The organism is Pseudoalteromonas galatheae (assembly GCF_005886105.2).
GTDB lineage: Bacteria > Pseudomonadota > Gammaproteobacteria > Enterobacterales > Alteromonadaceae > Pseudoalteromonas > Pseudoalteromonas galatheae.
In genome coordinates this window covers 403,701-634,386 of record NZ_PNCO02000002.1, presented here as the reverse complement: position 1 = coordinate 634,386, position 230,686 = coordinate 403,701, and the positions used below count along the sequence as shown (strand labels likewise).

Annotated in this window: 186 protein-coding genes, 2 pseudogenes and 2 CRISPR repeat arrays (2 of these 190 only partly in view); of the genes and pseudogenes, 98 read left to right on the top strand and 90 right to left on the bottom strand. The window is 42.8% G+C overall.

All coding sequences use genetic code 11. The features are described 5' to 3' along the window. Positions 1-878, bottom strand: the 5' portion of a protein-coding gene (locus CWC29_RS20745) for an amidohydrolase (RefSeq protein ID WP_138523420.1). Its footprint begins 826 nt before the window's first position; 878 of the gene's 1,704 nt are visible here — the first part of the coding sequence; it begins with the start codon at positions 876-878; its stop codon lies off the left edge, out of view. A gap of 134 nt (positions 879-1,012) precedes the next feature. On the opposite strand from CWC29_RS20745, the gene CWC29_RS20740 reads away from it, so the two are divergent. Together CWC29_RS20740 and CWC29_RS20735 are read left to right on the top strand one after the other, a co-directional pair. Next, positions 1,013-1,681, top strand: coding sequence for a response regulator transcription factor (locus CWC29_RS20740; protein WP_138523422.1), 669 nt, complete (start codon positions 1,013-1,015; stop codon positions 1,679-1,681). A gap of 82 nt (positions 1,682-1,763) precedes the next feature. Next, positions 1,764-2,831: an ATP-binding protein gene (locus CWC29_RS20735; RefSeq protein ID WP_138523424.1), complete on the top strand. Its 1,068-nt coding sequence runs from the start codon at positions 1,764-1,766 to the stop codon at positions 2,829-2,831. Between the two features lie 70 nt (positions 2,832-2,901). On the opposite strand, the gene CWC29_RS20730 is transcribed toward CWC29_RS20735, so the two are convergent. Next, positions 2,902-3,159 (bottom strand): tetratricopeptide repeat protein, encoded by a 258-nt coding sequence (locus CWC29_RS20730; RefSeq protein ID WP_128727515.1) that lies wholly within the window; start codon positions 3,157-3,159, stop codon positions 2,902-2,904. Positions 3,160-3,264: 105 nt separating this feature from the next. Between CWC29_RS20730 and CWC29_RS23855 the strand changes: the two genes are divergently transcribed. Continuing rightward, positions 3,265-3,657 carry a hypothetical protein gene (locus CWC29_RS23855; RefSeq protein ID WP_268960368.1) on the top strand — a complete coding sequence of 131 codons (393 nt, stop codon included), beginning with the start codon at positions 3,265-3,267 and terminating at the stop codon, positions 3,655-3,657. A 49-nt stretch (positions 3,658-3,706) separates the two neighbouring features. Here CWC29_RS23855 and CWC29_RS20720 read toward each other — a convergent pair whose 3' ends face one another. Then, entirely contained in the window at positions 3,707-4,192 is a 486-nt protein-coding gene (locus tag CWC29_RS20720) for a GNAT family N-acetyltransferase (protein WP_128727516.1), read from the bottom strand. Between the two features lie 273 nt (positions 4,193-4,465). Here CWC29_RS20720 and CWC29_RS20715 point away from each other — a divergent pair, with 273 nt between their 5' ends. Then, complete coding sequence (locus tag CWC29_RS20715) at positions 4,466-5,530, top strand: linear amide C-N hydrolase (protein WP_128727517.1); 1,065 nt, start codon at positions 4,466-4,468, stop codon at positions 5,528-5,530. 55 nt (positions 5,531-5,585) lie between these two features. Here CWC29_RS20715 and CWC29_RS20710 read toward each other — a convergent pair whose 3' ends face one another. Beyond that, positions 5,586-6,395, bottom strand: coding sequence for a sulfite exporter TauE/SafE family protein (locus CWC29_RS20710; protein WP_128727518.1), 810 nt, complete (start codon positions 6,393-6,395; stop codon positions 5,586-5,588). A 464-nt stretch (positions 6,396-6,859) separates the two neighbouring features. On the opposite strand from CWC29_RS20710, the gene CWC29_RS20705 reads away from it, so the two are divergent. The 4 genes from CWC29_RS20705 to CWC29_RS20690 all read left to right on the top strand — a co-directional run bounded on the left by CWC29_RS20705 (position 6,860) and on the right by CWC29_RS20690 (position 12,635). Further along, entirely contained in the window at positions 6,860-7,837 is a 978-nt protein-coding gene (locus tag CWC29_RS20705; RefSeq protein ID WP_128727519.1) for a DUF1852 domain-containing protein, read from the top strand. A 28-nt stretch (positions 7,838-7,865) separates the two neighbouring features. Next, positions 7,866-8,906 carry a methionine synthase gene (locus CWC29_RS20700; protein ID WP_010370114.1) on the top strand — a complete coding sequence of 347 codons (1,041 nt, stop codon included), beginning with the start codon at positions 7,866-7,868 and terminating at the stop codon, positions 8,904-8,906. A gap of 238 nt (positions 8,907-9,144) precedes the next feature. Further along, positions 9,145-11,178: a S9 family peptidase gene (locus CWC29_RS20695; RefSeq protein ID WP_138523426.1), complete on the top strand. Its 2,034-nt coding sequence runs from the start codon at positions 9,145-9,147 to the stop codon at positions 11,176-11,178. A 725-nt stretch (positions 11,179-11,903) separates the two neighbouring features. Then, the gene (locus CWC29_RS20690; RefSeq protein WP_128727521.1) at positions 11,904-12,635 is read left to right on the top strand and encodes a substrate-binding periplasmic protein; all 732 of its coding nucleotides are present in this window, start codon (positions 11,904-11,906) and stop codon (positions 12,633-12,635) included. Positions 12,636-12,787: 152 nt separating this feature from the next. Here the strand turns inward: CWC29_RS20690 and CWC29_RS20685 are convergent, their stop codons facing one another. The 10 genes from CWC29_RS20685 to CWC29_RS20640 form a co-directional block, all read right to left on the bottom strand. Then, positions 12,788-13,318 (bottom strand): DUF6985 domain-containing protein, encoded by a 531-nt coding sequence (locus CWC29_RS20685; RefSeq protein WP_128727522.1) that lies wholly within the window; start codon positions 13,316-13,318, stop codon positions 12,788-12,790. 68 nt (positions 13,319-13,386) lie between these two features. Then, on the bottom strand, positions 13,387-13,623 hold the full coding sequence (locus CWC29_RS20680) for a serine hydrolase domain-containing protein (RefSeq protein WP_275669088.1): 237 nt from the start codon (positions 13,621-13,623) through the stop codon (positions 13,387-13,389). 78 nt (positions 13,624-13,701) lie between these two features. Further along, positions 13,702-15,216 carry a cell surface receptor IPT/TIG domain-containing protein gene (locus tag CWC29_RS20675; protein ID WP_138523428.1) on the bottom strand — a complete coding sequence of 505 codons (1,515 nt, stop codon included), beginning with the start codon at positions 15,214-15,216 and terminating at the stop codon, positions 13,702-13,704. A gap of 1,346 nt (positions 15,217-16,562) precedes the next feature. After that, positions 16,563-19,406, bottom strand: coding sequence for a hypothetical protein (locus tag CWC29_RS20670; protein WP_138523430.1), 2,844 nt, complete (start codon positions 19,404-19,406; stop codon positions 16,563-16,565). Positions 19,407-19,408: 2 nt separating this feature from the next. Continuing rightward, complete coding sequence (locus CWC29_RS20665) at positions 19,409-20,041, bottom strand: hypothetical protein (RefSeq protein ID WP_128727525.1); 633 nt, start codon at positions 20,039-20,041, stop codon at positions 19,409-19,411. Between the two features lie 306 nt (positions 20,042-20,347). After that, positions 20,348-20,551: a DUF1289 domain-containing protein gene (locus CWC29_RS20660; RefSeq protein ID WP_128727526.1), complete on the bottom strand. Its 204-nt coding sequence runs from the start codon at positions 20,549-20,551 to the stop codon at positions 20,348-20,350. 105 nt (positions 20,552-20,656) lie between these two features. Continuing rightward, positions 20,657-20,818: an I78 family peptidase inhibitor gene (locus tag CWC29_RS24035; RefSeq protein WP_128727527.1), complete on the bottom strand. Its 162-nt coding sequence runs from the start codon at positions 20,816-20,818 to the stop codon at positions 20,657-20,659. A gap of 24 nt (positions 20,819-20,842) precedes the next feature. Further along, positions 20,843-21,289, bottom strand: coding sequence for a methyltransferase family protein (locus CWC29_RS20650; RefSeq protein ID WP_128727528.1), 447 nt, complete (start codon positions 21,287-21,289; stop codon positions 20,843-20,845). 70 nt (positions 21,290-21,359) lie between these two features. After that, positions 21,360-21,872: a Crp/Fnr family transcriptional regulator gene (locus CWC29_RS20645; protein WP_235956703.1), complete on the bottom strand. Its 513-nt coding sequence runs from the start codon at positions 21,870-21,872 to the stop codon at positions 21,360-21,362. Between the two features lie 86 nt (positions 21,873-21,958). Next, entirely contained in the window at positions 21,959-22,402 is a 444-nt protein-coding gene (locus CWC29_RS20640) for a GNAT family N-acetyltransferase (RefSeq protein ID WP_128727530.1), read from the bottom strand. 549 nt (positions 22,403-22,951) lie between these two features. On the opposite strand from CWC29_RS20640, the gene CWC29_RS20635 reads away from it, so the two are divergent. From CWC29_RS20635 to CWC29_RS20625, 3 genes are all read left to right on the top strand, one after another. Further along, a complete protein-coding gene (locus CWC29_RS20635; protein WP_138523434.1) occupies positions 22,952-26,458 on the top strand; it encodes a S8 family serine peptidase in 3,507 nt (1,168 codons plus the stop codon). Positions 26,459-26,603: 145 nt separating this feature from the next. Beyond that, positions 26,604-27,617 carry an alcohol dehydrogenase AdhP gene (adhP, locus tag CWC29_RS20630; RefSeq protein WP_128727533.1) on the top strand — a complete coding sequence of 338 codons (1,014 nt, stop codon included), beginning with the start codon at positions 26,604-26,606 and terminating at the stop codon, positions 27,615-27,617. A 108-nt stretch (positions 27,618-27,725) separates the two neighbouring features. Next, positions 27,726-29,327: a sensor histidine kinase gene (locus tag CWC29_RS20625; RefSeq protein ID WP_128727534.1), complete on the top strand. Its 1,602-nt coding sequence runs from the start codon at positions 27,726-27,728 to the stop codon at positions 29,325-29,327. Positions 29,328-29,332: 5 nt separating this feature from the next. Here CWC29_RS20625 and CWC29_RS20620 read toward each other — a convergent pair whose 3' ends face one another. The 7 genes from CWC29_RS20620 to CWC29_RS20590 form a co-directional block, all read right to left on the bottom strand. Then, positions 29,333-29,680: a 2OG-Fe(II) oxygenase family protein gene (locus CWC29_RS20620; RefSeq protein ID WP_128727535.1), complete on the bottom strand. Its 348-nt coding sequence runs from the start codon at positions 29,678-29,680 to the stop codon at positions 29,333-29,335. A gap of 293 nt (positions 29,681-29,973) precedes the next feature. Beyond that, a complete protein-coding gene (locus CWC29_RS20615; RefSeq protein ID WP_235956702.1) occupies positions 29,974-30,573 on the bottom strand; it encodes a LysE family translocator in 600 nt (199 codons plus the stop codon). A 155-nt stretch (positions 30,574-30,728) separates the two neighbouring features. Further along, positions 30,729-31,904 carry a 2-methylaconitate cis-trans isomerase PrpF gene (gene prpF, locus CWC29_RS20610; RefSeq protein ID WP_138523436.1) on the bottom strand — a complete coding sequence of 392 codons (1,176 nt, stop codon included), beginning with the start codon at positions 31,902-31,904 and terminating at the stop codon, positions 30,729-30,731. A gap of 2 nt (positions 31,905-31,906) precedes the next feature. After that, on the bottom strand, positions 31,907-34,501 hold the full coding sequence (gene acnD / locus CWC29_RS20605) for a Fe/S-dependent 2-methylisocitrate dehydratase AcnD (protein ID WP_138523438.1): 2,595 nt from the start codon (positions 34,499-34,501) through the stop codon (positions 31,907-31,909). 74 nt (positions 34,502-34,575) lie between these two features. Beyond that, entirely contained in the window at positions 34,576-35,697 is a 1,122-nt protein-coding gene (gene prpC / locus CWC29_RS20600; protein ID WP_128727538.1) for a bifunctional 2-methylcitrate synthase/citrate synthase, read from the bottom strand. A gap of 78 nt (positions 35,698-35,775) precedes the next feature. After that, a complete protein-coding gene (gene prpB / locus CWC29_RS20595; protein ID WP_138523440.1) occupies positions 35,776-36,654 on the bottom strand; it encodes a methylisocitrate lyase in 879 nt (292 codons plus the stop codon). Between the two features lie 14 nt (positions 36,655-36,668). Next, positions 36,669-37,343: a GntR family transcriptional regulator gene (locus CWC29_RS20590; protein WP_193554574.1), complete on the bottom strand. Its 675-nt coding sequence runs from the start codon at positions 37,341-37,343 to the stop codon at positions 36,669-36,671. A gap of 267 nt (positions 37,344-37,610) precedes the next feature. On the opposite strand from CWC29_RS20590, the gene CWC29_RS20585 reads away from it, so the two are divergent. From CWC29_RS20585 to CWC29_RS20565, 4 genes are all read left to right on the top strand, one after another. Next, the gene (locus tag CWC29_RS20585; protein ID WP_138523442.1) at positions 37,611-38,330 is read left to right on the top strand and encodes a substrate-binding periplasmic protein; all 720 of its coding nucleotides are present in this window, start codon (positions 37,611-37,613) and stop codon (positions 38,328-38,330) included. 19 nt (positions 38,331-38,349) lie between these two features. Further along, on the top strand, positions 38,350-39,075 hold the full coding sequence (locus CWC29_RS20580; protein ID WP_128727542.1) for a substrate-binding periplasmic protein: 726 nt from the start codon (positions 38,350-38,352) through the stop codon (positions 39,073-39,075). Between the two features lie 340 nt (positions 39,076-39,415). Then, positions 39,416-39,763, top strand: coding sequence for a RidA family protein (locus CWC29_RS20575; protein ID WP_128727543.1), 348 nt, complete (start codon positions 39,416-39,418; stop codon positions 39,761-39,763). Between the two features lie 504 nt (positions 39,764-40,267). Further along, positions 40,268-41,299, top strand: coding sequence for an IS110 family RNA-guided transposase (locus tag CWC29_RS20565; protein WP_138524990.1), 1,032 nt, complete (start codon positions 40,268-40,270; stop codon positions 41,297-41,299). A gap of 425 nt (positions 41,300-41,724) precedes the next feature. Here CWC29_RS20565 and CWC29_RS20560 read toward each other — a convergent pair. Continuing rightward, positions 41,725-42,286 (bottom strand): annotated as a pseudogene (locus CWC29_RS20560) (transposase); the annotation flags it as partial. A 163-nt stretch (positions 42,287-42,449) separates the two neighbouring features. Here CWC29_RS20560 and CWC29_RS20555 point away from each other — a divergent pair. After that, the gene (locus tag CWC29_RS20555; RefSeq protein ID WP_138524105.1) at positions 42,450-43,520 is read left to right on the top strand and encodes a LamG domain-containing protein; all 1,071 of its coding nucleotides are present in this window, start codon (positions 42,450-42,452) and stop codon (positions 43,518-43,520) included. Positions 43,521-43,602: 82 nt separating this feature from the next. Here CWC29_RS20555 and CWC29_RS20550 read toward each other — a convergent pair whose 3' ends face one another. Continuing rightward, a complete protein-coding gene (locus tag CWC29_RS20550; protein ID WP_128727545.1) occupies positions 43,603-44,016 on the bottom strand; it encodes a hypothetical protein in 414 nt (137 codons plus the stop codon). A gap of 542 nt (positions 44,017-44,558) precedes the next feature. Beyond that, positions 44,559-45,692 (bottom strand): peptidoglycan DD-metalloendopeptidase family protein, encoded by a 1,134-nt coding sequence (locus tag CWC29_RS20545; RefSeq protein ID WP_167815461.1) that lies wholly within the window; start codon positions 45,690-45,692, stop codon positions 44,559-44,561. 376 nt (positions 45,693-46,068) lie between these two features. On the opposite strand from CWC29_RS20545, the gene CWC29_RS20540 reads away from it, so the two are divergent. Beyond that, entirely contained in the window at positions 46,069-46,515 is a 447-nt protein-coding gene (locus tag CWC29_RS20540; RefSeq protein ID WP_209319193.1) for a TraR/DksA family transcriptional regulator, read from the top strand. A 36-nt stretch (positions 46,516-46,551) separates the two neighbouring features. After that, a complete protein-coding gene (zigA, locus tag CWC29_RS20535) occupies positions 46,552-47,757 on the top strand; it encodes a zinc metallochaperone GTPase ZigA (protein ID WP_138524101.1) in 1,206 nt (401 codons plus the stop codon). Between the two features lie 229 nt (positions 47,758-47,986). Here zigA and CWC29_RS20530 read toward each other — a convergent pair whose 3' ends face one another. After that, positions 47,987-48,328, bottom strand: a complete 342-nt coding sequence (locus CWC29_RS20530; RefSeq protein WP_017217750.1) for a zinc ribbon domain-containing protein YjdM — start codon at positions 48,326-48,328, stop codon at positions 47,987-47,989. A 178-nt stretch (positions 48,329-48,506) separates the two neighbouring features. Between CWC29_RS20530 and CWC29_RS20525 the strand changes: the two genes are divergently transcribed. Further along, a complete protein-coding gene (locus CWC29_RS20525; RefSeq protein ID WP_128725187.1) occupies positions 48,507-48,950 on the top strand; it encodes a hypothetical protein in 444 nt (147 codons plus the stop codon). A gap of 248 nt (positions 48,951-49,198) precedes the next feature. Here CWC29_RS20525 and CWC29_RS20520 read toward each other — a convergent pair whose 3' ends face one another. The 4 genes from CWC29_RS20520 to CWC29_RS20505 all read right to left on the bottom strand — a co-directional run bounded on the left by CWC29_RS20520 (position 49,199) and on the right by CWC29_RS20505 (position 53,462). Continuing rightward, on the bottom strand, positions 49,199-49,408 hold the full coding sequence (locus CWC29_RS20520; protein WP_010603820.1) for a cold-shock protein: 210 nt from the start codon (positions 49,406-49,408) through the stop codon (positions 49,199-49,201). A 717-nt stretch (positions 49,409-50,125) separates the two neighbouring features. Next, positions 50,126-51,544, bottom strand: coding sequence for an MFS transporter (locus tag CWC29_RS20515; protein ID WP_138524099.1), 1,419 nt, complete (start codon positions 51,542-51,544; stop codon positions 50,126-50,128). Positions 51,545-51,758: 214 nt separating this feature from the next. After that, the gene (locus CWC29_RS20510) at positions 51,759-52,253 is read right to left on the bottom strand and encodes a hypothetical protein (protein WP_138524097.1); all 495 of its coding nucleotides are present in this window, start codon (positions 52,251-52,253) and stop codon (positions 51,759-51,761) included. A 285-nt stretch (positions 52,254-52,538) separates the two neighbouring features. Next, a complete protein-coding gene (locus tag CWC29_RS20505) occupies positions 52,539-53,462 on the bottom strand; it encodes an NADP-dependent oxidoreductase (RefSeq protein ID WP_128725190.1) in 924 nt (307 codons plus the stop codon). A gap of 195 nt (positions 53,463-53,657) precedes the next feature. On the opposite strand from CWC29_RS20505, the gene CWC29_RS20500 reads away from it, so the two are divergent. The 4 genes from CWC29_RS20500 (at position 53,658) to CWC29_RS20485 (ending at position 57,080) form a co-directional block, all read left to right on the top strand. After that, the gene (locus tag CWC29_RS20500; RefSeq protein ID WP_138524095.1) at positions 53,658-54,575 is read left to right on the top strand and encodes a LysR family transcriptional regulator; all 918 of its coding nucleotides are present in this window, start codon (positions 53,658-53,660) and stop codon (positions 54,573-54,575) included. A 309-nt stretch (positions 54,576-54,884) separates the two neighbouring features. Further along, the gene (locus CWC29_RS20495; RefSeq protein ID WP_138524093.1) at positions 54,885-55,697 is read left to right on the top strand and encodes a response regulator transcription factor; all 813 of its coding nucleotides are present in this window, start codon (positions 54,885-54,887) and stop codon (positions 55,695-55,697) included. Between the two features lie 139 nt (positions 55,698-55,836). Further along, complete coding sequence (locus CWC29_RS20490; protein WP_138524091.1) at positions 55,837-56,205, top strand: VOC family protein; 369 nt, start codon at positions 55,837-55,839, stop codon at positions 56,203-56,205. 359 nt (positions 56,206-56,564) lie between these two features. Then, the gene (locus tag CWC29_RS20485; protein WP_138524089.1) at positions 56,565-57,080 is read left to right on the top strand and encodes a GNAT family N-acetyltransferase; all 516 of its coding nucleotides are present in this window, start codon (positions 56,565-56,567) and stop codon (positions 57,078-57,080) included. An 892-nt stretch (positions 57,081-57,972) separates the two neighbouring features. Here CWC29_RS20485 and CWC29_RS20480 read toward each other — a convergent pair. After that, on the bottom strand, positions 57,973-58,185 hold the full coding sequence (locus tag CWC29_RS20480; protein ID WP_138524087.1) for a cold-shock protein: 213 nt from the start codon (positions 58,183-58,185) through the stop codon (positions 57,973-57,975). A gap of 1,871 nt (positions 58,186-60,056) precedes the next feature. Between CWC29_RS20480 and CWC29_RS20475 the strand changes: the two genes are divergently transcribed. Next, entirely contained in the window at positions 60,057-61,013 is a 957-nt protein-coding gene (locus tag CWC29_RS20475; RefSeq protein ID WP_128726069.1) for a glycerophosphodiester phosphodiesterase family protein, read from the top strand. Between the two features lie 55 nt (positions 61,014-61,068). After that, positions 61,069-61,500 carry a hypothetical protein gene (locus CWC29_RS20470; protein WP_138524085.1) on the top strand — a complete coding sequence of 144 codons (432 nt, stop codon included), beginning with the start codon at positions 61,069-61,071 and terminating at the stop codon, positions 61,498-61,500. A gap of 201 nt (positions 61,501-61,701) precedes the next feature. Here the strand turns inward: CWC29_RS20470 and CWC29_RS20465 are convergent, their stop codons facing one another. The 3 genes from CWC29_RS20465 to CWC29_RS20455 form a co-directional block, all read right to left on the bottom strand. Next, positions 61,702-62,217 carry a cupin domain-containing protein gene (locus CWC29_RS20465; protein WP_128726071.1) on the bottom strand — a complete coding sequence of 172 codons (516 nt, stop codon included), beginning with the start codon at positions 62,215-62,217 and terminating at the stop codon, positions 61,702-61,704. Positions 62,218-62,815: 598 nt separating this feature from the next. Then, positions 62,816-65,041 (bottom strand): sensor domain-containing protein, encoded by a 2,226-nt coding sequence (locus CWC29_RS20460; RefSeq protein WP_235956701.1) that lies wholly within the window; start codon positions 65,039-65,041, stop codon positions 62,816-62,818. A 534-nt stretch (positions 65,042-65,575) separates the two neighbouring features. Beyond that, complete coding sequence (locus CWC29_RS20455; protein WP_138524015.1) at positions 65,576-65,920, bottom strand: VOC family protein; 345 nt, start codon at positions 65,918-65,920, stop codon at positions 65,576-65,578. Positions 65,921-66,403: 483 nt separating this feature from the next. Here CWC29_RS20455 and CWC29_RS20450 point away from each other — a divergent pair, with 483 nt between their 5' ends. The 4 genes from CWC29_RS20450 to CWC29_RS20435 are packed head-to-tail and all read left to right on the top strand — an operon-like array spanning position 66,404 to position 70,329. After that, the gene (locus tag CWC29_RS20450) at positions 66,404-68,200 is read left to right on the top strand and encodes a glycoside hydrolase family 3 protein (protein ID WP_138524013.1); all 1,797 of its coding nucleotides are present in this window, start codon (positions 66,404-66,406) and stop codon (positions 68,198-68,200) included. Between the two features lie 12 nt (positions 68,201-68,212). Beyond that, on the top strand, positions 68,213-69,013 hold the full coding sequence (locus tag CWC29_RS20445; RefSeq protein ID WP_128726074.1) for a D-glutamate cyclase family protein: 801 nt from the start codon (positions 68,213-68,215) through the stop codon (positions 69,011-69,013). Between the two features lie 9 nt (positions 69,014-69,022). Beyond that, the gene (locus CWC29_RS20440) at positions 69,023-69,751 is read left to right on the top strand and encodes a 5-oxoprolinase subunit PxpA (RefSeq protein ID WP_138524011.1); all 729 of its coding nucleotides are present in this window, start codon (positions 69,023-69,025) and stop codon (positions 69,749-69,751) included. 47 nt (positions 69,752-69,798) lie between these two features. After that, complete coding sequence (locus CWC29_RS20435) at positions 69,799-70,329, top strand: GNAT family N-acetyltransferase (RefSeq protein ID WP_138524009.1); 531 nt, start codon at positions 69,799-69,801, stop codon at positions 70,327-70,329. 318 nt (positions 70,330-70,647) lie between these two features. Here CWC29_RS20435 and CWC29_RS20430 read toward each other — a convergent pair whose 3' ends face one another. Continuing rightward, positions 70,648-71,061: a VOC family protein gene (locus tag CWC29_RS20430; protein WP_138524007.1), complete on the bottom strand. Its 414-nt coding sequence runs from the start codon at positions 71,059-71,061 to the stop codon at positions 70,648-70,650. 170 nt (positions 71,062-71,231) lie between these two features. On the opposite strand from CWC29_RS20430, the gene CWC29_RS20425 reads away from it, so the two are divergent. The 3 genes from CWC29_RS20425 (at position 71,232) to katG (ending at position 76,618) form a co-directional block, all read left to right on the top strand. Continuing rightward, positions 71,232-73,250: a S9 family peptidase gene (locus CWC29_RS20425; RefSeq protein WP_138524005.1), complete on the top strand. Its 2,019-nt coding sequence runs from the start codon at positions 71,232-71,234 to the stop codon at positions 73,248-73,250. Positions 73,251-73,338: 88 nt separating this feature from the next. Continuing rightward, positions 73,339-74,112 (top strand): class I SAM-dependent methyltransferase, encoded by a 774-nt coding sequence (locus CWC29_RS20420; protein WP_138524003.1) that lies wholly within the window; start codon positions 73,339-73,341, stop codon positions 74,110-74,112. 283 nt (positions 74,113-74,395) lie between these two features. Next, complete coding sequence (gene katG / locus CWC29_RS20415; protein WP_167815460.1) at positions 74,396-76,618, top strand: catalase/peroxidase HPI; 2,223 nt, start codon at positions 74,396-74,398, stop codon at positions 76,616-76,618. Between the two features lie 30 nt (positions 76,619-76,648). Here katG and CWC29_RS20410 read toward each other — a convergent pair whose 3' ends face one another. The 5 genes from CWC29_RS20410 to CWC29_RS20390 all read right to left on the bottom strand — a co-directional run bounded on the left by CWC29_RS20410 (position 76,649) and on the right by CWC29_RS20390 (position 81,370). Then, a complete protein-coding gene (locus tag CWC29_RS20410; RefSeq protein WP_128726080.1) occupies positions 76,649-77,101 on the bottom strand; it encodes a hypothetical protein in 453 nt (150 codons plus the stop codon). A 110-nt stretch (positions 77,102-77,211) separates the two neighbouring features. Further along, positions 77,212-78,060, bottom strand: coding sequence for a lipase secretion chaperone (locus CWC29_RS20405; protein WP_138524001.1), 849 nt, complete (start codon positions 78,058-78,060; stop codon positions 77,212-77,214). After that, on the bottom strand, positions 78,057-78,974 hold the full coding sequence (locus CWC29_RS20400; protein WP_138523999.1) for an esterase/lipase family protein: 918 nt from the start codon (positions 78,972-78,974) through the stop codon (positions 78,057-78,059). The genes CWC29_RS20405 and CWC29_RS20400 overlap by 4 nt, the downstream gene beginning before the upstream one ends. Positions 78,975-79,216: 242 nt before the next feature. After that, positions 79,217-80,179 (bottom strand): LNS2 domain-containing protein, encoded by a 963-nt coding sequence (locus tag CWC29_RS20395; protein ID WP_138523997.1) that lies wholly within the window; start codon positions 80,177-80,179, stop codon positions 79,217-79,219. A gap of 159 nt (positions 80,180-80,338) precedes the next feature. Then, positions 80,339-81,370 carry an NAD(P)H-dependent flavin oxidoreductase gene (locus CWC29_RS20390; RefSeq protein ID WP_138523995.1) on the bottom strand — a complete coding sequence of 344 codons (1,032 nt, stop codon included), beginning with the start codon at positions 81,368-81,370 and terminating at the stop codon, positions 80,339-80,341. 392 nt (positions 81,371-81,762) lie between these two features. Between CWC29_RS20390 and CWC29_RS20380 the strand changes: the two genes are divergently transcribed. The 6 genes from CWC29_RS20380 to CWC29_RS20355 all read left to right on the top strand — a co-directional run bounded on the left by CWC29_RS20380 (position 81,763) and on the right by CWC29_RS20355 (position 89,821). Next, entirely contained in the window at positions 81,763-83,292 is a 1,530-nt protein-coding gene (locus CWC29_RS20380) for a tyrosine-type recombinase/integrase (protein WP_138523993.1), read from the top strand. Further along, positions 83,292-85,142 carry a hypothetical protein gene (locus CWC29_RS20375; protein WP_138523992.1) on the top strand — a complete coding sequence of 617 codons (1,851 nt, stop codon included), beginning with the start codon at positions 83,292-83,294 and terminating at the stop codon, positions 85,140-85,142. Before CWC29_RS20380 ends, CWC29_RS20375 begins: the two co-directional genes overlap by 1 nt. Beyond that, a complete protein-coding gene (locus CWC29_RS20370) occupies positions 85,139-87,130 on the top strand; it encodes a hypothetical protein (protein WP_138523991.1) in 1,992 nt (663 codons plus the stop codon). The genes CWC29_RS20375 and CWC29_RS20370 overlap by 4 nt, the downstream gene beginning before the upstream one ends. Positions 87,131-87,132: 2 nt before the next feature. Continuing rightward, positions 87,133-87,597, top strand: coding sequence for a hypothetical protein (locus tag CWC29_RS20365; protein ID WP_138523989.1), 465 nt, complete (start codon positions 87,133-87,135; stop codon positions 87,595-87,597). Positions 87,598-87,859: 262 nt separating this feature from the next. Beyond that, positions 87,860-88,651, top strand: coding sequence for an RNaseH domain-containing protein (locus tag CWC29_RS20360; protein WP_328820817.1), 792 nt, complete (start codon positions 87,860-87,862; stop codon positions 88,649-88,651). Positions 88,652-88,738: 87 nt separating this feature from the next. Further along, a complete protein-coding gene (locus CWC29_RS20355; protein ID WP_138523985.1) occupies positions 88,739-89,821 on the top strand; it encodes a competence protein CoiA family protein in 1,083 nt (360 codons plus the stop codon). Positions 89,822-89,983: 162 nt separating this feature from the next. On the opposite strand, the gene CWC29_RS20350 is transcribed toward CWC29_RS20355, so the two are convergent. Continuing rightward, positions 89,984-91,723 (bottom strand): two-component system response regulator, encoded by a 1,740-nt coding sequence (locus CWC29_RS20350; protein WP_138523983.1) that lies wholly within the window; start codon positions 91,721-91,723, stop codon positions 89,984-89,986. Positions 91,724-91,978: 255 nt separating this feature from the next. Between CWC29_RS20350 and CWC29_RS20345 the strand changes: the two genes are divergently transcribed. After that, positions 91,979-92,896, top strand: a complete 918-nt coding sequence (locus CWC29_RS20345) for a GGDEF domain-containing protein (RefSeq protein ID WP_138523981.1) — start codon at positions 91,979-91,981, stop codon at positions 92,894-92,896. Here CWC29_RS20345 and CWC29_RS20340 read toward each other — a convergent pair. Further along, positions 92,893-94,410, bottom strand: coding sequence for a PAS domain-containing hybrid sensor histidine kinase/response regulator (locus CWC29_RS20340; RefSeq protein WP_138523979.1), 1,518 nt, complete (start codon positions 94,408-94,410; stop codon positions 92,893-92,895). The genes CWC29_RS20345 and CWC29_RS20340 overlap by 4 nt on opposite strands. A 344-nt stretch (positions 94,411-94,754) precedes the next feature. Between CWC29_RS20340 and CWC29_RS20335 the strand changes: the two genes are divergently transcribed. Both CWC29_RS20335 and CWC29_RS20330 read left to right on the top strand, forming a co-directional pair. Then, complete coding sequence (locus tag CWC29_RS20335; RefSeq protein ID WP_138523977.1) at positions 94,755-95,045, top strand: hypothetical protein; 291 nt, start codon at positions 94,755-94,757, stop codon at positions 95,043-95,045. A 109-nt stretch (positions 95,046-95,154) separates the two neighbouring features. After that, positions 95,155-96,003, top strand: coding sequence for a hypothetical protein (locus CWC29_RS20330; RefSeq protein WP_167815459.1), 849 nt, complete (start codon positions 95,155-95,157; stop codon positions 96,001-96,003). 461 nt (positions 96,004-96,464) lie between these two features. Here the strand turns inward: CWC29_RS20330 and CWC29_RS20325 are convergent, their stop codons facing one another. After that, complete coding sequence (locus tag CWC29_RS20325) at positions 96,465-97,514, bottom strand: HNH endonuclease (protein WP_209319192.1); 1,050 nt, start codon at positions 97,512-97,514, stop codon at positions 96,465-96,467. A 311-nt stretch (positions 97,515-97,825) separates the two neighbouring features. Here CWC29_RS20325 and CWC29_RS20320 point away from each other — a divergent pair. Then, a pseudogene (locus tag CWC29_RS20320) lies at positions 97,826-98,146 on the top strand (GNAT family N-acetyltransferase); the annotation flags it as partial. 93 nt (positions 98,147-98,239) lie between these two features. Further along, entirely contained in the window at positions 98,240-98,755 is a 516-nt protein-coding gene (locus CWC29_RS20315) for a hypothetical protein (protein WP_128726085.1), read from the top strand. A 103-nt stretch (positions 98,756-98,858) separates the two neighbouring features. On the opposite strand, the gene CWC29_RS20310 is transcribed toward CWC29_RS20315, so the two are convergent. The 9 genes from CWC29_RS20310 to CWC29_RS20270 all read right to left on the bottom strand — a co-directional run bounded on the left by CWC29_RS20310 (position 98,859) and on the right by CWC29_RS20270 (position 102,604). Further along, positions 98,859-99,065: an EF-hand domain-containing protein gene (locus CWC29_RS20310; protein WP_010375685.1), complete on the bottom strand. Its 207-nt coding sequence runs from the start codon at positions 99,063-99,065 to the stop codon at positions 98,859-98,861. Positions 99,066-99,074: 9 nt separating this feature from the next. Further along, positions 99,075-99,296 (bottom strand): crotonobetainyl-CoA--carnitine CoA-transferase, encoded by a 222-nt coding sequence (locus CWC29_RS20305; protein WP_010375684.1) that lies wholly within the window; start codon positions 99,294-99,296, stop codon positions 99,075-99,077. Positions 99,297-99,345: 49 nt separating this feature from the next. Next, a complete protein-coding gene (locus CWC29_RS20300) occupies positions 99,346-99,567 on the bottom strand; it encodes an EF-hand domain-containing protein (protein WP_010375683.1) in 222 nt (73 codons plus the stop codon). A 50-nt stretch (positions 99,568-99,617) separates the two neighbouring features. Beyond that, positions 99,618-99,839, bottom strand: coding sequence for an EF-hand domain-containing protein (locus tag CWC29_RS20295; protein ID WP_017218753.1), 222 nt, complete (start codon positions 99,837-99,839; stop codon positions 99,618-99,620). Positions 99,840-99,907: 68 nt separating this feature from the next. Next, positions 99,908-100,129 carry an EF-hand domain-containing protein gene (locus CWC29_RS20290; RefSeq protein WP_010375681.1) on the bottom strand — a complete coding sequence of 74 codons (222 nt, stop codon included), beginning with the start codon at positions 100,127-100,129 and terminating at the stop codon, positions 99,908-99,910. 87 nt (positions 100,130-100,216) lie between these two features. Continuing rightward, positions 100,217-100,438 carry an EF-hand domain-containing protein gene (locus CWC29_RS20285; RefSeq protein WP_128726087.1) on the bottom strand — a complete coding sequence of 74 codons (222 nt, stop codon included), beginning with the start codon at positions 100,436-100,438 and terminating at the stop codon, positions 100,217-100,219. 59 nt (positions 100,439-100,497) lie between these two features. Beyond that, positions 100,498-100,719 (bottom strand): EF-hand domain-containing protein, encoded by a 222-nt coding sequence (locus CWC29_RS20280; RefSeq protein ID WP_017218756.1) that lies wholly within the window; start codon positions 100,717-100,719, stop codon positions 100,498-100,500. A gap of 568 nt (positions 100,720-101,287) precedes the next feature. Next, positions 101,288-101,659 carry an SH3 domain-containing protein gene (locus tag CWC29_RS20275; protein WP_138523971.1) on the bottom strand — a complete coding sequence of 124 codons (372 nt, stop codon included), beginning with the start codon at positions 101,657-101,659 and terminating at the stop codon, positions 101,288-101,290. 18 nt (positions 101,660-101,677) lie between these two features. Next, positions 101,678-102,604 (bottom strand): hypothetical protein, encoded by a 927-nt coding sequence (locus CWC29_RS20270; protein ID WP_128726089.1) that lies wholly within the window; start codon positions 102,602-102,604, stop codon positions 101,678-101,680. Positions 102,605-102,783: 179 nt separating this feature from the next. Between CWC29_RS20270 and CWC29_RS20265 the strand changes: the two genes are divergently transcribed. Further along, positions 102,784-103,596: a hypothetical protein gene (locus CWC29_RS20265; RefSeq protein ID WP_128726090.1), complete on the top strand. Its 813-nt coding sequence runs from the start codon at positions 102,784-102,786 to the stop codon at positions 103,594-103,596. 60 nt (positions 103,597-103,656) lie between these two features. Here the strand turns inward: CWC29_RS20265 and CWC29_RS20260 are convergent, their stop codons facing one another. Beyond that, entirely contained in the window at positions 103,657-104,382 is a 726-nt protein-coding gene (locus CWC29_RS20260; RefSeq protein ID WP_010375669.1) for a YebC/PmpR family DNA-binding transcriptional regulator, read from the bottom strand. A 197-nt stretch (positions 104,383-104,579) separates the two neighbouring features. Here CWC29_RS20260 and CWC29_RS20255 point away from each other — a divergent pair, with 197 nt between their 5' ends. The 3 genes from CWC29_RS20255 (at position 104,580) to CWC29_RS20245 (ending at position 109,208) form a co-directional block, all read left to right on the top strand. After that, positions 104,580-107,324, top strand: coding sequence for a methyl-accepting chemotaxis protein (locus tag CWC29_RS20255; protein ID WP_128726091.1), 2,745 nt, complete (start codon positions 104,580-104,582; stop codon positions 107,322-107,324). A gap of 163 nt (positions 107,325-107,487) precedes the next feature. Next, entirely contained in the window at positions 107,488-107,928 is a 441-nt protein-coding gene (locus tag CWC29_RS20250) for a GNAT family N-acetyltransferase (protein ID WP_138524021.1), read from the top strand. An 863-nt stretch (positions 107,929-108,791) separates the two neighbouring features. After that, entirely contained in the window at positions 108,792-109,208 is a 417-nt protein-coding gene (locus tag CWC29_RS20245) for a hypothetical protein (protein WP_138523969.1), read from the top strand. A gap of 240 nt (positions 109,209-109,448) precedes the next feature. On the opposite strand, the gene CWC29_RS20240 is transcribed toward CWC29_RS20245, so the two are convergent. The 3 genes from CWC29_RS20240 to CWC29_RS20230 all read right to left on the bottom strand — a co-directional run bounded on the left by CWC29_RS20240 (position 109,449) and on the right by CWC29_RS20230 (position 113,090). Beyond that, a complete protein-coding gene (locus tag CWC29_RS20240; RefSeq protein ID WP_128726157.1) occupies positions 109,449-110,195 on the bottom strand; it encodes a phytanoyl-CoA dioxygenase family protein in 747 nt (248 codons plus the stop codon). A 231-nt stretch (positions 110,196-110,426) separates the two neighbouring features. Continuing rightward, positions 110,427-110,900 carry a peroxiredoxin gene (locus CWC29_RS20235; protein ID WP_128726093.1) on the bottom strand — a complete coding sequence of 158 codons (474 nt, stop codon included), beginning with the start codon at positions 110,898-110,900 and terminating at the stop codon, positions 110,427-110,429. 84 nt (positions 110,901-110,984) lie between these two features. Next, entirely contained in the window at positions 110,985-113,090 is a 2,106-nt protein-coding gene (locus CWC29_RS20230) for a winged helix-turn-helix domain-containing protein (RefSeq protein ID WP_235956700.1), read from the bottom strand. A 311-nt stretch (positions 113,091-113,401) separates the two neighbouring features. On the opposite strand from CWC29_RS20230, the gene CWC29_RS20225 reads away from it, so the two are divergent. Further along, positions 113,402-116,437 (top strand): TonB-dependent receptor domain-containing protein, encoded by a 3,036-nt coding sequence (locus tag CWC29_RS20225; RefSeq protein WP_128726094.1) that lies wholly within the window; start codon positions 113,402-113,404, stop codon positions 116,435-116,437. Positions 116,438-116,646: 209 nt separating this feature from the next. Here the strand turns inward: CWC29_RS20225 and CWC29_RS20220 are convergent, their stop codons facing one another. Next, positions 116,647-118,647: a beta-propeller domain-containing protein gene (locus tag CWC29_RS20220; RefSeq protein WP_138523967.1), complete on the bottom strand. Its 2,001-nt coding sequence runs from the start codon at positions 118,645-118,647 to the stop codon at positions 116,647-116,649. A gap of 228 nt (positions 118,648-118,875) precedes the next feature. On the opposite strand from CWC29_RS20220, the gene CWC29_RS20215 reads away from it, so the two are divergent. The 4 genes from CWC29_RS20215 to CWC29_RS20200 are packed head-to-tail and all read left to right on the top strand — an operon-like array spanning position 118,876 to position 122,065. Next, positions 118,876-119,751: a MipA/OmpV family protein gene (locus CWC29_RS20215; protein ID WP_235956699.1), complete on the top strand. Its 876-nt coding sequence runs from the start codon at positions 118,876-118,878 to the stop codon at positions 119,749-119,751. Beyond that, complete coding sequence (locus CWC29_RS24165; protein WP_128726096.1) at positions 119,741-120,130, top strand: DUF3019 domain-containing protein; 390 nt, start codon at positions 119,741-119,743, stop codon at positions 120,128-120,130. Before CWC29_RS20215 ends, CWC29_RS24165 begins: the two co-directional genes overlap by 11 nt. Continuing rightward, positions 120,130-120,819 carry a response regulator gene (locus tag CWC29_RS20205; RefSeq protein ID WP_138523965.1) on the top strand — a complete coding sequence of 230 codons (690 nt, stop codon included), beginning with the start codon at positions 120,130-120,132 and terminating at the stop codon, positions 120,817-120,819. The genes CWC29_RS24165 and CWC29_RS20205 overlap by 1 nt, the downstream gene beginning before the upstream one ends. Positions 120,820-120,826: 7 nt before the next feature. Continuing rightward, positions 120,827-122,065 carry an ATP-binding protein gene (locus CWC29_RS20200; protein WP_138523963.1) on the top strand — a complete coding sequence of 413 codons (1,239 nt, stop codon included), beginning with the start codon at positions 120,827-120,829 and terminating at the stop codon, positions 122,063-122,065. Between the two features lie 131 nt (positions 122,066-122,196). Here CWC29_RS20200 and CWC29_RS20195 read toward each other — a convergent pair whose 3' ends face one another. Genes CWC29_RS20195 through CWC29_RS20185 form a run of 3 tightly spaced genes read right to left on the bottom strand, consistent with a single transcriptional unit; the run spans position 122,197 to position 127,002 of the window. Next, on the bottom strand, positions 122,197-123,399 hold the full coding sequence (locus CWC29_RS20195; protein ID WP_138523961.1) for an MFS transporter: 1,203 nt from the start codon (positions 123,397-123,399) through the stop codon (positions 122,197-122,199). Between the two features lie 36 nt (positions 123,400-123,435). After that, positions 123,436-125,187: an ABC transporter ATP-binding protein gene (locus CWC29_RS20190; protein WP_138523959.1), complete on the bottom strand. Its 1,752-nt coding sequence runs from the start codon at positions 125,185-125,187 to the stop codon at positions 123,436-123,438. Then, positions 125,188-127,002, bottom strand: a complete 1,815-nt coding sequence (locus tag CWC29_RS20185) for an ABC transporter ATP-binding protein (protein ID WP_138523957.1) — start codon at positions 127,000-127,002, stop codon at positions 125,188-125,190. Positions 127,003-127,520: 518 nt separating this feature from the next. On the opposite strand from CWC29_RS20185, the gene CWC29_RS24160 reads away from it, so the two are divergent. The 13 genes from CWC29_RS24160 to CWC29_RS20120 all read left to right on the top strand — a co-directional run bounded on the left by CWC29_RS24160 (position 127,521) and on the right by CWC29_RS20120 (position 159,420). After that, positions 127,521-130,517 carry a salicylate synthase gene (locus CWC29_RS24160; RefSeq protein ID WP_138523955.1) on the top strand — a complete coding sequence of 999 codons (2,997 nt, stop codon included), beginning with the start codon at positions 127,521-127,523 and terminating at the stop codon, positions 130,515-130,517. A gap of 3 nt (positions 130,518-130,520) precedes the next feature. Next, positions 130,521-140,270: a non-ribosomal peptide synthetase gene (locus tag CWC29_RS20175; RefSeq protein WP_138523953.1), complete on the top strand. Its 9,750-nt coding sequence runs from the start codon at positions 130,521-130,523 to the stop codon at positions 140,268-140,270. Then, complete coding sequence (locus CWC29_RS20170; RefSeq protein ID WP_138523951.1) at positions 140,267-144,796, top strand: non-ribosomal peptide synthetase; 4,530 nt, start codon at positions 140,267-140,269, stop codon at positions 144,794-144,796. The genes CWC29_RS20175 and CWC29_RS20170 overlap by 4 nt, the downstream gene beginning before the upstream one ends. Beyond that, positions 144,789-145,571, top strand: coding sequence for a thioesterase II family protein (locus CWC29_RS20165; protein ID WP_128726105.1), 783 nt, complete (start codon positions 144,789-144,791; stop codon positions 145,569-145,571). The genes CWC29_RS20170 and CWC29_RS20165 overlap by 8 nt, the downstream gene beginning before the upstream one ends. 182 nt (positions 145,572-145,753) lie before the next feature. Next, positions 145,754-146,710, top strand: coding sequence for an ABC transporter substrate-binding protein (locus CWC29_RS20160; RefSeq protein WP_128726106.1), 957 nt, complete (start codon positions 145,754-145,756; stop codon positions 146,708-146,710). 85 nt (positions 146,711-146,795) lie between these two features. Further along, complete coding sequence (locus CWC29_RS20155; protein ID WP_161568675.1) at positions 146,796-147,743, top strand: FecCD family ABC transporter permease; 948 nt, start codon at positions 146,796-146,798, stop codon at positions 147,741-147,743. Further along, entirely contained in the window at positions 147,740-148,813 is a 1,074-nt protein-coding gene (locus CWC29_RS20150; protein ID WP_205125722.1) for a FecCD family ABC transporter permease, read from the top strand. Before CWC29_RS20155 ends, CWC29_RS20150 begins: the two co-directional genes overlap by 4 nt. 8 nt (positions 148,814-148,821) lie before the next feature. Further along, entirely contained in the window at positions 148,822-149,652 is an 831-nt protein-coding gene (locus CWC29_RS20145; RefSeq protein ID WP_205125723.1) for an ABC transporter ATP-binding protein, read from the top strand. A 23-nt stretch (positions 149,653-149,675) separates the two neighbouring features. Continuing rightward, positions 149,676-150,551, top strand: a complete 876-nt coding sequence (locus CWC29_RS20140; RefSeq protein WP_128726109.1) for an ABC transporter ATP-binding protein — start codon at positions 149,676-149,678, stop codon at positions 150,549-150,551. Between the two features lie 9 nt (positions 150,552-150,560). Further along, the gene (locus CWC29_RS20135; protein WP_128726110.1) at positions 150,561-153,893 is read left to right on the top strand and encodes a hypothetical protein; all 3,333 of its coding nucleotides are present in this window, start codon (positions 150,561-150,563) and stop codon (positions 153,891-153,893) included. 269 nt (positions 153,894-154,162) lie between these two features. Continuing rightward, positions 154,163-156,313, top strand: coding sequence for a TonB-dependent receptor (locus CWC29_RS20130; RefSeq protein WP_128726111.1), 2,151 nt, complete (start codon positions 154,163-154,165; stop codon positions 156,311-156,313). Positions 156,314-156,409: 96 nt separating this feature from the next. Beyond that, complete coding sequence (locus CWC29_RS20125; RefSeq protein WP_128726112.1) at positions 156,410-157,546, top strand: saccharopine dehydrogenase NADP-binding domain-containing protein; 1,137 nt, start codon at positions 156,410-156,412, stop codon at positions 157,544-157,546. After that, positions 157,543-159,420 carry a saccharopine dehydrogenase gene (locus CWC29_RS20120; protein WP_128726113.1) on the top strand — a complete coding sequence of 626 codons (1,878 nt, stop codon included), beginning with the start codon at positions 157,543-157,545 and terminating at the stop codon, positions 159,418-159,420. The genes CWC29_RS20125 and CWC29_RS20120 overlap by 4 nt, the downstream gene beginning before the upstream one ends. Before the next feature lie 69 nt (positions 159,421-159,489). Here the strand turns inward: CWC29_RS20120 and CWC29_RS20115 are convergent, their stop codons facing one another. Then, on the bottom strand, positions 159,490-160,401 hold the full coding sequence (locus CWC29_RS20115) for an AraC family transcriptional regulator (RefSeq protein ID WP_128726114.1): 912 nt from the start codon (positions 160,399-160,401) through the stop codon (positions 159,490-159,492). A 1,123-nt stretch (positions 160,402-161,524) separates the two neighbouring features. Between CWC29_RS20115 and CWC29_RS20110 the strand changes: the two genes are divergently transcribed. The 3 genes from CWC29_RS20110 (at position 161,525) to CWC29_RS20100 (ending at position 164,597) form a co-directional block, all read left to right on the top strand. Further along, positions 161,525-162,058, top strand: a complete 534-nt coding sequence (locus CWC29_RS20110) for a hypothetical protein (RefSeq protein ID WP_128726115.1) — start codon at positions 161,525-161,527, stop codon at positions 162,056-162,058. A 143-nt stretch (positions 162,059-162,201) separates the two neighbouring features. Beyond that, on the top strand, positions 162,202-163,161 hold the full coding sequence (locus CWC29_RS20105; protein WP_128726116.1) for a DUF3137 domain-containing protein: 960 nt from the start codon (positions 162,202-162,204) through the stop codon (positions 163,159-163,161). A gap of 494 nt (positions 163,162-163,655) precedes the next feature. Beyond that, positions 163,656-164,597, top strand: a complete 942-nt coding sequence (locus CWC29_RS20100) for a PD40 domain-containing protein (protein WP_138523791.1) — start codon at positions 163,656-163,658, stop codon at positions 164,595-164,597. A gap of 199 nt (positions 164,598-164,796) precedes the next feature. On the opposite strand, the gene arfB is transcribed toward CWC29_RS20100, so the two are convergent. The 6 genes from arfB to CWC29_RS20070 all read right to left on the bottom strand — a co-directional run bounded on the left by arfB (position 164,797) and on the right by CWC29_RS20070 (position 170,852). Further along, entirely contained in the window at positions 164,797-165,210 is a 414-nt protein-coding gene (gene arfB / locus CWC29_RS20095; protein ID WP_128726118.1) for an alternative ribosome rescue aminoacyl-tRNA hydrolase ArfB, read from the bottom strand. A gap of 59 nt (positions 165,211-165,269) precedes the next feature. Then, positions 165,270-166,478 (bottom strand): ABC transporter permease, encoded by a 1,209-nt coding sequence (locus CWC29_RS20090; protein ID WP_128726119.1) that lies wholly within the window; start codon positions 166,476-166,478, stop codon positions 165,270-165,272. A 10-nt stretch (positions 166,479-166,488) separates the two neighbouring features. Continuing rightward, positions 166,489-167,820: an ABC transporter permease gene (locus tag CWC29_RS20085; protein WP_138523789.1), complete on the bottom strand. Its 1,332-nt coding sequence runs from the start codon at positions 167,818-167,820 to the stop codon at positions 166,489-166,491. A 9-nt stretch (positions 167,821-167,829) separates the two neighbouring features. Beyond that, on the bottom strand, positions 167,830-168,519 hold the full coding sequence (locus tag CWC29_RS20080) for an ABC transporter ATP-binding protein (RefSeq protein WP_138523787.1): 690 nt from the start codon (positions 168,517-168,519) through the stop codon (positions 167,830-167,832). Between the two features lie 11 nt (positions 168,520-168,530). Further along, entirely contained in the window at positions 168,531-169,802 is a 1,272-nt protein-coding gene (locus tag CWC29_RS20075; protein WP_128726122.1) for an efflux RND transporter periplasmic adaptor subunit, read from the bottom strand. Positions 169,803-170,048: 246 nt separating this feature from the next. Beyond that, complete coding sequence (locus CWC29_RS20070; protein WP_128726123.1) at positions 170,049-170,852, bottom strand: GumC domain-containing protein; 804 nt, start codon at positions 170,850-170,852, stop codon at positions 170,049-170,051. A gap of 92 nt (positions 170,853-170,944) precedes the next feature. On the opposite strand from CWC29_RS20070, the gene CWC29_RS20065 reads away from it, so the two are divergent. Then, positions 170,945-171,844, top strand: coding sequence for a response regulator (locus tag CWC29_RS20065; protein ID WP_128726124.1), 900 nt, complete (start codon positions 170,945-170,947; stop codon positions 171,842-171,844). Here the strand turns inward: CWC29_RS20065 and CWC29_RS20060 are convergent. Together CWC29_RS20060 and CWC29_RS20055 are read right to left on the bottom strand one after the other, a co-directional pair. Further along, a complete protein-coding gene (locus CWC29_RS20060) occupies positions 171,836-172,261 on the bottom strand; it encodes a hypothetical protein (RefSeq protein WP_128726125.1) in 426 nt (141 codons plus the stop codon). The genes CWC29_RS20065 and CWC29_RS20060 overlap by 9 nt on opposite strands. A 115-nt stretch (positions 172,262-172,376) precedes the next feature. Continuing rightward, the gene (locus tag CWC29_RS20055; RefSeq protein ID WP_128726126.1) at positions 172,377-172,679 is read right to left on the bottom strand and encodes a hypothetical protein; all 303 of its coding nucleotides are present in this window, start codon (positions 172,677-172,679) and stop codon (positions 172,377-172,379) included. A 179-nt stretch (positions 172,680-172,858) separates the two neighbouring features. Here CWC29_RS20055 and nhaR point away from each other — a divergent pair, with 179 nt between their 5' ends. After that, complete coding sequence (gene nhaR / locus CWC29_RS20050) at positions 172,859-173,749, top strand: transcriptional activator NhaR (RefSeq protein WP_138523785.1); 891 nt, start codon at positions 172,859-172,861, stop codon at positions 173,747-173,749. 8 nt (positions 173,750-173,757) lie between these two features. Here the strand turns inward: nhaR and CWC29_RS20045 are convergent, their stop codons facing one another. Beyond that, positions 173,758-174,486 carry a LytR/AlgR family response regulator transcription factor gene (locus tag CWC29_RS20045; protein WP_128726128.1) on the bottom strand — a complete coding sequence of 243 codons (729 nt, stop codon included), beginning with the start codon at positions 174,484-174,486 and terminating at the stop codon, positions 173,758-173,760. A 288-nt stretch (positions 174,487-174,774) separates the two neighbouring features. Between CWC29_RS20045 and CWC29_RS20040 the strand changes: the two genes are divergently transcribed. The 4 genes from CWC29_RS20040 (at position 174,775) to CWC29_RS20025 (ending at position 181,416) form a co-directional block, all read left to right on the top strand. Continuing rightward, positions 174,775-177,618, top strand: a complete 2,844-nt coding sequence (locus CWC29_RS20040; protein ID WP_128726129.1) for a TonB-dependent receptor plug domain-containing protein — start codon at positions 174,775-174,777, stop codon at positions 177,616-177,618. Positions 177,619-177,954: 336 nt separating this feature from the next. Then, entirely contained in the window at positions 177,955-179,772 is a 1,818-nt protein-coding gene (locus CWC29_RS20035; protein WP_128726130.1) for a 2OG-Fe(II) oxygenase family protein, read from the top strand. Then, positions 179,769-180,938 (top strand): aspartyl/asparaginyl beta-hydroxylase domain-containing protein, encoded by a 1,170-nt coding sequence (locus CWC29_RS20030; protein WP_128726131.1) that lies wholly within the window; start codon positions 179,769-179,771, stop codon positions 180,936-180,938. Before CWC29_RS20035 ends, CWC29_RS20030 begins: the two co-directional genes overlap by 4 nt. A gap of 202 nt (positions 180,939-181,140) precedes the next feature. Beyond that, complete coding sequence (locus CWC29_RS20025; protein WP_128726132.1) at positions 181,141-181,416, top strand: SelT/SelW/SelH family protein; 276 nt, start codon at positions 181,141-181,143, stop codon at positions 181,414-181,416. Positions 181,417-181,670: 254 nt separating this feature from the next. Next, positions 181,671-183,166: a CRISPR direct-repeat array (repeat unit 29 nt; unit sequence CGGTTTAGCCCCGTGTGTACGGGGAACAC). A gap of 155 nt (positions 183,167-183,321) precedes the next feature. Here the strand turns inward: CWC29_RS20025 and cas2e are convergent. From cas2e to CWC29_RS19980, 9 genes are all read right to left on the bottom strand, one after another. Next, positions 183,322-183,630 carry a type I-E CRISPR-associated endoribonuclease Cas2e gene (gene cas2e, locus CWC29_RS20020; RefSeq protein ID WP_138523306.1) on the bottom strand — a complete coding sequence of 103 codons (309 nt, stop codon included), beginning with the start codon at positions 183,628-183,630 and terminating at the stop codon, positions 183,322-183,324. After that, entirely contained in the window at positions 183,627-184,556 is a 930-nt protein-coding gene (cas1e, locus tag CWC29_RS20015; RefSeq protein WP_128726134.1) for a type I-E CRISPR-associated endonuclease Cas1e, read from the bottom strand. The genes cas2e and cas1e overlap by 4 nt, the downstream gene beginning before the upstream one ends. A gap of 70 nt (positions 184,557-184,626) precedes the next feature. Beyond that, positions 184,627-185,304 carry a type I-E CRISPR-associated protein Cas6/Cse3/CasE gene (gene cas6e / locus CWC29_RS20010; protein WP_138523308.1) on the bottom strand — a complete coding sequence of 226 codons (678 nt, stop codon included), beginning with the start codon at positions 185,302-185,304 and terminating at the stop codon, positions 184,627-184,629. Continuing rightward, positions 185,297-185,968: a type I-E CRISPR-associated protein Cas5/CasD gene (cas5e, locus tag CWC29_RS20005; RefSeq protein WP_138523310.1), complete on the bottom strand. Its 672-nt coding sequence runs from the start codon at positions 185,966-185,968 to the stop codon at positions 185,297-185,299. The genes cas6e and cas5e overlap by 8 nt, the downstream gene beginning before the upstream one ends. Beyond that, a complete protein-coding gene (gene cas7e, locus CWC29_RS20000; RefSeq protein ID WP_138523312.1) occupies positions 185,965-187,122 on the bottom strand; it encodes a type I-E CRISPR-associated protein Cas7/Cse4/CasC in 1,158 nt (385 codons plus the stop codon). The genes cas5e and cas7e overlap by 4 nt, the downstream gene beginning before the upstream one ends. Positions 187,123-187,136: 14 nt before the next feature. Further along, complete coding sequence (casA, locus tag CWC29_RS19995) at positions 187,137-189,215, bottom strand: type I-E CRISPR-associated protein Cse1/CasA (protein ID WP_138523314.1); 2,079 nt, start codon at positions 189,213-189,215, stop codon at positions 187,137-187,139. 109 nt (positions 189,216-189,324) lie between these two features. Beyond that, positions 189,325-192,201, bottom strand: coding sequence for a CRISPR-associated helicase Cas3' (gene cas3 / locus CWC29_RS19990; protein WP_138523316.1), 2,877 nt, complete (start codon positions 192,199-192,201; stop codon positions 189,325-189,327). Between the two features lie 515 nt (positions 192,202-192,716). Further along, positions 192,717-193,550 (bottom strand): helix-turn-helix transcriptional regulator, encoded by an 834-nt coding sequence (locus CWC29_RS19985; protein ID WP_138523318.1) that lies wholly within the window; start codon positions 193,548-193,550, stop codon positions 192,717-192,719. Between the two features lie 249 nt (positions 193,551-193,799). After that, positions 193,800-195,049: direct repeats of the CRISPR family, unit length 29 nt; unit sequence CGGTTTAGCCCCGCGTCTGCGGGGAACAC. A 163-nt stretch (positions 195,050-195,212) separates the two neighbouring features. Beyond that, positions 195,213-195,689: a GNAT family N-acetyltransferase gene (locus tag CWC29_RS19980; protein ID WP_088532761.1), complete on the bottom strand. Its 477-nt coding sequence runs from the start codon at positions 195,687-195,689 to the stop codon at positions 195,213-195,215. A gap of 143 nt (positions 195,690-195,832) precedes the next feature. On the opposite strand from CWC29_RS19980, the gene CWC29_RS19975 reads away from it, so the two are divergent. The 4 genes from CWC29_RS19975 (at position 195,833) to CWC29_RS19960 (ending at position 199,669) form a co-directional block, all read left to right on the top strand. Then, positions 195,833-196,357, top strand: coding sequence for a chalcone isomerase family protein (locus tag CWC29_RS19975; protein ID WP_128726142.1), 525 nt, complete (start codon positions 195,833-195,835; stop codon positions 196,355-196,357). 101 nt (positions 196,358-196,458) lie between these two features. Next, positions 196,459-196,989 carry a DUF3833 family protein gene (locus CWC29_RS19970; protein WP_128726143.1) on the top strand — a complete coding sequence of 177 codons (531 nt, stop codon included), beginning with the start codon at positions 196,459-196,461 and terminating at the stop codon, positions 196,987-196,989. 231 nt (positions 196,990-197,220) lie between these two features. After that, complete coding sequence (locus tag CWC29_RS19965; RefSeq protein WP_128726144.1) at positions 197,221-199,362, top strand: prolyl oligopeptidase family serine peptidase; 2,142 nt, start codon at positions 197,221-197,223, stop codon at positions 199,360-199,362. A gap of 64 nt (positions 199,363-199,426) precedes the next feature. Then, positions 199,427-199,669, top strand: coding sequence for a Rho-binding antiterminator (locus CWC29_RS19960; RefSeq protein WP_128726145.1), 243 nt, complete (start codon positions 199,427-199,429; stop codon positions 199,667-199,669). Here the strand turns inward: CWC29_RS19960 and CWC29_RS19955 are convergent. Beyond that, positions 199,655-200,116, bottom strand: a complete 462-nt coding sequence (locus tag CWC29_RS19955) for a GNAT family N-acetyltransferase (RefSeq protein ID WP_010603965.1) — start codon at positions 200,114-200,116, stop codon at positions 199,655-199,657. The genes CWC29_RS19960 and CWC29_RS19955 overlap by 15 nt on opposite strands. A 682-nt stretch (positions 200,117-200,798) precedes the next feature. Further along, the gene (locus CWC29_RS19950; protein ID WP_138524866.1) at positions 200,799-202,529 is read right to left on the bottom strand and encodes an ABC transporter ATP-binding protein; all 1,731 of its coding nucleotides are present in this window, start codon (positions 202,527-202,529) and stop codon (positions 200,799-200,801) included. Between the two features lie 125 nt (positions 202,530-202,654). On the opposite strand from CWC29_RS19950, the gene CWC29_RS19945 reads away from it, so the two are divergent. From CWC29_RS19945 to CWC29_RS19935, 3 genes are all read left to right on the top strand, one after another. Then, complete coding sequence (locus tag CWC29_RS19945; protein ID WP_128726148.1) at positions 202,655-203,545, top strand: TetR/AcrR family transcriptional regulator; 891 nt, start codon at positions 202,655-202,657, stop codon at positions 203,543-203,545. 291 nt (positions 203,546-203,836) lie between these two features. Then, positions 203,837-206,581, top strand: coding sequence for an ATP-binding protein (locus CWC29_RS19940; protein WP_128726149.1), 2,745 nt, complete (start codon positions 203,837-203,839; stop codon positions 206,579-206,581). Then, complete coding sequence (locus CWC29_RS19935; RefSeq protein ID WP_138524868.1) at positions 206,578-206,934, top strand: Hpt domain-containing protein; 357 nt, start codon at positions 206,578-206,580, stop codon at positions 206,932-206,934. Before CWC29_RS19940 ends, CWC29_RS19935 begins: the two co-directional genes overlap by 4 nt. On the opposite strand, the gene CWC29_RS19930 is transcribed toward CWC29_RS19935, so the two are convergent. Further along, entirely contained in the window at positions 206,931-207,704 is a 774-nt protein-coding gene (locus CWC29_RS19930; RefSeq protein ID WP_235956697.1) for an MBL fold metallo-hydrolase, read from the bottom strand. The two genes, CWC29_RS19935 and CWC29_RS19930, sit on opposite strands and share 4 nt — an antisense overlap. A gap of 241 nt (positions 207,705-207,945) precedes the next feature. On the opposite strand from CWC29_RS19930, the gene CWC29_RS19925 reads away from it, so the two are divergent. Continuing rightward, positions 207,946-208,914, top strand: coding sequence for a DUF4097 family beta strand repeat-containing protein (locus CWC29_RS19925; protein ID WP_128726152.1), 969 nt, complete (start codon positions 207,946-207,948; stop codon positions 208,912-208,914). Between the two features lie 697 nt (positions 208,915-209,611). Here the strand turns inward: CWC29_RS19925 and CWC29_RS19920 are convergent. Beyond that, positions 209,612-209,857, bottom strand: a complete 246-nt coding sequence (locus tag CWC29_RS19920) for a hypothetical protein (protein ID WP_167815457.1) — start codon at positions 209,855-209,857, stop codon at positions 209,612-209,614. A 1,473-nt stretch (positions 209,858-211,330) separates the two neighbouring features. Between CWC29_RS19920 and CWC29_RS19915 the strand changes: the two genes are divergently transcribed. Both CWC29_RS19915 and CWC29_RS19910 read left to right on the top strand, forming a co-directional pair. Continuing rightward, a complete protein-coding gene (locus CWC29_RS19915) occupies positions 211,331-211,579 on the top strand; it encodes a hypothetical protein (protein WP_167815456.1) in 249 nt (82 codons plus the stop codon). A gap of 50 nt (positions 211,580-211,629) precedes the next feature. After that, the gene (locus CWC29_RS19910; RefSeq protein WP_167815455.1) at positions 211,630-212,127 is read left to right on the top strand and encodes a type VI secretion system Vgr family protein; all 498 of its coding nucleotides are present in this window, start codon (positions 211,630-211,632) and stop codon (positions 212,125-212,127) included. A 67-nt stretch (positions 212,128-212,194) separates the two neighbouring features. Here CWC29_RS19910 and CWC29_RS19905 read toward each other — a convergent pair whose 3' ends face one another. Then, on the bottom strand, positions 212,195-212,401 hold the full coding sequence (locus CWC29_RS19905; protein ID WP_167815454.1) for a hypothetical protein: 207 nt from the start codon (positions 212,399-212,401) through the stop codon (positions 212,195-212,197). Between the two features lie 281 nt (positions 212,402-212,682). Between CWC29_RS19905 and CWC29_RS19900 the strand changes: the two genes are divergently transcribed. From CWC29_RS19900 to CWC29_RS19870, 10 genes are all read left to right on the top strand, one after another. Further along, a complete protein-coding gene (locus CWC29_RS19900; protein ID WP_167815453.1) occupies positions 212,683-213,099 on the top strand; it encodes a hypothetical protein in 417 nt (138 codons plus the stop codon). Further along, positions 213,039-213,458 (top strand): hypothetical protein, encoded by a 420-nt coding sequence (locus CWC29_RS19895; protein WP_167815452.1) that lies wholly within the window; start codon positions 213,039-213,041, stop codon positions 213,456-213,458. The genes CWC29_RS19900 and CWC29_RS19895 overlap by 61 nt, the downstream gene beginning before the upstream one ends. A 1,082-nt stretch (positions 213,459-214,540) precedes the next feature. Continuing rightward, complete coding sequence (locus CWC29_RS19885; protein WP_235956696.1) at positions 214,541-215,050, top strand: PoNe immunity protein domain-containing protein; 510 nt, start codon at positions 214,541-214,543, stop codon at positions 215,048-215,050. A 9-nt stretch (positions 215,051-215,059) separates the two neighbouring features. Further along, positions 215,060-215,524: a hypothetical protein gene (locus tag CWC29_RS23840; RefSeq protein WP_235956695.1), complete on the top strand. Its 465-nt coding sequence runs from the start codon at positions 215,060-215,062 to the stop codon at positions 215,522-215,524. Then, a complete protein-coding gene (locus CWC29_RS24015) occupies positions 215,493-215,705 on the top strand; it encodes a PoNe immunity protein domain-containing protein (protein WP_268960351.1) in 213 nt (70 codons plus the stop codon). Before CWC29_RS23840 ends, CWC29_RS24015 begins: the two co-directional genes overlap by 32 nt. Further along, entirely contained in the window at positions 215,626-215,853 is a 228-nt protein-coding gene (locus tag CWC29_RS24010) for a PoNe immunity protein domain-containing protein (RefSeq protein WP_328820805.1), read from the top strand. Before CWC29_RS24015 ends, CWC29_RS24010 begins: the two co-directional genes overlap by 80 nt. Before the next feature lie 163 nt (positions 215,854-216,016). Next, positions 216,017-216,142, top strand: a complete 126-nt coding sequence (locus CWC29_RS24155; protein ID WP_328820816.1) for a GAD-like domain-containing protein — start codon at positions 216,017-216,019, stop codon at positions 216,140-216,142. Beyond that, positions 216,132-216,398, top strand: a complete 267-nt coding sequence (locus CWC29_RS23605) for a GAD-like domain-containing protein (RefSeq protein WP_209319190.1) — start codon at positions 216,132-216,134, stop codon at positions 216,396-216,398. The genes CWC29_RS24155 and CWC29_RS23605 overlap by 11 nt, the downstream gene beginning before the upstream one ends. Positions 216,399-216,483: 85 nt before the next feature. After that, positions 216,484-216,549: a T6SS immunity protein Tdi1 domain-containing protein gene (locus CWC29_RS24150; protein WP_328820815.1), complete on the top strand. Its 66-nt coding sequence runs from the start codon at positions 216,484-216,486 to the stop codon at positions 216,547-216,549. A gap of 865 nt (positions 216,550-217,414) precedes the next feature. Further along, positions 217,415-217,678 carry a hypothetical protein gene (locus CWC29_RS19870; protein ID WP_128726971.1) on the top strand — a complete coding sequence of 88 codons (264 nt, stop codon included), beginning with the start codon at positions 217,415-217,417 and terminating at the stop codon, positions 217,676-217,678. Between the two features lie 137 nt (positions 217,679-217,815). On the opposite strand, the gene CWC29_RS19865 is transcribed toward CWC29_RS19870, so the two are convergent. Beyond that, complete coding sequence (locus tag CWC29_RS19865; RefSeq protein WP_138524992.1) at positions 217,816-218,349, bottom strand: DinB family protein; 534 nt, start codon at positions 218,347-218,349, stop codon at positions 217,816-217,818. A gap of 186 nt (positions 218,350-218,535) precedes the next feature. Between CWC29_RS19865 and CWC29_RS19860 the strand changes: the two genes are divergently transcribed. Continuing rightward, positions 218,536-219,264: a glutathione peroxidase gene (locus CWC29_RS19860; RefSeq protein WP_128726973.1), complete on the top strand. Its 729-nt coding sequence runs from the start codon at positions 218,536-218,538 to the stop codon at positions 219,262-219,264. Between the two features lie 289 nt (positions 219,265-219,553). Beyond that, positions 219,554-221,014 carry a dihydrolipoyl dehydrogenase gene (locus CWC29_RS19855; RefSeq protein WP_138521221.1) on the top strand — a complete coding sequence of 487 codons (1,461 nt, stop codon included), beginning with the start codon at positions 219,554-219,556 and terminating at the stop codon, positions 221,012-221,014. Positions 221,015-221,058: 44 nt separating this feature from the next. Here the strand turns inward: CWC29_RS19855 and CWC29_RS19850 are convergent, their stop codons facing one another. From CWC29_RS19850 to CWC29_RS19840, 3 genes are read right to left on the bottom strand one after another with little or no spacing between them, the layout of a single operon-like run. Then, positions 221,059-222,792, bottom strand: coding sequence for an EAL domain-containing response regulator (locus tag CWC29_RS19850; protein ID WP_128726975.1), 1,734 nt, complete (start codon positions 222,790-222,792; stop codon positions 221,059-221,061). Between the two features lie 11 nt (positions 222,793-222,803). Beyond that, positions 222,804-223,223 (bottom strand): response regulator, encoded by a 420-nt coding sequence (locus CWC29_RS19845; RefSeq protein WP_128726976.1) that lies wholly within the window; start codon positions 223,221-223,223, stop codon positions 222,804-222,806. A 10-nt stretch (positions 223,224-223,233) separates the two neighbouring features. Beyond that, positions 223,234-224,331, bottom strand: a complete 1,098-nt coding sequence (locus CWC29_RS19840) for a sensor histidine kinase (protein WP_128726977.1) — start codon at positions 224,329-224,331, stop codon at positions 223,234-223,236. A 258-nt stretch (positions 224,332-224,589) separates the two neighbouring features. On the opposite strand from CWC29_RS19840, the gene CWC29_RS19835 reads away from it, so the two are divergent. Further along, positions 224,590-225,513 (top strand): GGDEF domain-containing response regulator, encoded by a 924-nt coding sequence (locus CWC29_RS19835; RefSeq protein WP_138521223.1) that lies wholly within the window; start codon positions 224,590-224,592, stop codon positions 225,511-225,513. 109 nt (positions 225,514-225,622) lie between these two features. Here the strand turns inward: CWC29_RS19835 and CWC29_RS19830 are convergent, their stop codons facing one another. Genes CWC29_RS19830 through CWC29_RS19820 form a run of 3 tightly spaced genes read right to left on the bottom strand, consistent with a single transcriptional unit; the run spans position 225,623 to position 230,001 of the window. Next, complete coding sequence (locus tag CWC29_RS19830; protein WP_138521225.1) at positions 225,623-228,049, bottom strand: ABC transporter permease; 2,427 nt, start codon at positions 228,047-228,049, stop codon at positions 225,623-225,625. Further along, entirely contained in the window at positions 228,042-228,731 is a 690-nt protein-coding gene (locus tag CWC29_RS19825; RefSeq protein ID WP_138521227.1) for an ABC transporter ATP-binding protein, read from the bottom strand. Before CWC29_RS19825 ends, CWC29_RS19830 begins: the two co-directional genes overlap by 8 nt. A gap of 22 nt (positions 228,732-228,753) precedes the next feature. Then, positions 228,754-230,001, bottom strand: coding sequence for an efflux RND transporter periplasmic adaptor subunit (locus CWC29_RS19820; protein WP_138521229.1), 1,248 nt, complete (start codon positions 229,999-230,001; stop codon positions 228,754-228,756). Between the two features lie 175 nt (positions 230,002-230,176). Here CWC29_RS19820 and CWC29_RS19815 point away from each other — a divergent pair, with 175 nt between their 5' ends. Next, positions 230,177-230,686, top strand: the beginning of a protein-coding gene (locus CWC29_RS19815; RefSeq protein WP_138521231.1) for a sigma-54-dependent transcriptional regulator. It continues 867 nt past the right edge of the window; the window shows 510 of its 1,377 coding nt (coding positions 1-510); its start codon is at positions 230,177-230,179; its stop codon lies off the right edge, out of view.

Genomic DNA, 230,686 nt, shown 5'->3' with positions numbered 1-230,686 from the left:
CTGACTCGCATCTTCAAGACACCATCCGCTTGTAGTTTTTGCCAAGTATCTAATTGGCCGCGTTGCCAATATACGCGAGCATCACTAATCGATGTTATTCCGTGGCTTAGAAGCATAGGCTGGGTATATTCAACAAAGCCAATATAGTTTTGGCTCTGCTCATCCCCTAAAGATTGCATTGCAAGGTCCATAGCAATATTGCCCGCGTTGTCATACAAGATGCCATTCAACTCTCCGACATCATTTCGGCCAATAACCCCCCCTATCGGATCACGGCTGCTCGCATGTATGTTAGCCAACGAGAGGGCTTTGGAGTTTACCCACATTGAATGTGAAGTTTGCTCCATGATAATGACTGGTCGGTCTGGGATTACTTCATCAATTAGAACTTTAGGCGATATATCGAGATCAAGTAAGGTATCTATATTATGACCATAACCGATCAACCAAGCTGCATCAGGGTTTTCGCTTGCAGCTTGATAAAGTACATCTTGATAACCATCTATTGTGTCGTACTGCGCAGCTGTAAAATGGGTTGCATCTGACGCTGATTCCAGTGGGTGGATATGGACATCATGAAGGCCTGGAAGCACCATCTTACCTGCTAAATCATACACATTTGTTTTTTTACCAATATAGGACTTGGCTCCTTTTTCATCACCTAAATAAACGATTTCGCCATCCTTGACCGCCATGGCTTGGGCCCAAGGCTTGGATTGTGTAACAGTGTAAATAGCAGCGTTACTAAACACTTTGTCTGCAAACTGGGGATCTGAAGGTTCTATTTGAGTTGTTAGCGTATTATTCTCTCCACACCCAGCTAATACACAGCTCAAAGCTATCGCGGTAAATGTGATCATCGTATCTCGCTTGTTCATATCGTTCTCCTAAAAGTTCTCCTAGTATAGCTATACTCAGGTAACCAGAAGGTAACCACCATTCTCATATTTTAGTCGCTAAAACATTTCAGGTTCGCTAGCATAGAGGAAGCAACAGACAAAACCGTGTTTTTATGATTATTTTATTGGTTGAAGATGATCGCCAGCTCGCTACAATCACCGCAAATTACCTCAATGATGAAGGCATTGAGGTTGATTATGCAGACAGCATTTCTAGCGCTAAAGTCATATCGTCAGAACAACAATATGATGCAATTGTACTGGACTTAGAACTACCAGACGGTTTCGGCTTTGAACTTGCCCGTGAGTTTTCAATAAGCCACAAACAAACTCCCATTCTCTTTCTAACCGCGCAGCACTGTCTAGAGGCAAAGTTGCGTGCGTTTGAGCTTGGTGCACTTGACTATCTCACTAAGCCCTTCGAACTTGCCGAGCTTAGCGTAAGATTAAAACTACTTGGGCGAAAGCATCACCCACAACCGAGTGAAATATTTCACCTTGATACCCTCACGGTGGACTTAAGTGCCCACATTGCAACTCGCGCGTTGAGGCCAATCACATTGTCACCACAACAATGGTGCTTATTGAAGCTTTTGATCCGGCACTCCCCTAACCCAGTATCAAAACACACTGTAATAGAACATGTCTGGCAACATGATGACGTTTCCCCTGACATGTATAAGTCACTTTTAAGTCGATTACGAAAAAACCTCAGTCAAGGTCATGAATTGGAGTTATTTCATACCATAAAAGGGATTGGAGTCCTGCTGGATGCAAAATAGCACACTATCCTTAACAACATATCTCACTAATAGGTTAGTGGGGATATTTATAATTATTAGTCTCATTTTTTTCAGTACCACAATGGTGGTTTATTGGTTTGGACTAGATGACACCGCAGAGTTTTACCTTTATAAGGATGCGCACGAGTTTCAAATACAACAGCAAGAAATTGATACTAGATTTCGAACAGTGACTCAAACGCTTGATAGCCTGAATGAACGCGAACAGAATAACTTTAATCATCGCGTTCCATGGGAACAACCGACCCTGATCAGTGAAAATGGCTTAGATACCTATTATCTTAAACTCCCCCCTCTACATAACACCCCTGCACTCTATGTGTTGCATCGTTTCGAACAGCATCAATCCCTAGATATAAAACCTCTATTATTCACTGTAACTTCAATGATGCTCTGCGTGTTAGCCATAGTCATCTTTTTTGTTTTACGAAAAGTGAGGCAACAAACGCATCACTTTAGAACAAATGTTGAGCAACTGGAGAGTCACCACACTATCATTTTTAGTGAATTCGCCCTTGCTCAACAAGCGATATTTGATGCGGTGACAGAGCAAAAAAATGCAGTGAAGCGTGAATATGAGTTTGCTAGTTTTTTAAGTCATGAGATCAAACAACCGCTCACGTTAATCGGACATCAATTAGCAAGATTCGACCAACTTGATATGTTACCTCCACCCAGCCTATCGCTAATAGATGCGCTAAAACATGCTCAGCGCGATACGACTCAATTATGCGACACAATTCTGAATTTATGGCAACCGCAAGACTGCACAGTGTCCTCTAAAACGAAAATTAACCAAACGCTACTAGAATGGGCAAACACCAGTGATGCAGATATTCAAGTTGAGCTCCTTGCCCCAGAACACTATTTACAACTATCTAAACCTGAATTAGCCTTGTTACTCAAACAAATAGAAACTAACTTTAATAAGTATGGTATTGCACCACTTAAAGTCACTGTTCATCCGCAGTATTTACATTTTGAAAACGCCATCAATGAAGAGCTACTCCGCCAGTCCAGTCACGGTATAGGGATGTTTATTATCAAAGCCATAGCTAAAAAAGCAAATTGGCAACTCACCTCTAGCCAGACAGAGTTCACGTTCAGTTTGAAGCTCACTAAACTATAAAAATGACGCGCTTAGCTGCTGAGTCATGATAGCTCACCCAGCAGCTGCAATTTGGCCAAGGCAACGGTTACTACAGCGAATTTTTCGTACTTACAGGTGTTTCTAAACTCGCTAGTTGCTTCTTTGCAGATTCGAGGTTAGGGTCAAGTAGCATTGCCTGTTTTAAAATCGCCTTTGCACGTTTTAGTTGATTATCGGCAATCAGTGCCTCTGCGAGACTATCTAACCCATTGGCTGAACCTGGAAATGCTCCAACGTTTAGCTCAAATGCAGCAATAGCAGCGGCATTTTTCTCTTCTCCCAAAAGCGCATAACCCAAGTCATTCAACTGCGCTTCTGAAAAGTCATAATCATTATACCTAATCGGCCTTGAGGCGATTATATTGACGTCTCGCCTCAGCAGGTTCCTCTTGGGTAAAGATCTTACAAAGAACTGCTTGCATTAAAGCGTGCCAATACTCTCAGAGATGCGGCCAAAGTTCTAGGCGTAAGCCACACGACGGTATCTCGTAGGCTACATGCTTTAAATCAACGCTTTAGTCTTGATATATGCATGCTTTCGCAAGGCAAAGTCTCGTTTTCTGAATTGGGACTGCAGCTGCTCAGTGCCGCTGAAAACATGGAAGCCTGCCTTGCCCCTCACTTAAGCCAAATTAACACTTCGGTTAAGCAGTTAAAGAAAAAAATAAACTTATCTATCCCTCCTGCGATTTTGCAGTATGTCTTGTTAGACGAATTACATGAATTTCAGCAAAAAAATCTATACTCAACGTCAAGCGGCTTATCAGCTTTTTACTTAAGACTATGCACAGTAAACAAATACTGATCGACTGCGCAAAATGACATTCGCCACGTTAGTTTAGATCCTGTCCACTTTAATCAGCCAACCATTTATACATAACATAGCTATCTACCAAACCCAGACGAGGATGCTTGTATGCCTTGGGAATGGTGCCCACAATGGTAAAACCAAGCTTTTGCCAAAGTTTAATCGCCACTTCATTAGTCGATACCACACTATTAAATTGCATGGCTTCGAACCCCAGTGCTAACGCTTGCTGCTGGGAATGTTCGCACATCAGCCGTGCAATTCCTTTACCACGAGCCAAACTCGACACCATGTAACCACAGTTACATATGTGGCTACTCGGACCCATCGCATTTTGTCGCAAATAATAGCTGCCAAGTACTTGCCCATTCTCAACATATGCAAAAGCTTTAAGCGGCGTTTCACACCAAAGTAAAAATGCCTGTTCCATACTCATATTTGAGTCAAATGCATACGTTTCTTGCGCTTGGATCACTTCTGAAAATGTTGGCCAAAACGACTCAAAATCATCCCGCGTTATCTCTCTTATCATCCCATTTCCTCTAAACGTCATACCTGATAGTAATTAACCCAATTCTTGCAAATATACTCATTCTACTAACCTCACACCACTTTTGTTTTAGAAAACCTGAGACAAATACTTGTCGAATCATTAGTTTTTCGTACTAATGGTTACTGACACCACTCCTGTAATGCACTGTAACTTTCTGTAATGTATTTAGCCTTTTTCAAAGCCTAGTATGAATCAGTAGGTTGATGAGAAACCACTCATCAAAAGGATATTTAATTTTCTTGTGAGGTTGTTATGTGTACTAGAGCTTTTAATAACTGGAATAGAGCATATTTAGCTACTGCCAGAAATATGGACTGGATGTTTATATTACCTACCAGCTTGTTTGTACTTGAAAAAGGACTAAAAAAATCGGGGCTTGAGCCAGTTTCTGAGCTAGAGGCAATAGCAAGCGAGAAAACTCGTAACCCACTGACATGGACATCTTCTTATAGTAGTGTGGTCGCTATGGTTGGAGATGATTGCAGCGGCTGGGCAGCCTCCGATGGCATGAACTCTATGGGGCTTGTCGCAAATGTATTGTACGACTCAGGCGCGACGTACGGTAAGTCAGCATGCAAAAGTAAAAAGCAGCTGAGCGTCCTTAGATGGTTGCAATATGTGTTAGACAAATTTGTACTGGTCAAGGAAGTCGTTGACGTATTCAGTAAACAAGAAATTCAGATCGTTGGTGCAGAAGTACCTAACAGCGAAGGTAAAACCGCAGCATTGCATTTAATGGTGTCGGATATCAGTGGCGATTCAGCCATTATCGAAGTTGAAAATGGGGTTTTTAAGATTCATCACAGCGCTGACTATCGCGTTGTTACCAATGAACCAAGTTATGAAGATCAGCTAAGGATTAATGACTATTGGCTGTGGCAATGGAGTGATAAAAACAGTCAGCCGAGCCATACGATCCCTGGCGGCCCATACTCAACCGATAGATTCGAGCGCGCTACGTTTTATCTTAATCACTTAGATTTACCAAACGATGAGCATGATGCCCTTGCACAGGCTCGCTCGGTTGCTGCAAGTGCATCAGTACCCCTTGGCTATAATTTTACAAGCAGTGCCAGCCCAAACATATCTAATACCTTGTGGACAACCGTTGCAGCACATAGGAGCCAAACCTATTACTTTTGCAATGCTCGCACGCCTCATGTTGCTTGGGTAGAATTGGCAAACTTTAACTTTGGATCGCCAGTCAGTGCCTTCACATTGATAAGCGAAGATCCATCTGGGGAGTACATCAATAGCACCAGAAATGGCAAGTTAAACAAATACTTTGAACCAACCGAAGATCCGTTCAAAAAGTAAGATTAACAGAGCTTCTGAGCCAAACACGCGATAGTTCGTTTTGGCTCAAAAGCACTTAATTTACCGCCATATTCACAGCCATCACTAACAGCAGCACCGCAAATACCTTTTTAATCGTGGCAACAGGCAAGTGATGCGTCGCTTTAGCCCCCATTGGAGCGGTAAACCAAGACGTGCACACAATACCTAACAGGGCTGGCAAATAAACAAATCCGGCGAAGCCATCCGAAAGTGCAAAGTGTGCACTGCCCGAGCTAATGTAGCCAACGGAACCAAAGAGTGCGATAACAATGCCACATGCAGAAGCGCATCCTATGGCCTTTTTCATATCAAGAGAGAAAAACGTCAACAGCGGTACCAAAAGTGCTCCACCGCCAATGCCTATCATGGCAGATAAACCACCGGTGATCGTCGTTAATAACGTAAGTATGCCTTTATTCGGCAGCTGCCTTTGGGTTGTGCTCTCATTTTTGCTGCTATAAAACATTTTTATTGCTATCAATACCACACTTACTGCAAATACAATGCGCACTGCGTTTTCGGGTAATAGCGCTGCCAAAAAACCACTGATCAGCGCGCCTAGTGCAACGCCCGTCATTATCCACGGCGCTAAATCCCACGGTACATTACCATTTTTATGATGCGCGATTGCCGATGAGGTAGAAGTAAATAAAATGGATGCCAACGATGTCGCCACGGCGGCTATGACCACTTGCTCCGGTGGTAACACGTTAAAGTACAATAAAATACTGCTCAGCACCGGAACAATAACCAGCCCACCACCAATACCTAACAACCCGGCTAAAAAGCCGACAACACTACCGAGTAGTGCACAATACACAAACAACAATATCAACTCACTCATTCCACTTATCTCTTCTTTTCATTGAGGCGCAAACACCTAAGTGAGCAATATCGGCGTTGCTTTTAGCCTTTCTGCCACCTAAGCGCTGGCGAGTATAACAACATAACGCTTTGCCATTGATGCTTTTGACTTAGATAAGTCTTGAATATTCCTCACGTTTTACTTGAAACAAATGCAACTTAGACATTTAGCAGTCTAGACTTTTATGCACCTAATAAGTTTCACTCTACAATTGCTCATATTTTCTGCATATACGACTCAATAAGCGGCATCTATTTTTGTAACTCATGAATCAGACTCATGTTTTATGTGAAATAAAACCGTTTTTCTTCATCTTGTGATCCACGTATAAATCTCACATCACTTAATGTTCGGCACTCTCACTGCGTCCCCGTGGATATCTGTTTACCGCAGTGAAACGTAATTGCCGAGCGCGTCAGCATTAGAATTGGATACCTGAAGACATGAATAACGAGTTTACTTTCACTATTAAGAGCATTCGTCTTGACGAGAATTACCATCCGTCAAACAGCACGCGGATCACCACTAACTTTGCTAACTTGGCAAGAGGCGAAAGCCGCCAGCAAAACTTACGCAATGCCCTAAAGATGATTGATAATCGCTTTAACGCATTGGCTAACTGGGATAACCCAAAAGGTGACCGTTATTCTGTTGAGCTTGAGATAGTCTCTGTTGATATGGATATTGCGGGTAGTGGGCAAACTTTCCCGTCAATTGAGGTATTAAAAACCAACATCGTTGACCACAAAACCAATGAACGCATTGAGGGAATTGTTGGTAACAATTTCTCATCTTACGTACGTGACTACGACTTTAGCGTGCTATTGCTTGATCACAATAAAGATCAACCTAAATTCAGCATCCCAGCTAACTTTGGCGACTTACACGGTAAGCTATTTAAATACTTTGTTGATTCAGAAGCTTACAAGAGTCACTTTAGTAAGCCGCCGGTGATTTGCCTAAGTGTATCGGATAACAAAACCTATCACCGCACCGAAAATCAGCACCCTGTGCTTGGCTTTGAATATCAACCAAATGAGTCATCATTAACTGAGCAATATTTCAAAAAGATGGGCTTAGAGGTGCGCTACTTTATGCCACCAAATAGCGTTGCACCTTTGGCTTTTTACTTCTTTGGTGACTTACTGAATGACTACACCAATCTGGAATTGATCAGCACCATCAGCACTATGGAAACATTCCAAAAGATCTACCGCCCAGAGATTTACAATGCCAATGCGGTGGCGGGCAAGTGCTATCAACCAAACTTGAAAAACTCCGATCACTCGCTAACACAAATTGTTTATGACCGTGAAGAGCGGAGCAAGCTGGCAATTGCGCAAGGTCGATTTGCAGAAGAGCATTTTATCAAGCCTTACCAAAACGTGCTTGAACAATGGTCTGCAAATTACGCTTTATAATCAACGGGAATATGGAACAGCATTTATCATGAAAACACTATTACCAACATCTACTGCTGGCAGTTTACCAAAGCCCGCTTGGCTTGCTCAGCCAGAAACCCTGTGGTCACCTTGGAAACTAGAGGGCGACGAGCTTATTGATGGCAAAAACGATGCACTACGTATTGCTTTGCAAGAGCAACAACTTGCCGGTATTGATATCGTGAGTGACGGCGAGCAAACCCGCCAGCACTTTGTAACCACTTTTATTGAACACCTAAGCGGTGTGGACTTTGAGAAGCGTCAAACGGTAAAAATTCGCGACCGCTATGATGCCAGTGTCCCAACTGTTGTTGGTCCTGTATCTCGCCAAAAGCCGGTTTTTGTTGAAGATGCCAAATTTCTACGCAGCCAAACAGACAAACCTATCAAATGGGCATTGCCAGGTCCTATGACGATGATAGATACACTGTATGATGACCACTACAAAAGCCGTGAAAAGCTAGCGTGGGAATTTGCGAAGATCCTTAACCAAGAAGCCAAAGAACTAGAGGCCGCTGGAGTTGATATCATTCAGTTCGATGAGCCAGCGTTTAATGTATTTTTTGATGAGGTCAACGACTGGGGCATTGCGGCGCTTGAACGTGCCATTGAAGGACTCAAATGCGAAACCGCTGTGCATATTTGTTACGGCTACGGCATTAAAGCTAACACCGATTGGAAAAAGACCTTAGGATCAGAATGGCGTCAATATGAAGAGGCGTTTCCTAAGCTACAAAAATCCAATATCGATATCATCTCTTTAGAGTGCCATAACTCTCACGTGCCAATCGACTTGTTAGCGTTGATCCGTGGTAAAAAAGTGATGGTTGGTGCGATTGATGTTGCAACCAACACCATAGAAACGCCAGAAGAAGTTGCCAACACACTACGCAAAGCGCTTGAGTTTGTTGACGCCGACAAACTCTACCCATGCACTAACTGCGGTATGGCACCACTTTCTCGTGAAGTGGCAAGAGGTAAGCTCGCTGCATTGAGCGCAGGGGCTGAGCTTGTGCGCCAAGAGCTATTAGCCAAAAAATCAGCTTAATAAAGCTTAAATTATGTGCCGCCGTCAAGGAATGATAGCGGCGCGGCTTTCCATTATTGATGAGCACTCATTTCAAGCATCAGCAACTTTCATCCGATTTCACACAAAAAACAGCCACTCATCCCCATTCTATTTGACACATCGAGTTTTTATTTCGTTCTATCGCGTATTAGGTGACATTGAATTGCACCTGAATAACTATGTAGCCCTAAATAAAAATTATATAGAGGGTGGCATTATGCCTTATGGATTGAAACGGACGCTCATTTGCACTTTACTGGCTTGCGCTGCATTGCCAACAGTCGCACAGACTGAGGTGGGATTACAGGCGAAAGACATTTTTGAGCTGGAATATGCAAACGACCCGCAAATATCACCAGATGGTACTCAAGTGGTATATGTGCGTAACAGCAATGATGTGATGAAGGATGCGAAGCGACAAAACCTGTGGCTGGTCGATATTAAGTCAGGCGCACAATCGCCACTCTTCTCTGATGAAAACAATTACAGTCAACCTCGCTGGTCGCCAGATGGTAGCAAAATTGCCTTTGTGAGCAATGTATCTGGTAGCACACAAATTCATGTACATTATCTTGCTCAAAACCGTACGGCACTACTTACACAGTTGCGATCTGGGATCAGTGGCTTAACGTGGTCACCAGATGGCAAATGGCTGGCTTTTAGCCAAAAGGTTGCTGAAAAGCCTGCGGTCATCGCCAAAATGCCAGAAAAACCAAAAGGCGCGAAGTGGTCCGATTCTGCCATTGTTATCGACAAAGCCTACTACCAAGCAGATGGCCGAGGCCTTATCAAACCAGGCTATCGCCAGATCTTCGTATTACCGAGTGAAGGCGGCACGCCACGCCAATTAACCTCTGGTAATTATCACCATAGTGGGAAACTCGCGTGGCGAGCAGACGCTCAGGCGATTGTGTTTTCAGCAAACCGCATTGCAGACTGGGAATACAAGCGCCTAGAGGGCGACTTATTCGAAGTTGATTTTAACCGTAATATCACCCAGCTTACGTCGGCTCCTGGTCGTGAGTACGCACCTAGCTTTTCCGAAAATGGTAAACAGCTGGCTTATCTTAGTGCATCGAACGCGCTAAACCCTTACCGTAATAGCAAACTGAATATTATGGATTGGCAGGACAAAACCTCCCACATGATTGCCAAAGACTTTGATCGCTCAATCCAAGACCCAACTTGGATTGGCAGTGATAGACTGGCGATGACGTACGATGACCACGGCAAGCGAAAGCTCGCGAGCATCACCACAAAAGGTAAAATTACCGACATCACAGATACGCTCTCAGGCACAACCCTTGGTCGCCCTTATCTAAGCGGTGAATTTAGTGCTAACTTTGATGGGGAAATTGCCTTTACGCAAGGTTCGAGTGAACGCCCTGCAGACATCGCAATCACAACAAGAAAAGGTAAAGTAACGCAATTAACCCGCCTTAACGAAGACTTACTTGCACATAAAACCCTTGGTAAAGTGCATGAGATCACATATAGCTCGTCGTTCGACGGGGAGAAAATTCAGGGCTGGTATATTACCCCACCAAATTTTGACCCGAACAAACAATACCCATTACTATTAGAAATTCACGGAGGCCCCCACTTAGCCTACGGCCCCCATTTCTCAGCAGAATTACAGCGTTATGCTGCTGAAGGTTATGTGGTATTTTACGACAATCACAGAGGCAGCAGCTCTTACGGCGAGCGCTTTGCGATGTTGCTCAAGTACAAATACAGCTCAAAAGAAGACTTTGCCGATCATAACTCAGGGGTAGACGCTATGCTTGAGAAAGGCTTTATCGACAAAGATAATCTGTTTATTGCTGGCGGCTCTGCAGGTGGTATCGCAACAGCCTACGCGATTGGCTTAACTAACCGTTTCAACGCTGCAGTTGTCGTAAAGCCTGTGATCAACTGGCTGAGTAAAGTGCTTACCGCTGACAGTGGCCTTGGTCAAATTCCAACGCAATTCCCAGGTATGCCATGGGAGCATATGGAACACTATTGGCAGCGCTCACCGCTTTCGCTCGTTGGCAACGTAACCACACCAACCATGCTAATGACGGGTGAAGAAGACTTGCGCACGCCAATGGCCGAAACCGAACAGTTCTACCAAGCACTTAAGTTACGTAAAATTGACTCTGTACTGGTCAAAATTCCAGGTGCGCCACATGGAATTGCAGGTCGCCCTTCTCGGATGATCAGCAAAATCGAGCATACGCTCGCTTGGTTTGAAAAGTACAAGAAGTAAACGTAATTCACTTATTTCGATAATCTAGCTTGAGGTCTATAGGCCACATTACTCATGTATTCTGTAGACCTCACACTCTGGAAATGACACTATTTTAGAGAGACATAAAAGCACTTAGTCTCATTTTGTATGCTTGCTTCGCATAAAACTAATGTGATGAGTGTTTTTGTTATTTTTCTCTACTTATTCATAAGATTCTGCACGATTAAAATTAGCAAAAATCATTAAAGTACGTGTCTGATCTTGTTCCCAACTCTTAGTGTGAGATGCCCAACGCAGCAAGATAAAGTATCAAACCGAAATTGAGCCGAAAGTTGGACTGGGCATAAGCGCCACAACAGTATATATTTGAACTATTAGTAGCACTTTGATTGAGAAAAAGCCGCTTGGTAACTCGACATAAGCACGTTAGCAAAATTAACTACTAATAGTATTTTTAGATGAAATGTGGCCCCCAAGGAGCAACGATTTAAAGATAGTGGCTCGGTTCTAACATCAAAATATTGGAGACAGGTAATGCCTCATGTGTGCCAATATCTTACATCTAGATTTTGTTTGTGAAGCGCAATATTCAAGCGATTTAATTTATGCTTTCCAAAATTCAGAAACTAAGCATTCGACGCGGCTCTAACGAAGTGACTTTTGGACAGTGGACATGTGAGCACTGAGGCCAAACACTCACCTGACCTTAGCATATTTTGTACAAGTTATAGTAAGTTGAACAAATGAATAATAGAAAAGCACAGTACAACTTCTGCATATTATTTTCGTTGTTTTTCGGGTCAGCATTTTTTTGCAGTGCCACTCCTGTTAATGATATTCACCAAATTCAAGTGGTGACAGAGCCACTCCCCCCTTATCAGATTGTAAAAGATGGAGAGGTGAGAGGCGTGGTAGCAGAAAAGGTCAGGAAGCTTCTGCGTGAACTAGGAAGCGACTCCCAAATACGCGCAATGCCTTGGGCTAGAGCATACAAAACAGCTTTGACCGAACCAGGAACTCTTATTTTTTCTATGGTACGTACACCTGCCAGAGAGGAATTGTTTCACTGGCTCGGTGTACTCGTCAGTACTAAAACTTACCTCGTTACTCTGAAAAGAAGAGACAACATAAAGCTTGAGAAGCTTGAAGAGCTAATTAATTATAAAGCAGGTATAAAGCGCGATGATGTGGTATTTCACTATTTATCGAAGAAAAAGGCGCTAGGTAAGACTGCACTCTTACCCGATACCATCACTACAGTTAAAATGCTACTTAGAGATCGAGTTGACATCATTGCTGTCTCACCGCTTCATTTAGACTATATGTGCTCTAAAATAGGCTGCAAAAGTAGTGACTTTCAATTCTTGCTAGAATTAGATGGTCTCAGTAATGATTTCTACCTTGCAGCAAATAAGCAAATGACACCCGAGCTTGTGAATTTGATTACAGATAAACTTAAAGGATTAACTAATTAATATTCTAACCGCCTTCATAGTTGGAGCTTGCCTACTTTCGCATTAAGTTGAGAGCAAGCGGCTAGTTAGTTTATTTCAAAAAGAGAGCTTTAAAATCTAACCATGTGCTTTCTCAGTAAAGGCTAATGGCTTTGTCTATTATCCCGAGTTATTTATACACCCTGAGGGTAGATAACATTTTCTAACCTATCATCGTCATAAGCATCTGAGTGTGTGAGGTGTCCGTCAAATGGTCCAACTTTATTCACATATCTGCCTTGTTTAAACACTATTTCTAATCCATGCTCTTGTTCCCAATCACATGAACACGTTAATGAAATATAGACTAGCTCGTCTCCACCAGAACGACGCGACACCAATAGCGCATTACCAAATTGAATATGCTTCCAAACATCAGCTGCATTGGGTATTTCGACATACCAATCATCCTCTGGTACCAAATGCACAAAGATGTCTTTGTAATACTGATAGATGTAATCTTGCGAGGCTCTCAAGACGGATTCATCAATTGCCAAAAAGTTTTTGATCGCTTCATGAAACTCATCCTTTTTTTTATCTTCTTCGTACTGCTCTAATATAAATTCAACCAGCTTCCCACCGAGCCCTTTAATTTCAATTGGTTTGCTCCGCAAATCGCCGTATCTATCTTTTTCAAGAATTCCTAGTAGGGGGGCTTTAATCACTATTCCATTCCTTATACAAAAGAGGCTTTGTTTTCCATCAAAAGTGACTCAAACACGAAAGCTGAAATCTAGCCAAAATAGTTACCGGTATCCGCTTCTTCAAAACCCGCCCGATGACTTAATAAGGCACGAATTGTAATAGGTGCTTCAAAGGTGTAAGGTATTTTAAGTTCACTTATATATTCATTAATAACGGTATCTATAGATAGTTTACCCTGTTCCAGCAGCTGCATTACTGCAAGTACAGTCATTGTTTTGGTCGTAGAACCGATGCGAAATAATAGCAGATAGCGGCTGACACCCACGACAAACTTGAACCGTTTTTTCTATATCTTTGAGGCGGGTGTCTGAATCTTCTTTAGTCAACTATTGCTCTCTATTTTTTAGCGTGCTTGCACCCGATACCGAACCTTATTGCTCATTCCAACATTATTCGTTAATTGTAATATGCCTTTTGTCATACCTGTTGGTATCGTAAATGTAAGGCTTGATTGTGTATGAGTTGAAGGAACAAGTGTTTTATTTCCCATTACGATACGAGTTTTATCATCAAACCCCACTCCCTTAAGCTCGTATTGTTCACCTTCTTGAACTTTGATTGAGGCATATCCAAATATTAACGGTGAACCCGCTTTGTATGGCTTTATTCGCACTTCATTAGAACGCTTATTTCGAGTATAAATAAATGCCTTATATTTACGAAGTGGTAGATTGAGTTCAAAGATTAGCTCTGAGTTAGTGTGCGATGTTGGCGCGATATTATAAATTTCTTCACCGTTATAGATAACCACTTTTGGATTCTCCAGCCCGGCAAAGTCATCTCCAGTAAATACAACACTATCGCCGATACGATAAATTCGAGGTAATGAATAGCCATTGTAATAACCGGCTTGGGAAGATATTTGTACACTTGGTGAGTCGCTTAATCTAAAGCCTCGCACTCGCTCATACGGCTCGGCATCATAAATATCTAGAACTTTGTCACCATCATTATCTAGATCGATGAAGTCCTCAACACCGTCTTTGTCAGAGTCTTCAGGCCCCCCTTTCGCATTGAGTTTTTCGTCGGCATCGGCTACTCCGTCATTATCAGAATCAAGATCCAAAAAGTTTAATTTATCATCTTGGTCTGCATTTCCTGAGCCTTCGCGTTCATCATTAATGCCGTCGCCATCACTGTCTAAGTCCAATAGATTAATTACCCCGTTATTGTCTTCATCGAGTGTAGTACTTTGCTTTACGTAATATTCATAGAAGTCATGAATAGAGTCTCTATCGGTGTCAATACGAGTTGGTTCAATACCAATTGCATATTCTGCATGATCATCAATACCGTCGGTGTCATTATCTCTAAATACGTAAATTTCATAGGAATAGTCGGGCGCACCACCTGATAAATCATCAATGACACTCAAGTTGAATTTTCCATCATGGGGTATTTTAGTCAGTATATGCGCCATTTTTAGCGCACTATGAGTATGGATCTGCGATGAGTTGATCACAAAACCGCCTTGCTCGGAAAAGTACACTTTAGGCTTAAAATTAGCTGACTTATAGGTAATACGAGCTGAGATATAGTCGCCCTTATTTGCACTAAACTGATACAAATCACCATTATCACCCGCATTTGAAATAACCCCCTTTACTTTGAACGGAAGTTGATGCGCAACTTTTACCGCGTTACTGGGGTTATCGTTAGGTTCAACCTCGACGATTTCGGGATAACGAGCGCGCTGACTATCAAATGGAAACTCATCATGCTCATCTAATACACCATCACCATCTTCATCTTTGTTTTGCCAAGTGCCTTTAGCTGGTTCGATCAAACCATTTTGTGGAGTTGCAAATACAGTTGTACTTACCAATGCGAGTGCCAATAAAATGCATCGTGATATCATAAACAATCCTTATTAATGTTAAATTCTCTCAAGTTTTTCGTCCGGCTTCCTGCTTCACACTTTCATTGAAGGCTTTTAGTAGAATACACAGGGTACTTTCGTTACTTTCTCTTCCTATATGCCATTTCTAACGCTAACTTTTCAAGAGCATCCAACTTGTCAACTAACTGCTTTTCAGTGTTCTTGCCTTGTTGGTAATCGACTTCTAACTTCAAAAGCTTGAAAGTTTGACCTAGAACGCTGAGATATAAGGGGGGATTACTTATTCGGCTTCTCTTCAAATTAATTAGTAGTTCATTTAGATAGCTTAAGGCTGCCCCAGATAAATTCTTACTAACGATATTCTGCATCAATAAAGTATCCAAATATTCAGGGTAAGGAGGCGGTTTTTTTACATAAAACTTAACTCTTAAGCTAGCCTCATTCGGTAACGTATTAAAATATTCAATTCATATTTCACTGTACTCATAGCAAGTTTTTACCGATGAAATTGAAGACATCAGTAGCTTCACAACATCTTGTTTTTCTTTTTGTTCAGCTTCGTAATCAGTGATAGCGAGTAACACCCCCACCAAAGTAGCAATGAGCGTTAGAAGAAAATTTATACCTAGACTAAAACGCTCCGTAATAGCCCTGAATCTGGGAAAAAACAAATGTACTTAGCAAATCCAGGCTAGTTGTAACTATTATGCAAAACATTCATTTCCTTTTAAATAGAAATTTGATCTATTCATAATGATTCACGCTCATCGCTAAATTTAGCTGATAGCAGGGCATTAATTATCCGAACAGGTTGAGCTAACATTATAAAAGCCAGAAAGCGCGTTATTCTAGCAAATAACTAAGCAATAGAGATCAGCATGAGTAAACATATCATACTTTTTATTTAGCTCACTTTTAAAACGATCTATCTGTGTAGCTCATCTATATTGCCCAAAGTTTGCTTTTAACATTTGATGCGCTCTACGCTAAAACTGACCTCTGCGCCGCAATTTTTGATTATTGCCTAGTTTAATTTGTCCACAGTGGGCTTCAGTGATGATGTAAGAAATAAGTTTTGGCAAAAAACACCAAACCGACTACTAGAAGCACAGTAATAAGCATTCATGCTTATTAAGCGGTATGCGCTTTGAATTTACCCGTTTTATATCCAAATGCTGCCCCCCCGCTTTCAGGACAGGATCGAACTTTAAAGTAACGAGTAATGGGATTTTATGACTTGATTGTGCTTCGCAATTTCTAGGTCATTACAATGAACACTATCACGCATTTAGAGTGAATTGAAAATCCTAGAATCGATGTTAATATCAAACATAATCTTATAGACGTTTTGCAATGTAATGACGTTAATCTTGTATAGCACCTATAAATGCAAGTACAAAAGGCTCGACCTGAGCAGTATGCTGACGCATTATCGCTACACTATTTTTAACTTTATTTGCTATTTGCTGTTTAGTTGATGAGCATTGTTCCTGTTTACTCGCATTATCATCAGCGCAGTCGCCAAGTCCTTCGTAAAATCTCGCCAGCAAATAAATATTTTCTAAAACGCCATTCGCAACTTGACCTCTACTACTCTTAAGCTCTTGCGTATTTTCTAATATCTTTTCGGTACTTTTCTGTGCGTCTTCTAGTCCTAAAAATGGCTTATCCGTATGAGTGTCAGACTTCTCTAAATCAGCTAAAAACGCCATTTGTTTCACTAACTCATTCCTCAGCGGTAAGGTATGTTGAGACAAAAAAGATGTATACACTTTTTCACTTGTTGATTGAGTAGCAGCCTCACTCACTCCGCTTGGTACGTAAGTTGCCAGCTTAGAGATATTTGACTTTTTGATATTAAAAAGAGCAATGCTTTTTATTGAGTCAATCATTTCTTTCTTATCTTCAGAATACTGCTTGATATACCAGTTTCCTATGTCATCTTTAGCAACCACATAATTAACATCCCCGCCACCTTTAACAGCAACACGGTTTATATTGTGCCAGTTCTGGTTGTCTAACTCTTGTAAAATGGCATTACTTGATTGTACAAGACTTCTGTTTAAGAACTTCTTTCTTTGTATAAGCTCAAATTCATTCAACAAGGTCGTTGACCTCATTGTCATCCTGATCGCATCTGAAGTTGCCCGAAGAAATGAATTTTCTGAACGAAAATATCTCGCGGTTTCCAACGCTTTATTGAGCTGTTTAACTTGCTCTGTGTCTCCGCGTTTATCCGCCAACACCCGCTCCACTGCGAGATGGTACATTAAGCTATCCCATACTTGCTCAGTATTAAGCTCGCTGTTTAACTGGTCGTTTTCATCAAAACTAGGTAAGTTATGTTCTGTAGTTGCTTCTTGCAATTGAGACAGATAATTCTCCAAAACCTCCTTCATCTCACTCAGTGACTCAGGAGCTGTACCTGCTGGATCTGGGTAGTTACTTTTAATACAGTTAGTTATATTCTTGGCACGCCAATTAACCGACATCTCTGTATCGTCAGATTCTACCGTTAGACAACTTGTTCTCAATGTCGTCTTTAGACGCTCTAAAACATCGCAGCGAGATTTATTATTAGCAACACATGTTGTATAGGGCTTCAAACGCTCTTCGCTATCTAACCAAAGCGCCAAATCTTCGGTTACATTAATTATTCCAGCCTCTGACCTTATGGTGTTTGAAATTGCATTTTTCAGCAACTTCGCGTTGTCACCATTGTTCCGTGTAGTAAACTGGTTTTGTCTCTCAATGTCATTAGTGAGTACCTTGGTTGAATTTCCTATCGCCTGAAGCACGGCTATAAACTTCTTAATTCGTTGCGGGTTATTTTCACCACTGTTACTGTCATCATCAAGATTTGCATTACCATGAAGTAAAACAAGGTTATTTGCTAGAAATAATATTTTCTCTGAAAAGCTTTTTAAGTCAGATTGAAATTCACGCTTTACATCTTCGGCAGACTCACAATTAGGCTTTTTTTCTTCATAGCAGCCACGATAGTAAAATTTTTTATAATCATGTATCACAGCCTCTAAACCCCGACTAGCATCAGTTCCTAATCCTCTGATCAAAATCAACTCTTGATCAGGAAGTTGGGTCATTTTACCTTCCAGCCTGCCACCATCATCAGGCGCTTTTGCCACCCGCTGCTCCATGGCCGGCGAAGTAATATTTAACGGGGCCAATGCATTTTGTGCAGCAATCACACAATCTGCATATGCCATAAGGTCAGCGCTTGTTTCTAAATCAGAGGGGCATTTTTGAAGTCCTAATGCCTTTACCTTAACCAGATCAACCTTTTCTTTAAATATGTTAAGTAGCCAACTTTTTAACTCGGCTAGTTCTCCCGGTTTGAATGGTATATCACCGCCACTTTGTTCCATTTCATTTAGTGAAATTGCAGTTTTAGCCGCTGCGAGTACGCTTCCATTCACTGCTTGCCATGCAGCATCGAAAGATTGACCAAGATCCCGTAACTTATCTAAAATCTGTTGTGCTTTCTCTTCTTTAAACTGATTTTCGCGTAGCAAACTTTTTATTTCTTTGCGCAGGCTTTCATCTTGCTCTAAATCTGAAAGTATTTTCCGACTTGTGCAGTCACCTTTACGTTCTGACTTGCAAAACACAGTGCTGAAGTTGGTACCTCCCCCCTCTTTTGAGGGAGCAATGAAAAACCTTACCGCATTGATTTCATTGGATTTTTCAATAGACTTTTGTGCAAAAATCCTCTCAATAAACTCAGCATCCCCCGCTTCACTTGGAAGGTATTTGTCGTAAACCTCCTCCTGATATTGAAGCTTTCGAATCAGTAGCTCGTAATCGTGATAGAAAACTTGCAGCGCAGTCTGCTCATTGGTGTACATGTGTAGTATTTCGTTGGCAAGATAGTAGGTTATTTTCCTTTCATTTTCGGGATAAACTCCTGCCCCTAGATATGTACGGTAGCTATCCACTTCAATGGGATCAATCCTTCTACATAACTCTGACGATACAGGGTTTAATTCATCGTCACATTGATAGGTATCTCGTATAAAACCCAGCATAGGCCTAGCAGCGCTAACCATTGCAGCAACTTGATCTAAACGTTCAGGCGCTTGACTATTTAGTGGACCGTTATAAACATCGACTTCTATTAATAAAGTTGAGCACCCAGTTATCATCATCGCAATAGGGAGAAGCAGTGTTAATCTATTTATCTTCATCATTTCTATCCTTCTGCACATAAACTAGGTGAGTTGCGGCAAAAGCCTTCGAGTAGCTGTCTTTCTTGCGCTATAGACAAAAGTTCGTCCATCAAGCGGCGGTTGATCGGATCACTTGCTTTGGTCTGCTCAAAACTTAGTAAATCTCCCATCGCGCTATCGATAGCTGAAAAGAAATTGTGAGGTGTGGATCCCATAACGATAACGAGACGGTGGTTTTCAGGGCCCTCTCTAACCCCTTCAGGCCCCATTAATACGAACTTTCGCCTAGCACTGGTTACTTGAGTCCCACCCTTAGCATCTGCACTTAACCCTTGGTTTGTCATTTCCACTTTACTGGTTAACGTATCAATCGCTTCCGCAGGAACCCAACCCGAAGCAAATTTCATGTCACTGAGTAGATTAGACTGGCCTCTAACCGTTATTCTGTAAAATGTGGGAGAAATTTGATTTATTGGATCAAACACTCCTAAGTAATAAACTTGATAAACTTCACCTGTAACTGTATGGGTAGACAGGTAGGAACCACTCGCCCCAGCTATCGCCCCAACAACCCCAGCTTCTTGAGGTGTTAATCCGCAACCACCAAGAGCTGTACAGAAAAACAAAGCAGATAATTTTGTGTGGACATGTCTCATACTAACTTCCCTATCTATATGAATATAAAGTTGTCTACAGAATGAAGTTTAAGTAAAGGCAATAAATAGGTATTTTTCAACCAAAAATGTAACTATTTGTTAGTGTTAAGTTTCAAGTTTATCAACATGGATACTTCAGGTTTTGGGTGATATGGAAAAATAAATCTTCTGGGCACTTTATACGTGAAAAACCATCAATAGAATTTCAGTTTAAAAGTCTCTATTGATGATTCGAGATTGGAAATAGTTTGCCCATAACAGCGCTCTTGATGACCAAGTTGGTTCGGTCCCAATCATCAATTTCATTTAATTTCCTTTATATTTTTGAGCATATTGTCGTTTGCGCCTAGTACAATGCGCTAAGACTTCAAGCCTTTCATCTTCGCTGTAACTTGTCCAGCTGGTAATCTCATCCAACGTTCTAAAGCACCCCAAGCACACATCCTTATCATCCAAACAACACTTTCTGATGCAAGGGGATTGGACCGAATTACAACTTGAGTGTGACATCATAGCTCCTTCAAATAGATTTACTCAAAATAGCTTGCCGGAAAGAAATACTTTAACTGGACCAAATACACCGCCTTCGCCAATCAATATACAAACTGGGTGGAACTATCCCCACCACATCCGCACGACCTGTTGCGCATCGTTTATTTCAATATTGAGTCGCTGAGGTTGGTGGTCTTGAGTAAGCATGTCTCCAGATTGGTACACTCTAATTACTTTTCCAACAATTGTTTGTAGGGATTTTGAATAATCAATATCTTGCACCATTTTATCCTCATCTATGCTTGGAATTTAAAGCCAGCGACGCACTCGACCTCGATAGCGTAAATACGCATCTCCAAAAGTTTGTTCCATCATTTTTTCTTCAAACCGAATGTACCATCTGTCGGCGATAAGTAAAAAAGTAATCACAAACAAAAATGACACAAGTGCACCACCGGTCAATACAGCATAGCCTAGTAATGCAATGACAAAGCCCAGATACATGGGGTTGCGGGTATATTGAAATACCCCAACTTCCACCAATTTATCAGGCTTATTGAAAGTCATAATATTGGTCTCTTCCTTCGCGAATATCGTGCTGCCCGACTTGGCCAGTGCAAACCCCAAAGCAATCGGTACTAACCCTAATAGATTGAAAGGGTAATAAATAAAATGTGGCGCTGCAGCCAACCAACACCCCACAGGCATCAATATGACAAATAAAAACAGTAAAATAGGAGGCAGTAACTTTTTCATGATGTTATTCCTTATCTTTAGGACAATAATTAGAGATAAGGTAATGCGAATTTTATTGCTGTGCCTTAACCTATGTTAAGCCAAGCTCTTTTCTAATTCTCGACAGTGATACATCCGTGATCCCAAGGTACATCGCGATATGACGCAAAGCAACCGAACGGCTTAACGCTTGATTTTCTTGGGTAAAGCGTAAGTACCTTTCCTTCGCACTTAACTGAAGTAACGCCGCTTCTCGCTTCTCTTTTTTAAGTACCAACTGCTCATAAATCTTGCGCACAAACCGTCCCCAGTTGAGGTTTTGCTCAGATATTGTGACTAAGTCAGCATAGCGAATTTCGGCAATAACACAGTCTGTTAGCGCTTGCGTTGAAAATGGACTCGGCTGTGCTTCCAGGTAACAAGATAAACAAGAGAATGCCCCGCCCTTTTGTAGCAAAGATTTATTCCGTTCATTGCCCTTTTCATCTAGGTAGAAATAACGTCCATATCCATCTAATAAGAAATAAACACTCGAGATTTTCTCACCCTGTTCGAATAGTATCGTATCGGCTGTGATATGGCCGATTTTTATATACGGAGCCATAAGAAGCCAATCCTCGGGTGAGAAGTCCACTAACCGCCCATATACAGCTAACCAATTTTGATAATTTTCGTTACTTGTTTTAGACATTAGTGTAAGTGCTTTTCGAATAATAACAGGACTCTATTGTCGAAAGGCATCGTATCGAACTGCTGATATCCAAGCTTTTGGTATATATGCTGTGCTCGCGTATTATCTGCAAAAACATCCAGCCAAATACGTGTTATACGCAACTCTTCTAACACGTATTTTTCCATCTGTTTTATCGCTTCTTGCCCTATTCCCAGTCCCTTTTTGGCAACCACGATACGGCGAAACTCAACACTTTTTCGATCTGGGTCAATAGCTAAAATAATAAAGCCAACTATTTCACTACCCGAATGGATAGTTAAATAGCGTAAATCGGTATCAACGAATTGAGATTGGTGAGTCGAAAGCGAATTGCTTATTATGAATTGGCTGTTGTCTGCAGTACTTTCCATAGTAACAAACTTGCTAAGGTGTACGCTTTCACTTACCGAGAGTCTAAGCATGTAATTCCTTAATTAAACATTTGAATCTCCATATCTTAAGGTCAATTAAGTTAATTCTCAAACGACTAAACGATAACGAGGGGGTTACTGTTATCAGTGCAATAAAAACCTCAACCTACTACCATACTCACGTATTCAAATAGTTAAGTAAAGAGTAGCCTTTAGTGCGGCCTAGCGATCTCATACAGCCTGATAAAAAGTGTTAATAAATACTTTTTATACACCAAAATTAGTGCTATGAAGCTGCATCCGTTTGCAGAAAACGTTGACGACTTAACATAAATGATTTGAACAAAATATATCCATAAAATCCATAACAGTACGCTCCATCATAATTTCATTCCTAGCAAGAGTAAGTATCTACATCACTGAAAGCTATTAAAAACACAGTAAAAATTAACCTTTTAATAAAAACAACCACAAATTAAATTCTATTTTTCGTAACAAAAAGTTGAAATGACACCCAAAAAGGAACTATATTTGTTCAACTCCTGAAATAGGATGTAAATAAAACAATTAAAACCATAACAAGTCTGATGGGGAAATCCGATGTCAACTCTAAACAAGTCAGCACTCACCATCGCTGTATTGACTGCTTTATCGTCTTCTACAGTTACCGCTGCTACGTACGATCAATATAACTTTGAAAACAAACCTTCTTTACAAAGCCAACATCCCGATTTAAGAAACAAACAGACAAGGAAATCTACTCAAAACGTCGTTACATGGTTAGTAAAATTAAATACACCTTCAATTGCAGAACAAAACTTGGCTGGCGTTGCCGCTCAAAATGCGATATCAAGTATTCAGCAGTCTCAGCAAAGCGTTGAAGCTGCAATTGCTTCAGTAAGTCAATCGCTGCAGGTTGTCGCCAAAACATCCAAACTCTCAAATGCTATTGTTGTTAATGGCGAAGAATCTGAAGTTCACAAACTTCTTGCAAATCCGCAAGTCGATTCTGTATTACCAGTATATGATTACAAACTGACCGTAGCTGATAGTGCAGACTACATAAAAGCAACTCCTTTAGTAGCTTCAGGGGAAGCGACAGGCGAGGGCGTTCGTGTTGCAGTACTTGATACCGGTATTGACTACACACACAAAGCTTTTGGTGGCGCAGGTACAGCCGCTGCTTATGAGGCTGCAGCAAGTAATCCAGCCGATACACCCGCTTGGCCACAAGGCTCAGTTCTGGGTGGATATGACTTCATCAATAACGATCCCGATCCGATTGATGCTGGCACTAACCATGGTACACACGTTTCTCATTCAGTAACGGGGATCGCACCAAATGTAGAGTTATTTGTTTATTCAGTTTGTGATAATGATAGCTGCCCGGGTTTAGCGCAGCTTCTAGCATTAGAGTCTGCAATGGATCCAAATGGCGATGGCGATATTTCTGACCGCGTCGACGTCGTAAACATGTCACTAGGCGGAGACTTTGGTGATAACCGCGCAGGTGCCGTTCAAGAACTGATTGATAAAGCGGTTATGCTTGGCACTAACGTTGTTATTTCAGCGGGTAATGATGGCCCAACACCATTTATCGTTGGTGGTCCAAGTACAACTGACAATGCACTATCAGTAGGTGCAATGGAACACTCTGTCATTAAAGGTCAACAGATTTTAGCAACATTAATGGGAGAAACAATTGAAGCAGGTGCGGCAAGCTTCAACCCAGAAGGCTTTGATGAGTTTGAGTTCGACAGCACAACCACACCACTGGCGTTCGTAGAAACAGAAAAAAACGACAAAGGAGAGGCAACCTCTGTTGCTTGTGATCCTTTTGCAGACGATGTGGATTTTACAGGCAAAGCAGTCCTTGTTGACCGAGGAGCCTGTAATTTCACTCAGAAAGTGCTAAATGCCCAAGCGAAAGGCGCTAAACTAGTGATGATAATCAACAATGTCGAGGGTGGTGGCCCAACCGAGCCTGGCGGAAGTGCTCCTGGCATTGAAATACCAACAATTGGTTTAAGCTACAGTCAAGGTAAGGCACTAAAAGAACAACTATTGGCGGGAAACAATGTTGCCTATAATGTAAGCGCCACAGTCATCCTTAAAGAAGGCATGATTGCATCATTTACCTCTCGCGGACCTTCAATTAGTGGTCGCTTAAAACCAGAAATCACAGCCCCGGGCGTTAGCATTATGACTGCACACCCAGGTCTTGGTGATGGACTCACACCGGCAAGCGGCACATCATTCTCAGGCCCTATTACAGCCGGTGCCATGAGTATGCTTAAGGAGGCATTGCCTAACCGCAATGGCTTTGAGTTAAAAGCGACATTAATGAATTCCGCAAACTTAGATGTAACCGTTGAACCTCGTTCGCAAAACCCAAATGCAGCGCTTGCACCAATCAGTTATATAGGCTCTGGACTTGTAGATGTAGAAAAAGCAGCGAACCTGCCTGTTGCAGCTTGGGCTGAAGATACGATGCAAGCGGCGCTGTCATTTGGCTTGGTTTCACTATCAGAAACCTCATCTATCACCAAAAAGGTAGTCGTTAAAAACTTCTCGAATCAAGAGCAGACCTATACTCTAGCTTATGAGCAGCGTTTTGCCGATGATGCTGAGCGCGGCGCGCTTAGTATGACTTATCCTGAGTCGATAACGATTCCAGCAGGACAAACCATTTCGTTTGAAGTTACGGCAACCATAGATCCTTCTAAACTGCCTGAGTGGACATTAAACTCTGCTAACATGGCATTCTTGGATGCTACACACGACCTTACAACATTAGAGCTTGATGGCGCATTGAACTTCATGTCTGGCGACGAAAAAGCGCTGCACTTGGTTTATCATGTACTACCTAAGGCTGCCGCTAACGCACAAGTCATGCCTGTAGTTGATGATAAGGGCGCTAGACACGTATTAACCAATACTGGTGCCGCTACATTAGAGCCGTTTTTTGCTCCAACTGTTGCTAAAGATGAAGCTGGCGATAGTGAACGCTTGGATATAATTGGTGCATCAGTGGAAACGCTTTCAGTTCCTGCAAGTGTCTGTGAGAGTGGTTATATGCTGTTTACTACTATGATTACTAATCAGCCTATAATTCACACTTATCAGGGCGGCTTTATGGCCGACTTTGATTTACCAGCAAAAGGCGAAACTTCTCCAGATGGTAATTATGATGTAACAGTTCAAAACGGTAAACGAGAGTGGTTTGGCAACTTCTTGTCTGGTAGTGCTATTACATTCACTCACCCGTATGGCTCAGCAAGCGGTTCAATTACGAATATTCATTTTGCATCAGGTAATAATTTCGTCACTATGAGCAGTTGTGCCGGCGCATTTGGTCTTACGGCCGAGCAAGTCGCGACTGGAGTTGAAGCGAAAATTCGTTTCCGCACAGAAGAGGAAACCTGGACACCAATCCCTTCTAACTCATTAGATGAAGCTTTCGCAAATAGCTTTATGATAAAAGCACCAGCGATGGAAGCAGCTACAACTGAAGCGGAAGGCTTAGCGATGTTAGTTGATGATGCTGGTAATGAGGTAACAGAGCTAGCTCCTGGCGAATCAGCAAACTTAACTTTCTCCGACCATGACTTCATGATGCTATCAAGTAATGGAGCGGTGCCTGTTGTTGTCTCTCCATCAGAAGAGTCTAAGAAAGCACCAATCATTACCGCAGATCAGGCATTCTCTGTCGAGGAAAATACTGCGGTAGACACTGTTATTGGACAGCTAGAGGTTGAATACGCATCTGACTTTGCAAACCCGGTTTCCGAGTTTATTGTTATTGCTTCTTCTTCATCAGCAATCACAGTTAATTCATCGGGAGAGGTCATTGTCGCCAATAGCGAGCAACTAGACTTTGATTCAGGACTAGAAAGCGTTGAGCTTGAGGTTGTGGCGACTGATACCGGTGGTAATGTATCTGAACCTACGAAAATTATGGTCGAGGTAACAAACTTAATGGATGAAGAGTCAGAACAGCCGACTCCAGATCCAACGCCGACACCGGCACCATCAAACTCTTCAAGTGGTTCACTATTTTGGTTACTACTAGCGGCACCACTGGCGTTGCTACGTAGAAGAAAATAACCCACTACTCTTTGTAATCAAGTAATCAAATGGCGGGCATTATGCTCGCCATTTTTGTTTACTCTCACCTTATTCGTTGTTTCGGATCAAATTGTTCCTAGTTATAGCTGCTAAGCTACTATCAACTCAATCAAGGAGCAAAGAGATGAAAGCAGCGTTAGTGCACCAATTTAAACAACCGTTAGAAATTCAAGAAATTGAGAAACCGCAACTTACTCACGGGTCGGTCATCGTTGAAATAGCCGCCTGTGGTGTTTGTCACACTGACTTACACGCCTGCCATGGCGATTGGCCAGTTAAGCCTAAATTACCACTTGTGCCTGGTCACGAAGGTGTGGGTACAATTATCGAAAAAGCTGACGATGTTAAACACCTAGCCGTTGGTGATAGAGTCGGTGTACCTTGGCTACATAGCGCCTGTGGTCATTGTGAACACTGCCTCAAAGGCGACGAAAACTTATGTCCGGAGCAGTTAAATAGCGGCTATTCCGTCGATGGTGGTTACGCACAGTACTGTAAAGCCGATGCCAACTATGTGGTAAAAATCCCTGAAGGCTTATCATTTGTCGATGCAGCACCTCTGTTCTGCGCGGGCGTCACCACCTACAAAGCACTCAAAGTATCAAAAGCGAAACCTGGTGATTGGGTCGCCATTATTGGAGTCGGTGGCCTTGGCCACTTAGCAGTTCAATACGCCAAAGCGATGGGGCTGAATGTGGTTGCGGTTGACACTGGCGAATCAAAATTAGCACTGGCAAAAGATCTTGGTGCCGATTTATGTATCGACTTCAAACACAGCGATCCCGCGGAGTGGATGCAAAATAAACTAGGGGGCGTCCAAGCCGTAGTTTGTACTGCGGTCTCGAAGCCTGCATTTACCACATCATTTAACAGCGTGAAGCGAGGCGGTACATGCGTACTCGTTGGTTTACCACCAGAAGAAATGCCTATTCCCATTTTTGATACTGTGCTTAAAGGTATTAGTGTGGTTGGCAGCATCGTTGGTACCCGCCAAGATCTCGCTGAATGCTTGCAGTTTGCCGCTGAGGGCAAGGTAAAGGCCATTATTGAAACCAAACCACTTGAGCAAATAAATCATGTATTTGACGATATGCTCAATAGTGATATTAACGGCAGAGTCGTACTTACCTTCGACTAAGCCTATCAAACAGCCAAAACTTGGAATAACAACGGCTAGAGAACAAGTTGTTATTCTGAGCTCTGGTTAACTATACTTTACGTATTCGAGTCCAAAATCGTTGAATACATGGCAGCTAGTCAAAGCAACATACTCCACCCAAGTCAGTCGTTTAGCTTTAAGTACTTCTACCATATATCAGCGCTCTCCATGCTGCTGTTTTTTCTTTCTGTAGTGTTCACATTTTTGGCATTCATCAATAAAGAAGCGCAAGAGCAAGAAATAGAAAGAAATTTTAATCTTGTTCGATTATCCCAAGAGTTAAGACTCAGCTCAGATCAACTCACCATGATGGCTCGGGCTTATGCCGCCACAGGCAACTCTAAGTTTAAACAATTTTTCGATGAGATCTTAACGATCCGTAGCGGCACTTCCCCCCGCCCTAAGCATTTGCACCGCGTCTATTGGGATATGTTGCTGGTCAAAGAAGGTCAAGCACCATTTGAAAAAGAAGCACCAAAAGCGCTGCTGACATTATTATTAGAAAACGGAGTTTCTACGGATGAATTAACTATGTTGCGAAGTGCAGAGGATAAAAGTGAAGCACTCGTGTTACTTGAGCGTGAAGCCTTTGAACTCGTAGCTGCAGGGAAAAATCAGCAGGCCCTCAAGGTTTTGTACAGCGAGGCTTACCTACAAAGTAAAGTACAAATAATGACCCATATCAATGCTTTTTTAGAACGCAGAGAACAGGATTTCAGCTCACTCCTTGCAAGCAGCAATAAAAAGGTAAAGTCTTATTATGGCGCTGCGTTTGTTTGTTTTATCTTGCTATTGCTTAGTCTCATCGCGTTGTACAACTCTCGTTCGGCCATCCGTAAAAGTATTATTGATTATCTAAATACAGAGGTAAAAAGCCAAACTGAAGAGTTAATCGAAAAAAACAAAGCACTTAATAACGCGATTAGTGAACTCAGCGAGACTCAAAAACGCCTGATAAACGCTGAAAAGTCAGCAACGCTGGTGCGATTGATCCCGGGGCTTGCCCATGAGATTAACACACCGATTGGCGTCGCTATGACAGCTTCAAGTAACCAGCTCTTGCTTGTTGAAGGGGTAAGACAAAGGGTCAATAAAAATGAAATCGCCAAGTCTGCTTTATTACATTCGATAGAAAATATCGAGAGTTGTGCCAAGCTCGTCGTCAATAGTACAGAGCGAATAACTGGTATTATCGACAAGCTCAAAATAATCACCAATACTGGATTTGAAGGAGAGGTAAAGCCTGTTTACTTACAGCCACTTATCACACGATGTGTGAGTGAGCTTGCCAATCAACACCCACACATTGATATCACCCTAGACATACCTGAGGCACTTGCTATCACCGCGCCTGAAAGGTTGTTACAGCAGGTTTTCCAACCTGTGATTGAAAACGTATTTTACCACGCCTTTACTGATAACTCAGTACAAAGCCCGTGCGTGATTATATCGGCTCAGGCCTCAAAGCTTGGATATACGATTAAAGTCACCGACAACGGCGGAGGTATTCCACATGAAATCAAAGATACAATATTTGATCCCTTTGTCGTCGGTAATCGCACACAAAAAGGCTTGGGCTTAGGGCTAAGTGTTGCGCTCGCTATTGTCACTCAGTATTTTAATGGTGCAATTGAATGTGAGACAGAATCTAATTCCGGAACATGCATTATTATCAAGTTGCCGAGCTAGTCGCGCTAACGAACCCAGCCGATACTTAACAACACTCGAGTACCCGCTTCTACTTTTGAAACAGAATGCTCTGATTTATCGGGTCTAAAAAGTTTGATGCGACTGCTGCTATAAAGCGGCGCTTTACACTTAAATTCACCTCCTGACTTCGCCCGCTTTAAAACTATATTTAGCCTGAAATGTTTCCCTGAAACGACTTTATCGGTATGCAGTGGTACTTCGCATCCGGTCGGAAACTTCAGTAAATACATATCAAACTTAACTGGCCACATCGCGGTTGCTAGTAACATTTTTTGATAACCCGACTGTTGCCTGCCAAGTTGCCAGCGAAAATACTTTGGTTTACTTTCCATAAATACACACTTTAAGCTTCATTATTATTGCGGCAATGCTTTTTATATAGAATACAAAGGAACAACGCACTGCCACTCTTCCTGAGAAATAGACTACACCGCAAGGTTAAAGCACCCGCTCTTAACGTTCTCAAAACAAGCGTCGAGTCCGAAAATTCAACACGAATATCACTTATAGAGGCGTTATTTTCACCAAGTGGGACGATAATTGGCCCTTCTGAGTGACTAATGCGTGACTCAGATTGTTACACCTATTCAAGCCTAAAAGCTATGACTGTGACTCCCCATCAACCTCAAACGACAAATAAACCGTAAAGAACAAGCACCACTAAAACCAGCGCAAAACCCATTCGGATCCGCTTGAGTATGGTTTCATCATTCAGTGTTTTAAAAATCACACCTCCTAATGCCAGCCACATTGTGTCGACCACTATCGCCACCACGTAGCACACGCTAGCGGCAAGTAACGTAGCAACTAGATTTGAGCCTGCAGGCACCGAAGCAGTCGCAAAAATAGCGATGCAAGCCGCGTAGGCTTTGGGGTTAAGGAGGTTAAGAATAAACCCATCTTTAAAGCTAGGTAACTGTGCGCCAGTATTACCAAGCGCCGAGTTGTTTGCTGCAATTTTATAGGCGACATAAATTAAGTAGGCCGCTGCAAGCCACTTTAGCACAAGCGTCACCTGAGGCTGACTTACCAGCAATCCAGCCACTCCCGTAGCCGCACAGATCACTGCTACTAACAATCCCGCCAAAATACCAGCTAAGAACGGGAAACCTTTTTTCACACCTTGGCTGGCGCCAGCTGCCGCAAGAGCAAGTGGCGCGGGTCCGGGGGAGCCAAGTAACACCGCGGTTGTGATTGCCACAGAAAGTAAAGCTTCAAACATCATCTTATCCTTATGATTTTTTATATTACGAGTTCGCTTGATAGATACCACAGACGTAGCCAGGCGACTGGCACACCTTCACGACCAAGCAATAACTCGGGAGTTTTCTTATATTGAGAATAAGGCTCTTGGGAACAGAGCCTTTAATTTAGTGGGCGTTACGCCTCTGGGACGCGAACAAAGCCTTCCATTAGCACGCGAGCGCTGCGGCTCATAACGGCTTTTTTAGCTTGCCAACGGCCAGACTCTTTTAGTGCTTGCGCGCCAACCTTTAAGGTGCCTGACGGATGTCCAAAGGTTACGGAGTTAAGATCACCGCCACCAGCGGCTTCGTTAACTAGGGTGCCAGGAATTGCCGCCGCGGTTGCTATCGCCACAGCGGCTGTGCCCATCATCGCATGGTGCAGTTTACCCATAGATAAGGCACGAACGTTTAAGTCGATGGTATTGGCTTCCACCGCTTTACCGCTCGATGCTGCATAAGATTTAGCTGGTGCAACAAAAGCAATCTTTGGGGTATGTTGGCGAACTTTCGCTTCGTCAATATGACCTATTAAACCCATTTTAACTGCGCCATAAGCACGGATCTTTTCAAATCGCTCTAGTGCAGCGGAGTCTCCATTAATCGCTTCTTGTAACTCTGTACCTTCATAACCTAAATCGGAAGCACGGAAGAAAAGCGTTGGGATCCCGGCACTTATCATGGTCACTTCAAAAGTGCCTTCATCAGGCACAGTTAACGTATCGACGAGGTTGCCCGACGGAAACATATCAACGTCTGGGTCGCTTGGATCCATAAACTCAACCACCACTTCTGCTGCTGGGAAAGTTACGCCATCCAGTTCAAAGTCGCCCGTCTCTTGCACTTCTCCATTGCTGATAGGAACATGCGCCACTATGGTTTTGCTAATATTCGCCTGCCAGATTTTAACGACAGCAACACCGTTCTCTGGCACTTTATTCGCGTCGACTAAGCCGTTGCTGATTGCAAATGACCCCACCGCAGCCGTTAAATTGCCACAGTTTCCGCTCCAATCAATAAATGGTTTGTCGATAGAAACCTGACCAAAAAGATAATTCACGTCATGGTCGGCTTTGTCGCTTTTACTTAAAATCACGGTTTTGCTGGTACTGGAAGTTGCACCGCCCATGCCATCGGTATGTTTACCATAAGGATCTGGGCTGCCAATCACACGTAACAGCAAGTTATCTCGCGCTTCACCCGGTTGCTGCGCGTACTCGGGTAAATCGGTTAAATTAAAGAACACCCCTTTAGAGGTGCCGCCACGCATATAAGTGGCGGGAATTTTAATTTGTGGCTTAAATTGATTCATGGTTATACGCCTTCCGCTTCGAGGAAGTCTTGAGCAAAGCGTTGTAACACGCCACCTGCAGAGTAAATAGATACTTCTTCAAAGGTATCTAATCGACAAGTCACAGGCACCTCTACACGCTCACCACTTTGACGATTAATCACAAGAGTTAAAGTAGCACCTGGTGCTGGTTCACCCTCAACATCATAGGTTTCTGTACCATCGAGTTCAAGCGTTTTACGGGTAGTGCCCGCTTTAAACTCAAGCGGTAGTACACCCATACCGATTAAGTTAGTGCGGTGAATACGCTCAAAGCCTTCTGCTGCGATAACTTCAACTCCAGCCAAACGCACACCTTTTGCAGCCCAGTCACGAGACGAACCTTGACCGTAATCTGCGCCAGCAACGATGATCAGCGGTTGCTTACGCTCCATGTAGGTTTCGATGGCTTCCCACATTCTGGTGACTTTGCCTTCAGGCTCAACACGCGCCAGTGACCCTTGTACCACTTCACCGTTTTCCACCACCATTTCGTTTAACAGTTTAGGGTTAGCAAATGTCGCACGCTGCGCCGTTAAGTGATCACCTCGGTGTGTGGCGTATGAGTTGAAATCTTCCTCTGGTAAACCCATCTTGGCCAGATATTCACCCGCCGCACTACTTGCCAAAATCGCATTCGATGGCGATAAATGATCCGTCGTGATGTTGTCGCCTAAAATCGCTAATGGACGCATGCCTTTCATGGTACGCTCGCTCGCGAGTGCCCCTTCCCAATATGGAGGGCGACGAATATAAGTACTCGTTGGACGCCACTGATAAAGTGGGTCGTTGTCTTCACCATAGTCTACCGTGAGGTCAAACATTGGCTCATAAACGGCGCGGAACTGCTCTGGTTTTACGCTCTCTTTGATCACCGCATCGATTTCTTCATCGCTTGGCCAGATATCTTTAAGTGTGACCGGATTACCTTCTTGGTCGCGACCAAGTACACCATTTTCAATATCAAAACGCACGGTGCCTGCAATTGCATAAGCTACAACTAGTGGCGGTGACGCTAAAAAGGCTTGTTTTGCATAAGGGTGAATTCGACCGTCAAAATTACGGTTACCCGATAACACTGCCGTTGAGTATAAATCGCGGTCAATCACTTCTTGTTGAATTTTCGGATCAAGTGCGCCACTCATGCCATTACAAGTCGTACAAGCAAAAGCAACGACACCAAAACCGAGCTGCTCAAGTTCAGGTAGGAGCTTTGCCTCTTCCATATAAGAACGTACTGCTTTTGACCCCGGTGCAAAAGACGTTTTCACCCAAGGTTTGCGGGCAAGTCCTAATTTATTGGCATTACGTGCCAGTAAGCCTGCGGCAACTACATTGCGTGGATTACTGGTATTCGTACAGCTGGTGATAGCAGCGATGATCACCGCACCATCTGGCATCAAACCATCTTGTGGCGCTTCAATCTCTTTGACGATACCTTGATTGGCAAGATCGTTAGTTGCAACGCGGCGATGCGGATTTGAAGGGCCTGCAATATTACGCGTCACCGTCGACAAATCGAACTTAAGTACACGCTCGTACTGTACGTTTTGTAAAGAATCAGCCCAAAGTCCTGTCAGCTTAGCGTATTTCTCCACCAGCTTTATTTGCTCGTCATCACGGCCTGTGAGCTTCAAATAATCAATGGTTTGCTCATCGATGTAGAACATGGCCGCGGTTGCGCCATACTCTGGTGTCATGTTTGAAATTGTCGCACGGTCACCTAAATTTAGGTCTTGCGTACCTTCACCAAAGAATTCTAAGTAGCTAGAAACGACGCGCTCTTTACGTAAAAACTCAGTGATCGCCAGTACGATATCTGTTGCGGTGATCCCTGGTTGGCGTTTGCCAATGATTTCAACCCCAACAATATCCGGTAGTCGCATGTAAGACGCACGGCCAAGCATTACGCTTTCTGCTTCAAGGCCACCCACACCAACGGCAATAACGCCAAGTGCATCTACGTGTGGCGTGTGGCTGTCGGTGCCAACAAGCGTATCTGGGAAGGCAACACCGTCGCGCGCTTGAATAACTGGCGACATTTTTTCCAAATTGATTTGGTGCAAAATGCCGTTGCCTGGCGGGATCACATCAACGTTTTTAAATGCCGTTTTGGTCCAGTTGATAAAGTGAAAACGGTCGTCATTTCGACGGTCTTCAATCGCGCGGTTTTTCTCAAATGCATCTTCTTCATAACCGGCGTGCTCTACAGCCAAGCTGTGATCGACAATCAGTTGAGTCGGTACGACTGGATTGACTTTAGCCGGATCGCCACCTTTTTCAGCGATAGCATCACGTAAACCCGCAAGGTCGACTAGCGCAGTTTGACCCAAAATATCATGGCAAACCACGCGAGCAGGAAACCACGGGAAGTCCAAATCGCGACGACGCTCGATGATCTGTTCAAGGTAATCATTGAGTTTTTCAGGCTCAGCGCGGCGTACTAAGTTTTCAGCAAGGACGCGTGAGGTATAAGGTAAAGTCTCGTAGCTACCAGGTTTGATAGCTTCTACCGCTTCTTTTGTATCGTAATAGTAAAGCTCAGAATCAGGTAAACGTTTACGGAATTGAGTATTCATAACAACTTCCAACAATCGGTGACGGAGAACAGGCGGCCATGGCGACCGCCAGAATAGATTCGAACAGTGTTCGATTAACGCTCAGAAATGGCAGGAACTGGGCGTAGCTCCTCGCCGGTGTATTCCGCCGATGGACGAATGATACGGTTATCTGCGCGCTGCTCCATAACGTGTGCAGCCCAACCTGTTAAGCGTGACATAACGAAGATTGGTGTGAACAATTTAGTCGGGATCTTCATGAAGTTATAAGCTGATGCATGGAAGAAATCGGCATTACAGAATAGTTTTTTCTCGCGCCACATAACTTCTTCACAGCGTACAGATACAGGGTAAAGTACTGTGTCACCCACATCTGCTGCTAGCTTCTCAGACCAACGTTTGATGATTTCGTTACGAGGGTCCGACTCTGAATAGATAGCGTGACCAAAGCCCATGATCTTTTCTTTACGCTCAAGCATGCCCATCATTTCTTGCTCTGCGTGATCCGCAGATTCAAAGCGCTCAATCATTTCCATTGCTGCTTCGTTTGCACCACCATGAAGTGGGCCACGTAGAGAACCAATCGCACCAGTAATACAAGAATGCATATCAGAAAGCGTTGACGCACAAACACGCGCTGTAAAGGTTGATGCGTTAAACTCATGCTCTGCATAAAGGATAAGTGATACGTGCATCACACGCTCATGTAGCTCACTTGGTTTTTCACCATGCAATAAGTGTAAGAAATGTGCACCGATTGAATCGTCATCCGTCTCCACATCAATACGAACGCCATCATGGCTAAAGCGATACCAATAACAAATAATGCTTGGAAAGCTTGCTAACATACGATCGGTTACTTTACCTTGTTCATCAAAGCTTGCTTCACCTTCAAGGTTGCCAAGCATTGAACAACCCGTACGTAATACGTCCATTGGGTGTGCATCAGCAGGAATACGTTCTAATACTTCTTTTAACGCCTGAGGTAAACCGCGCATTGCTTTTAGCTCGCTTTTATAAGCGTCTAGTTCAGCTTGATTTGGTAAGTTACCTTTAAGGATAAGGTGAGCCACCTCTTCAAACTGACAATTTTCAGCTAGATCCTTTACATCGTAGCCGCGATAAGTCAAACCTGAGCCCGACTTACCTACCGTTGAGAGTGCTGTTTTTCCTGCCACTTGACCACGAAGGCCCGCGCCACTTAGTACTTTAGCCATATTATTGTCTCCTGAATTTTTTACCTGCTGGGTATTGATATTTTGTGCTGCTGAGCAACCCTCAACAGCTTTAATTTTTTACTTATTTTTACCTTCGGCGAATAATGCATCGAGCTTTTGCTCATAATCGTGATAGCCAAGGTAATCATACAAATCCATACGAGTTTGCATGGTATCGAGTACCGCTTTCTGATCACCGTTTTCTAAGATAGATTGATATACCAGCTCCGCCGCTTTGTTCATCGCTCTGAAAGCACTCAATGGGTAAAGCACCATGTCTACGCCCCACTCACCCAGCTCAGCTTTGTTCCAAAGTTCTGTTTTACCAAACTCAGTGATATTCGCGAGGATGGGCACATCAAGTGCTTCGCTAAATGCACGATAGTGTTCTTCAGTTTGTACCGCTTCTGCAAAAATTCCATCAGCGCCCGCCGCAACATAGGCTTTCGCACGCTCAATCGCCGCTTCTAGTCCTTCTTGTGCGAACGAATCTGTTCTTGCCATAATGAAAAAGTCAGGGTCGGTGCGCGCATCGATTGCTGCTTTAATACGGTCAACCATTTCTTCTATTGACACGATTTCTTTATTTGGACGGTGACCACAACGCTTTTGCGCTACTTGATCTTCCATATGTACCGCAGCTGCACCTGCTTTTTCCATATCTCGGATGGTTTTTGCAATGTTAAATGCGCCGCCCCATCCAGTATCAATGTCGACCATTAAAGGTAGATCACAAGCCGAGGTAATGCGACTTACATCTGCAATTACATCATTTAGAGATGTCATTCCTAAGTCAGGTAAACCATAAGATGCATTAGCAACGCCACCACCAGAAAGATAGATAGCTTGATGGCCGATTTTCTTTGCCATCATCGCGCTGTATGCGTTGATAGTGCCTACGATTTGAAGCGGTTTATTGGCTTTTAATGCTTCACGAAATTTTTTTCCTGCGCTCATGATGATGCTCTCTCTTAAAAGTGTGATTGATTGCTTGCTAACTTGGTTGCGATATTATTTTTAGAATATTGAATATGTCGACGCATCAGTATTTCTGCCAGTTCTGGGTCGCGATTACTGATCGCACGGACGATATGTTTATGCTCGTCAAATGCCGTAGTGACACGGGGGCCAGCCATCCCTAACTGCACGCGATACATACGTACCAAGTGGTACAGTCCATTGACTAGCATTGAGATAAGGCTCGCATTTTTACTGCCAAGAATAATGCGGTAATGAAAATCGAGATCACCCGCTTCTTGATAATAAGAATGTTGATTTTTGACTTCGTCGAATTGACTCGACAACAAACCTTCTAAGTCTTGAATTTCACTGTCAGTCATGTTTTGTGCTGCAAGCCTTGCCGCCATCCCTTCTAGTGCTTCACGGATCTGATAAAGCTCCATTAACCCTTCCGGTGTGAGAGTAACAACCCGCGCCCCTACATTGGCTTTACGTTCAACTAAGTGACATGACTCCAAGCGATTAATTGCCTCGCGAACAACCGCTCTGCTGACCTCATACTTTGTCGACAATTCCATTTCGCTGAGCTTAGAACCTGCCGCTATTTCCCCTTCTACAATTTCCTTACGCATACGAAAGAATGCTTTATCAGAAGAAGTAACCGCTTGCTCGTCAAAAAAGCTCATCATTAGTTAGCCAGTCTTAGTAATTTAAGTTGTAGACAATATAGTGCTGGTTGACGCGCACGTCAACCAGCCAGACCGCAAATTGTCGACAATTTTCAATATAAGCAGTATTCACCATATTTATAGCTTGTGGCAAATAATCAGCCTCATGTATTTGTCTCGTTACGGTATCAGGAAAGGATTAATTGCATCGCTTAAAAATCATGCATATTATGAAGATACCTTTACTTTAGCCTGAAGATTGCGATGCGGTGTTTTCAAATAGTAATGCTTACTCTGTTGCTAATAAGCGGTTTAGCGCAGGCGAACACCTATACCGTATTGGTCTATCACGGTGCTAACCCTCCTTACTATTTTGAAGAGCAGGGAAAGCCCAAAGGTATTTTTGTCGACATTTTTCAAGAATTGGCAAAACTGACTTCACACCAATTTGAGTTTATGCCGCTCTCTGTCGCCAGAGGACAGCGCTATTTCGACCAAGGAAAAATAGATATTGAACCTGGGATCAACAAAGCGTGGCGGGCCGAAGCAGACGTCCCAGGGATTTACAGCATCGACTATGCCTTCTCAACAGAAGTGTTGCTTGGATATCAATCTCGCTGTGTGGGCAAGCATAAGCCTGAGCAGTTTTACGGCGCATTGGTCGGCAAAGTAAGAGGATATCGTTACGATAATTTTGAAGCGCACTTAGGCGAAGACAAAATAGTAGTTTATGAAAATGTATCGGAGAAAGAACTGCTCGCACAGCTTGAACATGATCGTTTAGATTACATCATGATTGGTTCGGTGACAGCAGACTACTATATTTCACAACAACCAAAGTATCGCAAATTTCAGTCTTGCTATGAAATAAGCCGATTACCCGTACATATGCGCTTGCAACCTCATCTAACTGAGTTACAAACGGAAATAAATATCGCTTTGCGACGAATGGTTAATGACGGAAAAATAAAATCCATCTATGCTAAATATAGATTAACGCATTAACGTGTGGAGTTGTTTAGTAATGACGAATGCTGTTGTTGGACGTCTACTACTGTTTATATTGCTGATTAGCCCGTTGCCATTACAGGCGAAATTACAGGTTGTTACGGAACTTTCTCCACCCAATCAAACCATAGAAAACCATCAAGTTGCAGGCTCAAGTACCGATCTGGTCAAAGCGATTTTAAAAGCGGCTGAACTCGAGGGACAGTTTTCAATTTACCCTTGGGCTAGAGCTTTTAAATTAGCACAGCATGACAAATATACCTTGATTTATAGCATCGCAAAGACCCCGGCGAGAGAAGACAGCTTCCATTGGATTGGTCCTGTTGCTGTGTTTCATTTAGGGTTTGTGACCAACCGCTATCGTGAGGACATAAAAATTCAATCACTTGAGGATGCCAAACAATACAAAATAGCAGTTCAGCGTGGTGATATTGCCGAAGGCACACTTAAAACACTTGGGTTTAACTTTGTTCAAACCAGCGACATCGAAAAGTCATATGAGTTACTCGTTGCAAATCGCGTTGATTTAGTGATTGATGACCCACGTTATATCAAAACCATGGCCATAGAGCTTAACCTCCCTGCCGACCACTTTACCTTTTTATACGATGTGGAAGCACTCTCGGTAAAAGGTTACCTTGCAACGAACAACCAGTTACCAGCCGACATTGTCGAACGATTACGTATTGCGTTTGCGAAAGTAAGTAAAACAGAAACTTATCGTAAGGTACTGGAGCTCTAGCTAATAACAATTGCTTTAATTCAAAATTCTCCCATGTATCTTGGTTTGTATGGGTAGTACTTATACCAATTGAATTAATTCTCTAATCAATTTGAGGGGTGAAATAGCATATTAGCTTCATTAAAAATTTCTCATTTAGAACAACTAAATAGCAAAATTTTTGTCTTGCTACTAAAGCTATTTCCCCGCTTCAAGATAGATCATTTACTTAATACAACTGGTATTAACCGTCGTTGTTTTTCATAAAAACCAATACCAAGCAAGTGGCTCATCTTATTAAAAAAAGATAACATTTCAGCCTAGACTTGCCGATTACAGTAACGATTAGAAAGGAAAAACAGTGATTGAACGAATTGACACCAAACAACGAATGAGCCGAATTGTAAAACACAATGGTACCATTTATTTATGTGGCCAAGTGTGTAAGGACGCAGAACAAGGAATTAAAGAACAAACTGAAACCATGCTTGAGAAAGTTGATGAGCTACTTATTCAAGCAGGCAGCGACCGCAAACACATTCTTTCTGCGACAATTTATATTAAAGACATGAAGTATTTTGCAGAAATGAACGAAGTGTGGGATGCATGGGTTCCTGAAGGTTATGCGCCAGCTCGCGCTTGTGTAGAAGCTAGCATGGCTCGTGATGCATTGCTTGTTGAGATTTCGGTGGTCGCTGCAGAAGTCTAGTCTAAAAAATATAAGCCTAGTTTAGACAAGGCTTACTGTTAATCTGTCAGATTTGATTTTTAGGTATTGATCAAATTTGACAGCCGTATTTGACGCAGCAGAGTCCGGTTTATTGAACCACAACACATGGCGCAGCGGGCTGAGAGCGAACAATAACTGCCTACTGTGAAACACTGCAAAAACGAAGACAGACAAACCTAACAAACTGCGAGCACTTGCTGGCTTAGTAAAACTCACATTCTCAATTCTAGAATTTCTTACTGCTGTATTTGCAGCGCGTTGTCGTGCGCGATAACCCTGTTTTAGTGTAAAGATACACTTAGGCGCTAAAAATTGGCCTATCAATAAACGTTTTTGGCCAAAGTTACTGGAGTGTTTATATGCTTTTTACTTCACTTCCTCAGTTTGGATGCTAATAGTGGTGGGTGATGAGATGGACGCTCCCAAATCGGCGTCAATGCGCCAAACTGATAGTTGCAAACACAGTTATTAGGAGAGTCCATCATGAATAACGTTAGCACGCTTTCAATTGATCTAGCAAAAAATGTATTCCAACTTTTATCGTTTGATAAGCAAGGTAATAAATGTTTTTCCAGAAGGTTAGATAGAGCAAAGCTCTTGCAAACATTGACCCAATTACCTGCTTGTAATGTTGTTATGGAATCATGCTCAACGTCTCATTATTGGGGGCGCTGCTGCTTACAAGCTGGGCACCAAGTTCAGCTTATCCCTGCGCAACATGTTACCCCTTTTGTCCGTGGCAATAAAAACGATAAAAATGATTGTATGGCGATTTATGAAGCGAGCCTTCGACCTAACATTCGCTTTGTTCCTGTAAAAACAGAGCATCAACAAGCAATCCTAGCACTACATCGTTATCGGGAACGGCTCATACATAATCGAACTGCCTGCATCAACCAAACATGTGGTTTGTTACTTGAATTTGGCATCGTCATCAAGAAGAGCTTAAAGTCTTTTCGTGCAACCATTGCTGATCTGCTCAACCGTAATTTACATGGAGCTTTAAATCTACTCCTCAGAGACGTTTATGAAGAAATGCAAAAGTTAGACGCCAATATTAAAAATGTAGAGGCACAATTTAAGCAGTTTAATGAACAGAGCCAAGCTGCTCAAATTATCCAATCCATCCCCGGAATTGGGATTATCAACGCATCGGCATTGAGTGCCACAATAGATAAAGGGCAAGCATTTTCTAATAAAAAGGAGTTGGCTGTGTGGCTTGGGATCACACCACGTCAATATGCTTCGGGTGAAACCAAGAAGATGGGAGGGATCACCAAACGAGGTGATCGTTATCTAAGAAAACAACTCATTCATGGTGCCCGTACAGTGGTCAATCATGCGCACAAAAAGCAGGATGATTTAAACAAATGGATCAACGCATTGGTAGAACGTCGCGGTAAAAATAAAGCGGTGGTGGCCACGGCCCACCGATTGGCTCGCTTAATGTGGATATTGCTACAAAGAAATGAACCTTATAAAGCCCAATATACACAAAGTGAGGCGCAATCATGACTCAAATTATGGCTATTAAGGAGCCCGGTCGTGACAAGGGCCTCGAGCCCGAGTGGGTGTTTATGAGCCCTTGATAGCCATATTCTCATTGCTGTAAACATAACGATGAACAAAAGGTCAAACCTACCTAGTTAAACCCGTTATAGGCAAGGCATTCAATGCCGCGTGGGTGTATTCTACTTTTTGGGTGGCTAGGTTCGAAACTCATTAGGGGCGCTGAAAGTCAGTTAAGCCCGAATATATGTCAGAGCAGCACCTTATTTAGGGTGACTCAAAGTGACTGTTTATCAATACATACAAATAGTAAATGAGAGATAAATAAAAGAAGCAACAAGGCTGTTAAAACAACCTTGTTGGATGAGTATTACTTGACAGCAGCAGAGCGTCCATATATGTCACTTATTTTCTCTTTATTTTCCTCCTTACTTTTCTCTATCGATATTAATTCCAAGTACTGTGTAAACCGCCTTGCTAAAGTAGCGGCCGTTCTCTTTGATTTTATAGTGACTAGCATCAAGCCAGATGAAACAGATACAGCGTATCAAAACTTCGTGATTGCCACGCTTTAAGCTCTGGAATTAGCTGGTCAGTTACTCCTGTAATGGTGGCTTCTGGAATTTCAATACCATACACCTTCTGCACATGGCCTCGAATATCCCGATAGCTCATGCCTAACGTAAACATGGATAGTATTTTTTGGTCAATTTCAGGTTGATTTTTCTTAACCAGTCGTGACTCAAACTAGTCAGTACGGTCTCTTGGCACTTCAAACTCAAATTGACCTACGGATGATTTAATCGTTTTCTTGCTAGTGCCGTTCTTGCGATTTAGTTGTAGATCAATTCCTAAGTATTGCTCTAGCTCTGCTTGTAGGACTGCTTCTGCTAATTGTTTAATGAGTGGCGTTAAAATGCCATCTTCACCAGTTAAGTCTTTACCAGATTGAAGTTCAGCTAATGCTTTGTTGAAGTCGAAAGATTCAGTTATGTGTTATTCCTGTTTTCTTAATAATACTGAAATGACTACGGTTTCTAAACACTACCGTCACTATTTTTCGCTGCTTCGGACTTGAATTTGCGATGAGCTTTTAGTTGATTTTCATTAATTTTAAAGTGTATTATTTTAAATAAAAATTTTATATAGGATTTTTATGCTTTTAACTGGTTATTTTACAAGAGTTCTTATTATTTTAATATTCTTTTTCTCGTTCTTTTCTTATGCGTTAGATAAAAACCCAGATGGGCTTGTTAGTTTGTGGAAGTTAGACAATGCTCAAGCTGTTATTGACTCTGTTGGTGAAAATCACGGTACATTTTACAATGGCCCTGTAACTACGCAGGGAAAGAATAATTTCGGAGTAAAATTTGATGGTGTAAATGATACAGCTATCATACCTGACAGTGAAAGCTTAAACTTTGATAATGGGGATTTTACAGTCGCATTTTGGGTTAAAAAGCTCCAACCCACAACTAGTAATTGGAACAGATGTGCTGCAGTTAATAAGTGGCACAGTGGAGATAAACCGGGAACAAATGAGTGGCATTTATCTATTTGTAGTGGTAGAAGCTCCAAAGGGCTTACATTTGGAGTTGAAGTAGACAAGCAGTCCGTCAGCGTTAGAGATTATGAAGCTCTTACACTCAATGAATGGTACTTTATTACTGGTGTGCGTGAAGGTGAATATATAAAGTTATATAGAAATGGTGAGTTAAGAGGTACAGAATATGTGGGTAATGGTTCAATAGCAAACACTAGCAGAAGGTTACGGTTTGCAACGTGGGAAAAGTCCACTTTATATAGCCACAGCGCATCAGTGTTGGATGATGTTCAAATATATAGTAGAGCGCTTAGTGAGACTGAAATCTCTCGACTTAGCCAGGATGGTCTTTTTGCTAAAAGTACTTTGCAGCTATGTGAGAGTCAATTAGATTCAGCTAAGTTGAGTATCAATAGTCTTAGTACTCAGGTTTTCACTTTAAGAAACTTATCTAACACTTTAGAGGATAAAGTAACATCATTAGTCAGCGAAAATGACAGTTTACATAAAACAGTTGCGGAACTCACTCATACTAACCAATATCAGCAGCAAGAAATTACAGAGCTAGAAAATAGTAAAATATTACTATTAGAAGAGAGTGCTCAAAAAGATATCCATATATCTGCACTTAATCAAGAAATATTAAATCTGAAAGCGGAGCTTTCGGCGCTAAAAGGTGGATAACCTGAATTAGTTGAAAAGAATTTAGTGTGATTACCAAGGGATACTGACAGTATAAGTATCAAGCGATTTTGACGTAATCACACTAATTCAGAGTAAAGCCTTTAGGAGCCATCGGTTTATTAAATTTGTACAAATTAACATGAATAACAACTGGCTCAGATAGGCCCTCATATGACAGCTCATATTTATCCAACAGTCCTCCACCGAAAGGCATAGATGAATCTTCGAATGGACAACAACTACCTAGGCGCTTTATTTCCAATTGCTCACCATTGGGTCCAAATAAGCTCTGGAAGTATTCAATATGAGCTCCTTCGTATTTTGTTCCGCGGAGAAAACCACCAAGTTCAATAGGTTTGGTTGGACTATAGCCGTACTCGGAGTCAGACGATACCATTGAGTTATTCATCTCTAGGTTTTGACTAGATGTATTTTTAGTCGAGCTGCATGAAGCTAATGCAAACACCAAAAAACATATATATAGGCCTTTCAACATAATTTTCCTTAATATTCATAACAGCTTATTAGCGTGAATTCCTGAATATCTCACTCATCCACAAAAGAAATGAGCACAAAATTCAAGCTAACTGTATTTAATATTTTTAGCAAGTTACCAGCCAAGCTTAGTCATTTCAACATGCAAATTACCTGAAAAACGAATTGGGACTTATCCAAGCCATAAATTGGCTCGTTAAGAAGGCAATAGTAGCGGGTGTCACCATTTTTCCGCTGTCAATGACTATGTATAGAGACTGCAAGAGGCTAATAAAGCGGTAAGTTATTTTGTTGACCCTAGTGAACTACATTCACCCACATCAAAGCAAGGTGGATTGGCGTATAGTTATTTGCTTGAAAGGGTATTAGCCAAATATCTAGAACGGTAATATCTACCGCTGGACCCAAATAAAGACAAGCATCTGATCCGCTTTATTAAAAAGCATATGGAGATTGATAAGCTCGCTTTATCGGATTAACTTTAATAAAAAAGCGTTGTCGTCTAACATTGAGCTAAGGTGAACAGTAAGCTCACCTTAAACTTCAATCTGCCAACATGGTTTCGTGCGCTTTGTTTATCTCAGATTCAAGTGCACTGTCTAGCATATTAGTACGCATAGCAACCAGTTTTAAGAAAGCGGTTTTGTCACTTTTGGTTAATGATCGAGTAAGTGGAATTTTGGCTTTCAATGGATCAACTGGTCTACCATTAATGTGAAGTTCAAAATGCAAATGAGGGCCAGTTGAACGGCCTGTGTTGCCTGAAAGCGCAATTATCTGTCCACGCTTTATAGGCTGACCTTGATGGACATTGATCTTGTGTAAATGTAAATATCTCGCCTTGTACTTACTACTGTGCCTAATATCTATATATTTACCAGCAAATTTATGATTGCCCACTCTTGTTACAATACCATCGCCAGTGGAAACTATTTTAGTACCTGTAGGCGTGGCAAAGTCTACCCCGTTGTGAGGCCTAATACGACCTGTAACAGGGTGTTTTCTTCTGGGATTAAAATGAGAGCTTACCCTGTACGATTTTTGTAAAGGCAACCTTCTAAATGCTCTTGTTAAGCTATGGCCCTGCTTGCCGTAAAAACGCCCATCATCAAATAAAAAAGCAGTGTATTCATTGGTCTTTTGTTGAAATCTGGCACCAACTATGTGGGCTTGTCCAGTAGGTTTTCCATCAACAAACTGCTCATTTCTGATTACTTGAAACTTATCGCCTTGTCGAATAGCGCGAGCAAAATTGAGCTGTTCCTTAAATATTTTAGTCACTACGGCTGCATCTGCTTCAGTTAACCCAGCTTTTTGCGCCGAGAGGTAAAAACTACCATTTATTTCACCACTAATGAGTTTAGTGCGCCATTCGCCATCTTGAATTAATGTTTCATACTCTATGCCACCATCTTCAGCACGACGATAAATTACACGATGACCAGCATGAACGAATAACTCTAACTCCTGCAATTCATGACTTTTAGTAAAGTATTTAAAAATAAGCACATTATTTGGCTTGAGTGTCTCTAGTGCCAATATAGATTCATCAGCACTAAGCACCTCATAAAGTGTTTGTTGTGAAATGTTTAAGCGCTCAAATAGCGTGCTCAGTGTATCACCTTTAGTAATGACCACTTTGGTCTTTTGATATTTGGGTTCAGGGCTTACCTTCAATGGAGCTGAAATATCCTGCTAGCTAAGATCAGAAACTTTATCTGTAATCAAGTTGGGTTTGGCCGTTATAACTTCATTAATATCTAATCGCTTATCTGAGACTAAGTGACTTTTCGAAGACTCTACACTGATCAACCAAGTAAGCGTAATAGTCGAAACGACAATTGCTACTAAGTGTTTTCTTGGCAATTTGAGTAATAGCCCAAAAAAGATAAATTTATTTTTTTCCATTAAATCACTCATTTACATCAGAATCACAGTTGCTTTTTAGAAAATAGCACAGCTCAACCAGTCTAATTGGTTAGCTTAAGAAAATAGCCGATGATCTAGACCGCATGTGTTATGTTATAATACAACAATTACTTAGGAGGTTAACATGCAAGATATAAATAAAGTGTATGGTTCTTTATCAATACAAGAGATAAAAGCGGCACCTCAGTCAGATTATATGAATGAACAACAGTGCACATTCTTTCGAAATTACTTGATTGAACTTCATGATATAACGCGAGAACACATTAGAGATGCTAAGGCACAATTAGCTAATCGTCCTGAGCTGGCCGACATCAGTGATAGGGCATCTTGGGAAGAAGAATGTGCCATTCTGATGCGGATTGTAGATAGAGAGCAGCGGTTACTTCCTAAGATCCAAAACTCTTTAGAGCGCATTAGATTGGGAGAGTACGGCTACTGCCAAGAAAGTGGCGAGCCAATTGGTATAGAGAGACTCTTAGCTAGACCTACAGCAGAATATTGTGCAGATGTAAAACAAACAAAAGAACTTACAGAGCATGCTTATGCAAAGATTCGAGAAGAATCTTAACCTACTAAAACACTTGTAACTTGGGGCGAAATTACAATGTTAAACTCAACAAACTTATTACCTGTAACTGTTTTATCAGGATTCCTTGGTGCAGGTAAAACAACTTTACTCAATTACATCTTAAACAATCGTGACGGTTTGCGAGTCGCTGTAATAGTGAATGATATGAGTGAAATCAACATTGATGTGGCAACGGTACAAAACGAAGTCAGCCTTAACCGAGCTGAAGAGAAACTCGTTGAAATGAGCAATGGGTGTATCTGTTGTACTCTTCGAGAGGATTTGCTTGAGGAAGTTACTCGTTTAGCTAAATCTGAAAAGTATGATTATCTTGTTATCGAGTCAACTGGTATTTCGGAGCCATTACCTGTTGCCGAAACGTTTACCTTCAAGGACGAAGATGGCATTAGCTTATCGAACGTCGCCAAGTTAGATACCATGGTTACGGTTGTCGATGCTGTTAATTTTTTAAAGGACTATAATCAGGCAAAGTCCTTGCAGGAAGTTGGTGAAAGTCTTGGTGAGGAGGACGAACGAAGTGTTGCTGATCTACTGATTGAACAGGTAGAGTTTGCAGATAGACTCGTGATCAGTAAAACAGATTTAGTGAGTGCTGAAGAGCTCACACAACTACAAAGTATTCTAAGGAGTTTGAATACAGAGGCAACACAAATCCCTATAACGCATGGCCAAATTCCATTAAAGCAAATTTTAAATACCAACAGTTTTAGCTTTGAAAAAGCGCAGCAAGCTCCCGGCTGGCTTAAAGAAATGCGTGGTGAACATGTGCCTGAAACAGAAGAGTTCGGTATAACTAGTTTTAGCTATTGTCGTAGGCGCCCATTTCATCCGAAACGTTTCTATGATTTTTTACATGCGAACGATAAAGCTGGTAAGCTACTGCGCTCTAAAGGTTTTTTTTGGTTAGCAACTCGGCCCAACTTTGCTGGTAGTTGGAGCCAAGCAGGCGGCATCGCCAGATATGGTCAGGCAGGCTTATTCTGGTTTGCGGTACCTCGTGAAGAGTGGCCTGAAGATCCTGAATATGTTTCTGCGATTGAAGCGCAGTGGGTTGAACCTTATGGCGATAGACGTCAAGAGTTGGTTTTCATTGGTCAAGGTTTAGATAAAGGCGAATTAATTAATAAACTAGATGAATGCTTATTGACCGATGAGGAATTGCAATTAGGCGTAGATATTTGGAAATCCTTACCCGATCCTTTTCCTGCTTGGATTGAATAAACGATTAAGTGAACTAGCTCAATCATGAGCCAGTGTGATTACGTCAAAATCGCGTGATGCTTATACCGACAGTAGCCCTTATCACACTTATTCAAATCAGGCGTAAATTGAAGCCGGTGAATTTCACTCTCAGACTTGCTCAGGTAAATCTGAGAGTGATTATCTTGCTCACTTATAATTGGAGATCAATAGCGCTTTAAAACCCCATAACTTCTGAACACTTATCCACTTAAGTATTTGCTTTCTTAACAAACTTCGCTGTCACCATCATTTCACCAACGCCATCAACCTTACAGTCAAGTTCATGGTCTTTTTTATCTAGCACTCGCCTTACCAAAGCCTTAGTACCAATCTTAATGACTTGTGAGCTGCCTTTAATTTTTAAATCTTTAATCACAGTGACTTTATCGCCATCAGCTAATAGTGTGCCGTTGGCATCTTTTACTTGAATGTCGTCCTCGGTAGCAGTCGCGTTAGGATCCCATTCGTAAGCACATTCAGGACATATTAGCTGACTTTGATCTTGATAAACATATTCAGAATTGCACTTGGGGCAAGCAGGTAAAGACATAATTAACTGTATCACTTTTTAGGCTGTGTATCATCGGCATATGATACTGTAAAAGTGAGTAGAGCGTCCTCTATATTCTTCTTTAAATCGCTATTGAATTAAGAATAGCTACCCAAAATGTTGCGGCACGACAATTGCTTAGTTATTAATCTATATTTCATCATATAAAGGATTACCTATGCTTGTTAGTCAAACTCAAGGGGTTGGCTCACCAACAATTTATAGCAGCCAGAGCCAGAATCAACCAAAAGAGGCTGAAGCAGTACAGAAAGACACTCAAGTCTCCATTAGCCAAACCGCAAACAATGCCAAACATAATTGGCAAACTATTGCCTCTAAATACAACGTTCACAATATTTCAGCGGCAGAAGCACGAACTATGTCCCGAGAACTATTCGAAGGTGGGTTTATTGGTTCAGGTCAGATGATGGCTATCGGCGCGCCGATATCAATGACTGAAAACCCACATGAAAAGACTGATTTACTTGGAGATATGAAGCGTACATTTGAAATTTCAGCAGCTAGCGGCGGGCTCAATAAAACCTCACGAGAGATTTATGCTTCGGCGATCACTACGCTTGAAAATCTCGCCAAGACACACAGAAATAATATACCAATTTGAGGGAGCAAATCTGATGCTAACTGAATTAGAAATTTCTCATTTAGAGCATAAGTAGCAAAACTTTTACATCGCCTACATGACCGTGGATACGTTGGCAGTAGCAGAATATGGTAGCGGTATTATCGACAAGATTTTCCCGTCTCAAAATAGATCACTTCATTAAGCGGATGAGTATAAGTTGATATCCATTAAATTACAGACACAAAAAAAGCAAGCCTTAGCTTGCTTTTTCTTCATCTATTAAGCGATTAAAGCTTAACGATGTTCTCAGCTTGAGGACCTTTTTGGCCATCAGTTACTGTGAATTCAACTCTCTCGCCTTCAGCAAGTGTACGGAAACCGTCACCTTTGATTGCGCTGAAGTGTGCGAACACGTCAGGGCCATTTTCTTGAGCGATGAAACCAAAACCTTTAGACTCGTTAAACCACTTAACGGTACCTGTAAGAGTGTTAGACATAATACTAATCCTGATATAAAAACAAAAACCAATGCTGCGCATTGATGAGCTATGCCCATGTGGGCGCATAGACCTAAATTTGTAGAGTGGATAAAACTTCAGGACGGTACTACTACAAGCAAACACTTATACAACAACGTAATGGAGATTTTAAAACACTGACTCAAATTCTGTCTATGAACATCATATAGGGATTCCGCCCTAAGTCAATGTATTTTTAATCATCAATATGACTTGCTAATGACAAGTATCAATATTTTTTTAGCGCCTTTTTTAACCCCCTATTTTAAAAAAAAATATTTCCCTAACTTCCAGTAAATACAAGAGATTGCAATAAAATATTCATAAAGCATCGGAGGCTTTTTTAACGCTAATTCTCGAATTAATAACACCACTTGACTTATGAGTATTAGCGCGGCCTTCATGAGCTCGGTATCACCCTTTTCCCTAGCGGTAATTAGCTGGGAGTCACAATGTGACACCAAGGTGTGTCTTAGGCAACGCTCAAAGTAATTTCAAAGCAATTGAGTTGCTCTTCCAATCAACCTTGGGGATGAAATTGTATATTAGCTCGATGAGAGATTTCCCACTTAAAGCAACTAATAACAAAGCCTTTTCCTTACATGATACGGAAATAGGTAAAGCTAGCTTATTACAATTACAGACTGGGGAACTAGGGCTACATTGGTTTTCTTAGGGTCAGATGAAAAATAGCTTTCAAAACGCTTGCTTTCGGCTAATCACAAATAAGGCCACGAGCGAAACCAAAATAAACAGTGCAGCGAGTAAAAAGGTCAGCGAAAATGCCATATTAAGTTGTGCAGAGCTTGCCACTGCCGCACTCTTTGTCTGCAGCAACAAGCTAAATACACCACCAAGTAATGAAGCTCCAGTCATTAGTCCTAAGTTTTTACATAAATTAATGAGTCCAGCTCCCATGCCCTTTTCTTTTTCGGCTACAGTCGTCATCACAAAGGTATGGTGAGCCGCTAGAAACAACTGCCTTCCGGGAGTTAGCATAAATAACGCCACAACATAGCCATAAAGTCCAAATAATGAAGGTAGGATTGCAAAGCTAATTGCCCCAATGAGGATCATCAGCAAGCCCAAAAACATAGCAAACGCGATACCAAAATGATCAACCACCTCGCCTGATGGATAACCTGCGACAGCAGCAATACAAGGTCCAATAGACACAATAAGACCAACCGTGACCGGGCTCAGCCCTAACGCATAAGTGAGATAAAAAGGCCCGACAACTAATGTCGACATTGCGATGGCGTCAACTATAAAGCTCACGATTAACGAGGTATTGCGTAGCTTGTGTTTCAGAAAAGCTAAACTCACAAGTGGAAATTGAGCACGCTTTTGGCTTTGTACAAAACAGTAGATAAAAGCCACAGAAAAGAAGAAAAATACGCTATGCAAGACAAGACTAAACGAACTACTCGATGGCATAGCCAACACATAAAATAGGCATGACACCGACAGCCACGCGCTTCCAATAACATCAAAACGCTGTAGCTCAGGTGGATTTGCGACATCATCAGGCAGAAATCTTGCTATTAAAAAGTAAGCTGCACCACTGAGCAATATCATCAACCAAAAAGTGAACTGCCATGATAACCACTCTAGCATTGCACCACTTAGCAATGGCCCCAAAGCCGTGCCAATCGCAGCGGTAGTGCCGAGTAGCCCCATTGCAAGTCCAACTTTACGCTTTGGCATCACAACGCTTGTCAGTGCAAATACTTGAGATAATAACAGCGCAGCGCCAATGCCTTGGAACAGCCTAGCAGCAATCAGCATCCAAAGATTTACGCTCAGCCCAGCGGCAATGGAGCCTACACAAAAGACGCTGATTCCAATGCGCAGCGCCCTTTTTCGGCCTACGCTATCTCCAACAGCGCCAGCACCAAGAATAAACGCGGTAAGCGAAAGCAAATAAGCCACAACGACCCAATTCACCAATGCCTGCCCCACGCCAAATTCCTCCGCAAGTGTTGGCAATAAGACATTGATACTGCTCATGCCAAGCGTTGGCAAAATGAGTACCACAGCTAAGCTGAACAACACTCGCTTTTGTCCGGCCCCCAGAGCAGTTTTATCCTCTGTATTTACTGTACCTTCTAACATGTGTTACCACTCCTACCATTGCGCCATGCTAATAAGAGGTAACTGTACTACTTCAAGTGAACTTGAGGTCAAGCGTGATTAGGTTTGAAACTGGATTGGATTAATTGGATCAACAGCAAAGCCTTAGATAGTTTTAGCGAATCGACTGCCTGTAACTTAATGTGCTGAGCAGCAGTGATTGGATCTCCGGCACAGAACTTTGATTATTAGATCCCTAAAACCTTGTCGCTATGTTATTTATCACATTTTGAAACTGTAATTGTTGTCCAAAAACCTCTATTTTATGAATTACTTGCGCTTCAAGAACAAACACTATCTCGTGTGTTTCCTCTTTGTTGTAATTACTAAATATCGTAATTTCTTGAATAGATTTTTGTTGGACATTCTGTATTTTATAAGCGCTTGCGACCTCTTCTGAAAGTACCTGGAGCCAAGCAGGCAATTTCATTCTTGAATCGACCTCAAACAAACTCCGTACAAATTGATGTTCATGCCCAGATAAATCAACAGCAGGTACAAACTTTTGCGGATCTAGCGTTTCGTGAAGCAGTTTACTGTCTTTAAACGCCAACACTAACGTTTCAGACACATGCGAAATAGTGATTGGTGAGTCAACCTTTAACTTGACGACCTTCGATAAGATAAGCTCTTGAGCGCTAACCTGCGTGCCCCAAAGCAATAGAAAAGTTGCAAATATCATCCTTATCATGCGTTGTTCCTTTCAATTTATTTTATGTGATTGCCGCAAAGCGGTTTAGCTTTCAGAGATCTCCTTGCAAGCAACTCGCTTTTGATTGCATAAACGGCAAACAGGCTAGGCTAGAGTATAGTAATTAACTTTGCCTGAATACGAATATTGCTAGGTTAAATTTCCCCGCCATCTATTGGAAATAACTCATTATCACTCAGGTAGTTACCCTTTAGATTAAGTGGTCAAGTCAAGCCCAGTCCATTTAGAGCTGTTACTTGACTAAATAACCTAATCGCCGCGACACTATATAGTAAGAATAATTTTTCCCACCGCACGCTTAGATTCACTTCGCTGATGAGCCTGCACAACTTCTTCAAAGGGAAAAACAGAGTCTATTTTTACCCATATCTGTCCCTCACTAAGTAAGTTGGCAATATGCGCTAGCTTGCTGCGATCAGGGGCAACCCAAACTCGGTGAAATTCAACACCATAAGACAAAGCAACCTCATGCTTAATTTCATTCAGCGTAGAAACTAGCTTACCTTTAGGTTTGATGACCTTAAGTGAACGCTCCAATAAACCTTCTTCTCCAATTGCAGCAAACACTAGATCGATATTGCGCACGATTACTTCAAACTGCTCATTGCGATAATCAATACACTGATCTACACCTAATTCATATAGATACGCATGATTAGGAGCTGAAGCAGTGGCGATAACGTAAGCTCCGGCCAGCTTGGCATATTGTATTGCAAAAGCACCGACAGCACTGGACCCTCCATGAACCAACACAGTTTGTCCAGAAGAAACTTTACCTAGGTCGTGAATTGCCTGCCACGCTGTCAGAGATACCATCGGCACCCCCGCGGCTTGTTCAAAACTGATATTTTCAGGCTTTTTCACAACTAACGCGCTATCAACGATTACCTGCTCGGCATAAGCACCTGGTTGGCCAATTGGGATCATCGCCATTATTTCATCACCCACTTGAAAACCTTGATTATCACCCACAGTTTCTAGAACCACACCAGCAACATCCCAACCTGCAACAAGAGGCAAAGAAAAAAAGTTTTCCAGCATCCCTGCTCGGATCATTGTATCGACAGGGTTCACACTGGCGGCTTTAACTTGAACTCGTAGCTGACCATTTTCAGGTTTCGGAGCGCTGATTTCGATAATATTAAGTTGATCTGCTTGTCCGTATTGCTCAATGACGATGGCTTTCATCTTTTCTTTCCTATTTTAGTTTGGCTTACGCCATTATGTTCTGATAAAGTCATGTCGTAAAATTGATGATTGATATATATATCATTCCATAAAGGAATGAGTTATACGTTGTATTCACAGATCAAGGTCAGAGTGTCGAAACCTCGAAATCACACTCGTTATGGAAATTGCACTAAGAAAAATAAATGAGGGAAAATGGCTAAGCTTGATATCAACCTGCTAGTAATTTTTGACGCCATAATGGCTGAACAATCGGTTACAGCTGCAGCAGATAGACTAGCGTTGACCCAACCATCAGTGTCAAAAGCTCTTTCAAGGATGCGCTATGTCTGGAAAGACCCTCTGTTTGTTCGTGATGGTCGAGGGATCAAACCAACACCGAGAGCCGAAGTACTATGGCGAGAAGTCCGTCCGGCAATTCAGACTTTAATCGAAGCGACCTCCGAACAACAATTTGCTCCTACTAGAAGCGAACGCACATTTCGTATCGCATTGACTGACGGAATGACCCGTATACTCTGGCTGCCACTACGTCAACGGATTGAGCAGCAGGCACCGAAAATCAATCTGCACGCAATGCCGTTTCGTGGTAATGGGGAATCACTGTTGCTCGATGCTAAAGTTGACTTGGTGGTGGACTACTATGAAAACCAGAACCGCAAAATTATTCGCCAGCACCTATTTGATAATCATTTTGTTTGCCTGATGAGGCCGGAACACCCACTTGCTCAATCAGCCCTGTCTCTAAAGCTATTCTCGAACTCAGATCATCTGATGGTATCCCTATCCGGCGATACGAGCAGTGTGGTCTGCTCGGCATTAGCAAAACATCACCTACAGCGGCGTATTGCAGTGACAGTCAATAGCTTTTCTGCTGCAATTGATTTGATTAAGCAAACAGATCTACTCTGTGTGCTGCCCTATCTAGTAGCACACTCAGAGATCGCTACCGGAAGTTTGGTGAGCCAACCTCTACCGCTTAATGTATCGCCAGCCCCAATTAGTATGGCATATCATATTCGTACTGAGGCAGATCCAGGTGTACACTGGTTGCGTCAACAAATAATGGAAATTACGGCAGCGATACAATCATCATCCGACCAAGTGCCATAACGCATAAGGACTGTTCGTAAAAGTTACATACTATTCCCTTAATGTAAATTTGATACTAGACTCAAAACTGCTAACCCGTTGATCAAAAATTAGTTTGCTAAAATACATTTTCAAAAAAGATAGATAATTAGCATGATTGTTGTTTGTGGCATGTCAAACAGTGGTAAAACTTCGGTTGTTAAGCAATGAACAAGTTAAGCGCACCTAAAAAGCTGGCCATTAAACGTTGCTAAATTTACCAGCGTCTAATGTAGTTTTGTTTTTATTTGCTCTATTTTTCAACCGTCCATAGCTAAATACGGAGGTTTTATGGATTACAAAAAATTTTTACCTAGTGAAAATTTATCCTCATTTATCAATTGCTTTTGGACACTGGAAGTTGCTGCGGATAAGAGTGCTGTAAAGCAACGCATTGTTCCTGATGGCTGTATTGAGTTGGCCTTTATATTGGCTGATGACATTAAGCGCTATACTTCGGAGCATGACTACATACTGCAACCTCGCGCCATGGTACTTGGACAAACGGTTTCGCCTTTTTATATTCAACCAACTGGAGATGTTCGCACCTTTGCAGCTAGCTTCTTTCCTTATGCCTTTTCCCACTTTATCTCGAAACCGATAAAAAACTTAAAAAATAAGGAAACTTCGATTTACGAATTATTTAAGCCCGATGAGGCCACAAAGCTAGAAAGCGATATCATTCAAGCACAAAACACACGCCAAAGGATTGAGGTTTTAGAGGCCTTCCTTCTTCATAAACTGAGCGACCCGCAGACAATTGAGCACATTGTAAAAACAACGGTAGATATTATCTTTGCACAAAATGGCGATATATCTATTAATGCAATCACCAAATCAAATCCCAACAAAAGACGCCAACTAGAGCGGAAGTTTTTAGACCTTGTCGGCATAAGTCCAAAACATTTAAGTAAACTTGTGCGCTTGCAAAGCGCGTTAACACTCCTCATAAATCGTGAAGACAACCTCACCAACATCGCGTACAAAAGCAATTACTATGATCAATCTCACTTTATTAAGGACTTTAAAGCGCTCACAGGGGTAAACCCGCGAGATTTTCTCAATGACGAAAGCATGGCGCTTTCACTACTTTTCTATAAATAACACTGTCGCTTTTTTACAATTGATAATTATCCACTAGAGCTACCCTAAACCTGCTATCGTTTAAGCTAAACGAGCACCTAGACACAACGCTAGTCACTCGAGGTACTGGCTAACTTAAATAAAAAATAAGGACAACGACATGCATAGCTTCGCATCAATTTTTGAAATTCCAGCAACCGACTTAACCCGCGCCGTAAAGTTCTACAGCCGCATTTTTGCGGTCTCCATTGAAACCATAGATATGCCTGAAATGACAATGGCACTCTTCCCGTATGAAGGGCAATCTACCATAGGTGTGATTGTTCAAGGCGAAGGTTACACTCCTTCCAGCACTGGCGTCACTCTGTATTTAAACGCGGGTGAAGACTTACAGCAAGTGCTATCAAAAGTAGAAGAAAGCGGTGGGAAAATACTGACCCCCAAAACCCCACATGCTGACGAAAGCGGTTTTTTCGCGTTATTTTTAGATACAGAAGGCAATCGCTTGGGTCTGCACTCACCAAAGTGAACATAAGGATAAATTATCCGAAAATCTGTGCTTAAATTTCTGTGAAAATTATCACGGGTGTCGTAGATATCCCCGCATAAGCGCCATTGAGCACCTCGGGGGGCGAGATGATTTTCACTGTGGCCACGTGCTGTGGTGACGAGATTGTATGTTGTCATTTCCATCTCGCCAGATTGTACGACATAAAATACCTATTAATATGAATCCATAATTCACAGCAGAATAATAACGGTGACATTTAGAGTAGATGATTGAATCAACTAAAGAACTCGGCTAAGGTTGGCACAACAATGGAAAATATATTGAAAACGAGTAACTCTACAGACTCGTGATGATTTTTAGCGAAACAGGAAGGTGAGATGTCAACTTCATTTGAGACTTCAAGATTAGTCATAGCAGAAGTTGAAGATGATTTCTCTTCTTCGGCTCGCACATCACTACTTGAGCAAATCCCTAAGATACTTACTCCTTCAGTAGTCCAGAGCCTTCCTCCTTATTTTCATGACATCAACTCTATCCAAGCAGCTGAAATCTGGATCGAGAGAATGTTATCGGATAGCCGTTTACTTCAAGTAAGGTCAGAAACTCAGGAGCTAATTGGGTTTTTATTCGTATATGTAGAAAATGAACGAGAAGCTCATATCGGATATTTAATAGCTGAAAAGTACTGGGGGAAAGGGCTCGCAACTGAATTACTTAAAGGCTTCATCGAAGCGGCCTTATTGTCAGAGTCTTGGGTGAAACTCATTGGGGGTGTGGATAGTTCAAATACAGCATCGTCTAATTTACTAAAAAAATTAGGCTTTGAAGAGCAAATAGGTGGCGACAGCAACGTCCTTTTCTTTGAATATACGCTCCACAGACCACCACCATAACAAGAAACTATAGCGTCAGTAACTATTCATATGAACTGACATCTCAGACAAAGCTTGATGAGTTGTTAAAACAAGTAACCCCATTTAGCTCAAAACATATTAAAAATATATTAAATCGGTCCGATTATGATGCTTTGAACGGTCATCTAGCAGAATTCAGGGATTTTGCGAACAAATATACGGATAGAGTCTGCGTATTAATTCAATTCAGTTAAGATAGTCACTGACTTTTCTATATTAGCTTTTGGTTCATTCCTTGAACTTTGCAATCAGAAAAGCAAATTTAAAGCGGGGTTAAAGGCGGTTACATGCCTTGTTTTTTTACTTTAATGCTGGAGTTTATGCAGTCTTAAGGCTGCCTACTGATGAAACGTTCAGCACGCGCAAAGAGCTTGTCACACTTATCTTTCTGCTCGCTATATTCGACTGAATCTTCCGCAAGAGTATCAAGCACTTCTTTTGCTTGACGATATTCACCTACCACTTATTCAAGTTTACCTTCAAAATCCTCTTTCCGTGTTTTTTTACCACTTTGTCTTCTTGGTCTAGCCATAACTCACTTCTCTTTAAATCAAAGTCTCAATAATTTTCTTCGCTCTCGTTCAGACAGAGTATCTTCGATTTTTCTTCTTACAACGTGAATATTATTTGACTTACTTTTATCAAGAGCCACATCTTCGCCATTCTTTTTTTCAACTGTTTTTTCAATTTAAAACCCTACCTCTCAAAACAAAATAATATGAACGAGAAACGCATAAAACTCCCTATTGATGTGAGTTAAAGCGCACAGCAATTAAATGGAGTTTTATGAAATTATGGTGTTAATATTGAAATGGACTTTTACTTTGAGAGATGGATATTGACTGGAAGCCCTCTCCAGTCAATTCGCTACTTATACCAAAGTAACGTTAGCAGCATTTGGACCTTTAGCCCCTTGCTCAACATCAAAAGCTACTTTTTGACCTTCATTCAGTGTTTTAAAACCTTCGCTTACAATTGATTTAAAGTGAACAAAAACATCTGGACTACCATTTTCAGGTGTAATAAAGCCAAAACCTTTTAACTCATTAAACCATTTTGCTGAACCTAAAATCTTGTTAGACATATATACCTCGATATATTAAAAAATATTAGTTACTAAGTATGTAATAAAGGAAAAAATATCGCAGAACATATATGACAAACTGGTTCGAAAGGAAACTGAGAAGAACTTGAACTAAATTTTACATTAATAGGTAACTTATTGAGCCACCTACTATAAACGAAATATAACTAATAGATATAATTTTTTATTTTATTTTTTTAATAAAATCAACAGCAAAACCCTTAGCATTACACTTCGACTATAGGTACTTACTACTACCTCACTCAAATACTGGCTCATCCGTCCTGAACGCTTCTCTTCTTTAAAGTCACACTGGTTAGACGATATTAAACGAAGTTATCTGTTAAGCAGCGGGTGTCGTGGATATCGCCGGCTTTGAGCATGTTTGTTCCTCGGGATACAAGGTGGGTTTCGCCGCTTGCTTATTGTGATGGGTGTCAGTTATTTTCCTTTGTAACCCTTGCAAACGGCTTCACCGTAAAAATCGTAGAAGATCTTACAAGCAACGTATTCCCCCTCCATCACACCCGAAAAACATAAGCCGATATGCAATGTGCCGACAGGATGTCGGCTAAGTCTTGTCTGGCATCATGGACGTGCCTTACAAGACGGTTGCACAATATCGGCTTAGGGTTTGAGGATTGAGTGTGATGCTGGGGCGAAGTTTTCTTGGTTCGCTCGATCGCGTCGTTTAAAAAGAATGAACAAGAAGCGCAAGGATTCGCTTTGATATCAGCCAAGGAGGGGATTTCTCCAATAACTCGAGAGTATGTGTAAAGTCAGCCTGTCCTCCTGACAGGTTTCGACGCCCGTCCATGGGCTACGACTTACTTTTCTTTGATGCCCAAAGAATCGTTGCGCAAAAGAAAGGGCACTCCCGACATCACACTGACTCCTCAAGTAAATCGCCAATATGAACGTCACCGCTGTGTAAGGGCCATCCTTGGCCCTGTCACCGCTTTTCACGCATCCATGCGTTGAAATGACTCATTGGCACTTTACTTTCGGGTGTGATGAGGGAGGAAAACGGTGCTAAGAGCTTTTTTGGTGCTTGCAGGCAAATTTGCTGCTTTTGAGAGAAAAGCTAGCACTCGCAGTCAATACTAATTCTCCTTAACTACACCAGAAGAGCATAACTTCTCGGCGGGTGAACCGCCTCCCACAAAACGATTTAGGCTGTTAATTAGGAGTTCACACCGATCGTTTTTGTGGTGCTTATAAGCTAATCATCTACTTTACTGGATAAAACCAGAACTAACAGACAGCGCAATTCCCCCCCATCACACCCGAAAAGCATAAGTCGATATGCAATTTGCCGACAGGATGTCGGCCAAGTCTTATCTGGCATCATGGACGAGCCTTACAAGACGGTTGCACTATATCAGCTTAAGATTTGAGGATTGAGTGTGATGCTGGGGCGACGTTTTCTTGGTTCGCTCGATCGCGTCGTTTAAAAAGAGTGCACGAGAAGCGCTTGGATGCGCTTTGATATCAGCCAAGGAGGGGATGCTTGATTAGGGCTGCTTTATAAAATCAAGTAGTTAGCCTACTTAATTGTACAGGCTAGCGACCTCTGCACACGTAAAAATATAATTGCTTATTAAGGAAAGTTTAGGTGTAATGAATACATAGCAAGCGCTGAGCAATGCAGGGAAAGCTTACATAAAACTAGCTAAACTGATTACACTAGCTAGGAAGGTGAGAACCTCCAACAAGCCTGTTTTTTCCAAGTAAGCCCTAGCATAAACAACACCAACTCTGACACACCGAGCAGGTAGCGGCTCAGTCCAACCAGTGATTATGCAGCACAAACAGCATGTAGCATAAATACTAAAATATTAGCTTTCATCGACCAAGGATTCAGGTAATAAATGTTTATAAAAATAGTTAAGACATTTTTGGTTTCTCTGTCTTGCATAATTACTCTAGGAGTTTTTAATGCTTATGTGTTCGTTCCTGACCTACAGCGACATGGCGAGATCGTGGCCTATCGAGGAGGCGGAAGCGCAGTTAATTATGAAAAATTAAAAAAAACTGGCTGTACCTCCCTTTCAATAAACGCATCAAGGGTCAATTCAGTTGAGAATACACTAGAAGCTGTGGCTTCTTCCGTTGCAGCCGGAGCTAACGTAATTCATCTAAATGTTCACAGAACACGTGATGATCAACTGGTTGTTTTTCATGACTGGACGTTAGATTGTGCTACAAACGGGTCTGGGCCGGTACATAAAACATCGTTTGAGCAGTTGAAAAGTATTGATGCAGGATATGGATATACGTTTGATGATGGTGCGACTTTCCCATTTAGAGGAAAAGGTTTTAGGATTTCCAAGTTAGAGGCGTTTTACGAACGGTATCCAAAGCATGAGTTTTGGCTAAACCTAAAGAATAACGACATACGCTCATTCGAAACTCTATATGAGTATCTAGCTGGAAAAAAATCTAACCATATTGTAATTACCTCTTCAAAAGGTATGGAGTGGTTTCGAAACAAGGATTCGTCTTTACGGTTAGCAAGCGTTGGTAGTGTAAAGAGTTGCGGAATAGATTATCTTTTAGTTGGATGGGCGGGATTAATTCCTGAGTCCTGTAGGAACACCATTCTTTTTATACCTCCCTCGATGACAAAGTTTTTTTGGGGCTATCCTGAGCGCCTCGCATCAAGGTTACAGAGCTATGGCTCGGATGTTTATCTTTGGTCTCGACATGAATCGATCACCCAACCCTACGATGACGTTGTCGCATCGGGTATTGGAGTGATCACTAGTGATCTTAAATTTATTCGTGCAACACAAGCTAACAAACGCGTCAATCTGGGCGCTCGCTAGCTCGCGCCATTACGCGGGCGTTATGGCTTACAACCAGATTTATAGGTAACTAAATATGAAGCACATATTTCCAACATTACTATTGCTGTTTCCATTTCTTGTTTCAGCGGAAATTTATAAGTGTATACAACCAGACGGAAAACTTGGTTTCTATGATAAACCATGCACTGCAGGGGCAGCCGAAGAAAGAATTACACTCAAGTCCAAGAGCATTGATTGGGTAAGTCGACTTCGATCTGAAAAATCATCATCAATACAGATAATTGATGTACTTCGAAAGGACGGAGATGTAACTATTAAGTACGAATTTACGACAAAGTCAGCTTCTAATGAATTCGTAAGGTTGGCAAATAATGTTAGCAATATGCCTGTCGTGTTAATGAAGTACATTAAGCCTAAAGAGGGTAATCTAGGCCGTGCTGAAATTAAAGCATCAAACAAACCGAATTCACTATTTGATAAAATGAAACGTGCTAATAAACAGTAAAAGCCATAACAAGGCGCTGTTGTCGCCGCGTTGCGGCTGGGACCTCCGTTCCGTCGCTTCGCTCCTACACTCTGGCCCCAAAAAATGAGTTAGATCGACCGCCTGTTCCTCGCTCTTAGCAGCCATAGCCCCTTCAAAGCGGCTTGATTAGATGTAAACGACGGCGATTAAACCAACTATCGCCTTGAGTTTTGCAAACCACTACACCGCTCTCAGATACTGAATCATCCGACCTGAACGCTTCTCTTCTTTAAAGTCACAACTGGTTAAACGATATTGAACGAAGTTATCTGTTAAGCATCGGGTGTCGTGGATATCGCCGGGTAGAAACACTCGGCAATCGCCGGCTTTGAGCGTGTCTGTTCCTCGGGATACGAGATGGGTTTCGCCGCTTGCTGTAGTAACGGGTTTGTAAGTTGTCATTTCCATTTCGCCAGATTGCACGGCATAAAATACCCAACCTGCGCCATGATCATGAGGTGGGCGGTACGTGCCCTTTTCTTCGGCATGAACTAGCAGCATAAAACCATATTCAGGGTCTTGGTAGAGTGTTTTTGATGCCAACCTTTCACGCATAATGCTCTCAAGCCAAGGCTCGTGCGGTGGAGACTGAGTAAGCTCACTGAGTAACTCACGTACTGCTACTGTGGTGCTTGAATTTAGCCCGCTCCAGTTGGCTTTTATATCATTGACGATTTTATCTAAGCTATTTTGCATTACCTCTACCTCTTACCGTTTGTTCACTATCATTCGTTTAAGAGGAGCATACAACTTCAAGTTAACTTTAAGTCAAGAAATAGAATTGCTCGGATAATAACGATTTCGCTTAAAACTGATAACTTAGCGAGAGTTCGCTGGCGCGACCAAGAGATAGCCGCGAGAATACGTCGTGATACACCGTGAGCGGGAGTGGATCAAACTCGGTTTGGAATAACGCACTACTGATAGCAAGCACAATAAGGTGGTTTGATATACCAGTTGTATTAAGTAAATGATCTATCTTGAAGCGGGGAAATAGCTTTAGTAGCACCGCTCTCGCGTCCTGCTACCGCTAAGGTACCTATATCCATATAGGCAAGGCAAAAATTTTGCTATTTAGTTGTTCTAAATGAGAAATTTTTAACGAAGCTAATATGCTATTTCACCCTTCAAATTGATTAGAGAATTAATTCAATTGGTATTATAACAAGGTGTGTTGTTGCTCATGGCATTCCCTTCTCTTTTGTTGTTGCCAGAGCAAGTGAGTTGAGCTTTGTACACCTATAAACGAAAGAAGGGAAAGTTTTAGCAATATTTTTAGATAAATTAATCAGTGCTAGTTTTGACCTAATCTGCGCCTATCTACGCTCATGTGGGTACTGAGAATAGGGGTTATCTCGGACTCTGTGGCGGGAGCAAAAAGGTGGTTGCCTTGGATAAGGTGGCAACCGTTGAGGTTAAGAGACTTGGCTTGCAACGCGCTTTCAACACCTACCGCTACACATTCTACGTCCAAGCTCTTTGCCATCTGTACAATCAATTTTGCAATATCATTTTGTGAGGCAACTGACTGAGGGGTAGCAAGGAAAGCAGGTGGAATTTTAATAGTTTCAAACGTGAGCCTTTGTAGGTACAACATGCTGGTATGCCCAACACCAAAATGATCAATTGAAATCCGCACGCCTGACTGCTCCAGTTCTGCCATCACCTCAGGTGCTTTATCAAGTAATTCTATCAGATCAACTTCTTTGATTTCTATTTCAATTTGCCTAGGTGACAGCTGGTGCTGTACAGCTTGATCCATAAAGTTTTTTATTACTGTTTTATTGGTAAGCTCAGTAAGCGAAAGGTTGAAACTAACCACAAGGTTATCGTATTCACAAAACCATCTCTTCATTGCATGGAAAGCCTGTGCTCTGAGTTGCTGCCCAATTTCTACTATCAGGTCGCCATCACATGCCGTTTCAAAAAAGTCTTTAGGTTCCAATATTTGTTGGTCTTGTTGCCACCTTACAAGTACTTCAAGTTTCTTAATCTTACGCGTGTGTGCGTCAACAATAGGCTGGAAATAAGGAATAAACTCTCTATTTTCTAACCCCTGAATGATCCGACTTTCTTGCAACAAACGCTGCTCTGACTCATGGTCTAAACGCGCGTTATAAAACTGAAACTCCGTTTGTGTGGCTTTTTTAGCTCGATACATTGCAGTATCAGCATGTTTTAACAAAGCTTCAGTGTTGTCACCGTCGTCGGGGTAAATTGCAACGCCTGCACTCACCGTGACTTTAAGGCTAACTTGCCGTAAACAATATTGTCCGTTAACGCTGTTCAAGACCTTACTCACCACCTTACGTACATATTTTTTATCTCGGATACCATCAATGAGTAACACAAATTCATCGCCCCCCATTCTAGCAACGGTGTCACACCCTCGAATTTGCTGAGTTAGTCGGCTTGCAATCTCTTTGAGTAATAAGTCGCCGTGATCGTGCCCCAGTGAGTCGTTGATTTTTTTGAACTTGTTGACGTCAATAAAGACCAACGCAAATTGATGACTCATGCGTTTAGCTCGTTTACAAGCCTGCACTAAACGGTCATGCAGCAATAAGCGATTGGGTAACCCGGTTAATGCATCGTGATGGGCAAGGTGATTCATTTTTTTCGCCATTAATCTCGACTCAGTAACGTCTTGAAAAACCATTACAGTGCCAAGGTAGCTACCATCTTTAGCAATAATAGGAGAAAAGGAGTCTTGAATTGCAAAGGTAAGACCGAGGTGATTGGTAATTGAAGTGAGTTCAGGCAAACAAATAGTATGACCTTGCTTTAGGCAAAGTTCAGGGAATTTATTAATCGAAGCTTTGGTCTCTTCATGATACATAGACATAACGTCATCAAATCGCCGCCCGACCACTTCTTCATTTAACATCGCGAGAATGGCTTCTGTGACCGGATTAATATAAGTGATAACACCATTTACATCTGTACAGATCACGCCATCACCAATAGAGCTCAACGTCACTTCAAGCAATTCTTTTTCTTCTTCCAATGCCTGAGCGAGACGATTTTCTCTATTGCTAGTATTAAAATAACAGAGATATCCCGTAACGGTATCAGCGACTTTTAGTGGTAAAGTAACTGGGCTAATAACTTTACCACTGTGAACAACCGTGCAGTTGCCATAGCTTTGTGTAACAAGCGCGTCGAACTTGCTCGTTGCCACGCTCTTCCCTTCACTGTTGACACTACCGTTCACGGTGATTAATTCCTCAATTTTTAATCCAAATACGTTGCTGCCAACACCCAGTATGGATTGCATTTGGTCATTAGCTTGTAGGATAACGCCATCACTATCTAACACCATTTGTGGCACGGTAGAACCATCATCAACGTTGATTTTTATAGGATCTTGAGCTTGCCACCAAAGCAGTGCTACAAACAAAAAAGCTAAAGTGCTGATGATGATAAAAGTCACGGGTGACAGCAAAAATAGGCCCAATTTATCGGCCATAAGCATGGTTAAGGAGAGTAAAGTACCAACAACTAAGAATGTCCGTCTCATTGCCTAATCAAACCTAAGTATGGTGATGATGCGTCTAGTGGTGTTTTTTAAATAACAACCCTTATCACCAGTACTACTGCCCTAAACCTAGACCGGTTAAATTGATCTGTAGGTTGATTACGTGGTAAGCAGGTATCAAACACAAAGAAGTTTAGCATCAGTGTTTAATAACTATTGTTCACAATAGCAACGAATTCAAGTTTTTATCTAATCTGAAAACGAAAGATGATTGCAGTAAAACCTCTGCGTTTACGTGTGCTGTAAAGGGCCTTTACAACACGCAGTTTGGTTATTTAAGCTGGGATTTGAATAAGGAATGTATCAACTAATTATTTTTAAACTCATGTTGAATTATTTCCTTACCTTGCCAGAGAGTTTTGTGGTTAACGCAGCTTCTGCGCCCCGCTCTCGCTAAGGTACCTATTTCCTATAGGTAAGGAGAACTACTCACCAATAGCTGGCTATTGGGAGTGAATTCAATGCAGATAGCGCTATAGCTGGCTGCTAGAAAGGCATTAATTATCGAAACTTAGGTTATTTAGACCATACCGCAAACTCATTGCCGCTCGGCTCAATAAAGTGAAAGCGACGACCGCCAGGAAATTCAAATATAGTCTTGCTTATCTCTCCGCCCGCTTGCTCTACTTTGCTTTGCACGGCTTCCAACTCGTCGCTGTACAACACCACGAGAACTCCACCTTGCGCTTGTTTAGAAGACACATCGGCTCGGAAAAAGCCGCCGTCCAGGCCTGAATTTGCAAACGCAATATAATCAGGCCCGTAAGATTCAAATTGCCAATCAAACACCCGCTCGAAGAAAGCTTGTGTTGCTACTAAGTCTTTTGCTGCTAATTCTACATAGTTTATATGGTTGTTCATTTTTTATTCCCTTTAAAATCTGTGTTTAATTTATGCTGTTATCGCCTAGGGCATGTTGACCTTTGCTGTTTGATTTTTGTTCTTCTGAGTGTGTTTTGGTCGCGACGCTCGACTTGCCGCCTAGTAATCTAGGCAAAAGTTGAGCAACAATGAACAAAGCGCACTCAGATGAACCCAAAGGGCAGCGCTTGATTAGCATTCCTACTGTGTTACCCCACAAGGATGTGGGGTAAGGTGACTTTGCAGGAGCACAAAGTCTTTATCGCCAGACTTACATAGAATGACTATGCTACGCTGGCTCTCCCTTGTATAAATACCAATCAAACTGCTGCAAAAACAAACTTGAAAGATCAACAGGCCCTAATAGAAAGCACTTTGTAGTCGCTTCTAAATCAATGTTAAAGTGTAGACAATTTTATTCAGCGTTTATTATTGATTGTGCGATTATTATCTCTGCTCACTACTTTAGGAACTATCACATTCATGAGTTTCATCACTTCAGCTCACGCAACAGCAGCACAAGTGCCACTGACCACTTCGCAAATGCTTGGACAAAAGCTTATGCTCGATTTTCGCTATTACTGCGGTGAAAGCAAAAAGCCAAGTGGAGATTGTAGAGCAGCGATGACAACTTTACCGCCTGAACTGTCCGAGTTGATCAGTAAATACGACATCGGCGGCGCTATTTTGTTTGCCGAAAATGTGCAAAACACAGCGCAAATAGTCAGTCTAACCAATGCGTTACAAAGTGCAGCACAACAAAGTAAAAGTCAACTTCCTTTATTTATTGCCATCGACCAAGAAGGTGGCCGTGTTGCCCGAATTAATCGTGAACAAGCAACGTCGTTTACCGGCAATATGAGTATTGGAGCAACCTATCCAAAACAGGGCGATACTTACGCAACCAAAGTGGCAAGCGCAATTGGAAAGGAGCTAAATAGCTTAGGGATCAACGTAAACTTCGCCCCAACGGTAGATGTGAACAGCAACCCGAACAATCCGGTGATCAATGTGCGTTCATTCTCGGAAAATCCGAAAGTGGTCGCCGAATTAGGTCTAGCTCAGGTAAAAGCATTTGAGGCCGCAGGTGTACTTTCTGCGCTAAAGCATTTTCCTGGCCACGGTGATACACATGTTGATAGCCACACGGGACTACCTCGTGTTGATCACGACCGCGACAAAATTAACCAGCAAGATTTATTGCCCTTTGCCGAGATAATCAAAACATCACCTCCTGGCATGGTAATGACCGCCCATATTCAATATCCGGCGCTCGACAGCAGTAAAGTTGTTAACTCTCAAGGTGAGAGCATGATAAGGCCCGCGACTATGTCTTATCAGATCATGACACAACTACTAAGACACGAATTGGGATACCAAGGCGTGACCGTCACCGATGCGCTAGATATGGCTGGGATCAGCGACTTTTTTAATCCAGTCGATGCAACCATTGAAACGTTTAACGCTGGCGTGGATATCGCGCTAATGCCTATTGCTATTCGCAATCGTGCAGACATCAAACGCTTTGAACAATATATGGCAGAGCTAACCGCAGCGCTTGATACCAATAAACTAAACCAAGAGCAACTTAACAGTTCTATGGCGCGTATCGCCAAGCTCAAGACAAAGCTGCCACAATCAAGCGCTTCTTTGGCCATTGCCAATTCAACACTGGGTAATCCAAGCCATCGTCGCTTAGAAGCAGAACTTGCACTAGCGGCTATTACTGAAGTAAAAAACGATGGTGTATTGCCGCTCAGAGATAACGCACAAGTTGTTCACCTTATCATGCCAGATAGGCAAAAATGTTTTGCACTTGAGCAAGCATTACAAACATACAGTAAAAACTCGCTCACACTTTCTTGTACAAGCCTACAAGCCTACGACCCAGACATTGCACATGATGCAATTAAACAGGCCGATGTGATAATCGCCGCACATGCATCGCCACCGCAAAGCGCGGTTGAAATTGGCGGCATGGACGATGTGAAAAAGTTACGAGAGCATGGTGTGGCGCGTAATGTGCAACCAGAGGCGCTGAAAGCATTACTGCAATACGGTCAAAAACTGGGTAAAAAGCAGCTATTTATCAGCCTAAGAGCACCATACGAAATTAGTACCTTTGGACCTCTTAGTAACGCAGTATTAGCAAGTTATGCTTATAATGTAGACGTAAATCGTGATAAAAAAGTAACTGGGCCTGCCTATACGGCGCTGGCCAAAGTGATTTTAGGAATAGCGAAAGCGGAAGGTTCACTGCCTGTTACAGTAAACCACTAATTGGAGGAATCTATGGATCCCAGTGCTTCTTTAAGTGCACCACATGCAATAAGAAAAATGATCAAGGATGGTGATTATACGGGCCCTACTAAAGGGTTCGTGCCTGGGTTCACACAATGTAATGTGATTATTTTGCCACAAAGCGAAGCATATTCATTCTTCCGTTTTTGTGAGAGTAATCAATCCGTTTGCAAGCTGATTATTCCGCCCAGCGAGCCGGGTAATTTCAACTTTGACACTTTGGGGAAAGATATAGACATACGCTACCACCTCCCCAAGTATCAGATTTTAAAACATGGCCAGCTCGCCCAAGAATGCCATAACATAGAAGAGCACTGGCGCGACGATTTAGTTACCTTTGCTTTTGCCAGTTATCTTTCTTTTGATAACTTGCTCGCGCAGTATGGAATAAATCCACCATCGGCGAACCCAACCACACCTTTACCACTCTACATCAGCAACTTGCCTTGCAACTCAGTAGATAAATACGAGGCAAATCAAATACTGGCGATGCGCCCATTAACAAAGCAAAATCTTATTAGTGCCATTCAAGCGGCAACACTAAGCCGACTTCCCTATGCGTTGCCACTTCATTTTGGTGAGCCTAGTGAGGTTGGGATCAAAGATCTTAGCAAACCTAATTTTGGCGAGCCATTGACTTGTAAAGAGGGACAGCTTCCGGTTTTTTGGGGCTCCAGCCTGACAGCTCAGTTAGCCATAGCAAAAGCGGCACCTGAGTTCTGTATTATGAATAGTCCACACCATTTATTGGTGACAGATAAACAAGATTTAGAGCTTGCAGTAACGAAGTAGGAAATAAGCATGTTATTAAATTGCGACTTGGGTGAGAGCTTTGGCGCCTGGAAAATGGGGTTAGACGAACATGTAATGCCACATATCGACATGGCTAATGTCGCTTGCGGTTTTCACGCAGGAGATCCTGATGTACTCGCGCAAACACTACAGCTGCTCAACACGCATCGAGTAACGCTTGGCGCACATCCAAGTTATCCAGACCGCCAAGGGTTTGGCCGCCGCTCAATGCAGCTTTCTGAGCAAGAAATCACCAACGCTTTACATTACCAAATTGCCGCAATTGAAGGGATGGCAAAGGTGCAAGGCTTGACGCTAAGCTATGTGAAACCACACGGTGCACTTTATAACGATATGATGAAGTCACAAACGTTATTAAGCTGTGTTATCAAGGCCATCTCACGCTACCCAAGTGAGCTTAAGTTGATGGTACTAGCAACTGCGCAACAAGCAAACCACCAACAACTCGCCGACCACCATAATGTATCACTGATTTTTGAAGCCTTTGCCGATAGACTCTACACCGATGAAGGCTTACTTACTCCCCGCTCTGAACCGGGCGCAGTGCATGATAAGTCAGCGCTACTTGCACAAGTTAAGCAATTACACCAGCAAGGTAGTGTTACAACTGCAAGTGGGAAGTCACTTTCCTTACGCGCCGACACCTTATGCGTTCATGGTGACAATGAGGCGAGCATTGCCTTAATTGAAGAAATAAGAAACGTGATAAATCAATAATTTGTGATAGTCTGGCCGTACATGCTTAATAAGCGAAAGGACTTTACATGCAGCTCACAACAGAAAGACTTACCTTAAGACCTATACTTAATACAGATTGGCCGCTTTGGGTAGAACTTCATCAACATCCAGATGTCATGCGTTTTGTCGGTGAGATTACCAATGAAGCTACGCTGCGTGAAAAGTTTAACCGTGGTTTAAGCGCTGGACTTGGGCAGTGGCACAAAGAAGATAACACTTGGCTCACCTTAGTAATTGAAGAAACGGCCACAGCGACCCCAATCGGGCTACACGGATTTTTAAGTATGTGGACACCGTTTCAACAGGCCGAGTTAGGTTTTATGCTTTCCCCCGAATTTCAAGGAAAGGGTTACGCCTTTGAAGCTTCTAGAGCCGTCATTGATTTTGCCTTGCGCGAATGTAATTACCACAAGCTCATCGCCACCGTTACCCAAGGAAATCATGCCTCTCACCATTTACTCAAGAAACTAGGATTTGAGCTCGAAGGCACGCTAAAACATAACTTCCAAATTAACGGCGAGTGGGTAAATGACGAGAAGTTTGGGTTGCTAAAGTAACCTGAGCTTCGGATAATTAATGACTTTCTAGCAGCCAGTTTTAGCGCTAACTGCGTTGAATTCACTTCCAATAGCCAGCTATTGGTGCGTAAATTTGCCTAGTTATCCCTAAAACTCTCTGGCTAGATAAGAAGATAGTTTAAGGTGATTAAAAAACAATGAGTTAGCTCATTCCTTATCCAAACCTCAGGTTAAGTAATCACAGAGCTATGCTCACCAAATGAGGGCGGATCATTTGTTTTTAAAAACGCTAGATCTCCCTCATTCTAACCACTCGCTATAACTATAACATGGGCAATACTCACGCTTCTTAGCAAGTTAATCACTATTGCGCTCAGAAGACAGATCACTCATATATTCCACAAACTCAATTTCATATCCCGCAGGATCAATAAAGTAAACGTTTTTTCGGTATGGATGCTGCGCTCCGACTTTATCGACTGTGTAACCCGCTTCGGTTAGCCGATTAACAACACGCTCGACACTTTGAACCACATAGGCGAAATGTGCCAAGCCGACTTGGTGACCCTCGAGTGCTCTGTTTTGGCCCTCACCGTGGTCGCTAAGCGCAATATAATGATAGTCATCTCCAAAATGCAGCCATGTTCGTGCTTTGCCGTACCACTCTCCTTGCCCTTTGCTTCTAACTTTCCAATGAGGAAATGCGGCGCGATAAAAGTGGAGCATCTCTTCTAGGTCGCTAACTACCAAATTTACGTGTTCTAAGTACATACATATCATCCTCTTCTTTGTAAATTCCGCTAACTGGAGGCAACGATAAAACCGCAAGTTAAGTTGAGGTAAAGCACTTTTTTATGGATTTTTAATTTGTTCACCGCAAAGAGTTGATTAAGCTGCAATATGGCGCATAGTGGAAATGATAATTAGAAACAGGATGAGTCATGAAATACTTTCTAGCAGGCGTCGCGATTGCAAGCTCAGCTTGCGCTGTGCAAGCCGCACCTCTTGAGCCAACCGATATATTTAATCTTGAATATGCTAATCAAATTGACATCACCAATGACGGTGACAAAGTCTTCTTCGTGCGAAATCGCATGGATATCAAAAGTGATAGAAAAGTCGGTAATATCTGGTCTGTAGACCTTGCTACCAATGCAATGCAGCCAGTTACCTCTGGATTACACATGGATTATTCTCCTGTGCTGTCGCCTAGTAATGATCGCATCGCTTTTATTTCTACTCGCGACGGTAGCAGCCAAATTTATGTGAAATGGTTGGCAACTGGAGCCATTGCCAAAATCAGTAATTTAGCTCACGGACCATCGGGACTACATTGGTCTCCAGATGGTAAAAGCCTATACTTTAGCCAGTTTGTTCCCAGCCAAAAAGCTCCACCGGTATCTGTTGCAGGGAAGCCCAAAGGAGCTGAATGGGCAAAACCACCCGTATTTATCGATGAGGTATATTATCGCGCCGACGGTGCTGGTTACACCGAACCGGGCTTTAATCATATTTTCAAAATTGATGCCAACGGTGGCAATGCAAAACAGTTAACCTCAGGCAACTTTGATCATGGCGGTGAACTGAGTTTTGCTGATGACGCAAAGGCACTGTATTTTTCGGCTAATCGCCACAAGGATAACCAATTAAACCCAACCAACAGCGAAGTCTATAAGCTAGACCTAAACTCGCTTGAAATCACAGCGGTAACTGACCGAGTAGGCCCAGATACTCACCCAGAGGTGTCACCTAATGGCCGCTATCTGGCTTACCTTGGTTATGATGATAAAAAAACCAATTACGAGAATAGCCTACTCTATATCAAAGATCTCAAATCAGGCGAAACCAAAACCTATGCAGCCGATTTAGATAGAAGCCTTGCCTCTGTCACTTGGGCCGCCAACAGCCGTGGCGTCTATGTAAGTTACGACAGTGAAGGGAAAACCACACTTGGCTATCAGCCGTTAAAAGGGCGTTTTGAGCAGATAACGGATGCCATTGGTAGTGTGAGTTTTGGTCGCCCCTATTCAGGTGGTGACTATGCCATCAGTGACCGCGGATTAGTGGCTTTTACACTCGCAGATACCCAGCGCCCTGCCGATGTCGCAATTGTAAAACGCGGCGAGCCAAGACCAATTACAAAGCTTAACGAAGATGCCCTTGGCGATAAAACACTGGCAAAAGTTGAAGAAGTTTGGCTAAAGTCGAAGCACGATCAACTGCCAATTCAAGCTTGGGTCGCCTACCCTCCCGGGTTCGATAAATCTAAAAAGTACCCGCTGGTACTTGAGATCCACGGTGGCCCAGTCGCAAACTACGGCCCACATTTTAGCGCCGAGGTACAACTTTTTGCCGCCCAAGGCAGCGTAGTGCTTTACATGAATCCACGAGGTAGCGACTCCTACGGCAAAGAGTTTGCTCAAACAATCCACCACAACTACCCAAGCCATGATTTTGACGACCTAATGACAGGTGTGGATCATCTGATCGGCGAGGGCTATATAGACAAAGACCGCTTGTTTGTTACTGGCGGTTCAGGTGGCGGCGTACTCACCGCGTGGACGGTCGGTCACACGGATAGATTCGCAGCAGCAGTCGTAGCAAAGCCGGTGATAAACTGGTATAGCTTTGTGTTAACTGCAGATTTCTATCCATTTTTTGCGGACTACTGGTTCCCAGGAAAACCATGGGAGCATATGGAACATTATATGAAACGCTCTCCTATCAGCTATGTCGGTAATGTAAAAACCCCAACCATGCTACTGACAGGTGAAGCGGATTATCGTACGCCAATCTCAGAAACTGAGCAGTATTATCAAGCGCTTAAGCTACAGGGTGTAGAAACAGCTATGGTCAGAATTCCAGATGCCTCACACGGAATCACCAAAAGACCATCCAACCTACTAAACAAAGTGGCTTATATTCAGTGGTGGTTCGACAAACACGACCCGAAGAAATAAACGGGATCCCAACCAAGCCGGGGCAGTCTTGCCTCGGTTTATTTACTCGTTATTATTAAAGCAAATCCACAAAAATAGGGAATGCAATATGGATTATGTCTCTCTCAATCGTGCAGCATGGGAAGAACGAGCCAAGGCACATTTTGACTCTGAGTTTTATGACGTCGATCGCTTTTTACAAGGTACCTCTTCACTCAATCCCATTGAATGTGAGCTACTGGGTGATGTATCAGGCAAGAGTCTGCTTCACCTACAATGTCACTTCGGCTTAGATAGCCTGTCATTCGCAAGACTGGGGGCTAAGGTGACTGGCGTTGATTTTTCGACAGAAGCCATTACCCGAGCAAATACATTGGCCCAACAAACTGGGCTTGACGCCTGCTTTATCTGTCAGGACATCACGCAATTTGGGCTTGAGAATAGCACACAATTCGACATTGTCTTTGCATCCTATGGCACCATCTGCTGGTTGCAAGATTTATCTCAATGGGCTGCTACTATTGCCCGCGCATTGAAACCCGGCGGTCAGTTTTGTCTCGTGGAGTTTCACCCAAGTATTGACCTTCATTTGGGCTACCCTTACTTCCCACAAACTCAGCCGGATATTAGCGAAGAATCAACCTATACCGAGAACCACCAAGATACCAAACAAACCATTGCGACTTGGCCGCACTCAATCGCCGAAGTGATGCAGTCATTAATGCAAGCAGGTCTTACAATCACTCACTTTGATGAGCACCCTTACAGTCCATATAACTGCTTTAAAGGTTTGGAGGCGGTGTCCGGACACGGTTTTCAGTTATTGAGTAAAGGGCATCAAGTACCATTGCTATTTTCAATATTAGCGAATAAAGCGGAGTAGGACTCACTACTCCACCATATATTTTTCCATACCCAATACAATTACGAGAATTTTTACAAAAGTTTTGTGTTTTAAGTTGATTGTTGCAAAATACTAAATTCAAGTTTTACTTCAAAAATATTCTCGCGATAAAAAACAAATATAACACTTTGATAAAATAGATTTTTTATCGATTTATTTTTCCGAACACACCAATTTGTTTTTCTGGATTTTCTCTTTTTAATTTGTGAACTAAAGTTTAACACGCAGTTTGAGACACACTTTAATTACGAGGGAAAACCCCATGAATAGAAAATCTAGAACGATGTTGTCTGCCGTCGCGCTCGCAGTAACAACAACGCTATCAGCCCAGAGCTTTGCTGCAATGAGTGAAGCAAAAACTAATCAATTTTGGTGGCCAGAACAACTAAACCTAAGCCCATTAAGACAACACAGCCCAGAGTCCAATCCTTACGGCGCAAACTTTGATTATGCCGCTGAATTTAGCAAACTAGATCTTAAGCAAGTCAAAAAAGACATCGAGCAAACACTCACCGATTCACAAGACTGGTGGCCTGCTGACTGGGGTCATTATGGTCCATTTATGATCCGTATGGCATGGCATAGTGCCGGAGTTTATCGTGTACACGATGGCCGTGGTGGCTCTGCAGGTGGTCAACAACGTTTCGATCCGTTAAACAGCTGGCCAGATAACGCAAACCTAGATAAAGCAAGACGATTATTGTGGCCGATTAAACAAAAGTACGGTCGTAGCCTATCGTGGGCAGACTTAATGGTCTTAGCAGGCAATGTTGCACTTGAGTCAATGGGCTTTAAGACCTTTGGTTTCGCAGGTGGCCGTCAGGACGATTGGGAACCTGATTTAGTTTATTGGGGGCCAGAAGATGCTTTCCTAAAAGACGAGCGTCGTGACAAAAAAGGTAAGCTAAAAGGTCCATTAGCAGCTGTAGAAATGGGACTTATTTATGTCAACCCTGAAGGTCCACACGGTAAACCAGATCCACTACTTGCCGCAAAAGATATTCGCATGTCATTTGGCCGTATGGCAATGAACGACGAAGAAGTGGTCGCACTTATCGCGGGTGGTCACACCTTTGGTAAAGCACATGGCGCGAAAAAGCCATCTGATTGTGTGGGTAAAGAACCAGCCGCTGCAGCAATTGAAGCGCAAGGCCTAGGCTGGAAAAATAAATGCGGCTCGGGTAAAGGTGCAGACACCACAACAAGTGGTTTAGAAGGGGCTTGGACGGTCACACCAACTCAGTGGTCAACCAATTATCTCGACAACCTAATGAACTTCAATTGGGTAATGACCAAAAGTCCAGCTGGTGCGACCCAGTGGATCCCAGATAACAAAGCTGCGGCAAACCTAGTACCAGACGCCCACATTGAAGGTAAACGCCACGCACCAATAATGTTCACCACGGATTTGGCATTAAAATTTGACCCTGAATATCGTAAGGTTATTGAACGCTTCCGCAAAGATCCAAAGCAATATGAGTTGGCGTTCGCGAAGGCTTGGTTCAAGTTGACTCACCGTGATATGGGTCCAAGAGCCCGTTATGTAGGTTCAGAAGTACCAAGCGAAGTACTGACTTGGCAAGATCCAATTCCAAAAGCGGATTACAAGATGATTGATAACAAGGACATAAGCGCCCTGAAAAAATCAATCTTGAACTCAGGTCTAACAAAACAAGAACTGATCAGAACGGCATGGTCGGCAGCATCTAGCCACCGAGTTACTGATATGCGTGGTGGTGCAAACGGTGGCCGTTTACGCCTTGAGCCTCAGGTAAGTTGGGAGGTAAACAACCCTGACGAGGTCAACAAAGTGCTAGCTACATTGACGGATATTCAAACCCGCTTTAATAAGCGTGCTGGCAAAAAAGCAGTCTCTATTGCCGACTTGATTGTGTTAGGTGGTTCTGCAGCAGTTGAAAAAGCCGCAAACGACGCAGGCTACAAAGTAAATGTAGCGTTTAAGCCGGGCCGTACCGATGCCTCACAAGCACAAACGGACGTCTTATCATTTAGCTATCTGGAGCCAAAGGCAGACGCGTTCCGTAACTATTACAGTGATGAAGCGTTTATGTCTCCAACTGAAATGTTAGTAGACAAAGCCAATATGCTGGACTTATCTGTACCTGAGATGACGGTACTATTAGGTGGCCTACGTAGCTTAGACGCAAACTACAAAGGCGCAGAGCACGGTGTATTTACTGACAAACCTGGTCAATTGAGCAACGACTTCTTTGTTAACCTGCTAGATATGTCGACTAAATGGTCAAAAGTAGAAGGGCAAGAAGGCTTATACGAAGGCCGTGACCGCAAAACTGGAGAGATAAAATGGACGGCAACCCCGGTTGATTTAATCTTTGGTTCTAACTCTGAACTTCGCGCAATTACCGAAGTCTATGCATCGGACGATGCCAAACAGAAGTTTGTAGACGATTTTATCGCCGCTTGGGTGAAGGTAATGCAACTAGACCGCTTTGACTTAAAATAAACCAATGAAGTACAGCAAACAGGGCCTAGTTTAGGCCCTGTTTTTTGGTTGTATGGCTTGGTTCTGCTTTGGTATTTTGGCAAAGCAAAACCGAGATACGAAGTTATCCGTCACCACATCGCTTTGCGCTTTATCGCTACTGTTATAGAGGTGCAATTGATTATCTTCGACGAAATAAAATCCCAGTTGATTTAATCGTGTCGCCCATCGATATCCCGATGCTAAATCACACTTTATATAAACACTTAACTCTCGATATTGCATTTGCTGATCACCGCCCCATAGCAACTGATAAGGCACATTTGCGCGCTGTAAAGCCCCTTGCCAAAATCGTGATAAGCGTTGATTTTTATCTTCACAGAGTACCTTTCCATGTGGATTCCACAGACTTAAGACTGCGCCCCGAGAATCAAAGCCGATTTGCTGTAATGGTTGAAAATATACTTGTAAATAAAGCTGCCACAGGTTTGGTTCAATTTTCATGTTTTACTGCTTGTTTGATTGTATTTACCAGTTGCCAAGATGGGCTCATGGCTGAAAGTTTGGCTGCTCCATGTAACCGGCCTGTAAATCTTATCAATAACTAAAAATTATCACTTAACCAATACAGCGACTCGCTTTTGCTCGTTCTCCGTAAAGGTTTGTTTGAGTAGTGACTCGACTTTTTCTTTTGCGATTTGGCTATCACCAAGCTCGGCTAAAATATTTTGTTTTTGCAGCATAAAGCTTTGTAGTTTTTGCTGCCAATGATTTTGTTGCTTCTGGACTTCAAGAATACGAGTTGCCGCTTCATCACCAAATTCGGCACTTAGTTCATTATAGTGTTTTTGCTGCCAGTTTGCGTTTAGGGTGTGTAACTGAGCTGAGGTGTGAAATAACACTTGTTCACGCTTTGGAAGCCCACTGACATGCGTCTCAATTAATTGCTGCTTTTGCGACTCAGATATAGATGCGTCTGACAAAATTTGCCAGCGAATCAAAGCTTGCATATCCCACGCATTATCACCTTCAAACCAAACAGCGATCACTTCATCTGTAAAAAATTGCCGCTGCAGTGCGTGTAGCAGCTCAACACGTTCTTGTAAGTTAAGATGCGTATCCACATCAATTAAGGCCTGCTTAAATTGCACGTAGAGATCTGCAACTTCGTGAAGGCATTGTGGTAATAATTCCAGATAAGCTTGCCACTGCTCGGCTTGGTTATTGTTTTGTAGATCAAAAAGCCAATCGTCGATTTGATGCTTATGCTGTTTATTAATAGTCTCACAACGTACGCTTGCAGATGCACTCCTTGTGGGTTGTGGGACCTTATGCGCATCACTTTGCTGCTCTGATACCACCGCGAACCGGGGAAGATGACGCGGCATCTCTTGCTGTTCACTCTCGATATAAACCAGCGACAGCATAGTCAAAATGATTAGCAAAAGGCCCCACTTTTTCATAGCGCCAGACCTTTTAAGCGGCGAATATGCTGGCGATAAACGGTTAATGGATCTGTTTCGAACAAGTGATGAATCCCAATAGTATGGTTTACCTGATCTAAATGGTTCATTTTGAATTGGTTGTTGATCACCTGACCTAAATTACTAGAACAAGCTGAGACTAGGCCGTCGTTGGCCTCATCAAAAACTTGAGAGAACAGTGCGAGTGCATTATCAGCAGGGTCAAATACGTTGGTCCATGCTTTGCTGCCACTCCATGAAAAATAATGCACACCATTGCTTGCTAGACTTTGGGTTTCGCCACAATAACTGCTTGGTATACCCTCTGGGTATTTTTGGTTAAATGCTAATGTGCCAGCCGTGGTCAAAGCACTTAGCGCTTCGAGTGCGTCTTTTGGTGCGGTTGCTTTACCAGATAACAAATCAATCAATCCCGCAAGGCCGTTAGCAAGCGATGCTAAAAACTGCTCCGAAAATGAACCACTGTCTACTCCACCGCGAACAACATCAGCAAAACGGCTCCCCCAGTTTACGCCACCAATACTAGTCGCTGAGGCCACCCACTCAGGTTTAACTGAGGCGACATAGCGAATAGTTTGCGCGCCTTGGCTGTGACCAATTAAATTAACTTTGTCTTTACCCGTTAATGCTCGAACCAACGCAACTTGCTCTAGTAGTTGCTCACCACGCAATTCTGAATTATGGGCTGATGATACTTCTGCAACATAAACCAGCCCACCTTCATCATGGATCACTTGTGGTACGCGATAAAAATAATCTACTCCGAGCAGATTATCAAAACCAAATAGACCGTGAACTAATACCACGGGATACTCTAATTCCTCACCGCTGTGGGCGGGAGAGGTAACGATCGATAGCAACCCAAGCAGGGCGCTGAGAATTAACCTTTTCATGTACTTGCTCCAATTATTACAATTTAGTAACAAACAAACTTTAGATTACAATGGTCAGAGGTCAAGCCAGAATAATGTAAAAAATGAAATTTTAATGAATATTACGTAAACAAACGTAAATAATGGGAGTGTAAGTTAGTACCTAGGCCCAGAGGTTAGTACACACAGAATGCCCCAAAAGAAGCCAAAATACGGCTCCTTTTGCGAACTCCTAAAAAATTAGAATCAATCGAAGGTAAGGTCTACAAGCAGTCAGCGTGAGGGTAAGTTGTGAGTTCACCTAAATGCACTTGATAACTATTGCCGGTAATAGCTGTGGTACCGTAATGCCCGGCATCAGAACCAATAGTAAACGCCTCAGAAGCTGGGATCCCTGCTTTGATAAAGGCTTCAGCATCTGTTTTGGCATTGCCATAAGCACGAACGACTTCAATACCCTGCGCTTTTAAGCGATTAATTTCCGCAGTTTTATATTCTGCCGTTTTAAACAGGCTGGTTTCATTGCTAAGTGATGTGCGTAAAAAGCCTTGTGGTAAACCCATCCAACTCAACCAACCGCGCGTCCCTTTAGCATACCAATACACTCTGGCTGTTAAGAATACGGGTTGATAGCCCAAATCAAGATAGTGACGAACTAAATCATAAGCGCCATCTTTGGGGTCGGCATGATCTATTCCTGTATAGTCGCCAATTTGCTCGGCATCAGATTCGGTTAGCGTGCCGTCGATATCAAACAGGACCGCTTGAGTACCTGGCTCAACGACTGTGACATAACCTTGTGCACCAGTGCCATCAGCTGGCACGCCTGCGTATACACGATACTGACCTGCCGGCAGTTCAGGCAAGGTGATAAACGCCTTACCATCGCCATTGGTTGTTTGCTCACCAAGATACTGCCAATTTGTGTCCGACTCAGAACGGTAGTAAAACTCCACCGACTCGAATTCCAAGTCTTTATGGGTGATGCTACCGTAGTCAAATTTAGCAGTGATCTGAGTGACAGCTCCAGCAGCGGTTACTTGATCATGCACCATATGGTAACTTGGTAGCCAAGATAAGTATTTGTTAAACGAGCTAGAAAAGCTACGCTTGACCATATTTGGTGCTGCATACTGGGTTTCTAATGCGGTAATACTTGGGCAAGTAGGGGTTGCCAGCGAAGAAAAAGAAGCGAATAACGCTGCTGTTAAAATAGAATGTCTCATGCACGACTCCGTGTTTATTATTTTCAATAGCGAATACGTCACCTAAACATAAAAATACGCATGTTCAGGCAACAAGGGACAAGGCGCAACGAACTGGCCTTGTCATAAAACGCTAGAGCATAAACTCAGAATGTGTCAAATTTGTTAATCAAAGAGTTATTATTTAACATTCCATAAATTATCTACCATTTTTTGAGTGCTTACCTCCATACAGCCTTGGCGATTAACCCCAGACCATAGGGGGCTAAAATCGCCGCTTCCTCGCTTTTCAGCTACGGCGCGTAATGGTGTCAAAGCGGCTGATGCATATGGGAAAGTAGGTACATCTTCATTAATGAAATTCAGCTCTATCATTAACCGATTTTCAATCCCACGTGCAGGGCGACCAGAAAACACATTGGTTACGGCGGACGGCTCAGCCAGTGATTTGAGTGCCTCTCGATGTACCTGAGAAGTGTTAGCTTCATCACATAGTAAGAAACAAGTGCCTATTTGCGTTCCACATGCACCCAGTTCATGCATCATAGTGACATCATGATGAGAAGCAATACCACCTGCAGCCACTACAGGTACGGATAACGCATCAGCGAGGATCGTTACCAATTGACGAGTATGCAGCTGAGACTCAAGTTTTGTCTCGGTGAAGGTTGCTCTATGCCCACCCGCTTCAATCCCTTGTGCTATCACGATGTCAGCACCATTTTCAGCTAACCATATCCCCTCTTCCAAGGTCGTTGCTGAAGATAAAATAGTCGTCCCCCACGATTTTACCAACTCGACCAATTCGGCATCAGGAAGACCAAAATGAAAACTGATCACGGGAGGTTTATAAGGGGCAATGGCCTCGGCCATTTCCCTATCAAATGGGCGTCTTAAGACTCCCATATCATCGCTAGGTGTTAACTCCAGCTCATCGTAATATGGAGCCAGCTTTTTCTTCCAATTACCTTGTTGATAAGGGTCAAGTTCCGGCATTTTATGGCAAAAAAAGTTAAGGTTATATGAGCCTGAAGCATGTACTTTGAAATGTTCAATTTCTGCAACAACCTGCTCTTTACTTAACATACCGCAAGGGATTGAACCGAGTATTCCGGCATTTGTTGCTGCGGCCGCTAAGCGCCAATTTTGCACGCCTGCCATCGGCGCTTGGATCATAGGTATAGAAATATTAAGTAATTCGGTGAGCTGCATCACAAGGTCCTTGTTTTAGGCAAAACGACATAAAGCCGAAGGTGTTTTCCAGTGTGAGGAATAAGCGCTTAACGGTCAATGATTGTGCGTTTAATAAAGCAAACTTTCTCTTGCCAAAACAACCATGTTTGAAATAGTGTTTTTATAACAATACAAGGACGCCATGATGAATATTTCTCTAAGAGCCATTGATAAACACAACTACGAAGCCATTTGCGATTTAGATGTCAGCCCTGGACAGCAAGATTTGGTAGCCTGCAACATGTTTTCCATCGTGGAATCAAAATTTAATCACCCACACACTTTTTTTACCACTTTCTTACAATACACTTTTGACAAAGTGAGAATGCTCTTTATTGTATCTACAAGCTTAATTAATTTAATATCACTAAATGGCAATCACATTCGAGATCAGAACAACAGAAATAAAACCATTTACGTATAGAACCCCTCTAATAACACCTGATGAAAATGGTGAGCTTTCAATTAAATACTCCCGACAACAGCAAAAGCATATTAAAAAAGTTGTTTTGTTGAATTTGGTTGGAAGAAACGCCAAAGGCGATATCGTCTCTTACGAACCACTAAAACAAGTTAATCGCTTTTTATTAGCACACCATCTGGATGATAATAGACAGGAATCTGAACAATACAGTAAAGGCTTAGTTCACTACTTTTCATTCTTAATAGAGTTACAAAGATTATGGGACTCTGAATACGACCAAGAGCTTTACAACGAACAGATTGACTTGCCTAGACCGAGCTGGGATACATTCCCGATTAGAAAAAGCGATAAAGCTACATACCAGTACCGAGAAGCTCTAATAAAGGCTGTACTTGAGCCAATTAGACCTAATCAGGCAATAGCCCGAACTACAGCAACTGCATACATGAGTGCAGTGGTGAAGTTTTATTCTTTCCATATCAGAAATGGTTACAAATTTAACAACCCTCCTTTTGAACACGAGGTTGTTTCAATACAATTTCAAGGGGATAGTGCAAGCATCGGCGCCTACCTAACTAAAGATGTACACACAACAGATTTACGACTGAATTTAGGAAAGTCTAGACGCAACGAGGGCGGCTCGCTATCTTCAAGCCGCAGAAATCTGAACCCCTTAACAAATAAAGAATGGCAGGTCGTAGAAGACATTCTCACTAATACACGTAGAGTAATCAAAAACGTGGCGGGTGAAACGACTACATCCAGCTTATCTATTGAATACTGTTTGTTCTTTCTTGTTGCACGATATACAGGACTAAGAAAAGAAGAAGTGGCAAGCCTTCACAAAGGCCAAGTAGTAAAACCTGACGAACGCAAAAAAGCAATGAGGTTTGGTGTAGGCAGTCAATACGGCTCATTAACTAAAACTTCTGGAGCAGGTAATAAACCTAGGCAAACAATTATCCCGAAACGCATCATGCAGCTTTTGTACGAATACACAAGAAGCGGTAGATATAAAAAGCGCATCTCTAAATTCAAAGAGCATTGTAAAATTAAGCGTCAAAAAGGCGAGTTAGGATATTTTTACGGGGATGATGGAGTCGATGAGTCAAAAGAGTATTTATTTATTAGCCAGACCGGAGTGCCATTTTTTACCAAATTATCCGAAGCAAATGCTAGATGGAATGAAATAAGAACCACGGCTAATGTATCGTCTGGACTTGACCTAACAGGAACTATACATAACCTTCGAGCTACATTTGCTGTTTCACTTTTTAGACTCCTTTTGAGGAATGTGACTCCTGACAAAGCACTCGCTTTAGTTTCTGAGTGCCTCGGGCACGGAGAAGAATCAGTAACTTTAATGTACCTTAAGATCGCTCAAGACGAACCATCAGGTGATGAAATTTATGAAGACATCCTAGAGTTCATAGGTGTATTTGAAGAGACAGATACAAGCGTTACGGAGAATCAATAATGCCAAAAGGAATTACGAATAAGAGAAAGTCTCTACTACCGGAACGGAACCTAATAAAAGCCAAAGCCGAGGTTAAAACCTTACAAGTCGCCGATATGGTTATATCAGCAAACGGCAGCAAACTTCGCTTTGAAAGATTTGCTTTTAAGTCCTGCCCCTCACTTTTTCATGGCCCAAGAAAAATTGATACTAGTAAGTTTACAGATATGAGAAGAAGTAGCTTTGTTCGTCAAATTTACTCATTACTAAGCGAAAATATCACCTCTACCACAGCCTCAAGATATGAAACACTAATAAAATACGTCAGATGGGTGGATGACAACGACAAACTCAACCCAATTAATGGAGATATGTTTCACTGGGACCTAATAGATGGATTCATGACTTGGTGTGGACATCAAAACAGTAAAGGCTTACTTTCTCGGCCTGTTTGGGGGAGATTCAGAACCAACATATCATGGATTTTAAAGCAATTAAATAGAAATCAGGATGCAAAAAAGCTTCCTAAAGTAACAAATGTCTTAAGCTACACAACATCCCATAAAAGCCTTGATATAGAACAAGAATTAAAGCCAATCACTAAAAGATTGTTTAACGCATACTTTAAGCTGCTAGAACATTACAAATCCGGCACTACTCCAGATAGACATCCACTTTACGATAAAGAGCTACTTGAACAGATAGCTAAGGCTAATGGGTTAACAGGCAGTAGCAAGGCCAGTCACTTTAACGCCTTTTCTAAAGCAGTAAACACCAACATTGGACACTCAAATAACGCCATTATAAAGGTTGCCATGATGCTGTGTTATTTGTTTACGGGGATAAACACCACTCCTTTAGCCCGAATGCGAATTTCAGATGTAAATTTCAAAGAGATACAAGGCGGGAAGTACATTTTAGATTCCATTAAAGGTAGAGCCAACCACCAAGAACAAGATAACGCGCTCGGTTTTAGTAAACACGCAAAGAACTTTATGGAAAGCTGGATACATGTTGCCAAAAGTATGTCAAACGGAGATAGCGACAGCCTTCTCTTCCCTTACTATACTAAAAACGGCGAGATAAAGTCTTATTCTGAAATAGGACGTTCACCACATCAAAGTATCAACACTTTATTGGTGAGGCTAGGGTTTCCGAAAATAACTCCTTCAATATTAAGAAAAACCAAAATGGATGCTCTGTTTCAGGTGTCCGAGTCAGTTTATCTAGTGTCGATGTCAGCAAATAACAGCATTAAGGCTATTTCCTCACAGTATTTACATGGTACGCCAGGTGAACACCAGAGCAGATTAAATGCTGCGATGGATGCTAAGTTCTCTAATGCTAAAGGAATTGATATCAACACCGCCGTTGAAGAGGCTAAATACAGACATTCAAACATTCTAGACCATTATGAATATGAATCACTCCGACAGGGAGCTAACAGAACTAATGAGGCTAGGACTCCTTTAGGGATACGTTGTAATGATAATAAACAAGGAGCATTAAAAACCATCAATAGAGTGCTTGAGTGTATTGATGTTGACTTAGATTCAAATGAAGAAGCTTGTACTAGCTTTCTAGATTGCTTTAAATGTGAACATCATTCACTAGTATCAGACGTAACAGATATATGGTTGATGATGTCATTCGAAGAGACGTTACAAGAACTTGAAATAACACCCGCAATCAACTCAATGCCACCAGTGAAAATAAACGCTCTTTTGAACACTATTGAAGCTATTCTGAGAGAATTTAGAGAAAAATCTCCAGATAATTATAGGCAAGCATCTGAGCTTCAAAAGCAATCCTCGCACCCGTTATATTCTAGCTCATACAGCTTAAACGACCTACATGAGGTGTTTTCATGATCGGGGCAGTAAAAGTTAATTTGATTTCCGTACCAGAGTACAATGAAAAAATACCAGTTAGCACATACAGCGATGGTAGCGTTGAAAGTTACATTTTCGACCTAAGATGGAGTTTTAGTGGCTCTATCCGAACAGGTGTCGGCAAGTCAATATCAGTTGCATTTACAAGAATTGACATCAGATATCGTAAATATATTCAGTCAACGCTGGCTTACGTCATTGATAAATATAAGCAGATAAACAAAACACACCCTACTATCGGTCAGATTGAGCACTGGAAGAGCGGGCTCAACTTCATCGCACAAAGTCTAGAAGATTGTAATTGGGGATTACTCTCAGACGATAAAAACTTTAATCAATTCATCAAGTCGTATAGGGAAATCGTCATCAAAAGAGAGCTTTCCCAATCGTCAGTTAACAGAGTGGTAACCACTATAAACCTCCTTAATAAGTGCAAATTCTGCTGTCGTGATGTAACGATAGATAATTTAAGTGTCAAAAGTGCAAGAATAGTAAAGCAACATATTGCAATTCCAGCGAACATTTATCAACGAATACTAAGTGATGCAATATCAACTATTGAGACACTCCATCCTTATCGTCATGAAATTTCAAGACTCATGAATCAAGTTCAGAGCATATATGATGAGGAAAGGAATCGAGCAGACGGCTCTTCTTCTAGAGGTAAGATAAACGACAGGACTGCCTCTAGGGTTCAGAAAATACATCACGGTATACCTAACTTTACACTTACTCGTGACGGAACAAATATTACACGCATTTTAACTCCGTGTGCAATTGTTCTATTAGCATTTAGCGGTGTTAGAGTTGGCGAACTAACCAGCTTCACTAAAGATAGTTACGAAGAGAGAAAAGGGGAAAACGGCAGCATCATAAGCTTTTTAAAAGGTGAGACCACCAAAACAGTCAACGGCATACCTAAAAAAGAAGTGTGGCAAACCCACCCTATTTCTAAAGACGCACTTGAATTAGCCTATGATTGCACAGAATATCTTCGCACAATATTTATTGATGAGGTTAATAAAAAACACTTTAAAAACGAGACTAACTCAGATGAATACAAAAGAGCGCAGCGAGCGCTAGAGTCTGCTTTTTTGCCCGTAACAATAGAAGGAGTAAACAAAACAAACTACAAATCAGTGGTTGCTGGCTCAAAAAGCCTTAAGTCGCATACCCAACGCTTAAACATTATGGCAACGAAAGAAGACGTTGAATCATTCAATACTTTAAACCCTTCAAGGCAAGGTGAGCTTTTAGAAGCCAAGTCATTGCCTAAAATTAGTGCTCATGACTTTAGACGAACATTCGCAGTATTCTTTAAGCGCTATGGATTTGGCACAACAGCAACTATCAAATTTCAATACAAGCATAAAAATATAAATATGTCTGATTATTATGGTAAAAATGCCCAGCTTCAGCACATGGAAGATATATTGCTAGATACTGATTTAATCCAGCTACTGCATGAAGAAGGGGTTAACTTAGGGATAGATATATTTAATGAAATATACAACGAGTCCGAAACTCTAAGTGGTTCAGGAGGAGAGAGAATAGCCAGAGATAAATTCGAAAAACTACGAACTGGGGAGCGAATTTACATGACAAAGAATGAAATTGCATCCCTAGTTCGCAACGGCACTCTTTCTGTCGTTCAGCTTCCAACAGGCGGATACTGCATGAACTCTAAATGTAGCAGAGTTTGCGGCATAGGGGAGTTTTCCGCCGAAATCAAACCCTGTGAACATCAGGTAATCACTGATAAAGAAGCAAACAGAATTCAGCAACAGAACATGCGACTAATAAAGACATTTCGTGATTTAAACACTGGCGATCCTATGATGAATAGCATACTTATTGGAATCAAGCAAAAGATAAAAAGGAACGAATCTTTGATTATTAAGCACAGAATCAAGCTCTCGACCTTTGAAGATAATGTCAAAGGTACAGTAGTAACTACTAGAGGTTAGGTATGAAAAAAACACAAACAACCTTAGCAAGATTGAGGGCAGCTTTAGAGCGCTTAATTGCAGGTAAGCCAGAAAAGGTTTCACGTTCGGGGAAGTTAACTCTAAATAGAATAAATAATGAAGCTGGACTTGGGCATAGCTACATATACAAATTTGAAGATTTTGTTGAGCAAGAAGCAAAACCAGCCATTGAAGCATTTAACACAAATTATGATCCCGTTAAAGCAAAACTACATTTAAACAATAATGAACTCTCTGATATAGACAAGCTTAAACTTAAAATAAAGAAAGAGACTGCACTTAAGAAGCAATACCGCCAAGAGCGTGATAACATGCTCACCATAAACAAAGAACTTGAAGCGCAAAATTGTTCATTGATGTTCCGACTATATGAACTACAAGAGCGAGAGAAGTTACGCAATGTTGTTAACTTCCAAGTAGCGACTACCGACAAAATATTAAAGTGAAAGAATATCCTTTTTTGCATTGATTGATGAGATTAGCTGAATTAGTGTGATTGCCAAGGTATACTGGCGGTATAAATACCAAGCGATTTTGACGCTAGTACACAAAAGAGGCTTAAACAGGCCTCTTTCATTGTGAGAGAGTAAGAAAGATATACATACTTAATATTAAAGAACTTTCTCAAGTTCTACATAGCTTGCGAATAATATCTACAACAATGTAATGTATTTGTTTGAAATCTACATCTTTAATGAGTGATGCTTAATTGGTGTTTTTACTCAAAAGAGTAAAAGTAGGCGAAACTCTCGCTCGTCAGCAGAGTTTCACATTGGGCTAACAGCCTGCCTTGCAGGTGAACACGAAACTTATATGTATAGTTATGATAAAAAGTGGGCTCCTTATCATGAATCTGTCGTCAGGCAGTGGTCCAAGCCACTTAGATACAAAACTCCTGAAGAGGTAGAACTATTTATTACTTCTGGGATCAGGGCTTGGCGAGATGAACACCCTGAAGATGCATTTGTGATTCTGCTAGATGGAATAACAACACGTCGATTTTGGTCCGGATTGCAAGACACTAAACTAGGAACAAGCAAATTGCCTGTGAATCCGGATGATCCTGATATAGCAATTGTGCGTTATAGAACCCAAAATGACATTATCCCTCGCCCAGCAGGAAAGCTTGAGTGTGATAACTCAAGCTCTGAACTACTAGTCAATCCTGGTATGAGGTTTGGTATTTTCCACGCAGAAAAGAGCGGTTCAGAACGAGTCTACTATTGTACACAGCCTTCAACGACCGCAAGCAAGGATTTTGCTAGAAATATAACTCGATTTGCTAGTAAACCGGTGCAGCTGAAAGATGATCGACATGCGCAAACACTCACTGAATTAGTGATACTAGCCAATAATATTTGTCCTGATAATGAATTAGCTTTGAGTGCCAGCAAGCTATGCTTTCAAAGCTTGTCTTGGTTGGGGGATCAAAAAACAATACAGCCATCGCCGATACATCTTGCGTCTGGGGCTATTGAAGATTACGTTGAGGTCTATTAGTAGTGTATCAAAAATGAGGTAACAAGGTGGCAAAACTCCGTAAACTGTATCAAAATTGAGGTAACGGTTTAGAATGGAGAGCGTGTCTTGCTGGAATACTGCTTACTTGATAGTGGCAAACTGCAACACATCAGTGAAAGTAAACTTGGACACTTTGCAAAGTGTCCTTTTTGCTTGCAATTAGTGGTTGGGAAAAAAGGCAAAATAAAGAGGCACCACTTTGCTCATATCAAGCATTCCTGTGCACAATCAAACTTGGAATTAAATTCGGCCGGATTAGCCTTTTTCAACGATGTATCACTTCCTTCATTAAATGACCCGGATTTAAAGTTTTTTATATCGTGTATTAGTACAAAAAAATCATTCAATATTGAATCAGATATTAGGCTCAGGTCTGCCAAGGAACGCTTTCACTGGCAAAAAGGGCTAAACATAGCAATTGAAAAAGGACTAGTTGAGATTAAGGAGGAACCTGCTCTATACGCTAAGACGGCAATATTATTGGCAATCGAAGGCAGACTTACCCTGAAAGATTTTTTTGTTTGCCAAGAGGAATCAATTACCCAAAAATTACATGATATCAAAAAAACATCGCAACCAAGCTGGGAAGCGCTATTTCGACATCATGTGTACCGATTGACGACAAGCTCATTGTACTTTTTAAAACTAAAACTAGCCAGTGGCACATGCATCTACAAAATTGGGATTACAGCCAGAGATATAGAGACAAGACTAAAAGAGATAGAAAAAGAGCTCTCAATGCTGCGTGTATCTGTACAAAGCGTAACTGTTGAATTTCTTTTACCAGGCCGTGGTGGGATTGAACAATACTTCAAGCATAAGTATAGAGCATATAAGCATCCAATCGGCTCTTTAACCGAGTATTTTCATTTCCCGAGCACTAGCTTAGTTTGTAGCGTTTTATCAGAACTATCTCGGCTTGAAAGGTTTGGAACAAACAGACGAATTGCTGGGACTTTGAATCAACGTAAGCAAAGAAAAGTAGCTAAACGAAGGGCTGAATCCAAAGAGGACTTTTTAAATAAACATAAAAATATAGTTGAGGCTTTATCAATAGGGCTTCCAATCAGGCAAGTTGCTCGCGAGATGAAAAGATCAGTTAACACGGTTAGAAAGGTCAAACAACTTACCGATAATACTCCACATTGACTAAGAGTAGATTCAATACTGTTCGACTACCTATACACAACAATAGGTTCTTTTTGCGTTGCAATCTAGTCGACAGAACCATGTAATTTTTCTGATCTGATTAAAGGTATTTTAAATGAAACGATAAGTGTAATTAACAGTATAGCGATAGGGGTTAACTGCTCAAGTGGAATACCCAACCATTTTCTTTTCAAACATTTCTCGATTAAGTGACTTTACTGTATTAACGATGACACTTTCAGATACGGCACTAGAAAAGTAATACCCTTGTATCTTAGCGACTTTTACAGATTTACACTCGAGATACTGCTGGTGATTCTCAACCCCCTCAGCAACAACCTCGACGCATAATGTATTTAGCATCCGGACCAAACCCCGAAAAATTGCAGCCCCCTTACCACTTTCTGTAACTTGAGAAGTGATTGATTTGTCTATTTTTACGATATCTATTGGAAAATGAAGTAAATGAGAAATAGAAGAGTACCCAGTTCCAAAGTCATCTAACGCAATATTGCACCCCAACTGATGTATTTCAGTGAGTGTCTTAATGATCTGAGGCTCGTTTTCTAACAGTGCCGTTTCAGTGATCTCAAAGGTAAGTGCGTTAGCCCATAAGTTTTCCTGTTCTAGTGTAGCTGAAATAAATTTAACAAGCGCTTTGTCTCTGAGTTGAACTGGCGAAAGGTTAATTGAAAGCCCTACGTCTACGCCGAGTCCTGCTTTAAATCTTGCAAACTGTGCCATAGCTTGTGAGATTATCCATCGACCTAGTGGGTTAATTAACTTGGATTCTTCCGCAATAGGGATAAATTCGTTTGGATCACACGAAGTTTCACCAGATGGCCATCTGATCAATGCTTCTAGCATAACAACCCGTAAACTTTCAGTATCAACAACAGGCTGAAAGGCCAATTGAAATGCATTTGAACTGAGTGCAACAGTAAGCTCGTGCTCTATCTTAAACTTGCGCTGGAATGTTGTTTCCATATCTGATTGAAATATACACACTGCACTATCTGACATGGCTTTCGCTCTAAAAAGTGCAATATCAGCAAAGCGTATTAATGACTCTGCTGTTTTGCCATGAGCGGGGAAAAGAGAGACTCCAACATTGACATCGCAAGTCTGTGCTTTTTCGTCAATAAAGTAAGCTTCTTTAAGCTTTCTCAGTATTCTCTCTATTTCCAGTTTAAGCTGAAGGGGACTTTTTTGTGACACGATGAGGCAGGCAAATTCGTCTCCACCAGAGCGGCTTACAACATCTTCTTGTGCCATTTCCGTTTGTAGACGCGCACTGAATAATTGCAATAGCTTATCGCCAGTGTCGTGCCCAAGTAGATCATTAATACTCTTAAAGTTTGCAATATCGAAAAAGGCAATACCCGCACACTTGTACCGCCCTGGTCCTGCCGTTACAACTCTGTGACAAGCATCTTCAAAATAGTGGCGGTTAAACATGCCAGTCAATTTGTCCCGCTCCGCCATGGATTTAATCTTTATGTAATTGTGATACAGCTCTGTTTCAAGCTCTTTGCGTCGTTCAGCTTGGACAATAGCGCGCTTGAGCTGACCCGCAGTCACTTCATTTTTGCACAGAAACTCCTGCACTCCTAAATCCAGACATTGAAGTAACAAATCTTCATTGTGGTGGTTACTTATCATTATGATGGTTAAATTACATACAGCCTGTACTTTCTTTATTTCCAATAACAGCTCTGTTCCATTTTTAACTGGCAAGTAATAGTCTAACAACAATAAGTCAAACTGGGTTTCGTTAAGAGCGTCTACAGCTTCGTCTACAGTCTCGACTTCTACTAGCTGATATTGCAGATTGCTTTTTTTTAATGACCGACTCACTGCCATACGATCTACTTTATCATCGTCAACTAGCAAAATTTTCATTGAATATCCTTAGCGCAGCATAGACTATATTTATTCTGGAGTGATGTTTTGTTTTTCACTAATAACCAAAGCTAGGATGGTCATCGGAACAGCCTACTTTTCAATATTTTTATGTGAACTACTATTTATTTATAGTCTGCATTAGTCCGTTAGGTGAAATAGTTTTGTGTGAAACTCGCAATTCAATACTTTCTTACTAAGCTCTGTGCGTGAATTAAGTTTGGCTTATATTCGTCCCAGCCAAGGAAAGATAGAATGAAAGAATTCCCATCAGATATACCCTTATTAAAAGGTTGCACCATTGTCATCATCGGCAGCAACCACCAATCGTTTCACTTATTGGAAGCCGAAATATATCAGCTAGGGCGAGTGCACCGTTTCACAAATCATTTGTGGGCAGTTAACTTTATGAAAAAGCACCATCCAGACGTCATTATCGTGCGTAACACATCTTGTGAAATTACATTATATCGATTATTACAAAAGCACCTCTGTCCGCTTGTTACACCAACAGTTCTTATCACTCCTAAAGTTGAAAAGGTAAAGGGGGCGCTTGGTTGGCACGCAGGATTGGTTGATGTGGTAAGTGATGTTGTATCTAGCAAAATATTAAAGCAGAAGGTTGTCAATTTATTACATCACAAGCTACCACCAGAATTGATTGCACCTTGTTCATACTTAGATGACATGACGGGGGCTTTTAATCGGGCAGTATTCGACAAAGACATTGATAGAGCCATACTTTACCATCGCAGTAGTAACAAGCCGATTAGTGTTATGCTATTAAACTTTGATTATTTTTGTCAGTTTAATGCCGCGTACGGATATAAAAAGGGAGATGATACGATACGTATCTGCATTCAGAGTATGCAAATGCAAATTAGGCGGCCTTATGACGCACTATACCGTTATGACACAAATACATTTGCACTGGTGGCACCAAACACCAACAAAGCAAATGGCCGAGTTTTGGCAAACAAACTTCTACAGTCTCTGTTTTCATCCCAAATAGAGCATAAAAATTCACCCGAACACTATGTGACGGCTAGCATTGGAGGGGTGACACTGGACACCGCAATAGCTGTATCCTCAGCTGATGAATTGCTCATGTCAGCGGACAATGCATTACTGAGTGCTAAAATCGCGGGGAAAAACAGAGTCGCATGGCTTTAGCGCTGTAGAAGTAATAATAACTGCTCTTTAGTAAATGGTTTAGTAAGGAAACCATCACAGCCTAACACTAGACATTTTCGCTTCGTTGTCTCATAGGCATCAGCAGAGAGCATAAAAACCTTAGGTCGATAAGGTAAACTAAGTTGCTTTAACTGCTTTAGTACCTCTAAACCATCCATTCGTGGCATATTGATATCCAATAAAATAATATCATAGGAATTTTGCTTAATAAGCTTTAATGCCTCTAATCCATCTTTTGCTTTGTGCAAACTTGTACAACAGGGCTCCAGCATCTTTTCACCCACAATCAAGTTGATGGCATTGTCATCAACTAGCAAAACTCGACCAAGCTCAACATTTGAAATGCTTGTACGCTCTTTTGAGAAAATCTCTTCTGTAGGCTTTGCAACCCGAGCCGGTATTCTCACAGCCACCTCTGTTCCCTGACCGACAGTGGACCTAATGGAAAACTCTAAATTGAGGAGTTCACATAGGTGTGAAACAACATCTAGACCTAACCCCGTGCTGTTTAAATCATGAGAACGGTTTTTTGTTTCTTGCTCAAAAGGCTGCAAAACATTATTTACGTCTTCAATCCCTACACCGGTGTCTTGGATTAAGATTAAACAAAAAGCGTCAGATTGAACTGTTGATATTGTTACACAACCTTCATTAGTATATTTGATAGCATTGCTTACGATATTGCTTAGTACTTGAAGTAATCTCACTCTATCCGTGTCAACAACCATATTTAGGCAGTCTTTAGTGTTCACAGATAAAGTCAGGTTTTTAGCTTTCGCTGTTTTGGCAAACAGAAAATGAAGATGGCTTAGTACACTTGAAAGTGATACAACTTCTATACTTAGCGCTAATTTACCGGCATCAATTTTAGCTAATGTTAATATGTCATTGAGAATGCGCTGAAGCTGCTCGCCACAATTTAATATTGTATTCAAATCCTCTTTTATATTCTCATTGGTCGTATCCGCCAAAAGAGACTCCGTAACACCTAACATTCCGAATAAAGGAGTTCGAATCTCATGAGACATTCGAGCGAAAAAGTTATCTCTGGCTGATAACGCATCAATGGCTTTTTGCTCGTTTAACTTTAACTCTGTCACGTCAGTATGAGCACCAATCATTCTTGTCGGTTTGCCATTATCATCACGAATAATAAGTCCACGGCAGCGGATCCAAACAGTATGACCTAACGCGTGGCGATATCTAACGATTTGATCATAAGGGTAACTTGGGTCTTTTAGGTGCTTATCATAATTATCAAGAGCTGACTTAAGATCATCTTGGTTAATGATATCTTGCCACTCTGAAGAACAATGTTGTTTAGTTGATGGGTCGTAGCCGAGTGTAGTCCAGAACTTCGGACTCATCCACTCCTCTTCGGGCTGCTCTAAATTCCAGTACCAGAGGCCATCCAAAGACGACTCTTGAATGAAATTAAAAATATGCCTGTTTGTCATTACTTTATGATAAAGCTCGTTTTCCAATCGATTCATTGTTTTTAGCTTTGTGTTCTTCGGTCACTACAAATATTAGTCAAGAGAAGACCATGTAGCTAAATTCATTGTCAACTTTTTAAGTGAACTATAGAGCGAGTTAAATGCAAAGTAACGGCTTACAACTAAACACAAATCTAGGTGTGTAGTTTCCTTACATTGAAACACATTATCAATGTAATTATATTATAACGATGTGTATTTTCAATTAGCGATGTAATTGACAGCTAGTTCCGTAATTTTTTCTGATTATTTATAAACCTTACCTTGAATAAAAAACAAACGACCTTATTTAGCTTTTAACTGTACATAAAAACAGATTCAACTTTAAATTAGGAAAGTGTATGTCGAATAATCTTTTTATTTCATATGATCTAAATAGTCCTGGTCAAGATTATGAAAAAGTAATAGAAAAAATAAAGTCTCTTGGTAGTTGGGCAAAAGTTCAAAAATCATTATGGTTCGTAAGTTCTAGCTTTACCCCTGAGCTGGCGGCCAAATCAATATGGTCTGTAATGGATAACAATGACTCATTAATTGTTGTTGATGCAAAAAATAACGATGCATATTGGTTTAATTTGTCTGATGAAGTAAGCAAACATATCCAAAATCACTGGAGTTACAGTGGCACATAACGAACGCTTCAATAAAGGACACAAAGAGCTTGGTTTGAGTCTCTTTGTTCCTAATTTTAACCAAGCATTTATGCGCCTGTTAAGCGAGCGTTGAATTCTAGAGGAGGCTATGTTGAGTAATCAACCAGAGGATAAAGATTTTTTGACATGGTGGAAAGAGGATTTTGGGCCGGCGCTGATGGAAACTCGAAAAGTCATAGAGCCCCATATTCAGCAGTGGCGTCAAATTGAACTAGCTGTAAACAACGCATTGAATGAGTTTCTCAAAGAGCATAGGGAGAGCATTGAACTTTGGTCTCTGTTTGCCAAAATTTACCCTCAACTGGAACCCTATATAGATAGCATTTCCTCTGGGCTCAATGATCCGGACTTTGAAATTGCAAACGATGTAATAGAGTTGGCTCATATCTTCGCAGCTATTGATTTACAAAAAGATCCGAGTGCTGCATCCATTCTTGATGTTATTTCTAGTGAAGCGTTTCAAAATTCTCTTGTCGACTTTTACAGTAGCATGAGTTTGGATGCAGATCGACTGCCGTTGATAAAAGAGGCTTTAGATTTACACAACAGCGAGAAGTATGCTGGTAGCATTTGCCTGCTTTATGGTCAGATTGAAGGAGTGCTAACCGAATCGTTTGAAAAGGCGAATTACATAATTATCAATCAGAACAAAATAAATCCGGTAAAAAATGATGGTTCCGTAAATAATGAATCTAATCTCACGGGCCTAGTTCCAAAGCTTAAGCACGCAATAACCCGGCAAGATAAACTTCAATCATATTACTCAAAAATAAAAACCTACGAACTTGTTGCGGGTGACCCTGAAGAAACGATTCCAAAAACAAGAAATAAAATACTTCATGGTAGCGATTTAGAATTTAATACAGAAAAACGAAGCGCCCAACTAATACTATGGTTGTACTCCACAATACTGCAAGTTCGAGTTCTAGGAATTTAATAAACACAATTACGCGGAGCAAATTATTGCGAGCGTTACAGATGTCTGCTTTTGGCAATGAGAGCCGACCTGCGGCTCTGTGAAGCAGACCTTCACGGCGTGAATCTGAAACTCTGTCGGGTAGCACCTTCGGCTTAGCTAACCCTTTGACGTAGATCGGGACAAGGCGCGCAGCGCCGCCATCCGACAAACATTACTAATTTACTTTGAGACAACCAAGCTTACCGTGTTGTTCCAGTGACCTAAACTCAAATATCTCACCTAAAACCGTAAGGCCGCGCTTTGCGGCAAATTTGGGGCGCAGCGGAAAATTTGTCCAACAGCAGCGCCGTATTAGTGTAACTCCACCCAGCCTAGTACAGCTCACTATTGCAATGCAGTCTATTGCTCATAATAGCCATTGCTACTCGCGAATGAAGCAATACCCGCCAGCTAATAACTTGCCCCACTCCAATTATTTTTTATATGTCTTGCGAAATGAACGCAGGAATAGAACCTTTCCAGTAGCTGTCATCCCCCCATTCCAGTTCGACATAAATTAGAAGCCTAGAGTGTTTTAATATATTTGAATCAATTGACACTTTATTAAACCTTTTGACAAATGGTAATGCTCTAGCTTTACCTTCCTGTATGTGCTTTTTCATTGGAACTAGAGATAAGCGGATCAACTCCATTTTGGTTAAACGCGCTAATAACTCTAAATTGTCAGCATAATGCTCATAATAGGAACTTAATTTAGAGCCTAACCAAGGGGACTCTTTCATCTCACCCTTAACTATCCCCATAGAAGTACTAACCTTTTGAATTGCGGCGTCCTTACCTTTCACACGCTGAATGCCATTCTCAATGCATAAGTCCCCATCTGGACCCAATTTTATATCCATACCAACTTTGTTTGGGTCTTCCACCGGTAATTTTTTAGCCACAGTCAGTACTACGTAATTTTCATTACCTGTTTCAAGATGTATTCCCAACAATTCTCGAGCATCACCTTGTGACTCAATCACGGTAAATCTGTCATGTTCATCAAGTCTATGGAACTCTAATATATATTTTTCAAGCTGTTCTTGAGAACCTATTTGGACACTGACTAGTTCAAAGTGCCAATAGTTAGAATCGATCGATTTCCACCGAACGTTGAGGACTAAATTATGCCCAAGTTGAAGAAAAGTGGTGCTTTGAGCAACTTTCTCTAGCGTAGGGTCTCTTAGACTTGCGGCAGCTCGATGCTCAGCTTCTTGCTTCCAGTTTCTCAAGGTTTCAACGGAATATACGGAAAAATCACTATCTATAAGTGCTCCATGGTCTTTACACATCCATATGCCATTGGTGATTGCGCGCCTTTCTTCAGTTGACATATTTGAGTCATAGCGAGGCCCTCGTTCTGCGGCAGCACAAATATGTGCAGCAGTTCCATTATTAATTTTTTTAGATGGGTCTGCCGAATCAGGCCCAACAGTATTTTTTCCACAACCAGGAAAGGAGCAACGCCAAGCGACTCTTTCTGCCATAACTCTCTTAGTGTTTGGTGTAAATTCATCCCTATTTTTTCCCACTGGTAAGCTCCCGGTTAAAAACATAACGCCCAGCATGAGCATGAACTAATGAGGTAAAGTCCGCTCACTGTTCGATAACATGCGGTTATTAAAGGTTAAGTACTAGCGAATGGCAAGGGCTTTAACAAAGTTGAGAATTTCCGAATATACTTAACAGAATTCTCAACTTTTTACTTAAATGTGTTATGAATGTTATAAATTGGCCACAGGCGTTATGAAATATAAGCTTTCTCAATAATTAAAAAGTTTAAGGTGTAACGGTGAATAACGATGGCTATACCACACGCGCAATTTATCACGATGATGAAGCTGTTGGGATGCTAATGTGGGTACAAGAGAGTATAGAACGTATTTCCATTTGGCGCTTTATGGTTGATCAACAATTTCAGCAACAAGGAATTGGGCGTAAAGCACTCACCCTCGCACTCGAAGAAATCAAGCAGACACCAAACCTTACCACCATAGAAATCTGTTATATACCGAGCAACCCCGTTGCAAAATCGTTTTACGCGAGCTTTGGCTTTGAAGAAGTTGGAATCGATAAAGAGGATGGTGAGATGCTAGCGGTGATCAAACTTCCTTTATAACAAGTTGTAATCTTCGGTAATTTGCGCAAATGGAAACGTAGGTTACACTTACTGACAATGTAAGTTAAGCTGCTCAAAGGAATCCGAATTAACATGCATGAGCATACAAAGCGCATTTGTGATTTTCTTACCGAAATCAATCTACCTTTTCGGTTTAAAGACGTAGAAACTGACTCCTTCTTACCCGGTTTAAAAACAGTGAATGGCACCCTATACATTGATAATGAAAAGCTGCTTTACCCGGGGGATATTCTGCATGAAGCCGGACATATTGCAGTTTGTGAGCCTATTTTTCGCCCTCAGCTTAATGGTGATGTGTACAAAAATGGCCTCAAAAATGGGCGCGAAAAACAGGCAATGCATGGTGAAGAAATAGCAGCGACGGCTTGGTCAGTTGCTGCTACTAGCTATCTCAACTTGCCCATTGAAGTTGTATTCCATGAAAAAGCCTACAAAAATGCCAGAGAGTCATTGATTGACGCCTTTAATACTGGTGGCCTTTTTGGTCAACCCCTGCTTACCGCTTGGGATATGACTTGTCCAAGAGAAGGCTTCCCCAAGATGCAAAAATGGATAAGAACGCATCGCTGGATCAATGAATTAAGTTAGCTCATTCCCCATTTAAACCTTAAGCAGCCTAGCAGCTCGAAATAAAAAAGCCCGACTACAAAGTCGAGCTTGGGGAGGCGTGGCGCTTTGGATTGCCACTTGCTTACTGATTAAATTCTTTCTCAGACAGTTTGCCGTCTCCGTCGCTGTCTAGCTTATCAAAGATTGAAGCAAGAGATTCTGACAGTGACGCTTCGCTTTTAGAGATAAAGCCATCTTTGTCTAAATCAAAATCGTTAAATTCTGCTGCCATTGCTGAGCCGGCAAAAAGTACTGTGGCGGCTGTAATTGCTGTTGCTAACTTTTTCATTGTGACCTCCTAGCCTTTAAAGTTAGAGAATTCAGAAGCGCTTAGCTGACCATTTTTGTCTGCATCTAGCTTCTCGAACTGACCAAGTAGTGTTGATGATACTGATGCTTCTTGCTGGCTGATCTGCCCGTCTTTGTCCTTGTCTACATCTTGAAATGACAAGGTTGCTGCCAGTGCCATCGTACTCACCAATACACCTATGGTCGTTGCACATACCGTTCTAAGTTTCATAGCCATTCTCCTCACTATGCCCGTCTCTCATTGCGGCTCTAGTCGCAAATTAACCTTTAAAGTTAGAGAACTCAGTTTCGTTTAGTTCTCCGTCAGCGTTTACATCTAAGTCTTTAAACTGCTCGATAAGCGCTGTATTTACTTTTGCTTCGCTCATGCTAATAGCACCATTGCCATCTGTGTCATAGCTTGCGAAATCTTCACCAGCAATAGTATTTGCTGAAGCCAATGTTAGACCTGTGATTGATAGTGCGATAAGTACATTTTTCATCATTCTGCTCCTAAAATTTCCTAAATATGATTTGCTTTTGGGCGGCTTGATTAGCCTTGGTAATTTGCGAATTCAGACTCGCTTAACTCACCGTCGGCATTGCTGTCTAGTTGCGTAAATTGCTCTGCAAGCGACTGATTTACTTTTGCCTCAGTCATGCTGATGGTGCCGTTACCGTCAGTATCATATTTAGTGAAATCTTCACCAGCTAATGCAGAAGCTGAAGCGAATGTTAAACCTGCAATTGAAAGTGCTGCTAATACGTTTTTCATGATAGTCCAATCCTTCTGTCGTGTTCGTTATGGCGTCAAAGGCAGTGGGCGCTAAGCCCACCTAGCGATTAACCTTCGTAGTTCGCGTACTCAGATTTGCTTAGCTCGCCATCGGCGTTCGTGTCTAAGTCTGCAAACTGTTCAGTTAACGAAGTGCTTACGCTTGCTTCAGTAACGCTGATTGAACCGTTGCCATCAGTATCTAGTTTCTCGAAATCGCCACCAGCAAATGCTGATGCTGAAACCATTGATAACCCTGCGATTGATAGTGCTGCTAGTACATTTTTCATAATCTAACCCTTCAATTGTGTCATTTTGTTCTGATGAGCTAGGCATGCGGCCCAGCTCCTTAACTCATTACTCGATCCAGTGCCAAATTAGCCTTCGTAATTTGCGTATTCAGACTTGCTTAGCTCGCCGTCGGCATTAACGTCTAAGTCCGCGAATTGCTCACTCAATGACGCGCTTACGCTCGCTTCAGTTACACTGATTGAGCCGTTGCCATCAGTATCCAATTTTGCGAAGTCATCACCAGCAAGTGCTGATGCTGAAACCATTGATAAACCTGCGATTGATAGTGCTGCTAGTACGTTTTTCATAATCTTTTCCTTAACTTGGGGTATATTTAAAAATCTGCTATTACGTTATCGGCTCGTTATTAGCCTTCAAAGTTATCAAACTCAGACTGGCTTAATTGGCCGTCTTGGTCGGCGTCAAGGTCTTTAAACTGCGCCATTAAATTTGGATTCGCTTTTGATTCGCCTAATGAGATGTAGCCATCTCCATCAACATCGTATTTATCAAACTCAGAGTCTGCGTGAGCACCTACTGATGCGAAAGAAAGTACAGCTGCTGATAGTGCGATTGCTAAAGTTTTCATAATCAGTTCCTCTCATATAACTTGTCGTTTCTGCTTCTCTGCGTTGGTTTGCGTTGAAGCGAATGTTTTTTGCTTTCGAGATAACTATTCCAACTTTGATGCCAAAGTTTAAAAGAATATAAAAATCAACAAGTTAAAAACCAAAGTGGATTTTTATTAAGGATGGATTCAGTGAGATTGTTGCCATTTAGCAACAGGTGATTTGGAGATAAAATTAAAACTTATTTATTTTCAATAAGTTAAACTGTCGCATAAAAGCAACACCATAAAAAACTAGGATGTAAGTGCCGCCCAAAGCGGTTAAGTTTCGTGCAAAAAGCATTCACATTCAGTATGGAGTGGAGTAGTCAGAAAAAATTTTTATAAAAATATCGAAAATTTTTTCTTATCTTTCCTAGAAAATCAGAAAATCGATAAAACACTTTAATAATCAGTATATTAAAATCAAATTTCATCTTGGGAAAATTGCTATAGAAGTGGCTGAGTGGGCAGTAAGCTGACGAAAAACAGAAGTATTTTAAAAAAGTAGCAGAGAAAAGAGAGGTGTGTTGCTAAAAAGCAACACACGCTAGATTTGTATTAGATTACGGAGCGGTACCCAACCTTGCAGCGCTGACTTTTTACTTGAGCACCACACCCAACCATTGAGTTGGTTATGCCCCAATAAGTGTTCACCTTGAACTACCGATAACTCCTGAGCAGTATAGTCCATTAATGCAACACCTTGTTTGGGATTGACTAAGCGAAACACTTGAGCAGGTACCCAACCAGACACTTGCTCCTCAGTTTCGCAGAAAAACCAATTGTCCCACCCCTCTTCGCCATCATACTCTTCACCAACGGTCAATCTGGCACCTTGTTTAAACGTGATGGGGGTCGGAAACTCATTGATATGTTCCTTGATTACTTGATATTCGATATCTAACTGCTTATTTTCCAAGTTTTAACTCCATGTACGTCAGCCATTAGACTGGCGTTTTAGCTCTTCTAGCATACGTTCATCACCCATCAAGTTTTTAAGGATGGCTTTAACCTTGGGATCCGAGGCATTTTCGTAGAGAGAAAGCAAATCTTGCGCAATCCGTTGTTGCTGTTTTGGATCCGTGCCTGACTGGAAATACTGTGACATCAGTCCTTCTGCTGCGAGGCTTTTCACGTAATCATTGGGCTCTTGTTCTAACATTTTCACAAACGACTGTGACAAACGCTCATCAACGATAGGTGTGCGCGACACGAGCTCAAGCGCCTGTAGCCTCAACTTTTCATCACTCATGTTATGCGTCATATTGAGGATAGATTCTACCGCTTGATAATCATATTGCTCTAATTCATTGCGATTTAGCATAAACATGTTCATTTGTAGCTGGCTCATCGCCGCTAAACGTTCCGCCGCTGGTAAACTGCTATTCAGAATTTTCTGCTTTAAATCGTTGCTGATTTGACTCGCGTACTCAGGATCGGTCTTGATCCGCATTTCGTAGTCTTCGGGTAAGTCTTCATAAAAGCCATAAATTGGGTTTTCAGCTTTCATCTCATCGATTTTTTGTTGTTCACGTTTTTCTATCAACGAGAAGATTAGAGACTCAAACTCATCCGGCGCCTGCTCAGAGAGTAAGTCTGACTTTTCCATCGACAATGCCTGTAACCTCGTTTCAAGTTTATTGATCCGAGCCATTAACTTAGCGATTTGTTCAGGCTCGTCAGTTGAAATCTGAGTGTCCTGCGTATATTGAGTTGCATTATAGTGAGGCTGTTGAGTAGGGCTCTGATACGCATGTGGTGCTACAGGAGAGGTTGCTAATTTGGTTTGAATGACATTAAACCCAGAAAAAGCCAATGCAAGAACTGAGCATGAAAGCGCTATATTGAGTTTAAGATTAGACATGAACGAGTTACCCTTATAAAAAGTAGCAATGTAATAGATCTGCAAGACAAATACTGTAAATGATTGTACTGTAAATTGATACAGCAAGAGGCAATTACGTCAAGAATTATTACACTTTGCACAGGGTAGCCAAAACTAGCTTCCAAACAGATTGAAATGATTGCCAACAAGGAATGACCGTGAATAATATACTGCAAACTGTCCACTATAAACCCATCACATTGCTTTTACTTGGTATTGCGACAGTGACGTCTTTGCTTGGCAGCAGCCTACTTTGGCAAAGTCACCAAGCCTTATTTCAATGGATTTTGCCCTCAGCCTCACTACTTCTTGTGTTGCGATTAGGGTGGCATGTTCGCCAAACAAGCCTGGCAGTAAGTCCCTGTACTTTACACACAGACATAAAACTCTGTTGGGTTGCTCTGCTCTTATGTACTGGCGGAGATATCGTCAACTTCAATCTCTTCGAGCTTTACCATCGCCAAGATCAAACCATAAAGCATGACTACCTAATCGACTCTATTTGGTTTTTTGCCCTTGGTTATGGGCTTTTATTTGGACTGCTTATTCGGTTTTTAAGGCGAGAATTCTCATTAACATTAGCAACCGCGACTGTGTTGGTTGTTGTGTCTATGGCGTTATCGTTGTTTAGCTATCAAATGATGTACCTACCTACGATAAGCCAATACTCTCTGCTGTTGAGCGCAAGTTATAGCTTAATAGTGACCTTGCTTGGTGTTTTTGGTTTTTGGCTTATTATTCAAAACATTAAACTCAATGAACAAACCAACTACGCAGTTGCCATCGGCTTTATCCTAGCTATGTTAGCGGATGCTATCATCGGTCAATTTTGGCTGTTCGCAAACCAAGGGAATGGTTACTTCCCTATTGCGAGGCATGTTAATTGGGTCATCTATATTGGCTCGCAAACGTTACTATTATTGTTTCCTGTTGCCATGATAAAAACTAATGTTATTACACCTAAGGCTTAGGCAACAAAAAGGCCGAACGATGTCGGCCTTAACTATTTATGCGCTATATCGATAAGCGGCTTATCTTTTGACAATCGCATTGTGGTAAACGTTTTGTACGTCATCCACATCTTCAAGCATGTTGATTAGCTTTTCGAATGTCTCAATTGCTTCTGGATCTTCGATTTCTACGTGAGTTTGCGGAACCCAAGTGATCTCGTCGACCTCAAAAGTGATCCCCTCAAACGCTTCTGTCAATGCAGTTTTAGCCTTGAAGTACTCAGTGTGAGGTGCGAAAACAGAAACTTGGCCGTCTTCAACTTCTACGTCAGTAACATCAACATCAGCCATCATTAGCGCTTCCAAAACTGACTCGTCGTCATCACCTGCAAATCCTAAGATCGCAAAGTGGTCAAACATATGTGCCACACAGCCAGGATTACCTAAGTTTGAACCAGTTTTGGTAAACGGTAAGCGAACATCTTTGATAGTACGATTCATGTTGTCTGTTAAACAGTCAACGATGATCATGCTGTTACCTGGACCGTAACCTTCGTAACGCGCAGGAGTGTAATCTTCGCCCGCACCGCCTGCCGCTTTTTCGATTGCTTTATCAATAACGTGTGCAGGAACTTGATCTTTCTTTGCCTTGTCGATTAAACGACGTAATGACAAGTTCGTTTCAGGATCTGCGCCGCCATTTTTAGCAACAACGTAAATCTCTTTTCCGTATTTTGAGTTTACTTTTGTTTTTGCCGCCGCCGTTTTTGCCATGGCGTTTTTGCGGACTTCAAATGCTCTGCCCATCTTAATGCTCGTTTTTATAAAAATTGGCGAAGATTTTACCAAGACATTTGAGTTACGGCTATACCCTTATTATCCGTGATGATAATTTGCTTCAAGCAACAAGATTATATACTTGTTCTGCAACTATTTTGTGGCGAACCTAAACAACTTTACTATAGTTAATACTGTTTAAATTTACCGCTATGGGTGGCTTACGTATGATCATGTTTGGCTTGGGAAAAGCAAAAAAGCAAAATGGACAAGATGCTGCGCTCTTTCAACACTTTAAGGCTACAACCCCTTACTTAGAAGTGGATTATCAAACAGATATTGTTCAGGGTAGTTCGGCTTTCAATCGCTTACTCGGACACCCGACGAGCCACGAGCTGAAATCTCTAAGTTTTCTATGTCATACTTCAACGGATGCAGCCACACTCAAGCGTGGGCTCGCTCAACTTGAGCACCAAGCACATGTAAAGGTAGAAGTCTCTCTCAATACAGCGAGTGACAACAAGCCGAAGAAGTTATTACTGGAGCTATCGCGTACTCAAGAAGGTAGAATTTTAGTTATTGCGACAGACATCGATGATTACCTCACAACTATCGCCAACATGAGTGCAAATTTACGTGCGTTATCAGCGTCCTTTGCGGTTATCGAATTCGACATGCACGGTAAAGTACTGGACGCCAATGAAAACTTTTTGTCAGTTATGGGTTATGACTTGGAGGAAATACAAGGTAAGCATCATAGCTTATTCGTTAGCGATGACTACGCTGCAAGCGCGGAGTATGAAGCATTTTGGCAACGCCTAAATAATGGCGAATTTTTTGAAGGTGAATTCGCAAGGCAAACAAAATCAGGTAAAACGATATGGATCCAAGCCACTTATAATCCAATTTTTGATGAACAGAATAGGCCTATCAAAGTCGTAAAATATGCCTCAGATATCACCGCACAAAAATCGAAAGCCGCTGACTTTCAAGGGCAAGTTGATGCTATCAAACAAACTCAAGCCGTTATTGAGTTTGACCCTTACGGCAACATAAAGACTGCAAACAGGCTATTTTTAAATGCGGTTGGTTACACATTAAGTGAAATACAAGGTCAACACCATCGATTATTCGTGGCACAAGAAGAGGCTGAGAGCAGCGAATATCAAGACTTTTGGCACGCTTTACGACAAGGTAAACATCAATCCGGTGAGTTTAAACGCCTAACGAAATCAGGAAACACTCTGTGGATTCAAGCAACCTATACTCCCATCTATGACGAAAATGGCCAGTTGGGCAAAATCGTCAAATATGCCTCGGATATTACTCAAGCAAAGCTGGCGTCTTTCGACTTTGCCGGGCAACTCAAAGCCATCAATCGCTCGCAAGCCGTTATCGAGTTTGATTTGCAAGGTAATATTTTAAAAGCAAATGAAAACTTTTTATCTGTAATGGGCTACAAGAAAGAAGAAGTCATTGGCAAACATCACAGCATGTTCGTTGACAGTTTTTACGCGCAAAGCAGCGAATACAAAGCATTCTGGCAGCGTTTAAAACAAGGCCAATTTGAAACAGGTGAGTTTCAACGCAGAGGGAAAGGTGACAAAGAAATTTGGATTCGTGCCACTTACAACCCAATTTTAGATGAGCAAGGGAAACCGCTAAAAGTCGTGAAATTTGCGACAGATATTACCGAACAAAAAGCCATTGCTGCTGATTTTGATGGTCAGCTTCAAGCCATTCGTAAATCACAAGCCGTCATTGAGTTTGCAATGGATGGTACTATTTTATGGGCCAACGAGCCATTCCTAGATACGATGGGGTACTCACTTGACGAAATCAAAGGTAAACATCACCGTATTTTTGCTACACACGAACAAGCCACTAGTTCTGAATACCAGCAATTTTGGCAAAAGCTCAACCGAGGTGAGTTCGACTCAGGACAATACTTGAGGCTGGCAAAACAAGGTCAAGAGGTATGGATCCAAGCATCTTATAACCCTATTCTCGATCAACAAGGTCGCCCCTTTAAAGTCGTTAAATATGCAACGGATATCACAGAACAAAAACAAGCGGTTGAACATATTAAAGATGCTATCTTGGCAATGGAGCAAGGTGATTTAAGGCATAGGATCACCCACCACATAGGTGGCGAGTTCTCGGTGCTACAACAAGCAATGAACGGCTTATTCGATAAATTAAGCGACTTAGTTAACACCATAAACAATGGTGCAGAGCAAGTGTTTGATGTGGCTAAACAAATCGCGAATAACAACGAAGAACTCAATAGCCGCATTGAAAATCAAGCGGCGAGCTTAGAAGAAACTGCCGCCACTATGGAAGAGCTTACCGCTACGGTTAAAAAGAATGCGAGTAGCGCAAGTAATGCCGCTGAGAAAGCGACTATTGTTAGAGAAAAAGCACACTCAGGTAAAGCATCGATTGATGATGCCATTACCGCAGTAGGTAGAATCGAATCTTACAGCACGAAAATCTCTGATATTATCAGTGTCATTGACGAAATCGCTTTCCAAACCAACCTCTTAGCACTCAATGCTTCCGTTGAAGCAGCCCGGGCTGGTGAGGCTGGACGCGGATTTGCCGTGGTTGCCGGAGAGGTGAGAAACCTTGCTCAACGTAGCGCATCAGCGGCACGTGAAATCAAAGCACTGATCAAAAATAGCGTTGATGCAGTGGCGCAAGGCAGCAAACTTGTATACGAGTCTGGTACGACTTTCGATGAGCTAATGCAATCAATTGCCGAGGTGAGCAAAATGGTGGCAGACATAGATAACGCGGGGAAAGAGCAAGCTGAAGGGATCGCTGCGGTTTCCACCACCATCGCACAAATGGATAATATTACTCAGCAGAACGTTACTCTAGTTGAAACAACATCTCGTTCAGGTAGAAATATGGAAAATCAAGCCAAGCTCCTTACCGATCAAGTTGCATTTTTTCAACTAGATGAATAGTTAAGGATTTACTATCTACACAACCACATATAAGTAATTTATCTGAGTATGCCCGCTGTACCCTTAATGCATCGGGTATGTTAAGCTCGTTCGACTGGCTAGTCTCCCTTTTGTTTATCGCTTTACCCCATTTGGACAGTTTTATTAGACAAAAGGAAAAATGATGATAAGTCCAGTTACACCAAACAATTATCAGGAATTACTGGCCGTTTGGGAAGACTCTGTGCGAGCCACTCATGATTTTATCACTGACGCGGATATCGCTTATTTTAAACCTATTATTATTGAACAGGCGTTTCCAAACGTTACGCTACACTGTGTAAAAAATAGCGACGCAAAGATTGTCGGTTTTATTGGCGTGCATGACCGAAAAATCGAAATGTTATTTGTACTCGATAAGAACAGAAGACAAGGTGTCGGTACTAAGCTGCTTCGCTTTGCACTTGAAGCACAAAATGTGCAGTTTGTTGATGTCAATGAGCAAAACCCAGAAGCCGTAGGCTTTTATGAAGCAAAAGGCTTTAAGGTATATGAACGCTCACCAACTGACGATATGGGAAAGCCTTTTCCAATCCTACGAATGCGACTTCTAACGTCAGCTTAATTCAAATATGGGCCTACACAACAGGCCCATCATTTACTCTTGTCTAGTCAGAGCCCTTAGAAAAAATAAAATACTGAAATTTAAAGCAAAAACTCAATATAACCACATTGCATATAGTAAATGTACTAAAGCTACCTGCTTGACAAACATTAGTTATCTTAGCTAATCACTTTTATTAAGACCGTCCATTTATCGTTAGAAAAAACGCAGACTATTTACAATCATTTACTATTTAAGTAAGAGGCACAATAACATTTATCTCCACCTCTAAATTGGATATTTCTCAACCTAAAATCCCGTTTCCCAGTACAAAAAGCAACCAGCCCAAACCTATTAAATTAAAGTTAAATTGACAATTGCGCACAAAATAAAATAAATGTAACAAAACAAAAACAAGGAGAGAAAAATGATAAAACAGTTATTACTTACTTCCACTCTATTCGGATTAGCGATTTGTTCGACTAATGCACTAGCAGATCAAGTACTGTGCGCTGTGAGCCCCACAAGTACACCCCAGGAAATGAAACCTGATTTTTGCGGGAGTCAAAGAGTAACGTCCTCAAAACCCTACGTAAGTTTTCAATTTAAACCATCCAAACCCATAGAGCATGTGACATGGCAATTCAGCACACCACTGTCTGGTAGATGGGATTGTGGTGCACATCGTACAGAGTGTGTTTTTTATGACGATGGGGAAAATAATTCATCTTTTCGCGACGCTACAGCCTGTGTAAAAAGAGTACTTTACAAAGATGGTACATGGAAAAGTATGAACGAATGTGCAACTGCAATTTATAACTTAGGTTCTAGGTTCTAGAGCTCATCACAAACCAATAACAACTTGTAATATAAGGAATATAAAAATGAAAAAAGCAATAATTTCAAGTGCACTACTTGTACTCGCTACCACTACCTACTCACAGCAAGCTGAAGCAGCACACGTCGAGTGTTTGATTGGCGGAACCAGTACACAACAGTTTTTTGAGCCCGACTTCTGCTCAGCAATGACTAACACAAACCGCCCTTCAGTTGCATTTAGATTTATTGCAGATAAAGATGTTGCCGATGTGGTTTGGTCATATAGTGCATCAGCTACCGGGAACTGGGAATGCGGGAACGGTTCATACTGCCACTTTCGTGATAGTGGCAGACAAAATCACGACGTGTTTTATGATGCATCAGCTTGTGTAACAAGGGTACTTTACAAAGATGGCACATGGGAAAATACCAAACACTGTGCCACGGGACATTACTCGAAACAATCTAGCAATCCATTCTAAGAATTTGGTGTATATAAAGTTTGATATCAGTACTCTAAAGCTTATCGCGATCAAAGCATTCGTCACGCTTACCGTTAGCTCAGGGTAAAAGTCTAAGGATTGTATAGAAATACAAAACTTGGAACAATATCAAAGATATGTATTCAAATCTTATCTTGTACGGCAAGGCAGATTAGGTCGTAGTATGGGAAGAAGCTTTGGTATCACTGCAAAGCTTCTTTCTCATTTAATATGCACAGACTAAAAAAATAAATCAGAACAATCCAGTTCAGCAAGCATTATGTTACTTGGCAAACAATCTTCTCTCACAAAGCGTGCAAGTTCAGAGCGTTTCTCACACAATAATACATCCAATGCTAGACGATTTTTACCATAAATACCGCGATGTATCATATTGGCTGAAAATGCAAGGAGATCACCTGCGACCAAGGGAATGACTTTACTTCCCGGCAAACATTCATGGTTATTATGTCCTGATTGCTCTAACCTAACGTTTAACTCTTGAGGTGAGTCCCACCGTTTGTGAGTGCCTGGGATCAATTCTATTCCGGGCTCATCTTCCAGTGCCAATCGAAAGTGAATAACTTCAGGCCCTAACAACAATGCTTGTTTTTGCTCTTCAATGGTTAAATGATATTGTGGATCTCGGTGCCAGTAATTGAGTTGAGTGGTGTTCGCGGGGTTAAAAAATAGCTGAGTATTCATAAATCGAAACTCACGCGAAAATATGGACGAAGCTAGTGATACAAGAGAACCTGACGCAATGAATTGGAAAAGGGTAAGCCTTTGCTGTTCATCAAGGTACTTTGGTGCAGTAAGGTAGGCAGAATTGATTGCTCGACTCTGGTAAAAGTCATAATTGTCAGCCAGCCACGCATGATGAAATGCTAAAACGACTTGCTTGACTTTGTTAAGCTCGCGGGGCGATATAAAACTAGGCTTTACTAGATAACCATACTTATCAAAATTATGTGCTGATTTTACCATCACATATTGGCCTCTGGCATTGCCGGTCAAGCTCCTGTAACTAAATTGATTCCATACAGTTTTGAAATAGAGTCGAAAAGTATTCGGCTCCAACAATAACGTATATTTTTGATGCGACCCATTTGGCCCTAGCCTTTGACAAGAAAAGTCGTCGCTCTTTTTCATACCCATTCGCTAAGGTAAACGCCTCTTTGGCGAACCAAAGCGAACTGGTGTAGCTTCCCTAAACGTTCATAGGGCGTCTAACAGGGCTTCCGCCTTACTTACTTCAAATTGTTTAGGTTGTTCTACATTGAGTGATGTCACGATACCATCCTCAATAACCATAGCGTAACGCTGCGAACGCACACCGCCAAAAGGTCCAGTATCCATTTCAAGTCCTAGCGCCTTGGTAAAGCTTGCATCGCCATCTCCAAGCATCATAATTGCTTCTGCGTTTTGCGCATCACCCCAAGCTTTCATTACAAAAGCATCGTTTACCGATACACATGCGATGATATCAATGCCTTTTTCGGCAAATTTATCTGCATTTGCAACAAAGCCAGGTAAATGAGATGCAGAACAAGTTGGTGTAAACGCACCAGGAACCGCAAAAAGCACCACTTTTTTACCAGCGAACAACGTTGTTACGTCATGATTAACCATACCGTCAGAGGTGAGTTCGCTCAATTCGACTTGTGGTAATTTTTGTCCAACTTCAATCATTGTTTAATTCCTTCATTTAAGAGTTAAGCGCCTTCAAGGCCCTTTGTTATAGTAGTACATCACCCAAAAAACTATTATCAGTGACTACATTTCGACTTGTTTAATGTCAACTTGCGGGGTTTCATAGCCTGTAAAAAGTAACCACTGTTTTTCCGCAATAAAGGCAAGGCCACGACTACGGCTAAAGCTGCGTTCTGGCACACGGATGATATCTTTATGCACTTTACTAGCAAAGTCAAAATAGCTGATGCGAAAGTCCCCTCGCCACACATATAAGTAGTAAATACCAGAGTGTGACACCGACCAACTCGCACTGGAAGCCAAATGTGCATTTTTAAATAATAGCGTTTCTACTCCCGTTGCCAGATCCATATACCACATTTCTTGCAATTCGCCGCGATACACGTAAAGCAATCCTTCTTGCTCATAAGCAACATCGCCTTTGGTGAGCTTAACAGGAGCACTCTCAGAACTAAGTGGTAAATGATACAAGTCACGGCCATCAGAAACATAGACACCGCTTCCATCTGAAGACCAACTTGGCTTACCATGATATTCAAGTCCAGTATCGATTTGAGTAACCTGCTTAGAATTGACATCCAAAAGCTGAAGTTGGCTTCCTTGCTGAGACTTTGTTAAAAAAATAATTTTTGTACCATCTGGCGACCAGATAGGATGAAGGGCTTGCAACGACAACGTCGTCATTTGTTCACGTTTATCGCCAGTCAAGCTGGAAGTCCAGATTTCGTCAAAGCCAGATTGGTTAGATACAAAGACAATACGTTCGGAAAGAGGCGAGTAATTAGGGTATCGAAAACTAACTGGAGACTGTAACAATGGAAAAGGGGAGCTAGCAACCTGTGCATTTAAATCTAACTTCATAATAGAAGTTTTGATATTCCAATCGTGGAAATACAATCGACCAGAACGGCTAAAACTCGGATAACTTAACCCATCAAAAGGCAAGATGCCCAATGTTTTGCCTTCAGGACTAATTTTATATGCGCTACGTGTACCATGCTCAATAGACGAGATAACCAAATAATCGCCAGAAGGATGCCAACTAATTCCCCTTAAATCATCAAGCCCATTTAGTATTTTGATTTCTTTGCCTGTTTCTAAATCTTTTAAGTATAGATTTTCAAGTCCATTAGGTAAGTTACGAGTGATTGCAATTTGGGCTGCATTCGGTGCAAACTCTACACTTTCGAGTTCACTTCCTTCACAGTCTATTTCACAACCGAGCTCCGTTGACGTTCGATCGTTCAAATTTAATAGCGTAACCCGAGCCTCACCTGTTTGGTCTTTGTTCGCAATAAATCCCAACACATTATTTCTTACCGAATAAGTCAACGTCGTTGTCGTATCCGAAACGCAATTTGCAATGTATGACTGCACCTTAGTGATAACATCCAATGATTTTATCTCACACTGGCCTGCTCGCTTCTCGATATAAAAAAGCGTGCGATTATCTCGGCTCCACACCGAAACTGAAGCGTTTCCGGGGCCATTGGTCAACTCTTTAATGGGTAATTCTGGCTGCGCTAAATGCTTTAGATAGAGCCCCGAATGACTACCGAGCTTGCGCCAAGCAAACACCAAAAACTGTTCGTTCGGTGAAACACTAGGAAAAAGCTCCCGCCCTGGGTAGTCGGTTACCTCTTCAAGTTGAGGCGTTGGTTTAAGTGCTGATTGGCCGACAAAAAAATAAAAAAAAGCAAATAATACAAACAGTAAGATAGTCACTACAGCCATTATTTTGGCCTTTAAGGAGGGGCGTTGCATATCGTGTGGATCTGAATTAATCCTAGCGTTTGTAAAAGTTGGTGCTACTTTTAATCTGTATCCCGATTTTCTTATCGTCTCAATTATCTCTAGCTCGGACGCCTCTCTCTCCTCTTCACTAATAGCAAGTAGTGTTTTAAAGGTTTTGCGAAGGTGCCAAATCGCGTTAGTAAGGGCCTTTTCTCCAACAAACAAGTTACCGTCCCAAACTTGCTCAATAATCTCTTCTCGAGTTACAACCCTTGGATAAGCACGCGCCAATACAGTGAGCACTTCAATAAATTTCGGCTGAACACAACAAGTTTGCCTACCGCTTGATAACAGGTGGCCGATTGTATCAACGTTTACTTCTAATAACTTATAAGTTGTGCCTTGACGCATTTTTCCAACCAAGAGTAAATACATTGTAAATCATACCTAAAATAGTCACCAAAAGACAAAAGTAACGCGATAGACGCCTTGATATAAATTACACACACGACAAAAATCATCATAACAATCTGTATTTATTACTTATTTTCACAAAGATATTAAATAGAGTTAAAAACGTCAAAGAATAGATATCTAACTTATTGCATCAGTTGCAGCTCTAGTGAGAGTGTACTGAGTGAAGAGTAGCTTTCTTTGTTGCTCAAATATTATAAATAACAAACAAGGTTATTTATCTTTCTCAGTCAGCCCTAAAAACCAACAACAATCAGAAAAGAGGGACTCCCGTGTCACCTAACAATAATATTAAATTACTCGCCCTATCTATCGCGCTCGCTTGCAGCAATACGGCTGCTGCAAACGAACAACAAATCGATCTTCAGCAGGTTGAACAAAGTGATACAGTTGCTAAATTGCAAAGTGAGGATCAGTCATTGGAAAAGATTGTCGTTACAGGATCTCGTATCAAGCGCGACAGTTTTTCAGTGTCAACACCTATCGCAACTATGGGGGCTGAATCGCTCAATGATTCAGGCTTTGGTTCACTTTCAGAAATTCTCTATGAAGAAATGCCTCAAGTAAGTGAAGGAACGGGGAACGGTAACTCACAAGGTAGTGTTCAAAATACCGGACTTTCAACTATAGACTTACGCGAATTAGGCGTAAGCAGAACATTGACTTTAATTGATGGCAGAAGAGTAGTATCAAACAGCTATTCAGGCAACTATGTTAGCCTATCAACCATTCCTAAAGGCATGGTTGATAGAATAGAAATCATTACCGGTGGCGCATCAGCAGCCTATGGTTCCGATGCCGTAGCCGGAGTCGTAAATATAATTACACAGCAAGACCAAGAGGGTGCCACTTTTAGTGTCAGAGGTGGTGAAAGTACCGAAGGCGGCGCTCAGGAATATACAGTAAGTGCTGACTACGGTACGACTTACCACAATGGCAAAGGTTACCTATTCGTCAGTGCCACTTACGACGAAGAAAAGGGACTAAGCTACTGGGATAGAGAGCGTGCTCAGCAGCAAGACAGCTGGGATTACGATAACGACCGTATGTGTAACGTGATGCTCACTGCCAACTACGATCCTGATACAAAAAGTGCTTACCATTGCATGAGAGATATTGATAAGTCACAGTGGGCTAGCTTGAGCGACTCAATTCCCGGTGGTGTATTTGATGAATCAAGCAGTACCAAACCTAACTCCGGCTTTTGGTATGACGGCACAACTTTACGTAACGATTGGCAAGAAGAGCTTCATGGTATCCACTTCAACCAATTTACTATGCTTAAGGTGCCCGACAAAGACCTCTCCGCAGCAGTTAAAACAGAGTACGAATTTGATTCTGGTATAGAAGCTTATTTCCAGCTGCAATACAGCCGTAATACCTCTCGGAATATTAAATCACCAGAAAGTGAGGATGAGTGCGATGCGATTGTGACCTATGACCCAAACAGTAATAAATTTGGTTCAGACTGCATGGGCCGTATCCCTTATGATAATCCATATATGCCAGAAGCGATCCGTGCAGAGGCAAGCTCAAAAGGCGTAAAATGGGATAGGCTATTCACCGAGGTTGGTAACATCATCAATAGCAATGAAAGAACGACTATCAGATCTTGGGGTGGCTTACGCGGCTACATCTGGGATGACTGGGAGTGGGATGTTTCTGTAGGTTACGGAAAATTCAAACAAGAACAGAGCCGTAGCAACGAAATTTACGTTGCGCGAGTCAAGCAGGCTCTGCATGCTGAGCGCCTTGTTGATGGTACGGTTCAGTGTAAAGACGAACAAGCTCGGGCTGAAGGCTGTGTACCAATTAATTTGTTCGGTGAAGGTTCAATCACGCCCGAAGCGGCGAATTATATTCGCGCTAACCCTTCCATTACGACTGATATAGACCAAGTGACCGTATCTGGCTTTATTACTGGTGATTTATTTGAACTTCCAGCCGGCCCCGTTGGTTCGGCATTTGGTTTTGAATATAGAAAGGACACACAAAGCGTATCAACTAACGTACCAAATGGTGGCGTAACATTTAACTACGTACCCACATTTGAAGGTGATGTAAGTGTTAATGAAATCTTCGGCGAATTGTCGCTGCCACTATTAAAAGATGCGCCAATGGCAAAATCGCTTAACGCCGAGATCTCTGCTCGCATCGCTGATTATAGCTGGGCAAATACAGGCTTAATCCAAAGCTATAAAGCAGGCTTCATTTACGAGCCAATCGAAGGTTACTCCATTCGTGCTAACTGGGCTCGAGCCATGAGAGCACCAACAATAACAGAGCTGATGTCACCACCTCGCGGCGACTATGATAGCTTTGATGATATCTGCGATGGTGTTACTGCAACATCAACTGATGCAGGCCACGACAATTGCCGTAAAGATGCGGGAATACAAGCTGCTATTGCCGCTGAAGGTACTTTTGAAGACGAAAATAACGGCTACTCACCTAACTCAGGGAATAGTGAGCTGTTTGAGGAAACCGCAGATACCATCACCATTGGTTTATCCTTAGCGCCCTCCTTTGCACCTGACTTTAGAATTGCGCTAGATTATTACGACATCAAAATCGATGATGCGGTGAGTTCGCTTGCTAATGAAGATATCATAAAGTTTTGTTACGCTTCATCGATGGAGTTCGGTGACAGTAACGAGTTTTGTCGTGATATTAAACGCGATGAAGAAGGGCAGATTTTTGAAGTTAATCAACGTGTCATCAACACGGATGAGATCCGCACTAAAGGTTACGATATCGCACTAGAATATGTGTATGACGCTAGCGATTACGGTAGCTTTAAGGTAAAAGCCGATTGGACACACGTGATCGAATACTCAATCACCAGTACGGGTCCCGATGGACAATACGAAGACCTTTATGAAGGCTACTTAAACGAAGATATTTTCGAAGACAAAGGTGCTATTTCACTAACTTGGTATAAAGATGATTGGCGTGTACGCTGGAGCACAAAATATAAAGGTGCAGTCGAAGCGAGCCGCTCGAGATACGAAGACTGGCAAACAGCTATCGCCAAGAACAATGAGCGCTGTGCAAAAGGCGAAACAACCTGTATAACCAACCCAGAACCGCTATGGCAAGGCGCGCTGCCGTCAGTTACCACTCACAGTTTGAGCGTTAACTATAGTATGGCGCTAAACGGTAATCGTACACTTTCACTTTATGGTGGTGTGAACAACTTATTCGATGAAAAAGGACCATTTATCGTTGGCGGCACGGGTAATTTTGATAGTGCCTATGGCTCAGGTGTTGGTCGCTTTGCATTTATAGGCGCAAAATACCAGTTTTAGACTTCTGCATTGATCCGAGGGGCTACCACTGAGTAGCCCCTTATCTTTAAATGAAAAAAGCCCCGCGCTAGGCGGGGCCAAAATCACTGTTTCGCTGATACAGGCTCAGCAAAAGTAACGTTAACTCTGAAGCTGTGTTAAGCAGTGCTACAGTTCACCGCTTGGCAACGAAACAGTGTACAACAACCTAATATTTAAAGGGAGTTAGGTTAATGTGGTCCGCTGTTGTCGGCTGGTGTCAACCAGTTGCTCTGCCAGACATAGTTACCATGGATATAAAGTAGTTTATCAGCTTGGATTAACCCTCTATCGGCCTCGGTATATCCGAGTGCTTTATCATTGTCTATAGGAGTTGCTACAGCTGCGCGACTACTGCCACGGTAAGTGAGCGTTGAATCTATACCTTGGATAATTTCAAACGCAGCAAGCTCATTTTGCGCAAACCAACTGTAATCGCTATCGCTCGTTTGCTCCGTATTCCAGTAAACAACTGGCAATGTGAATCTGGTTACGGACTCATTGTCTTTCAGCATGGCTAATGTACGGTAGTCGTATTCTAGCGGCGTAAACCCCCCTGCAAAAGTATGATCTTTGAGTAACTTTGGCTCGGCAGGATTTGCTACGTCAAACAAACTGACTTTGGTACCCGGCTGCACGTTTCCATCAGGGTCGCCAATGTGCTGGCCTACCCCCAGTAATAAGCCTTCACCAACTGGGTGCAGATAAGAAGAAAAACCCGGGACCTCCAAGCTTCCCACCATTCTAGGCTGCAATACATCAGATAAATCTAAGACATAGAGTGGATCAACCTGCCTAAAGGTTACGACGTAAGCCGTATCATTGAAATAACGCACTGCATAAACGTCTTCATCCACAAGCCCAGTATCCGGGTTAACTTTACCAATAGGTGTTGGGTTTTGACTATTTGGTAGCGTAGCCACAGTTTTGAGTTCTGTACCTTCTGGTTTAAGTACATATAATTTATGGCTATTACCAATCTCCGTATCATACTGACTCGTTACCACACGTAACACGCCATCTTTTTCATCAAAGCGCGTGGCAGCCATAGAATCGCTGACACGCGAAAGTTGGCCGTCAACCTCGCCTGTTGCTTGATATGTTACCCCTTCATCCGTTAACAGCAATTTATGTAATACCATACCAGAGGGATCCCAGAGTGAAGTTTTCACATCATCATCGCTATCGTTAAATGCATAATTGTATAGGTACACGGCGGTCGCTGACATATAAAAACCAAAGACTCGAGTACTGACGCAAGTTGTCTTCACATCATCAGGGTTACGAATGTCAATTTCGGTGACTGTTGTTAGGCCATTATAGCCATCTTTTGCAGTGGCATCGGCTGGTAAAAAACAGCCATCTGCAGCCACTAATGGCTCCGCACTTCCTTGCGTTAAGTTTCTAAATTTAGGTAATAAATCGTTAACGTTGGTGTTCATTAAACGATTGTAACTTGCTACTTTATCAGCAGGATTAAAATCACTATAGCTCAGCGTATGGTCTGCGATAACGTAAAGTTTGTCACCAATTAACCTACTACCAACTAATGAGCCATCGATTTGAAAACGTTTTTCAACTTCCGCTTGCGCTGGTAATGCAACGTCACTAAAGGCAAGTTCAATCACTCCTTGATAATTTATCTCAGGTTGAACGTCTAGCTCAGACATATCATCAGCAAAATCATACTCATAATCCATTAATACACTAACAAGCTGATTGTCTTGAAGGTAAAGGTTTTGGCTGGCAAATTCAGAGTCTGACACTGTTAACTCATTAACTTGGGTAGGAACATCGCCAGCATTGGTGTCCAAGATACGCACAAAGGTCTTATTGTCAGCATCTTGATATGCGACACCCGTTGAGCCTGCAATAAATAGATATCGGCCATCAAATTTAATTCGATCACTTTCTGACACACCGTCAACCAGTTGGTTTGTACCGGAATAAGGCTCACTATCCGTTGTTGATGGGTTTTCCAAGTCATCACTATTACTCAATCCACCACTGGCAACGAAAATACCGTTTTTGATAAACTGACTAAACTGAGCTGAAGAGGCCGTTTTTAACGGAGCCGAACTATTATTCAGGGCGTTAAGTTCTGGTAATTTGTCTTCATTGTTGTCACTACTACCACCGCATGCGCATAGGCTAGCGGCAAGCGGAAGACTGAGCCACATCTTGCATTTCATGATCTGTTTCCTTGTAAGTTAAGTGCAAACTAAGCCTAAACTTTCAGTTAAAAATTTCTGTTATCTTCGCAACTTGTTTTGTTATTTAATGTTACCCTTTCTGGTAATTTGTACGACGGCTGGTAAATTAGACTAGTAGCGATGTTGTGCTTTAATTGACAGACGTTTGGTCAAAGAAAAATATCTGCAAAAAAAGTGCAAAGCCCAACCCCAATACCGGAGTTCCAGTTGAATAAGTTTTTAATGGCCTTAGCCTTGTTGGTTACCACTCAGGTAAATGCCACAGCGGTGCCATGTGATGCAAATGACAGCGAATGCACGCCAGTCGACAAATGGCGGTTTGGCATTGCACTTGGCGGTGGGGCGATCTCAAACCCACTTCACGATGGTGAGAATATCCCTTTAGTCATCGTTCCCTACGTTAGTTACTATGGCGAGCATCTCTTTTTAGATAATGGTACCTTGGGCTACACCTTTTATTACTCCGATAAGTTTGATCTCAGTCTGATCGGGACTTTTAACACTGAGCAAGCCTATTTTGAGAAGTTCCACCCGAGTAACATCTTCGTACAAAAAATGGGGTTTGACGCCAGCGAGCAATTACCAGGTGGTGAATTTGCCGCAGAGCAAACCGCTATTTCTTTGGATGAAATCGAGTCGAGAAAATGGGCCGTTGATGGTGGTGTTTTAGCCCATTGGGTGGTAAACGATAGAGTAAAAGTCAGTGCATCATGGCTTACCGATATAACCAATACTTATCAGGGCTACAATGCGGATATTGGCGTTAGCTACCGTTTTCGTTTTGACAGCTCCCCAAATACTTATGTCTTTATTAAAGGTGGGCTAAAATGGAAGAGCCGACAATTAATAGACTACTATTACGGCATAGACAAAGCAGACATTGCAAATAGTACGCTGTGGTATAAAGGTAGTTCAAGCTTTCAACCTTATATCAGTTTTGCCTACTCTTACCCTGTCAGTAAATCTTGGACATTCAAGTTTAACGCTAAGTATCAACAACTAGATAATGCAATGACAGATAGCCCGATTGTCGAGGACAGTTATACCGCGACGGTGTTTGTCGGGGGAAAATATGAATTTTAGGCTGTATTCAATAATAATTATAATTTTCAGCACGTCTAGCCAAGCTTTAACCAAAAAAAACAATGATGTCAGTCTTGAAATAAAACCGATTACATGCATGGTAAAACAGGCTGGGCAACGTTGTGAAATGACCGCAAAATTTGCTTGGTACGCGCCGACCTCAATGAGCTTATGCTTGTTTCAAGAGCAACAAAAATTGCAATGCTGGGAGCACGCCAAGGAGGCAAAATCAACACAAATTATCCACCTCTCAAAATCCATGCTCTTTACCCTAAAAGATGCTAAAAATAACGTTGTTGCAAAACAAAATATTGAAGTACACACAAGCGTCAATCAACAATATAGACGTAAACTTAGAAGCGATTGGAGTGTGTTTTAATGGCTAAGGTGTTACTTGTCGAAGATGATGTAAAATTAGCGGAGTTAACCGCAAAGTTCTTAATCCATAACGGTTTTGAAGTTGTTCAATTGCACAATGGTATAAACGCCATTAAGGCAATAGAAGCCGAGAAACCTGATATTTTAATTTTAGATATTATGCTTCCTGGCCTTGACGGCTTCTCTATTTGTAAAGCGGCACGCGGTGAGTTTAAAGGGCCGATTCTATTCCTTACCGCCAAAGATAGCGACTTCGACCATGTAAAAGGGCTCGAAATTGGCGCTGACGACTATATCATCAAACCTGTTGAACCCTACGTGCTACTTGCTCGATTGAACGCACTTATAAGGCGCACACAAAATGATGAGGTACAATCAGATTCGATCACCTTGGGCGAATTACAAATAGATAAATCGGACCGTAAGGTCTATTTAGCAGGCGATGAAGTTGAACTAACTAGTTATGAATTTGACTTACTAAAAACGCTTGCTGGCCACGCTGGTGAAACACTTAGCCGAGACTATATCTATAAACACGTTGTTGGTCGCGAGTACGACGGATTAGACAGAAGCGTTGACGTACGTATTAGCCGTTTGCGAAAAAAACTTGGCGACAATCTTGAGCAACCCGCAAGGCTTATCACCGTGTGGGGCAAGGGTTACCTCTGCTCGAAGTCTGCTTGGGATTAGTGAATTCGTGCTAAAGCTATTACTCAGCCTTTATTTGGCTGTGTTTACCAGCATCGTCGTGATCAATCAAGTGAGCGAAGCCATCTGGTCTCATTGGGTGCATTCTGCGCCCGATGAGTTGCGACACGCAAAAGCGGTCGCCAACACGCTCAAAGCGAGTATTTCCTCACACAACTTACCCCAAGAGTCGGAAACCCTGAAAGTACTCGACATGGATGATGTCGCTTGGCTACCTGAGCAAGCCAGCACATTAATGCAAGGGGGAATTTTGACGAGTTTTGATGATGAAGGTAGTGCATGGCTCACTTTCAAAGTACCAAATTCAACCTCATTGCTACAATTAGGGCCACTAGCGCCAGCGGCTTCCGCTGCTAATAAAGAATGGGTTATCAAACTGCTTTCGTATGCCGTGCTCGCGTTTTTACTTATGCTGTGGATAAGGCCGTTGTGGCTCGATTTATTGCAACTGAGATATATCACCGAAAACCTCACTCAAGGTCAGCTACCCAATGCGGCCCGGCATTCCCGGTTTTCTGCTATTTCAAATTTAACCGAGCAGATCCGCGATTTAGCGTCTCAAGTAGCAAGGTTAATTGAAAACCAAAAGTTACTCGTCAATGCCGTTTCCCATGACCTACGCACGCCACTTGCCAGACTCAAATTTGCTTTAGCTATGCTGCCGGAGCAAAGCCGTGAACAAGCAAACGATATGGCAGATGATGTGGTCGAAATGGAAGCCATGATAGATGAAATGCTGGCTTACGCACGCCTTGAATTTGAAGTAGATAAACTTGAAGTAACATCACTGGATCTTTGCGCGCTTGTCGACGACCAGATAAACAAACTTAGTAAGCTCACCGATAAACAAATAACTCTTAATAAAAAGAGCACGCAGGTTATCGTCCCTGGTAACGCTCACTACCTCTCTCGAGCCATTCAAAATATTGTACAAAACGCCGATAAGTACGGTCGCTCAAACATCGAAATTAGTCTTGAATGTGACAAAAGCAGCGCTTATCTTCATATCGAGGATGATGGCGATGGGATCCCTAAGTCTCAGTGGGAATCGGTTTTTATTCCCTTCTCTCGCTTAGATGAAAGTCGCAGCAAAGATAATGGTGGTTATGGCCTGGGACTGGCTATCGTACGTAAAATTGCCACTTGGCATCGCGGCAGCTGCCATGTTGGGTTTTCCGAACTTGGTGGAGCAAAGTTCACGCTAACTTTGCCCCGCGCTTCATCTTGAAACTCTGATCACACGCACACCTGGTGACCTATGTGCGTGTATTCAAAGCATATAGAAGTTGACGGACGCAGCCCTAAGGGATAACAACGGCTAAAGAGCAAGTTACAGTTGCTATCCCAATTTTTGGAAGATTAAGTGCGGATACGAGCTGATGTCAGAGCTGCTACCAATAACATTCCTGCTATTAGTCCATACGGCAACCCAATCTCTATTTCATAAATAGCAGTTCCAACAATCGGGCCCATAACAATACCCATTCCTTGCGCCGCTGATATCGTTCCGGCAGCCGCACCTTGCTCATCAGCCTCCACCGAATTGGCAGCCAAAGCAGAGACAGACGGATATATCCATCCCATACCAAAGCCAGCGACACCATAGCAAACCCAGAGCAAGATGGGCGCTGATGCGAAAATCGCAGAAACAAATCCAGCGGCAGCGATGACTCCGCCGAATTGAATTAGTCGCGCAGGCTGCCATTCAAGCTTCTGTAGTGCCACTTGCGCGATAATCAGTGCCACACCAACAGTCGCGAGTGCAATACCTGCAGCGCGCGCAGTTTCAGCAGGATCAAGCTGAAGCCTATCAAGGACAAAAAAGCCAACCGTGATCTGCGCAACAGCCACGCTAAAAGCGGCAATAAAAGCCACAGTAACAGGTCTACGTAACCTTGCATCCGTTAAACGAACCCGGTTGTTGCTGGGTTTCACATGCCGTTCGTACTTTGGCAGTACCCACCAAAGAACAATCAGAGCAATGAGGGGCAACATTGCTGAAATATACAAAGGCATGCTTAAGCTAAAAGGCCCAAGCAGTCCAACAAACCCAGGACCAATCACCATACCAGCCGCACTTGACGCACCAATCCCCGCCATCGCTGCCGCACGTTGTTTAGGCACAACATGATCCGCGACTAAAGCAGCACAGGTCGCCGGTACCGCAGCATAAAACATCCCAGCGAATCCACGTCCAACCACTATGCCTGCAAATGCAAGCACGGGCACTATTGCGGTCTGCATCGCAAAGTCGATAAAGACTGCTAACGATGCATAGCTAATGACAAAACCTGCCAGTCCAAAGAGTATCACCGGGCGCCGACCTTTTCGGTCACTAAGGCTTCCCCAGAACCGTGCCATAATAACCCAAGCAATCCCAGCAACTGTCATCGCCGCGCCAATTTGCCAAGCTTTGAGCCCAATCACATGAGCAATAGGACCTGCTAACGCAGTAAACCCCATTACAGCCATAGTACAAACAAATGTCTCAAACATCAGCGGCTTCAGACTAAATGCATCACCCGCCTCTTGCACCCTCTCATTGTTGACTAAATTATTCATTTACTTTCCTGTTAATAATGCCAGTACGTATTCCATTTACACAAGTTGCATAGACTGTGTATTCCAAAGGTGCGTGTAGTGCCCTCCATGCGCTAACAGGCGATGGTGACACCCCGACTCCACTATTTTACCTTGCTCAAGTACGATAATGTTATCAGCCCCTTCTATACTAGAAAGCCGATGTGCAATGGTGACCACGGTACGATTTTGCAACAGGTTTTTCATGGCGATGATTACCTCTGATTGAGTAATAGGATCGAGTGAGGCTGTGGCTTCATCAAGCAGTACAATAGGCGCATTTTTTAATAGCGCTCGAGCAATCGCAATACGCTGCCTTTGGCCACCAGACAGCAATAAGCCCCCATCGCCAACTCGGGTATTTATGCCACTTGGTAAATTATCGATAAACTCTAAGCAATTAGCCGTTTTACACGCCTCTATCACTTCTTCATCGCTGGCATCAAGCCGACCAATACGAATGTTTTCAACAATACTGGCATCGATTAACTGGATATCTTGAAACACCATACCAACTAACTGATGCACACCCTTTGAGCCAATGTTTTTAAGATCTAGGCCACCGATTTTCACACAACCTGAATTAGGGTCAAAAAAGCGTGCGCACAAATTTAATAATGTTGATTTACCACTACCAGATGCGCCTACAATGGCCATTGTAGTGCCTTGTGGCACACAAAAACTCACATCATCTATGACCTTTTTAGACCCATGTTGAAACGATACTCGCTCAAACTCTATATCAAAATTGCTTGGTAATTGGGGATTATCTGGCTCAGCCAGCACAGGCTCATTTAGAATAGACTCAAGCTTGCGCTCAGACTGCATAGCCAGACGTAAAACCGTTAGATATTCGCCAACTTCTTGAAGGGGCTCGAGTAGTTTTATTAGCAGCAGGGCAAATAGAATAGTGGTGAAATCTATACCTGAAAAACGGTGCTCTGGTAAGGTTATGGCTAACATTATCACAAACATACTGAGCGCCATATTTAGCACGATGCGATAGGTTAATACGGGACCGGCTCCCCACATTTCCACTTGTAGGCTATGCTGCTTTGTTTTCTCTAACTGCTTGGCGAGGTGGGACAGCCATACTTGTGCTTGGTCATATAACTTGAGGGTTTTTAGTGCTTCAATATAATCGGTAATGGCGCTGGCACTTTGGCGATATGATTGCTGCTTAGCCATAGCAACTTGCACAAACTTTCGTTTCGACACTTCCATCACCCAAAATGCCAAAGGCAATAGTATCAATGTACTAATGGCATAAATAGGATTGATAAATAACATCACCACCAGACCAATCACAGGTGTCACCAAAGCAGAAATCAAATCGGGAGCGATATGGGAAAAAATACTCTCAATTTTTTTTATATCCTCAGTGAGTATTTCTAAAAACTCGCTACTGTGAGTACGCCGCATACGTCCGAGAGGCAGTTGTCGCACATGATTGATCAATTTAATACGATACGCATGGACAACCTGATAACTGCCTACAAAGCTTTGATATTGGCCTATATATGCACATAGCAGTTGCATTACAAAGCAACCACCTAAAGCCATAAAATAATCCATTGGTGTCGAAAGCCAGGGCACCACTTTTGACGTGGTTAAAAACTGCTGTTGTAGCCAGTGGAAACATAATAGCAGCGGTGCAATTGCTACACTACGTTCTAACACTCGAAAAACAACGCCAGTATAAAAGCGCCACTTACCAGAGCTTGCATGTCCTAATACTCGAGCAATACTCAATAATGCTTGTCTGTCCATTTAAGCCTCATAGTTTATAGATTGGAAATCTGACGAGCCTTTTACCAGTTGTTGTTGCTCTCCTTCGCTGTGTTGCAGCAACCAACTGCGGCGATAATAGTCGCAACTCGATAACAACTCGTCATGAGTTCCCTGTGAGACAATTTTCCCCTCTTTCAAGACAAGGATCTGACCGATACTTTCAAGGCCAAGATACTTGTGGGTGATCACCAAGAAAGTAGTGCTTGGATAATACGTTTGAATAGCCTGATAGAATTTGGATTGTGTCACATTGTCCATTGCCGCCGCAGCTTCATCTAAAATCACCAAAGGGGGAGCGGCCAACAAAGCACGTGCAATAGCAATACGTTGTTTTTCTCCCCCAGACAAATTTTGTCCACGCACTTGTACCTGTGTTTCGAGACCTTCAGGTAGTTGGCTTATCCAGTGCTTTATTTGAGCAGCCATAATGGCACGCTCTAGTCCATCGGGGCTAACATGGCTGCGACCAAACAAAATATTATCTCGTAACGTGCCCTCAAATAAGTAGCATTCTTGCGTTACCACACTCATAAACTGCGATCGGACACTATCACTTAGTAAATTCACATCCTGCCCGAATAGTTGCACTTTACCTGATGAAGGAGACAATAAACCACATGCCAACATAGCAAGCGTAGATTTACCGTTACCAGATGCACCGACTATAATATTCAATGAATTAGGCACTAGCTTAAAGTGCACATCAGCTAAAACCTGATGAGAATGGTAAGCAAAATCCACATTATGAAACTGCATTAGAGGCAACTTTTTATCGGCTTTAACAGGTGCGCTAGATGAATTAGAAAAGCGCGCCATATAGATAGGTGTGATCCGTTTAACACCAGCTAGTAGCTCATTTGCCTCCATAAAAAAGCGACTCACTTTGATGATTGGATTAAGCATCCCAACAGCCAGTAATATACTTAAAACAACCTGCTCAGTAGTAACACTTTGCGCACTATGTAAACTAATCGCAGCAGGTAACAAGCAAACAAAAGATGCACTCAGCAATGCGGTGTATAACGTCCAGCCTGGCACCGTTTGGCCGGTGAGTTCGAGCACCAACTTCTGGTATTGACCCAACTTTCGATTTAAAACGGCAAATCGTTCACTGTCTAAATTATATAGCTTCATCAATGGCATATTTTTAACATAGTCACTTAGTGTCGTGGTCAAATCCTCTGACACAAGGCTAAAACGCTCATACTGACCAGCTGTTTTATACATAAATAAACTACTAATAAAAAATGCTAACGGCACAACTGCAACCGTGCTGAGAGCAAGCCGCCAGTCTATAAAAGCGATCACCGTAAAGACCACAAAAGGAGTAAGGATTGCGTTAAACAACTCTACACTTTGATGGGCTATAAAGTTTTCAATATGCTCAACATCTTGCAATATATTTTGTTTTAAAACGGCGGGGTTTTGAGCACTGAACCATATTAACGACATATTTGCCAATTGACTTGCGAGTGTCATTCTAACTTCAGTGAGCGCTTTAAAAGAGACTTGGTGACTGAAGTAATAGGCGCCCATAGCACACCCAGACTTCAATAAAATCGCGCCAAAAGTACCTGCTGCAATCCACAACAATAGGTCCATGGAGGTCGATAAAGGGTTAAGTAAGGCTTGGATAGAAAGAAATAACAAATACACAGGCACGATTTCAAGCAAAGTGACAAACACCATTAAGCTAAAAGCTATCAACATCTTGCCTTTATAAGGTGCGCAGATAGTAAAAATGATAGACCAAGGACTGCAATGCCCGTCGGTTTCATGCGACTCAACACGCATATACCTACTCCGTTAAATGCGGTTAAAAATAGGTCGTATAAACTAACCCGAAGCGACATTAACACCGAGCAACCAAACAAATATGCTCTTGCCAATCCGCTAGCTTTTCGAGATATCAGATTTAAATCAACCAAACGTGAAACTTGAACAACAGAGTCAGCCATTAAAGGCCGGAACAAATTCCTTGTTTGTATCTCTGGTTTATGCCGTCAACTTTTACCACACGGTGATTTATCTAATCACAATAAAAAATAGCGATAAGCCTACTGCAGCAATCCAAGCAACTCTCCCCATATCCGTTCAATATCCCCCAGATCGGAAGTAAGTATAAGTTCTCTGATATGCAAGCAAATTTCCCCGAAAAAATTACCGATAGGGGCATACAACAACTTTTTGGGGTGGGAACAAATTGTCCAAAAACATATTTTTTGGGCAAGAAAATTTCATGACAAATAACACTCGCAGTTACTAAGGCTCAAAGACCAACCGCGATCGTGCTTCATAACCGGAGAATAATAGTGAAAACAACAATTGATACGCCAGTCCGGCCGAAGGCTGAGCAAGACCTCTATATTGAAGAGAATATTTGGCAGCAACAAAGTCTCGGTTCCCTTGTCGCCGATTGGCGGTCTCAATTTTCAGATAACGTCGCCCTGATAGAAGATGAAACGGAACTCACATACGCTCAGTTTGAGCAACGCGTGATAACGCGCAGCGCTGGGTTTCGCAATATAGGCTTAAAAGCGGGCGACCACGTTATGATGCAACTGCCCAATTCTCTCGATTTTATAATTAGTTGCTTCGCACTGTTCCAATTAGGTGTCATTCCAATTTTGGCCATGCCTGCGCAGCGAGAGTCCGATATTGCAGCGTTGTGTGAGCTCAGTAACCCTGTGGCATACATAGTACCAAGCAGTTATTTGGGGCACGACTATATTGCTATGGCCCAACGTATTGTGTCCGCATGTTCAAGTATTGAGCATATCTTGGTCGCGAGTGATACACCAACCTCCACTCCATATACATCCCTTTCTCAGTTAGACAGTACCGAGTACATGCAGGTTTCTAATATCGATCCAACATCCACAGCTCTCATGTTGCTTTCTGGTGGCACCACAGGTACACCTAAACTTATTCCACGCAGCCACAATGATTATTACTTCAATGCCAAGGCTTCTGCCGAGCTATGTCAATTTAATGAGCAAACCACTTATTTAGCGGTTTTACCAATCGCCCATAATTTCCCTTTAGCATGCCCCGGGATCATTGGCACACTTTGTCAGGGTGGAACGGTGGTGCTATGTCCAACGCCTGGGCCAGACGAAGCGTTTCCACTTATAGAACAACACAAAGTTACTCACACCGCTTTGGTACCCGCTTTAACAAAACTATGGCTTGAGGCTAAACAATGGGATGACACCGATATAAGTAGCCTGCAACTGCTACAAGTGGGTGGTGCTAAGTTCACCGCCGAGCAAGCGATACAAGTGCCCGATGTACTTGGTTGTCAACTACAACAGGTGTTTGGTATGGCCGAGGGGTTACTGTGCTTCACCCGCTTGGATGACCCGTTAAATGAAGTGGTGCATACCCAAGGCCGCCCACTTTGTGACTTTGATAAAGTACGCATTGTTGACGAACAAGATAACCCCGTAGCGCAAGGTGACGTTGGTGAGCTACAAACCAAAGGTCCTTATACCATCGCAGGTTACTACAAAGCACAAGCACATAACCAAACAGCCTTTACCACCGATGGCTTTTACCGTACGGGTGATTTAGTGCGTGTGAACCAAGCTGGTAACCTAATTGTTGAAGGGCGGATCAAAGAACAGATTAACCGAGCAGGAGAAAAAATCGCTGTCGCAGAAATAGAACAACGACTGCTCTCCCACCCCTATATTGATGAAGCCATATTAGTACCCGTACCAGACGCATATCTTGGCGAACGTAGTTGTGCCTGCATTATTTCTAGTCAGCCCGTTTCCCTCAGTGAGGTCTATCAGCTGTTGCAAGAACAGCAAGTTGCACGCTTCAAATATCCAGATCAAATCATTTCACTCAGTTTTTGGCCACTCACCGCGATAGGAAAGATCAATAAAAAAGCACTGATAAAACGTGCTGAAGATGAGTATGTAGAGCCCAATATGAACCAATTAAAACCAATACCCTATATTGAAAAAACCATCTCTGTCCAGTCAACTTCAATGCAGTTAGCACCGAGGATTTCTGAGCTCAGCAGCCATCCATTTAAAGCCATATACGAGTGTAAGTCTGCTTGGTCTGTTGGCCTTGGCAAAGTAGCTGAACTATATTCCAACGGCAGCGAAATAACCTTACAACAAGGTGAAAAAACAAAACAGTTTAATGGCAAACCTTTTCCTGAGCTAATGGCGCAAGCACTGCAAAGTATTCAATTCGAAAACTGGCGGTTATATGGCGTAGCCAAGTTTGAACTAGCTAGCGTATTTCACGGTATTCAAACACGCACTGAGCATGAAAAGTCTTTACAATTATTTGTGCCAGAATTAGAGGTACGCCTTGAAGCAAATAAAGCGATACTGCGCGCGTTAACTGAGGCTGACCTCAAAGCGCTTGAAACATTAGTTTTAAAAGCAGATACATCATGCGTACAAACGGAAAGTGCGGCTGCACTTAAGCCTCTACAAACACCACAGATCAACACGCAATATAAAGATGAATACAAAACATCGGTTGCTAAAGCCATCGAAGAAATTTGCAACAGGCAATATCAAAAAGTGATCTTGTCTCGCCGTATTCATGTGCCAGACAGCATTTGTTTGAATAAGAGCTTCCGCTACGGCCGTTTACATAATTCGCCTGCACGCTCATTCCTCTACCAGTTAAACGACTTTTCAATTGCAGGTTTCAGCCCAGAAACCCTACTTGAAGCCAGCAACAAGGGATATATCAGCACACAACCCCTAGCTGGTACTCGCTCACTTGGTAACTCGCCACAAGAAGAGCAGCAGCTACGAGAAGAACTTCTTAACGATACTAAAGAAATAGCGGAGCACGCTGTATCAGTAAAATTAGCCCAAGAAGAATTGGAGCAAATATGTGAACCCAGTTCAATTGCGGTAAGTGAATTTATGGCTGTGCGCCGTCGCGGCAGTGTACAACATCTAGCCTCTCGCGTTTGTGGTCAACTAAGTAATGGTAAAAACCCATGGCATGCATTTCAAGCGCTTTTCCCAGCAGTTACGGCGTCAGGGATCCCAAAACGCGAAGCCATAGAAGCCATATTGCGCCTTGAACCAAATAGCAGAGATTGGTACAGCGGCTGTGTAATGATTGTAGATAATGACGGGTTTATGGACTCAGCTTTGGTACTGCGTTCAATTTATCGCGCCAATAACCTTACATGGCTGCAAGCTGGCGCTGGTGTCATTGACCAATCTAAGCCTGAGCGTGAATTGACAGAAACCATCGAAAAACTCAGTTGCATCGCCAACTACCTAATTGATGAAAAAACGTTAGAAGAGGCGCAGAGCTAACACATGACACAGGTAAAGATCCCCCTAAATAAGAAACAGCTGTTAAAACATGTACAAGCGTTTGTGAAAACACCGCTTGAAGACAAGCTAGATGCCAACCTTATTGAGCTTGGCTTAGACTCAATGCATATGATGCGTTTGGTCAACCAGTGGCGAAAACAAGGCGCAAAAGTAACCTTCTCAAAACTGATTGAACAACCAGTTCTTAGCGACTGGATAACACTTTTATGCATGCAAACAGATACTGATGTCGAAGTTATTGGAGCCCCTAAACTACCCGATATAGACCCCTACGCAGAGTTTGAGCTTACTGACGTGCAATATGCCTATTGGATTGGTCGCCAAGATGAGCAAGAGCTGGGTGGCGTCGGTTGTCACGCCTATCTGGAGGTAGACAACAAAGATATCGATCCTTTAAGGCTCGAACAAGCATGGCATGCACTTTATCACTATCATCCCATGCTACGTGCACAGTTTACTGAGTCTGGTACCCAGCAAGTGCATTCACAGCTACCCACACCAGGGCTTGCAATTAACGACTTTAGGTCACTAACTCTTGATGAGGCAACTCAAGCGGTAGAGCAAATTCGCAGCCGCCTATCACATCGAAAATTAGGTATTGAGTATGGTCAAACCCTAGGGCTGGAATTGAGTTTACTCCCCGAAGGAAAATGTCGGATCCACTTTGATGTAGACCTACTGATCGCTGACGTACAGAGCTTAAATATCTTATTAAAAGATCTTGCCGTGCTTTATCATGGCGGTACACTCAACACTGATCCAAACTGGAGCTTCGCAAAGTACTTAGCGTTTGAAAATGCGCAAAATAAAGATAAGTTTGAAGCAGACAAAGCTTATTGGCAAACGCGTTTAGCAACCCTCCCCTCTGGTCCACAGCTTCCCCTTCGTTGCGACCCTCGAACCATCACTCGACCAACATTTTCTCGCCGTTTGCACACCTTGAGCCAAAACCAGTGGAAGACGCTTAAAAATACCGCACAACAGTATCAAGTGACACCCGCTATGTTGCTCGTTACTAGTTATGCGTACGTACTTGCCAAATTTAGTGGCGAGAAGAAATTCACGCTGAACTTACCACTTTTTGATCGCAAAACTCAGCACCCAGGTATTGAAAACGTAGTCGCAGACTTCACCAATCTATTGCTTTTAGATTGTGATTTTAGTGAAGAAAAAGGTTTTATTGATCATGCGAAAACAATACAAAGCCAATTTCACCAAAACGTCGCACACTGTGATTATTCCGCAGTTCAAATCCAACGCGATTTAGTAAAACACGGTTATGCACAGGGTGTAAGCGCACCTATCGTATTTGCCTGTAACTTAGGCACCCCACTTCTGTCGCAACAAGACACGGTATTGGGTCAATTTAACTACATGATCTCGCAAACACCACAAGTTTGGTTAGACCATCAAGTGTATGAAGTCGATGAAGGTTTGATGCTAGCATGGGATGCTGTGGATGAGATTTTCCCAGAGTTGCTGATTGATACCATGTTTGCAAGCTATGTTGCATTACTTGAAAACCTAGCGACAAATAGCAGTGCATGGCACGCATCACATCTTATTGACCTGCCAGAGTATCAGCAAATCCAACGCAAAGCAGCGAATAACACCGGTGCACCTTATACCCCACATACATTGCATGAAGCATTTTTTAGAGGTGCTCAGGTACACCCTGATAAGACTGCGTTAATATTCAACACCGAACGGTTAAGCTATCGTACCGTCGCTGAAAAAGCGCTACGTATAGCCGCTTATTTGAAGCAACAAGGGCTGAAGGGTGCAGAACCTGTAGCCGTAACATTACCCAGAAGCGCTGAGCAGATCATGGCGATACTTGGAGTACTGGCAGCCGGAGGCTGTTATGTGCCTATAGGACCTCACCAGCCTCAATCACGGCGAGAAAAGATCCATCGAACCGCAGAGGTCAAGCTAGCAATTGCTATTGGTGACGATCCAGAACATGACCCAGCAGTAAAATGTATTGATATTCAACAAGCGCTTTTAGCTGAGCCACTAGAATCAGCTGTTATCACAGACCCTGCAAATCCCGCCTATATCATATTCACCTCTGGCTCTACAGGTGAACCCAAAGGGGTTGAAATGAGTCATCAGGCCACTGCTAATACCATTTATCAGCTCAATAAAGACTACCAAATTGACCAAGATAGCTGTGTGCTCGGGGTTTCAGCGCTTGATTTTGACCTTTCTGTATATGATATTTTTGGTTTGTTAAGTGTTGGCGGGCAACTAGTCGTTATTGATGAGCAGCAACGCCGTGATGCACAAGCATGGCTTGAGCTGGTACACCAACACAAGGTAACTATTTGGAACTCTGTTCCGATATTACTAGATATGCTTTTGACCACAGCGGAACAAGATAGCCGTCAGCTGCACTTTGAGCAGGTGATGTTATCTGGTGATTGGATAGGCTTGGACCTTCCTCCTCGGCTACAACATATCAGCGCCACCAACCCACCTATCATTGCAATGGGCGGCGCAACGGAAGCAGCTATTTGGTCAAACCGTTGTGAGGTTCGCTCACCACTGCCACTGCATTGGCACTCAATCCCATACGGTAAACCTCTACCAAACCAAAAGTATCGCGTTGTTGATAAACACGGGCAAGATTGCCCAGACTGGGTTCCTGGTGAGCTGTGGATTGGCGGTATTGGTCTAGCAACTTGTTATCGTGGTGATAGCACACAAACGGCAGCACGCTTCGTTGAGCAACATGGCGAGCGTTGGTATCGCACTGGCGACCAAGGCCGTTACTGGCCTGATGGCAACCTCGAGTTTTTAGGACGCATCGATCATCAAGTCAAAATACGCGGGCATCGTATTGAGTTGGGTGAAATTGATACAGCCCTTGCCAATATTAATGGTGTTCAGCGTGCCGTTACCGTGACGATTGGCGAGCCCAAAAGCCTAGCGAGTGTTGTAGTCTTAGCTGCTCAAAGCACGTTAGATAGCGCCGCCATACAACGCCAATTACACAAGCTACTGCCAGATTATATGGTGCCAAGCCATATCGAATTTGCACCGCAGCTGCCACTCAGTAGCAATGGTAAAATAGACCGAAAGACACTAGTCGACCAGCTAGCTGCCAAGCAGCAGTGTGCGTTGAGTTTAACCGCGCCGCAAACAGACAATGAAAAATGCCTTGCCAATATATGGCGGTCTTTACTGGGGGTTGAGCAAATCGGTCAGCAAAGTCACTTCTTCGAGTTAGGTGGAGACAGCTTAATTGCGACTCAGCTTATCGCAAAACTTAAACAACAAGGTTTGGCATCTCCAAAACCACTACCTGACTTATTCTCATCTCCTCAATTAAGCGCCTACGCAGCGCGCTTAGAAAGCACCGAACCGGTAATAAAACTCGAAATAGTGCCAGATCTAGATAATCGTTTTGCGCCATTCCCGCTCACCGAGGTACAACGCGCTTATTGGATGGGCCAAACACCGGGATTACCGCTTAACTGCAGCACTTTGTATTTGCTAGAGTTGGAGGGAGAAAATGTCGATATTCAACGTATAGCAAAAGCTTGGGACCAACTGGTTGAGCACCATGAGATGCTGCGTGCAGTGATCACACCAGACGGTCAGCAACAACTGCTGTCTCATTTACCTGCGGTGTCTATTGCACAAGTGAGCTTGAAATCAGAAACCAATAATCACGCCAATGCCGCGAGGGATCATCTCCACCAATTTTGGCGTAGAATTTGTCAACAAGCGCTACAAAGCCACGACCAAAATGAGTCAACGACATTACCTAATCACCGTATTTGCGCCGTAAATTATGGTGCTAATAAGACCCGTTTAGGGATCATTTTTGATTACTTAACACTCGATGGATTTAGTATTAAATTGCTGCTCGATCAGCTTGCAAGCCTTTATAACGATCCCGCTTATCACTTGCCGGAGATTAATGTTTCGTTTAGAGACTACGTAGTCCAAGTGCAACACAATGATGCGGAGCATTTAGCAGCACAAGCATACTGGCGAGAACAGATTAATACCTTACCACCTGCGCCACAGCTACCACTAGCACAAGACCCGCAAAGTATTACTAAGCCTGAATTTGTGCGCCGCGAAGCACAACTCGATACAGGTACTTGGCAAGCACTTAAGAATAAAGCGAGATCCTATGGCATTACCCCTTCAGTACTACTATTAACGGCCTACAGCAATGTCCTGAGGCGCTGGAGCGAAGGTGATCACACGCTCAATTTAACCCTGTTTGATCGCCAAGATGTGCACGAGGATATCAATAAAGTGTTTGGTGACTTCACCACATTAACCCCCATTGCATTTCGTAAAAATATTGGTGACTCTTTACTGGTACAAGCACAGGAAGCGCAACTGCAAATTGCACAGGCTATTGAACACAAAGCAATTTCCTCTATTTGGATCCAGCGCGAGCAAGCTCGCCAAAGCACACTCACATCAGCAGCGCTACCTGTGGTGTTTACCAGTACCTTGGGCCTTGGCGGCGGCTTGTTTGAAAACTCAAACGGCGATTTCCCCAAGATTGTACCTGGAGGTTTATCACAAACACCGCAAGTTTGGCTTGACCATCAATTATACGAATTTGATGGTTCACTTATTCTATCTTGGGATGCGGTGGATGCACTTTTCCCAGCCGGTATGATTGATGACATGTTCAACAGCTATGTTAGTGCACTTGAAAGGCTGTGTCATAGCAGCTGGGAAGAGGAGATGTCCTTACCATTACCTGATGCACAAGCGCATACACGTCTCGCAGTAAATACCACCGAATGCCCACAAACACCACGCACTTTGCACCATGCTATTTTTGCGCACGCACAGCAAAACCCCGGCGACACGGCACTGGTATTTGAAAACTCGCATGTCAGTTATGCACAGCTATGTGAGCAAGCGCTCTGTATTGCAGCGCTATTGCAGCAACATCAGCTCGCACCAGCAGAACCTGTTGCAGTCACTTTGCCACGTGGCATAAATCAAATTGCAGCTATATTGGGAGTTATGGCTGCGGGCGGTTGTTACGTGCCAATCGGGATCCATCAGCCTGCGAGTCGTCAGGCAAAAATACATCGTATAGCAGGGATCCGATTAGTGCTTACTAACAGTGATCACTTAGAAGTCGAATCCATCGAGTCAGTGATAAGGTTGGACGTCGCTACAGCAAGTACACCACAAGCTAAGCCTATAGAAGTGTCACCAGAACAACCCGCATACATTATTTTTACCTCGGGCTCGACCGGTGAACCAAAAGGGGTGGAAATGTGCCATCAGGCAACCGCAAACACCATAGATCAACTCAATCAACTCTATAAAATTGATCAACGTAGCTGCGTACTAGCGGTGTCTGCAGTGGATTTCGACTTGTCGGTATACGATATCTTTGGCTTACTCAATGTGGGGGGCCAAGTTGTGTTGCTCAGTGATGAGAACCGCCGCGATGCCAGCGAATGGTTAAAGCTCGTGCACCAACATAATATCAATGTCTGGAACTCTGTACCCGTCCTGCTGGATATGTTGCTCATCGTTGCAGAGCAAGATGACAGGCAATTGCCTTTCAAACAAGTGATGTTGTCAGGTGATTGGATTGGCCTAGATATTCCACCGCGTTTACAAGCCAAAAATAAAGCCGAAGTTCCACTTATCGCTATGGGTGGCGCAACAGAAGCAGCTATTTGGTCGAATTTCTGTGAGGTAAAGGGCGACATTCCAGCTCACTGGAACTCCATTCCTTACGGTAAACCACTACCGAACCAAACCTACCGTGTCGTCGATGCCTACGGACGCGACTGCCCAGATTGGGTTGCAGGTGAGCTTTGGATAGGCGGTGTTGGTCTTGCTAGCGCGTATCGGGGTGATCAAAAGCTCACAGCTGAGCGCTTTGTCAGCCACGAAGGTACTCGTTGGTATCGCACCGGCGATAGAGGTAGATACTGGCCAGATGGCAACCTTGAGTTCTTAGGGCGTATAGATCACCAAGTGAAAGTACGCGGTCATCGTATTGAACTGGGTGAAATTGATACGGCTCTCGCCCGTATCGAAGGTATTTCTCGTGGAGTGGCATTGACCATTGGCGAGCCTAAAATGTTGGTTGCTGCACTAGTAATGGATGAAAGCACGGAACTGGATCTCGATGCAATAAAAACAGAACTTGCTCTTTCTTTGCCAGATTATATGGTACCGAGTCACTTTTTAGCCTTAGCTGCACTGCCGCTAAGCGCTAATGGAAAGGTAGATAGAAAACAACTTGCTACCCAATTTGACGACCAAATTAGCGTTGAAGTGGCTGTAACAGCGCCACAAACAGATAACGAACTTCAAGTTGCGCAGCTTTGGAAAGACTTACTGGGGGTTGCCAATGTTGGCCTAGAAAGCAGCTTTTTTGCACTCGGTGGCGATTCGCTCCTGGCGACCCAATTCCTGACTCAGCTCGCCCACCGTGGGTTGTCGACCAAGCAACCTTTACGCACTTTGTTTGCCAACCCAACGCTTGGTGCATTTGCAGCAACACTTGAGATGCATGAAGCCACACAGTGCAAGCAAATTGTAGCTAGACCCGAACATCAGTTTGAACCATTTGCACTGACTGAAGTACAAAGTGCTTATTGGTTAGGCCAAACCCCGGGCTTCCCGCTTAATTGCGGCACTCACTACTTACTCGAACTCGATAGTTTAACGCTTGATACTGAGCGAATGATGCTTGCATGGAAAAAGCTGTATGCACGCCATGACATGTTGCGCGCCCAGGTGAGCGATAGTAACCAACAGGTTGTGTTGCAGCAAAGCGGCATACCAAAATTGGATATCGATCCAATGACTTACACCTGTTTAGACCAAGCACGAACGCAAATTCACGCATGGTGGCAAACTAAAAATAGCCAACATTTACATGATGCGATAACGATTAAAGTCGCGAGATATCAAGCGGGTGAAAGTGAGCGTACGCGTCTTGCTTTGATGTTTAATTACATGACACTAGACGGCTATAGCATCATGCTGTTATTGCGCGAATTCGCTGCTTTATATCAAGCACCAGATATTGAGCTAACGCCACTTTCCTTAACCTTTAGAGACTATGTCACCCAAGTTCAACATAGCCAGCAAGCAATAGATGAAGCCCAAGCATACTGGCAAGAACGTTTGCCTACCTTACCGGATGCTGCAGCACTACCACTGGCACAAGATCCACTGCAAATTGAACACAGCGAATTCTCTCGTCGCAGTGCAAGATTACCAAAAGCCAAGTGGCAAGCCATTAAACAAGCGGCTCGCTCACAAAATGTAACACCAAGTATTTTAGTGCTGAGTGCCTATGCGGAAGTACTCAGTCAGTATAGTGGTGGCCATCCACATACCTTAAATTTGACCCTATTTGATCGCCAAAATGTACACCCAGAAGTTGGCAGTATTGTTGGTGATTTTACGTCTTTGGCTCCCCTTGCTTACCACCCTGACGAGCACATCACAATTGCTCAACATGCAAAGCAACTGCAAGAGCAACTTGCTGATGTACTTGATCATCGAGCAGTCTCATCTGTCTGGGTGCAAAGGGAGCGCAGCCGAACTATGGGGCGCACCGCAGCTGCATTGCCCATTGTCTTTACCAGTACATTAGGAATGGCTGACGACTTACTGGCAGACGCTTTCAATGAAGATTTACCACAATTTACCGATGGCGGATTGTCGGCAACTCCACAGGTTTGGCTAGATCATCAAATGTATGAATTTAAAGGCGAGCTAATTCTATCTTGGGATGCCGTCGATGCACTGTTTCCAGCTGAGTTGCTAGACAATATGTTTAGCCGTTTCTTAACATTACTGGACGAAGTATCCATTTCAACGGATACAGCATTTAGCCACGCATTACCTAAATCTCAACAGTTGGTGCGAGACCGAGTAAACAGCACCTACGCTGAACAAACGCCTCGTACTTTACATCAGGCGATGTTTGACTATGCCCGTCAACACCCCGATACCGTTGCGCTGATCGCTGATGAGCAAATAGTAACCTATGGCCAATTGGCAGACAAAGCACTGCGTATCGCCCACTTACTTACTCAACAAGGATTATCGCTGAGTGAAGCGGTGGCAGTGAGCTTGCCAAGGGGGGTAGATCAGGTTGCTGCCGTATTTGGCATTATGGCCGCCGGAGGCTGCTATGTGCCAATTGGTATTCATCAACCCACCAGCCGTCAAGCGAAAATTCATCGCACTGCGGGGATCCGTTGGGTACTTACGAACGAAGCACACATCAACCAAGACGTTGAGCAGGGTGTCACTCGTCTCAATGTGGCGGATGCAGAGGGCTTTACGCCACTGGCAACCCCCTTGACAGTGGCAACAGATGCACCCGCATATGTGATCTTTACCTCAGGTTCTACAGGTGAACCCAAAGGGGTCGAAATGTGTCATCAAGCGACTGCAAATACCATTGACCAGCTTAATCGCCACTATGCTATCAACAGTAATAGCCGTGTACTTGCTGTTTCTGCATTAGATTTTGATCTCTCGGTATACGATCTATTTGGCTTGTTGAGCGTTGGTGGCAGTGTTGTATTACTCAATGAGGCGAGCCGCAGAGACGCAGCTACGTGGCTTGAACTAGTGCATCAACATCATGTCACTACTTGGAACTCAGTGCCGATATTGCTCGATATGCTACTGGTCGTCGCTGAAAACGATGCACGCCCACTACCATTTTCGCAAGTGATGCTATCGGGTGATTGGATTGGCCTAGATTTACCGCCAAGATTACAAGCCAAGACTCACTCACAGATCCCATTAATTGCCATGGGTGGTGCCACTGAAGCAGCCATTTGGTCAAACAGCTGTGAGGTAAAAGGTGAGCTGCCAGAACATTGGTCATCTATTCCATACGGTAAACCGCTCCCGAACCAAACATATCGTGTGGTAGACCCATGTGGCCGTGATTGTCCAGATTGGGTTGCAGGTGAACTATGGATCGGAGGCGTGGGCCTTGCCACTGCCTATCGAGGAGATAAAAAATTAACGGATCAGCGCTTTGTGATGGCCGATGGTAAGCGTTGGTACCGCACTGGTGACCGCGGTCGTTACTGGCCGGACGGCAACCTCGAGTTCTTAGGCCGAATTGATCACCAAGTTAAGGTGCGCGGACATCGCATTGAGCTCGGTGAAATCGACGCCGCCTTGGCTCAGGTTAAAGGCTTAAGTCGCGGTGTTGCACTAACAATTGGTGAGCCGAAAAAGCTCGTTGCCGCCTTTGTTAAGGAAGCCCAAGCCACGCTAGATACACAGGTAATTACTGCACAACTGGAACAGCAACTTCCAGAATACATGGTGCCCAGCCATTTAGTAGAACTTGAGACATTACCGCTAAGCGCCAACGGTAAAATTGACCGAAAGCAATTGCTCAATGAATTTATGGCATTGGAGCTAATGCAAGCTGAGTTCGAGGCGCCTGAAGGTGAGCTTGAAGAACAACTTGCAAAAATCTGGCAATCACTTTTAAAGCGCCCTCAGCTCTCTCGTCACGACGACTTTTTTGCCATCGGTGGTGATAGCTTAAGCGCAACACAGCTTATCCAAACACTGCAACAACAACACATTATTCCAACATCTGTGTCACTTACAGCACTATTTAGCGCCCCAAGTATTGCCAGCTTCGCTGCTGCTATAACTCAAGCTTGGCGTGATCTAGGCGACACAACCTGTGATACCGATGAACTATTTGAAGAGGGTACAATATGACCATCGCCAGTATTATCGCTGACTTTGAAAGCCGCGGCGTTTACCTGTGGGCCGATCAAGGCAACTTAAAATTTAAGGCCCCTGCTGGAGTATTGACACCAGCACTAAAAACACAATTACAAGACAATAAGGCAGCGCTTATCGACTATTTAAGCGACCCTGTAATGGCAGCTATAGAGCCTAACTATGCAGACCGCTATCAGCCGTTTCCGCTAACCGATTTACAGGTTGCTTACTTAGTAGGCCGTAACAATGCCGTTGAGTATGGTGGTGTTGGCTGTCATAGTTACATTGAGTTGGACCTACCGAATATTGATGCAAAACGCCTGCAAACGGCTTGGCACAAGTTAGTTGAGCGCCACGATATGCTGCGCGCTATTATCAACTTTGATGGTACTCAACAAATTATCGCACAGGTTACGCCAAAAGCGATCCGCGTGCATGAGTTTGCAGCGCTTGACCAGCAAACTCGTCAGCAAAAACTATTAGACCTGCGTGAACAGTTGGCTCACCGCCACTATCAACCGGATAAATGGCCACAATATGATTTACACCTTAGCCACACCGGTGAAGGGTCAATTCTACATTTTTCTATCGACTTACTTATCGCCGATTTTGCTAGCATTCAAATTATGCTCGCCGAACTCGGTGAATTATATAACCATCCAGAGCGTGCTCTTGCGCCTTTGGGGGTTTCGTACCGAGATATTGTCATTGCACGCAAAGCCTTGTTAGAGCACCCTAAAACAGCACAGCGCTATGAACAGCACAAAGCCTATTGGCTAGAGCGCATTAAAACGCTACCAGCCCCTCCCGAACTACCGAGAGCAAAAAGTACGGGCAACGAGGAAAGCGTCGCATTTTCTCGCTTGAATTTTAAGTTAGATCCCACCCTTTGGCAGCGCCTTGGCGAGCGAGCAGCAAGACACAAACTAACACCTTCTAGCCTTGTATTAGCCGCATTTACAGAAGTAATTGGACGCTGGTCTCGCCATCCTAATTTTTGTTTAAACCTCACTATGTTGAATCGCGCCAATGTGCACCCAGATGTCCGTGGCGTGGTTGGCGACTTTATCGCAGTAAACGTGCTAGGGGTATCGCCAGATCCGCAAGCGGGTTTCGCCAAGCGGGCAAGTCAGTTACAGCAACAACTTTGGCGTGATTTGGAACACAGTGACTTTACTGGCGTTGAAGTATTACGAGCTATGAACCAAATACAGCAAAGCAATACCATAGTACCAATTGTCTATACTAGCACCCTTGGTTTATCAGGTGATGAGTTAGACAGCAACCAATTTATGCATGATGCACAGTTGCGTTACGGAATTACTCAAACGCCGCAAGTCTGGCTTGATTGTCAAGCAACGGAGCGCAATGGAGAGCTGATCGTAGATTGGGATATCCGTCAAGGGATTTTCCAAGCCGGTGTGATTGAGCAAGCACATCAAGCATTTTGTGAACTATTACACGAGCTGGCTAATAATGAAGCACTATGGCAGTCCACCAGCCCGGTGAGTTTACCAAAGCAAACGCAAGTACACATCACCGCGCTAAACGACACCAAAACAGAACAAGCTAGAGGATATTTGCACTCTGGATTTGCACGACATGTTCTAGATACCCCAGATCAAATTGCGGTGATCGACCAAAACGGCGAAATGAGTTACCAACAACTTGCACAGTTGGCACTTCAAATCAGGCTCACCTTTGTCGACTCGGTAAAACCGAACGACCATATTGCAATCGTATCAGACAAAAGCACACAACAAATTGCAGCAGTGTTTGCAGTATTGTTTGCCGATTGTGTGTATGTGCCTATTGAGGCAAAACACCCGCTTGCTCGCCAGCAATCAATCATCGCTAACTCAGGTGCCAAAATCGTACTCACAGAGTTGCAATATGCTAACCTAGACTTTGGCTCTGATGTCACTGTTATTGCATTTGATCAATTACTACCGGCTATTCCGCAGCAGGACCTTCAAGGTTTATTGGAAATATTCACGCAACGTCGACAGCAGCAAATTTTTGTCGAAGCGCCAGCTTATGTAATATACACCTCCGGTACGACAGGTCAGCCAAAAGGGGTGCAGCTATCGCACGGCGCAGCACTGAATACCGTGCTGGAAATTAATCGCCTGTATGATGTCAACCCGAAAGATAAAACCTTAGGACTGGTGAGCTACGGCTTTGATCTCTCAGTTTGGGATATCTTTGGCACTCTCTCAGCAGGGGCGACTCTGGTATTACCAGCTCAAGAGCTACGGGGAGATCCAAACCACTGGCATCAAGTGATCGCCAAGCACCAAGTCAGTCTGTGGAATTCGGTGCCTGCGCAAATGCAAATGCTGATGACCAGTTTGCCATGGGCGGAAGATCAGACGCTCAGTACACTTAGGCTGGCCATGCTTTCTGGCGATTGGATCCCTGTCCAACTTGCAAAGCAAGTAATCCAACAACTGCCTCATATTGACCTGAACAGCCAAGGTGGCCCTACAGAAACTGCGATTTGGTGTGTCCAGCACACTGTCAAAGACATCGCGGATGATGCTGCTTCAGTACCATATGGTAAGCCACTAGCGAACCACCAAATTCACATTTTAAATGACCGACTAGAGCCTTGCCCAACTTGGGTCACCGGCGAAATGTATATTGCAGGTGATGGTTTGGCATTAGGGTATTTAAACGATAAACAAAAAACTGCTGAGCTATTTATTAAACATCCACAAACAGGTGAAAGGCTTTATCGCTCTGGCGATTTAGGCTGCATTATGGATGACGGCATCATTGCCATTCAAGGGCGCGAAGATGGCCAAGTCAAAATCAATGGTCATCGTATTGAGTTGGGCGAAATAGAGTCAACTATTGCCGCACACCCAGCTGTAAAAGACGTCGCGGTGGTCAATCTATCTACTGATGGTAACTTAGCTGCGGCACTGGTTGTCAAAGAAGTAACCAATAGCGAAATCATCTTCAGTGAGTTGGGCACCTTACTTAATGACAAGTTGCCTAAATACATGTTACCGACGCATTTCTTTACCTTAGACACACTTCCTCTTAGTCAGAACAGTAAAGTTGATAGAAAACAGCTTAAAGTACAATTGACGCAATTACAGCAGCAACTGACAACACAATATGAAGCACCATTTGACAATCATGTTGAGCGAACTGTGGCGCAAATCTGGCGTGATTTACTCAACGTGACGGAGGTATCGCGCCACGATGATTTTTTCCAACTTGGTGGTACCAGCTTAAATGCCATCAACCTGCTAAGCGCATTTCTAGCAGCAGGCTTTGATGCAGATATTGACCTGATTTTCAATCACGCCGTATTCAGCGAAATGTCCGAAGCACTGGCAAAAGCAAATGAAGCAAAACAAGCATGGCTTGAGAGCATTGATTTAAACAGCATGGCTACTGAAGCACTCGAAGGCCTTGCTGATGCCCTACCGTATGATTCGAATTCCGAGCCAAAAACCCTATTATTGACTGGCAGCACGGGGTATTTGGGTAGCTATGTTTTGCGCGAAATATTGGATACTACGGATTATCGTATTCTATGCTTGATGCGCTGTGATGATATTCAGCATGGATTCTCGCGCTTGGAGCAGGCCGCAGCAGAAAAAGGCCTGCCTACAGCTATACCTCACGAGCGTATTCAGATAATCAGCGGTACGATGTCCGAGCCTTACTTTGGTTTAAGCAATACAGACTATCAAGCTCTAAGTGCACAAGTGGATGTGATAGTTCACAATGCATCGATCATTAACCTCATGGATCCGCTTTCTGCTCTTTACCCAACCAACGTCGAAGGCGCCCGTGAAATTATCCGCTTAGCAAGCTCGCATCAAGTGAAGCCAGTGCATTATATTTCTACTATCGGAGTACACCACGCGTTACCAAGTGATGTACCTCAGCCTGTGGTAGAACATACCCAGGTGGTGCCATGGCGTGAAGTGGAGTTAACGTATGAGCAGTCAAAAATTATGGCTGAAACCTTATTTACTGAAGCGAGAAGACACGGCGTACCAGTCAATATTTTACGTCCCGGAACCATCACTTGGGCAACCACAGAAACACCCTTTATTAATGATGATGCATTCTTAAAATTTTATCGTGCTTGCTTGAATATTCACGCCTATCCTGCGTCCGAGCTGGCGGTAAACATTGTTCCCGTAGACTATGTGGCAACCTGCATCACGGCCATAGTGAAAGGTGCGACGGGCCAAAACAGTAACTTCCACTTAGTGTCAGACCAAAGTACCGATGTTGCACAGATCTATAATTGGTTTAACGAACTCGGTTGCGATATTCAACCACTTGATTTTATAACATGGAAAGACAAACTCAATGACAACTTTGTGCGCAGCTTTGTTGAGCTTTACTTCAAGCAAGGTATGGACTCAGGTGGTCACCACCAGTACGCCACAGATAACCTAAAATCCATATTGGCCCAATTCAGTCTCCCAAACTTTGCGGTCAGCCGCGATTACCTCAAGCCACTTACACAGAAGTACAACAATGCTTAATACCACATACACCAACAACAGTGCGTGTTACCGCATTTTTAAAGCACGCCCCAATGCCTCTAAACGGTTAATCATTTTGCCTCATGCAGGGGGGAGTGCAAGCTACTTTCGTCAGTGGGCTAATATCGCCGACTCAGATTTAGAAGTCGTGGTTGTACAATACCCAGGTCGTGAAAACCGCATGGCTGAGCCTTTGATTTCGAACATGGATCGTTTGGTCAGCAACTTGGCCACAGGTCTTAAAGCAATACTCAACAAGCCTTATATCTTGTTTGGACATAGTATGGGCGGCGGTATCGCTTACGAACTTGCCATGCGCATTCAGGCCTATCGCTACCCGCCTCCAACTCAACTGGTGGTGTCTGCTGTTGAAGGGCCTAGTTGCCACCATGCGACCGAAGTACACAAAGCCCCTGATGAAGTCATGCTTAATGAGCTTAAACGTCTTAATGGTACGGAGGTTGATCTCAATGCCCTTCCAGAGCTGCTAGAAATGATGTTGCCGTTGCTGCGCAATGATTACCAGTTAATTGAGACTTATAAACCAAACCTCAATGCACCAAAATTGCAATACCCAATCACCGTGATGCTCGGGTCAACTGATACCGAACTCACCTATGAAGAAGCCCAAGCTTGGCAACAAGTGAGTAGTCAGCCCATCAATATTAAGGTCTACGAAGGTGGCCATTTCTACTTAGCCAATCATGTTGAGGCTATTTTGACCCATTTGGGCACGCTGTTCCCAGTGCAAAAAACATGGTTGTGTGCTCCTTAGTAACCAATCCCCCTTGAGGGTAAAGTTTGTTCAAACTAGGAGCTGCCCCCCAGCTCCTTCTTCCAGCGCTGTTAAAAATTATCTCTTTTGGGGGTTACAAATCCGATTTGGGTAGTGCTGGGTTTTTAAGCATTGCAAAATGTACCTATTAAACCAACTCAATTATTCGCAAGGAAACGCTAATGCGTCGCTTCATATTGCTATTTTGTGCATGTTTATCAACATTATCGTCTCTCAGCGTTAATGCTCAGTTTCCTGTCGTAGTGAAAGATGACCGCGACAAACTTGTTACTATTAACACTTCACCCAAAAAGGTCGCCGCTGTCTCAGTATTTGGTGCTGATTTACTCAGTGCTCTAGGTATGCAGGCTGTAGCGATCTCAACACTCAATCATCAGATGTCACCCTACCTCGGTGAGCAAACTAAACATATGCTAGATCTTGGTGAAATTCATGAGACGAACTTGGAAGTGTTGACTGCGCTAAAACCCGATCTCACCATCGGACTGCGTACCTACACCGAACCATTTGAAGCCAAATTTGAGGAGATCAGTCCCTTTTTAGCTTATGACTTGGTCACCAAATCCGACTCAGATCGGGCAATAATCTCTGCGGCTAAAGCGCTGGGCAAGGAAGCAGAAGGTGCTGAATTAAATCGAGTATTTGCAGAGCAGCTCAAGCATTTTGCAGCTGCACCTCTAAAAGCACAATCTGTGGTGTTTTTGTGGCATTGGTCAGATGTACCTTATGCATTTTACGACCATCATTTTACCGTTGAAATGATGGCGACTCTCAAAGGTAAAAATAGCGTCGGCACCTCTCCACTGCCGGACTTAAAAAAGCTTGATTCCGCACCGATTTCGATGGAGTCGTTATTAAAGCTTAACCCTGATGTAATTATTTCCTTCAAAGGCGAACCTGGGCCCTTTAAATCACATCCAGTTTGGAAGCAACTCAAAGCCGTTACCAATGGCCGCGCCTACCGAGTTGCAGACCATTACGTGATGCCCCATGGCCCAATTGCAAGAAAGCTCATCTTACAAGAATTAGCGCACCTATTGCACCCTGAGCAATTTGCCCCCCCAAGCGATCTGGCCAATAAAGCACGGGCCACACCAATGCAATTTGGTCATTTATAGCAGGTAATGTAAGCACGCTATGATTTACTTAGAAAGACTTCGCGTCGCTACAACGCCCACTGGCTTATTTCTATTCGGTGTGTGTATGTTACTACTCAGTCTACTGCTGTCTTTAACAATCGGCGACTATCAGCTCACATTACAGGAAGTTTGGTCAGTACTTATTGACCCATCAAAGTCACAGGCTAGTTTTGTCGTTTGGGAGCTGAGACTACCTCGTTTAACATTGGCCATCATTGCAGGTATAACACTTGGCATAGCAGGAGCCATTATTCAGGCAGTAACACAAAATGAGCTCGCATCCCCAAGCCTCGTTGGCGTCTCCTCTGGTGCCGCATTGGCTATTGTACTGGTTCTCACTTTTACCGGTTTAAGTACCTACTTCCAATTTATAGCGGGTATATTTGGCGGTGCTTTGGCGATGTCAGTCACATTATGGCTTTCTTGGAAACAGAAACTAGAGCCTGTGAATCTTATTCTATCTGGTTTATGCGTTTCTCTGTTTTGCGCCGCCGCAACAACTTTGCTACTAATCTCGGTAAGCACTGACACTAGAGGGTTGTTTTATTGGTTGCTTGGCAGCGTTGCAAATCGCACTTGGCAGCATGTGTCGTTATTGGCTCCTATCGCATTACTCGGTGTTATTTTATGTGCACTGTTAGCCCGCCCGCTCACCATTTTACAACTCGATAGCGATGTCGTAAAAAGTATTGGGGGAAATGTAAAGCGCTGGCGTATTCAAACGCTCACTGTTGCCGTAGTGCTAACTTCTGCGACCGTGGCTGTTACAGGCCCCATCGCTTTTGTAGGGCTGGTTGCCCCTCACCTGTGCCGCACTTTACTGCCCAAACACCTGGCTTATGAGTACCGCTATGTCTTATTTGGCAGCGCACTAAGCGGCGCTGTGCTTGTCAGTCTTTCCGACTTATTGGCAAATTATCAGGAGATCCCTGTGGGTATACTATGCGTGCTGTTTGGCGGACCAAGCTTAGTTTGGCTTATCCAATCTCGCTATCAGCAGGCGTCTATATGAATCGAACAATGACGATATACGCTTGCCGAGAAATTAAGCCTTGGCCTTTTTATGGTCTATTAACCTCACTCATCGCGCTACTTATTTGCTTATTTTTTACCGCGCTATGTATGGGGTCTGTACCACTATCGATACAATCTGTTTGGCAGATACTGATCACCTCAATACCACAAAGTACTGATTCGAACATCCTATGGCAATTACGTTTACCCCGCTCACTATTAGCCATGTTGGTTGGGATCCATTTCGCGCTGGCTGGACTAATTTTACAAGCCGTGATCCGCAATCCTCTTGCCGACCCAAGTATCTTAGGGGTCAATGGTGGCGCGAGTCTAGCCATCGTACTTTGTTTACTTGTGGTGGATTATATTCAACTTCATGTATTCGGCTTCAGTGATTTCATTTTTAACTTTGCTTGGCTTCCCGTTGTAGCATTGCTCGGTGGGGTGTTGGCCACTGCTTTGGTTTTGAAACTTAGTTGGCGACAGCAACTACAGCCGAATCAATTGGCACTTAACGGGGTCGCAATAGGCGCGGTGCTAAATGCTCTAGTTATGTGGGCCATTTTGGCATGGGGAGGAAATCGTACAGAAACCAGTTTGATTTGGTTAGCAGGTAGTCTGTACGGCAGAGACTTTAGCCACGTGTTTTTGCTTCTTCCTTGGACATTTATCGGCGTACTTGGTTGCTTCGCATTATTAAAGTACTTGTCGATACTGCAATTAGATAGCGATGCCGCACGAACTTTAGGGCTAAACGTCACTAGGTGGCGTTTAATTAGCTTATTGATAGCGGTGGCATTGGCGGCCAGCGCCACCGCTATCTCGGGCCCACTCGGATTCGTTGGTTTAATTGTACCCCATTTCGCCAAAGTGCTTCTTAACCGATTCGGCTTGGGTACCAGCCTCCCCCACCTGATGGCAGTCTGCATGTTAGCTGGAGCCTCGTTAACGCTGGCGGCAGATATTGCAAGCCGAACGCTTATCTCTCCTTTGGAGATCCCCACAGGCACGCTAACCACCTTGATGGGCATTCCCATCTTGCTGTTATTGATCCGCCGCCAAAATTAGGATTTATCATGTTAAATGCAGATCAAATAACCTTACATTATCAACATAGGCCGGTGCTAAAAGACTTGTCGGTCTCTATTGCACGTCATCAGATCACCGCAATTGTCGGTCCAAATGGCAGTGGTAAGTCCACCTTACTTAAACTACTTGGCGGACTCATTCAACCGCAGCAAGGGACTATCTCTTTGGAGCAACAGCCGCTTCACCAATGGTCCCCTAAAACGCTAGCAAAGAAACTCGCATTACTTGGCCAAAGTCCACAAGCTCCAAGTGGTATGCTCGTTAAACAGCTTGTTGGTCATGGTCGGTTTCCCTATTTAGGAATGTTCAAGACATTATCGCAACATGATCAGGATGCCATTACTTGGGCGCTCAAAAAGACCAAACTTGAAGCGTTGCAACATAAGCCGTTACAGCATTTATCTGGTGGTGAGCGCCAAAGAGCATGGTTAGCAATGGCCTTGGCACAGCAATCTGAAATTTTACTCCTAGACGAACCCACGACTTATCTAGACTTAGGTCATCAGTTTCAGCTTTTAGACTTACTCAAACAGCTACAAATTCATGAACACAAAACCATTGTGATGGTGCTACACGATATCAATCAAGCCAGTCAATTCAGTGACCGAATTATCGCTCTTAAAAATGGCTCGATAATAGCTGATGGCACACCGCAACAAGTCGTCACAGAGCCAATCATTAAACGGCTGTTCAATATTGATGTTGCAATTGTGTCTCAGTGCTATGGCCAGATAACTAAGCCGCTGTGCTTGCCAATTGGAACAGTGGATCAATTTACCTCTAACTCAGCGGCGCCACTGCGCAGTGCCGCAATCTAAAATCAACAACAGAAGCTAGTGAAATGGAATTAGAAATTCGTGACGTATCAAAAACGTATGCAAACGGTGTTCATGCACTAAAAGATATCAATTTAACCATAAGCAAGGGTATGTTCGGCCTGCTTGGTCCCAACGGAGCTGGTAAAAGCAGCATTATGCGCACCATTGCCACCCTACAAACGCCCGACAGTGGCAAAATATATTTTGATGGACAAGATATCTTCGCAACCCCTGCTGAGTTTCGTCGCCAGCTGGGCTACTTGCCTCAGGATTTTGGTGTTTATGCTAATGCATCCGCCACCGATATGCTGGACTATTTCGCTCGTTTAAAGGGTATTCACAATGCCAAGGAACGAAAAAATAGAATTAATGAATTGTTGGAACTAGTTAACCTCACAGAGCATTGTCATAAGGCGGTAGATACATACTCAGGTGGTATGCGGCAGCGTTTTGGTATAGCACAAGTTTTATTGACCAACCCTAAGGTCATCATTGTTGATGAACCAACCGCGGGACTAGACCCTGCGGAGCGCAACCGCTTTTATAGTATTTTGCACCAACTCACTGACAGTGCCATCGTGATCCTCTCCACACATATTGTAGGAGACGTCACTAACCTTTGTGATGATATGGGGATCCTCAACCAAGGAACGCTACTTTCACGCGGCAAGCCCGATGAGCTCGTCGCCTCAATAAAGCACCAGATTTGGCACAAATCAGTATCAAGAAATGAGTTGAAAACACTACGAGACAATTACAAAGTGATTTCAACGCGCATCGTCAAAGGTAACATCCAAGCCACTATTCAAAGCGAAACCGCACCCACCGCAAGCTTTATTCAAAGCACAGCGGACCTAGAAGACTTTTACTTCAGCTACGTCCCTGAACTTGCGGTTTAAGGAGCATGTATGTTTTTCACAAGTTTTTTGTTTGAGTTAAAATATCGACTACGCTCCGTAGCCACATGGGGTTGTTTAATAGCCATGATTGCCATGGGCTACCGAGAAATGTTAGGCGGTGAGTGGGATGCACTGATGCAAAGTGGCAGGGTTGCACGCAACTCGCCATATGCAATCTACTACTTGTTTATGTACTACACATTTTGGGCTGCCACGGTGGGTAGCGCACTGGTAGTCCCAACATTACTCAGGGATCTTAATTCTAAAACTGCAGACTATTTATATAGTTTTAATATCAATAGCAAACACTATTTTATCGGTAAATATTTAGCGAGTTTAGCTATCGTGCTGTTAGTAATGAGCTCAGTTGTCATCGCTATGGTGACTTTACCCCTGATCTCAAGCCTCTTTGGACTCTACCCAGATAGTGATTTTATCGCAACTTCATGGCCCCATATTTTACACGCTATACTGCTTTGGGTACTCCCAGCTTGCATAGTTTATACCGCTATTCCGTTTGCGCTCACAGCACTTACTGGACGCGCTACACCAGCTTATGCAGCGATGATGATAGCCGTTGGCTCGTTCGTCATTATCACCGCTTTGTTTGGTGACGGCGCACCACAAGCTACTTGGCTACAAATTGTTGACCCGCTAGGTAAGGTTACAGTTGAAGGGCAAATTTTCTACTGGACAGCACAGCAAAGAATGACCCAGTTTTTAAGTTTAGATGGAGCGTTACTCTACAATCGTTTGCTCTACTTAACGCTCGCATTGTCTTTGCTGGCATTTGCATGGTGGCGCTTCGATTTAATGCAATTTAGAACCAGTAACAGCAAAAAAGCCTCAGCAAGGCCCGTTGCAAAAGTGCAACAACATACGCACAGTTCAAGCAAACTAAATATGAACCCATTAACCTTGATAACCAACGAAGACACAGTCTATTGGCTTAAATTCAGCGTCTATTCCGGTTACCTTCAGGCTCGCCAGATCATTACTAATAAGGCGTTTTACCTATCAATGTTGACGCTTTCGTTAATGCTGATCATCGCCGGTTTAAGCTACCGTTTACCAGGCATGGAGGGCAGCGCAGCTATTTTGCCAAGAACGCACACGCTGCTTCCTGTATTGATTTATCCCAGTTTGATTTTTACCATGCTTGCCGCCGCTTTTTTTATAGTTGATCAGTGCCACAAAGACCACCAGCTAAATACCGCACAGCTGGTTGCTGTGTGCCCAACGCCAGATTGGCAACCCCCTCTAAGCCATATAATCTGCGCTACTCTTGTTGCAGTCGTATTAATGTTAGTGCCTATTTCAGGCTTATTGGGTACACAATTAATACAAGGTTATCTTGACCCCGATTGGCAAAGTTTATTGCATTTGAGCATGCTTGTTTTGCTGCCATTAATGCTCGCTTATGTGTTTATAGCCATCATTAGTTACGGGCTATTGCAGTCTAAAATTGCCGCACAGATATGTGCCGTGGTGCTCTGTATTTCTCCCGCGATATTCAATGAAACTCATGCGATAGAGAACTTTATGTATTTATGGGCATGGCCATCTATTGCTCAGCTTTCCGAAATTGCATCTACAGAGCAATTTATCATCAGAGATCTCAACCTTATGCTCTACTGGCTCAGTTTTTATTGTGTGTTGCTTGTATTGAGCAGTTGGCTGTGGACACGAGGTATGATTGCGTCTTTTAAGGAAAGATTCGCCGCTTTGCCAAAAAAGATTAAACCGCGATCGCTGGCAATTATGCTGTTGTCAGGGACAATTTTTGGCTACCAAGCCAACTCAATTCATCAAGAGATGATCGTTAACGGTCAATTTGAAACACAAGCCGATGGTTATGCTGTGCAAGCCGACTATGAAAAGCAATACCGGCAATTCGATACACAACCACAGCCTAAAATTCGCCACGCTGAAATTGCCATATCGCTTTACCCAAATCAGCGCGCTATAAAATACATGGCCAACTTAACATTGGTTAATTCACACCAGAATGCAATCGAGCAGTTGCTGCTCAACACCAATCACTACACCGCTGTTGATGAAATCTTACTTTCTGGTCAAGCGCTTTCACAGATCGCTTTAGACAAAGCGCATCATGCCTCGGTTTGGGGCTTGAATACACCTCTCACTCATGAGCAACAAAGTCAGCTCAGTTTTGCGGCTTCAGTCAAATATCAGGGCTATAGTAATCATGCAACTGATTACATTGGCAAAGTGACAAAAAATGCCAGCTATATTGATGCAAGTTTTTGGCCCTCCATTGGGTTCGAGAAAAACAACATCATCAAAGACAACGCGCTACGAGAGAAGTTTAAACTCGATCCGCTGGCACCAGACTTTTTCAGTCAGTCACAAACACTAGACTTGTATCAACACGATGATGCAGATCTGCTCACCTATAAACTAAAAATTGACGCCCCGAGCAATCAAATAGTTGTGGCGCCGGGGGAGCTGCTGAAACAGCAAACACAAGGACAGCGCCACAGCTATGAATTTCAAACAATGACAGCGAGTCATTGGGATCCTGTCATTGTGAGCGCCGGATACAAAATTCACCAGTCTACATGGACAAGCGCAAAAACCGGCAAAGAAATTTCCATAGAACTGTTTTATCTTAACACCGATGAAGTAATCCTAAGTTCCATGATACAACGAGCAAAACATGCACTTGAACAAGGCGAAGCAACATTTGGAGCCTACCCATACAACAGCTTAAAAATAGCAGCGTTACCTCAGGGTATGGGAGAACAAACGGTTAGCGCAAATTTGGTGCTTATCCCCGAAATGTCCGCTTGGCAACACAATTATCATGATCCATCCAGTTCCGATTGGTTAGAATACACCGTACACGATGCAGTTGCTCAGGTTTGGTGGCAGAATATCGCAATCGCAAACACCGCAGGTTATCCCATACTGTCTGAGGGAGTGCCAACTTGGTTTGCGCTGACCAAATCAAGATTGAGTAGCGAAGCAACACAACAACTATTGGCTAACATTAAAAATGACTACTTATTAGCACGTACTAAAGAGTCCGGTGTGGAGAAAAACGCCTTAGCATTGACGCACCAACCATACGCTAAAAGTAAATCGCAGCTTGTTGTTTATGAAGTGTCACAGCTCATTGATAATGAGCAATTTAGCAATGTGATCAATGATACCCTAGCGCATTATCGAGTACAGAGTGCTTCACAGCCCATATCGGCACAACAGTTGTACCTGAAGCTGTTGCAAGCCGTAAATCAGCCTAAACATGAAAAACAACTAAATATATTATTTCACCAAATGACGCTGCGTGACGCAAACGTGCAAAATCTACCTCTGTAAACCCCCATTACAAACGATTAGGGCTGCCACATAAGCGCCCTAATTACTACCAGCCTTGCTCTCTACCTTTAAAAAAAACCGCACAGAGGGGTAATGGCCGCTTTCGGGTAGTGGCTCTCCTTGCATATTCAGACAATAACGAACAATAAAAACAGGGCCGACCAAATGGTCAACGCTGACAAGAAGTAAGCCTAAAAACACATTTCTAGCGCAGCATAACTCAATGCCCAACTACTCTACTATTCGTTGTTACTAGGAGCTAATTTACTATGTTTCGTTATAAGCTGACGTCTGCGGCCAACCCTCTCTTCTCCACCTCTAAACTCAACTATTATATTTCACGTACCTTGTTAGCAATGAGTCTAGGTGTTTCCTCTTCAGCAGTATTTGCAGATGATCAAGCCAAACATATCGACTTGGAACGAATCGAAGTCACTTCTGAAAAGCGTACCGTGAATATTATGGAAGTTGCTTCTAGCGTAACTGCTATTTTTGGACAAGAACTTGCCGACTCTGAAGCCTATTCCATCACAGATCTTGGACAAGCGATCCCGAGCGTTCACGTTTATAGCTGGGGTGGCCGAAGAGACAGCAATGTATTTATTCGTGGCATAGGCCCGGGTTTATTCACCGAACCCACCATAGGTTTTTACGTCGATGGCGTGAATTATAGTAGCAATAGTATTTTTGATTTGGACCTTGTGGATATAGAGCGTGTTGAGGTCCTAAGGGGCCCTCAAGGCACACTATACGGGGGTAATTCTCTGGCTGGTGTTATTAATATCATCACCAAACAACCAGACGAAATGCCGGAGTTCAAAGGCACCTTTTCTGCAGATAACTTTGGCTCAAAGCGAGTTAGATTAGGTGTAAATACCCCCTTAACTGCAGATAATCTATTTCTCGGCTTATCAGCTTCGGCATACAACACCGATGGACATCTTGAAAATACCTACTTAGACAAGGACTTTGGTGCTCGCGACGATCTGAGTGCGAGAGCTAAACTTAGATGGGTCGCGTCAGACAATCTTGAAGCCAATTTTGTAGTAGATTATGAACGTTTTCGTGGAGACTCGTATGCGATGGGGCAACTTGAGCGTATCAAAGCCAATCCAGATCACATAGAACATGACTTTGAAGGAGTTGACGATCGCGACGCACTTGGGGCTTCGGTTACACTGGATTATAGCGGTGATAATGTAAACTTCATCTCGATCACAAGTTGGCGTGACTGGGATAACCTGAACACCGCGGATCAAGATACAGGCAATGACGCAGGATATCAGTTCCATAGTCACTCTCAGGAAGATTTTGATCAGCTCTCTCATGAAATGCGTTGGAGCTCTAAAAATACTGAAGACTACCACTGGCTAGTCGGGTTTTATGGCTACCAATCAGATACCCAGAATACGACAAGAAATGATTTAAACTTCTCCTCTATGTACCCAGGTAGTGGACCCATGGTTGATCGTTCGATTATCGGGAAAGATGACCAAGCTTGGGCGGTATTTGGTCAGGTTGATTACGCAATCACTCAGGATATTACCGTCATTGCAGGTTTACGCTACCATAAAGAGCAGCGAGAAGCTGATATTAATATCGATTCTCAATCCACTGGAGTTACCTCGCAATACGGTGGCAAGGAAGAATTCAGCGAAGTTCTACCCAAACTAGCCCTCTCTTATCAAACGAACAATAATGACCTTGTTTATGCGTCTTGGAGTAAAGGTTACCGAGCGGGAGGATTTGACACATTATATCCCAACTTAAGCAAGCCTAGCTTTGAGCCTGAATACAGTAATAACTATGAAATTGCCTATAAAGCACTAGCGCTAGAAAACCAACTGAGCTTTTCAATCACTGCATTTTACGTTTCTTTAGACGACCAACAAGTGCAACAGATGTTAGAAAACACCACCATTATCACAGATAACGCTGGCGAAAGTACCAGTCGGGGTATTGAGTTTGAGTCGCGCTACCAGCCTCACCCGGATTGGACCATTGGCTTCTCAAGTAGTTATGTTGACGCCACTTATAGTGAGTATGAAAGTGTGAACTTTGCAACTGGTGCAATAGAAGACTATTCCGATAATCGTTTACCAAATACACCTAAGATCAGCGCCAACCTGTCCATTAGCAATCGTACAGAACTCAACAGCGACTTCATCTTATTCACGCAGTTAGAAAACATTTATATGGGTGATCACTACTTTGATGCAGGTAACCAAATGAAGCAATCAGCATATCACCTTTTAAATGCCAAAATAGGCCTTGAAAGCGAAAACTGGTACGCGCACCTATGGGTGAAGAATGCGCTCGATGAATATTACTCAAAAGTTGCATTTAACTTTGGTTTCGGTGTTACGGCAGAAGCAGGAAACCCGAGAACCATAGGCCTCACCATAGGTACTAATTTCTAAACCAATAACGAGTGGAAAGTGGCGCACGCATCAAGCGCCACTATGACATTGTATAAATAATATCAATGCGTTGATACGCTTATTAAGGGAGTTACCATGCAAGCTCAATCCGTGTTATTGCTCGGTGGTACAGGTCAAGTAGGCTTAAAAGCAGCCGAGTATTTACTTGAGCATACACAAGCCGCACTTACGTTTGCTTCACGTAGAAAAGCCTCATTGCCCAGTGCAATTTTGCAACATCAGGACCGAATAAATACTGTACAACTAGATGTCCAAAACACCGACGATTTAAAAGCCCAGTTAAAGAATACAGATCTGGTCGTCGCCTGTGTTGGCCCCTCGGGCATTATCGGCGATCAAATAGTATTGACCTGTAAAGAGTTAGGCGTACCAATTATTGATGCCGGTGGCTACGATCCAGTTTACGCATCCCTACACGAGCATGAAAAGCAGTATAGTAGTAAAGTACCGCTCATCATCAACGTCGGTTTGCTACCGGGCTTATCTGGCGTATTCCCTGCCTATCTTATTCAACAATGTAGTTGTGGAGCGGACATCAAATCCTTAGAAGTGCAATACGTTGGCCGAGACGCTTGGAGCTACAATTCGGCATGGGACATCATAAATGGGTTGGGAGACTTTGGTCACGAGCGTGGTTTTTGCTACTTGGAAAACCAGCAAGTTAAACGTGAAAAGTTCTCAAAGGCTGGTACTAAAGCACACTTTCCCGCTCCTATAGGCACCGCATCTACTATGTTGATTTACGCAGAAGAAATAGTGCAACTCGCCAACGAACATGACATACAAACAGCTAAAGTCTACGGTGCTAATCTCGGGCCCCGCGCTATGTTTGTTTGCATGATTGCCAAGATATTCAAGATGTACAAAAATCATAAAACTATCGCTCGTGCGGCGCGGTGGTTATGTAAGGCCTCAGCTAAAGATATGCGTAAGCTTGACCCAATTTACGCCGTCGATGCCCAAATTAAATGTGCTGACAACCGCGTACACCATGGCCAAATCATTCTAGAAGATACCTATCAGGCTACAGGCTTTATCATCGGTATAGCGGCTAAGCAATTATTAAACAATCAAATCACCAAAACAGGTCCAATGATGCTACATGAAGCTGTTGATGCCAATAATTTTATAAAAGATCTCGAACAAGCAGGTGTCGTTGCAGGGCTTATTCTTTCTAAATCAGACAACAACACCAAGCAGGAGGCTGCATGAGTAAAAATATCATCGTCTTGGGAGGTACTGGTGAGTCGGGCAGGCGCATTATCAACTTGCTCAGTGAACGACTCTCAGATTTAAAAATAAGCTGTGCGGCAAGGAGAACACCAAAAGCAGGTATATTGCCAAAGCATATTAACTTTGTTCCTTTTGATATAAATGACAAAGCCAAAAGCATTGAAACACTCAAAAAGTTTGACTTAGCAGTGATTGCGTTAGGCCCAATGGATAAGTTTGCCCTACAGGCGCATCAACTGTGCTTGAACGCGAATATAGATGCCCTCGACATTAATGACAGCCTACAGGCTGCAGATCAAATACACGCACTGAATACTGAGGCCCAATCAAAACAATGTTTGCTGCTCACAGGTATGGGCTTCTCCCCTGGTATTTCAACATTACTATTAACTGAGCTTGCGCATAAAAAAGCATCTGCAACCGGCCATTATCAATGCCGTTTGTATATGGGCGCAGCCTATGGTGGTGGCGAGACCAGTCCACAAGCGATTTTAGCAAGCTTCACCAATACCTTAACCTGCTGGCGAGAAGGAACTCGCAAGCAAATTGACACTCCTTGGCAAGACGCACAACACCAGTTTGCTTTTCCTGCATTGAAAAAGCCAGCTGACCTTATTCCATTTGCAACACCCGAAGTCGCAGGACTTAGTTGTGAGTATGTTGCTGAAGACCTTGACATAAAGCACCTAGATAGTCGTTATCATATCCAACACCTGACGCTTGGATTTGCAAAGTTTATGAGTAAATATCGCTTAGGCGAGCGTAAAAATACATTTTTCTCCAAGATGTTTTTTAACAATGGGCAAAAGCTCAAAACCAAAAAAGAGTCAGATCCCGATACTTGTTTATGGGTTTACCCAGACAATAACCCGCAATCAGGACTAATGTTACATGGGGTTATTTCTTCTTATGAACTTACCGCCAAGATGGCATGTGTTGTAGTTGAGTGTTGGCTGAACAATGTGTTTTTTGACAGCTATGGTGTCAAAGCCGTAGAGCATTTGTCTTATAAAACGCGCCAAAAGCTACTGCAAACATTGGCTTTATATGGTGTCACGGCAAAACCAGCAAACACTCAGAACACACATAGAGCAGATCAAGAGTTTGGCTGGGTAGACAGCGTATCATCAGACATTAATAGTCTCAGAAACTTGGGGCTAAATTGGTACACAGTAACAAAGCAACACCCAAAAATGGCAAAAAGGCAACAAGAATATCTTTATAAATCAGAGATATGGCGAGAACTAAAAGGGGCCACTAATAGGTATAGCTTCACAAAGTTTGTAATTACTACGCTGTTAGCATGGCGTCGAGATAATAAAAGTTTACAGCACTGGCGCGATAGGCACCAAGGAGAATATACCGAAATTTGGAGATCCATCACTAAAGACATGAGTATGTTTAGCTCAGGTTATGGCAACGCGAGGAAGCTACTAGGGCAGGATAAAGCCTACCGATTATATCGTGACATGTTTCTAGAGACAGGCAAAATGGAAATGCGCTGGCTATGGCCTAATCCCGAATCCTTTAATATGTTTGAAAACAAAGAAGATGTGATTTTAGAGTACTGGCTCACTTGGCTTAGAAACTACGCCAAACTTGGCCTATTTACACTAAGCGAATCAAAGGTTGATGCCTCAACAATTTGCATTTCTATCACCGACTGTGCGTATGCAGCTATGTTTAAAGAGCTCGGTTGTCCTGAGCTTGCTGACATGGTTAGAGAGATGGAGCAAGAAGCACTAACCTTTTTAGCCAGTCAGAGTAATTTGAACATAACTTGGAACTTTAAAGGTGAGGGTGTTGTTGACATCACTTTGAATAAAGCGCTAACGCTTCAGGCCGTGGGCTAGCAGAAAAAGACGACGAAGAAAGATTTATGTGTTGCGGGCTAGGCCCGCAGGGCATACTCTCAAAAGTGATTAACCACAAACAATACTAGGAGCTAGGTTCAGTCTCGCCTCTTTAGGCAGCACCCCAAATTGTTTTCTAAAAGCTACGCTAAAATGGCTCACATTGCTATAACCCAGCGAAATGGCTGTTTCAGTTACGTTATTGTCTTTTAATAGGTTCATTGCTTTGTGCATTCTTTCTTCTTGAAAACAGCCATAAACTGTATTGTTAAACAGCACCTTGAAGCCTTTTTTTAACTTACACTGGTTCAATCCAACCACCTTAGCGACATCTGAAATGGTAGGTGGGCAACTAAGATCGGATAATAGAAAATCTCTTGCTGCCATAAGCTGCTTTTTCTCTCGAAGCGGGAGTTGGCTACCAGTATCAACTGATTTCAGTGCAGTAAGATGCCAATATAAATAGTCTAATGTAGCGGAATGTAGCAGCAGAGGGTTGGCTTCTTGATCTTTTATCAGCTTATGAATACGATTCGCACATGTGCTGACTTTTCTACTGGGGCCACTTTGCTTCACAAAGAACGACATACTTTTCCCAAGATCTACGCCGCTGAGCTCTTCACCAGCAAGCTCATTAAGCACTTCGGGCTTTATCATGATCTCTAGGTTACTAAAATCATTACTATGATAAGCACAGAAATTCTCCCCACCCGAAAAACCAATATTGAAGTCTCCGCACTCACATTGTAACAGCGTATTACCAACCGTCGCTTCAAACTTTCCCGCAAGAACATTATTGATGTGGATGTATTGATCATCGCCAGGAAATATGTGTTTAGTATCTGCAGCACCCATATCTTGCGCTGAAGATATGCTCACAGAAAGACCGGGCATCAACTGCACAAAATTCTGCCCAACCACGTTGTCGATCTGTTGCTGTTTATTCGCTGTACTTATCCCAATGTCACTACACACAGTCATTTTTTAACCCCCTTCCAATCCCCGTATCACTCTGGCATCTGTAGCTATACTTCCTTTAGACACAACTTCAACATGCCTATAAAGAATATAAGCTTTACCATACCAACCAAGCGAGCATGGTTTTCGCCTGTATTGCGCATGTTTTATTCAGTTGTATCTGGCTATGCATTTCACTACTCATTATTAGCCGCTTCAGAAAAGCTAAGTGTTCAATTCAAGTGAAATATAGAATGCGTTCAAAAGTTGCTTTTAAATTTTGTTAGTAATGATCCGGTTAACCTCAGTCAGTACCGCGCTATTTATCTTGCAGATACTCCACATAAACCTGGCAGGTTAATTACAATTTCACGGACAAACCCACTCTAAACCCTCAACATCCTAACAATTAATAAATTGAGGGTAATAAAAACAAATTCTGAGTAATGTTCCCCAAGAAGTTAACACTAATAAAAATCATTCTCAATAAAAAATTCTAAAAACTACAATTTTCGACCTGATATTTACACCAGGCATAGCTTCGCTCTGGCGTTCAGTCACAGTCTCGGGAACTCATCTGAGGTATTGCAAACTTCGATGTTTGTCCATAATAGGCGGCTATAAATGAGTTCGTTATCCACAGCAGGAGCTATTCAGACTGAAATGCTCAGCACATCTGTCCAATAAGCGATAATTTGGCAGCCGATCTTGATAAATAAGTAGCATATCCAAGTCAAAGTGGGATGCTGCGCAGTATTTTTCACAGGTACTACTCTAGTATTCGAGCGACACCATCGCCTTGATAATAGTGCTAGTGACACCAAGGTACCTGTCAGTTATCATTCTTAACAATATTCAATTTACCTAAATAAGCTAAAAGCCAGACACGCCTAAAATTATGCGAACTTTTAATATCTCAATATGAATTTTTGGCCATTTACCACGACGTTTCTATAAATCATAAAAGATTAAAATCAGTGCGATTTTAACAATAATTAGCAAGAAAAATAATGATCTTAGAACTCGTATACAAATGTAAAATGGTGACTTTTTTCGATACTTTTGTGATCATAAACTTCGTTGCCTATAACGCAATACAAAATCAAATCTTACTTGACCATTGATAATAATAAAAAGGTATTAAAAAATGACTATAAAGTCTTTATGCTTGAGCACGACCATCTTGCTTAGCACCATCACGTTAGCAAAAGAACCCCCCATGGATATGCAGACATTACTGGGAGAATACATTTCTTGGGCTCAACAAATTGAGTCGCAAGGTAGAGAGGTAGGTATACCGCTTGACGCCAATGGCATTGCATTGGCAAAAGAAATCGGGATTAAGCACCCAGAAAAAGTTCGCATCATTTATCTTGATACTGTTCCATTTCCTATTGAAAACAAAGCACTAAAGGCAATGGGTGAGTCTCTGGGCTTTATTGGCGAAGGAATAGTAAACAACGCTCAGGTATTCGGGTACTCAATTTACGTTCGCCATGGATTTGAGTTAAATAGGCCAAAACTTGCGCACGAACTGGTTCACGTCCTGCAAATCGAACGCGCTAATTTTGCAGATGTACTTCGCCAACACATCTCGGATATGCAAAAGTACGGATACGAAAATGCACCACTCGAAGCAGAAGCATTCAAGGCTAATATTAAGTACGCGATTCAAGAGTAAACAATTCCCTAAATTAGCAAAAGGCGTCACGCAGAAAGCTGTATTCGCCTTTTATAATATTCCCTACTCTATACCTCTTACTTTATAATTTATTACAAGGTACAATTTTTCTCCATTACCATTGCGACTTACAAGGAAAGTTTATGCCATTATTAGAACAAAGGTCTCTCCATCATATTGATCAGCGTCTAGCTGGCGTTGAGATGCAGTTAAAAGAGGCCTATTACAATTTAGACAAAACAAATTCTGGCTTTGATACAGAACTCGACAACAAGGAGAAGTCGTTTAAACGCTATAAATGGTGGGCGATTGGTATTGCAATCCCCTTACTATTTCTTGCGCCTTTTCTCCTAATCTCAATAATTCCTATCTACTTTTTGTTAAAACGCTCTCTTAAGTCTTTCACTAAGGGGGTGTTAACTAGAGCTTATATGGTGGCGCCAATTGCTTCGGCGCTTAACTTAGAATATTCAGTCGGTGGTAATTTACTTATCTGCGAGGAAGCTATCAGTGCAGGTATATTAACCAAAGGAGGACGAGCTGTAGCTGAGGATGGATTTAACGGCAAAGTAAATGGCATTCATTTTTACTTTACTGAAGTGCATGTACGCACGCTTCATCAGAACAATGACAGTAAACGTTTGTTTAATGGTGCAGTTATAAAATTGAGTATGCCTGAACCTGTAGATACTCCAATCGTGGTATTACAAGATGCGGGACTTTGGAACATGCTGATAAGTCGACGTCAATCTCTAAAAGGATTACAGCGAGTTAAATTTGAAAAAGAAGACTTTGAAAAAGAGTATCAAGTCTATGCTAAAGACGAAGAAACTTGCCGCGAAGTACTCACGCCAGAATATATGGCGAAATTGTCGCAAGTCAAAACGTTCTTCTCATCTGGTAACCTACCAAAAGGGTTAAAAATCCCCGAAGTAAAAGCCCAAATGTTTATAGAGGGTAGCGATATACTGATCTCTCTTGACTATGGAGCCAACTTATTCAGCCCAAAAAAATTGGCAAAGGAATACGATCCCAGCTGGGCTGAAGATATCGCCAAGCAATTTTTACTGATTGAAAACTTGGCAAAAAGTCTAGTGCGCTAACACCGAGCTAGTGTTTGTGGTTAAAAAGACGACATCCTAACGACAAATACAGCTAAAGCCATCGAAAATTGAGCATGGATATAGCTGTATTTAATACTGGTAATGATAACCGCTGTGTAGCAACATTCACAATGAAAGTTGAGAACTAATTAGTCATTGTTTTACATTACTTTACACACGGTTTCCCCTCTTTGCTGATACACTGCTTTCTGTTAAAAATAATAATGTGAAGCGCTAATACCAGTTGTATTAAGTAAATGATCTATCTTGAAGCGGGGAAATCGCTTAGTAGCACCGCTCTCGCGTCCTGCTACCGCTAAGGTACCTATATCCATATAGGCAAGGCAAAAATTTTGCTATTTAGTTGTTCTAAATGAGAAATTTTTAACGAAGCTAATATGCTATTTCACCCTTCAAATTGATTAGAGAATTAATTCAATTGGTATAATACCAGCAACTTTAAGCAGGTTTATCTAGCGCCGAAGGAGAACAGGATGAATATGATAAAACCCGCCACCCCCTTACTTTTTGCAGCCGCCATGCTCACCAATCATGCCCATGCTAACGAAGCCTTTCCTGCGCTAAAAGGTCCTTGGCTCGGCCAGACACCTCCGGGGTTAACCGCGCAGCTTTTTGCCCCCGATATCATCTCGATTAACGGTCGTTATGAATTCGGCGTGTCGTTCTCTCCCGACCTTACAGAGGTGTATTTTACCGCCTTCGAAGAGCAAGAAAATGTCGATTCAAGCCCACGGATCATGTATTCAAAAATAGAAAATGCACAGTGGACTCAACCTCAAGCCGCAAATTTTACTCGTGGAAGAATGAGTTATGAACTGGTCCCCCATGTAAGTTTGAACGGCAATCGGATTTACTTTACCGCGCGTTCAGATGACCCCAAAGCGTCCGGAATTTGGTACGTTACCCGTAGCAAAGATGGCTGGAGTGAGGCTAAAAGGTTCGATTCGGCAATAAATACGGGTAAGTTTTCAGACTTCAACCAAAGCGCGAATGGCGACACTGTTTTTTCCAATATGTCAGAACGCAAAATGTATACCGCAGAAAATAAAAACGGCGCGCTTACGACTCCCAAAGCCATTGATATTGAGTTTGGATTTCATGGTTTTATTTCGCCCGCTAACGATTACCTATTGGTTAATAGTCGTCACAGAGGCGATAAAAGTCGAAAAGATAACGACCTATATGTCTATTTTAAGGAGCAGGATGGCACTTGGTCTCGTCCTATAAATTTAGGTGAAGGGGTCAATACCCCTTATTCAGAAACCGTCCCAAGAATTACACCTGATGGTAAATATCTGTTTTTCGGCAGATATAATGAACCCGGTGATGTATCAAACATTTATTGGGTAAGCACTGAGGTCATTACCCGGCTAAAAGAAACTTATTTTGCAGGAAAGTCGACTAAGCAGATTTAGACCTTGCATGACCAACTAACATGGCTAAATTGCGATTAAAAATAGCAGCGAGAAAGACGTTAATTATCCTAAGATCAGGTGAACTAAATTCATATATCCGATCAACTCCTTATTAATGCCGGTTTTGAATCGAATAAACTTTATATTCACAGTTCAGGTGGGCGAATACAGGATACAAAGTTATCAACGGCTAAGCTCATTACCAATTAACCGAGCCCCTTAGTGATTTGGTTTGGCCACGTTTCGTCTTTTGATTCAAGCGCTTTTTTTGCGAGCTTTTTGTTGGTTTGGTTGCTCTGCGTGCTTTTTCAACTTTGGTGGCCGCTAGGATCAGTGTTTTTAGCCGCTCCAAGGCATCTTCTTTATTTTGCTCTTGGGTACGGAAGCTTTGTGCTTTGAGCACAATTACCCCTTCTTTTGTCACTCTTGAGTCTTTAAGTGCAAGCAGGCGTGTCTTGTAAAAATCGGGCAGTGTTGAGCGATTAATATCAAACCTAAGATGGATAGCGCTGGAGACTTTATTGACGTTTTGTCCACCCGCACCCTGCGCGCGAATTGCGGAAATATCGATTTCCCACTCAGCTAGTGTGACGTTATTTGAGATTTTAAGCATAATAATTTCAAGCCTCCAGCCACCATTTTAGCAAAGTAACTGAAGGCTTGAAATAGTAGCTATGCAGTGCGAGTTGCGATAGCTGGTGGCACTTTAGCAGCAATCAGAGCGGGGTAAATAACTGCCAACTGACCAGCAATTAGCATCAGTACAGCACCTGCAATCAAATAATCACCAGGTACGCTGGTAAGACCAAAATAGTTGACTAAGTAAACATTCACAACAACTGCGATAATCACCCCAAGTACAATACCAAATAGTGACACGACTGCATTTTCAATCATAAAGTAACGTAGAATATCAGCCTGAGTCGCCCCCAGTGCACGACGAGTACCTATATGCTTTCTGCGTTTATAGACGGTGTATCTGGCCTGACCAAATATACCCAGCATAGTCACACATGCCAATGCCCCAATCACAGCCTTCAGTGTTTGGCTCACCGCGTAATCAGCTTGCAAATTCTCCGTCTTTATTTCCTCAAATGATTTAAATGCATCCACTTGACGGCCAGGCTTGTTAAGCAATAACGCCTGAACTTCTGCCATTGCAGCGTCTCGCTGATTTGGTTTCGATCTGACTACAATGATGGTTTCGATATAATGCTCTCTAACAGATCCGATCACCGTCATATCGTAGGCATACCAAAATCGCCAAGGAGACTTCATGGTTTCAACGATACCCACAACCTTCTGCGGTACTGACTGAACATAAATGGTCTCTCCAACGACACTGCGCCAATCGTTAGGCCGGATCTTACCCGCTAAATCTTGGGAAATTAAAACACTTGCAGACTCTGAATGACCGTCATAGTATCTGTGAATCACGTCGTTATGTTGAAAGTTTCTTCCAGCTACTACGCGCAACCCAAGCGTATCGACAATCGTTTCATCAGCGCCATAATAACCAGCGTGAATAATCCTTTCTTTTTCATCGGGTGTTAAACCAACATAGAGAGAGCGTCCCCAATTGGTTAGCGGCATGCTGGTAATTGTGCTTGCACTTTCAACGCTAGCTAGAGCTCGGATATCCGCAAGGTCGGTATCAAGTGCCGCATTCTTTTCGTCATCAGTACCTTCAAGGTTCGTGCTGAAGCTGAACAGTTGCTGCTCTGTGAGCCCTGTTGGTTGCACTAACTCTTGCTCTTTTAGCACCATCATATAAATCGCATTAACCAAAATCGTAAATGTTAGTGCAATCTGTACTGCGAGCAGTAATGGAGATGCTTTGTTGTTGTTCAAGATTTTTAAAATCGGCAATAAATCTCTCATTGTTATGCTCCTACAGACTTTTCAGCTGACTAGATGGCTGCACTTTTGCCGCATGTAAAGTCGGTAGTAAACCAAAAATAACCGCACTGACTACAGCCAATACAATCGTCATCATTACAATACTGTACGTCATCTCTAACATCTCAGCATATAGGTGACTATAAAGCTGAGCTGTCACACTCAGCCCAATTTGAGCCAACACCAATCCAAGTATCCCACCAAGCAACCCGATAATGCAGGTTTCAACGGTAAATTGAGCAAAAATATCTTGCTTAGAAGCACCAACCGCTCTGCGGAGCCCAACTTCACCGGCTTTGCTATGGAACTTTGCCACCATCATGGCCATACAGTTAAGCAAACACACGATAAGAAATGCAAAGGCCAGCCATACAGCTACATTACCATCGTCTTTTATAATCTTTCTTTCTACTAATTGCTCCTTCACGTCAAAAAGACGATGAAATGGCTCCCGTAAAAAGCGACCATACTGTCTTTGCTCCATTGAATAATTGACCAAGAAGTCCATGTAACTATCGCGCTCTGCTGCCGAGCTCAATTCAACCCAGTATGAGACCCAAACGCATTCAGAGGCTAAAACTGCGGTAAAAGATTCGTCCTCAGGATCCTTCCAACATTGAAAAGAGATATCCGAACTAGTCCAGTGTTGATTATTTATCTGAGCCTGAAATGGAATGATGATATCTCTTGGCTTATTGAACGCTCGCGTCCTATAGTCAAAGAACTTAGGGACTGGATACCAGTCATCAGTCACTCCCACAACGCGATATTGCAGATCACCTATCAGTAACAATTTACCGATTGAGTTTTCTCCGTTAAACAACTCATCGTTTAAATCGCTACTTATTACTGCCACTTCTAGACCGTCTTTATCCGCTGATTCATCCCAAGCACCACCAAATTTAAATGGTACCTCGAACATACTAAACATATCTCTATAAGCGGTTCTAATTGACGTCATTTTTGCATCAGTAATAGGTTGCTCCGTAGAGCGGGTCATCATCTTGAAGTTTCCTAAGGGTGTTTGTTGTACGCCTCGCTTGGCATTTTGCAAATTGATTGCATCTTGGTAAGTTAGGATATAAGGCGGCACTTCCTTGCCCTGAGAGATATTGAAAGGCTTATCCGGCCCATAACTATTTAGACGAACATTAAATAACTTGTCACTTTTTGATGGAATAGGGTCTTTTTCCAGCAAATAGCTAACTGTATAGGTGGTCATTGCAGCGCCAATACCTATTGCGATAGTTGCTATCATTAAAAATGATAAAAACGGCGTTTTCCGCAGTGAGATGAGCGCTAATTTAAGGTAATAACTGAACATAATTTATCCCTAAGCTATCGCCTTATTACATTGGCTCCGCTCAATTATCACGCCGTCACGGATCTCTATAACACGCTGTGCTTTTGCTGCTTGTTGTGGATCATGCGTTACCATCACAACGCTCGTGCCTTGCGCATTGATCTCTTTGAGTAGTTCCATAATACCGTCAGCCATTTTACTGTCTAGGTTACCCGTAGGTTCATCGGCAAGTAGAAAAGAGGGTTTGCCCGCAATAGCACGAGCAATTGCGACTCGTTGTTGTTGACCACCAGAAAGCTGCGACGGGTAGTGATTTTTACGAGACCCTAGCCCTACTTTATCCAGTGCATCCATGATCCGCTGATGACGTTCTTTTGTAGATAATTTACGATAACGTAGTGGCATGTCCACATTATCGTAAATATTCAGCTCAGGAATTAAGTTAAAGCTTTGAAAGATAAAACCTATTTTTTCATTGCGTAGTTTAGATTTAGCTTTATCGCTTAACTTCTCAACATTGACGCCATCCAATTCGTAACTACCATCACAGAAATTCTCTAGCAGCCCGGTAATGTTTAAAAAAGTTGTCTTTCCTGAACCTGAAGGTCCAATCACAGCAACAAACTCTCCCTGCTCTATGCTTAAATCAAATGGCTGCAAGGCTTGAGTTTTTATTGTATCTGTATAATACGCTTTTGATAGATGGCGCATGGATAGCATATTGCTACTCCTTATTGAATGATTTTCACACTGGGAGCGTCTTTAAAAATTCGTGCGTCAGAGGTAATAACCTGATCGCCAACATTTAACCCCGATAGTACTTCTACTTGTCCAATACTTCTTAGCCCGATTTGTATTGGTGTTTTTATTGCCGAGCCTTCTTTGACTACGTATGCAAACTGTCCATTGTAAGCATCTAGATATTGCCCATGCGGTAGATAGGCGATATTTTGTTTTTGCTCAATTACAATCCGGCTAGTTAATCTCTGGTTTTGTCTTAGCCCCTGGATTGACTCATCTTTAAATCGAATTTTCCCTGCAACACGACCATTTTCAATTTCAGGGGAGATAGCAACTATTTCACCAGTGTAGACATCACCATTGAGGTTCACCTCAGCTAACATTCCTAGGGCTAAATCATCTGAGTAACTTTCTGGTATTTGCACTTCTATCTCATATTTAGAGAGATCAACTACACTTAACAACGGTTGATTTTTTGCTACGGTATTTTTCTGCTCTACCGCTAAGTTACCAACTAATCCACTGACTGGTGAGGCTATTTTTAAAGCATCCACCTGTCTTTCAAGCTCAGCAACCTTCACCTTTTGCGCTTCAAATTCAAGCTCTTTAGTGCGGATCTCAAATTTTTGACTTTCTTTTAGTAACTCAACCTCTTTGATTGCTAAGCGATATTCTCGTTCTGCATTTTCAAGGTCATCTTTCGCTTTTTGATAGTCAATATCGCTAACCACCTGTGTTTGCAGTCCATTTTCAGAGCGGCGCATTTCACGCTTTGCCGCATTTAACACCACCGTTGCTTTACCCAAATAGTTTTCTTGGGCTAAATCTTGCTTTTTAGCTTGAATAATTTGTCGCTGAAGCTCTGTTTCTAACCGACTTAGCTCAGCTTGGTGTTGTGCAAATTCACTTTTTAGTTCAGGGCTATCTAAAACAGCAAGCGCCTGTCCCTCAACAACGCTATCACCGGATTCAACTAGATAGGTAACGGTACCTTGAGCCGGACTGTAAATGGTGGGACGTCTTGCAGCAACGACTTTTCCTTGAACAGATATATCACGAACGAAATCACCGCGCTTCACCGATGAAACATGGATCTTATCACTGGAAACAGCGGTTTGACCGCTAAGCCATTGAGTGGCTATGGGTAACATAAAGTAGATAGAAATGAGAGCAACAATGCCTATTGCTAAAATCACCAACTTGTTTTTTTTTGGTCTTTCAACCACCGAGTCTTGAGCGCTCGTATCTGGAATATAGGCCATGAAATAATCCTTTTACCACTGCCTTAGTTTTTGAAACTGTGCCACTTCATGATGTTGAACATAAACTGTTTGGTATTTGTACACTACGTCGCTTTGTAGAAGCATAAAAATCGTTGCCGATTGTCTTAATTACTCATTTAAAGTAACGTAAATTTCAAAAAACTAGTTGCAAAGCGGGTAATGTGAGTGAATAAACCTTACACAAAGCGAAGTGCAATGTCACGACAAAATAAAACATTTTGTTAACTATTGATTCTGATTTTTGACAACTTCCAAGTAGCGACTTTCTATAAACTTCTTCTCTTTGGATAAATGCGCTAACGCATCTCGCGTTTGCTCTAGCTCTTTCTGGATAGCTTGAAGCTTCGGACCATCTTCTACTTCTTGCTCTTGCACCATTAATTGTTGCAAAGCCTGACTTTGTTCTGCGATTTGCTTCTTATATTCGTCAATTGTTTTAGACATGTCTTGACGCTCCTTTTCAAAAGTTGCGACTAATTGCTCTACTTCTTGCTCGGACGGACCTCCCATAGATTTAGAAGCTTCTAGCTGCTGCTTTAGTGTGTCATTTTCTTTTTGTAATTCCTCCGTAGACTCATATTGATCATATAGTTTTCTTCTTGTTTGCTTAAGTCGATCTAGGCTTTTCGACAAATCACCTCGAAGTTTCTTTATTAAACGATGAGATTTAATTAGCTTACTATTCAGATCATCCATCTTTACTTGCTCTTCCGGAGATAGCTGCTCCTGCGTTGCTCGCTTGATCTCAGATAGCTGCTGCTCTAAATGGACTTGTAAGGTAGCCAAATCCTGTATGGTGTGTTGATTGTCTTCGACAAACTTCATCGCTTTATCAATTGCGTCGCGACAATGCTGAAGTAAATACTGCTGATCTGGGTTTGACGTCCCGGCTCCACCGGTTTGCTTTGCAAACAGCCTAAACTCTCGCAGAATTAACAACAGAATATAAAACCAAAAAGCTAATATCAGTAGTCCGATATTCACCGCCATATAGATAAATACATCGACTGGTAATTTGCCTAAAAACATATTATGCACTCGTTAATTTCTTACTTTCATTTTAGTATTGGTTAAAAATCATGCCTATAATAAATCTATATTTTTCAATAAAGTGGTAATGTGTGAAGATATTGCTCGTGGATGACAGTGCAGCAACACTTGAAATTATTCGTCGCGGCTTAGTCCGCTTCAGATATCGTAAACTGTTGATAAAAAAAGCACAAAGTGCAAAAGAGGCACTAAAAATTATTGGTTCTTGGCATCCAGATATCGTACTGACTGATTGGCACATGCCTGATATTTCAGGACTCGCTCTGGTTAAAGCCATAAAGCAAAAGCAACTTGATGTTACTATGGCCATGGTGACGACGGTTGATGATCGGGAGCAAATAAAGCTTGCGCTAGATCATGGAGCGGAGTTTGTATTATCTAAACCATTTGCTGATGACGATCTTCATACCAAAATTATGCCTTTGGTAGTTGCCGCCGAAGAGAACGCTAAAACTCGACAAATTCACACCATCCACAAAGGCGTCCCTTTGCCTCAGGTCGGACAGTTAGAAAAGTTAATGATCAAACACATAGACACGGAACTTAGGCTCTATCAAACCCACCAAATGGAATATAACCCGGACAACCTCCCTTGCGTCATGGTCGCGTATGAGGATCCAAGCAGCCAAAAAGTGCGAGCAATTGGCATATTTGATGTTTATGCAGTGTGTGTGTTAGCTGCTTCGAAGGGAGAGTTGACCGAGCAAGCAGGTTATGAAGCAATACATCAAAACTTAATAACAGAGCAGATGCTAAGTGCCTGCCACTCAGCATTAAACTCTACTTCTTATGCCTTCCTTGATGGAATAACAAGAAGAAGCCTGAGAGTAAAGTCATTGCAGCTAATCACAAAGCCGCTGAATAAAGTAAAGCGGCTTTATAAATCGGCGGCCAATATGCGAATTGATTTATGCTGCCAACGTCCAAATATGGCACAGGGCAATATCTTACTGGTCGGATTCCTAAGCTAAGGCTTTTAACAATACACCGGGATCGCTAATGCCAGCTTCTTTCATTGCTTCTTGAATATTTTTGGTCAACTCTATGACTTGACTTTGCATACGTAAAATATATTCAAGCTTCTGAGTAATTAGCTCAGCTTTCATTTCATCAGCGTATTGATCACTTGCTTTTAGCTCTTCGAGTAACTTTTGCTCTTCCTTTATTTTTTCTCTTAACTCTTTAAGCTTTTCGACCATTTGCTGAATATGTGGAGGTAATGCAGCTTCCTCTTGTTCCTCTCTGACTTCTTCCCCAGACAGTTTAGACAGATCTTCTTCCGATAGTCTAAGTGGTTTTAACTCTTCCACCTTTTCAGCTTTTGTTTCCTGCTCTTTGTGACTAGTGACTAGTTGAGTTGGAGAATGAATTAAAAAGTTAACGTTCATTAATTTTGACCAATATGACTTCCTTTGACCAACATATCGGTAATTTATCGAAGATCTTTAAAAAAATTGTGCGGCTTCCTTGCCGCTACAAGTGCTTGGGAATGGAATCACTCAGCTAACTGAGTTTGAAATACTTCTGCTTTAAAATCTGTTTGCAATTATTCAACGCTCTGTTTAGTGCTTGCAAAAGCGTTTTACCTTTTGTTTTAACTCTCAAAGTTGGTAAGCCAGGCAATTGCAACTCTACCTGACATTGAGCCAGCTTGCCTTTTCGCCTGTCGGCTAGCTTTTCGACTCGCACATTTATTTTGCGGATATTAGTTGCATAACAGCTTAATGCACTATTTACTGCTTTTGAAAAAGCAACCTTACTTGCCACCGTTATAGGTTCATGCACACCAACAAGATTCAATTTCATTGTTACCTCAATCTATCGCAACACGCTTTGCGAATTTGGAAACTTCAAATAACTGAAAGCTCAGCTTAGTCTAAACAGTCAGCCAACTAATACTTGCGCTGTAAGTCTAAATCTACTAATGTTCAAAAAAAGATAAAAGCTGATTATATCTAACTAACTATAAGTTTTTTACGAACCATATGAACATAAACTTTAATCACCTGTATTATTTTTGGCAAGTTAGTAATGAAGGTAGTATTGCAGGTGCGAGTAAAATACTGCATCTGACTCCTCAAACCATTAGTGCTCAGTTGTCTAGTCTTGAGGAAAGACTAGGAAAGCCTCTATTTGTAAGAGAAGGAAGAGGACTCAGATTAACTGACTTCGGCATTTTGACTAAGCAGTATGCGGACGATATGTTTTCGATAGCCAAAGAATGGCTAGAAACAACACAAGATGGGTCCTCAGCCATACACCGCACACTGAAGGTTGGTATTTCCGACGCCATTCCCAAATCATTGGTGTCTAAATGGCTCGCGCCGTTAATTGAAAACGAACAGATCGCTAATCTACATTGCATTGACGGGCAACAATCAGAGCTGCTAGCTCAAATGGCCATGCATAAACTCGATATTGTTCTTGCTGATAAGCCACTAGACAGTAACTTACCGTTTAAAGTGTTCTGCCATGAGATTGGCAAAAGTCAAATTGGCTTCTATGGTTCAGCTTCAAGTGCTCTACGCCTTCGCCCAACTTATCCACATTCTTTGCAGGACGAACCTATTATTCTTCCAGCAAAAAATAGCCCAGTTAACAATTCCATTCAGTTTTGGTTTCAGGAACAGGGTATTGAAGTTAAGGTTGCAGGTCATGTTGACGACAGTGCTTTAATGAAGGCTTTGGGACAGCAAGAGTTTGGTATTTTCCCTGCACCTTTATCAATAAAATCAGAACTACATCGCCATTACGATGTAAGTCTAATTGGCGTTATTGAAGGCACTTACCAAAACTACTACGCTTTTACGCCCGATAGGCTTATTAAGGATTCAATATTTAGTGAATTTGTAAATTTTGCCAAAGGCGTTCGCTAACGGATAGCTCAATTAGCACTGGCCTGTAATAATGATGACAAGTTTTGCTTATATCGTCTTGATAAATGCAAAGAGTCTCCATTTTCGAGAATAACATCATAGTCACCGTTATCTCTTGTTTTGAGTTCGCTAATTGCGTTCAAATTAACTAACGATGATTTATGGATCCTAGAAAAGCCAAACGTCTTTAAACTTTTCTCCATCGAAGACATGGTATCCCTGTGCAAAATGGAACGCTCTCGATTAATCATATGAAGTTCTACATAATTACCAGCACCACCAACCCATGCCAAGTCTTCGACCTTTATCACATGTATATGCCCTGAGTCTTTAACAATCAAACGTTGCTCTGGTATGTAATTGGATTGTGATTCTGTTTGATCTTTCTCATTAGCCATCATATATGTTGCATAAACAAGATTCGCCAGTAGTGTATCTCTTCTCTCTAACTCTTTAAAACTCAAGTTTGTTTGGTCTGTAGTATCTATATTCTTACTGATTTTGATCATCGACACCGCAGATAGCTTTGATGTTAAAAAGAGTGACTTCTCCAGCTCGGCCAATTCTGAATCTATTAACAAACAGTCTATTCCCCCACGCTCTATAGTTTCTAAAATATCAACAATTGTTTCATAGTAAACAAACCGGGGACAAATAAGTGACTCTTTTAGCTTTGTACTTATTTCAGCCCCAAAGCTCACAGCGCTTGAAGGGGTAAGGATTGTAACGTTTTTCATTTATCACCTTGAACACAACTATAAGGTATTTAGAGATACTAATACCTTGTTCTTCATTTCACAATAGTTAACATATTATTGTTATAGATTGTCACAATGTAATGTGCAAATTAATTTTGATCTTTTTTTTCTCTCCTTTCGTCACTCATTTCTATCTTCTTGTGTATCTCGCCTAGCTTATTCTTAACTTCCGTCATAGCCTCGCAGTGATACTAATAAGCCTTTGTGATGAAAAATTATGTTCATCATCAAAGGTATCCAAATAAAATGTACCAATCAGGGGATATCATGAAACAATTTAAGCGTTCTAAGTTAAGTATGCTTATCACTTCTGCATGCCTAATCGGCGGAAGTATAGGACTACAAGCATCAGCTGAAGAAACCACAGACGGGGCTACTGAAGAAGTAGAAAGAATTTCTATTACAGGTTCTCGTATCCAGCGTGTGGCTTTAACGGCTAAAACACCAGTTATTGAACTAGATGGCGCAGAATTTGCGATGTCTGGTAATTTAAACGTTGAGCAGAAACTCGCAGAGCTTCCATTAACAGTGCCTTCTTTTGGCCCTAGTTCAAACAACCCAGGTGATGGTACAGCGCGTGTTGACTTACGTGGTTTGGGAAATGAGCGTACTCTTGTACTTGTAAACGGCCGTCGTTGGGTACCAGCAACGCAAACAGGTGTTGTCGACCTTAACACAATTCCAGCTTCGCTTATCGAAGGTGTAGATATTATCACTGGTGGTGCAGGTGCGGTATACGGTTCAGATGCATTAGCGGGTGTTGTAAACTTCCGTCTGAAAGATGACTTTGAAGGTGCAGAAATTTCAGCACTATATGATATCACCGAAGAAGGTGATGGTGAGAAGTTCAACACCGATCTTACTCTGGGCGGTAACTTTGCAGATGATAAAGGTAACGCTACGGTGTATATAGGTTATGCTAAGCGCGAGTCCATCTTCCAAGGCGATAGGGACTTTACGAGCGTAACATTAACTGAAGGCGAAAATAGCCTAGTCCCAGGTGGTTCTTCTGGTATACCAGGCACTCGTGTTTTTGCTGGCCCAACACTGCCTAACGGCACTACATTAGGTCGTTTTGGTCCTAATGGTGAAGGCCTACCTTACACATCAGCAGATGCATTTAACTATGCGCCGGATAACTACCTTCAATTGCCACAAGAGCGATTAACACTTAACTCCTTTGCACATTATTACATTAATGATGATACCCGCTTATATAGCGAGTTATCATTCATTCGCAATGAAGTACCACAGCAATTGGCTCCAACTCCTGCGTTTGTGGGCAATTTAGAAGTGAACCCTAATAGCCCATTCTTTGGTGCTGATGTTCAAGCAGCAATGAATGCGTTAGTACCTGAACTTGACGCTGATGGTGAGCCAACAGGTAATATGATCAGCGCACTTAACGCTGACGGCAATTATGTTTTACCATTCATCGGTCGCCGTATGGTTGAAAATGGCCCTCGCCAAGTAGTCGACACTCGAAACGCTATGCGATTACTGGTAGGGGTTGATGGTTTTATTGGTGATTGGGCATACAATGCTTACTACAGCCGTTCAGAGCTAGATCGCTCAAACCTACTAAATAACGATGTTTCTGAAACACGTTTCAGACAAGCAATCTTGGTTAACGACGATGGCACTGCATGTCAGGATACCTCTGGTGGTTGTGCGCCACTAAACATTTTTGGTGAAGGTAATATTTCACAAGCAGCTATCGACTTTATTAACGTTGGTGCATCGAACGTAACGAATATCAAACAAGAGATTTTCCACATTGATTTTGCTGGAGAACTGCCGTTTACTGTTCCTTCTGCTGATATGCCAGTAGGCTTTGTAATCGGTTACGAAAGCCGCTTCGATGACTCAAGCTTCCGCCCTGACGAGTTCTTAGCATCTGGTGATGTACTTGGCTTTAACGCTGGTGAACCAACTGTTGGTAGTTACAGTGTTGATGAAATCTTCACGGAAATCGACATTCCATTAGTGACAGATGCGGCATTTGCAGAAGATATCACGTTATGGTTCGCGGGTCGTCTGTCTGACTACTCAAACATTGGTAACGCTTCTTCTTTCGCAACGACAATCAACTGGAAAGTGAACGAGTATGTATCGTTCCGTGCTGGTTATCAAGAATCAGTGCGTGCGCCTAATATTTCAGAGCTATTCCAAGGTGCAGCAAATGGCTTCCCAAGCGCAACCGATCCATGTAGTGTGGCTGGTTTTGTAGAAGGTCAAACGGATCGAGCTCTATGTGAGGCGCATGGTGTTGCAGCTTCTCAGGTTGGTGTATTTGAGCAAGCGAATGCTCAAATCGAAGGTAGTTTTGGCGGTAATCCAGACCTGAAAGAAGAAACCTCTGAAGCAATAACGCTTGGTCTTGTTATCACACCAACTGAAAACTTCGACGTTACAATTGATTATTTCGACATTCAAATTGATGATGCTATCGATGTATTAGGTGGTGGTGTAAATAATATTCTTGATATTTGTTATAACCAATTAAAAGATCCTAACTCTGAGTTTTGTCAAGCGATCACCCGCCGTCCGGACGGTAACGTAGACCTTGTAACTGCACTTAATGCAAACATTGCGGAATTAGGTACTAAAGGTTATGACATCAATTTCAACTGGACGACCGAACTTGGCTTTGGTATCGGCGGAAATGGTTCGACACTGAATATTAGTTCAAAGAACACTATTTTAGATGAGTACTTTGAAACACCGAGCGTTGGCTTTACTGAGACTAATTATTGTGAAGGTAAGTTTGGTAATACCTGTGGAACACCTCGCCCAGAATTCCAAAGTAACAACCGCTTTACATGGACTTCAGGTGATTTGACACTTTCAGCGCTAGTTCGCTATATGAGTGAAGTGGATGATGACACTGGAGAAAACGAAATCGCTCCGATTTCTAAAGCTGAGTGGTATCTTGATCTAAGCGCTAGCTATCACTTTACTGACCACGTTGAAGCAACGTTTGGTATTAAGAATGTGTTAGATACTGAACCAACACCGCTAGGTGATGCTCAACAACAAGCTAATACGTTCCCAGAACTATACGACGTAATTGGTCCTCGCTACTTTGTAAGTGCTGTTTATACCTTCTAATCAGCTGATTCTAAATTAATAGGGAGCCTCGGCTCCCTTTTTTGTTTTTTTGATGACAATACGTAAGGTCATAACCTAAAAGAGTCAACCATAACTCCTCGAACTGAGGCATAGCTAAAACCCTGCTAGCGTTGAACTAACAACCAAGCATTTTGGTTGTTAAATAGAACTATCAATAGATGGGGAAAGGCTAAGAGTGTGAGAAAATAACAATAACTCTACTCGCTGTTTTATATAGTTTGACTAAGATTAAGAAAGATAAATACCGCAGACAGAGCCTGATTATAAAATCAACAGCTCTGCTTTTACCTGTAAACGTTTAAGTAAAATAACAATATGAAGCAAACGCATGAAATAAACGACGCTATTCAAAGTGCTTTCAGGCTTATCCAACAAAAACGGGAACAAAGTGCCTTAGAGTTACTTCAACCTTTTACTCATGTACAGCACCCAGACTTACAATATTTAACTGGCATTTGCCATAAAGCCCTAAATAATTGGTCGAGTGCAATAACAGCTTTACAACAAGCAAACAACCTTGCGCCACGAGTAGAAGTACAAAGCCACTTAGCAAAGTGTTACTGGCAATTAGGGGATTTTAAGCAAGCTGAGGATCTCTATTTAGCAATCTTGGAAGTAGAGCCTCAACATATTGAAGTATTTAAAAATTTAGCGCTGTTGCATCTTGAACAGAATCACTTTGAATCCGCTGCATCATGGTCATCGAAAGGACATACTAAAGATAGTTCAGGCCAATTTACTAAGCTTCTTGGAGACATCGAAAAAGCCCAAGGCCACCTAGACAAAGCCATTGAACTTTACTTATCAGTCCCCAAGCACTCACCAATTGCATATAGAGCAGTCCATAATTTAGGGGTTTGTTATAAGTTACAAGCTAAATTTGATCAAGCAATTCAATGCTTTCATTTAGTTCATAGGCAAAGCCCTGAACAATATGAACCTTTGTATAACCTTGGTGACTGTTTTTTTGCAAAAGGTCAGTTTGAACAAGCTCAAGAGGCTTATCAACTTGCATTAAAGCGAGCGCCATATAACACCACAATTCACCAAAGCCTTAATGAACTCTACTGGCAAAATGGCCAACAACAGCGCTTCGCCAAAAGCCTTTTATCTGCTTTAGAAACTGCAAATAACAAACTACCATTAATTGAGTGCCTTGCTGAGCTATACTGGAATACGGGTCAATACGAGGCGTGCAAACAATGTATTTTACAGTCTAATTATGCGGATTCATCCGCCGTTATGTTGACTTTACAAGGTCGCCTAGCAGCAACTAAAAGTGATTTTGACATAGCCTTTGAGTACCTAGACAAAGCAAATAAGATTGTTGCGGAGCAAGATAGAATGTGTGAACAAGCAAAGTTTGCCATTCAACTTGGTAAGTTTGACAACGCAAGTGCACTGCTTGAGAAAGTGCTACACACTAACCCCAACTCACAACTTGCGCTGGCTTGGTTAAGCGTGGTTTATCAAGCTACCGATGAAAAAAAGCATCGTGAATTGTGCAACCCTGAGTTTATTCTTACAACCGAGTTACAAACGCCTGATGGCTACACAAACCGCGAAGAGTTCATCTCAGAGCTAGAGTCTTGCTTACTCACACTGCACCAAGGTAAGCAGGCGCCCAGCGAACAGACTTTGGTTAACGGCTCTCAAGTTTCTGGCGGCTTGTTAAACCGGGACATAGAGATAATCACTAAAACCAAAGTTCAATTACTTCATGATATTGAGCAATCTCTCAAACAGTTAAACGCCACCTCTGAACACCCTTTTCTTGCACACTTAAACACACAGCGACAAATAACTGGCTCCTGGTCTGTAAAATTAACCGAACAAGGTTTTCATGTGAGCCATATTCATCCCGCTGGTTGGATAAGTGTGGTGCTCTACATTAATACACCAGAAGACGACACGGAAAACGGCGTTATCGAATTCGGCAGACCTCCTCTAGCCCCGCCTTACGATTTTCAACCATTTAGAACCGTAAAACCCAAACGCGGCCAAATCGTTATCTTTCCATCCTACTTTTGGCATGGTACTCAGCCATTTACGGCGACAGAAAATAGCTACAGAATGACATTACCACTTGATATCGGCATTGTAAAAAATGAATCAGAGGCGAGAGCACAATGACAAAAGAAGAAAAACAGCCACTAAATATTGACGCTCTAATACAGCCAATTCTCCACTCAGAGCCTAAAAGTAACTGGCCAATACTATTATCCAATCTACGACTCACCCACCCTGATAACGCCGAACTCAGCTACCGCATCGCGGTGATTTTAGAACAAATAGGTGCTTTTTTAGCGAGCGAACAAGCCTATATCCACTGCTTGAAGCTAGCACCCAACAACTATTTGATTTACCTTTATCTTGGTCATTTGCTCGAAAATACAGGTAACGAGGAAATCGCGTTAGTTTGCTACGCGCTTTGTGAAATGTTGACTGGCAATTTTAAACAGCTCCAGCTTGCAAGCACAACAGCTTCACAAACACTTGAACGCTTTCAACAAGCTTGGCGATGTATGGAGCGAAATTTAGCCAACGCAAAAAATATCGAAACAGCACGCTGGGTTCAATATAGTAGCAAACCTTTTAAAACAGCTCAGGCTCCCCACCTTTTTTATGTGTCAGAGCTCAACGCAATGCCAATATGGCAAGCTGAGACACTTGACTGGGTGCAAGCGTTTAAAGCTGCTATTCCTGAGATCATTAATGAGTTCTATCACAATTTTGATTCTGCAGCTTCACACTTAGCTCCTTATTTGTCGGGCAAGGAATATGAAACTGCATTCCCCACTCTTGCTAATAATGATAGGTGGCAGGCTCTTTCCTTATTTAAAGAAGGGCTTGAAGATACATCTGTTACTACACACTTCCCCGTTTTAATAAATGCCTTAAAAAGCGTGCCATGCTATGGGTTAACTGACGCACCTTATGAGGTCTTTTTCTCCAAACTCGCCAAAGGCCAAACGATCCCCCCTCATTACGGCTTATCAAACCACAGCCTTACCGTACATTTAGCGATAGATATTCCCCCAAATTGTTACTTGGAGGTCAACGGAGAACGAACGCTATGGCAAGAAAACGAATTAACTGTTTTCGATGATTCATATTTGCATATGGCGCATAACGGCGGAGATAGGGACAGAGTTGTGCTTATTTTTTCAATTTGGCATCCAAATTTGACTTTATCTCATCGTCAGGCAATCCAATCAGAATTTAAATATAGGCAAGAATGGATTAACAGTTTACGAGAAAAACTCATTAAATATACAAACCGGTCACAGAATTCATAAATGTTATCACCATTACCACTCAACTTGCCACAAATAGGTTGTTAGTTTGTAAATAACCCGTAATCTAAAATCTGACCTTAACATTGAGGTCTCCCTGGATAATTTCGGGGGGTGACCCCCGTTTTTTTCTCCTTATCTAGCCACTTTATAAACCCCAATGCTAGAATCAACACTCGTTTCTCAAATTGTAACAATCTATCCTATGCAAAAACCCATCATCACAATTCGTTATTGCGTGTTATGCCAGTGGATGCTGAGAGCCTCATGGCTTGCACAAGAGTTGCTTTCAACTTTCTCCGATGACCTACAACAAGTTGCACTTGCACCAGCCAGTAAAGGTGTATTCGAAATCTACTACAATGATACGTTAATTTGGTGCCGCAAAGCTGATGATGGTTTCCCAGAAGCCAAAGTGCTAAAAAGAAGAGTAAGAGACTTATTAGATCCTGAGCGTGATTTAGGTCATGTAGATAAATAACCAGCAGAGGGGGATCGAAGCAGCTTAATTCCGAGAGTACAGGCAAGGGCAAAAATATCTGGAATATTGTGAACAGCTCCACTGGCCCGAATGGAAACCTGGAGTCACCACTGTCTTGCAGCCTGCTGAGGCGAGCACATGGATGCGTGAAGGATGCTGCTTCACGGACGAATTACAGCACATGATTCAGAACTGAATAGCTCAGGTTTAGCCCCGTGCACGCTTTCTTTTTCTGTACTACGCCATAGAGCGTTCGGTTTAGCCCCGTGCATACGGGGAACACCCTTTTATTGAGAAATCACCAGATTTTTTAATCGGTTTAGCCCCGAGCGTACGGGGAACACAATCAAACTAAAAACCAAGGAAGCGTAATGGACGGTTTAGCCCCGTGCGTACGGGGAACACTGAGCGTGTGGGATTACGTTTGGCACTGGCAACGGTTTAGCCCCGTGCGTACGGGGAACACCGTATTGATGTACAACCTGAGCACCACCCTGCCGGTTTAGCCCCGTGCGTACGGGGAACACAAAGTAGAGGTACTTTTGATAGCTACTCATACTGGTTTAGCCCCGTGCGTACGGGGAACACCTTGCATCATGGGGTATTCGGTCAGATTTGTACGGTTTAGCCCCGTGCGTACGGGGAACACCAATACGCCGTATGCAGTGTAATAGATGGTGGCGGTTTAGCCCCGTGCGTACGGGGAACACGAACGGCCATCCACTCCTCGGTCTGTTCAATGGCGGTTTAGCCCCGTGCGTACGGGGAACACAACAAATGTACATTCTAAGTATTTTATATATACGGTTTAGCCCCGTGCGTACGGGGAACACCTCATTCAACTCCAGCTGCAACTTCGCACGTTCGGTTTAGCCCCGTGCGTACGGGGAACACTAAAAAACCCCATTGACAACCAAGGGCATAGGCGGTTTAGCCCCGTGCGTACGGGAAACACCACCATTTGCATTTGCCGTTTCTGTTAACCAGCGGTTTAGCCCCGAGCGTACGGGGAACACTTCTTAGGGCGCAAGGTAAGGAAGAAGAAGCTCGGTTTAGCCCCGTGTGTACGGGGAACACCTAGAGATAAAGTGGAGGCTTTGCGTTTATTCCGGTTTAGCCCCGTGTGTACGGGGAACACTTACATTGTCCATGCTGACAATCAGACTGGGGCGGTTTAGCCCCGTGTGTACGGGGAACACGTGCTCAAACAATATGACCTCATCAGTTCCCACGGTTTAGCCCCGTGTGTACGGGGAACACGAAGACAAGGAAGTTGCAGTCTATCTAGATATCGCGGTTTAGCCCCGTGTGTACGGGGAACACAAGCTCTATGCAGTACCAGTAAAGCCCGTAACCGGTTTAGCCCCGTGTGTACGGGGAACACATCTAGCTTTGTATGCTAAACATATTGGCTGGCGGTTTAGCCCCGTGTGTACGGGGAACACTCGCGATGTTCAATCAAAAACTCAATCATTTGCGGTTTAGCCCCGTGTGTACGGGGAACACGATACGGACGTACCCGAGTTTATTACTCGGTTCGGTTTAGCCCCGTGTGTACGGGGAACACTAACGCCGTAACTAAATCCGACCAATTTTGACCGGTTTAGCCCCGTGTGTACGGGGAACACAATTGCGACTATCACTGCCGCAAGCAAAATAGCGGTTTAGCCCCGTGTGTACGGGGAACACGAGCAAACGAACATGCAGAATCAGGCGAACGACGGTTTAGCCCCGTGTGTACGGGGAACACTCTAAAATTATATACTTGTTTTTTATAAAGAAAAAACACACTTTAAAATCTACCGAAATTTTTGGGTACAAACATATCTATTATTGAGCCTTTAAATCTCAATATCCAACTTGTTAAAGAGCAATAAATCATAGGTAGAATGAAGGAATAATTCGCTAATCCTCTCCCTGATTGTCATCGGCTCTTGGGGTGTACTTCACCAGCCTTAGCCCCTGAAAATCCACCGGCATTCGAGCATTTTCACCATAGGTAATAAAATCAAAACCCGACTCGGTGTTGGTTGCCCAGGCCATGACGGCATTGCCGTCTTCTGCCAGCTCACTTACCTGAAACCAGATCATTTCGCGAATGCGTTTACTTACGTCACCTACGTACACGCCTGCACGGATCTCCAGCAGCCATACTGCCAGACGACCTCTCAATCTTGGCGGTACAGCCTCCGTCACAACCATACACATACTCATAGTGGGCCTCCGCTGCGATGACCTTCATCGCCAATGGATTCGGGTTCCGGGATAGCGGGCGGTTGTGCATCGGCATAGGGTTCGGGCGGTGTTACCTCCCCTGCGGCCAATACTTCTTCAATCAGCGGGATGAGACGTGGTAATACCTTGTCTTTACGGAACGCTTCGCGGCAAGCAATTCGTACCTCCCGATCGGGGGATTGCGGCCGCCGTTTGGCAATTTTAAACGCCACAGGTACAACGGTATCGAATTTAATAATGTCTGCAATATCATATACAAAGGATAATGGTTTACCCGTGTGTAAAAAGCCAATAGCCGGGGCATAGCCAGCGGCCAAAACAGCGGCTTCGGTAACACCATACAGGCAAGACGTAGCGGCGCTGATACACTGATTAATCACATCACCCTTCGCCCAGTCTTTGGGATCGTAGCGTCGGCCCTGCCAGCTGACCGGGTACTGCTTGGCAAGCAATTCATAGGTTTTGCGTACACGCGTGCCTTCAATGCCCCGCAGCTGATCAACCGAACGTCGTTCAGGTGCCGGTTCGCCAAAGCGTAGTTCAAACATTTTGCGCACCACTTTGAGCCGCAGGTTTTCATCAAGCGCCAGCTTGGCCTGATAGAGCAGCTTATCGGAGCGTGCACCACCGGGCTGACCTGCCGAATAAAGCCGTACTCCCGCTTCGCCCACCCAGATAAGCAAAGTGCCCGTGGTCGCAGCCAACTTGACCGCCGCATGGCTCACCCGGGTACCCGGTTCCAGCATAATGCACACCACAGAGCCCACCGGAATGAGCATCCGCTCACCGTTTACTTCATCAATCACAGCAAACGCGCCATCGCGCACATCAATACGCCCCATACCGATGAAAATCATTGAGTTACGATCTTTGATTGGAATAGGCTTTAAAGGAAGAAATGCCATTCCCTGCACTCCTAAATTGAATAAAAAATTAGCTAAGAAAAAGGCGAGTCGCCCCGCCTTACAAATTTGGTTACAACGGTTTAATCAACATCAGCCCGCAGCCAAAAGCTTTGGAACGACCGATGCCGTTGAATAATGCCTGCTCCAGTTTTTGCACATCGGTGATTTTCGCCACGCCAAAATAATCGAGCGTACTCAACTGGATGGGCTTGGCCCCGCCTTTTTTAACCACTTTGTGCTGCTTGTAATTGCTAAACTCAATACACTGAGTCAGCAACTCCAGGCCACCCTTTTGAAGTTTTTTGTCAAGCCAGATTTTTGCAGCAATATCAACAACTTCATTTACATCGCTATTTGCTTTTTGAGCCTGTTTTTTGGCATGCATCAAAACATCGTGACGGCGAGTTTTCTCTCCTTTTGGCGTTATATCTACCGTGGGGTTAGCTCGCAATGAGAACTGAACCAGCCCTGCTTCTTTGAGCTGTTCCGGCTGTGTTTGAGTGACTATTTTCCAGCTTTTAATCGCATCTTTTAACTGACGTTTTGAGCGAATAAATACTGTTGGCACTGGCAACGCCATATCCACACGAAACATAAAGTCAGCCTGAGTCAGCTCGCTTTCAACAAAACAACGCCACACCCACTGATGCTGCTTGTAAAGATCATCAGAATGTAAAAAACCAAGATCTTCTCCTTCCTGGTCAGGATCAAAATACAATCGGCTTTCATACCATAGATTGTCAGACATATAGCACTTCCTCCGTATCCACCAACCCCCAGCTACTTTTAACACTTCTGAATGTAAAAGCTCTGTGGTTTATCTCAAAGCTCAGTGGCACGTCATGCCGTTGCTCAGTGCCTTCTTGTGCCTCGCTGTCTATGATGTATTTCACCGGTGTTCCGGCTACCTTTTCATGCTCGGCTTGCATTCTTGGCGCTTGTTGCAACGCCTGCTCTAAAGGTAACTCTATACACGCACTATGGGGATCAACTAAAGGAATGCCCGGTAAATATGACTTACGCCCTAAAAACTGCGGCCAAACCGGGTTTAACAAAGCATGATGCAGTTTTTTAAGCAAAACCGCGTCGCCTTCAAAGCCTACCCAAAAGGCGGCATCTGCCAGATATGCTCGGTGTGATAGCTGCGTATCCGGCTTGCCGCCGTCAGCCTTTGCCACATTCAGCGCCGTTTGGTAATCAAATGCCAGATCGCCTGGTTTATCTATGCGCACGCCCATTCGCAATGCTGTAAGATCATTCAGAGGCTCATTTCGCTCACGTCCTAGCGATGCGCACAGCAAACCGATCACACCACTTTTTGTCGGATCAAGCTGAGTATTGCGCAGTTCAAAGGCACTTTTTAGCCCCCATGACTGCATTGGTCCGGCTAGTCGGATCAACAAAGTGCTCATTGACACTCCAAAGCACCTTGCAGTGCATCAAGCATCTGGGCTTCCAGTTGGGCAATGGTGCCACTGTCTTTGTCCTGATACTCTTCCAGATTGTCGATGTAAGTGCTGCGACCCTCAAAAATAAAGCCCGATTCACCATACATAGAAGCCAGCTTCTTGGCGAACATTTCCAGCTTTTGTGCCGACTGGTGCTCAAGCTCCGCTTCATCAGGCTTGTCTATCATTACCGCCTGAGTAAATGCGTTGCTCAGAGACCAGGGCGCACCATCTTTGCGTACATTCACTTTGATATAGCTTGGCGGATTCTGCGCCGCAAAACTGTTTTGTTTACCCGAAGGCACCGCCTGAACTAACGCCCGGAAAAACCCTTTTACCGCGCCAGTCACCTGTTCCTTATCCTGCCCAAGATTGGCCGCTAGTTTATCTACATTGATCTGGGCATAGCGGTAATAACAGGCACTGTTAAAGTAAACGCCACCCATCATGCCGGAGCCTTGCTCACCTGCCTGCAATTCGTCATCCACAGCAGTAAAAAAGTCCATGGCTGGTGTAACAATATTAGTTGAAATTGCATGAGCCACCTGGCACGCTGCGTCAACATTGATATTGTTGTTGTCCGCGACCATACGGCCGAATAGTGCGATATCTGCGGCGAAAGCCTGTTGATGCTTACCAAATACTTCACCCACTAATTTTGCGATCTTTTTATCTAGCTTCTTTTTGTCCTTCTGGTTTAGCTCATCGAAATTATCAAGCGCAATATTCTTAAGCGCTTCTACTTCATTCAACCCTAGGTAAAGCAAGTATTCAGTTTTGAACTTATGTTTTTCTTCTTTTTGCACCAACTTCAGCTCAGCAAGGCCAAGTAAATTTTCACAGACTATATTACTTGCCTCTTCAGGTTTGCCATTGGCAACCAAGAACTCTCTAATCTTAAAAGCTAGCTTACGAGTGCGTACCGCGCGGTCGCCCTGATGCTCTACCACTGCATCGTTAAATGCCCCATGCGTACGAATTGCGCGCTTCTGACACTGGCTTGAGATCCGCGCCCGTTGTGAACCACCAAACACACAAGATTTAGGGGTGTTGGTATCGTCGCGGTTTAAGTTGCTTGGGGCAAAGTTCTGTAATACATGAAATTCGATAAAAGACATAAGGTAACTCCTTTTTAATTTGTCGCGTCTGCTGAGTCTGTAGACTCATCGGATTGAGTTGGTTTGGCCCAGTAATCTCTGGCCCATTTAAGTTGAATGCGTTTGTCGTCGCTATCCCAGTGATAGAGATCTTCCATCAAGGTGCTGTAATCAATGGCAATATCTTTGCTTTTCAGGATCTGGACCATCTGGCGCAGCGTTTGTTTTAATTGCTCGCCTTTGGCCTCCAGCAGGCACTCAAAGCGAAAGCTCATGCCAGGGCGTTGATCTTTATCCACCTGATACCAAATGTGACCAAAACTGCTATGTTGTGCTTCTTGATACACTGTGGCGTGACTTGCAAATAAACCAGCAACAAAAGCCTGCACTTTGGAGCGCTCATCTTCACTGGAAAGTAATGGCCCTAAGTAAGATATCGCCGGCAGTTGAGAGCCTTTTTGCAGATCCAGAGACTTCCTAAGCGCAGCCAGAATATCCCTTTTCGGGTAATCTGGATTACCCCACTGATATAACTGCCTGATGATTTCCTGAGTATCCTGACTCCAGTAAACGTGACGCCGCCACGTTCTTCCGTATAGCGATTCTTCTAGCTGTTGCTTAGCGATACTCAAGCCCTTTTGCGCTCTAACTCCACCATAGCACCAGCTATGTGTTGCACCTTCGAATGCAGCAAAGGCAATTTCCTGGCACACTTTACGCCAACTAGATTTGGCCTCTTCACTGTTATTACTTAATGCCCAAATAAATTGTTCAAACGACTCATTGAGCTTGGGCCAGTAGAAACGTGCAGGGTTGATCGACTCAACCTTTGTTGAAATATCTTGTGTCCTGGCGCCATCTGGTAGCAGATGAGAAGCAAAAGTTCTTACTGCACTCATAAGCTGACTATGAATGGCCTCTGCGATTTCCAGGCCTTTAACCAGATGCGCACTGTACTTGTTCTTTTGTACTTGGTCTTTTTCGATCAAATTAATCGCAAGTGGCAAACGCTCTTCAAACCAACATAAGGGGTTGGCTTTGTTATTATCTAAACCAATTAACTGACAATTAAGACGAAGCTTATCAATTAGTTCATTATCTTCCGCAGCAAGCAATTGGATACCAGCGGGCCTTAAATCTGTGGGCTCTATACCCACTTTAGTCGACCTGGCATATTGCAATAAATTAGCCGTATCTCGCCAACAGGCTCGCTCAAAACTCAATCTAATCGGCAATTTCTTTTGCTCTTTATTAAGACGGTAAGCGAAGTAAGGCTCCTGCTCCATTTCTTTTGGATTAGGTAATCCCTGTGCTATGAACATGCGGGCAACGCTGCCATCTTTCTGGGGCAGTAAACGCACATGACGAGCACGCCAAGTAAGGTAATCGCTCAACCCTCGCATTTCACGAGCCTGAGGCTGCTCAGGCTCATTTTGCTCCCATATAGGCAGGTCCGTTTTGCGCTCAAGCCACTCTTCATTTTTTGGCATATGTAAATTGAGCATCAAAGTTTGGAACAGGTTTTCGCCCTCCACCATTACAACTGCACCGCCAACTAATGGGGCACTGGTCAGGTTTGGGTGCTTACCAAACTGTACCGAACTGCCACTCACCCCACCGCCCAAGCTAAAATATTGACAAACAAGTAGCTGAAGTGCGGCTTCATTTGCCGGTAGTGAGAACTCATGATTATCAGCAATATGATTGAATAGGGTTTTATTGTTACCGCTCGCCAGATCAGGAGAGAGCTTTTTGACCGATGTTGTTACGCCCTTTTCTTTCGTGAAGTTTGCTGTTTGAAAGAAGGGGTTTGTTTCTGAAAAAAGGTCAAACCGCTCTACGCACTTAGGCGAGCCAAGATAGCTGGAGATTTGCTCATCGAACTCTCCAGCTGCAAAAACCTCATCCCACTCGTCCGGTTCCAGGTAGCCATAACTGCGATACAAGATTGCCAGTAATAAGCGTTGTACCGATGCCACTACAAGCGGCTTTTCGTGCACTATCCGCTTTAACTTTGGGGCTGCCTCAAACAAAGATAGTATTGAGTATTCGTTGGTTACCCCCTGTAAATCTAGGGCTGGTATCCAGCTTTCAGTTAATAAATCGTATTTCATATTCCCTCACTCTCTGTAAGTAAACCAATTATTGCTTACCAATTTAATTAATTTTGGACAAAGCTTCGCAGTGTTACTGCCACCTTTAACAAAACCGGAAACTCCACTTTTAAACTTTTCTTCTATCCACTTTAAGCCCAAATTTAGGATCTAACCTGAGCACTCCCAACTCACTATTGGAGTAAGATAAGTCTTGACCCAACACAACTGGAATACAGTTAAACAGTGTTGGCGAACGTCGCCAGGTTTCTTTAGCAATAAAACCAAACGGCCAGCACTCTTCTTGCTCCTTAAAGTGCGCCACCCACTTGGCGTGGCTCAGTGATATTTGTGCCTGCTTTAAACGAGCAATATCTGCTTTTTTAAGCCTTTCTCCAGCTTGCCAATCAATCGCTTCTGATTCTGCATATTCCTTTGCCCCTTTGTTAAACGCTTGCACATTTTGTGTATAGGGCGAAAACTCTGTGACCGGAACAAGCACACTTTCTCCGTTATCAACAAGAAAAATCAATTGAACGCTGACACTGGTTAAACGTGTACTGAGGACAATGTCATCGTTTTCAATTTCACTATTCGTGTACTTTAATAGAGCCCTGACGCTCGACTTATCCGCATCAAACATCATCTCTTTAGCCAAAGTATATTGCGTCCGCTTATCCAGCCTGAATTCAAATGCCTTGTCGTATTCCTGCTCGAGCCAGGTTATTTGTTGGTCGACATCGGCATAGGCTTTATTGATCCATGAATCCATATCGCTATTAATATTAATGTCAAAGCCGCCCCCACCAACTGGCTCATTCTTCTCCCAAAGCAAGCGAGTTGTTACAGCCAGTAGATGTGAGGGGTAGATAAACACTTCACCGTGACCAAACCATTCTCCATAGTCCTCGGGAGTTTTATCCATTGATGGCAGGTAGATATTTAACGTGGGTGTTTTGATAAACTTAGAGCGAGCAGTGTTATTAATTTGATGACGCCAAACACGGCCAACTCTTTGCAAGAGCAGATCAATTGGTGCAATTTGGGTAAACATCTCGCATGCATCATAATCCAAACTTTGTTCCAGGACCTGACTCCCTATTAGGATCAAACATTTATTCTTTACTGGTCGGTTAGGGTTGATGCTACGATGGTCCGCAGGATGTTTGCCAACCTGATATTCAATCATCTCCTCAATGGACAAACGTGTGGCTAATGGATACTTTGCATGAAAAGTTAGATACTCAACACGACCACCACTTTCGCTGCAATGTCTTGCAATGAGCCTGGACATTTCCTGAACTTTATCAACAGTATTCAAAATACAAACAAACACACCACAACCTGCATTATTGGCTGTCGTTAGAACATCATTTGCCATATTACTGATACACAACTTTGGAGACGTTGAGTGCAGCTTTATCTTGTATGTTCTGGGAGGGCTGGTTAGGTCTTCTTTTTTACTATCACTCTCAGTTTCTATAATTGTGTGAGACTTCGCCAAAGCACCTGAACTATAAGTAGTGATCCTTGGATAGGGTTTATCTTCTACTTCAATTTCTGTTTCAGATGCTTGCCCATACGCCTGAACCAGCTCAACCAACATAGTTCGGGGCAAAGTTGCAGAAAGTATGATAACTCTGACATTAAGCTTGGCCATCCAGTGCAGCGTATTTTTAAGCAAATCTATCTGAAAGCTCTGTAATGAATGCACCTCGTCCAGTATCAGAACTTTATTTGAGAGTCCAAATAGTCTGACAAAATTATGCTTATAGCGCATTGCAGCCATTAGCAACTGGTCAATAGTCCCTACACATGCACCAGCCAGTAAGCCATGCTTTTTTGATGTGAACCATTGATTTGCTACCACTGAGGAAGTGGTGTTTTGTTGATGCTGATAGTCGATACTTTTTAACTTTAATGCTTCATATTGCGGCTCAAAATCTGCGTTGCTGTGTTTTAAGTGGGTTTCTATATTCTGATACCCAAGCACATCTTTTTTGAGTAACCTTAAAGTCCGTTTGAATAACTGATTTGCTGTCGCTTGTGATGGCATGGCCACATACAAACCCGAGTGGCCTAGGTGGCGTATGAAATGATCGGCTAAAACCTGCGCCGCTTCTGTTTTACCACTCCCCATACCGCTTTCAATAATCGAGAGCCATGGCAGCTCATTTAGCTTGATAAGCTCTAATACCTTTAATTGCAAAGCATTAGGCTTAAAACCAAAAACATCTATGAAATCTGCTTTGTTATTTGAAGCTGTGACATGCTTAATATTTAAAAAGCCAACAAGCGCATTGGCAATATCCATTCTTTGCACAGCATTGTATTCTGTTGCTTTGCAATACCTAAACTGTGATTCATCTGAACCAATCCAATCAGCAACCGAACAAAGTCCAGCCATATATGAATACCAGGCTGGCGTTAAGGTTTGAGCTGCAAGCTGGTTAAATAGATAAAGGTCAATGGAAAAGTAGTCGGCTAACCATTCTATCGCATTGATCTGCACTTCACTCCATTGCTCACTGCCGCACAAACCACATTGTTTTTTATTCGCTACAAATACACCATGGTGACTGGCAACCGCAGAAAATATTACTCTCGCAACACTCTTATCTACATCATACTGTCCACTAAAGTAGTCATGTAAAATAACAAATCCTGAATTGCCATGTTTGGTCTCCGCGTCTCCACACACCTTGAATGTGTTAATGTCAAACAAGCCCTTTACCCGGTCCTGCAACTTAAACTGAAAACCCGGTGTGATCTTACCAATATCATGCAGGGCAATAAGCAGTACTACCATAGCAATCGCCGTATCTTCATCAACGCCTTCAATAGCTAAAAACGGTTTGAGTAAAATAGCCCGCTCCTGAGCTGCCAGCTTGAGAATAATCGCCCGGGCCACAAAGGCAACATCCAGCATATGACACACTGCGGGTAAAGTATTTTGTTCGTCGGCCTTGCCCCAGAACTGAAAAATCTCGCTATTAAAATCACTCACACTGTTACTTCCTTGTTTTCAATACACTCAGCTTACGACGCAAATAAAATACCGACAATCCTGCGATTGCAACCAGTAAAAAATTTTATAGGTCGAGTTGAAAGTTGCCGACTACATACTGGCAACTATGTTTTCTACAGAAATATTTGGCTTACGGTATTCAAGAAGTAGCCTGCGGAGCCAAACACAAAAGCAGTGGCAATTAAACCAAATATAACTTTTGTTTTTGAATCAGAATTACTTAACGCCGTAACTAGTTTTGCAAGGTACCGAAAATTCAATGATATCTCCTTTAGTTCAGTGTGAGTTACCTCAGATGTACAATTTACAGCCAAGAAGAAAAAAAACAAGTAGAAATTAACTCACTTTATAAAATTCATGTGAGAGTGGGATTCTTGTCAAACTCATGTATAATAATGACTTCCCTTGATTTTAGGGATGAACCGTAGAAGTTAAGACACTTCAGTAGTTCCCCGTTATACGGGGCCGCTGGTCGAATTGCTCGGCCAGCACCTTCAACCATTCCATAGCAACCCCCTAGCCCTCAGTTCCCGATAGCAAGCCGGTTCCATCACAATTTGCTGCGCTTCTGGATGTGGGTGCTGAACATCTAACCTCAAAATGCTGATCAGGTAATTGATCAATGCAGCGTTGGTTTTAATTTGCTTTTGGTGGTTGTGCATATCAAAGTCGTGGGCGATAACTTGCTGGGCATACTCGCTGAGTCTTGGATCGGGGATTATGGTTAAAGTGACTTCCTGCAGCCAGGCTTCGTCGTCTTTTTTGTATTTTTGTGCTTTGCTGATAAATTCTGGGGAGGCTGAGACGATACGCGATAATGAAAAGTCTCTGAAGCCTTCGACTTTCTCACTGTAGGCTCTCAGGTGATACCGCAGCCCAGAGTTGATCAAGGTATGAGGGTGGATCACGCGCTCGGTTTCACCGCCTTCTTTTATAGACTGATAGCGAATATCCAGCACACTTTGCCGCCGACAGGCATTCAATATGGGCCGCAAAATGGTTGGATTGAGCTTTCTGTGTGGTAGTGCCAGCGCTGTGATGGTGAAAGAGCTCAAGTTGTGGACGTACTGTTCCCCGGTGAGACTAGTATACTCAGTAAAATCCTGAGAGATGTAGTTAGGTGTAAAGGGGCTTGCCAGCACATAAGCTTTCTCAGACTCATTGTAGCTTGCGGCAATCTGATAACGCTCAATAAAGTCGGTGACATAACGTCGCGCGCTGGGCCGTGAAAGCTTAAATTTACTCTGGAAAGTACCGGTCTGGATTTCTCCCTGCCAAAACAATGCCGCTTCAATATATCTAAAATACAGCTCTTCCTTAGCCTGCATAAAACACTCTGGTAAAAATTTCGTAAAATAAATGTATCAAAACAAACAAAGTAAGTCATTGACCTGAGACAAACTAACAGTGAGATCACGCTAGCACTTTTTTGATGGTTGATTAATAACCAACTATGGCGGCAGTGTTTCCAATGGGTAACGGTTATATGCAGTTTATATATGATGTGAGTTCGAGTCTCGCCCTGCCGCCACTTCCAGCCAAGCTACTCACCACAGCTTTCCTACTAAAATGTTCTACTGGTTAGCCCCGCGTCTGCGGGGAACACTTAACAAAATCTAAATCGATACGGATGACGCACGGTTTAGCCCCGCGTCTGCGGGGAACACGAGTTGCCAATAGAATACCGTTGGAGTAGTCGCGGTTTAGCCCCGCGTCTGCGGGGAACACGAAATTGTGGAGTTTACTAATGAGTGAGAACAAGGTTTAGCCCCGCGTCTGCGGGGAACACGCCCGCGCAGAAATTGGGGTGAACTATAACGGCGGTTTAGCCCCGCGTCTGCGGGGAACACCAACTTTCATAATTGCTCGATGTGTTGACTAACGGTTTAGCCCCGCGTCTGCGGGGAACACGTAAACTCTGCCGTTTTCTGCGGTAAAATTACCGGTTTAGCCCCGCGTCTGCGGGGAACACGTGGTTGTGGTCACTCTGTGCATTGGTTATTTCGGTTTAGCCCCGCGTCTGCGGGGAACATTCCAGATCATACGTAACCTGAACCCCCGCCTGCGGTTTAGCCCCGCGTCTGCGGGGAACACGCAAGATAAGATATACAAGCTCATTGTACACTCGGTTTAGCCCCGCGTCTGCGGGGAACACAAGTTGAACTGAAAAAATATCCAGTTGAGATCCGGTTTAGCCCCGCGTCTGCGGGGAACACTATGGCGCAACTAGATTGCTGAGGCCGTGGTACGGTTTAGCCCCGCGTCTGCGGGGAACACTAAATTATATCAGTTTGTGATTTTATTTATCACGGTTTAGCCCCGCGTCTGCGGGGAACACCCTTGGCTTTGCGTTGGCGCTTGGCCTCAAGTCGGTTTAGCCCCGCGTCTGCGGGGAACACGCCTCAAGCTCTGACTCAATAATTAGCCTCAACGGTTTAGCCCCGCGTCTGCGGGGAACACGCCTCAAGCTCTGACTCAATAATTAGCCTCAACGGTTTAGCCCCGCGTCTGCGGGGAACACTATTTTGAATGCAATTGATTATAAAACATTACCGGTTTAGCCCCGCGTCTGCGGGGAACACTTTCGTAGAGTTGGCTTTTAATTATTTTAAGCCGGTTTAGCCCCGCGTCTGCGGGGAACACGTCGGACTCCCAATACTAAACATAGAAATAATACGGTTTAGCCCCGCGTCTGCGGGGAACACACCGAGTGATTTACGTAATAAAGCAAGCAGCTCGGTTTAGCCCCGCGTCTGCGGGGAACACTCCAGATGAATATTTCAAACAGCTATGCAGTGCGGTTTAGCCCCGCGTCTGCGGGGAACACTCTAAAAATATCTCATTGTTTCTATTGGCAAAAATCACCATTGCAATGTTCACCAAAAATATTGGGTACAAATTCTACGTATGTTTACTCGGCTCAATTGTTAAAGAACGGGGGTTTCTCTTCAAATAATGTATAGCCAACAAACCAATAAACTTCCCTATACTTACTCAGCAAAATCGATGAGCTCTTGCCCTGTTAGGCGATAAATAATCCATTCATTTTGTGCTTTAGCACCGATGCTTTCATAAAAATCGATTGATGGTTTGTTCCAGTCAAGTACCACCCACTCAAAGCGACCGCAGTCCTTTTGTAGTGCAAGTCTTGCTAGGTACTTCATGATCCCTTTACCTGCACCAACACCGCGTTTGTCTTGTGACACATATAAGTCTTCAAGATAAAGTCCATGCTTGCCAAGCCAAGTAGAATAATTAAAGAAATACACTGCGAATCCGATTGCTTCACCATCTAATTCACAAATAACGCTGTGTGCTCTGGCTTCTTTACCGAACAGTTTTTGCTCTATTTCTTCTACGGTATTGAGCACGGCATCCGGCTCTTTCTCATAAATTGCAAGTTCGTTGATAAAGTGCAGTATCGTTGCAGCATCAGCCACTTCTGCAGGGCGAATTGAAAGGCTCATAATGGCTCCTAGTTGAAGGTTTTAGCCAGCTTAGCAAATTGTAAAGGGGGATGACAGCACCTTTCAGGCAGCAGTAAAGTGAACAAACACTCCGGCTCGTTCGTATATAAGGCTAACAGTTTTTTATACAGGAAGAGGTTAATATGCAAAGGATCATCTTTGCCTTTTTGGTGTTGTTTTTAAGCACTCAGGGTTTCGCAAGTACCAGTGATGTTGTAAATCAATTTATAGAAAACCCTCAACAGGTCGGCAAAACAAGTCGAATGACCTACCTGTTTTGGGATGTTTATGACGCCAGCCTTTATGCTCCACAAGGGGTGTACTCTAAAGAACAGCCTTTTGTATTGGCATTACATTATCTACGCGCGCTTGATGGCAAAGAGATAGCAAAACGCTCGTTAAAAGAGATGCAAAAGCAAGGGTTCAGTAATTCAAGCCTAGGTGAGCAATGGCTAACAAAAATGGTGAAAATATTTCCCGACGTTTCTGAAGGTACCGTGCTATATGGTTTAAGAACACTTGACGGTTATACCCAGTTTTATGAAGGTGACAAGCTCATTGGTGAAGTGAAAGACTCGGAATTTACTACACGATTTTTCGACATTTGGCTTAGTGAGAAAACCTCCGAGCCGACAATGCGATCCGAGCTTTTGGGCCTAATACGATGATCACTAATGGTCTTTTTCTCAATTTTAAGTTCGCTATTTTGTTCAGCGAGACATACCGGCAGCAACAGCACTCGAACACTTTTCAAATCTAAGGAGAAACAATGCGTACTATCTTGATGTTACTCACCCTATTTTTATTATCTGCTTGTAGTTCCGGCATTGATGGTAATAAATACTCTACGCTCAGACCACAGTTCGATCCATACGAGTTTTTTGTTGGTGACATAAAAGCATGGGGGATAGTCCAAGACAGAGATGGTAACTTAGTCCAACAATTTACTGTCGATATTAAAGGCTCAATCAACGACCAGTCTGAGCTTGTTTTAGATGAGACCTTCAACTATTTGCTCGGTGACGGCGTGAAAACACGAATTTGGACTATTACAAAAGCAGCTAACAATCAGTATTCTGGCCGCGCCGACGATATTCTCGATTCAGCATCGGGTGAAACCTTCGGTAATGCAATGAATTGGCAGTATAGAATGGACTTACCCGTTGATGATACCAGCTATGAAGTACACTTTGATGATTGGATGTGGTCTTTTGATCAAACCACTCTAATCAACCGCTCTTATATCGAAAAGTTCGGCATTGTAATGGCTGAAGTCACAATCTTTATGCAAAGACAATAGCAACGAGCCTAAGTCAACATCCGCTTACCCTTCTAACCCGTGTGTTTGTCTACAATTTGTAGACAAACATGACGGCTCTACTACAATCAATAGCCATTATAGTGGTGCAGAACAGTAATTGTATACTGAGAGCACAAAGTAAAAGTATTATATAGATAAGTGTTATTACTGAGTAAAACGCAAGAAAAAACACCTGCGCTGCTGCTCAAATAACTTATAGGGATCCCAGTAATGATTAAAAAGATACTAGCAGGAGCAATTGCCCTTGCACTTGTCGGCTGCGTAAATACAGAAAACGAACAATCGAATAATGTAGCCTCAATGCAATCCGTAAAATATCCAACAACTAAGATGGGCAAAGTTGTTGACAGTTACTTTGGTACACAAGTGGCAGATCCATACCGCTGGTTAGAAGATGATAAAAGTTCAGAAACCGCAGCTTGGGTAAAAGCACAAAACGAAGCAACACAAGCATATTTATCGCAAATTCCGTATCGTAAAGATATCGAAAAACGCCTCACTGAATTACTTGATTACGAGCGTGTTTCTCAACCATTTAAGCACGGTAACTATACCTATTTCTACAAAAATGATGGGCTGCAAAACCAAAGTGTTTTGTACCGCCAAAAAGAAGGTGGTGAGACTGAGGTATTTTTAGATCCAAACACCATGAGTGACGATGGCACAACATCGCTTGCAGGTTTAAGTTTTAGTAAAGATGCTTCATTAGTCGCTTATCAAATTTCCGAAGGTGGCAGTGACTGGCGTAAAGTAATTGTACTAAACACTGAAACTAAGGAGCAGGTCGGTGAAACTCTAGTCGACGTGAAGTTTAGCGGTATCTCATGGTTTGGTAATGAAGGCTTTTACTACTCAAGTTATGATAAGCCTAAAGGCAGCGAACTTTCTGCAAAAACTGACCAACATAAGGTGTATTACCACAAGATTGGAACACCCCAGGCTCAAGACAAAGTCATTTTTGGTGCTACTGACGCGCAAAAGCACCGCTACATTTATGGTGGTGTGACAGACGACAAAAAGTACTTAGTGATCTCTGCTGCAGTGTCGACATCAGGTAACAAACTATTTATTCGTGATTTGAGCAAACCCAATAGTGAATGGGTAACGATTTTAGATCATACCAACTCTGATACCAGCGTTATCCACAGTGAAGGCGATACATTGTTCTTGAGCACGAATTTAGATGCGCCGAATCGCCGTATCGTTAAAGTCAATGCAAAGCAACCACAACCAGAAAATTGGCAAGATGTGATCCCGGAAACCGACAATGTGCTTTCAGTATCAACTGGCTCTGGCTACCTATTTGCAACTTACATCAAAGATGCAATTTCATTGGTAAAACAATATGATTTCACAGGTAAACTGATCCGTGATATCACCCTTCCAGGAGTAGGTACAGCGAGTGGCTTTAGTGGTGAGGAAGAAGACGAAGTACTCTATTACTCATTCACCAACTACAAAACGCCAAGATCGATTTTTGCTTTCAATGCAAAGTCAGGCACCAGCGAATTATATAGCTCAGATAAAGTAGACTTTGATTCAGATGCTTACGTGTCTAAGCAAGTTTTTTACACCTCAAAAGATGGCACCCGCGTACCGATGATCATCACCCATAAAAAAGGGCTGAAGTTAGATGGTAATAACCCAACGCTACTATACGGTTACGGTGGATTTAATGTCAGTCTTAAGCCTTACTTTAGCCCGACACGTGCAGCTTGGTTAGAGCTGGGTGGTGTTTATGCCGTAGCAAACTTACGTGGCGGTGGTGAGTATGGTAAAAAGTGGCACAAAGCAGGGACTCAAATGCAGAAGCAAAACGTCTTTGATGACTTTATTGCTGCAGGCGAATATTTAGTATCCGAAAACTATACTTCAAGTGAAAAGCTTGCAATTAACGGCGGTTCAAACGGTGGCTTGTTAGTAGGTGCAACGATGTTGCAACGTCCAGACCTATTCAAAGTTGCAGTGCCAGCGGTTGGGGTACTTGATATGCTGCGTTATCACACCTTTACTGCTGGAGCTGGCTGGGCTTACGACTACGGTACAGCGGAAGACAACAAAGAGATGTTTGAATACCTGAAAGGTTATTCACCTGTGCATAACGTAAAGGCTGGTGTAAATTATCCGGCAACCATGATCACAACAGGTGACCATGACGACCGCGTAGTACCTGCACACTCTTACAAGTTTGCAGCTGAGCTACAAAGCAAACACACAGGTCCAAATCCGACGCTTATTCGTATCGAAACCAATGCCGGGCACGGCGCAGGCACACCAATAAGCAAAACGATTGAACAGTATGCCGATATTTATGGCTTTACGCTTTACAATATGGGAATTAAGTCCCTTTAAGCATAAGCCTAGTTTGAAAAGCCACCTGTACAAGCAGGTGGCTTTACTCAATAAGGACGTATCTATGATCAGTTGCCAACAGTATGATTATATTGAACTAGCGTGCCTAAAACGCCTAAAGGTTACTATTGAGATGAAAGATGGTGACGTTGTGCGTGGCAGGTGCGAAAACACGGCCATAGTCGACAAACAGGAGTGTTTAGTTTTAGAACAAGAAAGCCAAGCTGTCACTGTGATGCTTGCAGAGATTACAAGCATCTCTGCCGATACTGATAATCCCTACTTTACAACATTAAGATTTCAGTGATAACGCCATAAAGACACTTAACGGGTTGTCGCGGTACATCCCAAAGCGCTCACACCGCTCAAACCCCAAGCTCTCATAAAGACTTATCGCACTGGCTTGCTTAGAGCCGGTTTCCAGCCGGATCAGCGGGATCTGCGCTTCACCCGCATAGTGAAGCAAAATTTGCATAATACGTTTAGAAAGCCCTTTACCTCGATAGCTAGGTTTTACGTATAAGCGCTTAATTTCACCGTATAAGGTTTTATCAAACTGCTTTACAATCGCACCACACGCTACAATGCCCTCTTCATTTTGTAAGCCAACGGCATACACGTTAGGTTGGTTAATTTCTTCTATTGATAAAGACTGTGCACTTGCGATTGGATATAAGCTGTTCATAAGCTTATCGATTTCAGAAAACACCGCGACTACTTGTGGGTCATCTGACTTTAACTGAATTAATTGCATACCTGCCTCTGAGAAATAAGGCCAATTTGTCCCGAGCTCATAGACTGAGCAATATTATTACTATTCTGGCCAACGCCAAACTATACCGAGTTAGAAATAATAAGCAAATTATAGAGGTAAGATGATGAGCTGAATACGTGTGGAACTTTTACAACGGCATTAGTTTAAATGATTAAACATTTGTTTTATATAGATAAAAAATTGTAACCCTGAACTGTTACAAAGTGTAAGGTGATGGTGTGCATTAGATACCTTTAGGTAACTAAGAATTTTTCATTCTGATTTTTTTTGCGCGAACATCATGCTTTATCGCGCCGCTCTTGTGTATTGCTACATTGGTTGCTTCAGACTGTTTGCTCTTGCTTGGAAAGCTCAGTAAAGTCAGTAATAACAACACGCTTGTTAGCACTATAATAAGCGGGATAGAGGTATGCGAACTTGTGTGTGATACTCTATGGGGCATAAACAAACCTACGAAATTGAATTTGTCTTCCCTAAAAACCAATCCTTTTTAACCAATAACTAAAATAGCACTTAGTTAAATATAACTACTTTTATCACAGCTAAACTTTTAGTGCTATATTATTTTAAAAAAACATCAAAAAGTATTGCTTCGTTTACTAATGACATTACTGTTCATTCACTTTCCACCTATCCAACTGGCGGACCCCAACCAAAGTTATTAGCTTACCGCTTGAAGGCTGAACTGTTTATTCACTAAGCTTTGGTAAAGCGAAGAGTGTTGCATCAGATACTGGTGATCTCCATGTGACTCAATCTCACCTTTGTTAATGACGATAATAGTATCAGCATCCATAACCGTACTGAGTCGATGCGCGGCAATAATTGTAGTACGACCTTTTTTTGCATTTTTCAGGGCAATTTGAATAGCGGCTTCACTTTGCGAATCAAGGCTTGCCGTTGCTTCATCCAACAGCAGCAATGCTGGGTCTTTTAATAGTGCTCGCGCCAATGCAACTCTTTGCCTTTGTCCGCCAGACAGAGTAATACCACGCTCACCAATTTGAGTATTCAATCCATCAGGTAGTGTCGCGATGAACTCAGCTAAATCGGCCGTGGCAATGGCATGCTGTAATTGTTCATCATCTATTGCCTCATCAGTACCGTAGACCAAGTTTTCATATAAGGTGCCGCACAACAGCGGGCTCTCTTGCGCAACATAACCAATTTGCGCTCTTAAATTGGCTCGGTCTAGCTCTTCAACATTAAGCCCAGCAATTTCAATGTAACCACGCTGCGCTTGGTAAAAGCCCTGCAACAAAGCGAAGAGTGTAGACTTACCAACTCCTGATGGCCCAACAATAGCGGTCGTTTTTCCACTTAAGAATTCACAGCTCAAGCTTTTAAATACTGGTTTATCATCAGCATAGCTAAAAGATAAATTGCGAACATAAATTGACTTATCAGTCACGTTAATCGTATGACCACTCTCATTTACTGGTGTTGTAGCTAAGATCTCGTTAATACGAACGGCCGCTCCTTTTGCTTTATTAAACGCGGCTACCACCATACTTAACTGCCCCATCGGCAACACGATGTTCAGTAAAAACATAATAAACGCAACAAAAGCGCCTAGCGTCATCGCACCGTTGGCAACCCTTGATGCACCAAATCCCAGTACTAACACTATCGAAGCCATGATCACTAAATTCACCAATGCGCCCATGGTAGCTAAAAGCGTATGTTCTGACATTGCGGTTTTATACAGTGATTTCAATTCATTGTTATTCTTTTTAGCTTCTATTTTCTCTGCACCTTGCGCTCTTAGTAAGCGGATATTGGCAAACAGCTCGGTTAACCTTCCTAACATAGAGGCCTCAGTGTCTTGTAATGACTTAGACAGATCCGTCAGCCTGACAGAAAACGGTAGGATGATCAGAAAACTAGCCGTCACTGCACCGAGCATTACAAGTGTCATTTGCCAGTCTAAAAACCATAGAATAATAAAAGAACCAAATAATGAAACTACACCAGATATAAAAGACACAGACTGCTCGCTCACGAGGTTTTCAATAATTTCAGTGTCTTTTACTATACGATTCGCGGGCTCCCCAGCCCTTGTATTATCAAAGAAGGAAACTGGCAAACGAATGAGGTGCTGAAAAAGGTCTCCGCGTAACTTAAGCTTTTGCTCATTGCCAATTTTACCCATGATGTAAGTCATCAACCCTGTTAGCACAGCGGAAAATACTAATACCATAATTAATATGACTACCTGTTCATTTGAAAAATGACCTTTTTCTCCGAGTTCTTCAAGCAATCTTTTCGTTTGCAAAGGCACCAACAAACCTAAAATACTAGAAATGAGCGTAAACAAAATCAGAGTTGATAGTAATAGTCGACTTGGCCGCGTGCGCCTGACTAATTGTATTAAAGATGATGTATTGTTCATAATTATGATGTCCCCGTTGAATAGACAATATAATAATTGACCTATTTTTGGACTTAGTCAATTTAAAAATGACCTATTGGTCATTTTTAAATTGACTGTATACTGCAATGTGAACAGGAGGAGCTATGTCTGATAAGCGGAAATTAATACTCACATGCGCGGAGCAGTTACTTTTAGCTGAGGGCGATATTGCCTTTAGCATGCAAACCATCGCCAATAAAGTGGGCATTTCGAAAGGTGCTATCTACCTACACTTTAAATCAAAAGACGAACTACTATTAGCCGTTTTTGAGCGTCAAACAGCGGATCTGCTAGATAAAATAAGAGCAATATTAGAAAGTGATGACTTGACTCCAATTGCCAAGCTAAAACAACAAATCCGCTTCCAGCACGAAGATTTACAGCAGTACCAAGCGATGTTTCAACTCTTATTGCAGGAGGAGTCACTGAGCTTTTCAAATAACTTAATTATGTTCTATCAAGAATTTCGCTTAACGTGGCTTACGCTACAGGAAGGTTTTTTACTTGAAAACTATGGCGAGCAAGTTCGTCCATGGAAAACCGACCTTGCGATGACGCTTGATGGCATTATAGCTAACTACCTTTCGCTTCCCGTGATTGAAGGTATTGATTTCGACACTGAAAAGCTGGTTAATTGGGTAGTGTCGTGTATGGACTCAATTTGTACAGCGCTACCAAATCAAGCCCTTTCGCCGGTGTTAACCGAGCAGGATTTCCCATCTCAAAAAGAGATCGAAGCCAAAAAACAACAACTCCACGAACAAAAAGTCCAACAAGCTTTTTTACAGCTCCAGGAGAAGTCTCATAAGCTAAAACTTACACCACAAAAGCGTGAGATCGTAGACCACACAATCACTCTATTGGAAGCTCAACTACAAAGTAAAAACCCTGATACAGTATTAATCAGGGCGCTTCTCGCTGGACTTAGAGACTATAGAGGATTAAATACTGAGCGCCAGCTACTCGCAGAAAGACTCAATGTAGAGGCGGTATAAACCGCCGCGTAATATGGTACTAATGGTAGGGGAAAGCACAATCTCGCTTTGCACTGCTGACTTGTAGATAAGGCTCTTGTGATAAACCTTCGACGACTTCATAGGTAGCAATGGCCTTGTACTCTGATCTACATTCCTAACCATCACACATTAGACAAAAATTCTCCCCCTCAGCATCGACAATTTACAGGCTTTGCTCATCCTCCTCAACAATTACTAGATAGACCATAAATACAGCAAGTTAATCATGAACTGCTATATTGTTTTATGAGGATACGATTGGGGAATGTGATGCTAACAGCACTAAAAGACAGTATGCCAATTTTGATTGTTACATCTGAGTGGTATGTCAGTCATACAACCACTGCTGCGGAAAAACTGCTCGTACCTGAAAATAATATCGTTAATAAGCACCTTGAAGACCTATTTACCTTTCCCTCATGTGTAGAAGAGCAACAAAAGACGATTGCAGATGGTTCTTTGATACAAGTTTCGTTGCGCACATCGCCAAACGTACAATTTTTACTTTCCTTTTATGATGTCCACAGCAATGAAATATTTGTGCATATTGCCGAGCTTTCTACTTATTATTGTCAAAATCCTTTAGAGGACGAACAAACCCGAATTTTACGTCACGCCGTCAACAGCGCAAACCTCGGCGTTTGGTGTTACGACCTGCTAAACAAGACAGCATATTTTTCTCCCAAATTTAAATCTCTTATAGGCCTTCCGGCCTCGGCCGAGCTCGACTGGGAAACCTTAAAAAGTATGATTTACCAAGAGGACCAGCCGCTATTTTCCGAACTGCTCTCCCATCACATTGAACAAGGACTTATGCTGCATTTTGAGTTCCGACTAGAGGTTAGGGGCTCAATCCATTGGTTTGAGCTCAAAGGCGAGCAAGTTAAATATTGTATCCGAACACACAGTGTGTATGGGATTTTGGCTGACTGTACTCACGAAAAAGACATGTTAGTCGCATTACATGATGCAGAAGAAAGCAAAGAACTTGCTATGCAAGCTGGGAAAATAGGCACTTGGCGAGCAATACGAGTAGCGAATCAATGGATTTGGAATTGGGATCATCAAGCGAATGAAATTTTTAAGCTTTCGGAAGATGATATAGGCAATCTGCATCTTTGGGAGGCTAGCCTTCATCCCGACGATAAAGCTCGGGTTATTCAAGCGCTAGAAGCATCATTAAGCTCAGGCGAGATCTTTGAGCAGCGCTATCGCGGTCTGCTCAACGACAAGGATATTGTTGTCGTTTATGCTAAAGGTGTTGTCGGACTAGATGAATATGGCCGACCATCACGTATTGATGGTGTTGTTATCGATCAAACCGACGTCTATATTGCCCAAAAAAAGCTCCAGCATATTAATCAAGAGCTAGAACAACGCGTCGCTGAACGCACTGCTGATCTTGAGGCTGCTATTATTAAAGCTGAGCAAGCAAGTCGCACCAAGTCAGACTTTTTGTCTATGATGAGCCATGAACTTAGAACGCCAATGAATGGTATTATCGGCTCATTGGATCTCATGTCGCTATCTGAGCTTGATGAAGACAACCAAGAACTCTTAGAAACCGCGTCTATTTCAGCCAATAATTTAGTCTCAATATTGAATGATATTTTAGACTTAGCCAAAGTTGAGCAAGGGAAAATGGAGCTTGAAAGTTATCCTTTCTCTCCTTCTAAAATGCTTAATAACATCATCAAAACGTTCGAAGCCCACGCACGAGATAAATCGGTAAAATTAACGGTGCATGAGGACATAAAGCTGCCATTAGAAGTGATTGGCGATGAAAATAGAGTGCGACAAATTATCTTTAATGTTGTCAGTAATGCGATCAAATTTAGCGTTGCAGATCGTGAAGGCGGTGCGAAAGTGACCATCACTGTGCATTGGGCATCCGAGGGCGTTGCTTTATCTCACCTGATATTTAAGATAGAAGACAATGGAATTGGCATTGCACCGGAAGTACAAAAGAAACTGTTTACCCCCTTTACACAAGCCGAACGCTCTATTACCAGAAAGTATGGCGGCACGGGGTTAGGCCTTGCAATATGCGGCAAGCTTATTGACCTTATGGGTGGCAAGGTCGCTTTAAAAAGTAAATCTGGAGAAGGCTCAACTTTTACCATTACCATTCCCGTTTGGTGTCCGAGGACGCAACAGCAGCCCAACATGCCATTTAATACACTCTATTGGCTTAGTGATGCCTGTTGGCAAAGTTCGTTGGCACTGACACAACTGTATAATGCCTGCACGCATTTTTGCAGCGAGCTCAAAATCGTCGAATCACCTAATGAAATCAAAGAAACTGACGGCGCTGCACTTATTCGCGTTTTCACAACGCAAGCCGAAGCCTCTACAAAACAAATACTCTCACCTATTCCAGAATTAATGTTTTTTGATGAAAGCGCGTTTGCTAACTTGACCAGCAAAGCGTTAACGACGCAAAAATCAAAACCAATTACACCACAGACTCAATACTCAATCGGCCAATTACTAAGTAAACTTAAAGCCAGCCAACAAGATGATGAGACTGATTTAGGTGAGTTAAACGATCTCAGTGAGCTGGACGCGCTACTTTCACTAGACGATAAAGCTTCCAGCCCAAGCGATGACAAAACGAATACTAATGGTAAGCAGCATATACTCCTTGCGGAGGACAATCCTTTTAACCAAAAGCTCATTGTCAAACAACTTTCTAAACTCGGGGTTTCCTGCGATATCGCTAATAACGGCAAAGAGGCTTTGGCGATGTATAAAAGCCAACAATATCAGCTTTTACTAACCGATTGTCATATGCCAGAGATAGATGGATATGAATTGGCTAAATTAATTCGCGCATTTGAGTCCAAAGAAGAGCGCAGTGCAATTCCTATTGTTGCTGTTACTGGCGCTGCGATGAAAGGGGATAAAGAGCTTTGCTTAGACAGTGGCATGAACGATTATGTTAGCAAACCTGTGCGGCTACAAGAGCTCAAAAACACTTTAGGTAAATGGTTAGATATGGACTTTACACAATGAGTCAAACTCTCAACCCTCAGGTACTTATCGACTTAATTGGTGATGACTTTGCCACAGCAAAAAAGTTTTACACCGACTTTCTGGTGCAATCGAAATCGAGCTGCGCAAAGTTTAAAGAGGCATACCAAACACGTGCTTTTCAAGCGTTAAAAGACGAAGCCCATTACCTCAAAACCTCCGCCAAAGCAGTGGGGGCAGAGGTACTAGCTGAGCATCTACAGGCGTTAGAATATTCAGCACTTGATAACAACACTACGGAGTGCGCCGAAATAATAAAAGCGATACACCATGAGATCGGTAGCGAGTTTGTTCGAGAATTAAAAGCCTATTTAACTTCTCAGTCGCAAACTTAAAGCGTAATCGACTGCTCAGCAATCGCTGCTTTGAGTCCTGCGTGTTCAAACTTCACAACATCTTCTTGATGCTGGTAATGATAGACCCAAATATTTTTAATGATGTCTTCGCGATAGCTCGTCAACAACTCATCAAGGGAGCAATGGCTGGGGTTGTTTGCAAGACCGCAATCATGAAAAATAACCTCGCCGTTACTGACATGGTGATGGAGTAGCTCAGGAATAGCCTTAGTATCACCACTGTAAAACAAGCTACCAGGGAGGTGTAACGAAAAAGCACTGTTGGGCTCATGATGACGAACGGCATAACTGTGTATACGCTGCCCACGATGAAGAAAGCTTTCAGAAACTGGAAATAAACGAAAGACCTGCCAAACACCACAGTTACCCTCGCTTAGTCCGGTGTAGGCGAGCATGTTACACAACCCAACGATTAACTCTGCTGGAGCGTATAATGTGACTTGGTGCTGACTCAATGCAGCCTGAAAGTAAAGCTGCTCCAATCCACCAACATGATCATAGTGAAGGTGAGTAATAAACACAGCATCGGGTAATGATGCAAAATGGCTTTTATAGCGTGACACCGTATTAAAGCCACAATCTATCAATAACCAAGGTAAGCCTTTATGGGTCAATACGCAGGTAGAACACCCAAGAGTTGCAGCGCTGGCGGCACTTCCAACTCCTAAAAAGACTGCAGCGTCTGGTTTACAGTGACTATCAACGAATGATTTCGGATTGACAGCGTGTAGCTCGGTCTTCTTGGTCATGTCTTTCATTGCACTGTCAGAAAAATAAGCAAGCAATAGCGCCAGACTACACTGTCGAATTTACAACCACATGACAGTCATATCTGCAAACTTTTGGCTCAGCTCACTATGTGATTTCGCTATTTTGACCAACCTTGAGTATCAATATTTATTAACTCATTGATTTATATAGACACTATTTATGGTATAACTATTGCTGAATGACAACATTATGTCATCATCACTACGGAAAATAACAAAAATGAAAAAGCTTTTCACCAGTTTAGCCGCCCTTAGCCTTTTATCTGGCTGTGTCGTACATATCTCTCCAAGCGCAGCGGCAACCAAAACACTCCATAAATCTCTACAGCTCAGCGCTGCAGAGATAAGCAAACTTGATGCAAATACCACCTCGGGTAATATCCAAATCATTGGATACGACAACCAACAAGAGATCCAAGTGGAAGCTTCAGTGTTAACCACAGAAACGGAGAACTATCGACTTACCCTTGAAAAGTCAGGTGATACCGCCATATTGGTAGCCGATTCTGATACAAGTTCTGGTGTACAATGGTATCGTAATAACAGCCCTAGAATTGACCTAATCATCACCATGCCAAGTCAGCTCGCACTAACACTTGATGACAGTTCGGGTGATATAACCATCAAAAATATCAAAGGTTTTATCAAGCTAGATGATGGCTCTGGCAATATCACATTAGAAGATATTCAAGGTGCTGAAATTGATGACGGCAGTGGCAATATCCATGTCACTAACGTCCAGCAACTCGTTATCGACGATGGTTCTGGCGACATAACCATAAAGGGGTTGATCGATACACTGGGGTTGGAGGATGGCTCGGGTAATATTAATGTGGCTGGCGGCACGGATATCAAAATAGAAGATGAGTCTGGCGATCTAACCCTTCGCGGTTTTAGCGGCAACGCTGATATCACCGATGGCTCTGGCTCACTAGTTGTTGAAGGCGGACATAATATTAAAATCGATGATGAATCCGGTAACATTCGTGTGCGTCACGCCCAAGGCGATGTCACTATCGTTGATGGTTCGGGCAATACGGATATCGAAGCAGTGAAGGGCCATGTTCAAATAGAAGACGGTGCTGGAAATATCCGTGTGGTAGATGCAGGTTCTCTGACCATTACCGAGTCAGGCTCAGGCTCGGTGAAAATAGACAGGATAGCGGGAGCCGTAAAGCTAGATGACTAGCTGAATGACTTAAATGTGGAGCAATATACGATTGCTCCACAGTCAGTAAAGTTCAACATTAACTCGAGACTATGTGTAAAATCAGATCGTCCTCTTGACAGGTTTCTACGCCCATCCATGGACTTCTTTGATGCCTAATGACAAGGCACTCCCTCATCACCCGAAAAACATAACTGCTCGGCGGGTGAACCGCCTCCCACAAAACTATTTAGACTGTGAGCTTGGAGGCTACGCTGATAGTTTTTACAATACTTTCAGCAGCTTTACGGCTAAAACCTTGGAAGATCTCACAAGCAACTTATTCCCCCCTCCATCACACCCGAAAAGCATAAGCCGATATGCAATGTGCCGACAGGATGTCGGCTAAGTCTTGTCTGGCACATGGACGTGCCTTACAAGACGGTTGCGATACCAATTGTATTAGGTAAATGAGCAATTTGAAGCGGAGAAATAGCTTTAGTAGCTAGGCAAAATTTTGCTATTTAGTTGTTCTAAATGAGAAATTTTTAACGACGCTAATATGGTATTTCACCCTTCAAATTGATTGGAGACTTAGTGCAATTGGTATTATATATCGGCTTAGGATTTGAGAATTGAGTGTGATGTTGGGGCGACGTTTTCTTGGTTCGTTCTTTTCGTCGTTTAGAAAGAATGAACGAGGAGCGCATGGATGCGCTTTGATATTAAACATGGAGGTTTATGTTACTAACGGCTGATAACTCGAAATGTGTCGTAAAGCCAGCTCGTCCTCCTGACCGATTTCGACGCCCATCCATGGGCTACGACTACCTTTCTTTGCTTGCCCAAAGAAAAGGTAGCAAAAGGCACTCCCAACACCACACTGACTCCTCAAGTAAATTACCAATATGAACGTCACCGCTGTGTAAGGGCCATCCTTGGCCCTGTCACCGCTTTCACGCATCCATGCGTTGAAATGACTCATTGGCAATTTACTTTGGGTGTGATGAGGGAGACACAAGGCGCTGATAAATTCTTGTGGTGCTTGCAAACTACTTAGCTACTTTTAAGAGAAAAACTAGAACTCGCAGTCAATACTAATCCCTTTACCGCAACCGAAAACATACTTCTCGGCGGGTGAACCGCCTCCCACAAAACTATTTACACTGTGAGCTTGGAGGCTACGCTGATAGTTTTGTAACCCTTGCAAACGGCTTAATCGTAAAATCGTAGACGATCTCACAAGCAACTTATTTCCCCTCCATCACACCCGAAAAGCATAAGTCGATATGCAATATGCCGACAGGATGTCGGCTAAGTCTTGTCTGGCATCATGGATGTGCCTTACAAGACGGTTGCACTATATCGGCTTAGGATTTGAGATTAAGTGTGATGCTGGAACGACGTTTTCTTGGTTCGTTCTTTTCGTCGTTTAAAAGAATGAACGAGAGCGCATGGATGCGCTTTGATATTAAACATGGAGGTTTATGTTGCTAACGGCTGGTAGCTCGAAATTTACCGTAAAGTCAGCCCGTCCTCCTGACCGATTTCGACGCCCATCCATAGACTAAAACTTACTTTTCTTTGATGCCTAAAGAAGAGGCAATACTTCACTCGAAAAACATACTTCTCGGCGGGTAAACCGCCTCCCACAACGCTATATTATATATCGACTTGGATTTGAGGATTCGGTGTGATTTCGGGGAGGCGTTTTCAAAACCATCCGTTATGCCAAAAGATAACCATTCGAATGCTGAATAAAAAAATGAGTTAAAAATGCTTGCCTTTTATGTAACAATAGCGCGCAAATAAAAACCAATCGCAGCACACTAGGAAGTAGTACCGCGTATTGGTGGCACGGCTTTAACCAACAACAGTGGACATAAAAATGCAAACAAGGATTGTGGTGTATGGTACTAACCATCCTGTACATGTCGTCGATTTTGAACTCACGACCTGTATCAATAGCGGCTTTTACTCAAAGCGAACCTAGAATCCCAATTTGACCTGGCTGATGAGTTACTTGTCGGCAATATGCTCACGTTTGAAATTGAGTCACCAGATGCAATATCAACGTATTTCACTGGGACTTTATTTGATATCAATCTGGTTTTGTGTCTGAGCACACCTGTGGTGCAGAGGTAATCTTAAAGCCTCGCCTTGAGTTACTTAAGCAAACAGAAAAAAGCCAAATCTTTGTACAAGCCAATGTTCAGTCTGTCCTCAATAAGTTGATACAAAAGCGGGCTATTCACAAGACCGGATAAAATGGCGAGTCACTAAAGACTTACCCACGCTACCGCAGTGTGTACAAGCGCTAGAAAACGACTACACCTTTTCACCCGACTCTTAGCAAAGTACGGCTTAATCTATTGGTTTGAATGCCATGATTTTATTGAGTCGATAGTGATTGCCGAGGGAACCTTGCAAGCCCTATATTGAGCGAGGCTTGTTGTCGGTGACAGATAAAGATGGTCTGGTTCACGAGCATAAAACCGGCTTTGTCGGGTTTACGCAGTGCCAAAGTCGCCATCGCTTTAGAATGGGTGGCTCCCAAGTGCATGTAAATGCCCATCCGCCTACCTCCGTCAGCTCGGCGCAGCGCAGCTATTTTGAACCTGCGGCACACAATCCCGCTGAGCAATTTGAGCGCACCGGCAATCTCGAGCTTGCCTATCAACAAGGTAAAATGAAGTCACGCTGGTAGGCAACGTAGCCGAAGCCAATGCCGGTTATTCGTTTTCGTTAAATGGTAAATTGGGCACAGCGAAAGGTGGCGATTATACCTGTATTCGCAGTAAACAGGTGTATAAGCAAGGCAGTGCCAATGACCCTAAGCAAGTTGCTCATCATAGCGAGTCGGTGTGTGTACCACGAGGTGAGCCAATACGTATTACTCCCCAGAGCATAGTCCCAAAGCCAATGGTGTTTACCGCCACGGTACGTTCATTGTCGGGGTCAAAGACCAATCCTCATCTAGATACCCAAGGGCAATATGCCACGCAAGTACATTTTGATAGTCAAGTCACTGAATCAGTAAAGCGCCTCACACAATATGCCTGTCGCGGCCAAAAGCAACCGACAGGGTTACACTTTCCACTGCTGCCAGACAGTAATGTGCTCATCGGTTGTATGAACAACGACCCTGACCAAAGTTATATTTTAGGCTTTGCCCTTAACGACACCAACCATCCGTTGTTACCAGCGCCAATAACGCCCAAAACGTGCTCTGCTCTCGCGGCCAAAACCTATTGATGTTTGATGACACTCTAAATACCCGCATATTGTGCTGCAAACCTTAGCGAGTAATCAGTACTTAGTGTTACATGGGGATAAAAGCAGCCTTATATTCACTGGCTTGCACAACTTGGTGCGATGAATATTTTGCAGCCAAAGACATACAACTTGGCAGTGTTAAAGTGCAATTCGACTGCTCACCAATAAAGCCTTTATCGCCAGCGCCAAACAACAACTGGCACTGGAGGTAAAAGTCAGTCATTGCCGATGCAGCAACCAACCTAGACGTCACCGCCAATCAAATTGACGTCAGCGCCGAACAAAATATCACCCTTAAGGCGGGTCGCAGCCATCGCAATGTTATCCAAAGCGATATAAACCTCAAGGCAGACAACAACCTCACCATCACCGCTCCCGCGGAAGTCAAATCATTCAAAGCCAAGGTAATATCACGATTAAAGGCAGTGGCTCTGGCAACCTCACCCTTGCCAATGGCGGCAGTGAAATCAGTATTGACTCAAGTGGTAACGTCAACATCTTTGCAGACAAGTTACTGACCTTAAAGGCAAAGCCATGACCGTGTTTGACGGCAGCATGGAGCAAGATATTGGCGGTAAACAAAGCGCCACGATGCCGAGTGTACCGCAAATTCAAGCACTCTCTGAGAATGCTCGACTCTCACTGGCCGCCGATGGCATTGCCACCATGATGAGCAGTACCATTGAGTTGTCTTATACCTATCAAGATGGCAGCCCAATTATGGGCGCACCTTATACCATTCGATTTGCAAACGGCACAGAGTTGACTGGCAACTTAGATGACAGCGGTAAAGCAAAAATCGAGAATGCCCCGCCGGTCAATACACCGTGCAATATGGTGAGGACAAACGCGATTACCTACCAGAAGATAATCGCCCTAAAACCCACTGTATGGACAAATCACCCCAGCGCGAGCGTGAAATGGTACGCAGCGGCAATACCGCACCACTGATAGAAGCCAATGGCATTGCAACCCAAGCGGGTGATTGGTTATGGGGCACACTACAAGGCGACTTTAATCAAAACCCCTCTACGTCACAAATCGTGGTAGGCACCTTGATTTCCATGATACCAATTATCGACCAAGTCATGGATTTACGAGATATCATTGCCAATGTCATGTTACTGACCGACGATGATGAAGCCAACGACACCGACGCTTGGCTTGCCTTTACCTACGGGTATTGGTTTAGTGCCGGTTGTGGGCTCAGCCGTCAAAGGCGTGGGCAAGGTTATCTTAAAAATACCGGAGAATCCCTCTCGGCTGCGCTTGCGGTACTTCGCAAGCTAGGCAAAGAACGACCCAGTTAAATACCTAAGAGACATCAACTGGCAAGACCTAGGAAAACAATCCGCTACGGAAGTTAAAAACATCGTCAAAGGCCTGCGCGATTCACTTGATGACATGTCTACCAGTTGGCACTACGACCTACTACTCCCTGACGCTGCCATCGAAGGCATGCAAGCCACAGTAAAACGCCTAGACGACGTCACCCCCAAAATCGACCAGCATATGCAACAAGCCGCCAAGAAATCGGACAGCGAGTTAATAAAGCACTGGATGAATATCAAGGAGAATTACCACAGGTTGGTGTTACCAATGTGCCGAAGAAATCTAAAGCGCCGGAGCTTTCAGCTCCAGAAGGAAACGATCTCAAAGGTGCCCTGTTAACAAAGTTAATCCGCCATCACGTAAGACGCCTAGTGACTTTACGCAGCATAAATCACTAAACCATAGAAAAGCGGCTGCGGGTGGTACAATGCCCATCAATTAATGACGGAAAAAGGCTTTGTACCATTAGGTAAAACCGACGGTAATTTTAAGCCCGGCGAAACCGGTATAGATGGGATCTATTTACACCCAAATCCACCACCTGATTATGCTTTCACTGGAAGCGAAATACAATAAAAGTAAATTGGGAAAAACCAAAACAGGCAAGCAACTGAGTGATCGGTGGCTAACGGAAAAACAGCTCAGGAAAGCTGGGTTGAACGAGGAACAGATAGCAGACATACTAGAAGCCATTGAAGATAATGATGGCAGAGTCATAAAATTGCTTATCCGTAATAAATTGGATGGCAATCTAATAGTAAATATACTGGATAAAACGCCCACAATATTGGTAAAGCAACCGGATTTTAGGACATATAAATGCAAAGAGATAATTTGAGAGATATTGATTATTACAATGATAGAGTTAACTTTAGAGTAAAGGTTATCGAAAAAAAATACAGAAAGTCCAACCTGATAGTCAGTTTGAAGCTGAAGTCAAAATGAAAGGTTCATTTAGGCTAGTTAGTGACTCATTATATCTTCTTCATCAGAAATACTCTCGCGGCGATGATCTCTCAGAATTTAAGCCACTTTTATTAAATATGTTGACCTACCGCCAATGGCAAAGGACTATGCTGACGCTTTGCCAGATAAAGAGCAAGTAGAGCGAATTGGCTGGGAAGAAATAAGAGAAGATTACCTCGAAGATCATCTTAAATGGTTGAGTTTCGCTTACTGTTTAAATATGGATAAAGAATACTACCTAAAAGTGCTGAGTCTTATCGGTAATCAAGGTCAAGACGCACTATTTGATAAAATTGCTATAACCCTAGGTGACACTAATCGTGAAATAGCAGCGGATACTCTGTTCAAAAAACGTTTCGGTAAGCTGTACAAAGTAGTTGAAGGAAGTCCAGAGCAACGTCCAGCACTTGCAAAAGCCTATCTAGAGGCTTGGTATGTCTTGGAGGGTAGCCCTGATTATCATTTAATGGATACAGATGCATACATTGGCTATTGGTGCTGGGAAATTGCGCTTGTTGTTAAATTATTCAATATTGATGATAGCAGCTTTATTGACCACCCATACTACCCCAAAGACCTCGTACATTGGCAAGATAATCAGTAGGAGATAAAGGTGCGCGATACACGGAGAAGTAACGATTATTTCGAAGCATTCTTAGTCGACATTGAAGTTGGCATCAAAGAAACACAAGAAGCCCTCGATGCAGGTAACTTTACCACACCTAGCGAGCGAGTTAATGTTGCCCAGCGTATATATCAGCTCGCGATTATGCGAGCGGTAGCGCACTACTCATACGGTGCTCACCTTGGGGATGTTAAGCGCTATACCGAAGCGATTTTGCCGTATCGCAAACAACTGACACACTACTGTGATAAGTTACCTGCAAATCATCAAATATATCGCTATGCTTTTGAAAAGCTAGGCGGGCAAATTGATGCTGTCGGCTCCCCTAATATCAATCGTTATATCTACACTTTGTGGTGGCTGGCACTCTTACAAGCCTGTGATGTCGCTCAAGCTCATATTCAAGAAGTGCTAGACGTTATTGGCGAAACGCGGCAAAGACACCTTACTTGATAATATAGCCATTGCACTTGGTGATAACGATAGACCTATTTCGCCCACACTCTACTACCCTGAAATTTATCAAAACCTTTCACTCGCTTTGACGGTACCCAGTGAACAACAGCCTGATTTACTCAACCAATTTGCACAAAATTGGTACAGTAGGATTAGAGGGCTTGGCGGACTGGCATGATAATCACAATTGTGAATGCGAATTCGAGTACACGGATTATTATATTGGTTATTGGTGCTTTGAATTAGCTTTAGTCGCTAATGTTCTAGAAATACCAAGAGAATCTTTAGAAGATAGCGGTTATGTCCCGGTTGATTTACTCAGATAACCCCTACATACAAATATTAATGGGGCCCTTTCAGATATGAGTATTGAGGCACAAAACACATTATTTATACTTAGTCCGAGTAAGTTAAATATACACCTACATAGGTGCAAATAATGAATAAGTTTTTGACAATTTTTATCACTTTGGTGGGTTTGGCCCAGCGATAGAAGCGATTCAACCAACAGATGAGCAAACCCAATATTACCAAGGTACTTTACCTAATAATTTACTTGAGTATTGGAAAGAATACGGCTTTTGTGGTTGGGGAAAGGCCGTTTATGGATGGTGAATCAAAAGATTATCAAGATATCTTGACTGAGTGGTTAAGAGGAACTCAATTCGAAAAAATGCAAAATGACGGTGTAGATAGTTTCTATGTCATTGCAATAGATGCGTTTGGAAAAATGTATATTTGGGGTAAAAACTCGGGTAATTGCCTGAAAATCACTTCTCCCTACTGCATGATATTTCCTAATTTTAGTAACGATGATTACTTAGAAAATGGTGAGGAGCTAACTTTGGACTTATTTTTCTCAACAAAATGAGCACCGAAATTGATCTAAAAGATCACAATGAAAAACCTCTTTTGAACGTGCTGTCGAAAAGCTAGGCCCTCTTGAAAATGGAGAGATCTATGGCTTTGTGCCAGCTCTTGCCCTTGGTGGCGAACCTAAACTTGAGAATCTCCAAAGGTAAAAGCCACGGAACATTTAGCTTTCCTAGCTGATCTTGGAGAGAAACGTGTTATGGCTGATATCGTCGCGCTATCTAACCAATTACCCCATAACCAATAGCACCTTTTAAGTCCTTTAAATACAAAGGTGTCGCCAGGCTAGGTTCAACCATCTTCCTAGCCTACATTTCTCCACCAAATTTCTTCTGCTGCTTTCGTTTACATTTTTAATTAGAGAAACCACGGTTGTTAATCTTTAACTACTCTACTGAGATGGTATGCAGTGATAAGACAAAGCCATAAATAGAGGCCCAAGACGCATCATAACCATAGTCAAAGTTACCTTAAAAAAATACTGGAGAGACATCAACTGGCAAGACCTCGGAAAACAATCCGCCACGGAAGTTAAAAACACCGTCAAAGGCCTACGCGATTCACTTGATGACATATCTACCAGCTGGCACTACGACCTACAGCTTCCAGACGCCGCTATCGAAGACATGCAAGCCACGGTAAAACGCCTAGACGACACCAACACCACACCAGAAAAGCACAACTTCTCGGCGGATAAACCGACTCCCACAACGCTATATTATATCAGCTTGTGGTTTGAGGAGTCGGTGTGATGGGGGACGAAGCTTTCTTAATTCGCTCAATAACATCGTTTTAAAGGAATAAACAGGAGCGCATAAATACCACTTGAAGATATTTTTGGCTCTAACTACAGAAATGCGGTACGCGGAATAACTAGACTAGGTTCCAAGAAAAACCCCACTGGATACGAGGTTACAGATTTTTCAAACGGAAACGCCAAAGCTATATATCTAATAGAAGATGGTAACATTAAATTGCACACATTATACCCTGAACTAAAGAAGTAAATATACGATGAATAAACTTGAAGATCCTTTAAGAACCATTTTAAAAACTTATTGTCATGTCGAAAGACATGACCCCAGTATTTTGAGAAGAGCTGTCGGCATTGGAGAAGACTACCCTTATGACTTGATTAAAGTCAGAGCTCAACTTCGGGAGGTTATAGACTTAAATCTTATTTCACTAACAGAGTATGAAGAATTAACAGACGAAGATTTTGACTCGATAGAGGACCTTCATGAATGGCTAGAGGAGCTCTATTCAGAGTTATTATGAAAAGTTAGCGAGTGAAATTCTTATTAGCAGGCTTTACCGAACACGGTTTTTAAAGGCCTGTAGAGCTAATGTCTAGCTTTATAACCCTTCTCATTGCTGATAACACTAGACATAACCGAAGCGGTAAAGCTAGACCACTAACCAAATGATGTAGGGATCCGAGCTAATAGATCGGTTTCTCCCATATCAATACCAATCTGGCTGAGCAATGTCGTTATTTGCCCTCTATGGTGCGTCTGATGATTAAATAAATGATGCACTAAAAAACCAAACTGGCGAGAAAAGGTTTTACCTTGTGTGTTTTTGTAGTGTAAATCGGCAGCAAGCGCCTCCTCAGTGACTTCATTCGCAAATTCAACAATCACCTTATCCATTTCAGCTCTTGCCTGTCTCAACGCTGCAAAATCTTCATACAGCTTCGCATCAAGTTTTGTCGGCAGCGGCATCGTTGCTACAACGTTCAGTGCTTCAACATGATAGCTATGCTCTGTATAGCGCTTAAGCCAAATAATATCAGCAACAAGAATATGGTTTAACGATCCCATGATGGAACCAAAAAAAGCCCCTCGATCTTGGTGTAATTCCGTGGCGCTCAATCCCGAAACAGCTTCATATAACCTTTCGTTCATCCAGCGATTGTAATCCGCCATTAATTCAAAGTTTGCTTTCATCTAAATATTCCCTACTCCCGTAAAAATTGACTAATCTCAATTTAGCGGCATTGGCTAGGTTAAAAAATACAAATATTTGAAGTTGAAAACAATCAATTTTATTGAACACTTTAATCTCAACTATCAATTATACAAATCAAAATGCGCACGGCATAATGGCTACATCAACTTAAGAAGGAAAGCAAAATGTTAAAGAGTATTGAAGGTCAACGCGTACCACAGGTTACATTCCCAATTAGAGAAAATGAAGAGTGGAAGCACGTCACCACCGATGAAATTTTTAAAGGCAAAACTGTAGTTGTATTTTCTTTGCCTGGTGCCTTTACACCAACATGTTCGTCAACGCATTTACCACGCTATAACGAGCTTGCCAGCGTATTTAAGCAAAATGGTGTCGACGAAATCGTGTGTTTATCCGTTAATGATACGTTTGTAATGAACGCATGGGCACAGTACCAAGAAGCGCAGAATATTACACTACTACCTGACGGTAACGGCGAATTCACTGACGGCATGGGCATGTTAGTTGATAAAAACGATTTAGGTTTTGGCAAACGCAGCTGGCGTTATTCAATGCTGGTAAAAGATGGTGTGATTGACAAAATGTTTATCGAACCGGAAAAGCCTGGCGACCCGTTTGAAGTATCAGACGCAGATACTATGTTGGAGTACATTAACCCACGCCAAATCAAACCAGAGCCGGTTACCATTATTAGCAAGATTGGCTGTCCATTCTGTGAAAAAGCCAAAGCCTTGCTAAAAGAAAAAGGACTGGCATATGAAGAGCTGGTACTTGGTCAACAAGCATCGCTAACCAGTCTTAAAGCGCTATCTGGTCGCGAAACCGTGCCGCAAGTATTTATCGGTGGTAAACACATCGGTGGCTCAGACGATTTAGCTGAATATTTCGCTTAATCACTCATCCCCCACAACATGACTTGGTGAACTTGTTCACCAAGTCAAAATGTTCCCCCTCAACACAACACGATGGCTAATAACTGACTGTCATGGGGGAGTATACCAATTTATCTTAATACTTGCTCAATTTGAAGGAGCAAATCTGACGCTAACTACGTTAAAAATTTCTCATTTAGAACAACTAAATAGCAAAATTTTTGCCTGGCTATCGACAAGATTTTCTCGCCTCAAATAGACCTCTTAATTAAGTAAATTGGTATCACACTTTCTGATTTCGGAGCAAAAAATGAAAAAGATAAACACCGACGTAGTCGTGATTGGTGCGGGGACAGCGGGTCTCAGCGCCTATAGAAACGCCAAAAAATATACCTCAGAAGTGCTGATGATTGAGTCCGGTGTATACGGCACAACGTGCGCACGGGTTGGTTGCATGCCGAGCAAGTTACTGATTGCCGCTGCTGAAGCTGCACACCAAATTGAAGTCGCACCTAAATTTGGTATTAATGTAAAACCCGCTGAAATTGACGGTAAAGCGGTTATGGCGAGAGTCAAACGAGAGCGAGATCGCTTCGTTGGCTTTGTCGTCGAAGCTGTAGACGAATTGCCTCTGCAGGATAAACTACGCGGCAGTGCAAAATTTATCAACAGCCATACAGTACAGTTGGACGACCACACGCAGATCACAGCTAAACGCTTTGTTATCGCTACGGGTTCAAGACCTAGCTACCCCGGTGCATTTAATAATTTTGGCGACCGCTTAGTCATTAACGATAACGTTTTTGACTGGGACGATTTACCCGGCTCAGTTGCCGTATTTGGCCCCGGTGTGATTGGCTTAGAACTAGGTCAAGCGCTACACCGACTTGGCGTAAAGGTCAAAGTATTTGGTGTCGGCGGTGGCCTTGGTCCACTAACCGATCCAATCGTCAAAGACTATGCCACCACTGTGTTTAGCGATGAGTTCTACCTCGATACTGATGCCAAAGTATCAGATATGAAACAGGTCGGTGACAAAGCCGAGCTTACCTACATTGACAAACAAGGGAAACCACAAACCGAGCAGTTTGACTATGTGTTGGCAGCCACAGGTCGTGTGCCCAATGTTGATAACTTAGGGCTAGAAAATACCACACTTGAGCTTGATGACCGAGGCGTTCCGCTAGCCGACCCACATACCATGCAATGTCTTGATAGCTCAGGTAACGCCCCGATTTTTATTGCGGGTGATGCCAGTAACCAGATCCCGCTTCTACATGAAGCCGCAGATCAGGGCACGATTGCAGGTGAAAATGCTGGTCGCTTCCCTGATGTGAGAGTGGGACTACGCCGTGCAAAGCTTGCGGCGGTATTTAGCGACCCACAAATTGCTATGGTTGGAGCAAGTTATAAAGAGCTGGAAAAGCAATATGGCAATTGCGGCTGCTTTGCCATCGGAGAGGTGAGCTTTGAAAACCAAGGCCGCAGCCGCGTGATGTTAAAAAACAAAGGCCATATGCGAGTCTACGCTGAGCAAGGCTCCGGGTTATTCTTAGGTGCCGAATTTGTCGGCCCCGCTGCTGAGCATATGGCGCATTTACTTGCTTGGGCGCTACAAAACAAGATGACCGTGCCACAAATGCTCGACATGCCTTTCTACCACCCAGTGATAGAAGAAGGCCTAAGAACGGCACTAAGGAATCTTAATGCAAACTTGAAGTTTGGCCCAGATATTATCAAACACTGTTTGGAGTGTGGTCCTGGCGCTTAATACAAACATCACAGGAGCCAGCCGCTACTGCTGGCTTTATCTTTCTACTGCATTGCTTTAAATTCTCTGGCAAGGTCGCGATTTACCGCTTTTATCGTTTTCACTACGGACTTTTCAGAAACAGGGCTCGAAAAGTAATAACCCTGAATTTTATCTACTTTTGCCTCTTTACAAACATAGTACTGCTGATATTTCTCAACACCTTCAACAACAATGCTCAACTGTAGGCTTTTGAGCATATCAATCAAACCCAAAAATATCCTTTTCCCTCTATCGTCTACCTCAATTCTGTCGGTAAGCGATTTATCCACTTTAACAATATCAATTGGATAATTGAGCAAATGTGATATTGAAGAATAGCCCGTTCCAAAATCATCTAGCGCAATCTTGCAGCCAAGCTCTTTTATGCGGCTTAGGCTTGATGTTACCCGTTTATTTTCATTTAAAAGCGCTGTTTCTGTTAGCTCAAACGTAAATAAAGTACCGTCCATATCTGCTTGCTTTAAACAATCATTGATGAACGCAGGCAGAGCAATGTCTCCGAGCTGTAATGGTGAAAGGTTTATTGCCAAACGAATAGGATATCCGCACTTTGTCTGTATCTGCTTTAATGTGGTGATCGCATGCTCAATAATCCACTTTCCCAAAGGCTCGATGAGCTTCGACTCTTCAGCTATCGCAATAAATTCTTGAGGATTGCTTGTGTATTTTGCCGTAGGCCACCGGATCAACGCTTCTAGAGACACCACTTTAGCCTGCTGAATATCGACAATTGGCTGAAATGCCAACTCTAACTCTTGCCTATCTATTGCGCCTCGTAAATCTTGCTCCACGTTATACTTCATCTGGAACTCGGTCTGCATATTATCTTCAAAAATACACGCCATTGTACTTTGGGAGGATTTAGCCCTAAATAGTGCAATATCAGCAAAACGTATTAAATCATCAGCGTTATTACCATTGAGCGGATAAAGAGAAATTCCCATTCTTACTTGGCAGTAGATGTCCAGCTCATAAATTGAATAGCTTCGACTCAACAAACGAACAAGCTTTTCAGCTTCTATTTTAATTTGCAGCGGGTTATCACAAGTCACCATCAAACAAGCAAACTCGTCTCCACCAAAGCGACTGACAATATCTTCTTGCTTGGTATGCCTATTAAAGCTTGCTCCTAGTTCAAGTAAAAGTTGATCGGCGATTTCATGGCCAAAACGGTCATTTATCTTTTTAAAATCGACGATATCGACGACAAGGATCCCAACACACTTATAGCGCTTTTTATCGGCTTGCATCAGCCGCTGGCAAGACTCCTCGAAGTAGTAACGATTATACAACCCCGTCAATGAGTCGCGCTCGGCCATCTGCTTTACTTGCAAGTAGCTATTATGCAGCTGACTTTCTAACTCAAAACGTTTTCTGGCTTGAATAATAGAACGGCTTAAAAGCGATGCAGTGACCTCTTCTTTGAGTAGAAAGTCCTGTACACCCAAATCTAGACATTTCAAAACCAACTCTTCAGAATGCGAATTGCTGATCATGACTATGGTTAAATCTTTAATATGGTTAACACGCCTGAGTTCGATGAGTAAGTCCAAACCATTTTTGGACGGCATATTGTAATCCAGTAGTAATAGGTCGAAGCAAAGCTCTTCGAGCGCAAATATTCCTTCTTCTACCGTACTGACTTCTGTCAATTGATGTTCAATCCCACCTTTCACTAGGGAGCGGCGGATCATCTTTCGGTCAACTATATCATCGTCAACAAGCAATATATTCATTTACAACCTCATTACTTAGTTGGAAACTGTACAATTCGCCAATACCCATCCAACATATCAACGAGGCTCATCATTGAGTTACTTGCTTCTTCTTTTAAAAAATATCCCGCTACGTTTTTTTCATAACTATGATGAATATCATCTTCATCTTTCGAAGTAGTAAGTACGAACACAACGGTATCTTGTAGCTCAGGGTCTTCTCTCAACCGAGCTAAAAACTCAAGCCCACCCATACGAGGCATTTTTAAATCTAATAAAACAATAAATGGATACTCTATTTTCTTAGCTTGTAAGAATTCTAACGCTTCAACGCCATCAATTGCCCGTACCATAGGGTTCATTATCTTGCGCTTTGCAAAACTGCGCTTTACTGTCATATAGTCAATGTCATCATCCTCGACGACCAGCACTGTAATATCATTATTTTGCATAAAATGAATCCTAATTAGGGTTAACTCTGGTATCTACTTTTGGCCACTTGAGTACAAACTCAGTGCCAACGTTACTATCTACAATATCAACTGAACCGCCATAGTGATTGAGCACTTTTTTAATGATTGCCAATCCCATACCGCTACCTTCTTGTTGATCTCTAGGTTTAAGCGTTTGGAACATTTCAAATACTTTCTCCCTATACTCAGGTGGGATCCCTGGACCATCGTCAATAAAATGCATTTCATACTCTTTAGCGCTTTCTTTAACGTGGATTATTAGTGAGCCATTTTCACAGTCATGGTGTTTAAGCGAGTTGCTAATTAAATTACGGGTAACAACTTCTAATGCCGTTTTCGGTAAGGTTACAATTAGAGAAGTGCATTCCAATTTCAGCTTCGCCTCAATATCAATAGAGTCATATATCTCTTTTGTAAATTCGCAGAATTCAAACGTTTCGTTTTCGCTATGCTTTCGATTTACCCGCGAGTAAATCAGTAAATCATGGAGCAATTTACTCATTCTCGACACACGCTGCTGAATTAAATCAAAATTCTCCTTAGCGCCTTCGGGTAACTCATCGCCGTAGTCTTCATCAATCCAAGTTACCAACTTAGAAATCGCATTGAGTGGCGCTTTTAAATCGTGAGAGGCAATATAAGCAAATTCGTCTAAGGCTTCATTGGAGCGCTTTAACTGAGCAACAAGATGCTCCCTTTCGGTCACGTCACTGGAAAGCCCCAAAATAAACGTCGCGCCTTTGGCATCATAGAATCGCTTTTTGCGAGTAAATAATGTTCTGACGCCACCATCTGGGAAATTGATAATCTCCAAACACTCTGCATACCCTGTTTCCAAGGCTTTTTTATCATCTTTGATAAACTCTTCAACTTCTTCTGGTTGATAAGAGTCAAGTGTGGTGTAGCCAATAATTTTCTCTCTGGCTTCTTCTGGATACATGGAGCAAAAAGCATCGTTCGCTTTTACGATCCTAAGCTGATCATCTTTGATAAAGGCGTAGTCTGGGATATTGTCAAAAATTAAATCGGAAAGAGAATCATCACCAATAAATCTGTCTGCTTTCTCAAGTGAGGTTGAGTCTGTCATAGGAATTTACTTTGGGAACAGGTAATAAGATCTATAGTAGGAAAAATACATTATTCAAGATAAAAGTAATTTAAATGTTACGCAATAAGTGTGTTACAGCATAAAAATGTCTATACTATATCTTACGTAGGGTTCTTTATTTATAGTGCAATGCTTGCCTAGTGCTAAGACTAATCATAGTCGCTTAAGCACACTCTACTTTTTAAATAGAGACGTAGCACATTAATCTAAACCTGCAACAGAAACCAAGGCAGTAGCATGTTTGAAGACGTAGTAGAACTAAACAACTGTACCATAGTAGTAATAGAAGACTCACCACTCACTCAAAAGGTGCTATGCGCATGTTTAGAAGATATATGCAAAGTAGTTGCTTTTGAAAGTGCTGAGAAGGCCATGGAATATGTAAAACTTGCATTACCAGACTTAATCCTAATGGACTGGATGTTAGAAGGGATAACGGGTATAGAAGCCTGTACGGAGCTTCAAAAAGATCCAATAACCGCCCGAATTCCCGTCATATTTGTGACATCCAACATTAAAGAAAATCAGCAAGAAATGTGCTGGGATGCAGGAGCTGTTGATTTCATCAGTAAACCAATCGTGGCGCGCACGCTGTTTAATCGCGTACTCACCCACCTGAAGTATAAAAAGCAAGCCGATCAACTTAGAGAGTATTCATACGTTGACGGACTTACCGAAGCGTTTAATCGCAGGTTATTTGATACTGACTTGGAGCGCCATTATCGCGGTGCAAAGCGCTCAAACAGTCCGCTTAGTATTGTGATGCTCGATGTTGACTATTTCAAACTCTATAACGATGAATATGGTCATTTGATGGGTGATGATGTCTTGAAGGTTTTTGTAAACACCGCTAAAAATCATATTCGTCGACCTATGGATGCGCTGTACAGGTACGGCGGTGAAGAGTTTGCCATCTTACTGCCTAATACCCCCTATTCTTTCGCCTTAGAGATCGCGCAAAGAGTTGTACAAACTTTCTTCGAAACCGCGATTGAACATAAACTTTCGCCACTAAAAGCCGTATCGGTTAGTGCAGGCGTCGCTACACTTAGCGAGGATAATATCAATCAACCAGTTGAAGCGTTAGTAGAAAGAGCAGACAAAGCGCTGTATGAAGCTAAAGAAAATGGTAAAAACCGAGTGTTTGGAGAGGCAATCTAGCAGCTATTCCTAAAGGCAAGGTGAATTTACGTACCAACAGTAAGCTGGTACGTAAATTCAACGCAGTTAATTACTTTTGCTATAACAGCACCGCAGGAGTTTATTCCTTTTACTCATATTTTAGTGATTTTACAGGCCGTGCTCGTGCAGCAACTAACGTTAACGAGCTAACCGTTAGCCAAGCGATTGCAAACGCTAAACTTGCTGCAATTAAAAATGGCACGATTGAAAGGTCAATACGATAGACAAAGTTGTTTAGCCACTGCTGCATCACAAAGTACGCAAGCGGCCACGCTATCAGGTTTGCGATCATCACTTGCTTTGAGAATTTCTTGTTGATCAATATCACAATATCCATCACCGAAGCTCCAAGTACTTTACGTACCCCAATCTCTTTGGTGCGTCTTTTTGTGGAAAAAGAGGCAAGACCAAATAAGCCTAAACAAGCAATGAAAATAGCCAGTATAGAGAACAAGTTAAACACAATGATTTCTTTGTCTTCCTGGCGATACATCTGCTCAAATTTAGTCTGTAGATAAGTCAGCTCCATTTCTTGTTCTGGTACTAGCTTGCGCCAGGTATCCTCTATGAAGTCGCGAGTTTGCGTTATATCACCTTGGAATTTAATCGCCATCGAATTGCCTTCACTCTCTCTTAGCAAGTGATACGTTGGGCTTATCTCTGTTTTAAGTGAAGAAAAATAATAGTTGTGCGTTACCCCGATGATAGTCGCCATAGCGCTTGAATGGCGAGTTAATCGTACTTCAAATGTCTTACCAACTGCTTCATCAGCACTAAATCCTAAACTCTGCGCCGCCTTTTCATTAATCACAACCGAAAAACGCGGATTTGGCTCAGCCGCACTCGGCATCACAAACTTATCTGCAGGAAAATCGCGACTAAACCCTCGACCACTCAGTAACTTTATGTTGTAGCTGCTAAAATAATCTTCATCTACTGCCAATGTCGGCATGGTTTGTGACAATTGTGTTTTTGGATTAACCATCCCAAAAGCATCGACAATGGTCTCTGTTGGTACCGCTGAACTTGCTGTCACACTGACAATATTTGGATGAGAGAGCAGTTGTGTTTTTAGTGCACTACGTTGTTGACTGGCGATGTCTGTATAAAGACGGCTCAGCACAAAAGTATTGTCTTTGTCATAACCGAGTTCTATGGCTCTGGCATACTTTAGTTGCTGGTTAGATACTGTGGTGGCGATAATAAGCACCACGGCTACACTAAATTGAAATACCACCAGCCCTTTACGCAGCAGCGCACCAGATTTACCCTGTGTCACTTCTCCTTTAAGCACTTTAGCAGGTTTAAAGCGGCTTAGGTAAAAGGCTGGGTATGCGCCTGAGATTAAGCCAACGAATAACCCTAACAGCAACAGCGTAGTCAACACTAACGGCTCTGAATAGAAGTCAAAACTGAGCGGCTTGCCGATAAAGCTCGCAAACAAGGGCAAACCGGCCTCAACCAGCGCTACAGCAATGATCAACGCGATATAACTCAACATCATCGCCTCAACCACAAACTGCACAACTAAATGCTGCTGTTTAGCGCCTAATGTCTTACGTACTCCCACTTCCTTTGCGCGCTTGGTTGCTGTGGCGGTCGACAAATTCATAAAGTTAACACACGCAATAAAGAGAATAAGCGCTGAAATAACACTAAACGAATAAACGGTATTGATATCACCATTTTCTTTCATTTCACCATACTGATGTGAGTGAAGGTAAATATCGGTGACAGGCATTAACTCAAAGCCAAGGGTGTCGCTAGTTCCCGGGCCATAATGATTTTCTAAATAATTTGGGATTTTTGCTTCAACATCTTCACCGGTTACCCCATCCGCTAATTTAACGTAGGTGAAATAGTTAAAACTTGGGTCACGCTGCCAGCTGTTATCACCATAATAAGTGGTGGCCGTTGCCATACTGATGAGCGCAAAGACATTTAAATGGGTGCGCAGTGGCAAATCTTTTATCACGGCGCTCACTTTTAACGGTAGTTTTCCTGCACCAAGTAAAGACTCTCCGACAACATTCGTACGACCAAAATAGAGCATTGCAGCTGCTTGGGTTAAAACAATGGTGTTTGGAGCCTCAAGTGCCGACTGACGCTCTCCGTCAATTACATCTAAGGAGAAAAAATCGACAAAGTTGGGATCAGCGAGGAATACACCATCATGAAGAAAACTTTCCTTGCCGTGTCCAAGCGCAACACTCACTTCTCGAAAGCGAGTAGCATCAATCACTTCTTCAAAATGTGCTTGATAGTTTTCAGCGTTAAATACTTGCCCTTGCGCATAGTATTGTTCAGGCGCACTTGGCGGCATCCATTTTACAGACGAGCGATAGATTTGCTCATGACCCTTAATAAACTTGTCATAACCCAACTCAGACTCAACAAAGATAGCCATACTGATACAAATAGCTAAACCAATCGCCAAACCCAAAATATTGATTGTTGAGTAGAGCTTTTGTTGTAGTAAACTACGATACGCGATTAACAGGTAGTTTTTAAGCACAACGAACCTCCTGCATTTGACTCGAAACAATATGGCCATCCAATACATGGATCGTGCGATGCGCATAATTTGCATGGTGTTCTGAGTGCGTCACCATGACTATAGTTACCCCTTCTTGATTAAGCTGTGCTAGCAGCCCCATGACTTCTTCACCATTTTTTGAGTCAAGATTACCGGTTGGCTCATCCGCTAGAATCATTTTTGGCTTTGCAACAATCGCACGCCCAACTGCAACCCTTTGCTGTTGACCACCTGAAAGCTGCTGTGGGTAATGATCTTTGCGATGCGCAATATTTACTTTTTCAAGCACGGCTATCACACGCTGTGCTCGCTCGGCTTTAGCGATCCCCTGATAAATAAGCGGAAGCTCAACGTTCTCATACACAGTGAGCTCATCGATAAGGTTAAAACTTTGGAAGATAAAGCCAATATTGTCTTTACGAATATCAGCAAGCTGACCTTCACTTAAATGGCTGATGTTCTTGCCATCAAAAACATACTCGCCACCATCAATATGGTCTAGCATGCCGATGATATTGAGTAAGGTAGACTTACCTGAACCTGACTGTCCCATGATAGCAACGAACTCGCCACGCTCTACGGTCACCGTGACATCCTCAAGGGCGTAAGTCTCAATCAGCTCAGTACGAAAAACTTTATTTATTTTAGTTAGATGTAACATATTCTTTTGCCTTTTAATTCTATTAACGAGTCAAACTGACCGACTGCATGTCTTTAAAGCTGCTGTAACTTGAGGTGATCACTCGGTCGCCGACCGCCAACCCATCAAGTACTTCAATATATTTGTTGTTACGCTCGCCAAACGTCACCGATTTCTTCACCGCCACCTGGCTGCCCTGCTCTAGTACAAATACCCACTTGCCAGCGGTATCTTGATAAAATCCACCATTTGGTATTAAAGTCGCGGCTTTCGCATCTGCTAATAACAACTCCAACTGTAAACTTTGACCTCTACGCATGTCGCTGGGCAGCGCAGCATTAAAAGTTAAATCCACTTCAAAGCGACCATTTGACACTTCGGCATAGACCTTTGCGAGCGTTAGCTCATACTGCCTCCCCTGCAGCGTTAACCTTGCGGTTTGTCCTGCATACACGCGGCCTAGGTAAAACTCATCAATTTGGGCCGACACTTTATATTCAGACACAATATCAACTTGCCCTAAACGTGAGCCTCTCGCCTTTGAAGCACCTAATTCTGCGTCTAGCGCAGTCAATTGACCATCCATAGGCGCTTTGATAATTAGGTTTTCAAGATTTTTACGCGCAAAGCTCAAGTTTTTATTGAGCTGCTCGACGCTATCTTCTAGCTGTGCAATTTGTGCCGTACGGATTTTTTCATCTTGTTGCTGCTGCTCAATAATTAACTTACGACGGTTTTTTAGATACTCAGTTTCATCTTCGGCCGCTTGTAGCTCGCCTTTTGAAACTAAATTACCGCTACCAAGGCGCTTCAACTGTGCAAGCTTTCGCTCACTTTGCGTTACCTGAAAGTCTAGCTCTAATAGGTTTCGTTTTAAGTTTAAACGGTTTTGCTCTATCGCTAAGCGGGTATTGTGTAGGTTATTTAGCTGCTCTGAGATCTGCGCCTCACGGGAGATCACATCCAGTTGCAGACTGGTGTTGCTCAGTGTTAGCAACTTGTCACCCTTTTTAACCATCGCACCTTCTTCGACGAAACGCGCTTCGACTCGGCCACCTTCGATGGCATCTAGATACACAGACTTACTCGGCTTGATGCTGCCTCTAAGCGGAATAAGATCATGAAACTCACCCTTTGTCACTGTACTTATCTTGACTTTATCCATCGCCAGATTAACACGTTCCCCACTGCTACTCGCTGCACTATCAAATGCAAAATACGCTACTGCTATAATAGGTAGCGCCAGCCACCACAGCTGAAATCTTTTGTTAGGTGTGATTTTTCTATCCATTTTGTCACCCTCTTGAGTTTAGGTTAGCCTAATAACTCAAGTTGCGTGCCAAACCAAAAAACCCATAAAAATCAAATTCATAAATTAACTCTATAGAATAATGGAACAAAAGAGTGTAAAAAAATTAAACACCTAGTGTACGATATCGTACAGTTTGATTGGGAAAGGAAATGTAATGACTATCAGCGATAAGGCAATTTTAGTTGTCGATGACAACAGCGAAATTCTCGTCGCCACGAGAATGTTGCTCAAACAATATTACAAAAAAGTGGTGACGCTAGAGAATCCCCATGACATCGCTAAAACAATGTCGGAACAGGACTTTGCTCTGATATTGCTCGACATGAACTTTACTCGAGAATCAACCTCCGGCGCCGAAGGATTCTACTGGCTCAAACAAATAAAAGCCCTGGACGGAGATGCTGTGGTTGTGCTCTTCACCGCCTATGGCGATCTAGCGATGGCAGTGGATGCCATCAAGCTTGGCGCCAACGATTTTGTCCTCAAGCCTTGGCAAAATGAAAAGCTACTCGCAACGGTTGCCAACTGCATCGAGTTGAGCGAACAACGGAAAAAGTCCAAGAAACTTACGCAAATCGCACAAATCTCAATGGCAGCGCAAAACAAGCCATTCGAGCATTTAATTGCTTCAAGTCCAGCAATGGAGCAAGTTTTTCAGACCATA

What these genes read in the sequence shown, in the direction of transcription:
- CWC29_RS20740 (WP_138523422.1), top strand. Translation starts at nt 1,013, where the DNA reads ATGATTATTTTATTGGTTGAAGATGATCGCCAGCTCGCTACAATCACC.
- CWC29_RS20735 (WP_138523424.1), top strand. Translation starts at nt 1,764, where the DNA reads ATGGTGGTTTATTGGTTTGGACTAGATGACACCGCAGAGTTTTACCTT.
- CWC29_RS20720 (WP_128727516.1), bottom strand. Translation starts at nt 4,192, where the DNA reads ATGATAAGAGAGATAACGCGGGATGATTTTGAGTCGTTTTGGCCAACA.
- CWC29_RS20715 (WP_128727517.1), top strand. Translation starts at nt 4,466, where the DNA reads ATGTGTACTAGAGCTTTTAATAACTGGAATAGAGCATATTTAGCTACT.
- CWC29_RS20710 (WP_128727518.1), bottom strand. Translation starts at nt 6,395, where the DNA reads ATGAGTGAGTTGATATTGTTGTTTGTGTATTGTGCACTACTCGGTAGT.
- CWC29_RS20705 (WP_128727519.1), top strand. Translation starts at nt 6,860, where the DNA reads ATGAATAACGAGTTTACTTTCACTATTAAGAGCATTCGTCTTGACGAG.
- CWC29_RS20700 (WP_010370114.1), top strand. Translation starts at nt 7,866, where the DNA reads ATGAAAACACTATTACCAACATCTACTGCTGGCAGTTTACCAAAGCCC.
- CWC29_RS20695 (WP_138523426.1), top strand. Translation starts at nt 9,145, where the DNA reads ATGCCTTATGGATTGAAACGGACGCTCATTTGCACTTTACTGGCTTGC.
- CWC29_RS20690 (WP_128727521.1), top strand. Translation starts at nt 11,904, where the DNA reads ATGAATAATAGAAAAGCACAGTACAACTTCTGCATATTATTTTCGTTG.
- CWC29_RS20675 (WP_138523428.1), bottom strand. Translation starts at nt 15,216, where the DNA reads ATGATATCACGATGCATTTTATTGGCACTCGCATTGGTAAGTACAACT.
- CWC29_RS20670 (WP_138523430.1), bottom strand. Translation starts at nt 19,406, where the DNA reads ATGATGAAGATAAATAGATTAACACTGCTTCTCCCTATTGCGATGATG.
- CWC29_RS20665 (WP_128727525.1), bottom strand. Translation starts at nt 20,041, where the DNA reads ATGAGACATGTCCACACAAAATTATCTGCTTTGTTTTTCTGTACAGCT.
- CWC29_RS20660 (WP_128727526.1), bottom strand. Translation starts at nt 20,551, where the DNA reads ATGTCACACTCAAGTTGTAATTCGGTCCAATCCCCTTGCATCAGAAAG.
- CWC29_RS24035 (WP_128727527.1), bottom strand. Translation starts at nt 20,818, where the DNA reads ATGGTGCAAGATATTGATTATTCAAAATCCCTACAAACAATTGTTGGA.
- CWC29_RS20650 (WP_128727528.1), bottom strand. Translation starts at nt 21,289, where the DNA reads ATGAAAAAGTTACTGCCTCCTATTTTACTGTTTTTATTTGTCATATTG.
- CWC29_RS20645 (WP_235956703.1), bottom strand. Translation starts at nt 21,872, where the DNA reads ATGGCTCCGTATATAAAAATCGGCCATATCACAGCCGATACGATACTA.
- CWC29_RS20640 (WP_128727530.1), bottom strand. Translation starts at nt 22,402, where the DNA reads ATGCTTAGACTCTCGGTAAGTGAAAGCGTACACCTTAGCAAGTTTGTT.
- CWC29_RS20635 (WP_138523434.1), top strand. Translation starts at nt 22,952, where the DNA reads ATGTCAACTCTAAACAAGTCAGCACTCACCATCGCTGTATTGACTGCT.
- adhP (WP_128727533.1), top strand. Translation starts at nt 26,604, where the DNA reads ATGAAAGCAGCGTTAGTGCACCAATTTAAACAACCGTTAGAAATTCAA.
- CWC29_RS20625 (WP_128727534.1), top strand. Translation starts at nt 27,726, where the DNA reads ATGGCAGCTAGTCAAAGCAACATACTCCACCCAAGTCAGTCGTTTAGC.
- CWC29_RS20620 (WP_128727535.1), bottom strand. Translation starts at nt 29,680, where the DNA reads ATGGAAAGTAAACCAAAGTATTTTCGCTGGCAACTTGGCAGGCAACAG.
- CWC29_RS20615 (WP_235956702.1), bottom strand. Translation starts at nt 30,573, where the DNA reads ATGATGTTTGAAGCTTTACTTTCTGTGGCAATCACAACCGCGGTGTTA.
- prpF (WP_138523436.1), bottom strand. Translation starts at nt 31,904, where the DNA reads ATGAATCAATTTAAGCCACAAATTAAAATTCCCGCCACTTATATGCGT.
- acnD (WP_138523438.1), bottom strand. Translation starts at nt 34,501, where the DNA reads ATGAATACTCAATTCCGTAAACGTTTACCTGATTCTGAGCTTTACTAT.
- prpC (WP_128727538.1), bottom strand. Translation starts at nt 35,697, where the DNA reads ATGGCTAAAGTACTAAGTGGCGCGGGCCTTCGTGGTCAAGTGGCAGGA.
- prpB (WP_138523440.1), bottom strand. Translation starts at nt 36,654, where the DNA reads ATGAGCGCAGGAAAAAAATTTCGTGAAGCATTAAAAGCCAATAAACCG.
- CWC29_RS20590 (WP_193554574.1), bottom strand. Translation starts at nt 37,343, where the DNA reads ATGAGCTTTTTTGACGAGCAAGCGGTTACTTCTTCTGATAAAGCATTC.
- CWC29_RS20585 (WP_138523442.1), top strand. Translation starts at nt 37,611, where the DNA reads ATGCTTACTCTGTTGCTAATAAGCGGTTTAGCGCAGGCGAACACCTAT.
- CWC29_RS20580 (WP_128727542.1), top strand. Translation starts at nt 38,350, where the DNA reads ATGACGAATGCTGTTGTTGGACGTCTACTACTGTTTATATTGCTGATT.
- CWC29_RS20565 (WP_138524990.1), top strand. Translation starts at nt 40,268, where the DNA reads ATGAATAACGTTAGCACGCTTTCAATTGATCTAGCAAAAAATGTATTC.
- CWC29_RS20555 (WP_138524105.1), top strand. Translation starts at nt 42,450, where the DNA reads ATGCTTTTAACTGGTTATTTTACAAGAGTTCTTATTATTTTAATATTC.
- CWC29_RS20550 (WP_128727545.1), bottom strand. Translation starts at nt 44,016, where the DNA reads ATGTTGAAAGGCCTATATATATGTTTTTTGGTGTTTGCATTAGCTTCA.
- CWC29_RS20540 (WP_209319193.1), top strand. Translation starts at nt 46,069, where the DNA reads ATGCAAGATATAAATAAAGTGTATGGTTCTTTATCAATACAAGAGATA.
- zigA (WP_138524101.1), top strand. Translation starts at nt 46,552, where the DNA reads ATGTTAAACTCAACAAACTTATTACCTGTAACTGTTTTATCAGGATTC.
- CWC29_RS20530 (WP_017217750.1), bottom strand. Translation starts at nt 48,328, where the DNA reads ATGTCTTTACCTGCTTGCCCCAAGTGCAATTCTGAATATGTTTATCAA.
- CWC29_RS20525 (WP_128725187.1), top strand. Translation starts at nt 48,507, where the DNA reads ATGCTTGTTAGTCAAACTCAAGGGGTTGGCTCACCAACAATTTATAGC.
- CWC29_RS20520 (WP_010603820.1), bottom strand. Translation starts at nt 49,408, where the DNA reads ATGTCTAACACTCTTACAGGTACCGTTAAGTGGTTTAACGAGTCTAAA.
- CWC29_RS20515 (WP_138524099.1), bottom strand. Translation starts at nt 51,544, where the DNA reads ATGTTAGAAGGTACAGTAAATACAGAGGATAAAACTGCTCTGGGGGCC.
- CWC29_RS20510 (WP_138524097.1), bottom strand. Translation starts at nt 52,253, where the DNA reads ATGATAAGGATGATATTTGCAACTTTTCTATTGCTTTGGGGCACGCAG.
- CWC29_RS20505 (WP_128725190.1), bottom strand. Translation starts at nt 53,462, where the DNA reads ATGAAAGCCATCGTCATTGAGCAATACGGACAAGCAGATCAACTTAAT.
- CWC29_RS20500 (WP_138524095.1), top strand. Translation starts at nt 53,658, where the DNA reads ATGGCTAAGCTTGATATCAACCTGCTAGTAATTTTTGACGCCATAATG.
- CWC29_RS20495 (WP_138524093.1), top strand. Translation starts at nt 54,885, where the DNA reads ATGGATTACAAAAAATTTTTACCTAGTGAAAATTTATCCTCATTTATC.
- CWC29_RS20490 (WP_138524091.1), top strand. Translation starts at nt 55,837, where the DNA reads ATGCATAGCTTCGCATCAATTTTTGAAATTCCAGCAACCGACTTAACC.
- CWC29_RS20485 (WP_138524089.1), top strand. Translation starts at nt 56,565, where the DNA reads ATGTCAACTTCATTTGAGACTTCAAGATTAGTCATAGCAGAAGTTGAA.
- CWC29_RS20480 (WP_138524087.1), bottom strand. Translation starts at nt 58,185, where the DNA reads ATGTCTAACAAGATTTTAGGTTCAGCAAAATGGTTTAATGAGTTAAAA.
- CWC29_RS20475 (WP_128726069.1), top strand. Translation starts at nt 60,057, where the DNA reads ATGTTTATAAAAATAGTTAAGACATTTTTGGTTTCTCTGTCTTGCATA.
- CWC29_RS20470 (WP_138524085.1), top strand. Translation starts at nt 61,069, where the DNA reads ATGAAGCACATATTTCCAACATTACTATTGCTGTTTCCATTTCTTGTT.
- CWC29_RS20465 (WP_128726071.1), bottom strand. Translation starts at nt 62,217, where the DNA reads ATGCAAAATAGCTTAGATAAAATCGTCAATGATATAAAAGCCAACTGG.
- CWC29_RS20460 (WP_235956701.1), bottom strand. Translation starts at nt 65,041, where the DNA reads ATGAGACGGACATTCTTAGTTGTTGGTACTTTACTCTCCTTAACCATG.
- CWC29_RS20455 (WP_138524015.1), bottom strand. Translation starts at nt 65,920, where the DNA reads ATGAACAACCATATAAACTATGTAGAATTAGCAGCAAAAGACTTAGTA.
- CWC29_RS20450 (WP_138524013.1), top strand. Translation starts at nt 66,404, where the DNA reads ATGAGTTTCATCACTTCAGCTCACGCAACAGCAGCACAAGTGCCACTG.
- CWC29_RS20445 (WP_128726074.1), top strand. Translation starts at nt 68,213, where the DNA reads ATGGATCCCAGTGCTTCTTTAAGTGCACCACATGCAATAAGAAAAATG.
- CWC29_RS20440 (WP_138524011.1), top strand. Translation starts at nt 69,023, where the DNA reads ATGTTATTAAATTGCGACTTGGGTGAGAGCTTTGGCGCCTGGAAAATG.
- CWC29_RS20435 (WP_138524009.1), top strand. Translation starts at nt 69,799, where the DNA reads ATGCAGCTCACAACAGAAAGACTTACCTTAAGACCTATACTTAATACA.
- CWC29_RS20430 (WP_138524007.1), bottom strand. Translation starts at nt 71,061, where the DNA reads ATGTACTTAGAACACGTAAATTTGGTAGTTAGCGACCTAGAAGAGATG.
- CWC29_RS20425 (WP_138524005.1), top strand. Translation starts at nt 71,232, where the DNA reads ATGAAATACTTTCTAGCAGGCGTCGCGATTGCAAGCTCAGCTTGCGCT.
- CWC29_RS20420 (WP_138524003.1), top strand. Translation starts at nt 73,339, where the DNA reads ATGGATTATGTCTCTCTCAATCGTGCAGCATGGGAAGAACGAGCCAAG.
- katG (WP_167815460.1), top strand. Translation starts at nt 74,396, where the DNA reads ATGAATAGAAAATCTAGAACGATGTTGTCTGCCGTCGCGCTCGCAGTA.
- CWC29_RS20410 (WP_128726080.1), bottom strand. Translation starts at nt 77,101, where the DNA reads ATGAAAATTGAACCAAACCTGTGGCAGCTTTATTTACAAGTATATTTT.
- CWC29_RS20405 (WP_138524001.1), bottom strand. Translation starts at nt 78,060, where the DNA reads ATGAAAAAGTGGGGCCTTTTGCTAATCATTTTGACTATGCTGTCGCTG.
- CWC29_RS20400 (WP_138523999.1), bottom strand. Translation starts at nt 78,974, where the DNA reads ATGAAAAGGTTAATTCTCAGCGCCCTGCTTGGGTTGCTATCGATCGTT.
- CWC29_RS20395 (WP_138523997.1), bottom strand. Translation starts at nt 80,179, where the DNA reads ATGAGACATTCTATTTTAACAGCAGCGTTATTCGCTTCTTTTTCTTCG.
- CWC29_RS20390 (WP_138523995.1), bottom strand. Translation starts at nt 81,370, where the DNA reads ATGCAGCTCACCGAATTACTTAATATTTCTATACCTATGATCCAAGCG.
- CWC29_RS20380 (WP_138523993.1), top strand. Translation starts at nt 81,763, where the DNA reads ATGGCAATCACATTCGAGATCAGAACAACAGAAATAAAACCATTTACG.
- CWC29_RS20375 (WP_138523992.1), top strand. Translation starts at nt 83,292, where the DNA reads ATGCCAAAAGGAATTACGAATAAGAGAAAGTCTCTACTACCGGAACGG.
- CWC29_RS20370 (WP_138523991.1), top strand. Translation starts at nt 85,139, where the DNA reads ATGATCGGGGCAGTAAAAGTTAATTTGATTTCCGTACCAGAGTACAAT.
- CWC29_RS20365 (WP_138523989.1), top strand. Translation starts at nt 87,133, where the DNA reads ATGAAAAAAACACAAACAACCTTAGCAAGATTGAGGGCAGCTTTAGAG.
- CWC29_RS20350 (WP_138523983.1), bottom strand. Translation starts at nt 91,723, where the DNA reads ATGAAAATTTTGCTAGTTGACGATGATAAAGTAGATCGTATGGCAGTG.
- CWC29_RS20345 (WP_138523981.1), top strand. Translation starts at nt 91,979, where the DNA reads ATGAAAGAATTCCCATCAGATATACCCTTATTAAAAGGTTGCACCATT.
- CWC29_RS20340 (WP_138523979.1), bottom strand. Translation starts at nt 94,410, where the DNA reads ATGAATCGATTGGAAAACGAGCTTTATCATAAAGTAATGACAAACAGG.
- CWC29_RS20335 (WP_138523977.1), top strand. Translation starts at nt 94,755, where the DNA reads ATGTCGAATAATCTTTTTATTTCATATGATCTAAATAGTCCTGGTCAA.
- CWC29_RS20330 (WP_167815459.1), top strand. Translation starts at nt 95,155, where the DNA reads ATGTTGAGTAATCAACCAGAGGATAAAGATTTTTTGACATGGTGGAAA.
- CWC29_RS20325 (WP_209319192.1), bottom strand. Translation starts at nt 97,514, where the DNA reads ATGGCAGAAAGAGTCGCTTGGCGTTGCTCCTTTCCTGGTTGTGGAAAA.
- CWC29_RS20315 (WP_128726085.1), top strand. Translation starts at nt 98,240, where the DNA reads ATGCATGAGCATACAAAGCGCATTTGTGATTTTCTTACCGAAATCAAT.
- CWC29_RS20310 (WP_010375685.1), bottom strand. Translation starts at nt 99,065, where the DNA reads ATGAAAAAGTTAGCAACAGCAATTACAGCCGCCACAGTACTTTTTGCC.
- CWC29_RS20305 (WP_010375684.1), bottom strand. Translation starts at nt 99,296, where the DNA reads ATGAAACTTAGAACGGTATGTGCAACGACCATAGGTGTATTGGTGAGT.
- CWC29_RS20300 (WP_010375683.1), bottom strand. Translation starts at nt 99,567, where the DNA reads ATGAAAAATGTACTTATCGCACTATCAATCACAGGTCTAACATTGGCT.
- CWC29_RS20295 (WP_017218753.1), bottom strand. Translation starts at nt 99,839, where the DNA reads ATGAAAAACGTATTAGCAGCACTTTCAATTGCAGGTTTAACATTCGCT.
- CWC29_RS20290 (WP_010375681.1), bottom strand. Translation starts at nt 100,129, where the DNA reads ATGAAAAATGTACTAGCAGCACTATCAATCGCAGGGTTATCAATGGTT.
- CWC29_RS20285 (WP_128726087.1), bottom strand. Translation starts at nt 100,438, where the DNA reads ATGAAAAACGTACTAGCAGCACTATCAATCGCAGGTTTATCAATGGTT.
- CWC29_RS20280 (WP_017218756.1), bottom strand. Translation starts at nt 100,719, where the DNA reads ATGAAAACTTTAGCAATCGCACTATCAGCAGCTGTACTTTCTTTCGCA.
- CWC29_RS20270 (WP_128726089.1), bottom strand. Translation starts at nt 102,604, where the DNA reads ATGTCTAATCTTAAACTCAATATAGCGCTTTCATGCTCAGTTCTTGCA.
- CWC29_RS20260 (WP_010375669.1), bottom strand. Translation starts at nt 104,382, where the DNA reads ATGGGCAGAGCATTTGAAGTCCGCAAAAACGCCATGGCAAAAACGGCG.
- CWC29_RS20255 (WP_128726091.1), top strand. Translation starts at nt 104,580, where the DNA reads ATGATCATGTTTGGCTTGGGAAAAGCAAAAAAGCAAAATGGACAAGAT.
- CWC29_RS20250 (WP_138524021.1), top strand. Translation starts at nt 107,488, where the DNA reads ATGATAAGTCCAGTTACACCAAACAATTATCAGGAATTACTGGCCGTT.
- CWC29_RS20245 (WP_138523969.1), top strand. Translation starts at nt 108,792, where the DNA reads ATGAAAAAAGCAATAATTTCAAGTGCACTACTTGTACTCGCTACCACT.
- CWC29_RS20240 (WP_128726157.1), bottom strand. Translation starts at nt 110,195, where the DNA reads ATGGTAAAATCAGCACATAATTTTGATAAGTATGGTTATCTAGTAAAG.
- CWC29_RS20235 (WP_128726093.1), bottom strand. Translation starts at nt 110,900, where the DNA reads ATGATTGAAGTTGGACAAAAATTACCACAAGTCGAATTGAGCGAACTC.
- CWC29_RS20230 (WP_235956700.1), bottom strand. Translation starts at nt 113,090, where the DNA reads ATGTATTTACTCTTGGTTGGAAAAATGCGTCAAGGCACAACTTATAAG.
- CWC29_RS20220 (WP_138523967.1), bottom strand. Translation starts at nt 118,647, where the DNA reads ATGAAATGCAAGATGTGGCTCAGTCTTCCGCTTGCCGCTAGCCTATGC.
- CWC29_RS24165 (WP_128726096.1), top strand. Translation starts at nt 119,741, where the DNA reads ATGAATTTTAGGCTGTATTCAATAATAATTATAATTTTCAGCACGTCT.
- CWC29_RS20205 (WP_138523965.1), top strand. Translation starts at nt 120,130, where the DNA reads ATGGCTAAGGTGTTACTTGTCGAAGATGATGTAAAATTAGCGGAGTTA.
- CWC29_RS20195 (WP_138523961.1), bottom strand. Translation starts at nt 123,399, where the DNA reads ATGAATAATTTAGTCAACAATGAGAGGGTGCAAGAGGCGGGTGATGCA.
- CWC29_RS20190 (WP_138523959.1), bottom strand. Translation starts at nt 125,187, where the DNA reads ATGGACAGACAAGCATTATTGAGTATTGCTCGAGTATTAGGACATGCA.
- CWC29_RS20185 (WP_138523957.1), bottom strand. Translation starts at nt 127,002, where the DNA reads ATGCGTGTTGAGTCGCATGAAACCGACGGGCATTGCAGTCCTTGGTCT.
- CWC29_RS20175 (WP_138523953.1), top strand. Translation starts at nt 130,521, where the DNA reads ATGACACAGGTAAAGATCCCCCTAAATAAGAAACAGCTGTTAAAACAT.
- CWC29_RS20170 (WP_138523951.1), top strand. Translation starts at nt 140,267, where the DNA reads ATGACCATCGCCAGTATTATCGCTGACTTTGAAAGCCGCGGCGTTTAC.
- CWC29_RS20165 (WP_128726105.1), top strand. Translation starts at nt 144,789, where the DNA reads ATGCTTAATACCACATACACCAACAACAGTGCGTGTTACCGCATTTTT.
- CWC29_RS20160 (WP_128726106.1), top strand. Translation starts at nt 145,754, where the DNA reads ATGCGTCGCTTCATATTGCTATTTTGTGCATGTTTATCAACATTATCG.
- CWC29_RS20155 (WP_161568675.1), top strand. Translation starts at nt 146,796, where the DNA reads ATGTTACTACTCAGTCTACTGCTGTCTTTAACAATCGGCGACTATCAG.
- CWC29_RS20150 (WP_205125722.1), top strand. Translation starts at nt 147,740, where the DNA reads ATGAATCGAACAATGACGATATACGCTTGCCGAGAAATTAAGCCTTGG.
- CWC29_RS20145 (WP_205125723.1), top strand. Translation starts at nt 148,822, where the DNA reads ATGTTAAATGCAGATCAAATAACCTTACATTATCAACATAGGCCGGTG.
- CWC29_RS20140 (WP_128726109.1), top strand. Translation starts at nt 149,676, where the DNA reads ATGGAATTAGAAATTCGTGACGTATCAAAAACGTATGCAAACGGTGTT.
- CWC29_RS20135 (WP_128726110.1), top strand. Translation starts at nt 150,561, where the DNA reads ATGTTTTTCACAAGTTTTTTGTTTGAGTTAAAATATCGACTACGCTCC.
- CWC29_RS20130 (WP_128726111.1), top strand. Translation starts at nt 154,163, where the DNA reads ATGTTTCGTTATAAGCTGACGTCTGCGGCCAACCCTCTCTTCTCCACC.
- CWC29_RS20125 (WP_128726112.1), top strand. Translation starts at nt 156,410, where the DNA reads ATGCAAGCTCAATCCGTGTTATTGCTCGGTGGTACAGGTCAAGTAGGC.
- CWC29_RS20120 (WP_128726113.1), top strand. Translation starts at nt 157,543, where the DNA reads ATGAGTAAAAATATCATCGTCTTGGGAGGTACTGGTGAGTCGGGCAGG.
- CWC29_RS20115 (WP_128726114.1), bottom strand. Translation starts at nt 160,401, where the DNA reads ATGACTGTGTGTAGTGACATTGGGATAAGTACAGCGAATAAACAGCAA.
- CWC29_RS20110 (WP_128726115.1), top strand. Translation starts at nt 161,525, where the DNA reads ATGACTATAAAGTCTTTATGCTTGAGCACGACCATCTTGCTTAGCACC.
- CWC29_RS20105 (WP_128726116.1), top strand. Translation starts at nt 162,202, where the DNA reads ATGCCATTATTAGAACAAAGGTCTCTCCATCATATTGATCAGCGTCTA.
- CWC29_RS20100 (WP_138523791.1), top strand. Translation starts at nt 163,656, where the DNA reads ATGAATATGATAAAACCCGCCACCCCCTTACTTTTTGCAGCCGCCATG.
- arfB (WP_128726118.1), bottom strand. Translation starts at nt 165,210, where the DNA reads ATGCTTAAAATCTCAAATAACGTCACACTAGCTGAGTGGGAAATCGAT.
- CWC29_RS20090 (WP_128726119.1), bottom strand. Translation starts at nt 166,478, where the DNA reads ATGAGAGATTTATTGCCGATTTTAAAAATCTTGAACAACAACAAAGCA.
- CWC29_RS20085 (WP_138523789.1), bottom strand. Translation starts at nt 167,820, where the DNA reads ATGTTCAGTTATTACCTTAAATTAGCGCTCATCTCACTGCGGAAAACG.
- CWC29_RS20080 (WP_138523787.1), bottom strand. Translation starts at nt 168,519, where the DNA reads ATGCTATCCATGCGCCATCTATCAAAAGCGTATTATACAGATACAATA.
- CWC29_RS20075 (WP_128726122.1), bottom strand. Translation starts at nt 169,802, where the DNA reads ATGGCCTATATTCCAGATACGAGCGCTCAAGACTCGGTGGTTGAAAGA.
- CWC29_RS20070 (WP_128726123.1), bottom strand. Translation starts at nt 170,852, where the DNA reads ATGTTTTTAGGCAAATTACCAGTCGATGTATTTATCTATATGGCGGTG.
- CWC29_RS20060 (WP_128726125.1), bottom strand. Translation starts at nt 172,261, where the DNA reads ATGAACGTTAACTTTTTAATTCATTCTCCAACTCAACTAGTCACTAGT.
- CWC29_RS20055 (WP_128726126.1), bottom strand. Translation starts at nt 172,679, where the DNA reads ATGAAATTGAATCTTGTTGGTGTGCATGAACCTATAACGGTGGCAAGT.
- nhaR (WP_138523785.1), top strand. Translation starts at nt 172,859, where the DNA reads ATGAACATAAACTTTAATCACCTGTATTATTTTTGGCAAGTTAGTAAT.
- CWC29_RS20045 (WP_128726128.1), bottom strand. Translation starts at nt 174,486, where the DNA reads ATGAAAAACGTTACAATCCTTACCCCTTCAAGCGCTGTGAGCTTTGGG.
- CWC29_RS20040 (WP_128726129.1), top strand. Translation starts at nt 174,775, where the DNA reads ATGAAACAATTTAAGCGTTCTAAGTTAAGTATGCTTATCACTTCTGCA.
- CWC29_RS20035 (WP_128726130.1), top strand. Translation starts at nt 177,955, where the DNA reads ATGAAGCAAACGCATGAAATAAACGACGCTATTCAAAGTGCTTTCAGG.
- CWC29_RS20030 (WP_128726131.1), top strand. Translation starts at nt 179,769, where the DNA reads ATGACAAAAGAAGAAAAACAGCCACTAAATATTGACGCTCTAATACAG.
- CWC29_RS20025 (WP_128726132.1), top strand. Translation starts at nt 181,141, where the DNA reads ATGCAAAAACCCATCATCACAATTCGTTATTGCGTGTTATGCCAGTGG.
- cas2e (WP_138523306.1), bottom strand. Translation starts at nt 183,630, where the DNA reads ATGAGTATGTGTATGGTTGTGACGGAGGCTGTACCGCCAAGATTGAGA.
- cas1e (WP_128726134.1), bottom strand. Translation starts at nt 184,556, where the DNA reads ATGGCATTTCTTCCTTTAAAGCCTATTCCAATCAAAGATCGTAACTCA.
- cas6e (WP_138523308.1), bottom strand. Translation starts at nt 185,304, where the DNA reads ATGTCTGACAATCTATGGTATGAAAGCCGATTGTATTTTGATCCTGAC.
- cas5e (WP_138523310.1), bottom strand. Translation starts at nt 185,968, where the DNA reads ATGAGCACTTTGTTGATCCGACTAGCCGGACCAATGCAGTCATGGGGG.
- cas7e (WP_138523312.1), bottom strand. Translation starts at nt 187,122, where the DNA reads ATGTCTTTTATCGAATTTCATGTATTACAGAACTTTGCCCCAAGCAAC.
- casA (WP_138523314.1), bottom strand. Translation starts at nt 189,215, where the DNA reads ATGAAATACGATTTATTAACTGAAAGCTGGATACCAGCCCTAGATTTA.
- CWC29_RS19985 (WP_138523318.1), bottom strand. Translation starts at nt 193,550, where the DNA reads ATGCAGGCTAAGGAAGAGCTGTATTTTAGATATATTGAAGCGGCATTG.
- CWC29_RS19980 (WP_088532761.1), bottom strand. Translation starts at nt 195,689, where the DNA reads ATGAGCCTTTCAATTCGCCCTGCAGAAGTGGCTGATGCTGCAACGATA.
- CWC29_RS19975 (WP_128726142.1), top strand. Translation starts at nt 195,833, where the DNA reads ATGCAAAGGATCATCTTTGCCTTTTTGGTGTTGTTTTTAAGCACTCAG.
- CWC29_RS19970 (WP_128726143.1), top strand. Translation starts at nt 196,459, where the DNA reads ATGCGTACTATCTTGATGTTACTCACCCTATTTTTATTATCTGCTTGT.
- CWC29_RS19965 (WP_128726144.1), top strand. Translation starts at nt 197,221, where the DNA reads ATGATTAAAAAGATACTAGCAGGAGCAATTGCCCTTGCACTTGTCGGC.
- CWC29_RS19960 (WP_128726145.1), top strand. Translation starts at nt 199,427, where the DNA reads ATGATCAGTTGCCAACAGTATGATTATATTGAACTAGCGTGCCTAAAA.
- CWC29_RS19955 (WP_010603965.1), bottom strand. Translation starts at nt 200,116, where the DNA reads ATGCAATTAATTCAGTTAAAGTCAGATGACCCACAAGTAGTCGCGGTG.
- CWC29_RS19950 (WP_138524866.1), bottom strand. Translation starts at nt 202,529, where the DNA reads ATGAACAATACATCATCTTTAATACAATTAGTCAGGCGCACGCGGCCA.
- CWC29_RS19945 (WP_128726148.1), top strand. Translation starts at nt 202,655, where the DNA reads ATGTCTGATAAGCGGAAATTAATACTCACATGCGCGGAGCAGTTACTT.
- CWC29_RS19940 (WP_128726149.1), top strand. Translation starts at nt 203,837, where the DNA reads ATGCTAACAGCACTAAAAGACAGTATGCCAATTTTGATTGTTACATCT.
- CWC29_RS19935 (WP_138524868.1), top strand. Translation starts at nt 206,578, where the DNA reads ATGAGTCAAACTCTCAACCCTCAGGTACTTATCGACTTAATTGGTGAT.
- CWC29_RS19930 (WP_235956697.1), bottom strand. Translation starts at nt 207,704, where the DNA reads ATGACCAAGAAGACCGAGCTACACGCTGTCAATCCGAAATCATTCGTT.
- CWC29_RS19925 (WP_128726152.1), top strand. Translation starts at nt 207,946, where the DNA reads ATGAAAAAGCTTTTCACCAGTTTAGCCGCCCTTAGCCTTTTATCTGGC.
- CWC29_RS19920 (WP_167815457.1), bottom strand. Translation starts at nt 209,857, where the DNA reads ATGAGTCATTTCAACGCATGGATGCGTGAAAGCGGTGACAGGGCCAAG.
- CWC29_RS19900 (WP_167815453.1), top strand. Translation starts at nt 212,683, where the DNA reads ATGACCGTGTTTGACGGCAGCATGGAGCAAGATATTGGCGGTAAACAA.
- CWC29_RS19895 (WP_167815452.1), top strand. Translation starts at nt 213,039, where the DNA reads ATGGACAAATCACCCCAGCGCGAGCGTGAAATGGTACGCAGCGGCAAT.
- CWC29_RS19885 (WP_235956696.1), top strand. Translation starts at nt 214,541, where the DNA reads ATGGCAAAGGACTATGCTGACGCTTTGCCAGATAAAGAGCAAGTAGAG.
- CWC29_RS23605 (WP_209319190.1), top strand. Translation starts at nt 216,132, where the DNA reads ATGGATGGTGAATCAAAAGATTATCAAGATATCTTGACTGAGTGGTTA.
- CWC29_RS19870 (WP_128726971.1), top strand. Translation starts at nt 217,415, where the DNA reads ATGAATAAACTTGAAGATCCTTTAAGAACCATTTTAAAAACTTATTGT.
- CWC29_RS19865 (WP_138524992.1), bottom strand. Translation starts at nt 218,349, where the DNA reads ATGAAAGCAAACTTTGAATTAATGGCGGATTACAATCGCTGGATGAAC.
- CWC29_RS19860 (WP_128726973.1), top strand. Translation starts at nt 218,536, where the DNA reads ATGTTAAAGAGTATTGAAGGTCAACGCGTACCACAGGTTACATTCCCA.
- CWC29_RS19855 (WP_138521221.1), top strand. Translation starts at nt 219,554, where the DNA reads ATGAAAAAGATAAACACCGACGTAGTCGTGATTGGTGCGGGGACAGCG.
- CWC29_RS19850 (WP_128726975.1), bottom strand. Translation starts at nt 222,792, where the DNA reads ATGAATATATTGCTTGTTGACGATGATATAGTTGACCGAAAGATGATC.
- CWC29_RS19845 (WP_128726976.1), bottom strand. Translation starts at nt 223,223, where the DNA reads ATGCAAAATAATGATATTACAGTGCTGGTCGTCGAGGATGATGACATT.
- CWC29_RS19840 (WP_128726977.1), bottom strand. Translation starts at nt 224,331, where the DNA reads ATGACAGACTCAACCTCACTTGAGAAAGCAGACAGATTTATTGGTGAT.
- CWC29_RS19835 (WP_138521223.1), top strand. Translation starts at nt 224,590, where the DNA reads ATGTTTGAAGACGTAGTAGAACTAAACAACTGTACCATAGTAGTAATA.
- CWC29_RS19825 (WP_138521227.1), bottom strand. Translation starts at nt 228,731, where the DNA reads ATGTTACATCTAACTAAAATAAATAAAGTTTTTCGTACTGAGCTGATT.
- CWC29_RS19820 (WP_138521229.1), bottom strand. Translation starts at nt 230,001, where the DNA reads ATGGATAGAAAAATCACACCTAACAAAAGATTTCAGCTGTGGTGGCTG.